The organism is Halobacillus yeomjeoni (genome assembly GCF_020171525.1).
Lineage (GTDB): Bacteria > Bacillota > Bacilli > Bacillales > Halobacillaceae > Halobacillus > Halobacillus yeomjeoni.
In genome coordinates this window covers 55933-286618 of record NZ_JAIVAI010000002.1, presented here as the reverse complement: position 1 = coordinate 286618, position 230686 = coordinate 55933, and the positions used below count along the sequence as shown (strand labels likewise).

Genomic DNA, 230686 nt, shown 5'->3' with positions numbered 1-230686 from the left:
GAATTTTGGCGAGAGGAATTTGTAAATTACCTAATTGAAAATAAAGATTATGCACAGTATGAAGTTGACTTAATCAATGAACTTCAAAACTCCGGAATGTCTGAAATAACTACAAACATAGAAGCTGAAATTAACATTTATTGTTACGACAGCTTTTTGGAGAAATATGCTGAAAAAATGACCCATGATGGAGTTTTCGAAGATAATGTGGAAGAAAACACCAAACTTAATATATTCAACCGAAAATATGTACTAGATCGATTTGGGGTAACGAATATAGAAGAAAAGGCAGAGTATTCAGAGTTGTCCCCATCTGAGGAAATTGAAGGGGATTCGTCAGCTGAAAATACAGGTCCTGATAGATATTCTACAGGTCAACAATCTAAAGCCGGAACCTCAGAAAAGAAAGAGGATAAAAAAGAAGATGTATCTTCACCCGGAGACACAGCCCTTAATGATGACCAAAATCCTGAAAAAACGAAGGTTCTAGAAAATAACGAATATGAGACCTTGGATGATTCTCATGCCTATCATCCTGAAGAGAAAGCTCTGGCAGGTTTAGAGCTGAATAGATCTGACGAGGATGAAAATTTACAACAACTAGTTGAAGATTATCAACGTAAAATAGTCCGTAATCTCAGTCAGAATGATATACCTACAAAAATTAAAGATACTGTCGTAGGGTCCAGTGTGATAAGGATATATTTGGACATCCCTTCAAAAGTAGCTCCCTCTACAATTGAGAAAAAAGCTCAGAGTCTACAACTCTGGTTGGGATTAGATGTTCCGCCATCTGTCGCTGTTCATAATAGAGGTTTATATATAGACATCAACCGTGAGACTCCTTCTATCGTCTATTTTGATGAGTTCATGAAAAATGTCAGGGACTCATTAACTGACGATATCAGTAAAAAGCTTGTAGTTCCGATAGGTATTGATCCTCTTAATAATATACTGAGCATAGATTTAGCTGACTCAATGAGCCCACACTTCTTAGTAGGGGGAACTACAGGAAGTGGTAAGAGTGTTACATTGAATTCTATAATCATTAGCTTGATGTTGTTATACTCAAAAGAGCATGTGAAATTCACTTTCATTGACCCTAAGAAGGTAGAGTTTACAAAGTATGAAACTATACCTTATACAGAGGAAGTGATTTATGACTTAGATAAATCGGTTACAAGGTTAGAAGAATTATGTGATGAAATGGATGAACGTTTCACATTGATGCAGAAGGAATTCATGAGTGATATTAAACATTATAATGACCAAGTGTCAGATGAACAGAAAATGGCCCATAAAGTAATCGTCTTTGACGAGTTCGCAGATTTTCAATCTCAAGATCAAAAAATGGCGAAAAGAGTCGAAGAAGCTATTAAACGATTAGGTCAAAAAGGAAGAGCAGCGGGGATGCACTTGATTATCTGTACTCAAAACCCTAAAGCAGAAGTTATAAATACAACTATTCGCAGTAATTTACCTGCAAGGTTAGCATTAAAAGTTACAGATGGCTCTTCTTCAAAAGTAATTCTCGATGAAACAGGAGCTGAAAAACTTGCCGGGAAGGGAGACTTCCTCTTAAAAGGCGGAGCTACCTCATTAATCAGAGGGAAAAGCCCCTTCTTAGAGCCGAAAGTACAAGGAGCTATATTCAAATATTTAGCTGCTAGATAGTTTTGAAAAAAGTGCACCTTAAAAATCGGGTGCACTTTTTCGGGGAGAAATGTACAGTTGGAGCTTTGCTTCCAATAAGAAAGGATGTTAAAAATGGCCTTCGGACAACATCAAAGTTTTTACTTAAGAGATAGATGGATTAACAGAATATTCAAAAACATCCCATCTGATGATCGTTTCTTTTACAGAAAGGATGCATTTGAAAAAGTAGGATTAGGAAAAAACATGGTGAAATCCTTAAGGTTTTGGGCTTTAGCCACTAATCTTGTAGAAGAGAAAACAAAGGAAGATCGTAAAAAGGGGCATTTTATCACAGAGTTTGCTGATTTCATTAATGAATATGATCCCTACATTCAATTCACTGATACATTGGCCCTGTTACATTACTATGTAGTAAGTAGAGTTGAACCTGCTACTACATGGTATTGGTTTTTTAACTTGTATAATGAGACTTTTACAACTAAAGAAAAGGTTTTAGAGGATTTAAAAGATTGGGTCCTCCTTGAAAAAGAAATAAAGGTATCTGAGAACTCTTTGAAAAGAGATGTGGATTGTTTAATTAAATTCTATACAGCTGGACAAGATACTCAAGATCCTGAAGAGGTTAATCAAAGTCCATTGCACTCATTGGGGTTATTAGAGGTGAAACAAAACAAAGTAAAAAAAATGTATAAAGAAAGTAAAGATGTTGGGTATTCTGCATTAATGTATGTTTTGTTGAATTATGCAAATGAGAACGGGACGAACGACTTATTAGTAGACGAAATTTTAAATAACGGTGGTCTATGGGGGAGGACTTTTAACATGTCTCGGTCAAGTGTTATTGATGGACTCAATCACTTAACAGAACATCCTAAATATCCAATAACCTTTATCAGGACAAATAACTTAGACACGGTTAGGCTTCCAAAACTTTCACCTTTAGAGTTTTTGAGGTTTGAGTATAAAAGAAAGGTAGAAGCAGCGATATGAGTTTTAAAACAAGTGTGAATATTAAATTTGATTTTGCAAAAAGCGAGCTCTTTGATCATTACCTTCCCACCCCCTCTCATGCAGAAGCAATGACTGCTTTACTAGAAGGGATAAACAATCAAGGTCAGCAATCGCACATTATTGTTGGACCATATGGTACTGGTAAATCTTTAATAGGGACATTAATTGCTGGTATAGCATCTCATTATATTAAGGATAAAGACTATGAAACTTTAATAAATAAATTCGACAATGTTGATGCATCCATTTATCAACATTTAATTCAAGTGAAGGAAAATGAGCGGAAGTATCTTCCTGTCTTCTTAAATGGAAATGAAGGACGGTTTAGAGAGGCTGTCATATCAGGGGTATTAAAAGCCTTATCAAATCAAAACATCCCAATTACTATACCAGGAATAGTTTCAAAAATTATTTCCACAGTAGAAATGTGGGAAAAAGACTTTCCAAAAACCTTCAAAGAATTTATGAAAATTTTAAGTGAGGAAGAAAAAGATTTTGAATTGTGGAGGTTAGAAATCCTAAGCTACAATTCGAATGAGATTGAATGGTTTAAGAAGGTTTTTCCTAGACTGACCGCTGGTACTGAATTCGTAAGTTACGAAACGGAAGACTTCATAGGTCAATTGAAATATGTATTAGAAAAATTAAAGGAAAATAATTTAGGGATTATATTTGTATATGATGAATTTGGCCGCTTTTTACAAAGTCTGAATTCAGAATCTATAAACGAAGCTATGCAAGACCTTCAAGATGTTGCTGAATTAGCTAATGAAGAGGAAAGCAATCTTCACACTATATTAATTGCTCATAAGAATTTGCGCCAATATTTCTCGCATTTATCTACAGAATTCCAACAAGAATTTCAAAGAATTGAGAAAAGGTATGGCTTATACTATATAGATAATGATCGCTCTACGTTTCTTCGATTAGGACAAAAAATAATATCTGATTTCAAAACAAGTGCTCCAAAAGAATACGTGTTGCATACAAAAGAGCATCTACGTAAATATCCTTTGTTCCAAGAATTAAATATGACAGAACTAGAGCGACTTGTGGTAAAAGGCTTTTATCCTATGCATCCGGTAGCAACTTTTTTGTTACCAGAACTGTCTAAAATTTATGGGCAAAATGAACGTACATTGTTTACTTTTTTAGAAAGTAATGTAAGCGGAGGTCTTAAAAAGCATATTGGTAGTGAAAAGGACGAATATTTACCGCATCAATTGTTCAATTATTTCTTTCAAGATATTGAAAATATAGGTCAGTACGAAGGAGAAAGTGAAGATTTAATATTATTCAATCGATTGATTAAGAAAACTACTCTTTCGTCTAAAGAAGAAGACTTATTGAAACTACTTACGATTTTAAAACTTACATCTTCTTACTCCAAGGTTAAAGTGACTACCGAGTTCTTGAACTTTTCTATGAAGTCGAATGTAGAACAAGAACTTCAAGACTTAACAGATAAAAAAGTTATTCGTTATAACTTTGTTCAAGGATACTGGGAGATGTACGACGGCAGTAGTGTGAACCTAGATAGTGCGATTGAGGAACAATACTTGAATGTAAAACTATCTAAGGACGATATAGAGAATTATATTTTATCTCTCATAAAGAAAAAGTTTTACATCCCAACCCAATACAATCATCGAAAAAGTATGACTAGGTTTGCAAAAGTCAATATAATAACAGGAGACCGCATTCATAATGAGGCGGAGGGAGAGCTAGTTAATGACTCGTCAAAATCAGATATCTTAATAAATTTTGTGATACCCACGAGGGCTGATCATAGTAATTTGGTAGAGAAGATAAAAGAAATAAAAGATGAGTTCACTTATTTTGTAATTGATGATTCTTTATCGTTGGAAGATATAGTTAAAGAGTTAAAGCTATGGAAATCATGTGAATATTTGTTGGAAGAAGGTAGTCTAGCGAAAGAAGATCAAGGGGTTTTAGAAGAATTAGATTTTAAAATTGCTGAGCTGAAAAACAACCTTTATAAGCAATTGAGAAATTATGATGAATTTTCCAATCAACTTCAATGGATTTATAAAGGTGAAGCTTTTTCAGTAAATAGTCAGTTGCAGTTAGAAAAGATTTTAACAAATTTAATGGAAAGCACTTATTCAGAAACTCCAGAGATATTGAATGATGCATTCAATAGGAGAAGTATAAGTAGAGTACAGAAAAAAGCGGCCATTGATGTTATTAATGCAATTATACAAACTCCAGAAGAAGATAACATAGGCATAAAAGGGACAGGTCCTGATTATCTGATCTATGCGACGGTCTTTAAAAACAACAATATAAAAGTAAATGAATTGGGTAAGATTGCTCACCCGAGTTTTAGAAACATTAGAGAAAGGTTACTCACTCAAATATCTAGTGGCAATGAATCTAGCCTTAAAGATTTAGTAGACATATTAACTTCAACACCCTATGGGATTAGGGAACCAATCGTTCCATTGTTATTGATTGGACTGCTTAGAGATAAGTGGGATTATTTAGTATTCTACAAAAATGATATGTTTATTGCTGGTCTAGATGGAGAGATCATTTATGAGATGATGGAGGACGATCCAGAGAAAATTTTCGTTAAATACTATGATTTTAATGAAACCTATAAACTTTTCTTTAAGTACATCGAAAACGTATTTAATGAATATATCCATGAGTCAATGGAAGGAAAACCTTTGTTTTTGAAAGTAACTAGTGCCCTCTTAGAATGGTTAAGAAAGCTTCCTAAGTATACACAGCTTTCAGAAGATATGAATAAAGAATTGAACGAATTTAAAGAGTATATTCGTTACTCAGAGATTGACCCAGATGCTTCTCTACAATTTTTAAAAAGTAAGTGGGAAGAAAACGAATATTTTATTGAAAAGTATAAAGAGGAATTAGAAAACTATTTAAATATTAAATCAAATGAAGTTAAATGTTATGTTTATGAACAGTTAAGTTGTGATGATTTTGCTTCTTTATTAAAATGGAGTAAGGAACAGGATAGTTTTCAACAAAAAACGAACCCTCTAGTTTATTCTGTTTTAAACTCTAATGATGAACGAGATCTAGTATCAAATTTGTCACAAGAAGTAATAGGAGTACCTCTTAATAATTGGTCAGATATTACAGCAAACGCTTTTTATGAACAGTTAGATAGGCATATGGATTCCTTGCAATCCAAAGTTAAAGAAGGTACGGAAATTCACTACAATGGTACATTCAAAACGGTAAAGCAAGTTGAAATGTCTCCAAAAACCAAAACATTGTATAAAAATGTTCATCGTATTTTGAGGAATGGGGGACGTACGGTTTCCAACGATGAAATCGAAACACTTATCTTTCACTTAATGGAAGAATTTATTGATTAAAAAGGAGGCACACTATGGCATCTGAAACAGCTCGCAAACCAGTTCATATAGCTATGTTTAGTGGGGGAGCGTCCAGTGCTTATGTAGCATATAAAATGGTCCAAGCGCATGGAAAAGACAATTCAATGCTTTTCTTTACTAATACTTTATGGGAAGACGAAGATAATTATAGATTTATGGAAGAAGTATCTGAATATATTGGAGTAGAAATTACTGAAGTGGTTGATGGACGCACACCTGAAGAAGTCTTTTATGATTATGAATTTTTAGGCAATTCTAGAGTAGCGAAATGTTCAGAAGAACTCAAAGTTTATCAAACACTCACTTTCTTAGAGGACTTAAGGGATGAAGAAAATTTAGAACCAATTTTATATTTCGGTATAGGCCCACATGAAAAGCATAGAATGGAAAATCTTCAAAACTTCTATGAACATTATCCTTTAGAGCCGGTAGAAACACGCTTTCCTATGGTAGACACTTATAGAGAAGATATAGATGTGAAAAGTATTATTGAAAATGAATGGAACATCAAATTACCTCGCATGTATGATTTAGGATTTTCCCATGCCAATTGTGGAGGGAGATGCGTGCGTGGAGGTTTAGGTCACTATGCTCGTCTTTATAAAGTGTGGCCAGAACGATTTAAAGAGCAAGAAGAAATGGAAGAACGCTTCAGAAAATACTTTGATAAAGATGTTTCTATTTTAAAAAGAAGTGGTAGTCGCTTTACGTTGAAAGAATATAGAGAGATTATGGATAATGAGGGAGTAGACAATTATTTAGATATCCAAGATGATACGATACCTTGTGTTTGTAGTTTCTCTTAACAGACTTTTTAAATAGTTAAAAGGTACTTATAGAAATACCCAGCCCTTCTATTATGGACTGGGTATTTTATATACCATATAAATAGTTATTAACAAACTTCAATATTCACTTTCTAATTACCCAACACACTTGATTAATACTTTTATATTATACTAATAAAACTAAAAACATTAACTTACTTTTGTATAGGAGGGATAACATGATCTTTAAATTTATGTATGATTATATAAAACAACAAGATTCTTTTTATACACTCAGAAATAAAACGGAAAACAAAATTATCAAAAATGATGAAAATGGCCTTTGGGTAATTAGAGAAGCTCCCCCTCAAAATAATGTATATATTAAAAAAGAGATGATAGCGAAATCCTTTCAAATTTTAAACTTTAAGGGGTCTAGTGGATCTGATGAATTTTTAAAATTAGAACATAATTGTTTATTAGCAGCCTTGTTAGCTAATTTACCATTTGTAGATCAGAAGCAGAATGACGTATACATAAAAAAATTTGACACTTTAGCTTTACCTGGAAGCCCGATTCATCAAATATTAAGCTTATTGGATGATCTTTATGAAGGTAAGTATGAGGCAAGTGAAATATCTAAAGTTTTTGAAATAGAAAATATTAAAAGCTTAAAAATGCGAGCTAGACAAAGTCTGAGGATCCTTGGATACCTAGATAATCAAGATAAGCTAATAGAAGAAAGCTTCAACATAGAATCCCTAAAAGAAAAAATAATAAATGTTCCATATGTATTTATGGTATATAAAGTGCTTGATAGCATGAGTATGTATACTCTAGATGAAAAAAACAAAATACTATTAGAAATAATTTCTTTAACAGTGGTAAGTTCAACAGATGGTACTACAATTAAAAATTCAGTAGCCGTTTCTAGAAAAAACACTATAATTCAATGGTTGAAATATGCTGAACTTATTGATGAAGATTGGAATGTCATTAATATGAATTCTAAAGTTAAATTCTGGTGGGTCAATCAAGGGAAAACAATGAAGGAGGAAAAAGAAGGAGGTTATTTGTGGGCTCCTAAAACGAACAAAAATGGCTCTCCACTATCCCATCACACAGACCTCTTGAAAGCTAATCCGGGAGATGTGGTATTGGCATACTCCCAACAAATGATTCACTCCTTTTGTGAAGTTGTGGAACCTGCTAAAACAGAGCCTAATCCTTTTTCTACTGATAGCTGGGAAAAGGACGGGAATTTACTCAAAGTGAATTATCATGAACTAATCCCGCGAATTGCCAAGAGCGATATTCCTCTGGAGTGGCGACAGAAAGAGGATGGGCCTTTTGATGTGAATGGAAACGTGAAGCAAGGGTATTTTTATGAGTTGTCCCCATCCTTCATTCATGATTTTACTAATAAATTTAATGAACGTTTGCCCCTGTTTATAAAAGAAACAATCGATCCACCTAGTGTAGAGCCGCAAGTGGATCACTTCGATTCAGATACTAAACTTGTTCAGCATATCCATGAATACATACAAGCTGAAGGACTGCATTATCAGGAAGAAGAAGTGAAAAGCTTATATTTATCACTAAAGACGAAACCGTTTGTTATTCTCTCTGGTATATCAGGTACAGGAAAAACAAAAATTGTAGAGAAATTTGCGGCAAGCCTTGGTGCTACGGAGGAAAACGGGCGCTTTACATTGATTCCAGTACGACCAGATTGGAGCGATGGGTCTGATCTAATTGGCTTTGAGGATATTAAAGGGGAGTTTAAACCAGGTCCTTTTACAAAGGTACTGATGGAAGCGGAACAAAATTTAGACAAACCTTATTTCATTTTATTAGATGAAATGAATTTAGCTCGTGTGGAGTATTATTTTAGTGACTTATTAAGTGTGATGGAAAGTCGGAAGAGAATAGATGGTAGAACAGTAACATCTGAAATTCCTACACCTGAAAGCTATCCAAATCGAGTGATCATACCGGAGAACGTATATATTATAGGAACAGTTAATATGGATGAAACGACACATCCGTTCAGTTCGAAAGTATTGGACCGCGCTAATACTATGGAGTTTAACGATGTAGCTCTAGATGCTTTTCCAAACTTTTATGAGGTGAAAGATAATCCTGAAGCGGTAGTGAGTAATGAATTGTTAAAGCCTCAATTTCTATCTTTGAAGGATGCGTTTAATGATCATCATGAGATTATTAAGTCCACTACTAAATTGCTTATGGATGTAAACGAAATATTAAGTCGCAACAACAGCCATTTTGGATACCGCATTCGAGATGAGATTTGTTTTTTTATGATTTACAACAACGAGAGTCAACTTATGGAGCCGAATGAAGCGTTTGATCGCCAATTACTTCAGAAGGTATTACCTAAATTAAATGGAAGTGACATTCAGGCTGCTGAAATTATTGAAAGGTTGTTTGAGTTTTGTTCTGGGCAGAGTATCCAAAATGGACCTCGTGCCATTGCAGAAGCACATTACCCTAAATCGGCTCAAAAGTTGGCAACGATGTATCACAATCAAGAGCGAAATGGATTCACATCATTCTGGTTAGGGTGATCGGAGAGGAGGCGGAAATGTGGCTCGTCCAAGTGAGATTAAGTTATTAGTGGTTGAGCATGAAGAATTTTCTCTTCATATTAAGGGGCGACCGTTTAATCATCGGTTTGAGAGTTTAAAAGAGTTTCAAAATAAATCAAAGTTAACCGAACAGTTCATGCAGTTAAAACTCAAAGGAATTGATGAAGAAAGTGTTCAAGTCTATCATCCCTTTTATGACCGGTTAGTCAATTTAGAAAATGAGGACTTTCCGCCTGTCTTTTTTGAGAATGAAGTGTACCAGATCGTGGTCATCTCAAAAAAAGATAAAGAGCTTTCCTTTCATCATGAACACCCCTCGGTTCGAGATGCCGTGAGCTTAGAAACCGTTGGAGACATTAACTTCTTGATGGGGCAGTTACAGTTTATGAATGAGGTTGGTTTTACGGAGTTTGAAATTAAAGATGACCAGCATTCGCTCGCACAAATAACGATAGAACTCTTCCCGACGAAGCTTGATTATAAAGAGGATTATCAAAAATTGCTTGATGAAGTAAGTGAAGAAATTTATAATCTTGCTTTTCATTTTATGAAAAAGACCTTTATAGGGGCTTCAAAAATATCTTCCAAAGCTCCTTCTCCTGTGGAGTTTTATCGCTTACTTACACATTATTTTGAGCGATTTATTCAAGCTGTTCGAAGGATAGAACGTCAGCCTCATCATGAACTGATAACAGAGTATCAACAAGTGCGTGCAGATCAAATTAAACGTATGGATAATGTTTCGCGTCGTTATTTAAGAAAGCGTCCCCACTTATTTAAAGAGACTCCTAATGGAACTTCTATAGGAGATAAAAAGCTTATGCCTGCGCAAGGCTTAAATGCTAAAAAGCGTCTTTCTTACGATACATTAGAGAATCGTTTTGTGAAATTTATGATCCAACGTTTAGTAGGAAAAATAAACGGATTAATGGAAAACTTGAGGTTTTATCAAAAAAATAACCCGAACGCTGACCAGACTGTGTACCACAAACTGGAGCAGATGGAAGTCCAATTAAATGGTTTAATAAGGCGGAGATTTTGGAGGCAGATTAGTGATTTAGATCGATCTGTGCTGAGTTTAGTGATGCAAATGAAACAAGGGTATCGAGATGCGTATATGATCTATCTCATCCTATCTCAAGGTTTATCTTTACAAGGTGAAATTTTCAAAATGTCTGTGAAAGATGTGGCGACCTTATATGAATATTGGACGTATTTGAAGATGGGCCAAATCTTACATAAGAAGTATATTCCAGTTGAACAAGATATCATTAAAGTGAAGAAAAGCGGATTGTTTGTAGACCTTGACCAAAGTAAAACAGCGAAGAGAAGCTTTATACACCCAAAAACAGATGAGCAAATTACTCTTAGCTTTCAAGAAAGACATCAAGATCCACCAACTGTTCGGCAAAAGCCTGACATTATGCTCTCAATCGAAAAGAAAGATACATCCTATGAGTATCACTATATTTTTGATGCGAAGTATCGCATAGACTTCAATCAGGATAAAACTGCCTCTCCGGGACCAATGGAAGATGATATTAATACGATGCACCGATACCGAGATGCCTGGGTGTATAAGCATCAGGGTCCATATGAACGTCATGCATTTGGCGCATATGTGTTATTTCCATGGATGGATGAGGAGAATTATGATAATCATCCATTTTATAAAAGCATTGATGAAGTCAACATTGGAGGATTCCCGTTTCTTCCTAATACGACAATAATGGTCGAACAGTTTATTGATCATTTAGTGGAAAGTAGTCCAGAGGATTTACAGCAGCATGGAATTCTTCCTAAGGGTACGATCGATCATTGGGAATCTTCTTTAGAGGAAAAGGTGTTGGTAGGAGTTGTAAAAGATTCAGCGCATTTAAGAGTGCATAAGAGCCATAGATTTTATCACATCCCTATAAAACAGCTCTCTAAAGGTTGGCAAGAAGCAAAGTATGTAGCTCTTTATATTTCTCAGCCTGAGTCAAAAGAGCTGGGAGAACCTAACGGGATTACTTATTATGGGAAGATCAGTAATGCAGAAATAGTGGAAAGGTCAAATATCTCCGAGATTCCAAGCGCATCGAATGACTTGTATGTAAAGTTAAGTGTAGATAAATGGAGAACTTTAGATGAAACGATTAACCCAGTAGGTTATGGCGTAAAAGTTTATACGATGACAACTTTAAGTATTTTAAAACAAGCCAAGGATTTACCTGAGCTATTTATGAAGTCTAAAGAAGAAGTAAAACTATGGAGATTGTTAAGAAGGTACACAAGAGATGTACGGACAGAGTTGGATAGTATGTATCTTGATAGATCCACAGGTGTTACTTCATTTGTTGTAGGGAATCATAAGGTTTCTCTTGATAAGTCAAGGGATCAGATCATTATTAAGAGTAACGATGGTGAAGAAAGAGCGGAGCCTTTGACTGAGTTTACTCGTAATTCTGTGAAAGTGTATAAGAGGATTCAGAAAGTAATGAGTTGATGGAAGAGATTTACTATAAATGTGATTAAGTAATGTGAAACTCAACCGAAAGAAGGAGACTGAATGCAACTCAAACACCTATCCATGGATGAACTGTACGACAAAGAAGAAGAGACCTTTCAAAGAATAGAAGAAGGCGACAACTCAGGGTATTACCCTTTAATTACTGTTTACGAAGAAATGCTGAGAAGGTTTAGAAGAGAAAGAGACACAGAAAGCATGGCTTACGTTAAAGAAAAGCTCGTTGACTATCTGGTGCGGTATGGATCCTACATGAAAATGAAGAAAGAAAAAAACAACAACGATGCATTCTCATCGTTGGAGAAGGCGTTGGAATTGAATTCCCGTCTTCCCATCGCGCATTACCGGCTTGGGTTTTTACAATACCGTAAGCACGAATACCTCAATGCTTCGAGGTGTTTTCATCAGGCGATTACCCTTCAGGAAAGGTCGCAAAAAAGTTATATGCTTGATGAACGCCAGCTTTATTATGCTCATTTATATGCGATAAACAGTGAGCTTCACCTTGTATATGAAACCCATGAAAAAATGGGGCGTCTGAATATGAAGGATCGCTATGATCCACTTGATTCAGGTGATATGTCCGGGTTATATGAACGCTTATTGGATAGTGATGCGTACTTAGCGAATCATGCTTTTGTAAAAAGGACGAACGAAGAAGTGAGTTATTGCTCGAAAGAAGCGTGTGAGGCGCTGATTGATAATCCTGATTCAAATACGTTTTACCTTTATTTCGGCGATCGGATGGTAGAAGCGTTGTTTGCTGACCATAGTGTCGATCTTTCTCATTCAGATGCGGATATTTTGAGATATCTGGTTTTGAAGTCCAGTGATAAGCCTTTGGATCGTATTGAATTGAGTCGTCTTCAAAATAAGATCAATCCAGTGGCCAATAATACTTTATCGCAGGTTATCCGGCGTTTACGTGCCAGAGTGGATCCGTTGGGTTTTTCCAATCATATCGTTCATACCGATCAAGGATATTCCATTGATCCGCTGCCTGGATACATCATCATGTATCGTCATGATGATGGTGTTGCGCTCGACTACTTAGCCGAATGACAGGGGTGTCATCGCTCCCTCCGTATAATTGGGGTATAACCAAAAGGGAGATGATGATCGATGAAAAGCTGGAACCAATTATTCATCAGACAGGGATTTTTACTTACGGAAGTACAAGAAGGGCATTTTCGTTGTGACGAAGAGTCAAAAGAGAATATGGAGTTTTTATTGGAAGCTTTAGGTGAACTTGAGGTTGACTATTCTTATGTAGAGTCCGAGTTAGTCCTTTTTGATGAGCCTGTGACAGAAGAGAAGTGGTTGTCGGTTTTGGATTTTAGAGGACGCGGACGGATTGGTTTTATCGGTACTATCTTGCTGGTTCGAAACTTTGATATGTACATCAGCGGTTTGGTCAGACAGTTTAATCGGATTGGATTAAAAACATCCCATAGTTGTGACGGCCATGATACAGGCAGACCACATATCGGTTTTGAAAATGATAGTGATGTAAGAAAAGCGCAGCGGATCATCCAATTAATAGGCAATGTGAAAGTCGATCGCCGGTACAGTGGAATCATCATACATGCGAATCGTACGCGTTTGCTGGATTTATGTGAAATTCTTCATGGTTTTACTGCAGAAGAGCTTTCCAAAAGTGATGACTCCATAAGAAGGAAGCTGTTTCAGCTGCGCCTGGAAGGTTTTCTTAGTATCCCAGGTGTGAGTGGTGAAGAAGACCAAATTCGTGATTTTGTGAAAAAGGAACTGACTCCATGGGTAGACCAGCTGACGACGGATTCCTACGGCAACCTATTAGGAAGAAAAGTATTCAAACACGGCAACGGACCGACGATATTGCTGAATGCACACTTGGATACCGCAGAAGACTTTTGTGAGGGCCGGACGATTGTGAAACATGGGTCTACATGGAGCTCGAGTGAAGGAATTCTTGGAGCTGACGACCGTGCAGGTCTTACGGTTTTAGTGGAAACCCTGCGGAGGTTGACCACTTCAAGTTTCGGTGGAACAGTCATCGTCATCTGTTCTGTGCAAGAAGAAGTGGGGCTTATAGGTGCGAGAAACGTGGATGAAACCTTTTTGTGGGGAATCGATGCAGCCTTTGTCCTCGATCGCAGGGGCGGCGGAGATATTGTGACTTCCTGTGGAGGATACGAACCTTTCTGCCACCTGGCATTCGGTGAATGGGTGGAGGATATCGGAAGGAAGTACAGCCACGGGGAATGGCGTTGTACGAATGGCGGCAGCAGTGATGCAAGAATCTGGGCCTCCCACGGTATTCAGACGGTCAATTTATCTGTCGGGTATCAATGGGAGCATACGGATGATGAGCAGTTGGATGTGGATGCTTGTTATGAAACGGTGAATGTCATGATGGGCGTTTTTGAGGAAGCGAGGTCCTTACGGGGAGTTTTGAGAGAGGTGCGGAGGCCTAGAAGAAGAACACCTGCGAGTTAAATTTCATAAGAGGTTTATGTGCCTGATCCTCATTTGTGTAGATCCTTTACACCTTGGGGGTCAGGTATTATATTGTTTATTGCACTTATACACAAAGGAGTCCATAATGAAAAAAATTATAATAGCAATATTGCTAGCTGGAGTTTTCACTTTTCTATCCGCTGCATTTGATGGAAGGTTAATAGAAACCCAACAAGAAAGGATAGAAGTAGAGGGACTGACCTTAGGTTATCCATTTCCATACATAAAACAGGCTGAATCTATGAGAGAACCTCCACTGCCCGCCTTTTTCGGGTTGGAATTAAGGAAGGTTAGAAGCATTGATGAAGTCGCAATGACTTTGAATTTTATGTTTTACCTGTCGATGCTATCGCTCATGTACTTACTATTGAAAATAATAAGACGTTATAAATCCCTCAGCCAAAATTAATAACTTGTTCTGGATGAAAGTTAATTAAAAATGGAGTTTTAATTGCCTGTCCCTAATGCTGCACCACAATGGGATAGGTAATTTCATTTATGGAATTCAATCTTCTTTATGTATCTCAGCAGCCAGTCTATCTACTTTCTTATTCAACTCTTTGATTCTCCGGTTTTGACTCAAACCGAGACTGATAGCGGTGATAATCATTATAGGGAGACCAAAAACCAACAGGATTGTGACTAGTTGCCCGGTAATATTCATACCACCCGTGTGCATCGATTCGTATACTCCACCCAATAGAAATTCATAAGATGTTAAATTGATAATGGTTCCAGCTCCTTTCGTATGTATGGTGAGCATTATTTGAGGAAGAATAAGGGGACTCACTCACGCTTATTAATATATTCTCAACGTATCATATAGACGCAAAAGAGAGAAGGAGAGGTGTAAGGTTTGATCCTTCTGCTTTTAAAAAATACGAGACCCCCAATACTCTAATGCATTGGGGGTCTCGCTCTTTATCATGATTATTTCACTCGAACCTTCGAACCTACTTCAAGAGCGAACGGATCCTTGTTCGGATTCAGTTCCATTAAGTCTTCGACCGTCACACCCTCATACTCCTGAGCTATGCTGAAGTACGTCGTGCCGGGTAAAACGTAGTGATAGGTTCCTGTGTGAAGGTCGGGGCTGATTCTTACGTATGATCCTACACTGAGACTCCACGCATTGACATTCGGGTTGAGCTCATAGATATCACCCAATGTTACGCCTTTATACTCCTTCGCGATGCTGTATAAGGTGTCACCACTTTCGACGGTATGGTAATTCTGATTCGGTTGTTCTTTTTGGACTTCTTCATCAGTCTTTATCGTAATTTCAGATCCGACTTGAATGATGTCTGCGTCAATTCCAGGGTTCCATTCGTACAGATCTGAAACGGATACATCTTCATATTCTTCCGCAACTCCCCAGAGCCTGTCTCCTTTTTCAAACGTTACTGTAGAAGTTTCGGCTGAAACGCCTGTGCTGAAACCAAGTGTCATTCCCAAAGCTAAGACAGGTGCAAGGTATTTTCGTTTATTCATAGATAGTCCCTCCGGTTGAGTTGTGAAATATCTTCCATTATCTGTCTTCCTTCTTTGTGTGTCATTCAAACGTAATATTTTTGTAATCATTTCCAAGTATACGGTTCAAACCTGGTTGATTACTTAAAGACATACGGTATCTGTGAGCCAGTGACCTCTCTAACTCATATCCCTTGATTTCCGAGTCATAATGGTTTTGTATGTGAAGGGAGGCAATCGAAACCAAGGAGGAATGCAGAATGAAATGGGGCATTATGGGAGCGGCTAACATCGCAAGAAAAGCATTGATTCCAGCGCTTCAGCGTGCAGAGGGTGCTGAAGTCACAGCTGTTGCAAGTTTGAGTGGGAAAGAAAAAGAACTGGCAGACACGTTCGATATCCCTTATACATATGAAAGCTATGAAGAACTTTTAAACGATCCTGAAATAGAAGCTGTATATATTCCGTTACCGAACCACCTGCATAAGGAGTGGACGATCAAAGCGGCACAGGCGGGAAAGCATGTGTTATGTGAAAAACCGGCCGCATTGAATCGTGCGGATATGGAGGAGATGCTTCAAGCGTGCGAGGAGAATAACGTGTATTTCTTAGAAGCGTTCATGTATCAGTTCCACCCACAGCACAAAAAAGTGAAACAATTGATGGAAGAAGGCGCAGTAGGAGAGGTATCGATGATCCAGGCGAGCTTTTCGTTCTTGTTCGATCGTTCCAATTACAACATCCGCCTCGATCCTGAGAAAGGCGGAGGTGCGCTTTGGGATATCGGCTGCTATGGCGTACACTCAGCCTTGAATGTCATGAATGAGGAAGTGAAGGACGTCCAAGTGACGGGGAACATCGATCCGGAACATGGCGTGGATACGACAGCGGCTGCCTCACTTTTATTGGCGAACGGCGTGGTCGTTCAAGTCGATTGCAGCTTTGATGCGACGTTCCGCAATGAGTATCAGGTGATAGGGACCGAGGGAATTATTAAGGTTCATGATGCATATCGTCCAGACAAAAGGGACAGCAAAGGTCTCATCACAGTCTTTGATAGTGAAGGGGAACAGGTAGCAATAGAAGAAGGGGATCAATATCGTCTTCAAGTCGAAACGTTCATGGATGCTATAAGAAATAATGGAAGTCTGGAATTCTATCACCAGGCGTCGTTGAGATACTTGGATGTGATGGAACAACTGCAAAACGGTTTGAAATAATATCAATTAATACCGCCTGCCTCTCGATGAAGATTACAAAGTATCTAACACTTATCCTTTAATGCTTTGAATTTTTCAACAAGTGCAGAGACGTGGGAACTTAGAGAGGGTATTTAAAAAGAAGGGGGAAGGTTCTTTTGAATAAACGTAGTTTAGGAAAAACAGGGATACAAGTCTCTGAAGTAGGGTTCGGTGCATGGCAGTTAGGCAACGAAAAAGATTGGGGGAAGATGAACGATAGGGAAGCTCTCAATCTAGTAAATGAAGCGGTAGCTGCTGGGTGTAACTTCTTTGACACCGCCCCTAACTATGGATCAGGAAGAAGTGAAGAGCTTCTCGGACAAGCTCTTAAAGGCAGAAGGGAGCAGGTGGTCATCAGTAGTAAGTGCGGCCATCACCCGAATGATGAGCAGGATTTTGCCCCGGGAAGGTTGCTGCGATCCGTAGATGAGAGTTTAAGAAGATTACAGACAGACTATCTGGATAGTCTTCTTCTTCATAACCCTCCATTTCAATCTCTTGATAGGAATAGTCCGCAATTTGAACTGCTTGAGAAATTGAAAGAACAAGGGAAAATCAGAGCTTATGGAGCTTCTGTCGATACCGGAAAAGAAATGGTGGAGCTGTTGAACAATACAGACAGTGAAGTTATCGAAGTGATGTTTAATATCTTTCATCAAGAACCGGCTGATGCTATAAAATCGGCTCACGGAAAAGGGGTGGGTGTGATTGCCAAAGTGCCTCTGGACTCCGGCTGGCTGACTGGAAAGTATGATGGCCAAAGTCGATTCAGCGGGATCAGAAGCAGATGGAGTAGAGAGGAAATTGAAAGGCGTGGAGAGTTGGTTGGACAAGTGCAGCGTATTGTAGGAGATGACCAGTCTATCGTTCAAGCTGCTCTGCAGTTTATTCTTTCTCATACAGGAGTATCTACTGTGATCCCTGGAGCAAGGAACATTCATCAACTGAAACACAATTTATCTGCTTCTGAAAACAGTTTGTCAGAAGGGGTTAAAGAAGAGTTAAGGCAACTTTGGGTAGAAGATCTACAACATGCGGAGCTTTCGTGGTGACTTCAAATAAGCTGTTCAAAAATAAAGTTTAATAGAAACATTTAATAAGTGCCTGATCTCTGCTGCGTTTTATCGCATTGGAGGTCAGGCACTTTATCATCTAACAAATTAATCTTTCTACCAATTCAACGTCTCCAGGAACCGAGCGTATGACCAAACGATCAAATTCACACCTATAATCGTCCACACGATAAGAAACCCGACCAGAACCTTCACCCGTGTGAAGAAGTCACTCACGTAAATCCTCTCCCTTTTAAGAGATTAGCTTCTTATCTAACTTATATGCTCACTTCTCCGGTCGGATTCCCATTAAGAGTGTCCAAGCTGTAAATTCTCATAAAAAAAGAAGAAGGTCTCTAGTAGAAACCTTCTTCTTACTCATGCTTTATTTTTTCTTCAACCGCTCAATCAAATCCGCAAGAGCAGGATCGTTGAGGTAGTTTCCGATCGTAATGATTTCCTTGTCAGGGTGCGCTTTTCTCGCTCGCTCCTGCAGGTCTTCATGGACGACGATGATGTCGGAGTGTTCCGGAGCATCTTCGATTCGGTAGTGCTTGACTTCGATGCCTTCGATTTCATTCTTCTTAAGTTTCTTCCTGAAGGTCGTGGCGCCCATGGCACTGCTTCCGGCACCGGCGTCACACGCGAAGGAAATCTTGTTGATTTCTTCCGTTTGCTGCTGTTTGGCAGCAGAAGATTTCTTGCCTTCTTGTTTCATCGCTTTCGACTTCTCTACAGAAGCAGCCAGTTCATCGTCATCTTCGGAACCTTTGTCCAATTTAAGGATGACCGATGTAACTAGGAACGTTACGACTGCGGCTACAAGTACACCGGCGATGATTCCGATGAAGCTTCCTTTCGGTGTCAAACCAAGGTAGGCGAAAATGGAGCCTGGGCTTGGTCCGGCGACGAGTCCTGCGTCAAACAGGCTGAATACAGCGATCCCTGACGCACCACCGGCGATCATACCGATGATTGTAAGGGGTTTCATCAGAACGTACGGGAAGTACAGTTCATGAATACCGCCGAAGAAGTGGATGATGATGGCACCCGGGGCTGTTCGTCTTGCCGTCTTTTTACCGAAGAGAGTGAATGCGAGCAGCAATCCAAGTCCTGGTCCAGGGTTGGATGCGACTGTGAAGTAAATGGACTTCCCGGTTTCGGCAGCGGCTTGCATACCGAGAGGATAATAGATTCCTTGGTCGATGACGTTGTTCAGGAACAATACTTTCGCCGGTTCGTTGATCAAGGAAAGCAGCGGAAGTAAGCCTGTCGCGACCAATGCTTCGATGGCTGCAGTGACCCCGTTGTTTGCGTATTCGATCGCTGGACCGATAAAGTAGAACGATAGGATCATAAGTAAGAAACCTAGAATACCGAGAGAGAAGTTGTTGACGATCATTTCGAATCCGGCTGGGATTCTATTTTCAACCAGCTTGTCGAATTTCTTGATGACCAAGCCTCCCAAAGGACCGATGACCATCGCGCCTAAGAACATCGGGATTTCGGATCCTACGATCAAGCCGATCGCACCGATCGCTCCCATGACGGCTCCACGTTGTCCGCCGACCATCCGTCCGCCGGTGATGGCTAACAAGAGTGGCAGGAGGTATTTGATCGCGGGTCCGACGATGGTTGCGAGTTCTTCGTTCGGCATCCATCCGGTCGGGATGAACAAAGCGGTCAGGAGTCCCCAGGCGATGAACGCTCCGATGTTCGGTAGTACCATATTGGTCAGGAATCCGCCGAACGCCTGCACCTTAGCGCGGGCGGAAGGGGATTTCTTGTATTCCACGACATTATCCGTGGCATGTGCTGGGTTTGCCATATGTGTCATTCCTTTCTTTTATAAAAATATAATCAGAGCAATAGCAAAGGAAAAGTTTTCGTATACAGGTTATTCAACCGAATTGATGACTTCCAACACGCGTTCTTCACTGTCCGCTTCTTCCAGCTGATCCTTCGTTTCATCTTCGATCAGGATGGAAGACAAGTCGGAAATCAAATCCAGGTGTCCGTCGCTGTCTTCAGCCGCGAGGACGAAGAAGGTCTTCACTTCTTTGTCTTTCGGGAACAGCACAGGTTCGTCCAGTTTCAAATAGGAGACACCTGTTTTGTTGACGGTGCCGTTGTTTTTGGCGTGGGGCATCGCGACTCCGGGTACGATGACGATGTAAGGACCGTTTTCGTGGACACTTTCGATCATGTCATCGATGTATCCGGAAGTGATGGATCCATTGTCCAGTAATGGTGCGGCTGCTTCCTGGATGCCTTGTTCCCAGGAATCTACGGATGATAAGAAACGGATATTTCCTTCTAGTTGTTCAGCTAACATATGAACACTACCTTTCGTTTGAAGTTACAATCGTTTTGTCTTCTTGCAGTCTGAAGTAGTTTTCTTTGATTTTCGTTCTGAGAGCGCTTTCTTTAATGCCTGTAAAATGGGCGATGGCTTCATCGATGCCATGCTCATGGATATAAGCTTGCAGCGTGACCGACTCTTCATCTTCCGGGTAGTCGAATAAGAAGGCCGATGCCACCGCGATGGAGAGGTTTTCAACCTGATAACCTTTTTGGAAAAGCTCCATGGTCGGTTTGACTAATCGTTCGTTGGCTCCAAGCTTTCGTATAGGCGCTCGTCCGACGCGAGTCACCTCATCGCTGATGTTTTCATTCTTGAAACGTTTGATTGTCTGTTCGATGAAATCACACATTTCCTTAGAAGCGAAGTTATGCTTTTCAATCAGATATCTCGCGGATTCCAAAAGAATCGCTTTTAAGAATTTTTCAATCTGCGGATTCTTCAGGGCACTCTGGATGGTAGGATAACCCTCGAGGAACCCTTTATAGGCTGTGGCCGCATGGCCGAGGTTGACGATATACAGCTTCCGTTCGATGAATGATTCCAACGTTTCGACGTAGGTCGCATCCTTGATTACCGGAAGGTCTGGGTTTTTCATTCCTGACTTTTCAATCAACCATTCATAATAAGGTTCCACCAATGTCCGTTCTCCTTCCTCTCTCTCCTCGGAGAGGGAAAGGCGGTCGATCGCAGAATTCGGAAATCCGACGTGAGATAAGAGCGTGTCCATTTCCTCATCGGATACGTTCTTACGAATCTCTTCTTTCAATGCCGAAGACGCGTCGATCATATTTTCATTGGCGATGAGGTCCACCTTGTTTTTACCGAGGTGGACTCTCTTTGCCAAACCTTTGGACAGGACAGGGGCGATCTTCGATAAGTTGTTCGCTCCTACCGAAGTGGTGATAAGGTCAGCGTCTACGATCGCATCTACGACGTCATCCTGGGATTTGCCATCCAGGGCGCGGACAGGGGAGATGGTTTCGACTGTACGATTCTCATCTATGATTTCCAGCAAATAGTTGTGATTTTCATTGATCCGTTCGACCGCCGTATCATTCACATCGACGAAACAAACGTCATATCCGGATTTGTTCAATAAATATCCGATCAATCCTTTTCCGATATTTCCTGCACCGAAGTGTAACGCTTTCATAATTGCCCCTCCTTAAAATCCCTAAATCCTCTTTCTAAAGGTTCTATTCAAGGTTTGCATGGTATTCCCAAAGCGATTGAAGTTCGATGTTTTTCTTGTTCACCATCATCAAGGCGAGGGAATCACCGAATAGCAGCAGGCTTTGTTCGAATAAACTCTTCATCGGCTGCTGGGAGTGCACTTCGCCAGGAGCGTCGATTTTCGAGCTGACAGGGATTCGGACGAACACATCCGCGTATTCACTCATGGAACTGTCCGGGTTCGCACCGATGTGAGCGACTCTGGCTTTGTACTGTTTCGCTTTACTAGCGATGATCAGTGGGAATTGTGTTTCTCCACTACCGGAGCCGACGATAAGCAAGTCTTTATCCGTGATCGCAGGTTCCGTGATTTGACCGACGACGTACGTTTGGACTCCAAGGTGTGCCAAACGCTTTGCAATTGCCTGAAGCGATAATAACACGCGTCCGACTCCTACAAAAAATACTTTTTCCGCTTTATTGATTTCCTCAAGCAACTGATCGACTTGTTCGCTGTCGACGTTGCTTAAACTTGATGTAATTTCCTCGGTTATTTGTTTTGTAGCTTCTGTGTAAGTGCTCATACTGATTTAACCTCCTCTTTTAATCCTTTGCGAATTGCTTGTTCAACGATTTCGATGTTTTCTGAAAGGGTATTTCCTGATTTGAATAGGCTTGTGCTTCCTGCGACCAAGATGTCGGCACCAGCTTCGACCAGTCCAGAGATTTTCTCAAGGGATACACGCCCGTCGACTTCGATCTTCGTATCGAGTCCTTTGGATTGGATCAATTCTGATAAGTCTCTCACTTTCTGAAGTGCGTAAGAAACCTGCTGCTCGTTCTTATCTGTCGCAAATCCTGGATTGATCAACATGAGTAGAACGGTGTCGCATTGTTCCAGTACATAGTCGAGTACGGATAGCGGAGTAGCCGGGTTCAGAGCGACGCCGACTTTCGTTCCCTGTTTTTTGACCAGATTGATGTAACGGTCGATATGGGAGCTCGTTTCAAGGTGGAACGTGATTTGGTCGACTCCGATATCAAGCATTTCCTGGATAAAAAACTCGTTGTCGTTCGCCATGATATGAACATCGAATTTCATATCCGTGACTTTTCTCAACTGCTGGATGGTATTGATGCCAAGCGGCATGCTCGGGCTGAAACTTCCGTCGATGACGTCTATATGCAATGTATCTAATCCGGCGCTTTCGAGCTCTTTTACACTCTTTTCCAAGTTGCAGAGATCGGCGCACATGATGGATGGTGCGATTGTCACTTCTTTTTGCATGTTTGTGCCTCCTTGATTGCTTGTTTATGCCTTTTTTTACATTCTAGTGCCTGTTTGTGCATTTGTAAAGAGTTTCTTTTCGTGTTTATGCGTTTTTCTGCATGAATGGATTTGTGTGAGGGGTATACTATGATAAGATGAAGAAAACGAGGCGAGGAGTCAGAGGATTATGCTTAAACAAGAACGTCAACAGAAAATCATCGATATCCTCGATGAAGAACACAAAGTGATCGCCAGTGATTTGAGTAAGCGATTGTCGGTCTCTGAGGATACGATCCGTAGAGATTTGAAAGAACTCGACAGCCAAGGGGTCATCAAAAGGGTCCATAGCGGAGCCCTCCGGAAAGGGCCTCCTGTCGAGGATTTTTCCACGAGACAGAACATCTTCCATGAATCGAAATCCAATTTAGCTTCGAAAGCGCTCGATTTTATCAAAGACGATATGGTTATCATCATTGATGGAAGTACGACGAACTTGCAGCTCGTGAACCAGCTGCCTTTATCATTGAAGGGGACGATCATCACGAACAGTCCGCCGATCGCGATGGCCCTGACCAATCACCAGGATGTTGAAGTGATCATGATCGGAGGCACGTTGTTCAAGCAATCGATGGTCAACTTGGGAATCGATACGCATGAAGCGCTGAATAACATGCGTGCGGATTTATACATCATGGGCATTTATAAAATCGACCCTGAAATCGGCATCAGTGTTCCGAGTCTGGCCGAGGCCCTGGTGAAGAGGAAGATGGAGTCGATTTCGAATGAAACGATCGGCATGGTCACGAAAGATAAGCTTGACACGATTTCCAATCATATCGTCTGTCCGTCGAATCATCTCACTTATTTGATTACGGAAGGTGTTAATGAAGAGATTAAGAAGTTATATGAGAAACAGAAGATTACGATCATTGATTGATCGTATGGATGGAAGGTGCTTGTTCCTGGAAGGGGGCAGGCATTTTTTGTTTTAAGGTGACCAGCGGGCTTCCTTTTTTATTTTTCCTACATAGGATATTAAAAAAAGCAAGGAGAAAGCGGGATGTCTCATCAACGGATAAAGTCAGGGAACCATCTTCTGTTTGTGACCGAACCAGGCGGACATATCGTTCGGTCGGGGAAACCTGTTGAAGTGACGGAGGACTTGAGTGAAGGTATTCAGGTTCAGCCCTTTTACACGATCCGGATTGTCGGGGGCAACCGGGTGATCTCAGAAGGTGCGGTCACGTTCAAGCTCATCATGAAGATCAACCGAGTCAGCTTCCTGGTGCTGGATACGCTGACGCTTGAGCCGGGGGAGCAGTTCACAAGGACGTATGATGTTCCGGGCTTGATGCTTGCCATCAAAGCGGAAGGGGAGCATGGGGCTGGACTGAATGCGGTGGATGTGGCAGTGTTCGGGTACAAATTTTGAGATGTGAAAAATGCCTGCCCCCTTGGGTTAATCTTTAACCTGAGGGGGAGGGCATTTTTTTATTTTTCATGAAGTAATGGTTTTGAAAAGTTTGTAACTGAAATTTCATACACCATCATTCACGGTTATGAATCCCATGAAATCAACGTTTTTATCGATTTTGATATGTGTGGATTGTCCATAATTGAACGAGGCGGAATAAAGAAGTTTAGCGGCTCTATTCAACGGAAATCAGAGGGATACGAAACATGAAAATTCAGGGGAGAGCAGCTTCTGAAATCAATCAACAAAAGAAAGGAATATGCATATGTTCGGCTTCACGGATATCATCAAATTACTCCTGTCCGCCTTTATCATTCTGCCGACGGTTTCTATTATTAGAGAAGTCGGATATCTCGTCGTCACGCACCTGTTCGGTGTGAAAAGTTCAAAAGTTACCGTCGGTTGTGGGCCTGTCCTGTTCCGGCTCGGTGTCTTTGAAATAAGAAAATATTATTTCATGTATAGCTGGTGCAGTCATACGGAAATCGAATCAAACAATCGCTGGGTGCATCTCTTGATTTATGCTTCCCCTATCATCAGTACGATTGCGGCAGCGGTATTGGTCAATTCGATGGCTCATGCTGGTTGGCTGCAGCCGCAGGGTTTCTGGGAACAGTTCATCTTTTATGCGCTCTATTTCCTTTTGTTTGATGTGCTGCCGATTTATTATCCGGATGGGAAGCCGAGCAATGGAAGGGTCGTGTATGACCTGCTGCGACATCACCAGCTCCCTGATTTTCAACGTCAAAGCTATTAAGTGAAGTCCATTTTGCTTGATAATTCGTATCGTAGCCGTTTTCTAATATAAGAGCCCCCTTCATAAGGGGGCTTTTACTGGTTTATTCACTTTCTTGTTTACGGAGAGTGATTTCTTCTTCGATATCACTAGTCATTATTGTCATGTTTAAAGAATTTAAGTTTTCAAGTTCTTCTTTTTCAAAATCTGTCATTGTTAGTGCCTCGACTGTGGTCTCCGCTTCGATCGTCATGGTTTTTTCAAGTTCAAGTTTTGGAACAGAAATTTTAATCTCCTGTGAAGAAGGATTTCCTTTAGGTTGTAACGTTATAGAGTGTTTAGCTTGAAAACTTTTCTCGATGTCGAAAAACATCCCTTCAATATCATGAGTGATGATATAATCACCCGTTTCCTTTTCAAAGGTATATGTATATGGGATTTTTTCCTGTCCATCTACATTTGTACCTGTCTTCTCATCTTCTTGACATCCGACGATAAATAAAAGCGAGATCAAGAGTAAGACTAGTTTTTTCATTTGAATCCTCCTCCTTTAGCAAGTCTGAGCGTATCAAATAAAGTCTATATGAAAAAGAGGACTAAAGCCCCCGGGTTTTAAAAAGGGTTCGGAATCAAGTAAAAATACCTGCTCCCGATGTGAGAATCACAGTTGGAAGCAGGCATTTTTCACCTTACAGCTGAAAACCCTTTATTCAATTCCCTTAAAGTCTCCTCATAATCAGCGGTTTTTCTTACATTCTCGATGATGAATCCACTCTTCGGATACGTCGGCATCCGCTTCAGACTGAATGATAAATCCTGCTCGGGCACATCATACTCGATGTTTTTCGCGAAAAATTCGAAGAAAGAACTCATGACCAAAACGGTCAGCCATTCCCCGGCACAGCGGTGTCCGGTGTGATGATCGCCTCCGCCTTGTGGTACGAAAGCGAAGGGACTGCCCTGCCAGTTGTCGAACCGTTCCGGGATGAATGCATTCGGGTCATCCCAGCTGTCCGGGTGGCGGTTCGTTCCGAAGAGATCGAGCACGACCCGTGTGTTTTTCTTGAATTCATAGCCTTTCCATAGGAAGGGTTTATCCACTTTTGCGATCATTGCCGGCACGAAAGGATAGTAGCGGCGTGTTTCCTGGGCGAACCAGTGACCGTAAGAGTCGGGGCCGTTTTTCAATTTTTCTGCGGTCTCCGGGTGTTGGTGCATAGCGAGCGCGCCAAGGATCAGGAAATAGGCTGTAGCGAGAAGGGGGCGGAACGAGTTGCTCAACTCGACAGCCGCGGTCTTCGTATCCCATTTCTTCCCGTTCGTTTCGCGGTGGTGAGCCATGATATAGGCGGCTGTATTCGGCTCAGGGTTGAGCTTCCCTTTACGGACGTCTTTGATTATTTTTTCCAGCCATGCCTGATGGCTGTCCCGTGCTTTTTTCCCTTTGCGGAAGCGGGAGAGGGAGCCACCGAAGGAATCGATCATATCGATCATTTCTGTCGTCCGCTGCTTCACTTCACTTTCCTGGAGCGGGACACCGGCCCATTCACAGCCTGCACGTGTGAGGATTTCCTGCATTTCATCAAAAAGAACCACTTGGTCGCGATGCTCCCATTCATCCACTTTCGCATCCAAATGTTTCAGAGCCATCTGCTTCAACTCTTCGACACGATCAGGCGTGAACATGGAAAGGAACGTGCGCTTCCGGTTGCGGTGGGCTTCACCGTCCATCCCGTGGAGACTTCCTTCACCGAACAGCGACATTTTTAACGGCTTCGGCATTGCTCCTTCACGTTTGAATTTTTCTGTATCATAGAAGATTTCTGCCGCTTCCTCTCCAGCGATGCAGACTGCTTTCTTTCCAAGCAGACGGGTTTCGAATAAATCCGATCCCAGTTGATCCCGCTGTCCCGGTAAGAATTCAAATCCTTCATCGATGAGGGAAAACGTTTGATCCCATTGTTCGGCGCGTGGGATGGTTTTGTTTTTTGTCATGTATACCTCTCCTCTAAACTCTATGTAATTTATACTGGTCATCTATTACCCTTGTGGGGGGCTGGGCAAACTCAATCGCCCTCTGTAAAAACGCTTACAAAAATGGTAGAATAGAAGTACAGCAGGTTCTTGAAAATCATAGGAGGGTTTCCCGATGACGGTAAAAATACTCGTTGCTTATGATGGTAGTGAGTGCAGTCAGAGAGCTCTATGGGAAGTGAAAAATCAGGCCCCGCACGCTGAAGACAAAGAAGTGCACATCGTTCAAGTCGCCAGCCCTGATGGTCCTTCCACTTTCGCCGCGGTATCGAATGAAATCGCGAAGGAAATGGCGGCCACCATGGAAGATGGGATGGAAGATATCAAGCGGGAACTTGCTGAAGAAGATTTCCGGGTGTTGACGAAAGTGCTTGCCGGTAAAGGCAACCCGGGGGAAAGTATTTGTAAATATGCAGAGGAACAGGACATGGATTTGATCATTATCGGTAACCGCAGTCTCGGAAATGTGAAGCGGTTGTTCCTGGGTAGTGTGAGTAACAATGTCGTCCAGAATGCGACGTGTCCGGTTTTAGTGATGAAATAAATGTAGAAGAAAGACCAAGGGTTTCATTCCTTGGTCTTTTTGAATGGGTGCTGAGACGTGCTTAAAACTCTCTCCAGCTTTCATCTCCCATAATTCTTTTAATTATTGCATGCCCTTCCCATATAGCAGCAACCTCCAATCCTTCACACTCGTCTTCGGTAGAATCATAAATTTCACCCTTATGATAGATCGAGGACCCTTTCGATATAACATCAAATATACAAGAAGGAGGAGACCAGGCACTTTCCTCATCTTCAAATGGACGATAATCAACTTTCGGCCATTCTCCAGATTTCACTACATCATCATACACACCTACAATGAATTGGAATTCTTCTTTCTGGGGTAAGTCATTGTAATCTTTTCCTATGTATTTATAAATACCTATCCCGGCATCGTTGAATATTTTCCCGAATGCGAATGTATCATCCGGCAATGGGATCGCCAATACATCACCGGTCTTAATCCGCTGTCTCTTTGGCATTACAGTACACTTCTTTTTTTGGTTTCTGAGTGATATGATAATCTTTTTAACTTCCACTGCCGCTTAATTTAAATCTATCAATGACTAAAGAGTAGAGCCGATAAATTCCCACACCAATAACAGCACTTAAAGTGTTCAGAATTATATCGTCGACATCCGTTGCCCTGCCAACACCGGCTCTTTGAGTGAATCCGGTAAGGGTGTAGGTTTGAATAAGTTGCGCTGATTCGATAAAAAGTGTAGTGATAAATAGGCTGATGACTACTTTTTTACTGCTTTGGACTATTCTTAAATGCAACAAGGCGAAGGCGAATGGAGTAAGCAATAATAGGTTGCCGAGCAGCTGCACATATTTGGGTAGAACAAACAGGTGATCATTCAGCGTACCCAAAATTGAGGCAAAAGGTATCAAGTTTAAATTTTCTTCTGTCAATCCGAAATCACCGTGGTAATTATTCATATTGAAAAATTCAACACTTAGGTACAGGACATATTGATATAAGACAAATATGTAGAGGATAAACAGGATGAAAATCAGATACTTGAATTTTGTATCAACCTTACTTTTTGAGCCTATCATCAATGCGGCTGAGAACGGTATGATCCAGTTTGCAATTGATGTAGGCAGGGAGGTCTGACTCATCGCAAATATTAAATAGAATATGGATACGACGACGGTGGTGCTTAACAATAGTTTTTGTTTACTTTCATTTTCCATTTCATCACCTGAACAAATTATTCATTTGGATTTGTACCTTTGAGTTTGTATATAAAAAAGACAACTGTATTGATTCTAGTAAAATTCATCCAGGTTTTTCAATGTTATTAAGAATTCTCCTAACATTTTTCTATACCAAACAGGTCTGTCGTTACAGGAATACAAATTGAAAGCTGAAAATTATAAACTTTTTTAGTAGAAAAACTAGAATTTTGGAAAATTTATGATATTCTAGTAGAAACGCACAGCTTATTTTTTACGTTGTTACGAAAGCGCTTTCTATTGGTGATTTTTAATCAAAGAATAATAGATTGTGCTTTTTTCTTACCGGATAAGGAAACCGGTTTCGTTGTTTCTTTTCCGGTCACTAAACAGGGAGGATGAGTGGATGAAACGTATAGGTTTGTTGTTGGTGGTCGCTGTCTTGTCACTGATGGTGACGGTGCAGGTGTTTGCGGATGATGATGAGAAGCAGGATGCTGAGTTGTGGGAGGAGAAAGATTTCTATCCTTCAAATGATCAAGCGGCCGTTTCTTACTTGGTGTTCACAGATTTGCTTAGTCAAGCAATCGAGGGCACAGAATATGAAGAAAACGTGGTCCAGCAGATCGCTGAGGAAAAAGGATTTTGGAAAGGCAAAGGAAAAGCGGCTATTAAACATAAAGAAGCTCTGGAGTTGTTAGAGCATGTATTCCATAAACAATCATGGGAGGCAGAAACGACTAAAAATGAGAGCAAGCCAGTGAAATGGAATGAGGCGAAAGGGTACCTGAATTCAGTGGCGGATTATGTACTCACAGATGATTCCTACGAAGAAGAAAGCTTCAATGGTACAGCTCTGATCAATGAGCCAGGTGTCGAACTTGAAGGTGTGACCATCGACGGTGACTTGATCATCACTGAGGGAGCTGAAGGGGAAACCGTCTCTTTGAAGTCGACGAAAGTCAAAGGGAAGGTATATATCCAGGATAAAGTTCAGAACGAACTTGTATTGGATGAATCAGAAGTCAATCAAGTGGTCGTCTACTCGATGGGATCGGAAGCTTCAGACTGGTCTCTTGTCTGGAATGACGAATTCGTAACTAAAACCATTGATTCCTCGAAGTGGAGCTACGATACGGGGAACTGGCTTGTAGACGAAGATGGCAATGGTGTTTCTCCGGGGTGGGGAAACAATGAGCAGCAATACTATACCGATTCTTCGAAAAACTCATTTATTGATGATGGAAATTTAGTCATCAAAGCAATTAAGGAAAAAAGTCCAGTTACGGATGAATACGGTTCTTACGACTATACATCCGCCAAGTTGAAAACTAAAGGACTTTTCAGTAAAAAATATGGTAAGTTCGAAGCCCGCATGAAGCTTCCAGAAGGACAAGGGTATTGGCCTGCTTTTTGGATGATGCCTGAAGATAGTGTGTATGGAACGTGGCCGGCTTCTGGTGAGATTGACATCATGGAAGCGGCAGGGGATGATACGAGCACGATCGGCGGAACGATCCACTATGGTCAGGAATATCCGTTGAATACGTATCGTGGCAAGGAATACCATTTCCCTGAAGGGGAGGACTATACGGGTTACCACACGTACTCCGTGGAGTGGGAACCTGGTGAAATCCGCTGGTATGTCGATGGGGAGCTATACCAGACGTTGAACAATTGGTTCAGCAAAGGTCCTGATCAGGCAGCCAATTATACATTCCCGGCACCTTTTGACCAGCCGTTCTATATGATTCTCAACCTGGCTGTCGGTGGCTGGTACGGTGGTAATGCAGATGAAACCACACCGTTCCCTGGAAAAATGAAAGTCGACTATGTACGCGCGTATGAATTGACAGGGCGTGACTACAAAGAGCCGGTTGAACCGAGCACGAATCTTGAACCTCTTCCGGAAGAAGCGAAACAGCCGGCGGAAGATGGCAACTTGATCTATGACACGTCTTATGAAAAAGGCTTCGCGATCGTTGATGAGAATACAGATACGATGGATGAGACATACTGGAACTTCCTGACTCTACCTGATTTCGGAGGGCAGGGCAGCATCAGTACCGAAGTCATCGATGGAACGACGTTTGCAAAAACTGAAATTACCCAGCCGGGAAATGCTCTATGGGCACTGCAGCTTATCCAAAAGCTTTCCATCGGCGAGGGACGCAGCTATAAAGTGACCTTCGATGCGAAGTCCGATGCCAATCGTACCATCATGACAAAAGTATCCGGAGGAGCTGAGCGTGGATATGCGAATTATTCCGGTGAGCAGACAATCGAACTGACGGATACGGTTCAGACGTATGAATATACGTTCAAGCATAATCAGGATAATGATTTGGCTGCTCGTCTCGAGTTCAATATGGGATCCGTTTCTACGAATCCGGTTTGGATCGGGAATGTGAGAATCGAAGAAATTACAGGTCAGGAACAGGAGTCCAATCAAAAAGAGCCATTAGCAGATGGCAATCACATTTACAATGGAACTTTCGACCAAGGGGATTTCAGCCGCATGGTTTACTGGGATTTCGCGACTCAAAACGGCGCAGATGCTGTAGCATCCGTCGATCCGGATGATCGTTTCCTACACATCGACGTATCGGATGGAGGCACGAACCCTGAAGATATCCAGTTGAAACAGACAGGACTTCAGTTCCTTAAAGGCAATACGTATGAATTGACGTTCCGTGCCAAAGCGGAACAAAGTGGAGAAACAGCAGTGATTGATTTCATCAGCAGCGATGGAGCTACATCTTACTCCGGACAGAAATCGGTTTCCCTGGATGCAGATTGGAACACGTATACCGTACCATTCGAAATGACAACAGAAACCACAGATCTTGAAGGTCAGCTGTTGATTCACCTCGGAGGAGCAGTTTCGGATATTTCAATTGATGATGTCCGTTTGATTCAGACTTCAAGCTACATCGATTATGACAATGTGGATATGAATCCGTTGAGCAACGGAGACTTCTCCGCAGGAATGGATGGGTGGTCCTCGTATATCCATAACGAGGGTGCAGTTGCTTCAGTGGATGTCCAGCAGGAAGTGTTGAAGGTTGATATCACAAACGGAGGTAAATATGCTTGGAGTGTACTTGCAGAGCATCCTGCCCTATCTCTTACCAAAGGTGTCACGTATCAGCTGACGTTTGATGCGAAGTCGACAGTTTCTAGAGATATGGAAGTTACAGTTGAAAATGCCGGGTACCACAGATTTTTTGAAAAAGTGATTTCTCTTACCCAGGATTACCAAACGTTCACGTATCAATGGGATATGCCAGCTGATGACGAAGTCTCCTTGAAGTTTTTAATGGGACTTGTCAGCGATGCCCATACCATCGAAATCGACAACGTCCAGTTGGAGGTTGTCGTACCTGAATAAATCTAGTAAGGAACGTCTGTGTTTCAGGCGTTTCTTTTTTATTTTTGGTGTAAGTTAAAAATGAGGGAACATCATAGTTAACGGGTTCTAAACTCTAAATAAAATACTCTTAAGGATGTTTCGAGCACATCTCAATCGTATGGGGACCGGGAAAACGGGGAGACTCCTGTGGGAGGTACATGATCGGTGAGATCCCGGAAGGCTGGAAGCCTGAGGAAGCTCACCACATGCCCACGGAAAGCGAGTCGTTTTCCCGGTCCTCATTTACTGACAAAATTCTCGAAACAAATGATTTTAAAATTCAATCAATTTTATTGACACCTTCTGGTTGGTGTTATAAGATGGGCAACATCCATCAACAAAACAATTTCATAGTCTTCTTATCCAGAGAGGTGGAGGGACTGGCCCTTTGAAACCTCGGCAGCGGGACTGATGATAATCATCATAAACTGTGCCAATTCCAGCAGGTGCATGAATGCACATGAAAGATAAGAAAAGACGGCATGCCATACATACGAGAGCCCCTCTTCTTATTTTTGAGAAGAGGGGCTTTTTTGTACCCGATAATAGAAAGGTGGAGGTTGGAATGAAACGGACATTGGAACAGCGCTTGGAAGACGGACCGGTCATATGCGGGGAAGGTTATTTGTTTGATTTGGAGCGACGGGGATATTTGCAGGCAGGTTCATTTGTCCCGGAAGTGGCTTTGGAGGATCCCGATGCGTTGAAGCAGACGTACCGGGATTTCATGAAAGCCGGGTCTGATGTGGTGCTCGCTTTCACTTATAATGCGAACCGGGAAAAATTGAAGCTGATTGGAAAGGAAGACAAGTTGGAGCCCTTGAACCGTTCGGCGATCCGCCTGGCGAAGGAGGTTGCGGCGGAACACCCGACGGAGGAGGCGCTTGTGGCCGGGAATATCTCCAATACGAACCTTTTCGACCATGAAGATGAGGAGTCCAAGCAATCCGTCCGCAGCATGTTCGCTGAAATGGTCGGCTGGTGCAGGGAGGAGGGCGTCGATTTTGTGAATGGCGAGACGTTCTATTACTACGAGGAAGCGAGCATCGCTTTAGAAGAAATTCAAAAGCAGGGCTTCTCCGCGGTCATTACGCTCGGGCTGATGGAAGAAGGCGTCCTTAAAGACGGGTATACGGTAGAAGAAGCGTGCCGGCTGTTGGAAGAACAGGGGGCACTGGTCGTAGGGTTGAACTGTTTCCGTGGCCCGGCCACGATGCAGCCGTTTATAAATAAAATCAGACAGACGTGTGACGGGTACGTAGGCGCTCTGCCTGTTCCCTACCGGACGACGGAAGAAAACCCGACGTTCTTCACGCTTTCAGACAGCGGATGTTCCTGTTGTCCGCCGCTCGAAACCCCTTATCCGACAGCCTTGGATCCGTTGATGTGCAACCGTTATGAACTTTCGCAGTGGGCGAAAGAGGCGTATGACTCCGGGGTGAATTATTTCGGGCTGTGCTGCGGTGCGTATCCGAGCATGCTCCGGCAAGTGGCGGAAACAGTCGGCCGTGAAGCGATCAATTCGAAGTATTCTCCGGATTTGGAAGGTGAATACAATAGTGTCGCCAGCAATCTTTGAATGGTTCAATTCTCATCTAAAGAAAAAATTCTTGTAGGAGAATATATTTTACTGATTTAAATTGACAAAGTATTAAAGCTGTACTATGATGAGCAACATCAACCAAATAACGAAATACAAATCTTCTTATCCAGAGAGGTGGAGGGACTGGCCCTTTGATACCTCGGCAGCGGGACTGATGATTCATCATCAGAAACTGTGCCAATTCCAGCAGGTGCTTTTCGGAGCACATGAAAGATGAGAAGAGACGGTATCTCATACATATGAGAGCCCCTCTTCTTATTTTTTTATAAGAAGAGGGGCTTTTTTTGTTCGTTAGGTGAGAAGGGGGAAGAAGATGATTGAATTTGATGGTGTGTCGAAGGTTTATCAAGCCGGCGGCCATGAGCTGCGGGCGGTCGATGAGGTTGATTTGACGATTAGAAAAGGAGAGATCTTCGGCGTGATCGGGTTCAGTGGTGCAGGAAAGAGTACGCTGGTGAGATTGGTCAATCTGTTGGAACGTCCTACATCAGGCAGAGTGGTCGTGGATGGAGAGGACTTGACCCGGCTGTCGAAGCCGAAGCTGAGAAATGTACGAAAACGGATCGGTATGATCTTTCAGCACTTCAACCTTCTGGAGTCGAAGACCGTCCGTCATAATGTCGCTTTTCCACTTGCGATTTCGGGAGTTCCTAAAAGAGAACTTCAGGCGCGGGTGGAGGAAATCCTTGAGTTCGTCGGATTGTCGGATAAAGCCGATCAGTATCCGGAAGAACTATCCGGAGGGCAAAAACAGCGGGTGGGCATCGCCCGGGCACTTGCGACTTCACCGGATATCCTCTTATGTGATGAAGCGACTTCAGCTCTCGATCCGGAGACGACGAAATCGATTTTACGTCTCTTGAAACGTGTCAGGGATGAGTACAACATCACCATTCTCATGATTACCCATGAGATGAATGTCGTCAGGGAAATCTGCGACCGGGTGGCGGTGATGGAGAATGGAAAGGTCATTGAAAAAGGAACCATCTTTGATCTGTTCTCCTCTCCTAAGCACCCAACCACCCAAAATTTCGTCCGGACCGTGATGGAGAACGAGATTCCGGCTTCGATTTTGGAAGGCATTGAAAGGAGGGGATCCGAACGAAATATTTACCGGATTACGTTTATCAATGAGCACGCCGGAGAGCCGATTCTCTCCCGGGTTGCAAAACAATTCCAAGTTGAAGTGAATGTCCTGTTCGGCCAAATCACGGAGCTTCAAGGAACTCCTTTCGGTCATCTGGTAGTTGAGCTGCAGGGAGAAGACAAGGAAATTTTACGAGCGATCGATCACATTCAATCGAACGTATCGATACAGGAGGTGGAAGCACATGCAGGTTAATTTAGCTGACTTTTGGCCGCGGATCTTAGAAGCGACCAACCAGACATTGCTCATGGTCGGAATTTCGCTTTTGCTTGCGACCTTGATTGGTCTTCCGCTTGGAATCATTCTCGTCGTGACGAGAGGAGGGGGGCTTCTTGAAAACCGGTCGGTGTTCAACGTATTCAGTACGGTCGTCAACTTTTTCCGTTCCATTCCATTCATTATTCTGCTCGTTGCGATTCTACCGTTCACGCGGCTGATTGTCGGGTCATCGATTGGAACAGCGGCCGCTGTCGTCCCGCTCGTCATTTTTTCTGCTCCGTACATTGCTAGATTGGTAGAGAGCAGTCTGCTGGAAGTGAAGCCTGGGGTGGTTGAGGCAGCAGAAGCGATGGGAGCGACGCCCTGGCAGATCATATGGCGTGTGTACATACCTGAAGCGCTCAGTTCGATCACCCTGAACTTGACGATTGCGACCATCGGCCTCGTAGGAGCATCTGCGATGGCGGGCTTTGTCGGAGGAGGAGGTCTTGGAGATTTGGCGATTTCATATGGCTATCAGAGATTTGAAACCGACATCATGATTGCAACCGTACTTTTACTCGTCTTGATCGTTCAAGTCACGCAAACGATCGGAACTTTTATATCTAAAAAAATTCGTAGACAATAGGAGGAAAAAGAAATGAATAAATTTATAATCGTTATTACCCTTATCCTGGCAGCTGTTTTAACCGGGTGTTCTCAAGAAGGAGAAGCGGAAACGAAAGAGAAGCAAGTGGTCAAAGTAGGATTGAATGGCTCTGGTGTACCGATCTGGGAAAAAATCAAGGAGAAGGCAGCCGAAGAGAATATTGAGATTGAACTGGTTGAGTTCGCTGACTACGTCCGTCCGAACATCGCCCTTGCTGATGGTGATATCGATTTGAATGCATTCCAGACGGTGAGTTATTTCGATGCCTTCATCAAAGAACGGAATTTGGATTTAGCACCGGTCGGGACAACGTTGATTGCGCCGATGGGCATCTACTCGGACAAGTATGAGGATGTCTCCAATATCCCGGAAGGCAGCTCCATCGCGCTCCCGAAAGAAGCGACGAACATGGGCCGTGCCCTGCTGCTTCTTGAAAAATCCGGGCTGATCGGACTGCCGGAAGATTTTGATGGGAATGGCTCGATTGATAAAATCGAGGAGAATCCCAAGAACTTGACGTTTGAACCGATTGTCGCTGCCCAGACGCCGAGAGTACTGCCGGATGTTGCCGCTTCTATTATTAACAACGGGGTAGCGGTAGAAGCTGGATTTGTCCCTGTCGATGATGCAGTTTTCATCGAGGATGATACTGCCCAGCCATACATCAACATTATTGCGGCGAGAGCCGATGAAGCAGATAAAGAAGTCTATCAAACAATTGTAGACCTCTATCAAGAAGAGGATGTCGCCAATCATATCAGAGACGTTTACAATGATTCATTGATTCCTACATTCGTCCCGCTTGAGAAGATTGGCTGGTAAATTGAATCTATTAAAAAAACGCACGAAGAAAAAATTCTTCGTGCGTTTTTTATGTCAGGTCTATACCAAGGAAGAACCCTCTTCTTCCTCCGTTTGATAGTTTTCTTTTGACTCATCATACAAGACGAGAAGATAGAGCGGCATCGGAAGTAGGAAGACAAATTGAAAAATCATGCCGATGAGCGGAATTCCCGCAAGTATACCGACGATCAGACCGACAATCAGCAGCACAAGCCACTTCTTCTTCAAGAATGAAAAATAGTTTTTCCACACATTCTGCTTCTCGTAAAATGCGATATAAATGAGAGGTGAAGAAATGGCGATCACTAGATAGGTCAGAACGGTAAAGACGAAGTTGATTGCAGGCTCCATACCTGGTCCCTGGCTCCCAAACATAAACCCACCGAATAAGAATAGGAGGCCAAGTGGAATAAGTAACACCATGATTAAAACCGTCATTAATAAAGAAAAGGCCACTAGACGCCAGAAATAACGGAGACCGTTTTTGAAGAAGCTTTTAAACCCTTGGAATTTACCAAGCTTCACTACATCCACAAACGAACCGATCATTGCGGCTTGTGAATAAATCCCAATGGCCAAAGCTAAGACGAAGGCACCGATGATGAAGGGGACGAATGTCAACAACTGCCCCGGGTCCGTTTCAATCATTCGGAAGGATAAGCCGTTTCCTAACAACCATGCGACAGCGAATCCACCAATTCCAATAAAAATGAGAAACTGCATTCCCAGAATCATCAGTGCAGGGACGTACCCTTTATTTGAAAATAAGTCGGTTACAAACCGCTTCCATGCAAAATTCATACTACACTCCCTTTCTTTCTGTCATCTTCAATTCCATTCATCACCGATTGTGCAGTTCATAGAAAGGGAAGAAGACGCAAACGGTGAACATTGTATCATTTCACTTATAGAATTGATACGAGAGACTCTGTGAAAGTTTTTCCAATTCGTTATCATATTCAACCTTGTAGTGACTGTATAGGTATATTCCCGCTGTTCAGTGGACACTCTTATACTAAAACACTGAAAAAGGTGATTCTATGAACGGCATCCGCAAACCTCTTTTACAAGAAACGCTCTATTTATGTACAGATCAGTGGGTTTACCGTGTTATCATCCATTATTGTTATAAACGCTATAAAGGTTCTGACGGCTATGTAACCCCTGAAGAATTACTAGAATACCTGCAGGGGACCGATGAGTTTGAGAATTATAGTTTAGAAGAAGTCGTGCATGATTTGAAAGCATTGGAACTTCTGGGGAACCTGGTTTCAACGAGCGAACAGCATGAAACGGAAAAGTCGGAGGAAAAGAGTGAGGTCAGGTATAAGGTGAGTGAAGTGACGGTCGGTTTCCAGAAAGTCATTGAACAGTTGGAGTCTACTAAAATGGAGAAGCATGCTATATAAAAAACCTGGATAACCGGGAAATAGGGGAACAAATATTGCTCTAAATAAGGGTGGCCACGATGTTGTTTCGTGGTCACCCCTTTTTTATAAAAAACATACTTACAACATCCATTCACCAGACTGCCACAAATCATACAAAAGGTTCTCTGATTCTCCTGTATTTCCATTGATGACGAACGTTTTGGTCAGGTACTTGGTGTCGACTTCCACCTCCCAGAGTGGAAGATAAACGATACTGGTTTCTTTGATTTCATACCTGGGTTTTTTCAAGATGTAATTCCGGTTGATTTGTTTTTCTTGAATATTTACAACATACTTGCTCAATAAATCCTGCTTTGTGATTCTTGCCTTCTTCACCTTTGATTCCGATACTTCTTTCTCGTTGATAGGGGGGACATTAGGGAATAATCCCCGATATCCCGAAACCGCATCGATAAAAGCCATATTCGGTTTTACTTTAGGTGGGAAGGGCTTCCGATCAGCGATGATGAGCATCTTTACGATCCACATAGGGTGGTAAAGTTTCTCTTTTTTCACGATCCCATTTTCTAATGTTTCTTTCGTTACATTACGATTCATTTTCAGTGAGGGCTTCAAGTTTTTATACATGTACTCTGGTAATTCTTGTTCTGTTACGGTTTCTTCTCCTAAAATGTTCACGTTCATTCTGTCACCTTCTTAAGCGTCAATATCCATATGGTATCGGTCCACTTGCATTTGTTTCTCTTTCGTCGGTGGTTCGGTCATTAAACTGACCACAATCGTCAATATCGCGGAAACTGGAGCAGACACTAAGTGTTCAGACACCAATGCGAATGGGAGGAGGGCCATAACGATGAATGTGATCGTTCCTCCAAGCATACCGGCTAAAGCTCCAGCGGTATTGGCACGCTTCCACCACAATCCGAGGACAAGAGGGAAGCCGAATGCCGATAACATCGCTCCGCTGACCCAGCCGACCATGACTGCAATCAATTGAGGTGGATCGATGGCAAAGATGATTCCTACGATACTGGCCAGGATCATGACGACAAGTCCCAGGCGTGTCACCGCTTTTTCTGAAGCATCTTTATTGATATGTTCTTTATAAATGTCATGCGCGATTCCTGCTGCTACGGCTAATAACATAGCATCAGCAGATGACATGATGGCTGCTAAGAGTCCTGCTAACATCACGCCGGCTAACAGAGCGGGCATGTAATGTTCAATGACCGATATGAAGATCATGTCCTGGTTCTCAAGCGAGTCTGCTATTCCAAGGCTTGCCCCAGCTGAGGCAATGACAAAACCGAAAATAAAGACGGTCACATAAAGGAAGCAGGCTCCGAGAGCTGATCTTCGCGCTGTCTTTGCATCACGAGCAGCAAAGTTTCTCATAACGGCGGAAGGAGATACCACTCCGAACCACAAAAAGGCGATGAATAATCCGAAGTAGGACATCCAAGGCTGCGTCATAGAGCCGAATTGGGGATCGACCGCTAAGGCGTCTTGAATTAACGTTGCCATCCCGCCGTGGTCCATCAGGATGATGATGGCCAGAATGAACATGCCGATCACCATCACAGCTCCCTGGATCAAGTCTGTATATGTAATCGCCCACATACCACCAAGGGCGGCATATAAGGTGAAGCCTAATCCTAAGACGATGACTGCCGTGACGTAATCGATGCCTAATACATAAGATCCAATCAGTCCTGAAGCAGTCAATTGAGGAATCATATAAAAAGTCATGCTCAGGACGACTAAGATTGCAGCTACGATTTGAACGGATTTTCCATATCGATGTTTGAAGAATTCCGGAAGGGTTTTTACGCCGGTTCTTCTGATTTGTCCGGAAATTAAAAACATGGCAAAAGACGGGATGGCTACTGCACCAAAACCGTAGGCAAGTAAAAACGGCACGCCAAGTGCAACGCCTGAACCTACGGCACCCATCAATGAACTCGAACTCGCGACAGCTGCGAAAAACGCAAACGACCCTACAAAACTATTGATCTTCCCTCCAGCAGTCCAATAGTCTCCTTCCGAGGAGTGGGCGCGTTTGGCAAACCATATTCCTATGATCGTCATGATTCCTAAGTAAATGGCTAATATCGTTGTTTCCATTATTTGCACGGGTTATCACTCCTTCACAACACATTTCTATTATTGGTTTCTTCGGCTTGCTCGGCTTCTTTTTTCTCTAATTTCTCCATCCAAATGACATAAGTCACGGTCAATCCCAACCAGATGAAGAAGCAGGCAAACATCGCCCAACCTGCTAATGAAATCCCGGCGATGAATGTTTCGGTAGGCCACCATATCCAAAAGATCAAAGAGATGATGGAAAGGGAAATCACCATGATGATGCCGGGGTCCTTCCATTTTTTCCGAGTCATTTTCTTCATATTATCCCTCCTTCGTTTGATAGTAGTTTTCATAGATGGACTGCACGACGACCAAATCGAAAATGGCAGCTCCAACGGATTTGTAAAGGATCGTTTTATCCTCTGGATCCTTTGGGTGATGTTCCTCTGTAATGATTCGCTCCAGATCCCAGGAGTCGTCCAGGTCAGATCGCAAATCTTTTCCACGAATCATATCTCCTGATTCAAATAAGGCTGATTTTGCATCGACGTATACTTCGTCTGCTTCACTTAATACTTGATCCGAAAACTCCTGCATGGAGGGACGGAATGACCCCACGCCGACGATTAATTTCCCCTTCCAATCTTCGGAATTCAACTGTGGTAGAACCGGAGTTGAAGATGTTGTCGTGGTCACAATGATATCCGATTCTTTGACTAAGTCTTCGACTGAAGAAACCTTGAATGTGACATCAGGAAACTGAGCTTCCGCTTTTGATTTGAACTGATGAGCTTTTTCCAGTGTCCGATTGAAAATATGTACGTTTTTGATGTCTCTGGCAACCAAAGCTGACTGCAGATGACTCCAGCCCTGGGTACCTGTCCCGATGATCCCTAACGTGTCTGCATCTTTCTTAGCCAGATACTTCATTCCTAGTCCGCCTAATGCTCCTGTACGTAAGGAAGTAATGGCAATGGCATCACACATATATAAGGGTTCCATCGTGTTCCGGTCATTGAGAACCATCAACCCATGGATCGTGTCTTTCTTTATACTCGTATTATTTGGTGCTACACCTACGAGTTTCGTAGCATAATAATCACCACAGAAAGCGGGCATCAGCAATGCAGTGTTGTCTCCATCCTCAATATGCATTCGATCGGGGGATATGTACTCCCGTTCAGAACGAAAATAGAAGGATTCAATGCTTTCCATCGCTTCTTTCATAGAAAATTTCTGAGTGATTTCATCTGCTTCGATAACCTGCATTTATTTTCCCTCCCTTTAGTACCACACATATTAACAAACTATTATGAAAAGTGGAAATTATATGGGAATAATGATTAATCTCCCCTCCATAATATTCAAATATTGGTTTTAAATAAGTATTAAGGAATGAGTATTTTGAATTACAACCACTCTGTATTTGAAGACTACGGGAGGAAGAATTTCATTTGCAATTTCTGAACTGGAGAAAGTAGAAGAGTTGACAACTTAATGTAAGCGCTTTACTATATGTGTAACGGGTTACATAAACCGAAACGGATACTTGGTAAATTTTTTTACGCGGATATGTAACGGGTTACACATTCATTTACAAAGAAAGTAGTCGATAAAAATGGCCACAATCAAAGATGTTGCCCGCCTGGCGGAAGTTTCTGTAGCGACCGTTTCCCGCGTATTGAACGGGAACGGTTATGTGCATAAGGAAACGAAGGACCGTGTGGCAAAAGCGATCCAGCAATTGAATTATCGTCCGAATGACGTCGCCCGCAGTTTATTCAAAGGGCGGTCCAAAATGATTGCTTTGTTTGTTCCGGATATCATGAACCCTTTCTTCCCGGAACTGGCGCGGGCCGTCGAGGATACGGCGAAGCAGAAAGATTATACATTCGTCCTTTGCAATACAGATGACGATCCTGAGAAGGAAATCGCTTATATCGATGCCTTAAGGCAGAAGTCTCTGGATGGCATCGTCGTCGTTTCCAGTACGATGTCGGGGGACTATGTGAAAAACGTGGACATACCGGTCATCGCCTTGGACCGTATCCTTCACGAAGACTTGTCATCCGTCACGGTCAATAACCGCGAAGGAGCAAGGCAGGCGGTGGAACATTTGAAAAAACAGGGGTGCACAAGGATCGCTCATATTGCAGGGCCGGAGCATATCAGCAACGCGAAGCAGCGGATGAACGGCTATTTGGACGCCGTCCAACAGGAAGAGTGGTTCAAATTCAGTTATATCGAACAAGGAGAATATCGGTTTGAATCGGCGAAAGAAGCGGCCCAGAGTTTATTGGAGCGTCATCCGGAAATCGATGGGCTGTTCGTTGCCAACGATCTGATGGGCGTCGGAGCATTGAAAGGTGCAGAAGCCATGAAGGTTTCCGTACCAGAAGAGTTGTCGATCATCGCTTTTGACGGAATCACCCTCGGTGAAACGACGACACCGACGCTTACGACGATGGCTCAGCCGATTTACACGATCGGATCCCGGGCGGCCGAGATGCTTATACAGCAAATCGAGCAGGCTGATCAGGGAACTCAGGTCGAAGAATTCGAGGTGGAGCTGATTGAACGGGAATCCACAAAAAGGAGGCAGAACGATGACGAAACCTAAAGTGACGGTAGTGGGGAGCATCAACATGGATCTCACAGTTTCCACTCCCGTGATTCCTAAACAAGGAGAGACTGTCCTTGGCGATCGTTTCGCTACGTATCCAGGTGGAAAAGGAGCGAATCAAGCCGTAGCCGCTTCACGATTGGGGGCGGATGTCCGCTTGGTCGGTGCTGTCGGGGAAGACGCATTCGGTGATGAGTTGGCCCGCCACCTTGAATCTGAGGGGATAGGTTTGTCCGGTTTAACGAAGCTGCCGGAGGTATCGACGGGAACGGCAACGATCATTTTATGTGAACAGGACAACCGGATCATCGTAGCACCGGGGGCGAACGCGGAAGTCACACCGGAGTATGTAGAAAGCATGAGGGCATTGATCAAAGACAGCGACATCCTGCTTGTGCAGCTTGAGATTCCAATTGAGACGATTCGAAAAGTCGCAGAACTGGCGGAAGAATATCAAATTCCACTGGTCGTGAACCCGGCACCCTATCATGACTTGCCGAAAGAGGTGCTGGAAATTGCGACGTTCCTCACACCGAATGAATCGGAAGCGGTCTTATTGAATGAAGCACTTGATGCAGATTTTCAAAACAAGTGCGTCACGACAAAAGGAGCGCTTGGTGTGGAAGTCACTTTGAATGGAGAAAAAGTGATCGTTCCGGGTTATCGAGTTCCGGTAGAGGATACGACAGGGGCGGGGGATACGTTCAATGGAGCACTCGTCACCCGTATCGCCCTCGGATATTCGCTTGAGGAAGCGGTGCAATTCTCAAATGCAGCTGCCGCGCTTTCCATCACGAAAGAGGGGGCACAAAGTGGGATGCCGACGAAAAAGGAAGTGGAAATGTTGATAGAAGAAAGGGGAACGGAAGGATGAAAAAACAAGGAATTTTGAATAGAGAAATCGCTTCTGTTCTTGCGCGTTTAGGTCATACCGATACGATTGTCATTGCGGACTGCGGTCTTCCTATTCCGAATGATACGCCGTGCATCGATGTATCGATTGAAAAGGGCATGCCTCGGTTCGCCGATGTGCTCGAAGCCATTTTGGAAGATATGGAAGTTGAACAGTACACGTTGGCAGAAGAAATGAAGGAAAACAATCCGGAACTTTTGAGCAAGGTGCAGGACCTGGTCCAGAGTGAAGCGGATTTCGTTTCACATGAGAAGTTCAAAGCGCAATCTTCTCAAGCGAAGGCGATCATCCGTACCGGTGAAGCGACGCCTTATGCCAATATCATTCTTCATTCAGGGGTCATTTTTTAATCCGTAAGGTGGTGAACAACATGGGAAATCAACCGTTCGTGAAAATGACAGCGATCGAAAAAGCATTTGCCGGAAACCAGGTGTTGAAAAAAGTGGATTTTGATGTCCAGCCAGGTGAAGTCCATGCCCTGATGGGGGAAAACGGTGCCGGAAAGTCGACGCTCATCAAGGTGCTGACAGGTATCCATCAGAGGGATGGCGGGACAATCGAAGTCAAAGGAGAAGAAAAGACGTACTCCAATCCGAAAGAAGCAGAGAAAGACGGTATCGTCGTCATCCACCAGGAACTCAACATCATTCCGCATTTGACGGTTTCCGAAAATATGTTCCTCGGTAAGGAGAAGACGCTTGGACGAACCGGGATCTTAAAGAAAAAAGAAATGTATCAAGAAACGTTGGATCATTTGGAACGGCTCGGAGTCACGAGCATCCATCCGAATGAAACAGCCGGGGATTTATCAGTCGGAAAGCAGCAGATGATTGAAATCGCAAGGGCGATCTCGACCAATGCGGAAATGATCATCATGGATGAACCAACAGCAGCACTGACAGATCGTGAGATTGAGAGTTTGTTCAAAGTCATCGAATCACTCAGAAAGCAGAACGTCAGCATCGTGTATATTTCCCACCGGATGGAAGAGATCTTTCAAATCTGTGACCGGATCACTGTCCTCAGGGATGGAGAATACATCGGGACCGAACAGGTGAAGGAAACCGACTTTGAATCGGTCGTGAAAATGATGGTCGGCCGGGAGCTCGGTGAACGTTTTCCAGCCCGGACATCGACGGTCGGTGATAAAGTGTTTGAAGTGAAGCACCTGGCAAGGGACGGTTGGTTTGAAGATGTCAACTTCCACGTGAATCAAGGGGAAATCCTCGGAGTCGCCGGATTGATGGGAGCAGGGCGGACAGAAATCATGGAAGCGATCTTCGGAGCTGTGAAGAAAAAACAGGGAGAAGTCCTTTTGGATGGCGAGCCTCTGAATATCAAGCACCCCCGGGATGCAATCCAGGCGGGCATCGGGTTCATTACAGAAGATAGAAAAGGCGAAGGGCTCGTGCTTCATTTGTCGATTCGGGAAAATGTCGCATTGACAAATATGAAAGCGATTTCTGATAACGGGTGGATTTCGTCGAAGCGGGAAGCGGAGTTGATCGATGATCTCATCGGGCGTCTTCATGTCCGCACCACCGGCCGCGAGCAGGAAGTGAAATCGCTGAGTGGAGGTAACCAGCAAAAGGTAGTCATCGCCAAGTGGCTCGGGATCAAGCCGAGAATTTTGATACTTGATGAACCGACACGAGGCGTGGATGTCGGAGCGAAAAAAGAAATTTATCACATCATGAATGAACTCACGGAGCAGGGCGTCGCTATCATCATGGTATCTTCAGAACTTCCTGAAGTGCTTGGCGTCAGTGATCGCATCATGGTCATTCATGAAGGAAAAGTGGCCCGTATTCTTCCTCGTGAGGAAGCCACTCAGGAAAAAATCATGCAAGCCGCAACGGGAGGAGAGTAACGATGAAGCAGCTGGTCACCAACAACCTGTCGAAGCTCGGACCCTTGATTGGTCTCATCTTGATCATGACCATTCTCGGATTCATGAGCGAAAACTTTTTCACGGTCAATAATTTACTGAACTTATTAAGACAAATATCTATTAATGCCTTGATCGCCTTCGGGATGACCTTTGTCATTTTGACGGGCGGCATCGACTTATCGGTAGGCTCGATCCTGGCCTTCGGTAGTGCGCTCACCGCGGGCATGCTTGCAAGCGGCATGGATCCATTACTTGCCGTGTTTATCGGACTGCTTGCCGGTCTTGCGATGGGAGCGTTCAACGGTCTGATCATCACGAAGGGGAAGGTCGCGCCATTCATCGCTACATTGGCGACGATGACGATTTTCCGGGGCGCCACACTCGTCTACACGGATGGACGTCCGATTACCGGTCTTTCCGACAGTTTCGCTTTTGAAATGATCGGACGCGGATATGTATTCGGTATCCCGTTTCCTGGTATTTTAATGATCATCATTTTCTTTATCCTCTTTCTCCTACTACGAAAAACCGTTTTCGGACGGCAGGTTTATGCAGTGGGTGGAAACGAAGAAGCTTCGATTCTATCAGGAATCAAAGCGGACCGCGTGAAAATATGGGTCTATTCCTTGACCGGTATGCTGTCCGTCCTTGCCGGGATCATCTTGACCAGCCGTTTGAACTCCGCCCAGCCGACAGCCGGTACGATGTATGAGCTCGATGCGATCGCAGCCGTCGTCCTTGGCGGTACGAGTCTTGCCGGTGGTCGTGGACGAATCGTCGGGACATTGATCGGTGCTTTGATCATCGGGGTTCTGGATAACGGATTGAATCTATTGAACGTATCCTCGTTCTACCAGCAAATTGTAAAAGGCGGCGTCATCCTACTTGCCGTCCTACTTGATCGCAGATCCAAATAATGGTCCATCCTGTTCTTTATGGACAGATGATATAAAAACTTTTTAGGAGGAATCAACCATGATGAAATGGATGAAGGCTTTTGGAATTCTAGCATTACTATTGTTTGTTGTCGCTTGTTCAACGGAACAGCCGGGAAGTTCGTCTGATAACGAAGGCGGCGAGGGAGAAGAAGCTTCTGGAGATGAAACGACGAAAATCGGTCTATCGATTTCTACTTTGAACAACCCGTTCTTCGTATCTCTTCGTGACGGTGCGGAAGCCGCTGCCAAAGAAGCTGGCTATGAAATCAAAACGGTAGATGCTCAAAACGATCCGGCGACACAAGTCAGTGATATTGAGGATTTACTGCAGCAGGACATTGACGTACTGCTCGTCAACCCGACTGATTCTGCAGCGATTGTATCTGCGATCGAATCAGCGAACCAAGCGGGTGTTCCTGTCATCACCGTAGACCGTACAGCTGATGGCGGTGAAGTGGTCACACACATTGCCTCAGATAACGTAGCCGGTGGTGAAATGGCCGGGGAATTCATTGCTGAACAGCTTGGTGAAAACGGAAAAGTCGTGGAACTGGAAGGAATTCCGGGTGCTTCTGCCACACGTGAACGTGGCGAAGGGTTCCACAACATCGTAGATGGCAAAGACAGCATCGAAGTCGTCGCTCAGCAATCCGCGAACTTCGACCGTTCTGAAGGATTGACAGTCATGGAAAACATCCTTCAAAGTACGGATTCTCTGGATGCCGTTTTTGCCCACAACGATGAAATGGCACTTGGTGCTGTACAAGCTTTGGAATCTCAGAACATGCTTGAAGATGTCATCGTGGTCGGTTTTGATGCGACAGATGATGCACGTACAGCCGTTTCTGAAGGCCGTATGGATGCAACCGTCGCCCAGCAGCCTGAATTGATCGGTGAAGAAGCGATCACTGCCGCTGGAAAAGTGGTGGCTGGTGAAACAGTCGAAGAGTTCATTCCTGTTGAATTGCAGCTGGTAACTGAATAAATCTATCCCCTCTCTTCAGAGTAAGATCTGGAGAGGGGGTTTTTATATGGTAAGCTTCTTTTAAGCAAGAGACTTTCTTCTAGTACTAGAAGAAAGTCTTTTTTTTATGTAAAACTTTCATTCCATCTTCTAACTTTAATATAATGATAGAATGCTGCAAATTGAAAGGGGGGATAATGTGCAAAAGATCAAGTGGTGGAGCGTATTAGGCATTCACCTCATCATGGGAAGCATCAGTCTGCTTTTTTATATCATCTCTTTTCAAAGCCTCGATCACGCCGGAGCAGCTTTTCTCTCCATTGTCATGCTGGTCGTGAATGTTATCGGGTACTTGGTATTGAGCATGGTGCTTCTTAAAAAAGCTCAGAGGATAGACGTTTGGCTCTCCACAGCAACATTCACTGGAATCGGGTTGATAATTTGGGGGTTGTACATAATTGATCCAGGAGCTGCGACCATATTTTATACATATCATATCGCTGGATTCAGTTCGTCCTTCTGGTTGGATCAATCGTATGGAGGTCCGTTTGAAGATGTCATCCTTCATGGGGGATTCTTGTTTTCGCTCATTCCTTCTGTACTGATCGTAACCGGATATTCAGTAAGGAAGAAAATGAATGACACCGCGTGGGTCCGTCTCGCTGGGTACAGCATCAGCGCAATCGCTGCGCTTCTTTTCGTATTTATGACAGGATTCAGAGGAAAGAGGGTCGATAACCGGGAAGAGCTTGCATCGGCTTTTCCGATACATACAGGGTTTCCGCTGGAGTTCGCCAAGCTTGAGAATCCAACCATCGATCCCCCTTTACCGTATACGTACAGTGGGAGTTGTTGTACGATGACGGTTACATCTCCGATGAATTACTGGTTTTCTGCAGTAGTCGTTATGTTTGCAATCATCCTCTTGTTCGAAGTCGTATGGGCTGTTAAGAAGAAAAAAGTGTCTGCTTCTCATTAAATGAGAGCAGGCACTTTTTTTAGTTATCGGTCGTGTCTATTTCTGAATAGATTAACGATGAAGTATATTCCGGCAATGGCAACAAGAATGCCTCCTATGATAAGGATAGTCACTTGAAATTGGGTGAACTTATCTTTTTCCTCATCTGGCTGCTCGGGATCTTTCGGTGGTTCGTTTGGTTCTTCATTTTCCGGTGGGCTGCTTTGCCCGATTTGAATGCTGCGTTCTGCCTCAATTTTTTCACCATCGTTATCGGCCGTCATTTGAAGTGTATAGGTGCCATCTTCTATAGGGTCCGCTTCCCAAGGGATCGGGAATGTGATAGATGTTTTCGGAGCCATTTTCAAAGATTCGATAGAACCGGTGAACACCGATTCTCCTGTATCGGTCAAGATATCATAGCTGATGTGGAGATCTGGTTGTATCGTAGGTCCTGAATTGGTCATTTCGATGAATGCTGCATTTTTTTCGTCACTGAACCCTGCTTCTCCGAATGAAAAATCCGGTTCCGCTGATTCAGGGAAGGCTAGTCGGATGCCGATATTGGTAGCGATTTGTGTCTTGATTTTAAACGTCGCATCCTGGTTTTCTGAAATGGTATAGTTCTGTTCGGTTGTATCCCCATCAACGATGAAACGGACACCTCCGATGACTTCTCCATTGTCCATGTCCGGAATGTGCAGGGTGACAGGAACTTCATCGGTCTCATCCGGGGCCAGGGTGATGGTTGATGGTGTGTGGATCAAATCTGCAATTTTAAATCGATCGTCGATAATGGAAGACTCTTCGCCCGTAAGGTCATCCGAATAGATGATTCCTCCAGTCGGGTGGGTATAAGCATTAGCGGATTGAATCGTTACGGTAAGGCTTTCCTCGTCATTATTGGTCACCCGGAAAATGACCGTCTGCGTGTCTCCGGGTTGTACGTCCAAGTCCAAGTACCCTCTTACGTCAGGGTTTTGGTTATCAGGATATAGAGGTTCAACGTAAATAGGAGGAAGATTATTTGCCGAGACTGTAGAACCGAAAGACAAAAAACACGCGAAGAACGCAATAAACAGAAGAGATTTCCATCGATCCAAGTTCCCCACCCCTTTATGAACAATTTTGAATCGTGAATGGAACTATTTTGAACACCAGGTCAGGTTTGATTAGGTGAAACGAGTTGAACATTAAGGTCCAGTGGCGATGGTCAAAGTCAAGGTGGACGTGTAAGTGGTCGCGTAAACTTCTCTCGGCATCAGTTCAAGAGTCATAACGCCAGGCGTCGTGTCACCGATCAAGTAGCTTCCCATCCCGCCGTCAACGGCTGCTGACAACAACTTTAGTCCAGTCCCAGTATCAATGGTCGCTGAGGGACCTGGTGTTGCTACTGTTATGGTATCTGCCGAAGAAGAATTCGGGTCTACTAAAGATACGTTCGGAGCGGTAGTCAGTGTGAGAGAGCCTGTGCTAAGTGATTTAGGTGTCGGATCGGCATTGCTGAACTGAGTCCCTGTCAACGTCACATTCCATCCTGATCCCGACCCTGTCGCGTCTGTGACTGTAAATTGTGGGATGTTCATCGTGGTAGTCTGAGTGGTTCCATCTAATGCAACCGCCGAAAAGTCTCCGAATGTGACCGGGGTCATAGTCGGCGCAGCTTCTCCAGTGATGACGACATCTCCTTCTGCTGAAACAGCGGAAACATGAAAAAGGGTAAGAGCCAGACAACTCAACCCGATGCCTATAAACTTCATAAGCTTCTTCATTACATCTACTCCTTTTACATTGAGTAAACTCCTGGAAATCTATTTCCTTATTCTCAACGGAGTTCCACAATAGTGTATGGGAGCGTCTGGAAGAAGTGACGCTGTATTACAATATAAATTTCGTATACTCATTATTGTAAGATTTTAATGATTTGTATCAGTGATAACATTAAAAAAATACCTGCCTCTAATGGAGACAGGTACTCTTCAGTTTGCGTGTCTTTTCCGTTTTCGAAGGAGTTTGAGGCTGATCAAGGTACCAGTGATACCCAAGGCAATGACGCCGAATACTAAAGCGATCATTTCCTTAACAGAAAGAGTGATACCCTTCATTCTGACATCAGGATTCCCAGGTTGAGCGGTTTGCTCCTGATAATCCATCAGTTCTTCCCGTTGGATAGTGATATCTCTTTTTATTGAAACTCGTTCATTTTCGTTGGTCGAGGTGATATGCAGGGTGTAGGTACCATCCTCTATCGTTTCTGCTGTCCATGGAATCGGATATTGGATCGTCGTTTTGGGAGCCATTTTGACAGAATCAATGGAGCCGCTGAACAAAGTTCGACCTTCTTGATCTGTAACTTCATATGTTGCGTCAATTCTCTCTTGAATGAGGGGAGCACCGTTTATGAGTTCGATATAGGCGTGTGTAGATTTACCGACAAACCCTGCCTTACCGAATCGGTAAGAAGGTTCAGCTTTTTCCGGCAAGGATAATTTAATTCCTATCTCAGTAGCCATGAGAGTCTTGATTTGAAACTGAGCTGTTTTCTCTTCTGCTATGTTGTGTTCCGCTTTATTCGTCCCTCCGTCTACAACGAAACGGACCCCTCCTACAAGTTCACCTTTATTTAATTCAGGGACCTTCAAGGTTACCGGTATTTCTACTGTATCTTTTGGAGGGATTATGACCGATTCGGGTGTCTCGATGTTATCAGCCATATGAAATTCCGGGTCGTTGATAGAAGATTCCTCAGGATTCATATTGTCGAGGTAGACAATGCCGCCAGAAGGGTGCGTGTAGGCATTAGCGGGCATGACCATCACTTCAATTGAAGTCTCCCAGTTGTTTTCTACTCTGAATTTTAATTGTTGAGAGTCTCCAGGTTGAACGGACAAGTCGAAGTATCCCTCAACCTCTTTGTTTTGATTTTGTGGGTAGACGGGTTCTACATAAATCGGAGGTTTTTCATTAGCGTATGCTTTAAAATTCGATGGAAGAAAGAAACAAATGAACAGCATGGCTATGAGTGTAGATGTACGTTTGAATTTCATAGATTCTCCCTCTCACTGACTTGTATTATTACGGAATAACAATTTGTAAACATATGTAATCAAGCTTAAGATGCAGAAAAGCAAAAGGTCTGGAACCTTTTGCTTTTCAAAAGAGGACAGGAGTCCTTATGTTTATGATAATAAACGAATTACTAAAAACTTATGGTCCAGTAGAAACTGTAAAAGTTAGCGTCGAATTATAGGTAGTTTCATAAACTTCTTTTGGCTTCAATGTAAGAGTCAAAACTGCAGGTGTCGTACCGCCGATCGTGTAACTTCCCATACCGCCATTTACTGCAGCAGACAAAAGTTTGATTCCGCTGCCCTCGTCAATGGTTGCAGATGGTCCTGCGTCAGCTACCGTAACCGTATTGGTGGGGGAAGATTCAGTATCTGCCAAGGCAACATCTGGTGCAGTCGTCAGAGTGAGCGATCCTGTGCTCAAGGTTTTAGTGCCAGGGTCTGCTTCACTGAATTGAGTAGCAGATAAATTGACATTCCATCCTGCCCCTGTCCCCGTAGCATCTGTTACCGTGAAGGATGGAAGTACTAAAGTAGTGGTTTGTGTCGTACCATCAAGGGTCACTCCTGAAAAATCTCCGACGGTTATTGCACTGAGGCTTGGAGCTCCTTCACCGGTAATGACGACTGCGCCTGCTGCTGTGACTGCCTGTGTACCTCCTGTAAGCAACCCGAAGAACAGCAATAAGCTGATTCCAAATTGATAAAACTTCCTTTTCATATTCACCTACTCCTTTTATGTGATTTTATTTATTATGAGGTTTCAAATGTCCTACTCTTACAGTTGTAAATATATGTAATAATTTGGTATAATAAATAAGTTATTATAAAATTTCTAATAGTTACATTATAACTATTTTATTTGAAGAAAATCTATGATTTTTCGATAATTTATCACAAAATCTACGGATTTATAAAGCAAATCTCGATAATGAAAGAATGTGGATTACCAACATATGGGTAGATATTTGAATTTACAGATAATAATGATAAAATTAGATTGGAATAAAAAATCTAGAAAAGATGTGGACGGAGTCGACTTTTGTCTTGCTGTGACGCAATAGGAGATCGACGATATCTATTTCTGTAAAACTTGGGGAGTTTGAGTAGCATATGAGTAAAAACTACACGAAGACAGATGCAATCTTGATTGGTGCAGGAATTATGAGTGCAACATTGGGCTCACTTATGAAAGAGCTGGCGCCCGAATGGAACATCCGTGTTTTTGAAAGGCTCGACCGCGCAGGTGAAGAAAGCTCGAACGTATGGAATAATGCGGGTACCGGGCATGCGGCCCTTTGTGAGCTGAACTATACGAAAGAGCAGCCTGATGGCTCCATTGATATTGAAAAAGCTGTGAAGGTCAACGAACAATTCAATGTTTCCAAACAGTTCTGGTCTTATTTGGTCAACACACAAAAAGTCCGCAACCCACACGAATTCATTCGGCCTCTGCCACATATGAGTTTGGTTCATGGTGCTTCAAATGTAGAATTTCTGAGAAAGCGCTATCAAACGATGTCGGCAAATCCTTTGTTCAAAGCGATGGAATTTTCTGAGGATCCGGATCAGCTGAAGGATTGGATTCCATTGATCATGAATGATCGGAACTTGAACGAGCCGATTGCGGCTACGAAGATCGATCAAGGTACGGACGTCAACTTCGGTGATTTGACGCGAAAAATGTTCAATAATCTTGAGAACGGCGGTCTTGAGGTCAACTACAAACATAGTGTAGAAGATATTAAGCGCACGAGTGACGGATCATGGGAAGTGAAAGTCCATGATTTGGAAAGTGATAGAATTGAATACCATACGACCGATTTCGTCTTTATCGGCGGTGGAGGAGGAAGTCTGCATTTGCTTCAAAAAACAGGCATTCCGGAATCCAAACAAATCGGTGGTTTCCCTGTAAGTGGGGTGTTCATGGTATGTAAGAATCCAGAGATCATCGAGCAGCATCATGCCAAAGTGTATGGAAAGGCAAAGGTCGGAGCTCCTCCGATGTCTGTGCCACACCTGGACACTCGTTTCATTGATGGGAAGAAATCATTGCTGTTCGGCCCGTTTGCCGGATTTTCACCTAGATTTTTGAAAACGGGTTCACTGATGGACTTGATTACTTCCGTGAAGTCCGATAATCTCATGACGATGTCGGCTGCCGGCGTGAAGAACGCTTCTTTGACAAAATACCTGATTGAGCAGGTCATTGCATCCAAAGACAAGCGCATGGAAGATTTGCGTGAGTTCATTCCGGATGCGAAAAGCGAAGATTGGGACCTTGTCACGGCGGGTCAGCGTGTCCAAGTCATCAAGGATACAGAAGATGGCGGAAAAGGAACGCTGCAATTCGGGACAGAAGTCGTCAGCTCCTCTGACGGTTCGGTTGCAGCCTTGTTAGGGGCCTCTCCGGGAGCTTCTACTGCGGTATCGGTCATGTTGGAAGTGCTTGAAAATTGTTTCCCTGACCACATCGGACAATGGGAAGCGAAAATCAAGGAAATGATTCCTTCTTATGGGAAGCAGCTGGCGGAAAATCCTGAGCTTCTCGAAGAGGTTCATGAGACAGCCGATCGTGCGTTGGAACTTGAAACGAGTACTGATGAGAAAAAACAGGCATACAGCTGAATGATATAAGGTCAAGGGAAGGTTTAAGATTATTAAACCTTCCTTTTTTTTGTTTATATACGGAGGTCCAGCAATTTAAATGTGATGAATATTGATAACACTTCACTCATTACATGAACGTGAATAAATAAATTTACTTAATAAATGTTGGAACGTATCAGTCGTGCATACGTAAAAGAATATTGAAAAAAATGGTTGAAGAACACACAGTTAAGGTGTAAAATTACACTTAAGATGTAAGGGAGGGTGAATCATGGCGGGACATCACTCAGACGAACGGAAGCCCGAAGTGTGGAAACAGGAAGTATTCAAAGAAAAGCTGTTTCACCTGATGGCGAATGGCTACATTTCAAAAGAGACGTACGAGCAGGTCATGGACGGAGAGCGCTCCTATGTGGAAGCCAAAACTTCATCGGAGGCAAAAGAACAGCCTGCGGTTGAACATGAACAAGAGCAGGTGAAAACTCCTGAACCAGCCAAGCCCAAGAAGAAGAAAAAAGTGAAGACGCCTGAACAGATCCGTGAACGGAACATCACCTGGTCGTTGATTCTCGGAGTGGCTTTACTGTTGATCACCGGTCTCATCGTGGCGACGAGTCAATGGGCACAAATGGGACCTGGGGTGAAAGTCGTTTCAATTGCGTTCGTTTCCTTGTTCTTCTTCGGGTTGAGCTATGGCACCGGACGATTCTTGAAGATCCATCAGACGTCATTCGCTTTTTTGACGCTCGGAAGTTTATTGATTCCGATTACGATTCTTGCCATCGGATATTTTGAACTATTCGGGAGTTACTTATCACTCTTCGGTGAGGGGAAGTATCTTCTCGGACTGATCGGCACATTGCTTCCGCTTCCGTTGTATGTCCGACATGCCATCGTTCATCAATCACGGATGTACGTTTGGATTTCCTTCCTATTCCTTACGTTGTCGGTCGGGTTTGCCCTTGGGTCTACGCCTTTAACAACAGACGGATTTTATTTGATGCTGATGGTTTACAATGCTGCGCTCATTGCAGCGTATGTACGTTATAAGGACGATAGACGGATCCAGTTGTTTACGAAGGAACTGCCTTTATTCGCTCAATTGAATTTGGTGTTATCGACATTGTTGATGCTTTTCTTTTTCGAGAGTGAAGTGTTCTACAGCTTCAACTTATTGTTGACCGCAAGCATTTACATGGCGATGGTGTTCGTCTACAAAACGAAGGAGTATCAGTTCGTTTTTTCCGTCATGATGGTGTACGCCATCTATCAGCTGGTCGAGCACTCTCCGCTAGAGCAGGTTGACTGGACCATTTATGCTTTGGCTGGACTGTTGTATCTCGGTTTTGCCTATGCTTTCAACAATCATGCATTCATACAAAAAGTGTTCCACTATACGAGTGGTGTCGTTTCCTTTTGTGCATTCGTATTCATCACTTATGAGGCGATTGCTTTAAGAGGGGACGAAGGGGCATGGTTATTGTTCTTCGCTTATGTAGTCATCACGTTCAACTATTTCCTTTTAGCAAATGTGACGCCTCACCTTGTATTTAAATACATGACACCGATCTTTTACTTCATCAGTTTAGGTCAGCTTTGGTCACTGGTGGATCTCGGACCGTTGTACTTCTTCCTATATGGAGGAGCTGTGGTGTTATTCGTATATGCGGGTTTGTGGAGCAGAAACCGTTGGATGAGCGTAGTAAAGACATCTAGCTTTTATACTTCTTTGATTGTTCTATTCGGAAGTATCGGGTTCAGCGTGCTGGTATCTGCCTACGGAAAAACTGCTCTGATGTTTTTCGGTATCAGCATGCTCGCTTATCTTACCGTTAAAAAATCGAGAAGGAAATTCATCCAGAAAATCGCACTATGGACGAATCCCGCTGCCCTTGTATTGGCATCCACATTCTTCTATGAACCTCTTCGGGGGTGGCTGCCACGGTACGAGGAAACCTTTGCGTTTCCGTTCCACATAGGAGTTACAGGTGTCCTGTTGATCGCGGTCTTCTTCGGTTGGCGGCTTATGGGAAAGAGGAAGCTATCTTCCACGACTTTTTATGTCGGACAGGGAACTTACCTGGGGGCGATCGTCCTCTTAATTGACTATCCAGGTGTCGACGTGAACGTCATCCGTCCCTTGATGCTTTCGGTTGGAATCGCAATGATGTACAGCCTCGTCCAGTATGCCAAGTATTCGGTTCTGTGGGGATTTGTGTCGCTCGTCACGCTCGGATTTTATTTATCCTTGATCGATCCATTCGGGTTTGAAGCACATGAATCGATGGTGATCTACATCACTTTTGCACCTGTACTGTTGATTCTTCTTGCAGAGGTGGGGAGCAGGAAATGGGGGGATATGCGTCCGTACTTTTATTGGCTGGCCCATATCGTTCAGCCTTTCATAATCGTTCTCATTTTGTTGAATCAATTCGTATTCGATCCGGTTCACCCTGCTTTTCTGATGGTCCCATTGCTTGTTTATCTGTATAGTTCTTTGAGTGCTCTTAGGGAGTCAGAAATCAGTGCCATGTTATACGCAGCATCAAGTGTTTTGTTTCTGCTCATCCTCACTGTACCTGAATATTACGGGTGGTGGGGAGATGCTCTACATGCGTTCTTGATTACGAGTGTGCTGCTCAGTGGAATATGGGTCGCTATTCCGCACGTTTGGAAGAAACGATTGGAGTGGTACTGGATTCCTTTCTCTCTTATCGGTCTGATGTTTTTGACGAGTCAGACGGGTAGAGTGTCAAATGTCGAGCTGGTGCTCATCCTCGGCTATACAGTCCTGAATTTGGTCTTCCTCCATATTCGGAGATGGCCTTGGGTCCGGTTCGTCCCGCTGCTTTTGACGATCAGCATCTGGGAAACGGTGGGATTCGTTTGGGAGCCCCGGTCCATGATTGTTGCACTTATCGCGGGTATTTTCGTATTGATGGGCGCAGGATATCATTTTCATACCCACTTGTTGGACGGGAAAAAGAATGTCGACGCCTATTCATGGATGGCGCTCGTTTATATCGCTTTTCTCGTGACGTACACATCCATGGAAGAGAGTATATGGATCCATATACTTCCGCTTGTTTTGGCTGGCGGATGGTTGTGGATCACTTCCCGCAAATGGAAAGCCCCTTTGATCACAGGGATTTCCTTCACGGCTGGTATGGTGGGTTTTTATTCTGCCTATGTGCTCGTTCTGGTTGATTATCAATCTATTATTCCTGATTTGATTGAAGCGGAACTTCAGGCACTGCCGGTCCTTGGACTGCTCGTTTATTTGAGAGTACGGACGTGGAAAGCCTATCCGTTCATCATGAACCAAGTCCAGTTCGGCATCCTCTTATTGGTGGCTGCGTTTCTCGTCGTTGATGCGATTCAAAGTCATACGATTTGGGATGCCTGGATCATCGGCGGGCTATCGCTCGTATCGATGGTCGCCGGTATGCAGTTGAAAATCAAATCCTACTTTTTCGTCGGTATGGGTGTATTGATATTCAATGTACTTTATCAGACAAAACCATACTGGGGCAATGCCCCGTGGTGGGTGTACTTGTTGATCGCTGGTCTACTTCTGATTAGTGTGGCAAGCTACAATGAATGGCAGAAGCAGCAGTCGAGCAGCGGCAAGCCTGTAGAACGGAAGTTAAAACGACTGTGGCTCGCTTTGAAGCGATGGAATTGAATAATCATGAAAAGCACTCAACAAATCCTGTTGAGTGCTTTTTGATTACATTTATAAATGACCACGGGGTCTTTAGGAGGGGATTCCATTTATTGAGAAACTGTATGAAACTAAACGCGAGGTTTTTCGTATACGAATGAAGAGGACTTGTGCAATCATGCGTTTCCACTTTAAAAAGGCGGTGCTTTGAATCTATGAACTACAACAATAAGCCATTCAATGATGTAATCGCTCATCAACAACATATTGAAGGCTCTCCGAAGACGGGGAGGGGAAGGCTTCCTTTGTTTATAAGAATCATCGGTTATTTTCTGTTTGGAAGTTTTTTGTTGATGATGGTAGTGGGAGTCATTGCATTGTTTTTATTTAACTAAACACCGTTAATATAAGAAAGGAGAGTGTAAATGAATAGATTTATTATTATGATTGGAATCATGGTGTTATTATCCGCTTGTACATCCGAAGGAAAAAGTGAAACCAAAGAGGGAACAAATCAAGACAAATCTTCCTCACTGGTCATCAAGCCAGCCGAACTGACGGAGCGTGAAGAAAGTCTTGTCACTCAAATGGGTGTTGATCATAAAACTTTCTATACAGTTAGTGGGAAATTGGGAAAAGGTGATGTTGTTGTATCTTCTGTCATCGTTTACGAGGCAGATGAAGAGCCGAAAGAGAAAATAGTATCTATATCAAGAACAGGAGATGCCAAGGAATTTGATGGCGGCTTGCATTCCTTCCAGGTCCTGCTTGAAGAAAAGGAAACCTATCTTACTCTCGGAAATCCAAAAGGGTATGCCAGAGGCACAACCACCATGCCAAAAGATCTTCGAGGCTACCGTTTTGATTCCTTTGAAGAGGACGTTACGGTCACCAAAGGCACTCCGCTCTATTTGTCCTACCTTATTGGAACAAGTCAAAATCAATTGACAGGTGGAGGGTTTGTGGATCAGACGGTCTTACCCGAAACAGTGAAGGAGGCGGAGTACGCGCTTGTCTTTAAGGTGGAGATAAGAGAAGAGTCGGAACTATACAAGGATAAAGAAGAGGAGTAGACCGAGTAAACGGACTTTCGGTTGTGCAGAGGGAGAAAATGTTTATGAAGACTACTACGATATTATTTACTATCATCGCATTAATGCATTCAATCACTTTCATGAATATCCTCATTTTTGATGGTGAATGGAATGGGATTGTCCTGTTTCTTTCCATTATATTGTTTATCACAGCAGTATTCTATTTTTCTATTGAAGTAAGAGCAAGAATAAAAAGACACTTGAAGACTGTAAGCTGAAATATGGAACTCTATTAAGGATTGAAACGTCACATCTCTATAGGGGTTGAGACAAATGAAAAAATTTTCGATATGGATGGGCATAGGATTGCTGATTATAGGTACATATGTATTGATTACGGCTCTGACAGACTCTGAGGGGCCGATGGAACCACCTTCACCTGAAGTGTCAGTCGGTGAAGTGAATATTCCTACTACCCAGGGCTCTTATTGCTGGAAAGGGGATTCGCAAGGGAAATGTGTAGATAAAGCATACGCGAATGAAATTGAAATGGGCATGAATCATGAACCAACGGAAGTTGTGCCTGGCCAGAAGGTAAACATAAGTTTCGAACAGGCTCCGACTGAAGGGTCGATAGAGGTCAAGCAATGGAACGATGTCGATCCTCCGAAGGATATGGACGTAATCGACAGCAAGATCACAGTACCGGAACAAGAAGGTGTATATGTATACCACATCATTGCTGAATGGGAGCGTGGCGATGGGAGTTACGCGTTTTCTGTTGAGGTAAAGGACTGAGGTTATCATTACTTTCTTCCATGCCAGCATATACAGTGCCTAGATTGGATGAAAATGCCCACTCATTTTTTGGGAATCAGTATGGTACGCTGGGTGGGAACACGGGCCTGTGTGACAATCTGTGGGTGAAATACATACAACTTTCCATCTATTTCAAAGTGAAAACTCCCAAGATAGTTCGCTTCTCTGCCTCTGTTTTTCAGTTCAACCTCTATAGCTTTTACATATTTATTATAGTCTTTATACCATTCGTCCAAGTGAAAGACGATATTCCCTTTTTGGTAGACTGAATGTTTATAAGCGGAATAGACAATGGTTGAAAAAACAGCAATGATTAAAAATAAAACCAATATGCCCATATGTACACCTCCTTACTATTCGTTACGAATAACTCAGGTGATTGGTTTCAGATAGTTAGGTTATGAAAAAAAGGAGAGGTTTCATGCTTAAAACATTCGTCCCATTCCTTGCATCCATCGTTACGATCATTCTCTTATACACACTCGGGATTTTCATTGATGTGGAATGGCTCGACTTTTCTTATCGGAACGAATATACAACAGCAGAAGGAAGGGGACTTGAAGTCGGTGGTTCCATCCTGCCGATTTTCATAGGCCTCGGGGTCGGCTTTTTACTGGAGAGAATTCTATGAAGAAGTGACATCACTGACAACAGTTGGTGAGCAAGAATATTCATAAAGCTTCAGTGGATAAATGGCGGAAAAAGTTTGAAAAGAACGCTCACATATTATTTTAAGCGTTCTTTTAGTAACTTCTGGAGGTTATGGTTCGTCTACTTAATAAGGGAAAGGAAAAGAAGGAGGGGATTAAGGTCAAGCATATTATAGCCTTTGTACTTATCGCATTCGTTCTTAGTGCTTGTGGTCAGATTGCAGAAAAAGGATCCGGTGAAGCGGCTGATATCAGTTTAGAAGAGGTGGAAAACGCTATTTCTGAACAAGGATTGGTATTAGAAGGCGCAGATTTACCGGATGATAATCTTTTCATCCAAACATTGAATGGTATTTCACCGGAAGTCTACTCCATAGAGGGTTCTGAATTAACCATTTATGTCTTTCCATCTGCAGCCTCAAGGGAGCTGGGGATGGAAGATTTCAAAGAGAGAACAGCTACTGCACAAGTAGTCACTCATAAAGCATATACGATTAAAAACATACTGGCGTTCTACGTACAAGGTGATAAACAAACATATAGTAAATTGAATACAGCAATACGAGATTTGTGATATTTCAACAAACCAGAAACCCTATATATGATGAATGAAAAAAGACTCGCTAACCCCTGTAGCGAGTCTTTTTCCACGAACGTTGATCAGCTCTTCTTCGTATAGAAGAATTCCCACTCATTTCCGTCCGGATCCGTGATCCAGAACTTATCCTGCAGAGCATAGCAGCAGTTCGTTTCTTTTTCTTCACGTGTGAAAAATCCGAGCTTTTCAAGGCGTTCTTTCTGTTGTTCAATCGCTTTCTGTTCTTCGACCTGAATGCCGAAATGGCCGACCTGATTCCCGGATACTTCAGGGGTGACATTCAGTGTGAAATTGAATTGAAGTCCTTCTGGTAAGTATTTAGCATAATCCTCTTTGACTTTTACAGGTTCTTCATCGAACACCTTGTTATAAAACTCGATCGATTTCTCAAGATCCACCACATTCAATCCTACATGTACATTCATCTTTGGTCCTCCTATATCAATTTTTTTTGATTTATTGAAGAAAAAAATTTAATCACGACGGAATAAACAGCAAAGCTCTTCTGATAAGAGGTGGTTGATTTCTGAGTGATTCAACGTGTAGTAGCTCCAGGTCCCACGGGTTTCTTTCTCAATCAACTGGGCGTCCAGTAAAAGTTTCAAATGGTAGGACAGTTTGGATTGCGGCAGCTGCAGCTTTTCCGATAGGTCACAGACGCATACTTCGCCGTGTTCTGTGATTTCGTGAAGGATGTGAAGACGGCGATGATCAGCCAGGGCTTTGAACTTTTTTTCATACAGGCTGAATGTTCTTTCCAGGGATACATCTGTAGCGGGAATTTCTTTATTCACCTGTGGTCCTCCTTACATCAATTTTTTTTGATCTAATGTAAGCTTATTCCAGTTTATTCTAAAAGTCAACTAATTAATCAAACAAAATTGATTAACAAAAATTGAAAAAGACACCTGAAATAGGTAGGTAATAGCAAGCAAGGAATAAAAACGACGACCTACACATCGTAGACCGTCGTTTTTGTATCCTTCTTCGTTTTTTCGAAAATCTTGACTTTCCCACCCAGTTTGTAAACGAGCACGCCTGAAATGAGCAGACCAAGGCCGACCGCTTTTTCAATCGTAAATGCCATTTCTTCAAATCCGAAAAGACCGAATGTATTGATTGTTGAAGCGAGAGCCAGTTGAGATACCATGACAAGACTGACGGCATAGGCCGGACCAAGTTCCTGCATGCCACGCATCAGTCCGTAGACGATGCCGACGCCGAATACTCCACCGAGAAGGTAGATCGGATGGACGCCACCCAAATCCAGCAAGTGGGTGTCATCCATGATGAAGAATACAGGAATGGATACGACTAAGCCGATGCCGAGAACGATGGTCGTCGTCGCCCAGGATCCGCCTTTTTCACTGATCCTGGTATTGAATACGTTCTGCAGGCTGATGAGGACACCTGCGATGATGGATAATAGAATGCCGAACATAATCTCGCTCCTTATTCGTAAATGTTGCCTTTCGCTTTTTCCCGAAGCTTTTCCAGGTCTTTGATTTTGATTGAGCCTCGTTGTTTTTCGATGATTCCTTGTTGATGAAAACTCAAAAGGATGCGGGTCAAATGACGATAGCTTGTCCCCATCACATCCGCGAATTCCTGTAGGTTTCTCGTTCTCATTTCTTCGTGGAACGTCGATCCTTTCCCGTCTTCAGATATGGAAAGCAGGTAGCTTGCCAGGCGAACATCGACAGGGTAAAGCATATTCAACGTGGATGCATGGGATTCGGTGTAAAACTTATGACTGATTACTTCAAGCAGGAAGTTGAGGAAGTGGGTGTTGTGTTGTTCATATACCTTCAAGTCCTGAAATGAGATCGCCATAAGATATCCATCAGTGACCGCCTCTACAGTATGAAACACAGAGTTTCCCTGGATGTATTCGACATCTCCGATGATTGCCATCGGGGTTTTGAAACGGAGGATCAATCCTTTTCCTTCCTGTGAGACGGTGTGAATCTTGATCTTCCCGCTCAGCAGAAAGTACATATGGTCGAGTTCATCGCCTTTTACACACAGCGTGTCTCCTTTGTTCATTTTAAAGTAAGTCATCCGGTTTATGGACTCGTCGGTAAAGACTCTCTCAAGACCAAACTCCTCGATCCGCACCGGACAATAATCGATTTCTTTCATATCCTTCATTCCTTACCTTTTGAATCTGTTTTTTCAGTAATGTTTCCTTTACCTTGCCTAAAAGAAGGCGGTCCGGGAAATCACTCGCTTTCCGTGGGCATGCGCTGAGCCTCCTCAGGCATTTAGCCTTCCGGGGTCTCAACTGACATGTTATTCCCACAGGAGTCTCCCGATTCCCCGGCCCCCCTTGCGTTAATGAGAGGGACGGAAACGCTATAAATGAGTTAAGCTCTGTTGGCAACTCTATTTTTATAAACATAGGTCCATTAGTCATGATTCGGCCGGTTGGGGTGGGAAACGGCGACACTCCCGCGGGAGAAGGAGCGTGGCGAGACCCCGGAAGGTTTACCTGAGGAGGCTTGCCCGTTCCCCCGCAGGAAAGGGAGTCGTTTCCCAGCCCAGCCAAACTTTATTTCATGATGGACCTGAACTTCAACCGAAGTTAGAGAGACTTCATCTATCCGGCTCATAGGTGTGATGGGTAATATAGGTGCAGGCTACATTTTAAAAATAAGCACACCGGCAACAATCATGGTGAGACCGATTACCTGGTGACTTTTGATCAACTGCTTTTTCTCTCCGAACCATCCCAGAAGCTCGACAAAAAATGCTGCGCCGAGTTGAGCGACGAGAAGAATCGAAATGGCGGCTGCCGGACCTAATAGTTGAATAGCCGTCAATTCAGAGAAGACGACAGGGACCCCGAAGGCTCCTCCGATAAAATAGATAGGGGAAACACGCTTCATCCCAGCTTTGTTTCCATCTTTCACACGCATATAAACGAGGAGGGACAGACTGAATGCAACAAAGTGAACGACAACAGTCGTATGCCATCCGCTCAATTCGGTTCCCATCTTAGAATTGAAAATGCCTTGCAGGGTGATACAAAGGCCTGCAAGGATCGAAAAGAATACACCTTTCATAAAATAATCTCCTTTATTTTCGTCTTTATCCATTGAAACTCATTTTTTTATAGTAGAAAAGGACAAATGTCCGAAACGATGTAAATTCCTTGAAAAGGTTGTATTACTTTAAGGATAACTTTAGATGTATGTCCACTTTTTGACAAATGATCTCCTTGTATATAGGGTTAGTTCAAGAAGGGAGATGGAAGTTTTGTCAGAATCCAAAACAAAAACATTATCTGTACCTTTAAGTGTCTGGTACAACGAATCAAGCGATTCCATCCATATGAATGTAGATGGAAAGCTCACCTCAGTGAACCGGAAGCCGGAATCGAAAAGAGGAAATCCCAGTTTATATGGGATCTTGGAAGAACATTTGAAAAACGCCGGGAAGTTGTAAAAAAATGAACCTGTGCCTGATGGTGGAGACACCAACAGACACAGGTTCACTTCTTGAATGGATATTATTGATGGATTTCGATATTCCTGATCATATATCTATCGAATTCATCCATCACCACCACATAGTCTTTGATCCTTTCATAGACACTCCATTCTCCAGCTGCATTCATAAAGTCGAAGGTTTCAAAAGTACTCACAATGGCGTAATCGTTTTGGATTTCGACATTCGTCACTTGATTCTGAGTGAATTCAAAAATCATCCCTTTACCGAATGTTTCATGCAAGTACTCATATAAATCCCGGTAAGCGGTGCTTTCGTATTCCAAATAAGGTTCAATGTAACTGAAGTCTTCCTGTTCTAAAGCCAGCTCGTAATTGTTTCGGAACTCGATGATGAACGCAGAAAGACTTGCCTCATCAAAAGCTGATGGGTAGTCATCCTCATACGGTTCTTCCTCATATTCTTCTCCAAAGTCATAATCATCCATGGAATTGTCGATAGCGAAGGCGTTTATGACGTCATCAGTACTCATTGGTGCGTTTGACCAGGAATTGAGTTGATCAGTCATCGTATACATCGGAATGGAAAATCCAATGGAACTATCGGCATTCAACCGTGCAGAATTGATTCCTATCACTTTCCCGGTTTCTCCATCCAGTAAAGGACCACCGCTGCTGCCTGGTGAGATTTGAGCATCGATCTGATAAGCATTTTCGTATTTGAACCCTTCCTCAAATGATCGGTCGACCCCTGTCAAATAACCGATGGAAGCCGTATTTTCCAAACCAAGCGGAGTTCCTAAAGCAATGACTTCCGTACCCACTTTCGACTTTTTCGTTTCAATAGGTAAAGGTGACTGCCCCGCAAGCTGGTCGACACGAATTAAAGCCACATCATAAACATTGGAAATCCCGATGACTTTCCCGCTCATTTGAGACCCGTTCCTGTTCCTCACCTGCACATCCGTGAAGCCTGCGACTACATGAGCGTTGGTTACGACCGTCCCGTTCTTCTTGAACAAAAATCCTGATCCTTGGCTGTGATCAGTAAGGATGGTATAGACTTTCCCCTGGGCTTTGTCGATGATTTCCTTTTTTTCCTTGCCTTCAGGTGTATCTGGCTTTGGAGCTGTGGAAGGGGCATCCTTGTCCTTCTCAGTAGGGGAGGTCTTTTCAGCATCAGAATCGGTTTTCGGCTTTTCTACCGTTGTTTCGACTACCTCAGCTGGCTGTGGTTCATTTGTGACCTCAACGAGTTCCTTTTTATTCTCAAAATAATAGTAGATGACTCCCGTCCACACAAGACAAAATGAAACGACAATGACAAACAGCCATCCTATGTGCTTCTTAGAGGAAGGGGTCATTGAATGACCACACTGGACACAGAATCTCGCTTGATCGGTGTTCGATGACTGGCACTTTGGACACAGCATGCCGAGCACCTCCATATACTCACTATTTTTCTATATTATACCTTTTATGTATAGCCGTTTGATGGTTTTTAAAGACAAGAATTTCGACATATTTTTCTTTTTCGCATAAAAAGGTGGAACTTAGAAAACGTAAATTCAGGAGGTGTTTGAAATGAGAAAGCATGAAGAACAACCAAAAAGGCGGTTAACGAGTGCCGGGACCGACATTGATGAGGTGAAGCGCCTCAACCAACAATCCGGTTTGAGCTATAATCAGGTCAAAGACTTGTTGGCAAAAAACGCGGCGGAAGCAGACAAAAAAGCATGAAAAGAGAGGGTGTCTGGAACTTCAAATACGTGAAGGTCAGGCGCTTTTCTTTTTTTGTGCAAGGGTGCTACGATAGAAAGAAGTCAAATAATGAAGGTGATCAATCATGAATTCAAAATATAATATGGGCTGGAACTTGGAGAGCAGTTATACACGTCTCCCGGACGGGTTTTACTCTCATGCCCAGCCTACGCCTGTGACCTCTCCAGAGCTGGTCGCATTCAACCGGAATCTAGCTGAAGAGTTGGGACTGGATGTTGAAGCTCTCCGTAGTGATGAGGGAACAGCCATCCTTGCAGGAAATGAGGTGCCTGAAGGAGCGGATCCGATCGCACAAGCTTATGCCGGCCACCAGTTCGGTCATTTTACCAACCTTGGGGATGGACGGGCGTTGCTGCTTGGCGAACAGATTACGCCTTCCGGTGAGCGGTTGGATATCCAGCTGAAAGGCTCAGGCCGAACCCCTTATTCGCGGAGAGGGGACGGGCGTGCGCATCTTGGCCCGATGCTGCGTGAGTACATCATCAGTGAAGCGATGCATGCACTCGGTATACCGACGAACCGCAGTTTAGCTGTCGCGACGACAGGGGAAGCGGTGATGCGTGAAACGGATTTCCCAGGAGCGGTCCTCACCCGGGTGGCGTCCAGTCATCTCCGAGTCGGTACTTTCGAGTATGCAAGGGGATTGGGAGTCGAGGAACTTAAGGAACTTGCCGACTACGCTATCGACCGTCATCACCCGGAGTTGAAAGAGGACGAAAATCCATACCTCGGTCTTTACCTGAATGTCATCAAGCGTCAGGCCGCATTGGTTGCCAAGTGGCAGCTGGTCGGGTTTATCCATGGCGTGATGAATACCGATAATATGACGATCAGTGGAGAAACGATTGATTATGGACCGTGTGCGTTCATGGATACGTATGATCCGAAAACGGTCTTCAGTTCGATTGATACGCAAGGCCGCTATGCGTATATGAATCAGCCTCCGATCGCCAAATGGAATCTGGCTCGTTTAGCGGAAGCGATGTTACCGCTTTTTGATGATGAACAGGAAGAAGCGGTGAAAATCGCTCAGGCTGCGATTGCCCAGTTCGATCCAGCTCACCATGAGCACTGGCTTGAAGGCATGAGAGCGAAGCTTGGTATGGCGGATGCAAAAGGGCAGGATGAGCCGATCATCGAGGATTTGCTGGATATCATGAAAAAACATGAGGCGGATTTCACGAATACGTTCCGTGCTCTGACGTTCGATCAGTTCCCGGAAGAGCCGATCTTCGAGTCTACTCAGTTCAAGAGCTGGTACAAACAGTGGCAGGCGAGACTGGAGAGACAGGAAGCTTCCAAAGAAGAAGTTTTCCAACTGATGAAAAAATCGAATCCTGCTGTCATTCCTCGTAACCACCGTGTCGAAGAGGCACTGGAAGCAGCGTTAAGCCGGGGAGATTACACGGTGATGGGGCGTTTGTTGGAAGCATTGTCTGATCCTTATGCTCATTCAGAGGAACAAGAACCCTATACTAAGCTTCCTGCACCTTCAGATTTACCTTATCAAACGTATTGCGGTACTTGATTCTAAACAAAGAAATGAGCGTCCAGGAAAATCACCTGTGACGCTCATTTTATTCAGTACCCAGAAAAGTTAAAGACCTTATTGAAAGTTTTCAGCTATAGTGAGCAAATTCGATTTTCCCAAGTCTTCATTACTTTCTTTAGCTGGTAAAGTCAAAATGTATGTGACTCCTTCCACTTCCCAAAACAAATATTCGGTACTATTCTCGTTAAAATACTTCCCTTCGTAATCCCCGACCTCTATTTCTTCACTTTTGGATTCCAGTGTAGGAGTTACTTCTCTGTTTAATGCATTCATTGAAATCATTTGTCCATCTTCTCCGTAAAATTCTACTACGAAAACTTCTGAAGAATTGGTTATCGGTTGTCCAGCTTGAATGCTCTCAGCCTCGAAAGGCAGCCCTGATGGGAGGAGGTATTCGAAACTGATTCCATTCAATTGTTCGCTGACCTTGGATTCATCAATCTCATAGAGGTTCAGTGGTTCAGAAGAGCATCCTGCAATGATGAACAATAGAGTAACGAAAACACTGATACCATATTTCATCGATCATCCTCCTTTATGTGATTATGGAACATCACATTAAAATAATGAGTAGAAAAATCAGTCCTGTAATCATATAGCTGATGATACCTTTTTTTGTTTCCTTCTTTTCAATGTTGGCTTGTTTCTCTAACTTTCTTATGTAATCTGCAATGATGCTGAGGCTGATGAATAGAACAAGCCCGGTTATCTTACTGTCTAACAATAAGTATAAAGAGATCCCGGTGACGATAGCTAACGCTGCATTACTTACAATTATTCTTATTAGAAAACCTCCTCCGGATCTTAAGTGATCCAAATGATTTTCTGTTATACCTTTTGAAAAGAGAAGAAAATTTCATTGTGATTCCGCTTATTCAACCTTAACATAATATTCCAACTAGTACCGGTGAAAAGCAGGACTATTATTAAGGAATCGCTGAGGATTCATAAATGATTTTTAGAATAAGTTGATTGATCAAGAAGAAAATAACTTTGTACCAAACTTTTAAAGGGGTGGACGAGCAATGAGTAAAAAATCCAAATCCAAACGCAACATCCAAAAAGGCCGTGACGCGGTGCAGCCGAGTTCCGGAGAAGAACGGATCACGATTTCAAAAACAGGCAAGCGGTTGGATGACCGTATCAAGTAAATGATATACAAGGGCGGAAGTCGCGAAGATTTCCGCCTTTCTACATATCAAAAAATGATTCGGTAGAATAAAACCTTTGATTTCGGGTAATGCAAATAAGAGAAGCAATCTGTAAAGAAAGCTCGAAACGGAGGGCGTAAAGTGAAGAAAATGAATAGAGGAATTTTGACTGCACTATCCGCAATCGGAATCGCTCAAGGGATGAAAATTTTAACTCACAAAAAATTGACTGGAAAATGGGATTGGAGCCAGGTGGCGACCACAGGCGGCATGCCGAGTTCACACTCTGCTGGAGTATCTGCGCTTGCTGCATATCTGGCTGCCAATAAAGGAGCAAGCCATACGGAAACGGCTCTGGCCACGACGTTCGGTGTCATCGTCATGTATGATGCACAGGGCATACGGCGTCATACAGGTGAAATTGCACAATTGGTCAATGATTTGGAAGATAATTTTGCCCAACTATCCGGCGATTTTCCGAGCTTCGAATTTGTCGAGAGGGAGAAAGAACTGAAAGAATTGCTGGGGCATCAGCCGATTGAGGTGGCTGGTGGTGCCATCCTTGGAATCGTGCTGGGTGTATTATCAGCTAAATTTGAAAATAAGTGATGGAGAGGCTTGTACTATTCGGTTAGTACAAGTCTCTTCTATTAAGCAGGCTTTTACTTTCCCTTGGTAGAATGGAAAAAATAAATGGAGGAGAGTGAAGACATGGCGATCGACTATAAGCGGTGCCCGGTCTGTGGTTCGAAACATACAGCAGCCATTCTCTATGGCATGCCTGGCCCTGAAATCTTACCAGAGGTCGAGTCTGGAAAATACGTATTAGGTGGCTGCTGTATCATGATTAATGATCCTGAATATCATTGCCATGAGTGTGAACACCAATGGAATCGCAGCGAAGCGATTAACGCAGCTTATGGAAAAATCCAAGGTCTCAACTTTTCTACCAGTGGATTTTGGGAAGGGACATTCTTCGTAGAAATGGACTTCAACACAAGGAAAATGAAATGGGGTCACATTCAAGGAGGAGACGAGGACGTTCATCATAAACGGGTTCAATCAAAGACCGTGGATAAAATCATCGAGCACATGAAGTGGCTGGATGTACTGAATTGGCGGAAAGAATATTCAGAACCTGTTATGGATGGGACCACGTGGGAACTCGAACTTGTTCGAAGGGGAAGGAATATTTATAAATATGGTTCCAACGGTTTTCCTGAAGAATGGGATGAGTTTTATGATTCAATGAAAAAATATACAAGGAAAACCTCACTGAAATAATTGTCGATAAAATTTTTTGTTCCGGTTTTTATTTGAGTCAATCGTATGAATCTCGGGTGATGAGCCGTTTTTTATATTAAAAAGACTGAAAATTTATGAATGCCATCCTTTTCAAACTAAGAATGATAGTGTATATTAAAAACACTGATACAGTGTCGAATAACGAACAAATCACATGAGATGAATGCATATTGGAAGAAGTTTACTTTTTAGGCTGAATGTCTGAAGTTTTGGTGAAAAGTAACGATGATCTAAATTTGCATTCATTTTTTTGCATCCAATATTAGGTATATAGTAATGGTAATATATACCTTTAGGAGGGTTAGGCATGAAAATCACTCGGAGTCATGAATTGGAGAAAGTCTTCCTGAAGAACATGGAACTTTCTTTACTTGCCTCTGGAGATGGGACAGAAGTGATTCATCACAAATTGTATGAAGGCGCTCGATGGGCGATGATTCCTGAAGAGGGATGGACTGCTCTTGAGCATGTCACCATCTTGTCTGGTGAACTAATCTTTCACTCACCTGATGGAGCCCTGTTGCTTATGCCTGGAGACTCTATCCACTCCTGTCCCGTAGAGGAGACTTCGATTTTCGCTGCCAAAACCGATGTGGAATTTTTATATGTGACCTCTCAACCTCAGTTTCACTACTACAGCAATATGCTTCAGGAGATGAAGGATTTGGCTGTCCGGGTGGAAGAAAAGGATGGATATACGGCTCATCATTGCGAAAGGATCAAAAATCTCTCTATGAAAATCGGAGATGCAATCGGATTATCTACAGATGAAAAATATACGCTGAACCTTGCAGCTTTCCTCCATGATATCGGGAAAGTCAAAGTCCCTGATGACATACTGAACAAGCCTGGAAAATTGACAGATGAAGAATATGAAATTATGAAAAAACATACGACTTGGGGGCGTGAAACCCTCGAGCAGACGAATCGCTTAGACTTGATCAAAGCAGGTAAAGTTGTGGAGCAGCATCATGAACGCTATGACGGTCGGGGGTACCCGAATGGACTCAAAGGTAACGAAATTTCCATCCAAGCTCAAATTATCACCGTCGTAGACGCCTTTGATGCCATGACCAGTGATCGTGTCTACCGCAAAGCAATGAGTGTTGATGAAGCATTTCAAGAATTAGAACGTCATAAAGGAACGATGTTCCATCCGGACATCGTCGATGCGTTCTTTTCTATACAAACTGAAGTGATTGACTAAGGAGGTGAAGAGATGAAGAAGGCTTTATTTGGATTACTTGTCTTTGGTTTAATACTTGCTTTTTCAGCTGGTTCCGTGAGTGCAAAGTACTATAAGGATTCGGATAAAACCGTTTCCGTGAATACCGGTCAAAACTTATCTTATGATTATGATACAGCTGAAACATCTTTTGAACTTCAAGAAGAGGCCCATGATTATCTGACAGATTCTACAGGTGCTGAAGTAGATCATTATTACATCTGGGTCGAAGTGGATGGACAAAAAGTTCTTGCTGTCGATCCCGCAAGAGGAATGTATTAATCAACTAGCGAGGCCTGTCCTTTAGGAGGACAGGTCTTTTTTTATGTGAATTACAATTTTTATCCATTAATACCAAATTCACCTTAATATTTTTCATATTTGTGTGAGAAAAGTTCAGTTTATGTCGGGTGAGGTGGGTATAATCGGAGTAACACATTATAATGAACAACAAAGATTCAAATAATTATAGCGTCGTAGTCAATTAGTCCTCATAGTGTATTGTAATTTTAATATCAATTTGAGAGGATGGGGCAGATGAAGAAACTGATGGTAATTATGTTGTTAGTAGGAGTTGTGTTCGGGAGTGCTACTCCAGTCATCGCAGACATTGATGAAGATCGGGTGAAAGCTTTGAAGGATATTGAAGAAACCAATATGGAAATCAATGAAAAAATCCAAAAAGCAGTGGATAAATCAAATGGAATGAAAGCTGAATACTTACAGAAGGTCAGAGAAATCAGAGAAGAAAATGAAATTTATCAACTGAGAGATGCACTCAAAGAAACTGCTAAAAAAATCGAAAAAGGTACGAATAAACATGAACAAATGGATCGTTTGATTGAAAAAGAACAAAGATTGCGAAGCAAGTTGGAAGAAAAGATGGATGAACTGAGTTATGATTTCCTTAATATGGAGAAAATCATGGATGAAGTTACATCTGAATTATTAGTCGCTGATGAAGAAGAAAGAAAAAATCTGCATGATAGGGTAAATACTTTGTATGACAGCTTAAATGAAACGTCTAAGATGGAGTTGGAAGAAACGCTTGAATATACAGAAGATCTTGAGAAAGTCATTCAAGATGTATACGATGAGACATTAAAAATGTCAAACGAAACTATTAAGAAAGCTGCTGAGAAAGGTGTCTATGCTGAACAGAGCTGGAGATGGGTGCAATTTGGTGATCGTATGGTATGGATCGATCCGGTCAGAGTCATAGGAGGATTCCATTGAGAATTTTCAGAAAATAATATATGATAAGGGAAAGAAAGCGAGTCTGACTGAGGCTCGCTTTTTCTATACCGTATCAGAGGTGATTCCATTGACATTTACGATTGGAAGGAACGGGGAACATTTGGAACAGGTCGTATTCGAACACTTTGACATCAGTCTGTTGTCCAGGGGCGGGGGGACTGAAGTGATGGTTCAAACCATTACGAAAGACCACATGTTTTACGTGTACCCCAGTGACAATCCAGGTGTCATGGAGTTTTTTTATATCCTTAGCGGTGAGATGATATGTGAATGGGGCGGCGAGAAGATCAAGCTCGGTCCAGGTGACCACTATACCGCCTATAATTTGGAGGAAGCCGTTCATTTTACGACCCTCTCGGACGTTGTTTATTTATGGGTCATCAACGAGCCGACTTTTTATCAGTTAAGTGAAGAAGTTCTGAATTTGAAAAAAGTGGTCGATGAGGTGGAGAAAAAGGACCGCTATACTTATAAACATAGTGAAAGAGTGGCGGAGTATGCGATCAAGATTGCCAAGAAGCTGATGCTGCCGAAGGGGAGACTTGAGCAGTTGTATTTATCGAGCATCCTACACGACATAGGGAAAATTCATACGCCTATTGAAGTATTGAATAAACCCGGACGGTTGACGGATGAAGAATTTGGTATCATCAAACGTCACCCGGTAGATGGAGCGGAGATGGTGAAAGGACTATATCATGATGAGATTTCGAAAATCATTCTTCAGCACCATGAGCGGTTGAATGGGACTGGTTACCCCAATAGAATCAGTGGAGAGGATATTCTTTTTGAGGCGAAGATCATAGCGGTCAGTGATACATTTGATGCAATGACCGAAGATCGCGCTTATCGAAAGGCACTCACAGCTCAATTCGCTCTTGATGAATTGAAGAAGTTGAAAGGAACACATTATGATACAGAAGTGGTCGATGCATTTGAAAACATTTTAATAGAAGAAAAAAGGGTATGATTCCAATCTGCAGGGAATCATACCTTTTTTGTGCGTTTCATAACAAGCCTTACCAGCAGCATATAGGCAGGTGGAAGAAAACCGAGAATCAGAACAAGGCCCTCCCAGTCGTAAGCATTCCAGATCGGGCTGAGGGCAGATGAACCGAAGACGACACCGATATAGTAGGAAACGAGGTAGAGGCTTGCGGCGCTTCCTTTATGGTGCGTGACCAAATCCCCGATCGAAGAGGCGGTCAGGGAGTGTGCCGTAAAGAATCCTGAACATAAGACACACAATCCGAGAGCCACCGCCCACAGCCACGGCATCAAGGTCATCCAGATTCCGATAGAAAAGACGAAGGTTCCGATCAACCGGACTTTGTTCAACCCGAAATGACCTGCCAGCCAGCCTGCGAAGGGAGAGCCGATGACCCCCAATCCATAAGCGAAGAAAAAGAAAGAAATGGCGCTTAAGGAAAGGAAGAAAGGGCTGTTTTGCAAATAGAAAGGCAAATATGTCCAAATCCCAGTGAAGGACAATTGAAAAATGATTCCGAGTCCAAAAATCAATAGGAGTGTCGGATTGGTCACGTGGAATTTCAATGACTTGATGTCGTGCTTGAACGTCAGGTCGCTGGGTGTAAAGGAACGGGAATGCGGCAGCAAAGCGATTACCAACCCAGCGATGACGACGCCCACCCCGGTCAATATGTAAAAGTAGCTTTCCCAGGAAAGCCAGTCCGTCACAGCACCGGCGAATACACGTCCCATCATCCCACCGAACACGTTACTCGCTATATAGAGAGCGGTAGCCACATGCACATGTTTCGAATGTATTTCTTCACTTACATAAGCGATCGCAGCGGCAGGAAGACCAGCGAAAGCGAATCCTTGAATGAAGCGGATCGCCAAAATGACTGTAAATGAATCGATGATTGGAATGAATAGTAAGGGAACGGATGCGCCAATGATAGAGAGTTTGATGAAAATGGTTCTCCCGTACCGATCGGATAAAAAGCCGAGGACGATGAGACCGACAATAAGTCCTATCACGGTCAGCGAGAGAGATAAACTGGCCATGGAAATGCTGATATCAAAGTCCTGGACAAAGACCGGAAACAACGGCTGAACGGCATAAATGCTTGCAAATGTAAAAAAAGAGGCGAGTGCAAGACTGAGCGCCACTTTCCAAAACGTTGATTCATTGATTTGGTAACCTTGTTGATTCATAGAATCCCGCCTGTATTTTTAGGATGGTACCACTATAGCACATGTGCTGGGAGAGGTGGGTAAAGGGATAGGTGAAAAAACGTATCACTAATTATCATTACATTTTTGGAGGTATAGTTTTCAAAGTTGCTTTGATGGGTAAAAAGGAGTAATTAAAAAAAGAGTGATTGTCGTAGTGAAAGTGCAATGTTTTGAACTTTGCTTTTAGGATGAGGAGGAAAGATTGTATGATCAAGCGAGTATTGTTACGTATCAAAGAAAGTATTTGGTTTATACCCAGCGTTTCTTGCATATTAGCTTTTGTTTTGGCGTTAATGGTTATAGCGGTGGATACCATTTATAGTGATTCAGTGCGTCCTTTTATTCCTTCTTTCCTATTGACCGATGTTGGTCTAGCGCAAACTACTTTGGGGGCGATTTCGGCAGCATTATTGACAATGACTACAATAACTTTTTCAACCATCATGGTAGTATTGACCACCTACTCTTCACAATTCTCTCCCAGAACTCTCAAAAACTTCACTACAAGCTCGACTACTATGACCGTTCTCGGAATTTTTATGGGTGGATTCGTTTTCTCCATTCTTACGTTACTGTTTATGAGGAAATCTCAAATCGAACATCTCGTCATTTCAGCTACTGTCGGTGTCATAGTTTCTTTTATATGCCTGGCTTTTTTTGCTTATTTCATCCATAATGTAGCAACTTCCATACAAGTCAGTAAATTACTGAGGGATTTGACCGAGGATTCGATAAATACAATCGGAAATAGTCGGCAAACACTAAAAAAAGAAAAATGCGTGTCTGTTCAGGAATCCTGCCCTGACATATCTGTTTTTTCGAATGTTGAACTATTGCATGGGAGTGAATATGGTTATATACAAATAATCGATTTTGAAAACCTTATGGCTATTGCCAAACAAAAAGATGTGGTGATTGAGCTGAAGCAAAGCATTGGACAATTCGTTACTCGGGAGAGTGCTTTGGCTGCTGTCTATCACAACCATGAACCGATAGAGGTGAATATAGATACATTTATCACGGTGGGTGATGAAAGAGAGACAATACATGATATCCATTTTTCAATTCAGAAGATTGTAGAAGTTGCATTGAGAGCTATATCGCCGGGCATTAACGATCCGAATACCGCTATAAGTTGTATCCATTATCTGAGAGTGCCATTAGTAGAGGCATTTAAAACTGGAGGGGGCTATTCTCTTTATAATGATGAGGAGGAAAACCTAAGGATCATATGTAAATGCGAATCCAATGATGAATTATTATACAATACTTTTCACCAGGTGTGTTTTTATGGACGGGAAGATGTTTCCATCCTTATAGCTTTACTGGATACAATGATTTACATTGCTGAACATAGTGAAAAGAAGGTTAAGATAATCATCCGGGAATTCCTTCAATATATCAGTCAAAAGTTCGTTGCTGAATATTGGGCTCCTCTGGATCATGAAAGAGTCAATGAAAGAAGAGCGGCTCTATTAAAAGAGGTAGATTTCTAGGAGGGATATGCAGTTTATTCAATTGCAATACGGATTTCAGCATTCGTGCGCCATTGGGAAGCAAACAGCACGGGCAGGCCAGCTATATGAGAGGAGAAGCGATAGATGTAACAGATTCAAACTTAAAAAGAAGTCTGTCCTTGAATAAGGACAGACTTCTTTTTCGTAAATTCAGTTATACCCAGGTATAGTCTTTGCCCCAGCTTTCCTTCGCCAGGTTCAAGACGTCGTTCACTTCGCTCGCATCTACGGCGTAAGCTTCTCCCTGTTCATAAGGGTTGTAGTGGAAAGCGTAAAGGCGTGAGGTGAACTCATGGAATGGAAGGGAGCTTTCTCCTTCTTCCTCGCCATTGCCCGCTACACTCGGAACGATGTTCTGTCCCCAGTTCTGGGAACCATCGTTATTTGGATTATAGAAATAGACCCGTTCGACTCCTGATGGATCTTTCGCTATCCGAATGATGGACACGGCATGTAAACCGAGCATTTTGCCGTGGACATTGGTAATGAAAATGCCGACAGGATTCGGGTAAATCAATTCATAATCATCGTTATATTCAGGGTGGTGGGTCGCATAGAACAACCGGACGAATCCGCTGTAATCCTGGACAAAGCCACTGATCGGGTTGGTGACTGTACTGAACCCTTTCGGAACCCAGTTGCCGTAAAAGGCCGGGTTCACCCAGCGGTGACCGTCTTCGCCGCGGAGCGCGACTCTCGACATCATCTCGCTATAGATCTTGTCCAAATGCGGAACAAGAACGAGAGAAACGGGATCGAGTTCCATATCAAGATCAGGTGCCAGTCCGCCACTCAAATCTTTGGAATGGATCGTAGCTCCTTCGAATGTGAAGTCCAAGTCTCCGTCTCTCGCTGCACGCGGGATGATCTCAAGCAGGAATCCAGGGGCATGCTGCGCCCAAAGGCTGATTCCTCTTGCGGCCTGACACGTCGGGTTGAATCCTTGTCCCACTCCGAGCGGCTGCCCGAGGACCTGGATAGTTCCAGCGACGAGAATGCTGTTCGCTGTAAGACCTTCTCCTTGCTGGACGGTCTCATGTAGAGCGTTCCTTACGTCTGCACGGATGTCCAGTTCTACTAACCTACGCAGTCCGGGAGCTACAGGGGAATGGGAAAGCACGCCGCGCTCAAGCATCAGAGCAAGTCCATATATCGCCTGTTTTGTAGCAGGGAAGATAGAGGCTTTTATCACTTGCTGCACGAGTTCCATGTTTTCTTCCAGGTTGGCGCTTCCTTTACTGCTTAAGTTCAAAGTATAGACCAGCAAGCCTGGGTGATGCTTGCATAAGAACCGGATAATGGTCGCATGGTGAGGGGCGACTAACCCTGTCTCACGCATCGATTTCGCAAGCGCGACACTTTCCGAAATCAATTCGGATCGTGAAAGTTCCTTCAGTTCTTTACGATAGGTCGGAATATCTTTGTATTTTGCGCTCATCGGTGATGGTCCTTCAATGGCGGCAATATATTTTTTCAACTCAGCATGATCATCGCCGTCACTATCTGAGTCAAGCATCCTCTTCGCCGTACCAATCATCGATACGATGCGCTTGATCATAATCGGTCGCTGTGCTGTCAATCGTTCGATTTCATGAATGAGTGTTTTGATGAGAGCTTTTGAAGATAGATGACTGATCAAAAATTGAAACAGCTTGCTGATTTTATCATCGTTTTCATGTTTCTCAATCCTTGTGCTTTCAGTAGCAGCAGGGAAAAGTAAATTCAAGTTCAGCACCATGACTTCATTCAAAAATTCCTCTGCGTCTTCTGCAGACACGGTCGGGTGCGTGTATTTGTTCTCAGCGATGGCGAGCATCCGCAGCTCACTGAGCACCTCGATGACCATCGGCAGTCCTTTCGCCTTCAATGATCCCGCGACGAGAGGGGGCTGCAATTTGTTGGCCTGCTCCCAGGCGCTGTCTTGAAAAACGCCTGTCTCTTCGAAGCGGTACGCATATTGGTATAAGTGATTCAAACCATTCTCAGCGTCAATGAGCCGGTTGGCTTCCTGGTAGACATCTGTCTGATATTTCGATTTTGCAAAAGATGGAGCTTTTTCTAAATCTTCCAAGCTTTGAGCGAATCGTTCAACGATGACACCTGTCGGTTGAGGCATAAGTCCTCTCCTTCCCTTTATGGTTTTAATCTCTTATTTATAGAAATCGTACTGTTCGTATTCTTTCACAAGATCATACATTTCTTCACTGTCCCGGCCGAAGAAGAAAATCGTTCCATAATGGTTCCCGAATCCGACACGTTCTGCAACCTTTCCTTGAGGAGGGGTGAACATGTCGTGTTTTTCAAAGTAAGGATGTTCTTCGAGTTCATCAGGGATGTTCAAATCCTGGACGTAATCAATGTTCGGATGAACCATCAAGCACCCGGCATACCCGTCATAGTCATAAGGGTTCGGGAAGAAGGCTTCCAATTCCGCTTCTGTCGTATTCGGGTCACTGCAGAGAATTTGAGCTTCATACGCACTGAATCCATAGGCGCGCTCGATCAATTCGAAAATATGGCCGCCCGGCACACGTGCTGCAACCTCACCGAAGTGCAGCGTTCCATCTGGAGTCAGGAAGTACTCCGGGTGGATGACGCCGTATTCGATTTCAAAAGCATCCACGAGTTTTTGGACAGCTTCTTCAATCTGTGGGCGTTTCTGTTCAAGTTTAGGGGAGGCAGGTACGAAATTCGAGTAGCCTAAGCGTACATATTCCGTAATGTTCAAGAAGCGTACTTTACCTTTATGGACGAACGCTTCACAAGAGAACTCCTGGCCATCCAAATGGCTTTCCATCAATAGTGGGAAGTCTGTATCCTGGATTTTCTCTATACCTTCGACGGTGTTGATCGCCATATGACCTACGGATCCGGCTTTATCGAGGGGTTTGACGTGGATGGGATCGAGGTGATCGCCTTCCAGTTTTAGTAATGCTTCGTTGACGCGCTGTAAGAATCGCTTTACGTCATCTTTATTTCTTGCTTCTTCAAAGACACCGACTTTGATTCCTGAGATTTGGGCTTTCCGCTTCATCATCCCTTTATCGCGCAGCAACAACGATCTGTTGAAGACGCGTGGCTCTTCACGGAAACGGGCGTTCAGCGCACCGGCCCATTCCACACACTCTTCATAAAGGGGGATGGCTAATTCTGCACCCATCGCTTTCAACTGCTTGTACAATCCATCAGAACTTTCATTGATTTTGTTGAAATCCCATCCGACGAATTTGATGTCGTGTTTTTCCGCATACGATTCGAATTCAGGTGGTCCTACCACGACAAACGGACGATTCATACGGGCTGCAGCTTCAATCGCTTGTACACTCCATCCGACTAGAGCTGTCAAATAGGGCTTCGTTTCTGCATCCTGCTGTGCTTCTTCCACTAATGAATCCTTTTCGATTTGATCCAATTCCATTCCTTATCGCTCCCTTACATTGATTTATGAAACAAAAAGCATGAATTAGAGACACTTCTCGTACTCTATTACACTAAAAGTATCAAACTATTAGGAAAACTGTAAGCGATTTATCTTAATTCGACAAATATATACAAAATTAGTATGGTTATTTGTAATCTCAACAGCTCCTTTGAATGAGTTTGCAGCTCATCAGGAGGGGGAAATATAGGTGACAGAGGAGGGGAGAAATATGAAACTGATGTACAAAGAGCGCTTACAAAAGCTGAATCCGAGACAAGCGATCGAACAAAGCAGAGATTATTTTTCAAAAAAGGATTATGGTGAAAAAATAAAAAAATACGGAGGCTTGATCGGAGCAAAAAGTGTTTATTACAGTCTATTGCTCTATTACGCATTCCAGAGCCCTTCCACACCGAAAAAAGCGAAATTGACCATCGCCGGAGCTCTCGGGTATTTGATTTTACCCGTCGACCTGATTCCTGATTTTCTACCGATGATCGGATTCGCCGATGACAGTGCGGTAATCTTGTACGCCATTTACCAAGTGATTTCTCATATTGATGATGAGGTACGCTTGAAAGCCCGTGAAAGGATGGAGCAGCTGTTCGGGGAAAAGATGGATGTGAAAGCGTATGAGGATAAATTGAATTAAGAAAGGTCCAGTTTCGGTGAGGAAGCTGGACCTTCAAGTTATTTGGAGGAGATATGCTTCTTTTAAAGAGACAGGTCGGTCATCACTCAGAACGCTTTTCTTTCAAGTAATCGGAGAAAAACTTCTTATTATTCAACACACTTTCGTCCTCAGGTTTGTGCGTACCGGCAATGGAGTTATGCTCGATAGCTTTTTCCACATTTCCAAGTTTCCAATGACAGACACACATATGAAGGTGGGGAATCCATGTCGAGTAGGAGGGCTGGTAGAATCCCCGGATGTGATCGATGGGCACCTGGGTGGCCGTCTGGTACCAGAAAATTGCGGTGTGATACTTTTCATTTTTTCTGAAGTGATCACCTATTCTACAGCAGGCCTCTGGTCTTGGGTTATCATATTTGAACGTTTCCAACAGGATGTCCATCACTTTTTCTTTGGCTCCGATTTCCTGATAACAATCAGCCAGGTATAGACAGGCCATGACCTTATCTTCCATCCACCCCTGATAGAGGGATAAGAATTTTTCGTAATAGAGGATCGCACGCTTGTATTTGCGATGATCCTTCAACTCATTGGCATAATAATAGAGGTCTCTTGGAGATAAGAGTTTCCCTTGCTTCAGCTGGGCTTCATAAATGCGAAGATTTCTGTTCGTATCCGTATTTTGTTTTCTCAAATGTCTGGTGTGGGTGATGACGATATCCGATTCAAGGATATTCCCCTGTACATCCAGGTACTCGTGCACCACTCCAATCCACTGATATTGTTTGGATTTTTTTACTAGCCGGTTTCTCCTTAGTTTAAAGGTGGTGTTTCCGGATGCGTCAAAACTGATGTCATAATTCATCGATACGGCGTCGATGGATTCATCGAGTTCATTTTTCAACTTCGAAAGTTTCTCAAAGTCTTCTTTTTGCACGAGGTCATCTGCATCCAGCCATAAAATGTATTCCATATTCGCTAGGCTGAACGAATAGTTTCGAGCTGCAGAAAAATCCTCCACCCATGTGAAGTCGAAAATCTTATCCGTAAACTTGGATGCGATTTGCTTGGTGCGGTCGATGGAACCTGTGTCGACGATGACGATTTCATCACACACCTCTTTGACGCTGTTCAAGCATTGATCCAATACTTCCTCTTCATCCTTCACGATCATACACAAACTGATGGTCGGCATCGAATCCCTCCAATTTAAAGTTTTCCAGCAGTAATTTTAAGTCTCAGATGTTATAATTTTTTTCATGTGTTCCATCTGCCTGCCCCATCCTTTCTTCAAGAAAGCTGGTTATGTATGGAGATGAACGAACGTCGTACTAGACTATACCTATGTAATAAAAGCACAAATCATACGTATAGTCATAGATAGTGAGAGTGACAAGGAGCGAAACACCATGAATCGATCATTAACATCTGTCCAAGTCGACGGACCTTTTTTTCAAAACCTGAAACGAAAGAACCAATATAATGAAGAGCTTCAATCGTGCATGACCCGGACGATGGAAAAATTGCTGGAGACTTCGACGTCCGAGCACCACCCGGGAATGCTTCTAGGGAAAATTCAATCTGGTAAGACGCGGACTTTCATCGGAGTGATGGGGCTTGCCTATGACCATGGATATGATGTGGTCGTCGTTTTGACGAAAGGGACGAACGCGCTCGTCAAGCAGACTTATGCACGACTTCATCAGGAGTTTGAAGAACGGATAGAAGCGGATGATATGAGGGTTTATGACATCATGTCGATGCCTCAGAATCTCAGGAAGTATGAGTTGTCACAGAAGCTCGCGTTGATTGTAAAAAAAGAGACCCACAATCTTGATCGTTTGAAGGAAGCGCTTCTTGAGACATATCCCGGGCTATCAGGAAGAAAAATCTTATTCATTGATGATGAAGCGGATTTTGCGAGTGTCGCCTATGAGCATAAACGGGAGCAGAACCTGAAAACCATGCGGGTCATTGCGTCCAAGATCAATGAATTGCGATCGACTTTGAACCGGCCTTCTTTTCTTCAAGTGACCGCTACTCCGTATTCGCTGTACCTTCAGCCGGAAGACATGACCATCCATGAGGGCAAGGTTTTTGAGCCGATCCGTCCGGCCTTCACAGAACTGGTTCCCATCCATGGTCGTTATGTCGGAGGAGATGTGTATTTCGATCGTGCAGACGTCGAAGGGGATGTAGCTTCCTACCTTTACCATGAGGTGAAGGAAAATGAACTGGAAGTGATGAAAAAGATGGACGGCCGGCGCGTGAAGATGGACCGTCTGCTTACTCAGAAAAACATTCCGAACATCAGGGAAGCCATCCTGAACTTCATTGTTGCAAGCAGTATCCGGCGCTGGCAGCAAAAACAGGAAGGCAGTCGTCCTGAAAAGTATTCCTTTATCATTCATACAGAACGTGGAAAGCATGCTCATGCCTGGCAGGGAGAATTGATTCGGAGTTTCGAAGATTTATTGATTGAAGGGGCAAGGGAAGAGTCTACGGTTTTCAAAGAACTGATCCATGCTTCCTATCAGGATTTGATTCGATCGGTAAAAGCTCTCGAAGGCAATACCATCCCTACGTACAATGACGTATATGAAGAAGTACGGATGTCCCTTGATGAAGAATACATCGTCAGTTCGATCGTCAATTCTGAAAAAGATGTGACTGAACTGCTGGATGGAACCGGCCAGCTTCAGTTGAGAGCTCCGATGAATATCTTTATCGGAGGACAGATTCTCGACCGCGGGGTCACCATCAACAATTTGATCGGATTTTTCTATGGCCGCAATCCGAAGTCATTCCAACAGGATACCGTCCTTCAGCATTCGAGGATGTACGGAGCGAGACCGATGGAAGATCTTGCGGTTACGAGGTTTTATACGACACAGAAGATTTATGCTGTCATGAAGCGGATCCACGAATTCGACCGTGAGCTCAGACATGCGTTTGAGCGCGGAGGGCACAAGCGGGGAGTCGTTTTCGTCCAGCGTGATATGGATTCTTCCATCCAGCCGTGCAGTCCGAATAAGCTTTTGTTATCCAATCTGACGATGATAAAGCCTCACAAGCGGATGCTCCCGATCGGCTTTCAGACCGGATATAAAACACATATTAAAAAAACGGTCGGTGAGATTGACCGGAGAGTGGAACAACTGAAAAAGAATGCCCGTTATACGGAAAACGGCGCGTATTTGGTCCGGCTGGAGGATGCGAAAGAGCTGATCGGTCTGATACACTCCACCCTTGAAATGGAGGAAGGAAGAGACTTTCATCTTGAAGAGTATCACGGTGTCCTCGATTACTTGAGTTCTGAAAACGGGTCCGGTGCTTATGTGTGGCTGTTGACACGTGAGAAGCGCCAAATCCGGAGATTCAAAGAGAATGGCAAGTTCGAAAACTCCCCGGATACACCGGGAGGAGAAAAAGGAGAATTGAGCGTCGCTCGTAAAGTCGCTGTAAACCACCCTGCCCTGATCATGCTCAGACAGGAAGGGAAAAAAGAGAATGGTTGGAGAGGTGCGCCTTTCTGGTGGCCGGTACTGGTTGCCCAGCGACATACATCTCCGACAGTTTACGCGAATAAGACAGTGAAATAAAAATAAACACGCTGGTTCCAGGGTATATCCTTGAACCGGCGTTTTTTATGTCCGGAAATTTTATTGAAAGCTCTGTTATTGCACATGTGAGCTCATATAAGCTCTTTCTGTCCTGTAATTTGTGTGAGGCGGCCTTTTAGAATGACTCCCTTTCCGTGGGGGACCTTGATCCTCCTCAGGCCTATCCTTAAACAGACTCATAAACTTTGTTTTTGACACCAGGACAAAAATCAGATAGATTGTAATTCAATGCTTACTAAATTCATAGGAATTAAATGATATAAAAGGAGAGAACGGTCATGTCCATCTTCAAGAAATACGTGGAATTATCTTTGATAAAAAAGATTACCGCAGCACTCATATTGGGCGTTATTGTAGGTTTAGTTTTCGGAAGTGACGCTGCTGTATTACAGCCGTTCGGTGACCTGATGATTCGATTGCTTAAGTTCATCATCGTACCGTTAATTTTGTTCACCGTCATCGTAGGAGTCAATCAAACGAATATTGGCAGTCTTGGACGCAAGGGAGGAAAGGTTTTCCTCTATTACCTGGCTACTTCGGCGTTCGCCCTTATGGTCGGTGTGCTGATCGCCAAGCTCTTCAATCCTGGGGCAGGTCTTTCACTCACAGGAAGTGAAAGCTTTGAGGTTCCGGACAATCCAGGGCTTTCAAGCGTCCTTTTGAATATTGTCCCGACCAATATCGTGACAGCTTTTTCAGAAATGAATCTGCTCGGGATCATTTTTACAGCAATCGTCTTCGGCATTGCCATTTCTTATCTGCGTTCGAGTCAACAGTATAAAGAAATCGGGAACCGGTTGTACCGGGGAGTGGAAGCTTTGAATGAAGTGACGCTCACGGTCATGAAAGGTATTCTGCAGTATATTCCGATCGGTATTTTAGCCATTGTCGCTAAAATCGTCGGTACGCAAGGGACGGATACGTTATTGTCTCTCGGAGGGTTCATCGGGGTTCTTTATATCGGGATCTTTGTACAACTTCTGTTTTATATCGGGTTCCTTCTTGTGACGAAAAATTCCCCTGCTCAATTTTTCCGTGAAGCGCGAACTCCTATGCTGACAGCGTTTGTCACGCAGAGTAGTTCAGGAACATTGCCTGTCACGTTGAATGCCGCTAAAAAGTTGAACCTGAAGAAGAGTTTATACGGCTTCAGTCTGCCATTAGGTGCAACCATCAATATGGACGGTGCAGCGATTCGGATTGCTGTATCTGCCGTGTTTGCTGCTAATGTCGTAGGAGATCCGTTAAGTTTCGGGTCGATCATCCAAATCGTCATCATAGGAACGCTTGCTTCTGTAGGTACTGCCGGTGTTCCAGGTGCCGGAATCATCATGATTGCCACTGTTTTTGCACAAGTCGGCTTACCGATGGAAGCTGTTGCACTACTGACCGCTGTCGATGTGCTGGTCGGAATGGGAGCGACCGCTTTGAATGTGACCGGTGATTTAGTCGGGACGACAGTCATCGATCGCTCAGAAAAGGATTGGAAAGAAGAAAGAGTGGCTGGTTGAATTTAAATCGTTGAGTGGAAGATAAGAGATATTGAAGGGCGCTGCTTGATGCAGCGTCCTTCTTTATTCTTGGTAGGGTTGATGTTTTCAAAATGAACGATAGGATGGATATAGTTGAACAAAAGAGGACGGGTGCGCTTACGTGAATGTCATGAATTTTTTCTTATACAATTGTTTCCTACATTTCATTTTTCAATTAACTTACTTCTATGCGAATGATCATTTCAGAAAACCAATCAGTGATTTCAGTCATTCAGACCTTGTAAGGGCGGTCATCCTGTTGATGGCAGTCCTGTCATATTTCAAATTAACCGGTGATTTATTCGGAAGGTTCAAAGAGGTGTCTACAAAGCTAAAAGTTGTCATTACCATCCTTGCCTTTGTGGTTTCTGCTTTTATGGTGGGTTTTTTGTTGGCTGTGTATTTTGAAGGATAGATAAAGGGTATATTGTAAGATTTGAGGGAAGGAGGGTTGATATTGAAGTATACAGTAATGATTTTGACCTTCCTAAGCTTTCTATTATCTGGGTGTTACCCGGGTGCAGGTGAAGGTGGAGCGTTGTCCAGTGAGCGAGTTTTAAAGGGTAATTCTAATGCTGACATTATAGAGTTAGAGGATGGGAAGGTCTATAAGCATGGTGTGGATTGGATAGAAGAAAGAAACTATCAAAAAGGAAAGAAAATAGGAGAAGTACAAAAAGGGATGGCAACAAAAGCTTCCGTGGGTGCCGGGATTTTTCGGACCAAAGAAAAATCCCCTATACTCATAGTGGAACATAACGGAAAGGCAAAGAGATATCTTCTGCAGACAGGAGAGTAATGAAAGGTAGAAGACATGATTGTACTTAAGTTCAGTGAATCAGCTCATATCAGTCCATTAAAAAAGACTCTGGATGTCCAGAGTCCTTAGTATGTTATTCCCCAATCACACCACAGGCGATTCGTTCACCTGCATCACCGGATGGCTGGGATGTTTTATCGTCAGCGCCGGCGTGAATAACCAGGGCTGTTCCTTCTTCTTTAAGTAAAGAGTTGTCCTGTTCGGGCTTCAATGTCACCATATCTGCGTTCACCGTTGTTTGGACCATACCATCTGAACTTACTTCGATATTCGGAAGGTCTCCGGCATGCGGACCATCCTCAGTTTCAGTCCCGTGACTGGCATTCGTTGGATTGAAGTGACCACCGGCAGATTTAAAATCAGGAGCTTCACAGGAACCTGTTTCATGTATGTGGAATCCGTGTGTGCCTTCAGGAAGATCCGTTCCATTCAGGTCAATTTCTACACCATTATCATCCTCTTTCAGTATCGCTGTCGCCACTTCATTTCCATCCGCATTTTTCAGGGTTACCTGCATTTCTTCACTCATTTCTTCGCTTTCATCGCTTCCGGATTCTTCGTTTTCACTGTACTCCGAATTGGTTTCTCCCGTAGTCGACTCTGTTTCATTCTGTGTAGACGAAGAGTCTGTTTCACTGCTGCTTCCACAAGCGCTGAGGACGAGAGCAAGCGTTGCAATTGCGAATAAGAAAACCCACCGTTTCATGAAAAAACCACCTTCCTTTATTTGGTTACATTAAGAAATTCCACCAAAATAAAGATGGGTAAACCTATTGTGAAGAAAGTCAATCTATGTTCCTATTCCATAGGGGGATACAAGGAAAAAAGGTGGAGAATAAAAAAACTGCCAAGGGACATCCCCCTGGCAGGTGAAGAATCATGTGTTATTTTCCAATAAACATTTGCGTCCAATAGTTTCCGTTTTCTACATGGCCGACACCGATGTGAGTGAAGTCAGGGTTCATGATATTTTTACGGTGACCTTCACTGTTCATCCATCCATTTACGACTTGTGGTGGAGATGTTTGTCCCATTGCAATATTTTCACCAGCCGTACGGTAGTCGATGCCATAGGCTTTCATCATATCAAAAGGGGAGCCGTAAGTCGGGCTGTTGTGAGAAAAGTAGTTGTTTTGCTGCATATCCAATGATTTGTCTTCAGCCACTGCGCTTAGCTCAGTATCGAGTTTCAATGGGGATAGCCCCTGTTTTGCGCGTTCCTGGTTGGTCAATTCAACGACTTCCTTTTCAAATGCGCTTACTTCTGCGTTTGTTTCTGTTTGTGTGCCTGCATCTTGATTCATTTCTTGTTTTTGTTGTACATCTGCTTTTGGCTCAGCTTGTGGTTCTGCTTGTTCCTCGGCTTTTGGTTCTTTGACTGCATCTTGTTTTTCTTCAGGCTTTTCCTTAGAAGGTGTCTGTTCTACCTGGAACTGCTCGAAGAAAGAAGAAAGGTCAAAGGACTGGATTTGTGCGTTCACATCCAATTTATTTGTATTCATCCAGTTCACGACTTGATCGAATGAGATCTGTTCTTGATTTACGTGAACAGATGTTTCTGAATCTGTTGAAGCTAGTGATGCAGCAGGGGATGCTAGTAAAGCGAAAGCTGTTGCACCTGCTAGAATAAGAGATTTGAATTTCATGTTGAAATCCTCCTTGAAAAATTTTGTGTTTTTCAACAACTTCATCCTACCATCCGTTTTTTGTAACAAAAGAGGATGATTCTGGTAAATGAAGGAGGAGTGACAACTTGAGAATGGATCCTGCGGGGGCAGTGAAGTAGAAAAAATGAATGATTCAGGGTAGTGAAGGGAGCTGCTGTTTCTATTATAGAAAGATGAGCATCTAATGATTTTATAGGAAATCATTTACTTCAAAAGATACAATTACTAGTTTTTATAGATTGACAGTCTTTTTGAAAAGCTCCCCCCTGTAATATATGTAAAGGGGATGACATAAAAATAACCGGCTCGTAAAGAACCGGTATATACTATTAGTATCGGTCTTGATACAACGGCATGATCTGCCCACGGATTTCTCCTGCAGGGTTTTGTTCTGTATGAACATTCACGTATGTGAGCCCTTTGGTCATCAGTTCAAGAAGGTCTTCAACACATTTTACTCCGAGGTCGTTGTCCTCGATGTCTTCGTCTTTGATGACTCCTGTCACGACTCCTCTTCGTGTCGTGATTCCGTTTTGTTCCGTCAGTGTTGCGACATCAGCCCCGAAAAGAAAAGCCAAAACCGGTCCGTTTTCTCTCTTTCCTCCGAAGTGGATGTGAGCTTGGACAAAGTTATCCAACAACTCTACTTCAAGAAAGAATTTGATCTTATTCCCGCGTCGGTTCGTTACGAACTTAGCGACCCCGAATGCTTCAGTGAATACGGGATCCGGCACTTCATTTTTTCCTTTAAGCTTTGCGAAAAATTTCTGCATCTTTTCACCTCCCAAAGCCATAGTCTTATATTCTATTCCGAGAAGTGAGTGAAGGTATGGGTTGGAAGGGAAGAGGGGTTTCATATGGACTTTTTTCTTTTTGTAAGGCTCTGTTAAAGTCTGTTGTTGATATTTTGAACGATTACTAAATAGTCCCTGTCTGGGATTAGGTGTTCGGTCCGTTATTTACTCAGAGCATGGGATGGCAGGGAAAACAGTCCGCTTTCCGCGGGGAACGCTGAGTCTCCTCGAACTTCGTTCTCCGGGGTCTCACCTTGTTCCTTTTTCCCGCAGGAGTCTACCTGTTTTCCCTGCCATCCCGTTCGTAGTTGGTGTAACGGACTTCGGTTGTGGCCTTTCTGACCCTTCTATTTTGAAGAGGCGGCCTTTTAGAATGGCGACACTCCTGTGGGATAAAGGTACATCGTGAGACCCCGGAAGGCGCAGCCTGAGGAGGCTCACGGTACCCCACGGAAAGGGAGTCATTCTAAAAGGCCGCCTCATACAAATTTCAAGACAGAAAGAGCGGATACAAGCTTCTAGGTGAAATAACAACACCAAGCAATAACAGACAGAGCCTTTTGTGAAAGGGAAGGGGGATACCGCTTGGACTTGTGAGTGGTATCTGGTTCGTATTATCGGTTGTTAACCTCGTGTGCTGCACGCACACCGGACTGGATTGCGCCTTCGATCCACCCGTGAAAGTCGGAGGCATGTTCTCCGGCAAAATGGATTCTGCCTTCAGGCCGGTTGATGATTTCGGGGAAGTATGCTCCTTGGTTCGGCTTGAATAAAGTGAAGCACCCAGCGGAGTATGGGTTTTGACTCCAACTAAAGGAGGCGGCGTTTAGAAATTCGTCATAAACCTCTTTTCCATGGACTTTTGCGAGGTCTTGGAGAGCTTGGTTTACCCGTTCCTGTTCGGAGAGAGCATTCCATAGTTTTGCATTATCCCCCCAGCTGTAACTTGCCAAAACGACACCACTCGTCTGTTCAGGCGACATGGGGCTCGGAGTGTAGGTGAAACGGTTGGGGAAATCTGTGATCAAATTAGCTCCATCCAATCCTTGCTCCTCCCAGAACCGCCGCTTGAATTCGATGGCCACTTTGACCGCCGCGACATAATGCAGCTCCCGGATCGCTTTCCATTTTTCAAACGAGAACGTCTCGTAAGGAGAGACTTCGATGAATTGAAACACGGAAAACGGCAGCGCAAGGATTAGGTAGTCGCCGTGGAAGGTGTGGAATTCTCCTGACTTCATGTTTCTCGTTTGTACGATGACTTTATCTTCACGGTGAAAAATCCGCAGTACTTTTTCATTGAAATAAATGTCATCCTTCAATTCTTTCAAAAAAGATTTCGGCAGCTGATCATTGCCGCCTGTAATTTCATAAAACTGCAAGTCTTCGTTGAAAACGGTATTGACGATATCGAAGAGGATATTCGTAAATGACAATTCCGCAAACCCTTCAATACCTAACATGACTTTCACCAAGCGGATGGCAGCCGGAGACAAGGAGGGGCCGATCGGATTGAATCGCAAAAAGTTTTCAATGGAATATCGATCGAATTTCTCTATCAGGTTTTGCTGCTGCTCCGGTGTGCTGTTCTGGTACAAAATTTGAAAAGGTTTGACTGCTTCAATCAGCAGTTCAGCGGCGGTTTTTCCTTTCTCGTGTGGTTCTACAGGGAAGTTGAGAATATCAGGATTTTCTTCATAGATGGCTCTTGTCGTTTTCACACCATTAGCAAAAATGATGTCTTTTGGGGATGTATTCAAAAATCGGTTGTAAGGAAGATTGAATTTCTTGATGTACTCAAAGACGAGCTTATGGTTTTCAGGAATTCTCATCGCACCGAAATCAAGGTAAGCCCCATCAGAAAAAGAGGCTCGGTCAGTATAAATTCTCCCACCCACCCGGTCGTTTGCTTCAATGATGGCAATTTCATGTCCTGCCTTTTTTAAAAGAGATCCTGCCACAAGACCGGCCATACCTGCCCCGATGATGAGCACTTTTTTCGGTGTGTCCGTTTTAGGTAACCCGTTCTTGATAATGGAAACCATGTCCGAAGGGTATTGAATTTTTCCAGTAGGTTGTTCCCGAGTATTTTTCAATGGGCATTCCTCCCCTTTGAAAATATATGGGAGTATTCGTGTTACTATTCTTATGGAAGGGTTTTCTACAGGCTGCTGCTCTAAGGGGGAACAATCGCGTGAGAGTCTGCTCCTATATAAAGGACCTCATTCAAACAAGTCGATTAATTTGCTGTTTCAAGGGAATTTTATAAGTAGATCGTAATTGAGGAGGGTTTGATTTGGTACAAAAGAAAATAGAAGGAAAAACGATGCAGGAATGGGCGATGGAATATCCATTGATTGAATCGATGCGGGATTTGAAGCCTGTGACATGGATCAATCCCTTTGCGAAAAAGGAAGAGACGGATCGCTCGTTTCCGTTAACCAAAATGGATATCATTGAAGCTGAAAAGTTGTGGCAGAGGTTTGCTCCCTACCTAGCGAAAGCATTTCCTGAAACCAAGCCACTGAATGGAATCATTGAATCTCCGTTACGTGAAATCTCTCATTTTAAAGAAGCTCTTGAAAAACAACACCACGAGACGTTACCGGGAACATTTTATTTGAAATGTGATCACGAGCTTCCGATTTCAGGATCCGTCAAAGCCCGTGGGGGAGTGTTCGAAGTTCTAGAGTTTGCAGAAAAACTGGCTCTGGAAAACGGGATGATCACAAAAGAAGATAATTATGAAAAACTCACTGAACCCCAGTTCAAACAATTCTTCAAACAGTACACGATTGGCGTGGGCTCTACGGGAAACCTGGCATTAAGTATCGGTACAATCAGCGCGGAGCTCGGGTTTACAGTCGATGTCCATATGTCCTCCGATGCGAAACAATGGAAAAAAGACCTTCTGCGCAAAAAAGGTGTCCGCGTTCATGAATATGACGGGGACTTCAGCGTAGCCATCACGCAGGGAAGAGAAAAGACAGAAGAGGACCCGAATGGATACTTTGTCGATGATGAAGATTCAAAGGCACTTTTCCTAGGCTATAGTGTAGCGGCTTTACGGTTGAAAGCTCAATTGGATGTAAAACAAATAACCGTCGATGAAAAACACCCGTTAGTCGTCTATCTTCCTTGTGGTGTAGGCGGATCTCCTGGAGGCATCGCATTTGGTTTGAAGCAGGTCTTCGGAGATGCAGTACATTGTATTTTTGTAGAGCCTACACACTCTCCTTCCGTACTGCTCGGAATGATGACAGAGAGGCATGAAAAGTTGTGTGTCCAAGACTTTGGAATAGATAATAAAACGGAAGCGGATGGCCTGGCCGTTGGCCGCCCATCAAGGTTTGCCACAGAAATCAGCCAAAAGCTGGTCGGAGGGGCTTATACGATTGAAGATGATGAGTTGTACAAGCTGCTGACGATGCTTGCGGATCGTGAAGGCATCTATGTGGAACCCTCCGCTGCTGCAGGGCTGATCGGTCCACTTAAATTGATGCAATCCGGCTATGTGAAAGAGTATGGTCTGGAAAGCCAGCTGATTGATGGGACTCACATCGCCTGGTCGACCGGAGGCTCGCTGGTACCTGAAGAAGAAATGAAAGTATTCTATGAAAAAGGAAAGTCTTTGTTAAGAAGATGATTTTCATTAAGAGCATCCTTCTAGTATGTTACTCAAAGGAATGTCTTTTGAAATGAATGAAGTATTTATCTCCAGCGTAAGACCACCCAGATTATGGATGGTCTTACGCTATTTTATGGAATTAAAGTATGATAGAATGCTAGGATGAATAGAAAGCGATTACATTTTGAGGAAGAGGAGGAATTCGATGCAAGGGGAAAGCATGTGGAAGAGTTACTGGAATCAATTATGGAACCTGCACGATCAGGCCAAAGATTTATTGAAATTGAGTGTTACGGCTACGCCTGAGAAAAAGAAACAAACAAATGTGAAAAAGGAACGATCAAAAGCCACTGAAGACCCAGGCGGCGAAGGCCCTTCTTACAATACGCGCCAAAAAATCGGCTTGTTCTTAGGACCGATCCTTTTTGGATTGACGCTTCTTTTCTTTCATCCGGAAGGTTTGTCACAAGGGGGCACAGCTATTTTGGCGAGTACTCTTTGGATTGCCACTTGGTGGATTACCGAAGCTATGCCTATTCCTGCTACCTCTTTGCTGCCGCTCATTTTATTCCCTCTTACCGGTGGACTGGATGGGGGAGCGACGGCATCTTCTTATGGGGATAACACCATCTTCTTATTCATGGGTGGTTTTCTTATTGCTCTGGCGATGCAGAAGTGGAACTTACATAAACGTATCGCATTATCCATCATAGCTTCTGTTGGAACAAGCACCGAAATGATTGTGCTTGGCTTCATGATCGCTACCGGAGCTTTGTCCATGTGGATCTCTAATACAGCGACTTCCATGATGATGGTGCCGATCGGGATGGCCGTCGTCTACCAGGCTGCCGATCAGTTGAAAAAAGAAACAGGAGAAACGGTACAGCATCATTCCTTCAATTTTGGAAAAGTGATCATGCTCGGGATTGCGTATAGTGCTTCAATCGGAGGATTGGCGACGTTGATCGGGACACCTCCGAATACGATTTTCCGGGGCGTGGTTGAAAAGACGTATGGAGTGGAAATATCGTTTGCCGGATGGATGGCCTTTGGGGTGCCTCTCTCCATCATCTTTATGGTCATCGGATGGTTGTACCTCGTCAAAATAGCGTTTCCGATGAAAATGAAAGAACTGCCCGGGGGCAAATGGGTCATCCGGGAAGAGAGTAATGCTCTTGGGAAAACGACCCCGGAAGAAAAAATCATCCTGACAATCTTTGGATTGACGGCTCTTGCATGGATCACACGTTCCTTCGTCCTCGTCCATATCAATGAAAATATCAATGATACGATTATTGCGATGATCGCTGCGATGGTGTTGTTTTTAACCCCTTCCATTCGTAAAAAGGGGGAATTCCTCTTAGATTGGGAGACGGCTAAAAAATTACCGTGGGGAATCCTGCTTCTGTTTGGGGCAGGGCTTGCAATCGCCACAGGTTTTCAGGAGTCCGGATTAGCGATGTGGATCGGAAACCAATTGACGATTCTGGAAGGAGTCAGCTTTGTACTCATATTGGCGATCGTCGTAACTCTCGTCATCTTTTTGACGGAGATCACATCAAATACTGCTACAGCGACGATGATGTTTCCGATCATGGCGTCTTTGGCCCAGGCGATATCCGTCCATCCATACAGCTTGATGATCGGAGCGGGTGTAGCTGCAAGCTGTGCTTTTATGCTGCCTGTCGCTACACCGCCAAACGCCGTCGTTTTCGGATCGGGGTATTTGCGGATTCCTGATATGGCGAAGGCTGGTTTTTTACTCAACATAGTAGCGATCGGACTGGTGACGTTGGCGATTTACGCTTATCTACCTCTTATTTGGGGAATCGATTTGACGACTTTCCCAACATCGTTCAATCAATAGAAGGGGTTTGATGGCCCAGGTATTTCTAGTGTTCTCTGTATGGAGGTCGTAATATGAAAAAAAAGAACCCTGTAGTGAAGGGAACTAGTGTGGACGAACAGACACGCTGCAGGCATTATCACAGTCCAGTGGATGTCGTAGCGATCAAATTCTATTGCTGTGATGACTACTACGCTTGTTATTACTGCCATCAGGAAAAAGTGGAGCATTCACCTGAGAAGTGGCCGAGAGAAGAGTGGAGTACACCTGCCATTCTATGCGGTCATTGTAAAACAGAGCTATCCATTAATATTTATATGGGTGTTAATCAATGCCCGAACTGTGAGCATCCATTCAATACAAACTGCAGCTATCACCACCACCTTTATTTTGAAACGGACAAAAGCATAGGTGACTGAGCTCAATCTATTGGTGTGATAACGAAAAAAATCTCCCTCCAAGACGGTGACTTGGAGGGAGATTTTGATTTCTTTATTAAGAATTGAAAGCTTTCAACATCCAGATATGCTGCTCGAGGGAGGTTTTAATTCCGATGAACAAGTCAGCGGTCGGTTGATCATGGTCATCCTCGGCTGTTTCAATGATGTGCTTCACATTTTTCACGATGGTTTGAAAATCTTTGACGAGCTGGTCCACCATATCTTTGGCATTCTCTTGTCCTGTAGCTTCTTCGATCGTCGAAGCTTCCAAGTATTCCTTCATCGTCGCAAGAGGTTTGCCTTCAATGGTAAGGATACGCTCTGCAATTTCATCGATATACGTTCCAGCCTCTGTATAATATTCTTCGAATTTTTCGTGAAGAGTAAAGAATTCAGGACCTTTTACATACCAATGGTAATTATGAAGCTTTGTGTATAAAATGTTCCAGTTTGCAAGCTGCTGATTCAATGATTCAATTAGTTGTTGATTCATTACAATCACTCCTTTTATGATTACAATTCTTATAATACCTTATTTATAATAATTATCAAGTAATAAACATCATAATTTAAAACGCGCTGTAGGGGAGGGAAGAATTCACTGAAAGGTGGTCCACTTTAGAAAATCATTATTAATAAAATTCCGTCTGACCTCCTATTGACCTTGTCCTAACCCCTTCGTATAATAAATATACAGAAAAATCAGTCAATTTAGGTAGGCTCTTTGTCCGATTGTATTGGCTACTCTGTTTTTAAATTTTTTAAAACATTCCATGAGATGAAACGAGGAGGGATGAGCAACATGGCACAAAAGTCAGGACACTCGCTTCGTCCAAAAGAAGCGCGCTTTTCTTCCACCGGTTTGCAGGAAAACGTCGGAGGGTTGCTTGCTTATTCTTTAGTCTTTATCAGCGGCTTCGTTTTATTAATGGTAGAAAAAGAAAACGACTATATTCGTTTTCACGCCATGCAGGCCATTGTCGTTTTCGCGAGTTTCTTCGTATTTGGAATGACAGTGAACTTGATTCCAATCATAGGACCGATGATCGCTTTGTTTACAGTCCCCGTCGCTCTGGCGTTATGGGTCCTTTTGATGATCAAGGCGTACAAAGGAGAAAGATTCCATCTTTCTGGGCTGGGTAAAGTAGCAGAGTTTCAACTAAAACAAATGAAGTGAACGTAAACTTGTGCAGCTTTTGACTGCACAAGTTTTTTTATGTGGTCCATAAGTTCCGATTGTGCTACGAAAGGCAGGGTTGCGTTATGCCTCCCAAATCCTGTTACAATTTATATATAATTTCCAATAAACGACATACCAATAAAAGACCTTTTTCTACATGGATTTACAAGGAATATACAATTCGTTACACGGGTGTAACAGGTCGTTAGTTTTCTCTTAACAATGTGCCGTTATACTCACAAGTAGAACAACAGATGGAGGGGAACTACTTATGAAAAATCGTTTTATGAAAAAAGTACTTTCAGTCACAGCTTTGTCCGCTATGCTTTTCGGAACAGCTGCAGGCGCAACTCAAAATACTTTCGTCCATGCAGATGACGACGGGGATGACTCAGAAGTCAAAAACGTCATCTTCCTTGTCGGGGATGGCATGGGACCTGCTTATAATACAGCGTACCGTTATTTCAAAGATGATATGAGCACGAAGGAAATGGAGCAGACAGCTTTCGATCCTCACTTAGTCGGTGTACAAACCGTTTATTCCCACGATCCATACCATGATGGTGGAGAAGAGGATGATAAAGAAAACATTCCAGATTCCGCTGCAACAGCAACATCCATGTCTTCCGGTGTGAAAACCTATAATGGTGCTATCGCTGTAGATATGGAAAAAGAAAATACACATACAGTATTAGAAGCTGCGAAGGAAAAGGGAATGTCCACAGGTCTTGTTTCAACTTCACAAGTCAACCATGCGACACCAGCAGCTTTCGGTACACATGATGAATCCCGTCACAACTATGACGAAATCGCAAACGATTATTATGATGATATGATCAATGGCGAACACAAAGTAGACGTACTGCTTGGTGGGGGTACAGATTATTTTGAACGTGAAGATCGTAACCTTGCGGAGGAATTCCAAAAGGATGGATACGACTATGCAACAACGGCAAAAGAAATGAAGAAGTCTGACAGCGATCAGATTCTTGGGTTGTTTGCTCCAGTCGGAATGGACAAAGCGATCGATCGTCCAAAAGAACAGCCGTCTCTTGAAGAAATGACAACGACAGCTCTGGATAAATTGAGCAAGAACGAAGATGGCTTCTTCCTGATGGTAGAAGGAAGTCAAATTGACTGGGCAGGACATGACAATGATGTCGTCGGTGCAATGAGCGAAATGGAAGACTTTGAAAAAGCATTCCAAAAAGTCATTGATTTTGCCAAAGAAGACGAAGAAACACTTGTCGTTGCGACAGCTGACCACTCTACAGGTGGACTTTCAATCGGTGAAGGCGGCCCTTACAAGTGGAATCCTGAAGTGATCCATGCTGCGAAGAAGACACCGGATTACATGGCGAAGCAAATTGTAGAAGAAGGCCAGGATGTTGAGAAAGTATTGAACAAGAACATCGAATTCGAATTGACTGAAGAAGAAATCCAAGCAGTCAAAGATGCTAATGAAGCAACGTATGAAGAAGAAGACGGCAAGGTGACAGAAGTAGATAACCAAATCGAAAAAATCTTCAACGAGCGTTCCGGTACAGGCTGGACGACAAGCGGTCACACAGGAGTGGACGTAAACGTATACGCTTATGGTCCACAATCTGAAATGTTCTCCGGTTTGATCGATAACACCGATCAAGCGAAAAACATCTTCAGTATCCTGGAAGGAAAAGATGCAGAAGGTGACCACGAAGACGAAGATGAAAATGAAGAAGAAAACGAAGATGAATTCGCTATGAAGAGCGCAATTTACCCTTCAGGTGCCATCTTTGGTACTCTGCTTGTGGGTGCTGGTGCATTCTTCGTATTCAGAAGAAAAAACTCCCGTCAATAATAGACTGAACGAAAGACCATCCTGACATCAGGATGGTCTTTTTTCTCTTTGATCTCTCATAGTCAGAAGAAATATGGACTTATATCAAAGTGAAAACAGCTGCCTCTTCTATAGAGGCAGCTGTTTACTATTATTTGACTAATTCTTTTTCGATTTCGTGCTCTTTTACTTCTGCTTGAGGAAGTAAGGTGTTCTGGAAGTCGAATTCTTCGATTTCCTTACCTTGTTGAACTTTGTTAGGCATATCTGGATTAGCCAAAGCACCTGTTCCTAGAGAAATAAGGTCAGCTTCGTTTTCAGCCAACACTTTTTCGGCTTTTTCAGGGTCTGTAAGTTTTCCGTTCGCGATGACCGGAAGCTTTCCGAAATCTTTTGCTGCTTTCGCTAACGTACGGCTGTTTTCACCAAAGGATGGTGCTGCACCGTCACCGTCTGTCACATGGATGTAATCAAGAGAAGCCTCACCGAGTGCAGAAAAGATTTGTTCTGCTTCTTCTTCACCACCGGCCCATTTATGCTCAGGGTCCGCCACTTTGATTTGGGAAATTCGGATTCCTACGATGAAATCCTGACCGACAGCGTTTCTTACGTCTTCGATGATTTCAAGGATGAGACGAAGGCGGTTTTCTACTGAACCTCCGTATTGATCTTCACGGTTATTCAAGTAATCCGTAAGGAACTGGTCAAGGAGGTATCCGTTCGCTCCATGAATCTCGACACCATCAAAGCCAGCATCTTTTGCACGCTCGGCACTTTGGACGAAAGCTTCTTTCACTTGGTGGATATCTTCATCCGTCATAGCTTTAGGTTTTTGGAACGGACCAGAACCTCCGTAAAACCCGAGCTGTTCACCCTTCGGAGGGATGTCTGAAGGAGCGATCGTTTCATCCGTAAAAGCGTTGTATTGGCTCTGCCCTCCTGCATGCATCAACTGAGCAATAAAGTGTGCGCCCTGCTTTTGTGAGGATTCGACTACGGATTTCCAGGCTTCTTTTTGTGCGTCAGTAGCAAGTCCCGGTTGGTTTTTGTACCCTGGACTGTAGCTCTGATCGATGTAGATACCCTCGGAGATGATGGTGCTGAATCCACCTTTAGCATAACGCTCATAATATTTTTCCATCGTTTTGTTCGCGCGTCCGTCTGCTTCTGCACTGATCCGTGTCATCGGAGCGACGACGTAACGGTTTTTCAATGTTTTTCCTTTGATTTCTGTATTTGAGAAAAGTTTATCGAATTGCATTATTCATCTTCCTTTCTTTAGAAAGTCTAATTTCATCATAGATGCCATTTATCTTTAATTCAAGATATATGCTTAACTGGGTGTGCTCTCTAGAAGACAACTGTTTACCTAGATAGCTTAAACAATCAGGAAGGAAATATCCTTGATCCTTTACACATACCTAAAAAAAGGCGCAGCCACTATGGCTGCGCCTTTTGTAATAAGGGGAGATCATTACGTTCACATCTTTCTCTAAGAAGAAGAAAAATATGGGGGTTTCTAATTATTTTTTTCAAAAACCTGATAGGGTGAAGGGGAACATTGCTATTTGCTTTAGCGGAGTAATGTGTTGTAGAGTATAATAGGGATTTATTTATATGGATGTGGAGAGAAACTAAGCCTGTGATTCAAGGCTTTTTTATTTTGTATAAAGGAGGTACTGGGATGAGTGAACAAACGAAAGGGAACCCATTGGCCCTGATTCCATTTGGGGTATTTATCATATTATTTATTGGATCCGGCATAGTGACCGGAGACTTTTATAAACTGCCTGTTCTTGTAGCCATCTTTGCAGCGATCTTGGTGGCATTGCTCATGAACCGGAAAACGGATTTTCAAACGAAGCTCCAGCAGCTTACCAAAGGAAGTGGAGACCCGAACATCATGTTGATGGTCATCATTTTCTTATTGGCAGGAGCTTTTACTTCTGTAGCTGAAGGGGTGGGAGCAGTTGAGTCGACGGTCAATCTAGGCTTGAGTGTACTCCCAGGAAATTTATTGATTGTCGGACTGTTTGTCATCGCCTGTTTCATTTCCATTTCAATGGGCACCTCAGTTGGAACCATTGTGGCGCTTGCGCCGATCGGAGCTGGTATTGCAGACGAAACAGGAATTGCCGTGGCTTTGGCGATGGGGGCGATTGTCAGTGGAGCGATGTTTGGAGACAACTTGTCCATCATTTCTGATACGACGATTGCGGCTGTCCGCACGCAAGGCGCTGAAATGAAAGATAAGTTCAAAGCGAACTTCTTCATTGTACTGCCGGCTGCCATTTTAACTGCGATCATCTTCGGTTTCATCACAGCCGATGCTTCTCAAACGATGCAGGAAGAACATCCTTTTGAATTGGTGAAAGTGCTGCCTTATCTTGGTGTACTCATCTTTGCGATTCTTGGATTCAATGTCATTTTTGTGTTGATGGGAGGAATCGTGTTTGCCGGGGTTATCGGACTTTCCATCAATGAAATCACATTCATGGATTTCATCAATCAACTCGGGAGCGGGTTCGAAAGTATGCAGAACTTATCCCTGCTCGTCATACTTCTAGGAGGACTTGTAGAGCTGATCCGCCAAAATGGAGGCATCGATTTTCTATTGCAGGCCATCCACAAACGAACAAACGACAGTCGTGGAGGCGAATGGAGCATTGCTGGATTAGTGAGTGCCGTCAACTTTTCAACGGCAAACAACACGATTTCAATCATTACGGCAGGTCCACTGGCTAAGCAGATTTCTGAGCAATATGATATAGAAGAGCGCCGCTCAGCGAGCTTGTTGGATATTTTCTCAAGCTCCGTACAAGGTTTGCTCCCTTACGGCGCACAAATCCTGTCAGTTGCTGCAGTAGCTGAAGTATCTCCTGTGGCTATCGTACCATTCAGCTTTTATCCGATCCTGCTGGCTGTTTCCGGACTATTGGCTATCGCATTCCGATTCCCGAAATTCACAACAGCCAAAAAGTGATAGGGGCATTTACTCCCCTCAGGTTCTAAAGACTGATTTTGGATACGGATGGTTTTCTTTTAATTTTGAAAGGGAATCGCAATCGATATAGAGGTCAACAATTGATGAAGTACTGTCAGTAAAGACAGTACTTCATTTACATAGGAGGAAAAGATGATCGAGCTAAAAGATGTTCGAAAAGATCATTTGAGGGAAATGTATACCTGGGAGTTGAACAAAGAATTGCAGGAGAAGACAGGTGTTGAAGAGCCTCGGACTTATTGGCAGTTTTTGAATTCAATGAAGGCCTTCAGAAGAGGTGGCAAACCAGATTTGAAAATGAAAGCCATAGAACTGGATGGGGAACTCGTCGGGAAAGTGGAACTTTTCATGGCCGTGGAGCGGGCATTTATTGGCATTGTTGTTTCAAAAAAGAGGCGTTCAGGAATCGGGTCCAAGGCGATGTCCCTTTTCTTAGACGATGTAAAAAGAATTTATCCCCTTCCTCGTGTTTATGCAGAAGTGTATGAGGATAACATCGAGAGCTTGTCTTTTTTTAAAAAAAATGGCTTTTATGAGACTGGAGAAAAAGAAAAGGAATCCTTCAGAAAAAAAGAGCGTACACTGCTTACGTTAGTGAAAAAAATGTAACCCCTTCGTTTGACCGAAGGGGCTTTCTTATTTTCACGCGTTCTTTGGTTGGCCCATCACAGAGACAGCTTGATTGTCAAAGAACAGGTCGAATTTCACTGTATTCCACTTTAATGGTGTTTCAATGATGCCCAGTTCATCGGCGTTATACCTTCCGATGATTCTTTGGACAGCTTCGATTTCATAGACCCCATCTCCATCAAAGTCAATCGGGTACAATTGATTCAACCCTGATACAGAACCTTCTAACGGCTCTTTCAATGTACCGTCTTCATTATATATTTCAGCAAGGTATTGAGGGCTTCTATTGCTCAAGTCGATGATGAACGAAAGTTCAAGGGAATCATTGATAATTTCTACTTTATAGTTGTCTCGATAAATTACTTTGTAGATATACGACTGCGCATCGAACCTCTCGTAATCAAAAATCAATTGTGGGATATTGTTTAAGAAAGAGTAGATATAATAGTATCCAAATCCACCACTGCCACCCGAGTCCATGCTGATGAGAATATCATTCACTCCATTTCCAGTGAAATCACCAAGAAATAAGCGCGGCTGATAAGCTTGGTTCGTCTTTAGAGGGATCGTGTAAAGCTGAGAAGTGCGGCCGTCCTGGACGACCAGGGTGATATTCGTGTTGTAGGGGCTGTCAGAAGAACGTTGGCCGATAAGGTAGACAGAGTCCTCGATATAGTCTCCGTTCACATCGCCTTTCTTAAAAGATAAGATATAAGAGTTGGCTGCCATACGAAAGTGGTGGTTCGGGTATGGATAATAAAACATGATAACCTCCGTCATCTTTGTGTCATAGTGGTATTGTATGAAAAGATGCTGGAAGATGGGTTTCATTTTAAGCAACATTCAGTATTGACTCTGAATAATGCCATTTAATAAAGGAGCTTATATCAGCTATTTACGTCGTGGAATTTGAGGCGGCCTTTTAGAATGACTCCCTTTCCGTGGGGTACCGTGAGCCTCCTCAGGCTGTGCCTTCCGGGGTCTCACGATGTACCTTTATCCCACAGGAGTCTCGCCATTCTAAAAGGCCGCCTCTTCAAAGTATGAGGGTCGGAAAGGCCATTACCAAAGTCCGGTACACCAACTACGAACGGGATGGCAGGGAAAACAGGTAGCCTCCTAGGGGAAAAAGGAACAAGGTGAGACCCCGGAGAACGAAGTTCGATGAGGCTCAAGCGTCCCCCGCGGAAAGCGGACTGTTTTCCCTGCCATCCCATACTCTGGGTAAAGAATGGACCGAAACAATCCCGGACGGGGACTATTCAGTGATCGTTAAAAATAACAACAGAATTTAACAAAGCTAATAAAAATTAAATAAATGAAGGCGGTGAAAATGGGTTCGCTAATAAGCTGAACCCATTTTCACCGCCTCTTTCATGCTGAATATTATTTGTGGTCCGTCCGTTTTACCTCAGGAAGGATAGAGATTTCTTGAGTAATTCTTATGCTCGGCTGAAGCCTTCTTGGTTGAGAAAATCAGCTGCTTCCTGGTACGTGTTAAATGTACCTTCCAGACTTTCGTCAGCATAAACGTTAAAACCGTCGTCTTCGCGGATCAGGACAAGGGCTTGATCAGCATCATTCAACCATTCTTCCATCACTGGATCTTTCTCAGCGGGTGAAAGTGATAAAGAATCGATGGATGCGCGAATCAGTTCACGAAGCTCATCAGCTTCATAATCTTTGATATTGACCATGCCTTTGGCATCTGTTTCTATCCCGTCTATTTCTCCTCCGTAAACGAATCCATTTCCGTTTGGGTGAAGACGATACACAACGATTTTTTTGTCATACAAACTCTCTTCAAAGTGAAAATTCACCCGTCCGAGTGAAATCTCTTTTTTCTCAAGCTCATCGAATTCTTCGATGACTGCTAATTTTTCTTCGAATAATAACATATTGGTTCCTCCCGTACATTTTCTAATTGATTCAGTATAGCACAATCGGATGTGTGTATGAAATACTGATTGCCTTCTGTATCAAAGGATGATATAGTAGGAGAGCGATGAGCTGTTTGCGTAAGACGAAGTATATGATTTAAAAATCTAAACGACGAATGTGGTCGTCGGTACATTCGCGGCAAAAATCGAAAGCCTCCCCAACATGATGGGGAGGCTTTTTTTATATCATTTCACTTTTCCGAAGCTCATATTTTCGTGTCTTCCACGGATGATTTGATAAGTTCCATATAAAAGTAAACCTAAGGACACAATGCCTAAGATCCATTGTCCGAACGGCTTTTGAGCAAGTTCTGATAAGGCTTCATCCAGGCCTTTCGCTTTCTCCGGGTTTGCGGTGATGGCTGTTTGAATAAAGAAATACCCGATCAAACTGAGGACGATCCCTCTCGATACGAGCCCTAGACGACCAGAATTCCTGGCTAATTTCTTCTCATGATCATCCATCATACCTGTATGGAATTTACCCATGAAGTTCGTCGTAACCCCTCCATAAAGTTCATTCAGTCCATACCCGATAATGGCAAGTCCAACAGCCCCTAAAATCCATTGTCCGAAGGGTTGAGACAGGAGCTTAGCGGATAGTGTTTCTTGAGTATTCCCGCCTCCGCTGCTGCCTGCGTTCATAGCGATTTGAACGGCATTAAGCGCAATACCTGAATAGATGATTCCACTCAATATATACATCGCTCGATTGGCAAGCCCTTTCGCATCACTGCCTTTATCTTTCGGGTCTTTGACCGCTTTAAGAAAAACCCATAAGATATAGCAGATCAATCCCGCGGCGGTGAGCCATAGTAAAACAGCACCGAAGGGAAGGGTGGCTAAGGACCTTAACATTCCTTTCGTATCTGTAGTTTTTCCGCCTACGCCGATCGCCGCCATAAAAGCGAGGATACCGATGACGACATACACGAATCCCTTCGCCATATAACCGAAGCGGGCGAACCTGCGGATCCATGGTTTGATGTCTTCTTTGGTTGTGGATTTCGTACGTGTCATAGATGTGCTCAAATCCAATCACTCTTTTCTATTGTTATTTTAATCTGCTTCGTTTTATATGTAATTCATTCCCATAACTATAGCAGCAGAAACCATCTTTAGAAAAAGCTTTTTTGGTTTCTTCATGTAGTAGTAATCTGAATTTTGATAGAATGGATATGGTATAGTAAGAGTGTAGAAGAAGGTGAAATCATGTATTTGACGATTAAAGAAACAGCAGAATTTCTGGAATTACCAGAAGAGTACATCGAAACCTTGGTACATCACAATAAAATTAAAACCGTGTATGATGGAGAGCAGGTCTTGATCAACAAAAACCAATTTCAATCTCACTTAGAGCAAATGGAGAAATATAGAGCTATGATCCAGGACTACTTGAGTGAACCAATTCCAGAAGACCCGGATGTCAAAGACGAGGATTAAAAAAAGCAGAGCTTCGTGAGCTCTGCTTTTTCGTCTTATTCTTTTACCGCAATCGCTTCTATTTCCACCTTCGCTCCTTTAGGGAGCTTGCCGACCTCTACGGCAGCCCGTGCAGGATAGGGCTCGCTCAAGTAACCGGCATACACTTCATTCACTACTGAAAAATCGTTCATATCATCCAGATAGATTGTAGTTTTTGCGAGGTTTTTAAAACTGAGTCCTGCTTCATTTAAAATGGCACCCAGGTTTTTCATCACTTGATGGGTCTGTTGCTCGACTTCATCTGATACGAACTCCATCGTTTCAGGATCAAGAGGGATCTGCCCTGAAATGATGAGTAAGTTACCTAGATCAGCCGCTTGAGAATAGGGACCTATAGCCGCTGGTGCTTGTTTTGTAGAGATGGGTGTGAACATGATAATACCTCCTATGTATGGTTTGCATTTATCCTAACATAGTCCTTGAAAAATGAGTGACAAATGTCGAACATTTCCTGGGCAATAATCGACATTAATTCCCTTTATTTTCCGTTTTAATTATGAGTGGATAGGATATACAGGATAGAGAAAGATGGGTGATTGATAAAGTGAACCTTCCATCTATGAGTGCTTTTCCAACAATAATGAGAATGAGGGGATAGACATGCCTTATAAACAACTGTTAGAAGGTCAGATTGAAGAGCTGCGGATTCGAATGTATGAGATTTATAACAACAATCCGACAGATAAAGAGTTGGTTCGAATTTCTCAAGAATTGGATGACTTATTGAATAAATTCAGGAAGCATGCCAGTTATCAGAATACCAGTAACTATTAATAGACTTGAATATCACACGTTAACATGATAATTTTAAATCAATGCCATCCCACGCGATCATACGACTGCGGGAAACTTAACCATTTCCGGGATGGCAGGTTCAACCTCTACTTTAAAAGTAGAGGTTTTATTTTTGCTTATGGTTAGAGAGGAGGAAAAGATGAACTTGAACATAGATTTTTATTTCGATGCTGCTTCTACACTTTTAACCCTTATTGCTTGGGGGTTAACAGGGGCAGTCGTCTTATATATAAGAAAAAACAGGGGGGATTCTTTAAAACTATGGAAGGTCGCTTTAGTGGTATTTCTCGGCTCATTAACGTTCGATATCTATTTATATGAACGTGTAAACCTTCCTGTTCTGCCTTTAGGATTTCTAGTATTATTACTGGCAACGAGGAAAAAACCATTGTTGTGGTTGAAGCTTAAACCATACGCATGGAGCGGTGTAGCAGCCAGTTTTTTATTAGCTGGAGTGCAGATGGTTGCGCCGGTGGTCCACGATGCGTTTTACAATAAAGATGACCTACATACTTATATCACAAATCCTGAAGAAACAGAATTGTTGAGCATTCATCCTAAATCTTTGAAACGTTCACTGATAACTTCCGAATTAGAAAGAGTGAATATGAAGCGTATATCCATGAATGTCATGGAGTGGCATTCTAATGACAAGCAAGTCATAAACACCCCTCATTCTAAGCGTATGACGCTCTTCCCTTATATTATCTTGGGAGCAGAACCCCTCTGGGGGAGTGGATTGGATCCTGTCATTCATATTAGAAAGGATGGAAAGGCTCTTCTGATAGAAACGAATCGAGGTCAAGCTTTTTACGAGTTGAGCACATCCATATTAGAGGGGGAGTAATGTGAAAAAAATAATCATCGCCGGGCTCACTTTGTTGATTGGATTTGGTGGGTGGTTGGTATACCATTCCACTTCTGAAATACCAGAAAATGAACATCTGATAGAAAAGATGAATGATAAGCTGAAAGAACAAAACCATTTTAAAAAGGGAACTTTAATAAAAAAGGTGCAAGGCAGGCAGCTGATAGATGATCGTCACTTATACATACCTGTAGTATTTGAAAATGGAAGCCGGGGGAAGAGTTTGTGGGTGGATGGCTGGTTCAAATGGAAACTCGTACGAGTGGATACTGATGGAAGTCCAGAAGTTTGGGAAATCGACCCTGAAAAACCTTCCACTTTTCATGTCATCTACCATTTAGAAGGCGTAGACTCCATGGACCTTTATTACCGTGAAGAGCTGTATTGGTCGATCAGTAATGGGAAAGAAAACTTCTACCAACCTCCCATTCAATTAAAGAAAGAGGTTGCATTTGATAAGAGAAACTATGGAGCAGTAAAGCTGCCCGAGGTGTGGAGTGACATTCGAGCAAAATCGAGTGATTCAAGACGTCCAATTATGAATTTGGGGTACATCACGTATGGTGAAAATCAAGAAGTCATTTCACCTTCACCGTCTTCTGATACCGCCTACTCATTCGGAGGAAATGAAAAGCTGTCATTTGTCATTAATTTAAATAAAAATGATATCGTAGAGTGAAAAACAAGGGATTTCCCTTGTTTTTTTGCTTGCTAACGAATGTAACCGCTTCATATCTTAGAAAAAAAAGATAAAAAATATAATTTTCTGAAAACTGGTTGCGGTTCGACATTTCTCTCGCTAGAATACTCCTTACATTCATTTTTTTGAGAGGAGGCCAAGCGATGATTACATTTATCGCATCCATCTTGTTACTTATTGTCGGTTACATCATTTATTCAAAGGTGGTCGAGCGAATTTTCGGCATCGATGACGAAAGGAAGACCCCGGCTTACGCGAATCAAGACGGGTTCGACTATATGCCTATGAGCTGGTGGAAAGCCGGTCTGATTCAACTGCTGAACATCGCTGGTCTCGGACCGATTTTCGGAGCGGTTCTTGGTGCGTTATACGGACCGGTCGCATTTTTGTGGATCGTTGCCGGTACCATCCTCGGTGGAGCGGTTCATGATTATTTTTCAGGTATGCTGTCAGTCCGTAACAAAGGTTCCCAATACCCGGCCCTTGTGGGGAAATATTTAGGGAAACCGGTACAATCGATCATGAATATCCTTTCGGTTTTGCTGATGGTCCTTGTCGCTGCAGCCTTCACAGCAGGTCCTGCGCAGTTGATGGCGGAAGTGACACCTTTAGGATTCATGACTAGTATCGTTTTGATTTTTGCCTACTTTTTAATAGCGACACTGCTTCCAATCAATAAAGTGATCGGAAAGATTTATCCGATCTTCGGAGCTGTACTTATATTCATGGCTGTATCGATCGGAATCGGAATGTTTTTCTTCGATCATTCGATTCCTAATTTGACTTTGAACAATCTTCATCCGGAAGAACTGCCGGTTTGGCCGATGCTGATGGTGACGATTTCCTGCGGAGCGGTTTCCGGCTTCCATAGTACACAGAGCCCGATTCTAGCAAGGACCTTGAAAAAAGAAAGCGATGGCAGGAAAGTGTTTTACGGCGCTATGGTGGCAGAGGGGATCATCGCGATGGTCTGGGCCGCTGCTGGTATGACTTTCTTTGGCAGTACGGGAGGATTACAATCAGCTCTCGATGCCGGTGGTCCGGCAGGAGTCATCAATGAAATCAGCAGTACGACTCTCGGACAATTGGGAGGTATTTTAGCGATCCTTGGTGTCATCATCCTACCGATTACGACTGGAGACACGGCACTGCGCTCTTCCCGTATGATGCTCGTCGACTTTGTGGAACAAGTAAGGAAAAAAGAAATGAAGGGCAAATGGACACCTGTATTGTTCGCTATTCCAGTAGCTCTTCCCGCTTTCTTTTTCACGCAAGTCGATTATACCTTCCTCTGGCGTTATGTAGGGTGGGGGAATCAGCTCGTTGCGACCGTCATGCTGTGGACAGCAGCGATGTATTTATTGAGAAAACAAAAGTTCCATTGGATTTGCAGTATTCCCGCGTTATTCATGACCGCAGTCGTGAGTACGTATTTGTTTTACGCCCCTGAAGGGTTCGGACTTGAATACTCGACAGCGATGGTCATTGGAGCATTCGTCTGGCTGATGGTGGCTGCTTGGTTCATCTGGCAAGTCATCAAAGAGAAAAATGCAGCAAATCGAGAAGTCGTCATTACGAAAGCAAGCTGAAGAAGAGAGCCGCTTCTATCATGAAGCGGCTCTTTTTTGCATGCTAATAAAAAAATCCGCCCGAAATGTCACTCAGGCGGATGTTTCAAATTATGAACTTGTGGAAGTGCGGCGGTGTTTCCACATCATATACCGGTAACGGATGGTGCAGCCGATGCAGTAACCCATCAAAGCAACGCCGGCAGCAACAATGACCATTCCCCCGAATAAATAACCGAGGACATTCAGGTCGATGGAGAAAAATCCAAGTGCCGCCCCCACGCAGATGGTAGCAATCCATTGATTGAACAGCTGCTGATCCTTATCTTCCTGTATATATTGATCAGGCTTTTTGGACAAGAAAGTGCGGCTGATCTTGATGATCGGGTTTGTCTTTGTAACTAATGTATATACGCCGATGGCGAGTGGTAAAAGCAACAATGAATGATGGATCAACAGTCCAGACAATACACTGATGACGACAAATGCTTGATTGGTTTGAACAAGTGGTTTAGGAATACCCATTTCTGTTCACCTTCCTTTATAACTTATTATACATAGTAGTTTACTCGGAATAAAGCGTTTTGTTTCTATATCAGCTGATTTTTCATATGTGAAACTTTCGATCGGTTGAGTCGTAAGGAAATACAAAGGAGGAAGTGGGATGAAGTTTTTTTCTTTAGTGCTGGGAAGTCTTTTACTCCTTAGTAGTCTGGGGTGTGAACAGAGTGCGGAGGAAACCGCCGGATCTTCAAAAGAAGAAAAGGTAACTGTAAACGAAGTTGAAGTCGACTTGAACGAAACGGAGTATTCGAAACATACCGAAGCTAAGAAAATCACTTATGAAAGTGATGGGTTGAAGGTCACCGGATATATGGTGAAGCCTGAAAAAATAGAAGGGGATCTTCCGCTTTTGATCTATAACCGCGGAGGCAATCGAGGGTATGGAAAAATTAATGAAAAGAAGCTGTCCCATTATTTGTCCTACTGGGCTCACCAAGGATATGTCGTCTTGGCCACCCAATACCGTGGTGTTGACGGGGGAGAAGGAGAAGAAGAGTTTGGAGGCTCAGACGTGAATGATGTCATCCGTTTACAAAAAGTCGCCCAAGAGTACGATTTCATCGATACAGAAAATACTTTCATGCTCGGGATGTCACGTGGGGGGATGATGACTTACTTAGCTATAAAGAAAGGGATGGACCTGGATGCAGCCGCTGTAATCGGGGGGATCACCGATGTGGAAGGTTTTTATGACGCCAGAGGAAAACTGGTCCAAGACATGCTTTTAAGGTTGGTCGGTTCTCCGGATGAAAACAAAGAAGCATACAGGGCCCGTTCAGCGCAGCATTGGGTCGAGCAGCTTGATGCTCCGCTGTTGATTTTACATGGAGAGGCAGATGAGCGGGTGCCTGTTGAACAAGCAAGACTATTGGCCGATCAGCTGGATGAGCAGAACGCAGATTTCGACTATGTTGAATATCCAGATGGAAGTCATGCTCTTTTTGAGCACTTTGAAGAAGTATCGAGTGAGATAGATCAGTGGTTTAAAGCTCATATGAATGATAATTCCGACTGATATGGTGTGAATTATGTTAGAATAAAGCTATCCACCTAATGAAGGAGTCAGAATAGATGAGCAGAATTTATGTACTTCATGAAAATAATGAATGGACCGATCATTTGAAAGACAGATTGGAAGAGTTGGAACTCCCATATGAACTGTGGCATTTGGATGAAGGGAAGCTTGATCTGACAAGCACTCCACCAGAAGGAGTTTTTTACAATCGAATCAGCGCATCCTCCCATACGAGAGACCACCGTTATGCCCCTGAATTTACGGAAGCGGTGCTGGCCTGGCTTGAACGACACGGAAGGACCGTCATCAACGGAAGCAGAGCATTGCGCCTTGAAGTAAGCAAAGTCAATCAGTATATGGCGTTGAATCAAGCTGGAATTGATACACCGAAAACAATTGCAGCGGTAGGAAAGAACCGTATTGTAGAAGCCGCTCAGGAATTGGAGATGGATTCGTTCATTACGAAACATAACAGAGCAGGAAAAGGCCAGGGAGTCCAGTTGTTCCACTCTATCGAAGCTTTGAAAGGATATGTGGAAGGGGACGGATTTGAGGAACCTGTAGATGGAATCACTCTAATCCAACAGTACATCAAATCGCCGGAGCCTTATATCATTCGCCACGAATTTGTCGGCGGCAAGTTTTTGTACGGAGTGAAAGTGGACACTTCAGAAGGGTTTGAATTATGCCCTGCAGATGCTTGTTCCATTGAAGACATGTTTTGTCCGACAGATGGAGAACAGCAGAAATCGAAAGCCAAGTTTGAAATTCTTCAAGATTATCATCCACCTTTCATTGACCAATATGAAAGATTTTTGGAAGAAAATGATATTCAGGTGGCAGGGATTGAAGCGATTCAGGATGAAGATGGCAATGTATACGCATACGATGTAAACACGAACACGAATTATAATTCGGATGCGGAGACGGAAGCGGACATATATGGCATGCTGGAGCTTGCGAAGTATCTTGGCAGTCACCTGGAAAAAATTCAAGCATAAAAAAGTGCCACCTGCTTGGTGGCACTTTTTCATGTTGTTTTATCAATGTCGCTTGCTCAGCCATAGAACGCCTGATTTGGCTAGACGTGGAAGAACACCTGTCATAGGTTTTTGCAGCATGTTGCCGAAACCATCGTTCTTTCCGAGAGACCCTAGAGCTCCTTTGAGTTTCACTTCACTTGGACGCTCAGGTACGCGGTCGTTCAAGACAGCGAGCAGTACTTCAGCAATTTTTTCACCCTGCTGGCCGGCTAGCTGGGCACTCGGTGAATGTTCAGAGGCGGCACAGTCACCGACGATATAGACATTCTGTTGGGATGGGACTTGATAGAAGTCGTTGATGATGATTTTTTCCTGATTATCTTTTTCAAACGGCAGCTCTCTGACTAAATAATTCGGTCGGACACCAGCCGTCCAAACCGTGACATCATTGAGGAAACAAATGCCGTTGTTGCACACACCATCTTTTTCGACATAGTCGACGTTGGCCCCATGAATGACTTCGACATCATTTTCTTTGAACCAGTTTTCGACGTAGTTTTGGATCTTCGAATCGAATGCCTTCAGTACGGTTTCCCCGCGATCGAGCAGCCGGATATTCAAATCAGGCCGGCTTTCACGGACCTCAGATGCCACTTCGATGCCGCTCAATCCTGCACCGACGACCGTCACTTTTCCGTAAGCTCCCAAATTGTTGATTGCAAGCCCTGCCTTACGGGCCTTACTGAACGTTTGGACACTTTCTGTGAATTCTTTGGCACCATCAATGCCGTGGTAATTATCCTCACAACCAAGGCCGATGATCAGATAATCGTAGGCGATATCTTCGGTGAGGCCTCGGATGACCACTTTTTCATTTTCTGTATCGATTTTTTCAATTTCTTCGAATACATAGTCCACTTGATCATGCTCAGGGAATTGTACACGTGCGTGCTTGTCCGATTCTGTGCCAGCTGCAATCGTATAAAATTCCGTTTTCAAAGAATGATAGGGGTTTCGGTCGACGACAGTGATATGTACGTCCTTCGGCAGATCATCGAGAAGGCCGTGTAAAATATTGATTCCACCGTAGCCGCCTCCGAGTATGACCACTTCTTTCATTCTTGTCACCACCCTTTTCTAATTCCGTTCTAATTGCTGTAATATAAGTCGTTTATCGAAAACGCTTTCTGTTTTCTTACAACTTTAAGCCTACCAAAAAACCGATCGGAAAACTATAACAAGTGAGCATTTCTTATCACGAAAAGACAATTTTCTCATATGTTCAGCATTCCCTAAATCGAATGATGTCAAAAGTGAAAATTTCCTGAAACGGCAGGCAAGTCACGTCGTATATAAATAAAGAAGGTTTCCGAAGGAGAGATGAAGGTGAAGGATCAGAAATTCATTATGCTGGATTTGGTTTGCTATGTCATATTTCCGCTTGCGGTTTGGCACCTTACACGTGAACCGATTGGCGATTATTATGCAATGCTTTTATCCTCCGTACCGGGAATCATTTACACTGTGTATCGCTTCATGGCGTTGAAAAAGGTCAACGTGTTCGGAATTTATATCTTATCTACACTAGTCATCGGGACCCTGCTCGATGTTTTGGCTGGGTCTGCATTACAGTTATTGTGGAACAGTGTCATTTTTGCATATGTATTGGCAGGGATATTCTTGATGAGCATTTTAATTAAGAAGCCGATATCCCTATACTTCGCTTTGGATTTCACAGAACTTCAAGGATATAATCGTCCGTTCACTAAACGGTTATTCTATAAGAAAAAGCTTCTATCTATTTTCAACTGGATTGCCGTTGCTTTCGCTGTGCAGGATGTGCTCCTGGCAAGTATCAAGGTGTGGTTGATCATTGAATATGGTGTGGAAGCTTTTGATAAAGGAATCATCCTCCGGCAAGTGCTGAACTGGGGAATTGCCTTCCTTATCATGGGTGGTTTTTTCTACGTAGGTAAAATCATCAAAGAAACGCCGGAGCTGGTTGATGAAGTAAAGGAAGAGATGAAGGCTGAAAAGTAATTTCTTTAAAAAGGTTCGAGGAGACTCAGCGTTCCCCGCGGAAAGCGGACTGTTTTCCCTTCCCTCCCCCGCTCTGATTAAAAAACGGACTGAAACCACAATCCTAACGAGTGGCCTTGTAAGAATCATTTAATTTTAATATATCAACAACAGACTTTAACGAACCCTTAAAGAAAAAACAGAAAAATGGTAAAGTGAACGAAACGTTGGAAATCAAAGGAGATGCCTCATGAAACACATCTATAGCGACATTCTGCAGTTCCGCGGTTCCCACTATGATTTTGGGTATTGGCAGGGCACGGAATTGAAGAATTCTTGGACTGTGAAAAACAGAGAAAAACAATGGAAAACGAGGAAGCCGAGGTTCACGGTAGAGGAACAAGAGGTGAAGGAGGCCATCACACGCTTCGCACCCGGGGTTTGGGATGAGCTGATCGGACTGCGTGACGCTTTGGAGTGGCCGATGGAACGGGTGCTGATGGAGTTCGGGGGATACCGGATTGATTACAAGAAATCTGGCTGCTCCATCATGACGGGCGACGGATACCTCATTCGGAATTATGATTATATGCCAAAAACATACGAAGGCAGGTATTCGCTTTATCAACCTACTGACCAAGGGTACGCCATCATCGGACCGACGCAGCGCATTACCGGACGGATGGACGGAATGAATGAAAAAGGATTGGTGATGGGGTACAACTTCATGCACCGCAAGCGCCCGGGGATCGGCTTCATCTGTTGTATGATCGGACGTCTTATTCTCGAGTCCTGTGCCAATGTCGATGAGGCTGTGGACATGCTTAAAGAAATTCCGCATCGACATTCATTCAGTTATACAGTCTTTGATTCCAGTAATCAAACGTATGTAGTAGAAGCTTCGCCCAGAGGGGTGGAGGTCAGGGAGTCGGATGTATGTACGAATCACTTTGAAATTTTGACAAAAGAGAACCGAAATCATTTAGTCGATTCCATGAAGCGGATGGATGCTATTCAAACCAACAGGCATACGATTAAGACAGCTGAAGATGCTTTCCGTTTGATGAACGATACGGAAAAAGGGGTTTTTTCAAAACTTTACAGCAACTGGGCAGGAACGATTCACACTTCAGGGTACCTGCCGAAACAAAAAAAGGCCTGGTTTACGCTTGGTGGAGATAAGGATCCTGTCAAATTCGATTTTCCTAAATGGCTGGAAGGTGAAGAGATCAGTGACGAGAGGATCTATGGTAAAGTCGATACTGAGCTGCCATTCGCTCATATGGAAGATGGAGCATACTGGACAGGAAAGAAATAATTCAGGGGACTATGGTTAAAGATAAGGGGAGGTAGCTGGACTACTTTCTTGCATGTTATGATATAATCCGATTAAGACCTGGTAATAAATTATACGTTCATTGGAGGCACAATTATGGAAGATTTACTGAAAATGAAAGATAAGAATATTGTCGTCATGGGAGTGGCCAACAACCGAAGTTTGGCTTGGGGCGTAGCCCAATCCCTGCATCAGGCTGGTGCAAACCTGATTTTTACATACAGGAAAGAACGTTCATACAAGAAAATTGAAAAGCTGCTGAATGATCACGGGATCGAAGCGAAAATGGTTCTTGCTTGTGATGTGAACAGTGATGAAAGCATTCAAGAAGCTTTTGAAAAAATCGGGGAAGAAGTCGACTGCATCCACGGCGTCGTTCATTCGGTCGCTTTTGCCAATGCTGAAGACCTGAAAGGTGAATTCGTCGATACGTCAAGAGATGGATTCGCATTTGCACAGGATACAAGTGCATATTCTCTTATCGCTGTAGCAAAAGCGAGCCGTCCATTAATGAAAGAAGGCGGTTCCTTGATCGCGATGAGCTACCTTGGGGCAGAGCGGGTCGTTGCAGGTTACAACGTAATGGGAGTAGCTAAAGCATCTCTTGAAGCCTCGGTCCGTTATCTTGCAAATGATCTTGGTAAAGACGACATCCGCGTCAATGCCATCTCTGCAGGAGCTGTGCGCACACTTGCTGCGAAAGGCGTGCCTTCCTTCAATGAAATCCTTCAAAAGATTGAAGAAACGTCCCCGTTAAGGAAAAATGTAACGAAAGAAGAAGTGGGAGACATGACGCTCGCAATGATGAGCCACTTGTCCCGCGGTGTCACAGGTGAAATTGTATACGTCGATTCCGGGTATAACATCCTCGGTTAATTATGAAGCCATTCTCCCTCAATGGGAGAGTGGCTTTTATTTTTTTGAACACGTTTGATATAGAGCGAAGAGGGAAAGGTAAAGTTAGATAAGGAAAATAGTCTCAGTAATATATACCGGGAATGGAGGAAACCGTACAATGCAAAAACAACAACACATTATCGAAGAATCCTTGAAAGCTGTAATGGAAGACGAGTCTTTCTTACCGAACCTGCAAGCTCAAACACGTGAACAGGCCTACAAATCTCTCTGCGCTTTACTTTCGACTCCCAACCACATACATAAGTCCTTTTTAAGGGTCACCTTAGAGAATGGGACGATTGTGAGAATCCCTGCTTTCCGTGTACAGCATAGTGATACCTTAGGGCCTTATAAAGGTGGTATTCGATTCCACGAGACCGTGAATGAAGAAGAAGTGTCCAACCTTGCGAAGCTGATGACATTGAAAAACGCTCTTCACGAACTTCCTTTCGGTGGAGGAAAAGGCGGAGTCATCATCAACCCTAAAGAATACAGCATCAAAGAATTGAATCTGATCTGTAAGAAATACGTCCAGTATTTCAATGATATCTTAGGGCCGGATAAAGATATCCCTGCTCCTGATGTAGGTACTGGTGAGCGTGAAATGGACTGGATGATGGGTGAATATAAAAATACGCATCCAGGGAAGATCTACCGCAACAGTTTCACAGGTAAGAGTATCGTAAATGGCGGATCACTTGGGCGAAGAGAAGCGACGGGTAAAGGGGTTTATTTCACATTCCGATATATGATGCACAATTACTTGAATGAAAATGAAAAGGCTCTCAAAGAAACAGATAACATCTTTGCGAAAACCGCTCTTGAGCATGCAGATAGAAAACTTACGATGGCTGTGCAGGGGTTCGGTAACCTTGGTTCCGTAGCCGCATTAGAAGCTTACCAGTGCAGCCACCTTCAAAATAAAATCGTCGCTGTAAGCGATCATAATGTCATGCTTTATCATGAGGACGGTCTGGATATTCCTGGCCTTGTCAAATTTACGAAAGAGCATGACGGAGACCTTCCTACCAACCAGGAAGAACTGGACGAATATGATATCAAAGCAGAGGTCAAGGAGCGGGATGACCTGCTCGCACTTGATGTAGATGTGCTCTTATTGGCTGCATTGGAAGACCAGATCCATAAAGAGAATATGGAAGATATCCAAGCTAAATTGATCATCGAAGGAGCCAACGGACCGATTACAGAAGAGGCCGACCGCTACCTGGCTGATAAAGGCGTCTTGATTGTTCCTGATATCCTGGCCAACGCAGGAGGGGTCATCGTTTCCTACTATGAATGGGTACAAGGCCGCGATACCCAGTTCATGACTGAGGAAGAAGTGTATAAACGCTTATTCGATAAGATGCGGGGCACGATGGATACGATTCTTCCACAATTCTTCGGAGATCCATTCCCTCTCCGCCAAAATTGCTATATCCATTCCGTCATGAAACTATCAACGATCATGTATCGCCAAGGAAAACTCTATTAAAAACAAGAATCTGTTAAAGATTAATTTTGATACTCATAAACAAACAGAACTTCCATTTTCTTGGAAGTTCTGTTTATTTTATTTACTATTAATAGCCGTTAGCGAAGCAAGCTGCTCTAATCATCTTGCTTCGTTTTAGTGTATATTGTCATCAGTATTATAACTACTGGTAAGGCAACCAATAAACTTAAACTCCAATGGTAATTCACACTTCTCCATTTTATCTGAAAAAAATGGTTTGCGTTTATGCAAATGGTAACAACCAACTTTAACAGAGCAAAAAACAAAAGCCGCTGCAGATCACTTCAGCAGCGGCTTTTGTTGATTCTATTTAAAAGAATGTCACTGATAATCAAACTGCATTTTTGTTAAGGTCCGTTCTTAACCATTCTGTTGGGTGGGAGTGGAAACGGCGAGACTCCCGCGGGAGAAGGGGCTGGGCGAGATCCCACAGGGCGTAAGCCCGAGGAAGCTTGCCAGGTCCCCCGCAGGAAAGCGAGCCGTTTCCACTCCCACCCTTTACTTTTACGGCAACGGACCTCTTCGTTTTAAAGTCTTGGATAAGAGTCGTAAAAAAGAGAGCTGTCAGCCTAAGCTGACAGCTCATGAATGAATCAACCGGTGTTACGAAGACCAGCTGCAATTCCGCTGATGGTCAATAACACTTCTGTGAGAATATCTTCATTCTTGTCTTCACTCTGACGAAGCTCTTTAATGAGCTCCACTTGTAAGAAGTTCAATGGATCTACATAAGGGTTACGTAAACGTACGGATTCTTTGATTGTCGGTTGGTGATCCAATAGTTCATCATCACCGGAAATCTTGAGTAGAACGTCTTTCGTTCGTTCATACTCATCAAATATGTTTTTAGAGATTCGCTCACCCAGCTGTTTATCATTAACCAGCGTCGTATACTCCTTGGCGGTTGGAATGTCCGCTTTCGTCAGAGCCATTTGCAGGTTGTTGATAGTGGAGCGGAAGAATGGCCAGTTCTCGTACATGTGTTGAAGCAGCTTCAGATTGTCTTCCCCTTTATCAACGTAGCTGGACAGGCCTGAACCAGCTGCATACCATGCTGGAATCAACTGACGGCTCTGAGACCAAGCGAATACCCACGGAATAGCACGAAGGTTTTCAAACTTGGAACTATCTTTCCTCTTCATCGGACGAGAGCCGATGTTCAATTCTCCTAATTCTTGAAGTGGAGTAGCTTCATTGAAATACGTCAAGAAATCAGGGTCTTCGAACACGAGGGATTGATATTTTTTCAAAGCGACGCCTGAGATTTCTTCCATTGCGTCTTCCCAGGATTGTTCCCTGTGATAGGACTGTTCAGATTCCTTCGAAACATTCGCAGCCCCTTCAAGTATGGTGGATGCGCCCTGTTCAAGACTACGATAAGCGATGTCACGAAGTAAGTAGCGGGAGGACAGTACTTCGCCTTGTTCTGTAATTTTCACCCCGTCACCTAATGTTTCCACTGGCTGGGACAATAGACTTCGGTTCAATGTACCGCCTCCGCGGCCGAGAGATCCACCGCGGCCATGGAAGAATTTCAAACCTACGTTGTACTCATTCGCCATGTCGTGGATTTCCTGCTGGGCCTTGTATAAGCGCCAGTTCGCCGTCAACGTTCCCCCATCTTTACTTCCATCAGAATAACCGAGCATGATTTCCTGGTGGTTGTTGTGGTGGTTCAAATGCTTGGCATAAACCGGCATATCAAATAATGTCTTCAGAATCTCAGGTCCTGCCACCAAGTCATCAACAGTTTCCAATAACGGAGCGATGTTGAGGTCGCTTTTCACTGTTCCATCGGAATGAAGGCGGTAAATACTGGCTTCTTTGGCCAGCACCAATACTTCCAGCAGGTCACTTGCAGATTCAGTCATGCTGATCAAGTAAACTTCAATGGAACGTTTCCCGAACTCTACATGAGCTTTGCGGATCATCTGGAAGACGTCCAGCATCTTTCTGGTGGATTCGGAATAGTCCTCATTCAATAATGAAACGGGACGTGGATCGCTCAATACGTCTTGGAGGACGTCTAATTTCTCTTGTTCGCTTAGAGCTGAGTAATCGTCGGTAATCCTTACTTTATTCAGTAATTCAGCTACGGCTGATTCATGTTCGCCGCTATGGTTCCGGATATCCAATGTAGCTAAGTGGAAACCGAACAATTCCACCTGGCGGATCAACTTACTAAGTTTCTTCAATTCACGTTTGTTAGGCTGGTGACTTTCAGCACTTTCCTTGATCTGATACAAATCACGGAGCAGCTCATCGGAGTATCCGTATGCGAAGTCTGATTTTCCGATTTGGCGGAGTCGTTCCAGGATGATCGCGAACTTACGACGGTAGATTTCGCGCTCTGCCCGCCATCTTTTATCTTCCGGGATGAGCCCTTCTTCACTTTCAACAGACTTCATCAATTCGTCTGTCACGGTCACTTGAGAAGTAGAATGGCTGAATCGCTTCATCAATTCCACCAGTACTTCCTCATATTTCTCCAAAACAAGGCTGCGTTGTTTGCCAAGGGTTTCCCACGTGATTTCCGGGGTAACATTCGGGTTGCCATCACGATCTCCACCAATCCATGAACCGAAGCGTAAGAAGTTCGGCACGGACCAATCCTCACCAGGATAATGTTCCTCAAGCCTTGCCTCGAGTTCCTGATGGACTTCAGGCAGAACATCAAATAAGGTTTCATCAAAGTAATAAAGACCGTTCCGGACTTCATCCATGACGGTAGGTTTACGGTTCCGCAGTTCTTCTGTCTGCCATAGGACAGTCACTTCATTTTGGAGACTGTCTTGCAGGCTTTCTTTTTCACGGACAGTCAAATTCGGCTGATCCAATTCTTTTAGAATGGTCGCAATCCTTTTCTGTGTTTCAAGAACCGTCCGCCTAGTCGCTTCGGTCGGGTGAGCAGTGATGATCAATTCAAGGGACAACCGGTTCAACACATCTTGGATGACCTCTTTTGAAAAGTCATTTTTCTTCAAGTTCAAGACCGCACTTTCCAGAGAGAAAGGCTGCACATCGTGGTCTTCTCTCAACTGGTACTCCCGGCGCCTGCGTATGCGGTGGTTTTGTTCAGCGATGTTGACGAGGTGGAAATAGATTGAAAACGCGCGGATGACTTGAGCGCGCATCGGAGGTTTCAAAGACTGAATTTCTTTTTTAAGCTGATTATATGTGGATACATTCGGGTTGCTTCGCAAATCTTTGGTCCATTGACGGATCGTTTCTACTTTATTCAATAATTCTTCACCGCCATGGTGGACGAGAATATCCCCCAACATGTTTCCTAATGCATTGATATCTCTTCGTAACGGGGTTGTTAAATCATTCGTTTGGCTTTTCGTTTTCATAAATACACCTTCCTGTTCAGTTGCTGTTATGAATAAATATGAATTTTGCCTTATGTTTTCATAATGTTATCAGAATAGTTCTTTTAGTCAAATAATAAGAAAAATTATCAGGATAGAGTTTAACCTCTTATCCTAAACGGGAAAAAATGAAAAACATATTCATAATAATGCATGTAAGCGCTAACTCGAAAATGAAGAACGCCTTATTTTATGACTTGTAAATTTTTTTAAAATTTTGATTACAATCATGTGGTATTCAAGGATTATAAGGAAAAAAATGTTAGCATGAAAGACAACCCCCATTGAATAAGGAGTGAAAAATATGACTGTGAAATTAGTGATCAATTCAAAATCAAGATTAGGCGAATCGCCAAGCTGGGATGCTGAAAAAGAACTCCTCTATTGGGTGGATATCCAAGGAAAGAAAATTCATCGTTACGATCCAATGAAGCATGAGAACCATACCGTAGAGTTAGATCAATCACCAGGGACGATTGTCCCGAGGGAAGAAGGAGAAGTCGTCCTGGCATTGGAAAATGGGTTTTATTTTTACAATTGGATTTCTGAGCACCTTGATCCGATTGATGATCCAGAGGAGCATTTACCGAATAATCGTTTTAACGACGGGAAGTGCGATCCGGCCGGAAGGTTTTGGGCTGGAACGACTGATGAAGATGGAATTGAACCGAACGGCGCCTTATATTGTTTGGATACGTATTTAAATGTAGAGGAGAAAGTGAGTGGTGTCAGGACATCGAATGGATTAGCCTGGTCCAATGACTTTTCTTCCATGTACTTTATCGATACGCCGACCCAGCAAGTCGTCCGCTATTCTTATAACATCGAAACAGGTGAAATTACGGATCCTGAAGTGATTCTGTCTTTCAATAAAGAAGAAGGGATTCCTGATGGAATGACGATCGATGAAGAAGGAATGCTCTGGATCGCTCACTGGGGAGGGGCCAAAGTTTCAAGATGGGATCCAATGAATGGTGAAAAAATCGAAGAGATACATGTTCCGGCAGTCAACGTGACTTCCTGTGTATTTGGAGGAAAGCACCGGGACGAACTGTTCATTACCACAGCAAGAGTGGGGACCTCTAATGAAGACTTGGAAAAGTATCCTCATGCGGGTGGGTTATTCAAAGTGAAAACAAAAGTAAAAGGTAGTCTTTCTTATCCATTTAAAGGTTGAGAAAAAAGCATTCCATATAAGGGATGCTTTTTTATATGTAGGTAATTCTAAAATGAAGATAAATACCATAAAAAAACCTATCAAATTTCCACGAATTTACTTTAGTGCGCTAATAAATTAATGCTTTTTTTGATAGCGCTTTCAGTGTTAGCATGTTCATGATAAACTCTTATAGGAAAGAAAAAGGAGGGAGTAAAGTGGCTGATCAAGAAAATAATGAAGTCATTGATGATGCAGTCGGAGAAAGAGATATTAAACGACTAGAGTTCAGAGGTGGAGTTTTTACTGCCACGATTCCTTTAGTATTCTTTATCATATGGGCAATCACATTGAGTGTTACGGGGCTTGTAACTGAGCAAGGTCTTGTTATAGGTATGGTAATCGGAATAGCTATAGGATTATTCTTAACAAAATCAAAATGGGCGGATTATGCGCAGAGTCTGTTTGCAGGAATGGCCCAGCCAGTCGGGGTTGTGGCTATCATTGCCTGGTTCTGGGCAGGTATGTTCGCCAAACTTCTGTCAGCCGGAGGTCTGGTTGATGGGTTGATCTGGTTCGGTTTCCAGACAGGTTTGGAAGGAGGCGCATTTGTAGGAATTACTTTCTTACTTGCTGCTTTATTCGCAACTGCGGTAGGTACTGGGTACGGTACCGTGGCGACTTTCGGTGTTCTTATGTATCCTGCCGGGGTCATCTTAGGTGCAGATCCTGTTATCTTACTTGCTGCAATCTTGAGTGGTGCTGTATTTGGGGATAACCTTGCACCAGTATCCGACACGACCATTGTTTCTGCTACAACTCAGGAAGCAGATGTACCTGGAGTTGTACGTTCAAGGTTCAAATATTCTATCGCAGCTGCCATTCCAGCACTTATTTTATTTGTAATCCTTGGCGGCGGCGGAGATGAAGGAAGCCGGGAAGTTGTCACTCAGCTTCAAAGTCAAGTCGCCCCTAACGGATTAATAATGCTGATACCTTTCGCTTTGGTTTTATATTTAGCTCTTAGCGGACAGCATTTGTTGACATCTTTGACGTGGGGAATTGTCGTTTCGATCATCATGATCGGAATTATGGATACTCCACTGACCAAAGTCTTACACATTTATGAGAATGATGCTGGGGACGCAGTCATTGAAGGTGCCTTGATGAGTGGTATTGGCGGCTACTTCAATATGGCTATTCTCATTCTATTCATTCTGGCGGCTGCTCACTTATTGGAAGTGGCAGGTACAATGGATGTCATTAAGAACTTCTTCTTAAGAATTATCAAAGGCGTTACACGTCGTGCAGAGCTTTCCATGTACGGAATCATCGCTTTTTTGAATGTGTTCATCACAATCAATACAGCAGCGGAAATTGCAGCTGCACCATTCGTTCGTAAGCTTGGTAAAGAGATGAATATCCATCCTTATAGAAGAGCGAATTTCCTTGATACGGTTACCTCATCCTTAGGGTATATTTTCCCTTGGAGTGGTGGTGTCCTGCTTGCATGGACGACGATTCAAGGTGCAGCAGAAGAGTTCGATTTTCTCCCTGTTGTCGGGCCGGCAGAAGTCTTCCCATTCGTTTTCCAAGGCTGGGGTCTTTTGATTGTCATGTTTATTGCAGCAATGACTGGCTGGGGCCTTCGTTACTCTGGTAAAAATGGAGAAGAAATTAAACCTGAAGATTATCAGCGTCAATCGTAAACGAAAATCCCTTGAGCACCGGGCTCAAGGGATTTTTTTAACTGATTTTCTGTTTGACTTCTTTCATCTGTTCTAAATGGCGAAGTTCGTGCCAACCGATGAATTCCACCCATTGTTCCAAGTTCATATCACCGAAGGATGGGTGAGGGTAGATTCTGTTTTGAAGTACTTCTTTGTCTTTATTATGAATGAGAAACATGGTAGCTTCCCGTGTTTTTTCCAGACGATCCATCGCTTCTTCTAAGGATTCAAATTCCCCTTTCGGCTGTACGGATTCTGGTGCTTCGACTTTCCGCGTTCTATCTACGGTTTTATGAACAGGCTTTTCAGTTGCCTGTTGAAGATCTCCCTGCTTCAAAGATTGTTTCATTCGGTAAACGACCATTTCTTCCATTAGATATAGATGTTCTAAAATCTCTAAAATGGACCACTTCTCTTCCTCGGGTTTTTGATGAGCTTCTTCTTCTGAAAGCTTCTCCGTGAATTCAATGATTTCTTTTCTCTTCTCGTCGATTCCGTACATGATTTCATCCTTTCTCCATAGCATTTTGGATGCTACCTATCTCTTACCCGTCATGTTCACATGAATAACTCCTATTTCTAAAATCTACCTTTTCCTTATTTGAAATTACCAACGAAACATCAGCTCTTAAAAGAGGACAAAGACGTTGTGGAGTGGAATATAAAGTTAAGAAGAATCAGGAAGGAGAATTGAGATGAGCAGGGTCATACATTTTGAAATTCATGTTGATGATATGGAGAGGGCGAAAAAGTTTTATAGTGAAGTGTTCGGATGGACATTCCAGGATTGGAGTGAATTCGCGGGGATGCCTTATTTCGGAGCGGTGACTGGTGATGATGAGGAGCCGGGAATCAATGGAGCTTTGATGCAGCGGCAGAGTGCTCCTCCGGAAGTGAATCAGGCTCTTAGTGCCTATGCCTGTACGATCGGTATTGATGATTACGATTCAATTGAAGCAAAGATTCTCAGTAATGATGGGAAAGTAGCTATGCCGAAGCAAGCCTTATCTGGTATGGCTTGGCAAGGGTATTATTTTGATACAGAAGGAAATATATTCGGCATCCATCAACCGGATGAAAATGCTCAATAACATTTTGCCGCGGGTCAAGGGGATGTCGATCTCCAGAATCAGTATTGGCGTGAAACGCTCTGATATTTTCAGGGCGTTTTTTTTGTCGTCTAAATTTCACTGTCTATATTCCAACTCCCTATTTCTTTTCAAAGACAGGCATTTGAAACCAGTTCATGAATATAATAAAGCTAAGCGATTCTGGATGTGCTCCCGTTAAAAAAATTATAAGCATCCTCCTTTACTTCACTACTGAAACATTGTAAGATGTTAATTAACATAAATTAATAACGGAAACTTCTTATCCAGAGAGGCGGAGGGACTGGCCCTTTGATGCCCGGCAACCATCGAATCAATCTGCGGATTGACGAGAACGGTGCCAATTCCTGTAGGATGAACTTTATCCTAGAAGATGAGAGGATCGTGCGGATATTAGCGACCCCTTTTCTTATTGGATAAGAAAAGGGGTCTTTCATTTGTGCTACGGCCATAGACTCTCGATAGAAGTTGCGTTAAACAGAAAGGATAGATGACAAATGGCAACAGCTATATTTGGAGCAGGATGCTTCTGGGGTGTAGAAGCATTTTTTGAAAAATTTGAAGGAGTTATCGCGACGCGAGTCGGTTTCATGGGAGGACACTTAGAAAATCCTACCTATACACAAGTCAAAACAGGAGAGACAGGGCATGCAGAGGTCGTGAAAGTCGACTATGATCCAACGATCATCACCTATGCTGAGCTTGTGAATATATTTTTTGAAGTGCACGATCCGACTTCTAAGAATAAGCAGGGAGTCGATGTCGGCCACCAATACCGTTCCGTAATCTTTTACTCCGATGAGAGTCAAAAATTCATCGGTGAAGAAAAGATTCATGAATGGAATGAAAAAGGGACATTCAAGCGCCCGATTGTGACGGAAGTTGTTAAACTTTCTACATTTTACGAAGCAGAAGAAGAGCATCAAAAGTATTTCCAGAAGCATGGAACCGTCGCTTGTGGAATCTGATACAACCGAAGACCTCCACATACTGGAGGTCTTTTTTTATTGCATTCATCTATTGAACTTCCTTTCAATGATTTCTAAAAACTGAAGGTAGTAATTTCCCTGAAGTATGAAGTAAAATTCAGGGAGAGAGATGAGAGGAGGATCGCCCTATGTGGTTGAATGAAGCGATATTGATCGTCATGTGCGTCTTCATGGTGTTAGGAGCTCTCGATTATTATGTATTGAACCACCGTCTATCTTTAGGATGGCGCTTTTATGAAGCATTTATGATGATGGGTCCACTGGCTCTATCAATGGTAGGAATCATCTCCTTGGCTCCTGTCCTGTCCATGTGGCTTGCCCCTGTGATCGCTCCTTTTTACCAATGGTTTGGTGCAGATCCTTCTATGTTCGCCTCGATGATTCTGGCGATTGATATGGGAGCTTACCCGTTAGCGAATTCTCTCGCTTTGTCTGAACGAGCCGCTGTATTTTCATGGGCACTTTTAGGAACGATGATGGGTCCTACGCTCGTTTTTACCATCCCGGTGGCATTGACCGTCATCCAGAAAAATGATCGTCCGGATTTTGCCAAAGGTATTCTAATCGGTTTGATGACCATTCCGGTCGGCTGTTTGGTCGGCGGGGGGATCGCTGGTTATGAAATGGGATGGATGCTTAGGAATTTGCTGCCGACTTTGCTGCTTTCCGTGTTCATCGGATTTGGTCTTTGGTTATTCACCAATGCCACCATCCGTTTGTTTGCCATGTTTGGAAAAACGGTAGAAATCATCATCATCGCTGGGTTAGCCGCTATCATCATAGAAACTTTGACAGGTTTTATCATCATTCCCGGCATGAGCCCATTATCTGAGGGGGTGACGATCGTCGGGAGGATTACAGTGACCCTCGCCGGGGCCTACCCTCTAGTCGGTTTCATCAACCAGAAAGGTGCGCCTATGCTAGAAAGGTTGGGAGGAAAGCTTGGATTGAATACAGCTTCGATGACAGGAATGATCGCCTCCCTTGCGCATCACCTGCCGATGCTTGCGACCATGAAAGATATGGACCACAGAGGGAAAGTCGTCAATGCAGCGTTCGCTGTCAGTGGAGCTTTTGTCATCGGCAGCCACTTCGCCTTTGTGGCTGGTGTGGAAAAGGAAATGATCCTGCCAGTACTGATAGGAAAATTGACGGCAGGTATATTAGCGGTTGTGTTGGCACTGCTATTCACGAAAGGTACGAAACAGATGATTTCGGAATAAGAGAAATCTTTACTATAATAAAGAGGAATCTCAAATTAAAGGAGTTTTTCTTGTGAGTACCGCTATGAAACAGAAGGTTCAAGAGTATGTAGAGAAATTCAATGAAAAAGCGCCGGATGAAGTCAAACAAAAGATGAAACAGGCGATAGACGAATTAGAAAATTCTCCTGAGGGAAACGGATTGGAAAAAGGGGAAAAAGCACCGAATTTCAATCTTCCTGATGCGAATGGACAGACTGTTGAATTGTATGAGCAGTTGAAACAAGGACCGGTAATCCTGACGTTTTATCGGGGGGGTTGGTGCCCATTCTGTAATATGGAACTTCGCGCCTATCAACAAATCATCGGAGAAATTCATGAAGCTGGCGGTCAGCTTGTGGCTGTAAGCCCGGAAGTTCCTGATCATTCTCTATCCACTGTAGAGAAAAATAATCTTGAGTACCTCGTGCTGAGTGATGTAGGCAATGAAGTTGCCAACCAATATAACTTGGTTTATCAATTGCCGGACTACTTAATAGAAATCTATAAAAATAATGGCTTGAAGGTGGATGAGCACAACGGAGATGACGCATGGACGCTTCCGGTATCAGCCACTTACGTGATTGATACAGATGGTACGATCGTCTATCAGTATACGAAGTCTGATTATAAAGATCGTGCTGAGCCTTCAGAAGTCCTGGAAGTGCTGAAGCAGGTTTAAAGTCAGTGGATTGATCATAGTTTACAAAAGCGCCTCTGAAAGGGGTGCTTTTTTATGGGGTCATTTCAAATTGTTCGATAGTAAAATTAAATAACAACAGACTTAAGAAAATCAGAACGAGTGCTCCGATCTGAATACATAATCCGACGATACTGCACACCTTTCCTGACAGCGCTACATTACGGCCGTCTTCGCCCGTACTTGAAATTTCCGTCAGGCTCAAATTGGCATATCTTACCCCAAGAAGACCCAGGATGAGACCGACGATGGGAATAAACAATGACAGTATTCCGAAAGTGAGTGATGTAAGAGCTTTGCTGTTCATTTTGAGCGCCTCCTTATGATCCATATGAAGTACATACAGGGAAAGTGGATGGAGATATAATGAATAGATTAGAAGAAAATCAGAATGAAAGAAGGATTACATATGAAACTTTATGCAGCACTTATCAGCTTGAGTATGATATGGGGATTATCTTTCGTCTTTATCAAAGTGCTGGTCGATCCTGCCGGGGTATGGGGAACGGTTTTCCTGAGATGTATGGCTGGGGCGTTGATTTTACTCCCATTCCTTTGGTGGCAGAGGAAGCACTTGGTTCGTCCTCTTCCATGGAAATCTCTCGGGGTGGTAGGGATTTTCAATGCAGGGTTACCATGGGGATTGATTGCTCTTAGTGAAACGACGATCAACAGCAGTACAGCAGCGGTCCTCAATGCCTTGACTCCTGTGTGCACAGCTTTGATCGGATACTTGTTTTTCTCTATCGTCCTTTCCAAGAAGCAATGGGCAGGAGTAGGGATCGGCTTCATCGGCATTGTCGTCATCATGGACTTCAACGTTGATGAAATCCTCGGTCAGGACTTTATCGGAATCGGCACGATGATCCTGGCCACCGCCTGCTACGGGTTCGCCTCTCAATACACGAAACGCCATCTTCAGAACGCGGGTGTCTTATTGGTGACCACGGTCTCTCTTTTAGTAGGAGCGGCTGTCGGAGGGATTGGAATGCTGATTACACAGAACCCGATTCCCTCCGAGGCATTTTTCAGTCCTATGATCTGGGTTTCCATCATCGGTCTCGGCTGCTTCGGCTCCGGCATCGCCCATTTACTGTTTTATTACATGATTGAAAAAGGGAGTGCGGAGTTTGCGACCTCAGTCACTTACTTGATTCCATTGACGGCGATGGTGTGGGGGAGCGTCCTGCTTGGAGAGACGCTGACCCGGAACCTGACAATGGGATTAGTGATGATTTTCGTCGGCATTTATTTATCTAACCGAAAGTCACAACCATTACAAAAGCCATGGAAGACTTCAAAGGCCGGGTGATTACTTCGTATACCGGTTGGCGTAGCTGCTGGCCACGATGGAATCGGGCTTGATTTTCGGCTCTATTCCGAGTGATTCGATCCTTGCCATCATTTCATTCACATAAACTCTTGTCCTGTTTTTGTCTCCACAGCCGATGTCGATGTGGCCCTCCATCGTGAATGTCGCGCCTTTATAAATGTGGGGGAGAACAACATCGATCAATTCGTTTTTTCTTTGTTCAGTGAAAAGAGCAGCTACCTGTTCAGTGAGAGAAGTTTCATGGGAGATGCGCTCGTGGAGCGTTGATATCTGTCTTTGTACCAATTCTTTACGAAAGCACGCCCACGCCCCTTTACCGACACGCTGAATGACAATCCCGGTGATGAAGATGGTATGGCTTGTGTGCACTTGGGAATCCGTGCCCAGCATCAACCGGTAGTTGCCCAGGGGGTCTTTTTTCATGAACGTCAAAATGTGAGAGAAGACTTGATCAAAGCTCATTTTTTTATGGGTGAGGTTTTGGAAATGGAAAGGTCGTTTCATATCAAACACTCCTTCATTTTTCTATGAAGAAACCATGTTTGTTATAGGGTATTCAATTAGGGTGGAATGAATGTATTGTATAAGTGTGAGAAAGGGTGTTACTTCCACTTTACCATGATTTCTCCTTAATCAGAGGGTTTTTGAAAAAAATCCTACACGACTTCAAGGAGTGCTTTTTTTAAGAAGCACTCCTTAACTATGAATTATGAATCTCTTCTTCTTAAGAAATGGAAGGAAAGGATGAAAAGCAGTATTAGGACGAATGCGCCTGTGACGAACCTGATAAAAGAGTCACTCTGGTAGGCGAATATCGCTCCATAACCCCAAACGAACACGAGAGGGAAGAAGTAATCCTTATGATAAAAATGAAAGGCGGTCGCAACGAACCCACCGAGACATAGAGCTAAAACGGACCAGCCCAGTTCACCGATTCCGAATAGTTGGTCCACTCCATTTTCTTTCAATACTACGAATGTATCGACGATGACCGCGATGGACGTCCATCCTAGATAGATGGAAAAAGGGAGTCTGTACTTCGGTTTACTTCCAGTGAGCGAAACGATCCACGTGTAGACGACGCATAGTGTCAATAAAGAGAGTGAGATGAACAGCAGAGAGGGAGTCGTATCAACGACGACTGTCGTTCCGGATAAAATCATGCTGATCGGAAACCATAGTCCGATTTTTCTTATGACGTCATTGAATTCTTCATCTCCGAAAAAGGAGCGTATAATGAAAATGAAGAGCAATAAGTAAATAAGGAACCAAATCGAAAAAGCGAACGGGGCGGGCATGACAAGCACGGAGTTTGCTGAGGCATCCATTAGATCTCCAGATAAAAAGAAGGAAGCGATCAGTAAATAAAGATAAGCAGCTAAGTTGAACAGCTTCAAACCAAGTAGCTTCATGATGTAATCTCCTTTACCTCTGATGTGTTTTAACTCTCGGTCTTTTCAGGTGGACAACAAGGGGAGCTAGTACAGTTTATGCGTATATTTTACTGTTATGTTCAATTTTCAGACTGTGTTCATGTCTGCTTAGTGAAGACCATAGTCTTGCAATGGTTTTATTACCGCTCATCTTCTTCTTTATCCTTGAAAGGTAGGGGAATGATATGAAATCTTCCATTTACTTAATTGGACCTACTTTCATGATCGCCATGGGGCTGTATGCTTTTGAGAATCTTCTGATCACCTTTGTACTATTTTATGGGTGGTTGGCGGTGATATCCATCCGTCCCGGTCAGCTGAGGAAGCTGGGAGATTTCTACAAAATAAAAATGGGTATCATCAGCGGTATTTTCTTTTATGTGACCATTGTTACAGGTGTCTCGATATTTTTTAATTTGTTGATAGATCCGGAGAATGTTGAGACGCTTTTGGCCAAGTGGAAGTTCACTGGAGTGGGTTTGATTTTAATTCTGATTTTTATTAACCCTTTCTTGGAGGAGATGTATTGGAGAGGGTTCATTTTTGAAAGGATCAGACTGAAGAGAGGGAAAAAAGAGGCTGTTTTATACTCAGCATTTTTTTATACGATTTATCATGTGTTGACTGTTTTGCTTTTGTTTCAATGGCCCGTCAACATCCTCATCGTCCTGCCTGTATTTATAGTCGGCTTGTATTGGGGGTGGCTGCGTGAAAAGTCCGGATCGCTTGCGGCTGTAACGATCAGTCATATGCTGGCGGATGCAGGAATCATGACAGTTTATCTTCTATTTATTCAATGATTAGAAGATGAAAATCCATACGAGGATGATCGTAATAGCGAAAGTGATCGCATAAATGGTGGTCAATAGCGGAATGCTCGAATTTTTTCCGTCTGCTTTTAAACTCTCAAGGTCTTCTTCAGAATTATGCTCTTTTTCTTTTTTCGTCATATCTTTAGCAATGACGATCGTACTTATGAGAGCTACTATCGAAACAAGAATTACAACTGCATAATAGAAAGGATACATTTCACTCATCTCCGTTTCTCTAGGCTTATTCCTATTATAGAGGATGGCCTGATTCAAGTGAAAACATCCAGCCTATTGAAGCAGACCTAAGGAATCACTTTTCAAAAATAGCTCAAAGTCTATACACATTTGTTGTCGATTGCCGATGTTGGTAGTGGACGGATCATCGTTCAAATGAATGGCTGAGGAGAGTTGATGAGATGAAAATTACGAGAAAGCTGATCTTTGCAATCATTGTTGCATTCATCACAGTTGGAATTGCAGGAGCATGCCAGGCGGCATCCAATGTGTTGAATGTGGAGCAGGCGATGAATGAACCGGATGGAACGAACGTTTCTGTCGAAGGATATATTGTTGGAGTTCCTGTTCGTGTCGATCATGTCGAACAAAAAGACTTTACGAGCAATTATGCCCTTGCCCTGGCGGATGATCCAGCGGAAACGCAAATCAGTAAGATGATCTTCATCAAGCTTGATTCTGAGTACCGTGCAGAATATGGTTTGGTCAACCACCCGGAAAATATGGGGGATTTCATAGAGGTCGATGGCACCCGAGATCCATACTTCAGTCATGAAGGCGTGGAAAATGTGACGTCCATCATAACGAAATCTACGAGTGGCGGAGGTGGATCCGGTTCTGGTTCTGGTGGCCCGAATGGGTACTATGACTCTGTTGAAGGAAAAAGCGGTCAAGCATTGAAGGACGGACTGAACGATATTATCGATGCTCATACAGAAATCTCTTATGATGATGTCTGGGGGGCTCTGCGTATGACGGATGAAGATCCAGCAAACGCCAATAATGTCCTTTTACTTTATTCCGGACGTTCTCAATCTAAATATGAAAATGGCGGAGATGTCGATGATTGGAACAGGGAACACGTCTGGGCGAAATCACATGGGGATTTTGGAAACGCTATGGGACCTGGTACCGATCTGCATCATTTGAGGCCGACCGATGTAACCGTCAATTCTTCACGTAGTAATTTGGATTTTGATAACGGAGGTTCCAGCCATCATGAAGCACCTGGGACTTTTTACGATTCGGATTCCTGGGAGCCTCGTGACGAAGTAAAAGGCGATGTTGCCAGAATGATTTTCTATATGGCTGTCCGTTATGAAGGGGAACGGTCAGGGGAACCGGACCTTGTTGTAGCCGATTATGTAGGAACGAGTGGACCGAAACTCGGAAAACTCTCCACGTTAAAACAATGGCATGACCAGGATCCTGTCAGTGATTTTGAGCAGAACAGAAACGAAATCATCTATAACGATTACCAAAATAACCGTAACCCGTTCATCGATCATCCTGAATATGTCGACTTGATTTGGTAAACGTGTCGCCCGTTCACATCGTAGTGAACGGGCTTTATTTTGTTTACATTTTTTCAGGCGTTTCGATTCCAAGAACTTGAAGGCCGTCTTTTAATACGAGGGAAAATGCATAAACCAGGGTGAGTTTTTCATTTTTGTTATGGCTGTTTACAATATTCGTTTTGGCATAATACTGGTTGAAGGATCTGGCAAGGTCCAATAAATGCTTGGCTATCGTGGAAGGGTCATAGGTCTCGTAAGCCATTTTGATTTTTTCCGGATAAGCACGGATCGTTTTTATTAAGGACCAGGCTTCCGGGTCATCGATTTCTGCTGCAGCTGAAGAAGATGTGAATCCTCCTTTTTCAAGCAGAGATTTCGCTCTGACATAAGAGTACTGTAAATAAGGAGCGGTATGTCCTTCAAACGTGAGCATTTCATCAAGAGAAAACTCAACATCATTGCGTCGGTCGTGCTTCAAGTCGTGGAAAATGACTGCACCGACACCTACCTGGCGGGCGGTTTCGTCCTTGTTTTCTAATTGTGGATTTTTCTCTTCAATATTTTCTCTTGCCTTATCAATGGCTTCCTTCAGCACTTCTTCCAATAAGATCGTTTTTCCCTTTCGAGTCGACATCTTCTTTCCATCTTTCAACATCATCCCGAATGATATATGTTGAATCCGATCGGCCCACTCGAAATTCAACTTTTTCAGCACGTGAACAATCTGCTGAAAATGGAGGGTTTGTTCATGCCCGACAACATAAAGACTCTCATCGAATGCATAGGTTTGGTATCGATCAATGGCGGCAGTCAAATCACGCGTCGCATAGATAGTTGTGCCATCACTTTTACGAATCAGGCAGGGAGGAAGGCCTTCCTCATCCAGGCGCACGACCTCGGCCCCTTCTGAATGTTCAAGTAGATTGTTCTCTTTTAACAATTCGATGGTCGCTTCCATTTTATCGTTGTAATAAGCTTCGCCACGTGTAAGATCGAATGAAACCCCCAGCAGCTGATAGACTTTATTGAACTCAATCAATGATACATCCTTGAACCAGGTCCACAACTCTACCGCTTCTTCATCTTGGTGCTCCAATTTCCTGAACCATTGGCGGCCTTCTTCAATCAAATCTGGATTCTTTTCTGCTTCCTGGTGGAACTTCACATAGATTTTCTTCAATTCATGAAGCGGATTTTCTTTAATTAATGAAGGGTTCCCCCAGCGTTTATAAGCGGCGAGAAGTTTACCAAACTGCGTTCCATAGTCACCGATATAATTAATTTTTACAGGCTCATATCCACACTTTTCAGCGAGGTTGGCGACTGCGTTCCCGATCACTGTCGATCGGAGGTGTCCCATCGAAAAAGGTTTGGCGATGTTGGGCGCGGACAGGTCAAGGACCACTTTCTTTCCTTTTCCGAACGAATGGGTTCCAAACTCTCCGGGTTCTGATAATAGCTGGTTGAGTGTGTGTGACGTGATGAACTTTTTATTCAACATGACATTAACGAACCCGCCGGTTGCTGACACGGACTCAAAAACATCGTGCTTGATAGATTGACTGATTTCTTCAGCGATGTCTTTTGGATTTTTTCTGTAATGTTTCGCTAAGGAAAAGCACGGAAAAGCGAGGTCCCCGTGCGTTTCCTGTTTCGGAATTTCAATCTGGGCATAAACCCACTCTCTTGAAAAAGATTCTCCTAACAGGTGGGAGATCTGTAAAGCGAAAATGTGTCGTTCCATCCTGATTCCTCCTTTTTATTGAACCTAAAAAAACCTCGTCTCACTGAAGAGACGAGGTTTGCTCGCGGTACCACTCTTATAGCCAACAGGCCACTCGATTTGTTAACGAGGGAGAATCCCCCGGCAATCCCTACTATAAGTTCAGGATCACATCTCAAAAGTCCGGTTCACTTTCTGGTTTCGTCTCAGGCTCCCACCACCCCTGATTCGCTGTCCGATCCATAAAAGCTACTCTCTTTTTCAACGATTTTTAATGATTAGAGAAGATTATAGCGAATCGAACCCCCAATTGCAATAAGGAAAAGAGAATAAGCGATAAACGAGAGGGGAAGATAAGCCGGAAAAGAGGTGGGTATAGATGGACTGGATATGGAAAGCCGTATTAATCATTTCTGTTGGGACGATCATACTCAGAATTGCAGGAAGAAAATCAATTTCACAAATGACACTTGCCCAGACGGTCATCATGATCGGAATAGGATCCTTGTTGATTCAACCTGTCTCAGGGAAAAACATATGGGTGACTTTTGGTGTTGGTGGTGTACTTGTCGGTACGTTGTTATTGATAGAATACTTACAAGTGAAGTTTGATTTTATGGAAAAGTTCTTGACTGGTAGAGCGGTAACTATCATAGAACATGGACAGTTGAAGGAAGAAAATATAAAGAATCTGCGATTTACAGTCGACCAGCTGGAAATGAAATTAAGACAGAGCGGTGTATCCAATATCAGTGACGTCAAAACAGCTACGCTTGAACCGAATGGACAAGTAGGCATTGAATTGAAGGATGAAAAAAAGCCTGCCACCAGACAAGATATTGACCATATAATGAAGGAACTCGTCCTATTAAGAAATGCTATGAGTTCTGATCAGGCGTTACAACCCGTCTCACCCTCTGAACAATCCACGATATTCAGCGAAGTGGAGAAGAAAATACATTCAACACCTCCCGCAGATCGACTTCAGTAGATATGAGGCAGATGAAAGGTAAAGAGGCTGGTGAACTGATACAATATAGAAAGAAAAGAGAGGTGAACGATTTGAAGAAACTAGAAACTATGGAACAAGCCCAGGAAGTCATCCAATCACAACCTTTATCCCTCTTATACATTTCTCAACCAAATTGTTCGGTTTGTCATTCTCTATTGCCTCAAGTAGAAGAACTCTTAGAGGATTATCCGAAAATTACATCCATTCATTTGGATGCCAAAGAGGTCCCTGAGGTAGCCGGTCAATTTTCTGTCATGACAGTTCCGGCCATTCTGATCTTTGCAGAAGGAAAAGAAATGTTCAGGAAAGCACGCTTCGTTCCGATGGGGGAATTGAATATGCAGCTTGCAAAGTTCAATCACTTCATAAATGAAGATTAATGAGAGGCCCGATCCGTATGAAATTATGGATCGGTTTTTTTTATGCATTCAATGTCCATGAAAGCTCATCATGACGGATTTTTCTGAACATTCAACTAATTGTTAGTGACGGATTATTGGGTAAAATCAGGAAATTTCAACCTTCAAATAATATCCTGAGAAGGAATGAATAGCGATGAGACACGATAAGTACTAAATATCTCTCCATGAAACCGTTTACACTCACTAATTGGCTCTTATAGGCATGACATCCCGAAAAGCCCTTGATAATGATTTTCCCCATGTTATTATGATTAACGTCTTGTAATTAGCGAACAAAAAACGCGAACGGGAGAGATAAACCCATAATGATCAAACAGACGATTGCATTTCTAGGAGCAGGATCTATGGCAGAAGCAATGATTTCAGGAATGGTGGAATCAGGCAATATTCCTGCCGATAAACTGATCGTTACAAATAGAAGCAATAAAGAACGTCTAAATGAAATTAATGAAAAATATGGTGTACGCACAGTATTAAAAGATGAATTGGATTTCGCAGAAGTCGATCAATTCATTCTTGCAATGAAACCGAAAGATATTGATGCTGTATTAGCAGATTTAAAAGATAAAATTCAACCGAATCAAGTATTGGTTTCCGTTTTAGCCGGAATCTCTACTTCTTATATGGAAGAACGATTGAACGATGGACAGCAAGTGATTCGTGTTATGCCGAACACTTCCAGCATGCTGCGTGAATCAGCAACTGCAATTACTCCAGGACGATATGCAGCTATGGACAATGTACTTGTAGCGAAAGAATTGCTGCGTTCCATCGGTGAAGTATTCGTTATTGAAGAAGATAAAATGGACGTTTTCACAGGCATTGCCGGAAGCGGACCTGCATACTTCTACTATCTTATGGAACACATCGAAGAAACAGGTCGTGCAGAAGGCATGGACTCAGAAACGTTGCGTGAAATCGGTGCACAAACCTTATTAGGTGCCGCGAAAATGATGCTTGAACGTAATGAAAGCCCTACTGAACTACGCGAAAATGTAACATCTCCAAACGGTACGACAGCGGCTGGACTTGACGCTTTGGATCAAAATGGCGGAGGTCAGGCGATCTCAGAAGCGATCAAAGGTGCTGCAAGCCGTTCTAAACAATTGAGCGAAGAACTTGAAGGATTGCTCGTAGGTAGTAAATAAAAGACCTTTTTCCATTGAAGCAAAAACGCTAATCAGGAGTGATATGTTGACTAAAGATAATAAAAGGGTAGTAATAAAAATAGGGAGTAGTTCCCTGACTAGTTTGCACGGTGAAATCAGTCGCCGCAAGCTTGAGAAATTAGTAGATGAAGTTGTCCGTTTGAAGGACGACGGCCACGAAGTATTACTTGTATCCTCAGGAGCTGTAGCAGCTGGATATCGTAAGCTTGGCTGCCTTGAGCGCCCGACCGAGCTGCCTGAAAAGCAAGCTGCGGCTTCCATCGGCCAAGGACTATTGATGGAGTCATATTCTGACCTGTTCTTGTCCCACGGCTATATGGGGTCCCAAATCCTAATCACACGCGGAGACTTTTCGGATGAAAACCGTTATAACAATGCGCGCAACACCATCAACGTATTGCTCGAACGTGGAATCATTCCAATCGTCAACGAAAACGATACGATTACGGTCGATCGTCTAAGGTTCGGTGACAACGACACGCTTTCTGCGAAAGTCGCTGCCCTGGTCGATGCCGATCAACTGATTATACTATCTGATATTGATGGACTATATGATGATGACCCTAGAAAAAATGAGGATGCACAGCTTCTCGAACAAGTCCGCGAAATCACCCCAGAAATCGAAGCTGCTGCAGGAGATCCAGGAAGCTCTGTTGGTACAGGCGGAATGAAGTCTAAAATTGACGCATTCAAGATCGCTATGGCTTCTGGAATTTCTTCCTTCCTAGGAAAAGCCGGCGTAGATGACATTGTATATGATGCCGTTTACCACAATGCTAAAGGAACGTACTTCGAATCCAATTCCGAACAAGAAAACCTCGACCAGAAAAAGCAATGGATCGCATTCAACTCAGGCCCGGAAGGCGATGTAACTATCGACGCCCGTGCAAAAGAGTCTATTGTTGAAATGAAGAAGAGCCTATTGCCAATGAATGTTCACAACGTTGAAGGAAGCTTTGAAAAAGGTGCAGTCGTTCGCATTCACGATTTGGAAGGCGAAGAAATCGGCCTTGGAGTCGTAAATTATTCATCCAAGGAAATGAAAGACATGATTGGTCTTACTGAACCGGAACTTGAATCGTATGAAAAAGCAGCAATCGAACGTAAAGACTTCGTCTGTCATTTAGAAGTTGCACTACCTGTAGGCGTTTAAAATTCTCAAGGAGGTCTTTGATGACACAAACAACGAAAGTAAATGTTGAAGCACAAGCGATAGAAGCGAAGAAAGCTTCTAAAACACTGATGATCCTTTCTAAAGAGGAAAAGAACGAAGCGTTGAACCATTTGGCTGATGTTCTTGAGCGCGAGTATGAAACCATTCTTGCAGCCAACGAAAAAGACTTGGAAAATGGACGTGAAAAAGGCTTCACCGAGGCGTTCATGGACCGTCTGTCTCTATCAAAAGAACGTATCGCTGATTTTGCCCAAGGTCTTCGTGAAGTTTCTGAGCTTGAAGACCCAACTGGTCAGGTTCTATCTGACTGGACATTGGAAAATGATCTTCAGGTCGAAAAAGTGACCGTACCACTTGGCGTCATCGGCATGATTTACGAAGCACGCCCGAACGTAACAGTAGATGCTACCGGCCTTGCTCTTAAATCAGGTAACGCTATTGTGCTGAAAGGTGGTTCATCTGCCATCAACTCCAACAAGGCCATCGTTGAAGTGATGCACAAAGGACTGGCAGAAACAAAAATTCCTAAAGAAGCAGTACAATTCATCGCATCCACGGACCGCTCTGCAACCAACGAAATGTTCACAATGAAAGAGCATATCGACGTATTGATTCCACGTGGCGGTGGCAAGCTGATCCAAGCTGTTGTTGAAAATGCTACTGTACCTGTACTTGAAACAGGTGTCGGAAACTGCCACATCTATATCGACAAAGATGCCGATGTAGAAAAAGCAATCAATATTCTTGTGAACGCAAAAACTGACCGCCCGGCGGTATGTAACGCAGCAGAAACTCTGGTCGTCCACAAAGAGTGGTTGGCTGCCAACAATGAAGCATTGATCAAAGCCTTGAAAGAAAACGACATCCACGTACACGGTGATGAACACGTGATGAATATCATTCCAGGATCCGTCCTTGCTGGCGAAGAAGACTGGGCAAATGAATATCTAAGCACAGACATCGCTGTAAAAGCTGTAGACGATCTGACAGATGCCATTACTCACATCGAAACGTACGGAACGAAACACTCTGAAGCAATCGTTACAGAAAACCAGGAAGCAGCTGACAAGTTCTTTGCACTTGTAGACGCTGCAGCACTTTACCACAATGCATCTACCCGTTTCACAGACGGTGGAGCGCTTGGATTCGGTGCAGAAATCGGTATTTCTACTCAGAAGTTACACGCACGTGGACCAATGGGTCTTCCAGCGTTGACAACGGTTAAGTTCCTAATGAAAGGTACTGGCCAAATCCGATAAAACAATCTGATAGTGATAAAGGGAAACTCTCAGGAGTTTCCCTTTTTTATTTTGGTTATGTTGAGCATTCTTTAAAACTTATACATAGTCTATTTCCTCTTATTCCCATAGGACAAAAGAAGGATTCGGGTCGATAAATGACGAAATTAAACTAGAGATGACTATGGAGGCGATGAAAATGACTTTAAGGAATGTTTTACTTGAACAGCTTGCCGCCATTTATGACGAAAATAATTGGTTTGTATGTTTTAATTTAGCAGTGAAAGATCTTACTGAATATCAGGCAAATGAGAAACCCGATGATGGTCAGTCGAATTCTATTTTTGAACTTGTCTCTCACCTTTACTTTTACAATTATCGGTATTTATGCCGCTTTTGTGGTGAAGAAATACCAGATTACCCCCGTTACTACGATACGTTTCAAAATCATGATGGCTTGACGTGGGAACAAACGGTCAAAAACTATCAGGAATGTATGATCAAGTTCCGTCGGCAGCTTCGTATGTGCAGTGATGAAAAATTGGAAAAGTGGGCAGAAACGATTTCTCATTTGTTGATCCATAATGCTTACCATATCGGTCAGATCGTGCATATACGTAAGCAGTTCGGTACGTGGACGTCCTCTCCAGTTGTCAGAGGATAAATAAAACCCAGGATGCACGCATCCTGGGTTTTCTATTTAGCATTCAAGGTCTCCTGAAGTAACCGGCTCTGGAGTAATTGGCTCCAGACAAGCGATTCCACAGAAGCATTTCAAGTCAACAGTGATACAGATTCCTGTGGACTTGAACTCATCCACATGTTTCTTTCTGCAAGGTGTAGATACTGTAGATGATGGAGAATGCTTGATAGGTTTAAGCAATTCCAATTTGACACAATGACGACTGCCCTCAACGAATTTTTTCACTTTGAAGACTTTGGTTTTGACCAACCATTGTTTTCCACCAAGACTCTTGTACCCTTCAGCTTTAAAGATTTCAGAGTCCTTTGTGTATAACATGACTGGAATGGTAGTCTTCTGGTTTTCGTTCGCAGTTGGTGAAAGAAGCTCACGAATGGACTGCTCGCAACTTGTGCTGCAACTGTGCTCGCGCTCAGCTACCTCATCTTGAGCTTTGACGATATCTCTGACGATGTCGCGGATACATTTGTCTTTTTTACAGCCATCTGAGTGGTAACAACTCATTCTATAAATCTCTCCTTTTTATTGTAAGTCTATATATTTCTATGAAAAAATAGAGAACGTGCTTGTACAGTCGTCTATTTATTGGAAAAAAGAGAGAGTTATAGGATATATGCCAAGCCAAAACTACCGAAAAAACATAAGATAGACTATCTATAAACATAGTTTTATAGACTCATGGCGGACCACACCATGAATATTTTCCCTGCAAGAGACGTCAATGACGAGGCGTTTCTTCTATCAAAAAAAGACTACCAACCCCGCATGGTTGGTAGTCTTTTTATCATTTCTTCCTATTAAAGGTTTTATCTTTTATCGACTTGAACGCTTTAGAGGACGTATCTATGGTCTTCCCAATCGCATCAGTTCCTTTTTCCGATGCTTTTTTCACGATATTACCTGAAGAGTCGATGGTCTTTCCGATCAACCCGCCTTCGACGGTGATGGACTTTAAGATTTTTCCAGAGGTGTCGACCGTATTGTGGATCAAATCATTGGCTTCTTTTGAAACTCCTTTGATAAAGCCCTCCTCTTTTCTGCCTGAGGACTCATTATACGAGTGGGAGTGCTCTTTTTTATCACTCATTTCATCAATCTCCTCCTGGTAAATTATGTCCTACAATTCATACGTATGTGTTTGGAGTCGATTTATGAATCTAATGTCGCAAAAAGGTGAATGTTCATTCATTTTTGTTGAATATTCTGAATTTCAGGTATAAAATGGAATTGGTGAAACAGAAAACAAAAGTGACACACGACTAGATTTGAAAAATGTTCTGAAGAGGAGAGAGGTTATGCACGAACATGAAGTGAAAGTCCGTTTTTGTGAAACAGATCTGCTTGGCCATGTAAATAACAACAATTTCTTTGTTTACATGGAAGATGCCAGAATACAATTCATTAGAGACTTGCAGCTTGTAGATGGTGATTGGAGCTTCATACTGGCCTCCATTAATTGTGAATTTATCCAGCAGGTGTTTTTCGGCCAGACACTGACCATCAAGAGTCACATTAGTAAAATCGGAAATTCAAGTTTCCATTTGGAACAGGAACATTATGAAAAAGAATCCGGAGAGCTGGTGGCTAAAGGCTCATCAGTGCTCGTTCATTTTGATTTTAAAAATCAAACAAGCACACCGCTCTCTGAAGCAATGAAGGAAAAACTGCAAAGTCATTCACTAGCTGCAAAGTAGCCGGTTCTTATCAAGTAAATCAGCGTCCATTCGACAATTTCCCGGGAAATGTTCTGTAAAGAGTAAGAAGGTGCAAAATACCTCAACTAAAGGAGATGTTTGCTGTGCAATTAGGAAACGAACATTTGGAGGTACATAATAAAGGCCCAATTTTATCGTGTGTGTTAAATCGTCCGGATTCATTGAACGCTTTTTCTGATGAAATGCTGCTTGGACTAAAAGAAGCATTAAGAGAAGCGGCACTGAATGATGAGGTCCGAGTTGTCGTCATATCTGGTGCTGGACGTGCTTTCTCTGCAGGTGGGGATGTAAAAGCGATGGAAGACTATTCTTCTGATGATATTTATAATCACCTTGGAGAATTGAATCAATTGATTTTAACGATAAAAGAGCTTGATAAACCTGTCCTTGCAGCTGTCCATGGATATGCTGCAGGAGCAGGGTTCAATCTTGCTTTAGCCTGTGATCAAATCTTAGCTGCAGAGGGGACACAATTCGCCCTTAGCTTTGCTCAAGTCGGGTTAGTCGCAGATGCTGGAGGACATTACTTCTTATCAAGGTTGCTGGGACCATACCGGGCAAAAGAGCTATTGTTCAGAGCCGAACCATTGCCTGTAGAAACAGCAATCGAATGGGGATTGGTGAATCGCATATATCCAATTGAAAAGTTGGAAGAAGAAGTGAGTAATTATGCCGTTGAACTTGCCAAAGGGCCGGGGCGTGCCATGGGAATGATGAAAAAACTTGTAGATCAAGCCCAGCACGCAGATCTAGCTGCGATTTTGACTCAGGAACGGATAACACAGACGATGATGTCTACGACTTCGGACCACCAGGAGGGTGTGCAGGCGTTTAAAGAAAAACGTAAACCTGCTTTCTCTGGGAACTTAAGGGGATAATTGAATGAGGGCTGACGTTTCAAGAGTGCACTTGAAATATCAGCCCTTTTGTATAGAAAGCTATCCGCAGGTTCTATAACTGCAAAAGTAACAGCTGCTCAGGGGGATTAAGATGTTTAAATATATAATAGATCAAGATTTAACTTTAAAGCCGTTAGAGTTCAAAGACGCGGAGGAATTGTTCAATCTGTCAGACAGATCCCGATCCCATCTTCAAACCTGGCTTCCTTGGATTCATGAAACGGAATCTGTACAGGATACCAAAGAGTATATCCAATACTGTATGAACCGATATGCAGAAAATAATGGGTGGACGATATGTATTCTATATAAAAATAAAATAGCAGGAATCGTCGATTTTCATGAATTGGATTGGATGAACAATAAAGCGAGCATCGGGTACTGGATGGGTTCAGAATATGCTGGTAAGGGTTTATTGACACGTTCCTGCCAAGTGATCTTTGACTATGCGTTCAAACAAATGGGGATGAATCGAATAGAAATAAGAGCCGCAGAAGAGAACGTGAAAAGCCGGGCAGTACCTGAACGCTTGGGCTTTAAACAGGAAGGGATCATTCGTGATGCTGCCTTCCTTTACGATCGACATGTCAATCATGTGGTTTATGGAATGCTCATAAAGGATTGGATGATGACAGAAACGTCAAGTGGAGGAGTCTATGAAAGTAAGTGAAATCCGCAATCGGATAAACCGTGTTTTTCCAAGTGTGAAGATACAGGACTTGCAGAAGAATCCGGTAGGTCAGAATAATGATGTGTATATAGCGGATGGCGATATAGTATATCGTTTTCCAAAGTACGTGGAAGGTGTAGAAAAGATGAGAAAAGAAGTGAGGGTCTTGAATCATGTGAAGGAAAAGGTCAGCCTATCTGTTCCGGATCCTCTTTATATGAATATCCACACAGAAGATGTGGGGCGCGTTTTTATTGGTTACCCGCGGATAGAGGGGTATCCATTATGGAAAGAATCCTTCGATACTATTGAGAATAAGGATGTTCTCAAGCACTTGGCTTCGCAACTGGGAGGGTTTTTAAAAGAGCTGCATTCTACTTCTGCTGATGGACTTTTTACTAATCAAAATGAGCCCCTTGGATGCTGGATGAAACAGTTGTACATAAACATTCAGAATAACTTGTTTCCATATATGAACGAAAAAGCCAAAGCACGGATCACCAGTCGCTTCAACCGATTCATTGGATATGGAGTGTCAATTGATTCAGTTTTGATACACGGGGATTTTGGAGCATCAAATATTTTATGGTCTTCTCACAATCACCAAATAACGGGAATCATAGACTTTGGAGAAACTTCATACGGAGATCCAGCCTATGATTTTGCTGGTTTAGCAGCCAGTTATGGAGATGAATTTACAATAAAATGTCTGGAACATTATTTTGATGATGATCGTATTTTTGACCGGGCAAAATTTTATCAAAGCACGTTCGCACTCCAAGAAGCACTTCACGGGCTGAGGAATAAGGATGATCAAGCTTTTGAAAATGGGATGAAAGATTACTTGTAATAGAAAAACAGCCGTTAGAGACATGCTCATTCGGCTGTTTTTTTTAGTCCTACTTGATTATAGCGAGTAAAAAGCCATCATATTCTTTCGATCCCACGGTCTGAATAGCAGTGGCATCGATTTTTGGATGATCATGAATATAGTCAAACATCTTCCTGATTCCTTGTATGTTCTCATCAGAACTTTGGTCATCCAGCACCTCTCCACCCCGGACGACATTATCAACAACTAAGCAAGCCCCTGGTTTTCCTAATTTCAACGACCACTCGACGTAGGCAGGATTATTCTTTTTATCAGCATCAATAAAAATGAAGTCAAAAGGAGGTTCGTTACTGAGCGTAGGAAGGGTTTCAAGAGCTGGACCGACATGGACCGTGATTTTGTGGCTGAGCCCGGCTTTTTGAACGTTGGATCTGGCAACATCCGCATGTTTTTTGCTGGCTTCTAAAGAGACCACGTGACCATCCTCTGGAAGCCCCTCAGCCATCGCTATGCTGCTGTAGCCCCCTAGGGTTCCGAACTCCAGGACACGTCGTGCTCCTTGCAGCTTGATTAATAGTTGAAGCATCTTCGCCTGGGTTCTGGAAACATCAATAGGTGGAAGTCCGGAATCGGCATTGTTTTCCAATACTTCGTCCAATTGAGAATCGGTTAAATTTAACCGATCCGTGAAATAGTCATCAACTTTTCTCCATTTATTCTGTTCTTCCATAAGTTTACCTCCTCATAGTGGATGTAATTACCAGTCTACTCTTAAATCATGTAACCGTCTAATGGTCTATGAAATGAAGAAACTCAGAGTTTATTACTCTGAGTTTCTCATTCATTGGCTCTGATAATACTTGATGTTGTTATTTTACATGCAGCTCACATAACTATTTCCGTAGAGGAATTAGTGTGAAGGGGCCTTGGGAATAACTCGCTTTCCGTGGGGTATCGTGAGTCTCCTCAGGCTGAAGCCTTCCGGGGACTATTTAGTAATCGTTTAAAATATCAACACCAGCCTTTATCAGAGCCATTCATTAAGAATGTTTAAAACAGCTGAGGAAGTCCTTCGATCAAGGACATGATTCCCATGTAGGACATGGCAACGACGATGACTGCACCAAAAATAGTCAGCCAAAGAGGGTGTTTATAATCACCGACGATTTTGGTTTTATAAGCAGCAATCAACATGACACTCAGTGCAATCGGTAAAATCAGTCCATTCAAGGAACCGACTAAGATCAAAACTTTTACAGGTTTACCGACTGTTGCAAAAACGGCTGTAGAAACGACAATGAAGCCGACGATGAACCATTTGTGATTGCGGTCGATCGTTTTACTGAAAGAACGAATGAATGATACAGATGTATAAGCGGCTCCGACAACAGAGGTTACTGCAGCGGCCCACATGATGATACCGAAAATTTTATAACCGACATTTCCAGCAGCAGCCTGGAAAACAGAGGCCGGAGGGTTGGAAGGATCCAGTGCAATCCCTGATGAAACGACACCGAGTGTAGCAAGGAAAAGGAAAATACGCATGATGGATGCGATCCCGATAGCGGAAACAGAACTTTTTGTCACATGTCCGAGAGATTCCTTTCCTTTTACACCAGCATCCAGGAGGCGGTGTCCTCCTGCAAAAGTTATGTATCCTCCGACTGTACCACCTACCAGTGTAATAATGGCGAGAAAGTCGATGGTTTCAGGAACAAACGTCTTTGTAACAGCTTCACCGACAGGGGGGTTCGCTGAAAACATGACAAAAATAGTCAGGGCAATCATGGTGAAACCTGCAATCTGGGCAAAGCGGTCCATCACTTTTCCTGCTTCACGAACTAGAAAGACGGCAACGGCTACAATGCCGCTGAACAAGGCTCCCATCTCTGGGGATACGCCGAACAATACGTTCGTCCCCAACCCTGCACCTGCGATATTTCCAATGTTGAAAGCCAGTCCACCAGCCACAATGAGGATGGAAAGGACAATGCCCAGCCCTGGCAGTAGTCGATTGGCGATATCCTGTGCAGGTCTCTCTGATATGGCGATGATTCTCCATATGTTAAGTTGAGCACCAATATCAATGAAGATGGAGATTAAAATGACAAAACCGAAGCTTGCGGCGAGTTGATCTGTAAAGTGGGTCGTTTGTGTTAGAAATCCTGGTCCGATGGCAGAGGTAGCCATAAGAAAGGCTGCCCCTAAGAGAATGCTTCTAGTAGATTGCTGCTTCATGTTGTCCTCCTTATTTAGATGAAAAGTCTGCTATTTTACGAAGTTCAATATTGGATTGGTTTAATGCTTGAGTGATATAGGAAGCAAAATCGACGGCGTGTTCTCCGTCTCCATGTATACAAACGGTTTGAGCATCTATATCAATATCTTTTTCCTGCAGGGTCATCACTTTCTTTTCTTTGATCATACGAATTACCTGGCTGACGGCTTGTTCATGATCGGTGATCAAGGCGTCCGGATCACGACGGGAGGTAAGGGAGCCATCTTCCTGATAAGTCCGATCCGAGAATACTTCGCTTGCAGTGTTCAGCCCGGCATTTTTTCCTGCGTGGACAAGTTCACTTCCTGCCAACCCGAATAAAATCAAATTCGAGTCTACATCCTTGATAGCTTGAGCAATGGCGTCGGCAAGTTCTCTTTGTTTAGCAGCCATATTGAACAAAGCGCCATGAGGTTTGACGTGTTGTAACGTTACTCCTTCGGCTTGAACAAACCCTTGAAGTGCCCCGATTTGATAGACGACCATGTCGTAGGCTTCCTTTGGACTGATGTCCATCATTCTCCTTCCGAAACCGGAAAGATCAGGAAGGCCGGGGTGTGCGCCTATGCCGACATCGTGTTCTGCAGCTAACTGTACGGTTCTTCGCATGATGGCGGGGTCACCGGCATGAAATCCGCAGGCGATGTTCGCAGAAGTGATATACTTCATAATCTCTTCATCATTACCTATTGTATATTTTCCGTAACCTTCTCCCATGTCACAGTTCAAATCAACGTGATACATCGTTTATCCTCCTATCTGTATTTAAAGTGAATGCCTCGCTTCAACTGTTTGATCTCCATTTCCCGTTGAATCCATAATTTTTGAGATTGTTCGTGGGTGATTTTTTTAAAGATGATTTTTTCACCAGGTTTCAGTTGAGCTAGTTTAGGTAAATCGACGGAAGCGACCTGGGCGATTTTAGGGTATCCACCTGTGGTTTGGCGATCTGCCAGCAGAATGATCGGATTTCCTTCTGAAGGCACCTGAACAGTACCGAAGGCGACAGCCTCAGAAATCATATCCACTTTTTCATTCAACTTCAGTTTGCTTCCTTTCAAGCGATACCCCATCCGGTCTGATTTTGAATCGATTTGATACGCCTGTTCAAAGAATTTCTCCTGACTTTCCTCAGAGAATAATTCAAACTCTCTGCCTTCGGTCACACGTATTTCACACCCTGAATGGGCGTTTGGAACAAATTCAGGAGAAGCGAACCAACTTGCGCTGCAAAAGTGTTCTTCTCCAGCGAGCTCTTTCAGACTTTCCATCATAGAGAGGGAAGGCATAGAAGGATCACCGACCGGGATTTCATCTCCTTTTTCTAAGGCACGTCCTTCGAATCCACCAATTCCCGCACGAAGATAGGTCGATCCGCTGTTCATTACATAAGGGACATCAAAACCTCCAGCTATCGCTAAATAGGCACGAAATCCTTGTTTCGGATTTCCGAACCTTAATTCACTGCCCTGTTTTATGTAAATCGGCTTCCATAATTCTACTCGTTCACCGTCGACCATGGCAGATAAGTCTCCGCCACAGATAGCAATCAGTGCATCTTCTTGAAATTCGATCACAGGACCCATCAAAGTGATTTCCATCGTTGGATGATCCCCATCGTTTCCAACGAGTAAATTCGCAATGCGGTGCGATTCACTATCCATTGCTCCGCTTGCGATGACTCCATACTTTTGATACCCGATACGACCCAGGTCTTGAATGGTCGTCAATAGACCGGATTTAGCCAGCTTGATCATGAGTTGGTTCCCTCCCAATTGTGATATTCTTCTTCGGTTATGGAAGTGAACTTGATTTTGTCTCCGGCTTGCAGCAGAGATGGAACCTCTTCACCGGCGTCAAACAGCTTCGTCGGTGTACGCCCGATCAACTGCCATCCTCCTGGAGTTTCAATAGGGTAGACGCCCGTCTGACCTCCCGCAATGCCTACGGATCCAGCGGGTATTTTCAGACGAGGGTCATCCCTTCTCGGAGTAGCGATTCTTTCATCCATCCCGCCTATATAAGGAAATCCTGGTGCGAAACCGATCATATAGACTAAATAGTCACCGTTTTTATGAATTTCAATGACATCATCTTCACTCATCTCATTCTGTTCGGCTACATAGGAAAGATCGGGACCGAATTCCCCTCCATAACATACAGGGATTTCTATAAGGCGGGGCTCAGAGTCGGTGGTGATCTCTAAGTTCGTAATTTGTTGATCTAGTTTTTCACAAACTATGGAGTAGGGCAGTTTGCCCGAAGTGGAATCTTCCATGACCTTTATTGGGTCATAAAAAACAGTAACTGTCGTAAATGCGGGTATGTATTCGATCATCCAGTGGGGTGGATGATTTTTGAGGTATTCAGAAACTTCTTTTACGCGTTGATGTGTCGTTCGTTCTATTTTGTCACCGAGTTCTATTACGATCGCTTGATCGCCTAGTGAGTAATATTCGGCATCCATAGAGGCCCTCCTCAATTAAAGTTCTTAAGCCCTTTATCGCAAGGGTATAAACAGAATTATGCTTGTCTATCATGCTAGCCTATTTTATGATTCCTATCAAATTAAGGTCACACTATTCTGATTAAAAGTTATTAGATTTGTGTATGAATTCTTTCATTTTTCATCATCAATAATGTTTGAAATAGGAATATTGTATGTCTTATTACACTTTTTATCATTTAAATTAGAACTATCTATTCATTCTGCAGTGTGTCGATTTTGTTTATGAAATGTCCATGTGAGGAAACGATAAGTAAAAAGTAAAGGAGGCGTCGATAAAGTGCCATGGGATACTAATGATTACCCTGATTCGCTGAAAAATTTGGATACGGCAGTAAGGAAAAAGGCGATTGATATTGCCAATGCGATGCTGGACGAAGGTTATGGGGAGAATAGAGCAATTCCTATCGCCACAGAACAAGCCAAGGAATGGTATGAAAATGCAGATGAAAAAGAGGTCAATCGTGTGAAACAAATGAGTGACGAAGACTTGAAGAGGAGGGATGATGACTCTTCAGAAAGTCGTCCGGAGTTATTGGACAAAGGTGAGCATGTGGTGGCACATGACGACGGGTGGGCCGTTCAAGCAGAAGATGCCAAACAACCGTCGGATGTATTTGAAACGAAGGATGAAGCCGTGGACCGTGCAAAAGAAATTGCTCAGAATAAAGGGACAAAAGTCGTTATCCATAGAAAAGATGGAAGTATTCAAAATGAATATTCTTACAGAAATGGTTGAATAAGGGTTTCAATTATAAATGAGTTGGTTATATACCCTGTAAATCATAAAAAAATAGGAGGTTATATCAATGGCAGACAATCGCAATGAATTTGTAGTTTCTCATGAAGAAGGCTGGGCAGTTCAACCAGAAGGTGCAGATCAGCCGACGAAAGTTTTTGATAATAAGCAGGATGCGATCGATCGTGCAAAAGAGATTGCTCAGAACAAAGGTACGACAGCCGTCATCCACAAGAAAGATGGAACGGTACAAAATCAATTCTCTTATTCTGAAGACAACAGTCAAGGAAATAGCGGAGGAAAACGTTCTGAAGAAACGAACAAAGAGTATGGGCGTCAAGGCAAATACGCCAAAGGTAATAAGAATTGATTCCATTGAAAAGCACCTTTATACAGGTGCTTTTTTTTATATGGAATTGTGGTAGGATGTAGAACAGGTTGAAAGAAAGGAGGAGAGCGCATGAATGGACAAAAAAGAAGCGATATCAAGCCTGGACTTGAAGTCGATATCGTATTGAAACAAGACCAGCGGACAGGGAAGCTTACTCGAGGAATCGTCAAAGATCTGCTGACCAAATCTCCATCGCACCCTCATGGCATCAAAGTAAGACTTGAAGATGGACAGGTGGGTCGTGTAAAAAATATTCATACATGAAAAAAATCCTGACTCGTACTAGCTCAGTACTTGATCAGGATTTTTTATATGTAGAAATAAAGTAAACCAAGTTGCTGCTGAAATGGGTTCAGTTCATCCTCCTATTTGATATTTTGTACATGTTCATTGTATAGCGGTTGTGTGTCAGGAATATGTCAAATGAAAGAAGGTTGGATAATATCTATCAGAGAAAAACAGGGTGTTTTTAGGGTGGAATATAGCGTTATATGTAAAGGGATCTTTCATCGGAAGTGAAAGGATGCTTTATTATGCATATGAGGGAAAATGAAAACGCCCAGGGAGTGTCCTGGACGTACAGCATATTTACCATTCTATCAAATCAGAGGGGGATTCATTATTGCTTCAAATCGACATATGCTCGATAAGGCATCTCCACCGTGAAGAAAGCACCTTCCTGATCTTCATTGGCTTCAACAATCGTGTATTCTTGCCCAAAGATTTGTTCCAGAGCATAATCCCCGTTATCAAAGGGTTCTTTGTCTATTGAAAATCCAGTTGAGAGAAGTGTATGACGGTTTTCTTCTGTGAAATCACTGACTTCTTCCAGTTTGACCATGGGACGGATCATAGTTACATCGTAGGGGTCTTGGAATTGATCATAGCTGACTTCTACATGGACGAGTGAAGCAGCATCCCCTAATAAATCGATGACAACTTCTTTTAATTCAGTCAAGTCTATTAAAAAACGAACATCTTCAGGTTCTATGCGGTTCAAATATTGCGACATGCAAACAATCCTCCTTCATAGCTTCTATGACCTATATTACCATGTTCGGGGAAGCATAAACCTTATAGAATTGGAAAAAGCGGGCCGGACAATCGTCCAACCCGCTTCTATGTGTTACTTCGGAAAAACAAAAAATCTTATTTTTTTAATAGGTTTTTTTACCTTTTACAGGATGTTATATTTCTCATCCTCTTGCCGCGGTTCAAAATTCTACATGGTAGTTTTTCAACTTAAACGACGCAATCCCTACCTCTATTGCATCCTTACAGCTCCGAAGCTGATCCAGTGTGATTAAGTTGTATCAAAACATAGCAGAATGCCAGTCTCATACAAATCACTCTTTTCTTTTTCCGAGTTACCTTTTAGCGAAGGCACTAAGAAATAATTATAATATGCAATTCATGAAAAGTCAACAGTCTATGTCTTGAAACATGTGTCTACCTATAGAACATTAAAGTTTTACGACCATTCTTCCGCGTTTTTGATTATTTAGAAGGTCTTGCAGTCTCTCCGGTACCTCATCCAATGAAAGGAGGTTTTCGATTTCATCAAAGCACTCTTTTATTTTTAAATCATTGGCCATACGGAGCCAGACCCTTTTCCTCGTTTCCATTGGACAGTTCACCGAATCGATGCCAATAAGACTAATACCCCTGAGGATGAATGGGTAAACATTCGTGGGAATTTTCGCTCCTCCCGTTAATCCACTGAGAGCCACTGAACCTTCATATTGAAGCTGACTCAGGATTGAGGCTGACGGTTCTCCGCCGACTGGATCGACCGCACCTGCAAAGCGTTCTCTGGCCAGTGGTTTTATTTCCCCATTAAATATGTCTTTTCTGGATAGAACTTCATTTGCACCGAGCTTTTTCAAATATTCCTTGTTGTCTTCAGGATTCCCTGTACTTGCTTTCACCGCATATCCTCGTTTAGCAAGCATGGCTACAGCTATACTACCGACGCCACCGGAAGCTCCTGTGACAAGAATAGGCCCTTGATCGGGAGTAAGACCGGCTTGTTCCAATCGATGGATGGAAAGGGCAGCCTGTAAACCCTGCTGTTCCATAAATCATCGATTCTTTCAACGTCAAACCTTCCGGAAGGGGAACGATCCATTCTTCTGGAATGCTTGCATATTCACTGAATCCTCCATCATGAGAAACCCCGATCTCATAGCTTGTCGCGATGACTCTATCTCCTTTATTGAAACGAGGTGATCGGGATTTGACCACTTCTCCAGCCAGGTCAATACCAGGAGTGATCGGATATTTTTCAATGATCGGATTATCCTCCCTGGTTGCCAATGCGTCTTTGTAATTCAAGCTGGAATACTTTATTTTGATCAATACATCACTGGAAGGAAGATCTTTTAAAGGGAGGGTCTTCATTTCACCTTTTATGGAATCTTTATCATCATAGAGACGGTATGCTTGGAATGTCGTCATTTAATTCCCACCTTTATGGTCTTAAATCTTCATCATATTTTTCCTCGCTCGAAGAATCGTTTTTAGATTGACTTCCTTTTTCCTGCTCTCTTTCTTCCTTTTTCAAGTCTTCCATTGGTATATCATCGTAGAGTTGTTCTTTTTTCTTTTTATCTTCAAAACTTTGGTTGCCTTTATTTGCACGGTTCTTGTTAGAATCTGTCATCATATTACCTCCATATTGTATCGGGATATAACACGTTTCCTTTTTTATGGAAGATTTAAACTTTGGAGCTGCAAGAGTGAGAACAAGAAAGCATCACAGTATGCACCACTGCCTGATTGGGGTATGATAGATTTATAGAGAAAATTTCCGGACATAAGCAAAAATTATAAGGAGAGAGGATTGCTTGATTGTGAAGATCATAAGTAACCTGTTCGCCTTCATCATATCGACGATTCTTATATGTGCTGCACTTTATTTGGTTTTCCCGAAGTGGGAAGCTGTTCAGCCAATGAATCCATTTGTGGACAAAGACGTGCCACTGCCGACGATGCTTCATCCAGTCGTTAAAGATTATCAAAGCGAACTTGTAGATCAAGCAGCAAAAAAAGGCATCAACGTCGTCATTACTGAAGGACACCGAAGTGCTGAAAGACAAAATGCTCTTTATGAAAAAGGGAGATCGGAAGAGGGACGGATTGTCACTTATGCCAAAGCGGGGGAGTCCTACCATAATTATGGGTTGGCTATCGATTTTGCGTTGAGAAATGAAAATGGAGGAGTAAGCTGGGATATGGAGGCCGACCGCAATGGCAACGGCCGATCAGATTGGATGGAAGTCGTCGCTATCGCCAAACAGTTAGGTTTTGAATGGGGAGGAGACTGGTCAAAGTTCAAAGATTATCCTCACCTGCAGATGAATTTCGGCTTATCCATCCGGCAATTGAAAAGAGGGCACCGTCCTAAAGTAGAATCCTATGCCAAGTGAATAGGTAACGATTTGAAAATACTAAGGTAATAGCACACTAAAATGATAAAAGCGGACGGAACCCCTGGGGTTCCGTCCGCTTTTATTCATGCTCTATACTTCTTCATTTTTGATAAGCTTCGAAAGGTTTGATCATGCCAAAGATCGTTTCGGTATAAGGCATGGTCAGGTTTACCTCACTTCCTAGTCTTAAAGCACCGCCATGCAGGTGTTCCACCTCAAGAGGCAGCCCTTTTCTTCGGTCCTGGTGCATAGAAGAAGTCATTTCATGGTCGAAGGAACGAAGGCGTTCGAATCCGTTAGCCACGTGTTCATCAGACAAATTGACGTTATAAGCATTAGCGAGTTCTTTCATTTCTTCAAGAATTCGTTCTGCTATTCGGAAAGTCTGAGGGTGACTACGCACTTCACCGATCGGAAGGTTTACGGCAGTCGTTATTCCAGAGAATGCGGAGATGAACATATATTTCTTCCACATATCTTCTAAAATGTTAGGGCTAAGGTTGGCGTTAAGGTTGGCCTGATTGCATGCCAGAGCCAGCTCTTCACAGATTTGCTGCTGAGAAGGATGAAGAGGTCCGAATACTAAGTCGTGGAATTGACTAGTGTGGACAACGTGGCCTTTTTCATCAAGTGTGGCGATGATGTAGGAGAGGCCGCCCATGACATTCTCTTCTCCCAGCTCTTTTTGTAATATACTGATGTGTTCCATTCCATTCAGGACCGGATAGACTTTAGCTCCTTTTTGAGTCAGCTGTTTCAGCCAGTCCAGTGTTCCGTGAAGGTGGTATCCTTTGACCGCTAAAAAGACGAGGTCCGGATCTTCGATTTGTTCTGGAGATGTAGCTACGATCGGTTCTGGAACGGTATAATCTCCCATCTCACTATGTAGATGAATGCCGTGTTTTTCAATTTGTTCTGCTCGTCCTTCTCTGACGAGGTTGATGACTTCATGACCGGCTTCCTGCCAACGTGCACCAAAATAAGCACCAAGTGCTCCTGCTCCTAATACAACAATTTTCATGAAAGCACCTCCAATTGATTTCTAACTCTATCATAGCATGTCCCTTTTCACATGAAAGAAATTCGATTCCGAACCATCAAAAAAACCCTTCAATTTATTGAAGGGTATCTGTTGCGAAACTGGATGTGATTACTCTGGTCATATCTACGGTATCCTTAATGTGGTCGTGTAGATATTGAATGATATCATCAGAACCGATCTCACTCATGACATCCTCATAATGGTCTCTACTCTTAAAAATTGTCTGGCCCATCAACAGCTCTTCATCCTCTTCGATATCAATCAAGTTAAGCATTCCCATCGATCCTTGTCGGCCGGTCAGTTCATGGGCCTGGTAGATGTGATGTTCGAGAGTGCCGTGGGACTTTAATAATTCCCCAGTCTTTTTAGTCATTCTAAGAAAAAGGTTTTTATCAGACTTCCGGACTCTAAAAAAACAAACGACAGTATACATTTTCCTCTACCTCCGTTATCGTGTTTAAAGCCAGTTGAATGATTACCTGTTTTCTTAGGCTTTATCGGTTTTTGTAGCAAGGCCCGCATCTACAAGAAGTACGATGGCCGTCACCATATGCATGATCCATCCAAGGAATGGTATGGCTCCGACGACACTCGTAATTAAACCTAAGATGCTCCCTGCAAAAGAGCGGCTTTCTTTGACAGAAAATATTAATGTGACCAAGTGGAACAAAAACATGAAGATCAGTACCTGCCAACCTGTGCTGAGGACGAATAATCCCCCAGCCAAAGGTATGGCGAGCAACGCTTCACAACCTCCTGTAAACCATTTCAACCATGTCGATAGTTTCATTGTTTTACTCCTCACTTACTGAGATTTGCCAGCGGACGCCGTATCGGTCTTGAAAACGGCCGAAATAGTCGCCCCAGAACATTTTTTCAAAAGGCATGAAAATATCTCCGCCTTCTGATAAGCCATCGAACGCTTTTTCAGCTTCTTCTACAGAAGTGAATTCCAGAGTAAGATCGATGTTCGTGCCCGGTTCAATTTCCTGACTGGCTGCATCCGCCATGAATATTCGGATTCCGGCTGCCTGAAGGACGAGGTGCATGACTCTTCCTTCCAGAGCAGGGTCTGGGTCGGGCATTTCATCATAAGTCTGCACACTCTCTATTTCACCACCGAGAGACTTTATGTAAAAATCCGCTTGTGCTCTTGCGTCTTTACAGAGTAGATATGGGTATAATTTTGCCATAATTTTCACCTCTGTTCAAAAGTTATCCTCATTGTACCTTTCGCCATAATCTCTTCATTTTCCTTTTCAGGTAGTTTTGATTTGGGTCAAGTGGTGTTAATTCTTAATAAGTAGTAGGGTGGATTTTAAAATATATAAGTTGGAAGTCGGGAGTGTTTCCTTCCTTATAAAATGGCTCTGTTATTGCTTGATGTTGTTATTTCACCTGGGAGCTTGTACCCGCTCTTTCTGTCCTGGAATTTGTATGAGGCGGCCTTTTAGAATGACTCCCTTTCCGTGGGGTACCGTGAGCCTCCTCAGGCTACGCCTTCCGGGGTCTCACGATGTACCTTTATCCCACAGGAGTCTCGCCATTCTAAAAGGCCGCCTCTTCAAAGTAGAAGGAGCGGAAAGGCCAATACCGAAGTCCATTACTCCAACTACGAACGGACTGTTTTCCCTGCCATCCCATGCTCTGAGTGAATAACAGACCGGCCCACTAATTCCAGACGAGGACTATTTAGTGATCGTTTAAAATATCAACAACAGACTTTAACAGAGCCTATAAAATAAAGAAAAAGGTCCGGGAAATCACTCGCTTTCCATGGATGTTCACCTGTCTATACATAGAAAAATGAGACCATAAAAAAGCACTCTGCAGAGCAGAGCGCTTGAATAGAGTGAGATTATTTTGATGCTTTTTGAAGTTTTTGGATCATTTTCAATGAACGGCCTGTTCCGATTGCTACCGATTCCAGTGGGCTTGGTGCCATATGGACAGGCACGGAAATTTCACTTGCAAGCCAGTCCTGCATGCCGTTCAACATTGAACCGCCGCCTGTCAGAATGACACCATGATCGACGATGTCGCCACTCAATTCAGGAGGACATTCTTCAAGTGTAGCGCGGATCGTTTCCAACAGTTGTTCCAAAGATTCTTTCAAAGCTGATTGGATTTCGGTGGAAGAGAGAGTGATCGTCTTCGGCAGACCAGTGACCATATCTCTTCCGCGCACTTCCATTGTCACTTCCGGATGATCGATCAGAGCATAACCGATCTCCATTTTAATCAGTTCAGCTGTTCGTTCACCGATTAGAACGTTGTAGGCTTTTCTGACGTACTGAATGATTTCTTCATCCATGACGTCGCCGCCAGTTCGGATCGATTTGCATGAAACGACGCCACCAAAGGAAATAATCGCCACTTCACTTGTACCGCCACCGACATCTACAATGACGTTGGCAATCGGTTCATCAACAGGAAGGTCGGCACCGATGGCTGCAGCGATCGGCTCTTCAATCAGATGGACGTTTTTGGCGCCATAGCTTTTCACAGCATTATGAATCGCACGACGCTCTACAGATGTCGAACCGGAAGGCGTGCAGATGACTACAGTCGGTTTGCGCATGGAAATACCGGATTTCTTTGAGACTTTTTTCAATAGTTCTTTCAACATCTGGGCTGTCATGTCATAATCGGCAATTACACCATCACGTAAAGGGCGGACTGGAATGATGTTGCGAGGTGTTTTTCCTACCATTTCTTTTGCTTCTTTACCGACAGCCACGACACTTTTCGTTTCTGTGTTATAAGCTACGACAGAAGGCTCATTCAATAAAATTCCTTTTGACTTCGAGTAAATCAATATATTCGCCGTACCAAGATCAATACCTATTTCAGCATTTGCTAACATTTAGACGTACCTCCAAAGATGACAGATTCTCTTATAAGACTTCTTTTAGGATAGGAGTTTTATGGGGGTTATACAATAGGAAATTCATGGTGAATGTGTGGAGAATCAATTGATAAAACATGTATAATGACAATAATGATAGAAGAAGGAGATTTCCTTATGACGAATTTTTTGAACCATCAACAAATCCTCGATAAGTGTGAACGGATCAACGAGGATTATGAAATCAACCCGGAGGTTTTTGACAGGATTCTGGATGATTTGTTGAATACCGAAAAAGATACTGAAGAGGTTATTTTGGAAGGATTTCAACGGCTCTTGAGCGAAGTCGATCATGAAATCGAGAGGATGGAAGATTTCTCTGATATGAAGCCGAATTGCTTTATGGGCTGTGCTTTTTGTTGTTACTTTCCGATTGTCATAACCCGGATGGAGGCGAAGATGATGTTTCGTTCCATCGAGGCCTTTGATGAAGAAAGGAAAAGGTCCATCTTCCAACATTGGGACCGTTATTTTGATCAGCAGAGAGGAAAACTGCAAAAAGCTTATGCGATGGATTATGAGGAACCTGAGACGAAGCTTGAGTATAAAAAAATGAACCTTCCATGTCCAATGCTCAATCCAGAAACCCAGTTATGCATGGCATATGAAATCAGACCGATTCCATGTCGAACCTATTTGAATTATAGTGACCCGCAGGTTTGTGCGGAAAACCATATGCCTAAAGAACCATTCAGTTATGAGTTTTTGTACACGTATTACTTCGGGGCTGTGAATGAACTGATTCAGATCCTGTATGAGAATGGAGAAGATGTCTTCGTCGATTATCCGATGGATGCCTGGAGTTATGATTATCTTCCTGCTTGGATCGAAAAATGGAGAGAGGGGACGTTGGATGAAGCATAAATTGCTTTCACTGAACGTAGGTCAGCCGGAGACATATGAAACCGATCGCGGACCACTGAAAAGTGCATACCGAAAAAAACCCGTACATGAATCAAAGTATCTATCATCACTCAATTTCGAAGGGGATGAACAAGCGGATAAAAAACATCATGGCGGACGAGATAAAGCGGTATGTCTGTATCCTGCCCAGCACTACCGGCATTGGGAGAACCATTACAACCAGACGTTTTCTTTTCCTGCTTTCGGAGAAAATATTACGGTTGAGGGAATAGAAGAAGCAAAAGTCCATATCGGAGATATTTTTCAGCTCGGAGAAGCACTTGTGCAAATTTCTGAACCCCGCAAGCCTTGTTATATCATTGCACGCACACATGGAATCGACGACTTCCCTGCACAAGTGATGCAAAGTGGGTATACGGGCTTTTATTTGAGGGTATTGAAGGAAGGATATGTAAAAACGGGAGACTGGATGAGCTTGGTTGAAAGACATCCTTCAATGATTTCAGTAGAAGAAGTGAATGATGTCAGATACAACGATCGTGACAACCATGAAAAAATCGAAGCCATTATTGAACTGGATGCTTTGTCAGACAGCCTGAGAGAAACCCTCCAAAAAAGGCTTTCATAAACTCACCCTGAATCTGCACCTTCTAAAAAGGAGTGATCTTCCTTGGATTTCGGTCAAATCATAGAAGAGAAAATCAAGCAGGCGATCGACCGTGGAGATTTTGATGATTTACCGGGCAAAGGCAAACCGTTACCTAAAGATGAATTTGCCTATCTGCCGGAGGATGTAAGAAATAGTTACCGGATATTGAAGAATGCCAATATGCTGCCTGAGGAAATGATATTGAAAAAAGAAATGGCGGAGCTCGAATATTTAATCGCAGAAGCCGCTGATCAGGACCGGGAAAAAGAGCTCAAGAAAAAATGGAGTGAGAAGAAGATCAGGTTCGATTTGATGATGGAGAAGAGAAAGCTGAATCAATCAGGTGCCTTTGGTCAATATCAAAACAAAATCAATCGGCGGTTAGGTTTTTAAGAGAATCATCTTTGAATAAGGGGATGGATAGAGCAGGCGGCTGTCTACATGCCCAGAACAAGTTTATGACCGTTTAAGTTTGGTTTAATTGAGAAAGGGACATATTTTTAATAATAAAAATCGTTCTTCAGGAGGTATGATCATGTGTGGTAGATACACTTTACTGGCCGAAGAAGCTGAAATTTTGAGGGAGTTCGGGATTGATCAACCGCTGCCTGATTACACGCCAAGATATAACATTGCGCCGGGGCAGAAGGTACTGGCGGTTATTCATGATGGGGAAGAAAAAAGAGCGGGTTTCATGTATTGGGGGTTGGTGCCTTCCTGGGCAAAAGACCCGAAAATCGGTTATAAAATGATCAATGCCAGAAGCGAAACCGCACATGAAAAACCGAGCTTCAAGCGCTTGATGAGTAAAAAACGCTGCCTGATCATTGCGGATAGTTTCTATGAATGGCAGAAAACGGACGACGGCAAACAAGCGGTAAGGATTTCTCCGGAAAACAGGGAACTTTTCGCTTTTGCGGGATTATGGGACCATTGGAAAACAGATGACGATGAGCGGTTCACGTGTACGATTCTGACTCAGGAAGCCAATGACTTCATGGCTCCAATCCACAACCGTATGCCTGTGATCCTTCCGAAAGCAGAACAGGATGATTGGATTCAACCTTTCAAATGGGAAGCTGAACAAGCTCATGATTTTATCCATCAATTGAATATGGAAGAACTTACGGCCTATAACGTAAGCAGTTACGTCAATTCTGCCAAGAACGAAGGACCTGAATGTATTCGGCCTCTTGCTTAAGGGATTACTTAGAAGGAATTGAACAATAGATATAAAAAACCTCCACAGATAGAAGAAGCTGTGGAGGTTTTCGTTTAGTTTGAAGAATACTTTGCTTCCCTTTCCAATCGCCGCTCTTCTTTGGCGACTTTCAGGAACTTGTTCGTTTCAGAAGCTACAACCCCTGAAAGCAGTAACAAGCCGATCAAGTTAGGGAAGGCCATCAACCCGTTCATGACATCAGCGAACTTCCACACCGTGTCCAACTGTGCGACTGCACCGATGAAGACAAATAGAACGAAGAACAGCTTGTAAATTCCTAATGCGCGGTTACCAGTCAAATAACCGAAGCATTTTTCGCCATAGTAAGACCAGCCCACGATCGTGGAGAAGGCGAAGAAAATCAATCCGATGGTTACTATATAGGCACCTGCATCTCCCAGGAACACTTGGAAGGATTGCGAAGTGAGGTCGGCACCATCGAGATCTCCTTTATATTGCCCGGCCATGACGATCGTCAATCCAGTCATTGTACACACGAGGATTGTATCAATGAAGACTTGAGTCATGGAAACCAAAGCTTGTCTACCTGCGTAATCCGTACGAGCAGCAGCGGCAGCGATAGGAGCAGATCCAAGACCTGCTTCGTTGGAGAATACACCACGAGCCACACCGTAGCGAATAACGGTACCCAAAAGTCCACCACCAAGAGCACTGGCTGTAAAGGCATCGTTCAGAATCGTTCCGAAGGCTGGTACGACCATGTCCATGTTCATGAAGATGATAATAAGTGCACCTATGATATAGAATACGGCCATGATTGGAACGAAGAATGCGGTCACTTTACCAATACTCTTGATTCCACCAAGAAGTACAAGACCAGCAAATAAGAATAAGATCAGTCCTGTCACCCATGTCGGAACACTGAATGTCGTCTCCATAACGTCAGAAACAGAATTGGATTGAACCATGTTTCCAATTCCGAAAGCAGCGACAGCACCGAAGATGGCGAATAGAACACCTAAAGGCTTACCGATCCATTTCGTTTTAACCCCGCGGGATAGATAGTACATAGGACCGCCGGCCATTTCCCCGTTCGGGTCGGTGATACGATATTTGACGGCTAAAACCGCTTCGGCATATTTGGTCGCCATCCCGAAAACAGCTGTGATCCACATCCAGAACACAGCACCTGGACCACCAAGGAATACTGCAGTGGCTACACCAGCGATGTTACCTGTTCCGATGGTGGCAGCTAAGGCAGTAGTCAATGCCTGGTAATGGGAGATGTCCCCTTTTTCTCCTTTCGTTTCTTTTCCAGGTTTGAAAGCAAGCTTCAATGCGTAAAATAATGTCCGGAACTGAAGGAATCCCAGCCTGAATGTCAAGTAGACGCCGGTACCAACTAATAAAATCAATAAAAATGGTCCCCAGACAATTCCGCTGGCTGTGTCAAAGAAGTGATAAAGAGCGCTTCGTTCTTCCATAAAATCCCCCTCTTCTTTATATTGGAATAATACCTATATATTAAATATTCCGAAAATTTAAACAAAAAGTCAAGCGGTTTTATAGAGATCAGGGAGGAAACCGTTTATTTTATCTGGAGTGGGGGAAATATGGACAATATCGTTCATATTAGGAGGATTATGTAACAATTCATAGAAATTAGTAATGAAGAAATACTAGTTATGGAGGAAGGTTTATGATTCGCGTATTATTTGTTTGTTTAGGGAATATTTGTCGTTCCCCGATGGCGGAGGCTGTCTTCAAGCATCAAATTGAAGAGGAAGGGCTGAAAGATCGTATTCAGGTGGATTCAGCAGGAATCGGTCACTGGCACATCGGATCCCTTCCACACGAAGGTACAAGAAAAATACTGGATGACAAACAAATTTCGTATAAGGGAATGGCGGCAAGGCAAGTCAAGGAATCCGACTGGGATGATTTTGATTACATCATTGCCATGGATGATAAAAATATTAGTGATTTGCAGGCTATCCGCGAGAAAAATGGAGTTACGGTAGCTAAATTGTTGGACTTTGTTCCTGAAAGCGATGAAGGGAATGTGCCGGATCCTTACTTCACCGGCAATTTCGAATATGTGTATGATCTGGTGACACAAGGATGTACGCAGTTATTAGAACAAATAAAAAAGGATCATCATTTATAAGGAGGGTTTACAATGGGACAACAGAAACTTTTGAAAGGTGTACTTTTGGGTGCTTTCGTAGGCGGTGCAATGATGCTGCTGGATAAAGATACGAGAGAATACGTGGGGGAAAAATCAAAAAATGCAGGTTCTGCTTGTAAAGGATACATGCAGCATCCCCATGAAGCGATCCATTCTTTACGCGTCAATTATGAATATTTATCAAACAGAATTAATAATGGTATAGAAGACCTTCTTCAACTTCTGGATAAAGCAGAACAAATGTTGAATAAAGTTGGAGAAATCAACCAGGAAGTGGAGCAGAAGTTAAAAAAGGCTGAAGACTCAAAAGAAGCTTCCTAACCCTGGCAGTAAGGAGAAGGAATATCATGAAAAACATCATGAGCTTTATCAAAGAATTTGTAACACGTGTCAAAGAGGATGATATTCCCGGCATGGCCGCTCAGCTAGCCTATTTTTTTCTTTTGTCTTTGTTTCCTTTCATGATCTTTTTGATTACATTGTTGGGGCATTTACATATTGATGAATATAGGGTATTGTCCTTTGTTAAAACCTATGCCCCGCCAGAAACCTTTGAAATTATTACGGATAACTTGACGCCTCTTTTGTACAATGAAAGCGGCAGCTTATTGTCGATCGGGATCATAGGGACGTTATGGGCGGCTTCTAACGGTGTCAACGCGATCATGCGTGCATTCAACCGGGCTCACAATGTGGAGGAAAGCCGGCCGTTTTTGGTTGCCCGTTTAATAGCGATTGTTTTGACCCTGGCAATGGTCGTTGTCATCGGAGTCGCTTTTTTACTTCCCGTACTTGGTCATGCAATTGGTGTGTATGTATTCTCGTTCTTCGGGTTGTCTGATAGCTTTATCGCTATGTGGGATGCTCTCAGATGGGTGATTTCTTCAATCATTTTCTTCATCGTCTTATCCTTTTTGTTTGTAACGGCACCCAATAAGCGTTTGAAATACAAGGATGCTGTTGTCGGAGCAGTCTTTGCTACAGTCGGCTGGCAGCTGGTATCTCTGTTGTTTTCTTTTTACGTAAGCAATCTGGGGAATTTTTCAGCAACCTACGGCAGTTTGGGAGGCGTCATCGTGTTGATGATCTGGTTCTACCTCTCAGGTATCGTCATCATTGCCGGCGGTGAAATCAATGCAATGATCCATAAACGGAGAAAGCAGTCATAGATATGCGAACAATCCAAAAAAGCTCAGCGCCGGTCTGAGCTTTTTTGAGTTGGATCAGGATCATTAGAAAGAGAAGTGGTTCACCGTAATAACCTCAACCCGTTCAAGATGACTAAGATCGTACTCCCTTCATGTCCGATGACTCCGAGTGGAAGGTCCAGGACTTGTAAAAAATTGCTGACGATCAATAGCAAGATGATAAGGATAGAAAAAAATACATTCTGTTTAACAATGGTGGTCATCCGTGTGGAAAGGCTGATGGCCTGGTTGATTCTTGGAAGGTCATTTTTCATCAAGACGACGTCGGCTGTCTCTAAAGCTACGTCGGTTCCTTCACCCATGGCAATTCCAACATCAGCACTCGCCAGTGCAGGAGCATCATTGATACCGTCCCCGACCATGGCAACTTGTTTATAAATGGATTTCAATCGTTTGATTTCGTGGACTTTTTGATCTGGATGCAGTTCTGCAATATAGTGATCCACCCCTACTTCTTCAGCGATCGCTTGTGCTGTAGCGGGATTGTCTCCTGTCAGCATGATCGTATAGATACCTCTTTTTTTAAGCCCTTCAATGGCAGCTTTAGTTTCTTTCCTTACTGTATCTTTCAGTGCGAAGAGAGCGACCACTTGATCTTCTTTTTTTACGAAAATTACGGACTTTCCTTCGTGGGCAAGTTCGGTGAAAACTCCATTATGAAAAGCGTGGGCTTTGTCCTTTCCTATAAATCCGGGGTTGCCGATCGACCAGTTTTCACCGTCGACTTGGGCAGTCACTCCTTTTCCACTCAAATCCCTCATATGTTCAACCTGGACGGGGGAGACGTCTTGTCTGTATACATACTGGACGACCGCTTTTGCTAATGGGTGGTTGGATTCCTGTTCAATGGAGGCGACTATTCTTAAAATGTGATCCTTGTCTTCCTCTTCTGCAAAGAATGCGTCAGTAACAACTGGAGTTCCGTTCGTCAGTGTTCCGGTTTTGTCAAAGGCGATGGCTTTCAATTGGGACAAGTTCTCCAGGTGGACGCCGCCTTTGAAGAGAAGTCCATAACGGGCACCGTTTGAAATAGCCGAGAGAGTTGCAGGCATGATAGAAGCTACAAGAGCACAGGGAGAGGCGACTACGAGAAGGATCATCGCCCGATAAATCGTATCCATCCAGCTCCACCCGAATAAGTAATGTGGAAGAAACAGCATAAGTGCGACGATGATCAATACGACTTTTACATAAATACTTTCGAATCGTTCAATGAATAATTGGGAGGGGGATTTTTGACTTTGCGCGTTCTGTACCATTTGGATGATTTTCTGAAATAAAGTTTCTGTGGACTTCTTCGTCACTGAAACGACGATACTGCCATCTAAGTTGACAGTGCCGGCGAAAACATCCTGTTTTAAACTCTTGGAAGCAGGGATGGATTCACCCGTGATTGCGCTCTCGTCGATGGTAGTCGAACCTTTAGATATTCGGCCGTCGGCGGGTATTCGTTCACCCGGCTTGATTAAAATGCGGTCTCCTACTTTTAAACTGGTAACACGAGTGACTTCATATCCATCGTCCATAATTTTCAACGCTTCTTCCGGCTGAAGCTTCATAAGGGACGATATTTCTTTTTGGCTTTTATTCATCGTGTACGTTTCCAATGCACCGCTCAGTGCAAAAATGAAAATCAAAATAGCACCTTCCATCCAATATCCGATAGAAGCAGAGCCAAGGGCAGCAAGAATCATGAGCAGCTCCACATTCAACGATCTGTCATGGATGGTTTCTGTGATTCCTTCTTTAGCCTTTGCATAGCCTCCGATGATAAAAGCTGAAACATACAGAGATACATAAAAAGAGGTGGGGAGGTGGTGTTCACTGATCCAGGCAGCAGCGATCAATACACCGCTTAAAAGTGCTGATACCATTTCAGAATGTTCTTTTAACCTTTTCAACAATGAAGGCAGGAAGTTATGTCTTTCAAGGAGGAGTGATTGAGATTGGGAGGGCATTTGTTCTCATCTCCTTATATCAATTGAGAATGATAACCAACATCAATTATGAGTTTTCAGAATGGAAAGGTACGAAAATAAAGAAAATGGGGGTTAGTTTATTTTATAATAATTATAAATATATATGTGTGTATTTATCGTAGCATGTAAAGAAGGTAAGTCAAGAATGAAAAGTTATTTTTTCAGAAAGTTCAAACAAGTAAAAAACCGAGCAATACAGTTGATATTACATGTGTCAAGTTGCTATATTATATGAGGGTATACAAACAACATTCGGAAAGGTGGATACATCCCATGCGCAAAACCCTTTTAGTTTCCTTTATGCTTTTGCTATCATTTGTACTTATTGCATGTGGTTCAAGCGAATCTAACGAGGAAAATTCTAATGGTGATAAACAAAAAGAAGAAGCTTCCAACACGAAGTGGAGCGAAATACAAGAAGAAGGCGAAATCGTCGTAGGTACTTCCGGAACGCTGTTCCCGGCTTCTTATTATCCGCAGGACTCTGATGAGTTGACCGGTTATGATGTCGAAGTCATGCGTAAAGTGGCTGAAAAGCTTGGAGTTGAATTGAAATTCGAAGAATACGGAGTGGACGGGCTTCTCACTGCCATTAACAGTGGACGTGTGGATGTCGTCATCAACGATATGGAAGTGACAGAAGATCGCAAAAAGCAGTTTTCTTTCAGTGAACCTTACAAGTATTCTTATTCCACGATGATCGTCAGAGAGTCTGACTTATCCGGAATTGAAACGCTTGAAGACTTAGAAGGCAAAAAACACGGTGGAGGAGCGACTACAGTCTTCTCTCAAATCGCAGAGCACTTTGGTGCTGAAACGAAAACATACGGAAATGTGACGAACGATGTTTATTTGAGAGACGTAGAGAATGGACGTACAGATTTCATCATCAATGATTACTACCTGCAGTCTCTTGCATTGAAAGCTATGCCGGACATTGAAGTCCAGCTGCATCCAGATCTGCAGTTCCACCCGACGAACTCTGCCATCGTCATGCCTAAAGATGCAGACAAGTTGAAAGAGGAAATCGACGCAGCTCTTCAGGAGTTACGTGAAAATGGAACATTGACTGAAATCTCTAAGGAGTTTTTCGGAGGAAAAGACGCTTCTAAGAAGCCTGAAGAAGACGTGCGTGAACTTGAAGGCCTAGACCTTTAAGGGGCTCATTTATGTTTGGGATTGAAGTCGATACCATACAAATTGAAAAGTTCTTCAATATTCAACGAGCATGGGATAACCTTCCTTTCATATTGGAAGGTGTCCCATTAACTTTATTCGTTGCTGTACTCGGAATGGCAATGGGTCTTATCATCGGGTTCTTTCTTGCACTTGCCAGAGGGTCTGATCATAAATGGCTGAGGTGGCCGGCCCGCTTGTATATATCCTTTATGAGGGGAACACCGATTTTAGTTTATCTATTTGTCCTCTATTTCGGACTTCCTGTCGTAGGGATCGACCTTCCTGCTACGGTCGCAGCAGTCATCGGGTTCGGTACGAACAGTGCAGCGTATATCGCTGAGATCAACCGTGCTTCTCTGAACAGTGTTTCTCACGGCCAATGGGAATCTGCCCGGGCCTTAGGGTTCACTTATTGGAAAACCGTGCGGAGAATCATCATGCCTCAGGCCATCAGGATTGCAATCCCGCCGCTCGGTAACGTCTTTCTCGACCTTTTGAAAGCAACTTCCCTTGCCGCTATGATTTCGGTGCCTGAGATTTTGAACAAAGCCCAAATCGCAGCGGGACGTGAGATCGATTCTATGACGATGTATATCACAGCAGCTCTTATTTATTGGCCGTTGACCATGATTTTCTCTGGTCTTCAGGATTACCTTGAAAAACGGTATAACAGATATTTATAAAGCGTCAGAGTATATGCTCTGGCGTTTTTCTTTTGACCCGCTTGAGTTTAATCAATAAACTTTTATATTCGCTGATATATCCATTCTGCTTATAAATCTTCTGTAGATTCCTACCCATAATGCATAAAATTTGATTCGCACACTTTTATAGGATATGATAAAATTTATGTGTAAATCGTAATCATTATTATTTAAAACGTGAGAGGGATAACGAATGAACAACTATCCAATTGTAGAAATGGATCATGTCTCTTTTAAATATGAAAAAGAAACGGTTGTCCAAGATGTAAGTCTGACTATTGATCAAGGACAGTTCCTGGGGCTTGTGGGACCGAATGGCTCGGGCAAGTCCACGCTGATCAAGTTGATGCTGGGCTTGGAGAAACAAACAAAGGGGAAAATCCGTTTGTTCGGTCAACCGATCAAACAATTTAAAGATTGGAAAGAGATCGGCTTTGTTTCACAAAAAGCGAACAGCTTCAACTCCGGCTTTCCAGCTACAGTTTTAGAAGTCGTCAAAGCAGGGCTGGTATCCAAGATCGGTACATTTAAATTTTTCAATAAAAAACATAAAGAAAAAGCGCTGAGTGCATTGAAGACAGTTGGAATGGAAGCCTATGCCCATTCGAATATAGGAGATTTATCCGGGGGACAACAGCAGCGTGTATTCATCGCGCGGGCCCTTGTCAGTGATCCTTCCTTATTGATTCTGGATGAGCCGACGGTCGGAGTCGATTCCAAACACGTCACGGAGTTTTACAACCTGTTAGGTAGATTGAATAAAGAAGAGGGTATTACGCTGTTGATGGTGACTCATGATATCGGCACGATCACAGACCATGCCACACATGTCATCTGTATGAATAAAACGGTCCATTTCCACGGCGCCAGTGAAGAATATGATGAATTTAATGAACAGGATTTGAATCGTTTGTATGGTCATTCGGTTCAGCAATTGACGCATAATCATGACCATCACGAGGTGTATCACAATGATTGAGAGCTTTTTTCAATATGAATTTTTACAAAATGCGGCTATCACAGGTATTCTGATCGGACTCATCGCTCCGCTGCTCGGAGTTTTCATCGTCGTTCGACGCTTATCATTGATCGCTGATGCATTATCCCACATCACCCTCACAGGGATTGCAGCGAGTTTACTGCTGGAAAAAAGGGTCACCGCCGTCCAGGATTGGAACCCTGTCTATATGGGGATGGTTTTTTCTGTCGCAGGAGCCATACTGATTGAGCGTCTTCGAAAACTGTATAAACATTATGAGGAACTGGCCATTCCGATCATTTTATCCGGTGGGATCGGCCTTGGTGTCATTTTGATTTCTTTAGCTGACGGCTTCAATACGGATTTATTCAGTTATTTATTTGGAAGTGTAACAGCTGTCGATCGGGCGAGTATGTGGACGGTGCTCTCCATTACGGTCGCTGTCATCGTCATTGTCATTTTATTTTATAAGGAACTTTTCGTCCTTTCGTTTGATGAAGAGCACGCGGCTACTTCCGGTGTGAATGCCAGATGGATTCATCTTTTATTCATTGTCATGGTTGCCCTCGTCATCGCTTCGTCCATGCAGGTGGTCGGGATTTTGCTCGTATCCGCTTTGATGACGCTGCCGGTAGCTGCCGCACTACGGTTATCAAAAAGCTTCAAGCAAACGATCGGATTATCGATCGCTTTTGGTGAAACTTCGGTTTTGGTCGGCTTATTTTCTTCCTATCATTTAAGTGTGCCTCCTGGAGGAACAATTGTCATGACCGCGATACTATTGTTAATCATGACAATCCTGTACAAGAAAATGAGTCAGCAACTATGGATAAAGGGTGAGGCATCATGAATGTCAAAACAGCCATTCAAAAGCTGAAAGAAAATGGGTACAAACACACGAAGCAGAGGGAGAGAATCTTGAGTATTCTTGCAGAGCAGGAACAATACTTCGCTGCTAAAGATATTCTGAAAGAAATTCAAGCAGATTTTCCAAGTGTGAGTTACGATACGATCTACCGCAATCTTTATTTGATGGCAGATGTGGAAATTCTAGAAGCTACAGAGCTGGACGGTGAAAAACACTTCCGTTTAGGCTGTGGTACACACGGACATCATCACCACTTCATCTGCACGGACTGCGGAAAGACCAAGTCGATAGAAACATGTCCTATGGATGAGCTCGGTGAAGATTTAAGAGGCTATCAAGTGGAAAATCATAAGTTTGAAATTTACGGAAAATGTCCGGCGTGTAGTTAGTCTGCGAGAAATCGCAGGCTTTTCTTATAATTGGAAAAATCCAATCCTAAAGAAAATAAAAAGTAATCATTACTATTTACTTAATAGGACTATTGGTATATAATCCATTTTGGTAAAGGGGAGGACCGAAATGAAAAGATCTATATTGAATGTAATTATCATCACTTTTATCGCTGTGTTTTTGACTGCATGCAGCACGGGAGACTCTTCTTCCGATAATCAAACGACAGGCGAAATAACGATTTATACAACGATTTATCCACTTGAATATTTCACCGAACAAATCGGAGGGGAATATGTCAATGTGAAGTCTATACTTCCACCGGGCTCTGATCCGCACACATATGAACCGACGACGAAAGAAATGGTGAAGATGGCGGAAGCAGATGCTTTCATTTACAGTGGAGCAACTTTGGAAGGGTACGCCGAAAAAATATCATCCACGATTCAGCCGGAGGATGTAAAAGTCGTAGAAGCGGCTCATGGCATTGATTTGGAAAAACATGAACATGATGGCGAACAAATAAATCATGATCAGGCTAACGGTAGTGAAAACCATTCGGATTCCCACGAAGGACATAATCATGAAGGAAATGATCCGCATATATGGCTCGATCCACTCCGCTCTGTCCAAATGGCAGAGAATATCAAAGATGCCCTTGTAGAGCTGAAACCTGAGAGGGAAGCCTTATTCAACGAAAACTTCAATGATCTAAAAGAGAGATTGAATGAATTGGATCAGAAATACCATGAAGTTCTGAGCAGCCTGCCGGGAGATGAAATCATCGTATCTCATGCGGCTTATGGGTACTGGGAGCAAGCTTATGGTCTTGAGCAGATTGCGATCTCTGGACTTGATCCATCGAATGAACCTTCACAAAAAGAATTGGAACGCATCATTGAAGAAGGGAAAGGGAAAAAGATCGACCATATTCTGTTCGAGCAGAATGTGACACCGAAAATCGCCAAGGTGGTCCAGAAAGAAATCGGGGCGGATTTGCTTCGCGTTCATAACTTGTCGGTACGTACGGAAGAAGATTTGAAACAAGAAGAAGATTATTTCACCTTGATGAACGAGAACCTTGAGGTCTTGAAAAAAGCCTTATCTGAATAACGTCGCTATAGAAGAATAAAAAATGGGAATCGATCCACATTGGATCAATTCCCATTTTTACATTTTCACATCATTCCACCTGTTCAGGATTGGAAAAAGTGGTACAGAACATGACTATGATGAGCAGCACGATGATGACGAAGAAAAAGGATAGTTGTGGAAACAGGTCAAGAAATACACCGGATAGAAATGGCCCGATGATGCTTCCTAAACTGAACGCCATTCCACATAAAATGTTTCCCGCTGGAAGTAATTCTCTTGGCAGTAAATCTGTCATATAGGATATACCTAATGAAAACAGGGACCCGACGAATAGGCCTGCAAGAGCAAAAGTGAAAAATAACCCCAGGACGGATTGTTCTAAAATCGCTGCTAAAATGAAAGATACAACTCCGCCTGCTACAACGGCAGCGATCACTTTTTTTCGTCCGATCCTGTCGCTCAATGCTCCAAGAGGAATTTGAGAGAATAGACTTGCAAACGCAAAGGTCGGAATAATCAAGGAAAGAATGTTGACTCCATGACCAATTCTCATCCCGTACACCGGAAAGATTCCGTGTAAGGTCGCTTCAAGAAACCCATAAGCCAATGGAGGGAGAAAAGCTACCCAGCCAAGACGCAAGGCTTTCATGAACCTTTTGATTGAACTTGTTCCATGGGCTGTGGTATGGTCTTTTTCGGGTATTTCGTTTCTGACACGAATCATGAAAGCCCAAACGAACATACTTAAAAATGCAGAAATCAAAAAAGGAGCATAGATGCTCCAGTCAAGCAAATTGGTCATCAACGGTCCCAGCGTGAAACCGATACTGAAAAACATTCCATAATAGGCGATGCTTCTTCCTCGTGATTCTTTCGCAGATGTGGCTGTAATCCATGTTTGTGTGCCGAAGTGCAGAATCTGATCGCCGACCCCGATGGTGACCCTCAGGATGAACCAAAACCAAAGCGCCTGCCAAAATGGGAAGAAGGCCAGGGAAAGAAAGACCAGTGCGCCTCCGAACATAATCATAGGTTTATAGCCGAATTTTCGAAGAGGCCTTTCCATAAACGGAGATGAAAGCAATATTCCTATGTATAGACCGGTGGCATGTAACCCATTGATGGATGATGAAATGCCGTTTTGCTCCAGGATGACGGCCAGCAAAGGGAGAAGCATTCCTTGGGAAAATCCAGAAATCGTCACAAGACCGATCAGGATCCAAAAGCGTGTATTCGTGGATACCATCTGGATGTCCCCTCTCGTTGTGATTTATCTTCATCATGGTAAACGAATAATACCTCTTTGAGCAAGCCTTTCTTCCTATCTAAGGTTATTTACTTGATTAAATCGGTTATTATATAACTGTAGGCGCAGCAAATTTAAAAAGGAGTGATGTAAAAATGGATTTTTATTTAAAGGAAAACGGAGTCCGGACCCGATTCGAATATGGTCAATTAAACATATCCGGTGACGAAACAAACGGCTTTCGTCCGTATCAATTAATGGTCGCTTCTATTGCTGGCTGTAGTATTGGAGTATTCAGGAAAATCCTTGATAAACAACGTGTGAATTATGAAGACATAAAAGTGACAGCTGAAGTGAAACGTAACCCTGATGAAGCTAATAGAATTGAAAACATTCATTTACATTATGTCATCAAGGGCTATCATTTGAATCAAGATAAATTATACAAAAACCTCGAAGTTTCCCGAAACAATTGCTCTATGGTTCAATCTGTGAAGGATAGTATAAAAGTGGAAGAAACACTTGAGTGTATCGAGTTGAACCATTAAAATGAAAAGAGCCTTATCCAAAAAAAGGATAAGCGCTCTTTTTTTTATGTTCTGTTTGTCACTTTTTAAGAGCTGGCTCTGATAATGGTTGGTATGTAATTTCAAACGTGAGCTTGGATCAACTCTTTCCCACGCAGAAATTAAGTGAGTCGGACTTGGAAATAACTCGCTTTCCGCGGGGTACCGTGAGCCTCCTCAGGCTTACGCCTTCCGGGGTCTCACGATGTACCTTTATCCCGCAGGAGTCTCGCCATTTCCAAGTCCGCCTCTTTAAAATATGAGGGACGGAAAGACCTAATCCTTTTTTAAAGCGCAGTTCGTTAAACTCAATACGAATGGGAAGGACGGAAAATAGATCGCCTCCTGCAAGGGGGAAGAGGAATCCCAGTAGAAAAGGGGATATTTTTCTTCCTTCTTCCCTCTGATTAAAAAAGGACGAAACCGGAGACAAGTGGATTGTATGTAATCGTTTGAAGTATTAACTAATAGAGCCTGAAAGATATAAATTAATCAACCAAGAGCTGAATGAAGGGGAAAAGGAGGAGCCTATGAAGAACTGGATCATAAAGTCTTTGTTTTACATAATCGGATTAGTTACGATTTCTCTTGGAATCACACTGACCATAAAAGCTGATTTGGGAGCAGGTGCCTGGGATGCAATGAATGTTGGTTTGACAGAAACTTTCGGCCTGACGGTGGGAAACTGGGTCATCATCATCGGAGCGTTCCTAATTTTGACTAATGCGATCATCGCTAAAGAACGCCCGGATGTATTAGCGGTCATAACAATTCTTGTCGTAGGGAAGATGATTGATTTCTGGTTATTGACGGTATTCGATACGTTGGCTGTTGATGGTTTCTTAAAGCAGCTTCCATTGCTTGTATTAGGAATTATCATCATTGCGATCGGCGTTTCGTTATATTTGCAGCCCAACTTTTCATTGAATCCGATAGACGGTTTCATGGTTGCATTACAAAAACGATTCGGATTTTCCTTGACCACATCGAAAACGTTGACGGAAGTATTCGCACTTGTGATGGCACTTGCTTTGGGAGGACCGATCGGCGTCGGAACATTGATTATTCTCGTTTTGATCGGCCCGGCGATTCAATTTTTCAATCCGAAAGCTGAACGCTTCATCAATAGAATTCTCTCCTAAGTATTGGCTGTATAGGAACTGTCCATCTTTCACATCATAAGAAAAAAAGAAAGGTGGTGCAGAAAAAGTGAAATTGAAATGGCTGGTACTAATCCTTTTCATCGGATTTTTTACTTTGGTGAGCTCGGTATCCATATCTGCTGAAAATAAAGATGCTAAAAAAGAGAGTGGAATTCCGAATCACGTTCTGAATATATCCAAGGACAATACCTATCCCAACTCTACAGACGATCAGGAGCTGCTTGAACCTGAAGAAATAACAAAGGAATTGATGGAAGAGACGGATATCAGAATCACGAATCCACAATTGATTGAGTTATTGAATGAGACGACTTTAAAACCATCTCCGTTCGCAATCGGTTACCGTGGAGATATCTTCCTAGGGCGATGGCCACTCGCTTATGAGTCTAAAGAAACGAATATTAATTGGGAATATCAGAAAATAAACGTGAATGAAATCAATAACATCGGCGGGGAAGCGGCGCAAAAACTAAGTTATGTTCAAGAAGAGGAAAAGAAAATCCAAGGTGGTTTGACTTCAAGAATCAGTCACAGTGACCAGATGATGAAATTGATTCTACTTGAAGCGCAAAAGAATACGAAGCTTCCACTTTCCTTCAGTACAGTTATAGGAAAAGGAACGAAGCAGCAAAATACGTACGCTGTACCTGCAAATAAGGTCGCACGTCTTCACGCATTCGCCCCAGCGGTGAATGAAAAAGGAGAAGTCGCGTTCGGGGATGTTTACATCAAACTCAAAGGTTCTGACAAAATGTTGAGTGTGAAAAACGTGACTCGACAGGGTATAGGGGCTTGGATACCGATTCAAGACCACGTCAGTTTTTCCTTTGAAATGAAATAAAACGCTCATTCCTCCGAATCAGAGGAATAAGCGTTCCACTCTACGCGCTGTTCCGCCATGGCAATGTTATGATCAAACATTGTTTCGGCCAGGATCCGGCGCGTTTCTTTTGCGGCTGTCCAATAGACGAGGTCGTGGACAAGTCCTGTGACTGTATATTGGTAACCACGGAAGTCATCATTCAACGAAGTGACTCCATAAATTTTAAATGGTTCAACAGGTTCTTCCTTCAAATCTTTTTTCAAGTATTCATGAAGCTCTTCATTCAGGCGTTCACAAGCAATCTCTAGTACATCAAACATTTTACGGGGATCTTGGTGGAAATTCGTTGTCACTTTCTCTATAACACGCATATGTTCGAAGTTATAGTTCTCAATCGTGTTGATCTGCCCATTGCTGATGGTCAATAACTTTCCGCTCCACTCGCGAATCTTCAAAAACCTCAATCCTATATCCTCGACCGTTCCGTGAAATGTATTATTCAATGTTATAAAGTCGCCTTTATGAAGTTGTTTTTCATATAAAAGGAACAAGCCTGCAAAAAAGTCCTTGATCAAACTTTGAGCACCGAAACCAACGATGATCCCGATCACTCCGGCTCCGGCAAGCAGTCTGCCGATTGATGTGAACTCAGATAAAACGATGAAAAGAAAAGTGATGATTGCTGTATAGCTGATGATGGAATTCATCATCGATTCAAGGGTGTTTTCTTTCCGTTCTTCGATAAAGTCGGTCTTTTTGAAAAATGAATGGATGGCTTTCCTCAAAAGGAGGACACCCAAAAAAATCAGGACTGCACTGGCAGCGATTTTTACTGTAGCGCTGTTAGTTATGATTTCAAGGTAATCGATATTGGAAAAATCCACATTCTATTCCTCCCATCTACGTGTGTATTATAGCATGACTGAATACGAAACCTCATCATGGACAGATGATTCATGTTGTACTATGATGACAATGGTTAGATTAAAGAAAAAAGGAGCATGTTTGTATATGACCCAACAAGATAAACTTCACGACTTGAAAGCCCGTCTTACTGACTTTATGAATCGAATTGAACAAATGAATCCAGAAGAAACTTCAGTAGAAGACATCGATCGCTTGATTTCTATGCTGGAAGAATTGGAGCGGAAAATGGACTGATTTTCTTCCTGGAGAAGGAGGAGAAAAGCTGGATACACTCATTTTTTACCTGTCACCCATTATAGGGTTCGTATTTATGCTGACCTTGATCATGGCTTTTGTACGAATGGCTTCAGGACGAACGGTGCCATCGAACCATAGAGTACTGTTTTCAGGTTCATTTTTAGGAGTTTTACTGCTTATCATCTATGTCCTGACCGTATAATGAGACTCTCGGAACATCGGGGGTTGATTTTTTTGGTTTCGTACTTTATCATGATAAATCGCTAATGTATCAAAATGAACACCAAGAGAGAGGAGAATGTTTTATGGCTTGGGCTGTAGTTGTGTCTGTCCTTGTGATGACCATTCTAAGCTTACTAAGAGTTAATGTCATTATTGCCATAATAGCCGCAGGCCTAACCGCTGGATTGATGAACGGGCAGTCCCTTACCGGGTCTCTGGACCTTCTGATCAGCGGAATGGGCAATCAAGCCAGTGTGGCTTTGAGTTATATATTATTAGGAGCATTTGCCGTTGCAATCAGTTATTCCGGCATCACGTCCCTGCTGGTGAATTATTTGCTGAAAGTGTTGAAAGATAAACGGACCATGATTGTTTTTGTCATCGCATTTGTTGCCAGCTTGTCTCAAAACGTCATTCCTGTGCACATCGCATTTATTCCTATTTTAATTCCACCGTTGCTTAAGCTTTTCGATCAGATGAAACTTGATCGCAGAGCCGTAGCGGCAGCTTTGACGTTCGGATTGAAAGCACCTTATGTGATGCTTCCGGTAGGATTCGGATTGATTTTCCATGAGACGATAAAGAAAGCGATGGAATCCAATGGAGTCGAAGTGAACATCGGAGCCATCTCGCAGTCTCTGTTATTACCTGGAGCGGGGATGATTGTCGGGCTGTTTATCGCAGTATTGATCTCCTACAGAAAACGCCGTGAACCTAAAGTGGCAGAAACCGATTTTGATTTGAATGAAGAATTCAAACAAGAAACAAGCGGCTCGTTCAATCGTAAACATATGTGGACGATTGTAGCTATACTGGTCACTTTATTCATACAGGCCGTCTGGTCCAACTTAGTGATTGCAGCGCTTGCAGGTATCGTATTAATGTTCATTTTCAGAGTGGTTCCTTATCGTAAAGGGGATCAGGTCGTCAATGACGGAATTGGCATGATGGGCTTCATCGCTTTCGTGATGCTTGTCGCAGCTGGATATGCAAACGTGCTGACAGAAACTGAATCTGTGTCAGCCCTTGTAGAAAACAGTTCAGGTTATATCGGTGATAATCAAGCGTTCATCGCCTTCATCCTTCTGTTAGTTGGACTGGTCGTTACGATGGGAATCGGCTCTTCCTTCGCTACTGTTCCAATTCTGGCCGCCTTGTTCGTTCCGATTTGTGTAAGCGCAGGCTTTTCTCCCATGGCAACTGCAGCTTTGATCGGAACAGCTGGAGCATTAGGGGATGCTGGTTCACCTGCTTCCGATAGTACGCTTGGACCGACTTCAGGTCTTAATGCGGATGGAAGACACAATCACATTTGGGACACATGTGTACCTACATTCTTACACTACAACATTCCGTTATTCTTATTCGGATGGGCTGCTGCCCTTATTTTATAAAGGCGTGAGAGGGAAACCTCTCCGTCTTTTTTATATTTTTGACCATCTCACACATACTAAGTAAAAAGTGAGTGGTGGATATGAAGAAAATCAGGCGCATCCTTTTCATAGGGTGGAGCATCCTTTTGCTTTTTCCAACCTCGACGGAAGCTGAAGGCTGGGGATTTCAAAAAAGCAGGAATGGTGAAATCCCAGACGTAGGAAGATATGGTCCGATGATTGAAAAGCATAACGGGTTTTTTGTCGATACTTCGGGAGATCCCGTCGTTTACCTGACCTTTGATAGTGGATATGAGCAGGGACATACAGGCAAAGTATTAGATGTGTTGAAAGATAAAAATGTTCCGGCCACTTTCTTTGTGACTGGACACTATATAGAAAGTGCACCAGAACTTTTAAAACGTATGGTTAACGAAGGGCATTTGATCGGAAATCATTCTTGGCATCACCCGGACTTTACAAAAGTATCAAAAGAAAAGATGAAAGATGAATTGGATCGTGTGGAGAAAGCTGTGAGAAGTCTGACGGGACAACAAACGATGTCTTATGTAAGACCTCCGCGAGGAACATTCAATGATCGTACGCTGGCGTGGGCCAATGAGTTCGGTTATACGCATGCTTTTTGGTCGATCGCTTTTAAAGACTGGGAGACCGATCGTCAAAAAGGGTGGGAATATGCTTACCGCAGTGTGGTCGACCAAATTCACCCGGGTGCCGTCATCCTGCTCCATTCTGTTTCTGAGGATAATGCTGAAGCCCTTGAACACCTGATTGATGAATTGAGAAAAAGAGGCTATCATTTCGGAAATTTGAATCAATTGATGGTTAAAAAACTGCTTCCTTATTCTATATGGAGCTTATAAACCGCCGAGAGCGGTTTTTTTATTTCAATTGACTATATATAACCCACCATGTCGATAGCGCCTTAATAAGGGACTGTACTTTGAAAGTAATAGCAATATGTTTCTTTAGATAACCGCCTGAACCATACATCGAAAAAAGACGAGCATTTCTAAAAAAGGTTTTGTGAAGTGAAGAAAAAGGAAATGAGCTATAGTATTATAGTGGAGGATCGTTGTCCGGATAGGAGTGTTCATGATGTGGAAGGAAAGTTTCAAACCATCCAGTGCCTATGATTTTGACTACTCATTAAAAAGGTGGGGGATGGATCCATTAATCCGTTTGGATCAGCAAGAGCGTTGGATCGATATACCTGTGAAATTGGGCGGCGAATATCATATCGTCAGAGTTCAAGGGGCTGGTACAAGAGAAAAACCAGCCTTTGAAATGATGAGTGACAGTAAAGAAGTGAGGGCTGAACTGATCGACCGTATGCATCAATTGTTTCAGTGGGAAAAGGATTTAGATCATGTTCAAGAGCACTTCGTGGGCACAAATTTAGAGGAGCTTTTTCTCAAATATCCCGGCACTCCAATCGTCAAAGACTTTCATCTTTATGATTGTCTCATGAAAACCATTATCCACCAGCAGCTGAATATGAAGTTCGCATACACATTGACTTCACGACTCGTACAGCAGTATGGCCATCAGGTCAAAGGAGTGTGGTTTTACCCTGAGCCAGAGGAAGTGGCAGCAATCTCATATGATTCATTAAGGGAGTTGCAGTTCAGCCAGAGAAAAGCGGAATATATCATCGACACTTCTAGGATGGTCGTTAATCGTGAATTGGATTTAATATCCTTATCTCAAAATAATGAAAATGAAGTCATAAAGCGATTGGTCAAAATCAGAGGCATAGGTCCTTGGACCGCTGAAAATTGGCTTTTGTTCGGTCTGGGGAAATCAGATTTACTGCCGGTAGCGGATATTGGAATACAAAATGCGATCAAACACCATTTCAACCTGACAAAGAAACCGGACAAAGAACAAATTGAAACATGGAGTAAAGATTGGCAGCCTTTTAGAAGCTACGCTTCCCTCACACTTTGGAGGAGCCTTGAGGGCGAAATTTAGGGAAAAGTGTCATAAAAACAGAGGGTTTATCGTATTTTGTAATGCCTGAAAGAAAAATAAATTTTTCAGATAAATTGTTTGAAAATATTCAAAATTACTTACTATTACGTTATAATAATAAACGTATTGGAAAATATTGAACGGTAAAGGAAAGAGGTCATAATATTGGTGATAAGAGAAAGGTATTCTGACCAAGTTCATAGTGGCGAAATCTTAGATATTCTAAGCTTGAACAGTACTCCAGCATGCTTACTTGATTTACGCCTGCAATCAGTAACGCTTAATCAAGAAATGCAAGAGACTCTTCAACTAGAAAATACAAATATGGCATTTGCAAAATGGGCCCGGTCATTCAGTTCGACTACCCAAAGCGAACTGCAGCAAATGATGCACCATCTTTTGACTGAAGGATTGCACGAAACTTCACTTCACGTCACATTGAAAAAGAGCTTCCAGAAGTATGATTGCAAGTTGGTTCACCTTACAAACGGTCAAATTGTCCTGACATTAATCTCACCATATAACGACTCACATACCAATCATTCTACAGACCACACCATACCTCATTCCGATAATAGCAAGGTGAAATCTGACTCAAGAAAGACTGTTCAAATCAAACCAAGGAAAGGGATACTCCCCTTTTCCAATATCCGTGAAGCACAACTTAGTAAACGTATGACGCATTTGGTGGACAAGTTTCCACATGGTTTAGCATTCATCAGCAACACCTGGGATATCACTTATGCCAACCCGAAAATGGAAGAACTTACAGGAGTCAGTTTTGAAAAAAGCATTAATAAAAAGTTGTGGGATGTTTATCCTGTCGATGAGTACTACCATGTGTTTCAAAACTATTTGAGGGCAATGGAAACACAAGAAACGATCGAGTTCGAACTCTTGATCCAAAAAACAGATATCGTTGTTGAAATGACTGTCCATCCGACTGAACTTGGTTTGACAGTTTTCGCGCAGGACATTACTCAGTATAAAAAACACTTACAGGCATTAAAAGATTCTGAAGAGCGTTTTGCCGTATTGGCTAACAATATTAAGGACGTATTTTGGATTACGGATCCAGACTTCAAAGAACTGCATTACGTCAGCCCTTCATTTCAAACATTATTTGGGCTTTCACGGAGTGATTTTTTCGAAAACCCAAGCGCTATATTAGATGTCATTGAAGGAGCTCACCGAGAAAAGGTGGAGAAAGCGCTTTCGATGATGAGAGAAGAAAAATACCAGGTTGAATATAAGATCAAGGATTTTCATGGAAATGAAAAGTGGGTCCGTACAAGAGGTTTTCCGGTGAAAAACCAAGGCATTCCTTATGTTATCGGTATTCATGAAGACATGACTGAATACAAGGAAATGGTTCAGCTGAAAGAAAAGTCACAACAATTATCTACAATCAGTCAAATGTCTGCAGGTATTGCACATGAAATTAAAAACCCATTGACTGCTATAAAAGGTTTTTTACAAATTGGTGCTGCTAATCCTGAACTGAGAGATAACTATCAGGAGATCATCCTGGATGAAGTGAATCGGATTGAAACCATTGTCCAAGACTTCATGATGCTCTCAAAACCTAAATCTTCTATACAGTTGGAAGAGGTTGAACTCCATCAGGTAATTTCTTATGTGAAGCGTCTTCTTGAGCCTGAAGCTGAAGAGAAGGAAATTAAACTGACTGTGGAATCGACCTATTCAGATGAGAAGATCATGACGGAACCTAAAAGGCTGAATCAAATTCTGATCAATTTAGTACAGAACGCCATTGATGCAGTTGGAGAGGCTGGGGAAGTCTCCATTGATGTGAAAACATCAAGCGAGTATATAACGATTTCCGTTAGTGATAATGGCCCGGGGTTAACCTCTCAGGAAATTGCGAAGATTGGTGAACCATTCTTTACAACAAAAGAAAAGGGAACCGGGCTTGGTGTCATGGTCTCCAAAAAAATCGTATCAGACTTAAACGGAACAATTGAGTATGAGAGTGAAAAAGGGGAAGGCACAACAGTTACTGTTAAATTGGCAAAATGAATCTTTATGAGTGTGAAAGCCACTGCATTATAAATGCAGTGGCTTTTTGTGTGTTTAAAGAGGTACTTTTAACCGGATTTCTTGTCGTTTATTGCACCGAAATAAATAAGTGGCATTCAGGTGGCAAATCAAGGGCCTTGTAAGGATGTATTGACTGACTAATCACGATTGAATTATTTGAATTTTATGGCGTCAACCGCTTACAAAAAATAAATTAAATTTTTATAAACAAAGCTGTTTACAAACGGTCTTACGGGCTCTATAATCCCGATTGTACTACAATTTAATTCGACAAAATTTTCACTTTCGATAAACGAAGGAGGTTTTCTGATGCTTAAGAAAATATGGTCATTTCTGTTGATGAATCTAGGTTCACTTGCAGTAGCGATCAACGTCCATTTTTTCCTTTCTCCGAATAGTTTAGCTACCGGAGGAGTCAGTGGTTTGTCCATCGTGACAAACAAGTTATTGCCCGATTTATCTCTTGGTCTCATTATGCTTATTCTTAATATCATTTTATTTATTGTAGGATTCATCTTTTTAGGGTTCCAATTTGGTGCTAAAACGATATATGCAAGTTTGGCATTGTCCTTTTTTGTTTGGGGATTGGAAGCTTTCTTCCCAATGGAACAAGCATTAAGTGATGACTTGTTGATCCAGCTCATCATAGGGCAGATCATTGCAGCATCAGGAATGGCTTTAGTTTTCCATCAGGGAGCCTCCACAGGCGGTACGGATATCATTGCCATGATCCTTCACAAATACTTTTCCATTGATGTAGGGAAAGGGGTATTGTTCTCAGACATTGCGATTGCCGTTTCTTCCATTTTCATTTTTGGTCCGACAATCGGAATGTATGCATTCTTCGGTGTAATTTTGAATGGTCTTGTCATTGATTACACGTTGCAACAATTCGAAGATAATAAAGAAGTGGTCATCATCAGTCGCGAAAGTGAACTCGTAAGAAGCTTCATTGTGAATCATCTTGGAAGGGGAGCAACGATCCATCATGCCAAAGGTGCGTTCAACCAGGATGATAAAGAAGTGATAACCACGATTTTGAATCGTAAAGATTACACGGCATTGAAGAGGTATATGACGAGTATTGATCAGCGCGCGTTCATTACAGTCCACTCGATGAATGAAATTTTAGGACAAAACTTTAAACGTTTGGCTTAATAAGGTGGGATTCCATCAACGATTTAACACTCTTGAATGTACTGGATAAACCGGAGCACCTTTCACGTGCTGATGTTGTCTATGACCAGCTGAAGGAAGCGATCCTATTCAGAAAGATAGCTCCAGGAACGCAGTTGATTGAAAAAATCATCAGTGAAAAAATGTCTGTATCCCGAACACCAATCAGGAATGCCATTCAACAGCTTGCTGATGAGGGACTTGTCAAAATCATTACCAATCGGGGAGCTTTTGTAGTAGAACCGACATTTGATGAGATACAGCAAGCGTTTGATATGAGACAACGATTAGAGAAAATGTCCGTGGAATTACTGATCGACGACATGACACAAGATGATTTTCTGCAACTGGAAGAATTGATCGAGCATGAAAAACGGACGTATCAAAAGAAAGATATATTGAACTATTTGGATGTGAACAAGCAGTTCCATATGTTTTTAGCGATAAAGACTAAAAATCGCTTTCTTATTGATTTTACAGAACGCATACTCGATCAAATCAATGTGTATCTTATGCTTTATGATGTGTTTTTCGATGAGAACCTGGACGAAATGAAGAGGTTCAAGGAGCATGAATGGCTCGTTTCAGCTTTAAAAAAGAAAGACTTACAAAAGTTGTACGAGCTGATCGATCAACACATGACAGAAAGCTTACACTATATGTCTTTGGATGAAAGCAACAAGTAACGGTAAATAAAGAAAGCCATTAGAGTCGTAGTCTCTAATGGCTTTCTTTTTTATATACGGGAACGGGTTTTGGTTTTGCTGATTGGATAAAGAAACATCCATAAATGACACCCACAGTAAGTATAGAAGCGATGGTGTAGTTGAAATTTTTAGTAATGAACGAGATGGCAATGAATAGTGCTATCATAACCCCGCATAATATGGCAAGCAGTTGTGAAGCAGGTCTATGTGTATGACGTGTTTCCATTGCAGACACTCCTAAATCTTATAGTAATTGTAGTTTACGCTACCGTAAATTATCTGTCAATTTGTCAGCCTCAATTGTTTTGCGTATAGGAAACAAAAAATAAAGTGAACAATATTTAAATAATTTTGAATATTTGTTATAATGAATTTGCTAATAGACTGAACAGTCGCTCGATAACAAAAGGAGGAATAAAATTATGAAGCGTGAGGAATTGATAGCCCCCCATCAGTACAATATCGTCTCAGAGTTTGAAAAATATGCTGGTGATCCACAGCGGCAGGCCCTGCTTTGGCTGGATGAAGAAGGGAACCGTAAAGAGACTACATATGAAAGTTTATTAAATAATGCGAACCAAATTGGAAACGCTTTCTTTACCGGAGGACTACAACAGGGTGATAAAGTCCTTGTCATGATTCCTCGTCTCATCGAAGCTTATCAAGTTTATATTGCCGCCTTAAAATTGGGCTTAGTCGTTATTCCCAGCTCTGAAATGCTCCGCACCAAAGATTTGGAATACCGAATCAATCATGGAGAAGTGAAAGCCATCGTAAGTTACCATTCATTTACTGGTCAATTCGCCGATGTGAATAATATTGAGAATCTACACAAATTCTCTGTAGGTGGTGAGAGCGAAGGATGGCTGAACCTTGATGAATTGAAGAGTGATCAGCCTTCCACTTTGAACATGGCGGATACTTCAAAAGATGATATGGCCTTCCTTTCCTATACTTCAGGTACGACAGGAAACCCGAAAGGTGTCGTTCATACTCATGGATGGGGGTATGCCCATTTAAAGACAGCTGCTTATGAATGGCTCTCTATTCAAGATGGCGATACTGTATGGGCAACAGCAGGACCTGGATGGCAGAAATGGGTATGGAGTCCTTTCTTATCCGTTTTAGGAACAGGAGCGCGCGGGTTGGTGTATCAAGGTAAGTTTGATCCTAAAACTTACTTGAGCATTATGGAAAAACATGATGTGAATGTGTTGTGTTGTACTCCAACCGAATATCGCTTGATGGCGAAGGTGGACAATTTGTCAGAGTACAAGCTTCCAGGCCTCCATAGTGCCGTTTCAGCTGGGGAACCGTTGAACCGTGAAGTGATTGACACTTTCCAAAGACACTTCAACGTTACAGTCCGTGATGGCTATGGCCAAACGGAAAATACGCTCCTTGTCGGGATCATGAAGGACATGGAAGTCCGACCTGGATCAATGGGTAAACCTACCCCTGGGAACCAAGTTGAAATCGTCAATGACCTGGGAGAACCGGTAGAACCGAATGAAGTCGGAGACATTGCTGTTCATGTAGATACTCCAGCTCTTTTCAAAGAGTATTATAAAGATCCGGAACGTACGAAAATGTCCAGAAGAGGAAATTACTATATCACGGGTGACCAAGCTAAGAAAGACGAAGACGGTTATCTTTGGTTTGAAGGGCGAAGCGACGACATAATCATAAGCTCCGGTTACACCATTGGCCCGTTTGAAGTCGAAGACGCATTAGTCAAGCACCCTGCAGTTCAAGAGTGTGCGGTAGTATCAAGCCCTGATGAAGTCCGAGGAAATGTAGTCAAAGCCTTCATCGTTTTACAAAATGGGTATGAAGGTGACGAAAGTTTAATTAAAGAACTTCAAGATCATGTAAAAGAACAGACAGCTCCTTATAAATACCCTAGAAAAATCGAGTTCCTTGAAGAGCTTCCTAAAACAACCTCTGGAAAAATCCGTCGAGTAGAATTGAGAAAGAAAGAAAGAGTCTTGAATTAATAATTAGTTGGCCTGTACCGCATAAAAAGCGGTCAGGCCATTTTTAATGAAAGCTACACCCACAATTCCATCAATGGCCCATTCACTCCGAGGATTGGATCTGCAGATGGAGCAGGAGCTTCGCGGATCTGCTTTTTGGATTCTTCATACTCATTTTTCTCTCCCGTTTTCAAATCGAATGATTTTCCATAAGGATATGCGCCCATGACTTGAAAATCAGGCGTGGAATCTTCCAGTTTATGAGCTACCCCGGCAGGCAATATAAGTACATCTCCTTTTTTTACACTGACTTTTTCTCCTTCTGGTCCCCCAAGTTTCAAAGTAGCTGCTCCTTCTATGACAGCGAGGGTTTCATGGGTCGTGCTGTGAAAGTGGTGATATTCAAACACGCTTCCGGTCCACGTATTGGACCAGCGGTTTTTATGAAGCAAAGATTGAAGGTCATTCAATGACCTGTCTAAACAATCACGATAAATAACAGCAGGCAGATAGGGGTGGTTTGGATAACAGCCATCATCGGTGAAAAGTTTAGTATCTATTGAAGCATTTTTCATAATTATCCCCTTCCTATTACAACTCTCCCAAAAAATATTTCCTGACTTATCAAAAAATAAACATTTTTTATAAGAATTATGAAACGATTCCCATATTAGACTCGTATATGTAAATAGATGAAGTCAGTATTATTTGAATATTAGGCTCTGTTAAAGTCTGTTGTTGATATTTTAAAGGATTACTAAATAGTCCCCTTCTTGGGTTAGTTGTTCGGTCCTTTATTTACTCAGAGCATGGGATGGCAGGGAAAACAGGTAGACTCCTGCGGGAAAAAGGAACAAGGTGAGACCCCGGAGAACGAAGTTTGAGGAGGCTCACGGTACCCCACGGAAAGCGAGTCATTCTAAAAGGCTGCCTCAACAAATTCCAGGACAGAAAGAGCTGATATGAGCTCACATGTAAAAAACAAGACCAAGCAATAACAGAGCCAAATATTAAATTACATATTTTAACAAAAATGTTATAATTAATGGAGAGGATAAGAGGTGAGTATATGGGTAGGAAGATTTTGTATGTAACAGGCATTTTTTTGATCGTTGGCTTTTCGATTTTTTATATCAATCAACGCTATTTTTTCAATCCTGTCGTCTTCAGTCAAGATGTGATCACTCCTTATGATTGGAATGACTATGAACGCCCTCTGACAATGACTTATTATAATTTGGATGAGGAGCGGCAAGTCACTGTAATCAAAGAAGAGGAAGAGATAAGGGAGTTCTTGACTGCCCTCAAAGAATCCCCCCGGACCAACAAAGTGGAAATGCCTCAAGATGTAAATGGAGCATTGAAATTGTCTGGTCCCAAACAAACGCTGCTTGAAGTTTATTTTTACACGAATCACTGGCAAGTACTGAAAAATAATGGTCCGATATACGAAATGACTCAATCGTTGGAACAAATCGTCAAACAATATTAAACCAGCCTCCGGAGGCTGGTTATTTTTTGGTCGCAACAGGGGAAAGGTTATATTATACTGAGTAAGTGAAAAGTAAGTTAAGATGTTTCATTTGAGAATGGGAAGTGAGCAGTTTGAGTAAATTCTTCACTCATATATTCAATTTATTAGTTGGAGTTCTTATTGTACTAGAAGGAAGTGTCTATGTTTTTATGAATAACAAAGATGGTCAATTGCATCTGAGAAGTATTATGATGAGCATCTTGTTATTTATAGCTTGGGCAATCGCTTATCGTAAACAATTGACAAGTGAAAATCCCAGCACCTGGTTGATAGTAATGATTATCATTATGATCCCGATGATTCTGCCTTGGCTGTTCTTCATTTGATTCAATTCAGCCACTTAATCAGACCGACTACCCCAAAGAAGCCCCCAGTTAATAAATAAACATAGCCGAAAAATAATTGCTTTTTGTCACCTTCCTCAGTTTCTACTACACCTGTAAAGATGAGAAAGAGAATGACCAATAAATATAAGGATATATCGATCCCTGTCCAAGGGGTCTTTTTTAATATCATCCATACCCCGACGGGAAAAGCTGTGAACAATGGAATATATAATGGTTGTCCAATATTGCGGAATTTTGACATGTATTTTCCCCCTTATTTCTTCAAATTCAGAGATGCAGTAAAAATAAATTTTATTTTTAAAGCATTTCACACGTACTCACAGGAATTCGACGGTACTTGTCAAATATTGCGGTTTTTTTACTAAGAGCCGTTATTTTAGCGCCATTTAGGGTATTGAGTTTATTAAGTTAGATTGTCTCCTGTCAATACAATTGTTAAACTAATTTTTGTGTGTTTCGGAAGCCCCCCCATAAAAACCCTCGCATATTGCATGACTCTGCAAAACAAGAACAAACTACAAAAAGAAACATAAAAGAAAGGATGACGTAAGAAGTGAAAACAAATTTAATTGACTGGCCTACGTTTATAGGCGCACTGTTTTTGCTTATCGGTGTAACATTACCTTTGATTTTGTTCCCGGAAGCAGGTAAAGAATTCGTATCTCAGGCGAATACATTCATGACAGGAAACTTCGGTGTCCTATATTTGATCATGGGCTTGGTTATTCTCGCATTCCTACTATACGTAGCATTTAGTAAAAACGGTTCCATCAAATTAGGTGATGAAGGAGAAGAACCTGAATTCAACACGTTCTCGTGGGCTGCCATGCTATTCGCGGCAGGTATCGGTTCCAGTATCCTTTATTGGGGTGTCATCGAATGGGCTTATTATTATCAGGGACCTCCATTCGGGTTGGAGGCAGGAACCAATGAAGCGATTCAATGGTCAACAGCATATGGTATTTTCCACTGGGGACCAATCGCATGGGCGATTTATGCTCTTCCGGCACTTCCAATCGCTTATTTCTATTATGTAAGAAAGAAACCTGTACTTAAAGTAAGTGAAGCCGTTAGACCGGTATTGGGTAAATCCGTCGACGGTCCACTTGGTAATGTAATTGATGTATTGTTCATGTTCGGTCTTTTAGGGGGAGCGGGTACAACCCTGGCGCTTGGTACACCAATGATTGCAGAAGGTATCAATACATTGACAGGTATTCCTGTAACTCTAGGGTTGAAAGCTGCCATCATGTTACTGTGTACACTGATTTTCGCAGTCAGTGCCTATTCCGGATTGAAACGCGGAATCAAAGTATTGAGTGATATCAATATTTGGTTGGCGATCTTTATTTTGGCTTTCGTGTTTGTATTCGGTCCGACGAAATTCATCAGTGAAACAACATTTAATGGTTTGGGGATCCTTGCCGATAACTTCTTCAAGATGGCGACGTGGATGGAGCCTTTCGGTAATTTCGCTGACTTTGAAGACACAGGCTTCCCTCAATCCTGGACAATCTTCTATTGGGCATGGTGGTTAGTATATGCTCCATTCGTCGGTTTGTTCGTAGCACGTATCTCCCGTGGACGTACGATCCGTCAAATGATTCTAGGTACAATCACGTACGGTACAATCGGATGTATCCTATTCTTCGGAATTATGGGTAACTTCGGACTTTACATGCAAATGACTGGTTCATTTGATGTGGTAGGATTCATGAATGAGAATGGTGCACCTGCAACCATCATCGAAATCATCAACCAGCTTCCACTTGCGAAGTTCATGGTTCTCGTCTTTACAGTCCTTGCAATCATCTTCCTTGCAACGACGTTTGACTCTTCCTCCTATATTCTTGCATCTGTTACTCAGAAGAATATTGAAGGAGAACCACTACGCTGGAACCGCTTGTTCTGGGCATTCGCACTTTGCTTGATGCCTCTCGCACTGATGTTCCTTGGTGGATTAGGTACACTGCAAACAGCTAGTATCGTCGGTGGATTCCCACTGATTTTCATTATGTTCCTGCTTGCATGGTCATTCATGAAGGCTTCGAATACAGATATTCGAGCTTCAGATGATTACAGACCATCAACAATCCACATTGAACGTTGGAAGAATCGTAAGAAGAAGAAGAAACGTTCTGCTCTAGAAGCGTTGGAAGAAAAAGATCTGGATGGTAAGTAAATGAACAAAAACCTCCGCCATTGGCGGAGGTTTTTTTTTATTGCCTTAAAATCCTAGGATCGACCTGTACGTTAGATTAGAATCAATTTTTCAAGTAAGAAAGAGCAGGTGTGAGGCTGAAATCACCGCTGTCTTCTAAGAATCGTGTCAACAAGTGGATGTGGTCTCCACCCATCAATACAAGAATCCTGTCATTAGGTTCAGCTATTCGAGCGATGTTAGCCGCGATGGATAGGTCTCTTTGATGCCATTGTTTTAACCATTGAACGCCGATTTGATGTTGATGATCACCGACTCGGGCCAATTTCATGTAGACTCTTTGGAGTTCTTTGATGTAGTCGGGATGATTGATGTACTTTAAAGTTTCCAAAAGAGTCTCATCATTTTCCATCGTTTTAAGAGTCGCTTGTACATCCAGGATTTCCTTGAAAAGGTGGGGTTGATGTTCTTTCGCCCATGTGAATACCTCCTCCAGTGAAGGTTTAGACATATCCACCACTTCGTCTACAGGATATACTCTTGTATGTTTTGCAAGAGCACTTAGACGAAAAGCAATTTGTTCCACCTCGTCATATGCGGGTGTGAGGTTACCTTGCTGAAACTCTGTATATCTCCGGTCCAATTCTTCTTGAAGAAGAAACGATTTCTCTACAGCAATTTTTGTAGGCTTGAAACGAGATAGAGATTCAACTAAACTTTTAATTTCTTCCTGCTGTTGATTAACAGTATTAGGATTCATGGCCATATGGGTGGTGCCTACCACCATAATTTCCGGTATCTCCATTACTACACTCTCCCTTGAAATCGACATGTCTTTGCTGGTGCGATTTTATCATTTTTTAGAATTTGAAGTTGGGGAGGACGTCTTCGCCAAGTTCCTGGATGATATCCTGGATAGGGCGTTCGTTTTTTGATAAACCAAACATAATATGATTGACGCCAATCGAACGATACTCTTCTAATAAATCTTTTAAGCCATTCCTGCCGACTTTGTACCCTGCAGGGATTTTTTCAGCAGGGTATTCAGGGTCTTCGGTCAGTTCTAAAGGGAGAGGCATAAAGAATGGACGAAAGACATCCCCGTGGAACACTTCGACTTTCTTCTTGTATTTTCGGATCGTTTCCTTTTGTTGAGCAGGTCTTTGTGGATAAAACATCCACCCATCTCCATGTTCCGCCACCCAATCCAAGCTTTGTTGACAATAGCCGGTCATAAATAATGGAATTTGGGTGGTCGGTTTAGGAACTAAATTGGATTTGTCCATTTTCCCGTAGCTTGATTCAAAAGGAGGGAATTCTTCGTACAAGACCTTTTTGAAATGATGAAAAGCCTCTCTGAACCATTCACTCCGTTCCATGATCGGAATTCCCAGCCCTTCAAAGTCTTTTCTTCTATCTCCAGAGGAAATCCCGAGCATCAGGCGTTCAGGAAACAAGCGCTCGATGCTGGCCACTTCTTTCGCCAAACGGAGAGGGTGGCGAAGAGGAAGGACCAGTGCAGCGGTCCCTAATTGGATTGAGGAGGTATGAGAAGCTAAATAAGTCATGTAGATAAGGCTGTCATAAATCTGCCCCGTGGCAGGATCTTCGAAAGATGGATCCTCTAAAACGACGTCCTGCAACCATAAACAATGGAAGCCTAGTCTCTCTGCAAGTTGTGCTCGTTCTACCTGCCTTTCCATTGTCGGAGTGTTTTTATCATAGTTCTCGAGCGGAACGGTCAACCCGAACGAAAGCTGATTCTCTTGGAGTATCTTTTGATAACCATTGTGCTCTTTATACATAAACCATCCTCCTGACATTATCCTTACTCCAATTATAAAGATGACACAGGTGCTGTTCTACTATTTGACATGAAAAACCCTCAGCCCAGTCGGGTTGAGGGTTTTTCGTGCGGCCAATTAAAGGATAGTAAAGGCTACATATAGAATTCCGGTCAACACAGCACTCCCACCAGCAACACTTGCAATTTCACTTACATCATATTGAATACGGTCTCTCATCATGTACGCCCTCCTATTAGTATGAATGAATAAATTCAGGTTTCTTATTTTTTCTCTACTATATAGACGGATGAGAAGCGCAAAAGGTTTCAATTTTATTACAAAAATGTATCAAAACTATTTCTTTCACTAAATTATAGAAAAAACATTCCACTTTCCGGAGGAGAACGCTGAGCCAGATAAAACTCCTTTCCACGGGGTTTCCTCCCGAACGAGTCCCGTCACAAAGCATTAACAGAGCTTATTTAAAAAATGTCACCATGTGTATGGACAAACATGCATTTACATTTCATTGAATATGAGAGTGGAAACGCTTTACTATTAACTTACACAAAGAGAAATAAGTTTACAGAAAATGAGGGAGGAACCAAAAATGAGTCAATCGAGTGAAAAATCAGGAGTGAGAGCTAGAGTACAAAAGTTCGGTAGTTTCTTAAGCAGTATGATCATGCCGAACATAGCTGCTTTCATCGCCTGGGGGATAATAACTGCTTTATTCATACCTGACGGGTGGCTGCCAAACGAAGAACTTGCTGCAATGGTAGGCCCGATGATCAAATACCTGCTGCCATTACTGATTGCATTTACTGGAGGACGTTTAGTTCATGGTTTACGAGGCGGAGTAGTTGGTGCTACTGCTACAATGGGAGTCATCGTAGGCGCACCAGATACCCCTATGTTTTTAGGGGCCATGATTATGGGACCATTTGGAGGTTACCTGATCAAGAAGGTTGACGAAGCATTAGAAGGAAAAGTTCGTCAAGGGTTTGAAATGCTCATCAATAACTTTACAGCCGGTATCCTCGGTTCTGTTCTAGCCATTTTATCCTTGTATGGAGTAGGCCCTGCAGTTGCAGGTCTTACACAAATTTTAGGTGCAGGTGTAGAGGTACTTGTTAATGCTGGATTGCTTCCTTTGGTCAACCTGTTCATTGAACCTGCGAAAGTGTTGTTCCTGAACAATGCGATCAACCATGGTATTTTAAGTCCACTGGCTGTGGACCAGGCTACACAAACGGGTAAATCGATCTTATTCTTGTTAGAGACGAACCCCGGACCAGGTTTAGGTGTCTTGTTAGCCTTCACTCTGTTCGGAAAAGGGACTTCAAGGCAAACAGCTCCGGGAGCTGCTATTATTCACTTCTTCGGTGGAATACATGAAATTTATTTCCCTTACATTCTCTCTAAGCCGTTCTTGATCCTGGCAGCTATTTCTGGTGGTGTAGCAGGTACAGCGACATTTGTCGCCTTTGATGCCGGGCTGTCTTCCACGCCATCTCCGGGAAGTATCATTGCATTGTCGTTATTAACACCAAAGGGCAATTATTTAGGTGTCTTTGCAGGAGTCATTGTAGCAACAATCGTTTCTTTCGTAGTATCAGCAATCATCCTTAAAGCGAGTCGGAAAGATGACGAAGGTGATCTGGCTGCTGCGACTGAAAAAATGGAAGGCATGAAAGGGAAGAAGAGCCGGGTTTCAGGTCAGCTGACAAAAGAAAATGAGGCAGCTAATACTTCTCAACAAGAGGAACAAAGCCGCAATACAGACGAGGTTCCTGAAGTTGATTATACAGAAGTCGACAAAATCATCTTTGCATGTGATGCGGGCATGGGTTCAAGTGCCATGGGAGCTTCGCTGTTAAAAAATAAATTTAAAAAAGCTTCCATTGATATTAACGTAACGAATATGGCCATCAATGACTTACCTGATGATGTTGATATCGTCATTACTCATAAAGACTTAACCGAACGTGCGGTGCAAAAAGTTCCTCACGCCCACCATATTTCAGTAGAAAACTTCTTGAACAGTCCTAAATATGATGAACTTGTTTCAGAGTTGAAAAAGTAATCGTAGTAAAAAAAGGGTAAGAGTCTGAATAAGACAGACTCTTATTCTTAATCATCCTAAGGGTATAAGCTTTCAAGACCCGAGTGAGAGGGGGGATTCAGTGTACGTATCTGCAAGAGAACGCAAGTTGATTGAAATGTTGCTGAGTGTGAATCATGAAGTTCCGATTCAAGATTTGGCAGATGAATTGGATGTCAGTTCCAGGACTGTCCGTAGAGATTTGAAAGGGATGAGTAAAATCCTGAATGATTACGGTCTTGCATTAGAAAAAGTCTCAGGAAAAGGAATAGCAATACTTGGAGATGAAAGTGAGAAACTAAAGCTGAAAAGTTCCATCTATGAACAAAAGGCTCTTGATTATACCCCTGAAGAACGCAGTGTTTTAATTCTATCCAAATTGTTGGATTCAAGGGAGCCTGTAAAACTGCTTACCCTTGCGAATGAGTTAGGCGTGACGGTAGCTACGATCAGTCTTGATTTAGATAAGATTGAAGAAATCTTGAATGAATATGAGCTTTCTTTGGTCAGGAAGCGTGGATATGGAGTAGAAGTAAAAGGGGAAGAAGCCAATATCCGTGGAGCACTCCAATATGTCATCATGAACCATTTGAAAGAACAGGATTTTCTGAAATTTATCAGAGAAAACATGGAAACAAATTCTTTCTCTGACAAAACTGTAGACTCCATATCAGATCATTTATTAGGACTTGTCGATAAGGAAAAGGTATGGAAAATTGAGCAGACAGTCGATTCACTTCTTTCTACATTGACTTATCCATTGGCTGATCATGCTTATATTGGTTTAATCATTCACTTAGCTCTTGCGATTGAACGGCTTCAAAAAGGTGAGTTCATACAAATAGAAAATGAATACCTGGATGAATTAAGAGAGAAAAAAGAGTTCCAAGTGGCCCATCAACTTATCCATCGACTGGAAGCTCAATTCGACTTAACGATTCCAGAAGCTGAAACAGGTTATGTGACCATGCATTTGATGGGGGCGAAAGTAAGGTACAACCAAGAATTTGTTCTTGAAGACAGCAGCTTGAACGTAGCTTTTAAGGCGAAAAAATTAATTCAATATGTTTCAACATCACTGTCAAAAGACCTTAATCAATCCAGTCAATTGCTTAATGATCTTGTCGTTCACTTGAAACCGAGTTTATATAGGATCCAACAAAGAATGGATATTCAGAATCCGTTGAAGGATCAGATTGAGGAAGACTATGCTGAACTTTTCAGCATATTGGAAGATGCGGTCAAACAGGTTTTCCCTTCCCTTAAGTTTCCGAAAGAAGAGACAGCATTTTTGGTCATGCACTTTGCAAGTGCGCTTTTGAATATGGAGGGAACTCGTGGACTTCGAGCACTTGTTGTTTGCTCAAGTGGTATAGGGACCGCAAAAATACTTGCAGCAAAGTTAAAGAATTATTTCCATGAGATTGAAAAGGTAGAGCACGAATCCCTTTTTGACTTGCACTCCATTGAGTTGGAACATTTTGACCTGATTGTATCCACTGTACCTCTCGAAGGAATGGAAGAATATGTGCTTGTCAATCCGATGCTACCTACAGCTGACGTCCATCGGCTTCAACATTTAATAAGAAAAATTAAAATACTTGAGAGTATGCACACTCCCGGTCCGAACGAACAACATCAAGGTCAAACCTTGGATACTATTCAGGAGTCCGTAGATCAATTCCAAAAGTATGCAGCGATTATCAGTCAACTGTTAAACGGATTGAACGTACATCGAACGTCCTTGAAAGACACGGGAGCTATTCTCCGTGAGGCGTGCTTTGAGTTGTATCAGGATGGGGTGGTTGAATCGGCGGATCAGGTTCAGGAAGCTTTGATGAATCGTCTTCAATCTGGCGGTGTAGGGGTGCCGAATACACAAATAGCTCTCCATCACACCAGACATGAATGTGTGAACCATCCTGTTTTTAATATAGTGATTCTGCAAAATCCTGTGAGTTTATCAGGAATGGATGGAGAGGAAGTGGAAGCTTCCGTTTTCCTGATCATGTTAGCTCCTAGGAAAGTTCAGCAAGAAACGTTGGAAATACTGGGGTCTTTAAGTTCATTGCTCATTGAGGATGAGGAAAGCGCTTATGTGTACCAGTCTCAGGATGAAGAGAGGATTAAAAACTATACTTCCATTCAGCTTCATCAATTTCTTAAAAGTAAATTATAATTTCGTAAAGGGAGAGTTTTAAATGACTAAAGAAGTACTGACGGATAAAACGATCAAATTGAATGAAAGTTTCCAAACAAAGGAAGAAGCTATTCGATATGTAGGTGGATTATTGCGGGATAACGGGTACGTCAATGATGAATACATCGGTAAAATGCTGGAAAGAGAAGAACTGACTTCTACTTTCATGGGGAACTTCGTTGCGATTCCTCATGGTACAGAAGACGCCAAGAAGGCTGTAAAGGAAACAGGGATCTCCGTCGTGACTGTTCCAGAAGGAGTAGATTTTGGTGGGGGAAATACTGTGAAACTCCTGATCGGAATTGCTGGAAAAGGCGGCGAACATTTAGAAGTACTTTCTCAAATTGCTATCGTATGTTCAGAAGAAGAGAATATCGACACCATCCTTGAAGCTGAAAGTGAACAAGAAATCATCAACCTATTCAATGAGGTGAATTAAGATGAAAGCTGTTCATTTCGGAGCGGGGAATATAGGCAGAGGGTTCATTGGAGCATTATTGTCAGAAGCGGATTATGAAACGACGTTTGTCGACGTGAACGAGAAAGTCATCAATGCACTGAATACGCATGGTGAATATATAGTCGAACTGGCAGGAACGGATGCCACAGAAAAAGTGAGCAATGTGTCAGGGTTGAACAGCCTTAATGAAGAAGGTAAGGTGATTGAAGCAGTTTCCAAAGCGGATCTGATCACCACAGCTGTCGGCCCTCAGGTCCTTCCTTTAGTAGCCCCTTTAATTGCTGAAGGCTTGATGAAAAGAGGACGTCCTGGGAATGTCATTGCCTGTGAAAATATGATTGGCGGAAGCACTTTATTAAGAGAACATGTTTTAAAGGAAGTCGGTGCAGAGGAGAAACCTTTATTGGACGACCATATCGGATTTCCTGATGCAGCCGTTGATCGAATTGTTCCAAATCAGGTTCAAAATGATCCATTAACCGTAAAGGTCGAGCCTTATTATGAATGGGTCGTTGAAAAGGGAGCTGTCAAAGGAGGCATTCCTGAAATTCAAGGCATCACTTTCGTAGATGACTTGACTCCATACATTGAAAGAAAATTATTCACGGTTAATACCGGACACGCCGTTGCAGCATACCTAGGAAAGTATAAAGGGTATAGCACCATCAAGGAAGCTCTTGAAGATCCATCAATTAAACAAAAGTTGGAAGGCGTACTAAGTGAAACAGGTAAAGTACTGATAGAAAAGTATGGATTCGACAAGGATCAACATCAAAAGTATATCCAGACCATTATCAAGCGTTTCGAAAACCCTGATTTGTCTGATGAAGTCACCCGGGTAGGAAGAGGACCTATACGGAAGCTTGGGGCAGGAGACCGCTTAGTGAAGCCAGCGCTTGAATATATTGATCTGTTTGGAGAGAAACCTGAACAGCTTGCACATGTCGTTGCAGCGGCTCTTTCTTATAAAAATGAAGATGATCCGGAAGCTGTTGAATTGCAGAAGATGGTTGATGAAAATGGTCATGTAGAAGCATTCAAACAGATTACTCAACTCGAAGAAGGTCATCCATTCGTACAAGCAGTTCACCAACAATTTGAAAATATAAGTTAGTACACAAAAAGCAACTTCTTTGCGTTAAAGAAGTTGCTTTTATTTTAATTATTATGTAGAGAGTTCATCTATGATTGTTATTCAGATTCTTGTTTCCTATATTTCTTAAGTGCTTGAATGACAGTCTCTCCTTGATCTTCGATGAACTGCAATCCATAGTGGTAGAATCCATCAACCTCTTTACTCCACATGACGTCGGCAGTGAAAGTGAGAGGAATGTCTGCGATGGTGGTCTGCACAAGGAGTTGAACTTTCATTGTCAAGGGAACATTCACTTCGGTGGAAAGCTTCATCCCGCCCGGGCTGATGTCCAGAACCTCCGCTTTTCCCATGGATGTACTGACTGTCCTTGAATCAATTTTTGTGATTTTAAAATTAGCAGGGCGAGGGTCGCCAAATGTATAACGTAACGTTTCTTTACGGCGGTATCTCATTCGAAGATCTCCCTTCCCAATCTACGCTTCTTTTTTTGAAAATACCAAAGTTTGGAGGGAAAAGCAACTAGATTAATAGAATAAAGAAGAAGACGCGTTTATTTTATCTGAAAATTTTGATATAATATTTTGGTTATTATACGAGCTTTTGAAAGACTGTGGAAAGGGGAAGGTTATGGAAACTTATGAATTAACATGGGATTTAGATACTATTTTTGAAGGTGGAAGTCGGTCTGAACAACTGAAAACTTATTTACATACGACTGAGGATCACGTGACTCAATTAGAAAAGCAGGTTCAGTCTTTTCTTCCTCCTAAGAATACGGATCAAAAAGAGGAGATGGCAGAAATCGTGGATCTCACTCAACTCATCATTAAAGAATTGACTGAGATCGGAGCCTTTGTAAGCTGCTTGACTGCTCAAGATGTCGAAGATAAAAAAGCGAATCTCTGGCAGGCCAAACGCAGTGAATTAGGTGCGCGGTTTGACAATGTGATGACTGAATTCGATCAAAAGATGGTCCAAATCGATAACGATGTTTGGAAATCACTGATCCAAGAGCCTCCTTTTTCTGAGATAAAATTTATAATGGAAGAAAGACGTCACTTGGCCAAAGATAAATTGGAATTGCGACAAGAATCCTTGATGAATGATTTAGCCGTGGACGGCTATCATGCATGGGGGCACATGTATGATTTGATGGTTGGTAAGATGAAAGTGACTATTGATGGAGAGACTTTATCGGTCGGTCAAGCCTCCAACCGTCTGGACTCGCACAAGCGTTCTGAAAGAAAAGCGGCTTTTGATCAGCTCCAGGAAGCGTGGAAGGGTCAGCTCGATTTGTTCAGTGAAACATTGAACCACCTGTCTGGTTTCCGACTTCAAACCTATAAGCATCGAGGTTGGGGAAATGTATTGAAAGAACCTCTCGATTATAATCGGATGAGCGAAAAAACATTGAACGCCATGTGGGATTCGATTACAGAATACAAACAGCATTATGTGCCCTTCATGGAAAAGAAAGCTGAATTGCTCGGAATTGATAAATTAAGCTTTTACGATGTAGAAGCACCTATAGGGGAAGCGACGCAAACAATGAGTTTTCAAGAAGGGGCCGATTTCATCGTTCAGCAATTCAGCAAATTCAGTCCAAAGATGGCGGACTTTGCTGAAATGGCCTTTGAGAAGCGATGGATCGAAGCGGAAGATCGCCCGGGTAAGCAGCCGGGAGGGTTTTGCACGAGCTTTCCTGACAGCCAGGAAACCCGTATTTTCATGACTTATTCAGGGTCTCCTTCCAGTGTGGCTACTTTGGCACACGAATTAGGACATGCCTATCATCAGCATGTCATGAATGATCTGCCTATCTTGAATCAGGGTTATGCCATGAACGTGGCAGAAACTGCTTCTACATTTGCAGAGATGATTGTAGCTGATGCTGCAGTCAAACAGGCTGAAGATGAACAGGAAAAAATGGTGCTGTTGGAAGACAAAGTCCAGCGAAGCGTAGCCTTTTTCATGAATATCCATTCCCGCTTTTTATTTGAAACGAGTTTCTACGAGGAGCGTAAGAAAGGCGTAGTAACGACTGAACGTTTAAATGAGTTGATGGTGGAGGCGCAGAAGGAAGCTTATGTAGGGACGCTCGGTGAATACGATCCTACTTTCTGGGCTTCGAAACTTCATTTCCATATTACAGATGTGCCGTTTTATAACTTCCCATATACATTCGGTTATTTATTCAGTATGGGAATTTACGCTAAAGCGCTCGAAATCGGACCAGAATTCGAGGATCAGTATATTGCACTCCTACAGGATACAGGAAGAATGACTGTCGAAGATCTTGCGAAGAAGCATCTTGGAGTCGACCTTGAAGAGCCGGATTTTTGGAAGCATGCGCTTGACCTCTGCCTGGCAGATTTGAATGAATTCATGGCATTGGTTCAGACCTGATCGATAAAAGGAGTGTTTAGGATGGAAAAGCGAATACCTGAGGGGGAAAAGACCGAAAGAGTAGCAGAGTTGGATGGTTGGAAGCTGCAAGATGAGAAGTTCATTGTGAAACGCTACCGTTTTAAAGATTTCCTGACAGGGGTCCAGTTCGTCAATAACGTTGCACAATACTCGGAAGAAATTCAACACCACCCGTTTATCAGCATCGATTATAAAATGGTCACCATGAAGCTTACTTCTTGGAATGCAAAAGGATTGACCGATCTCGACCTTAAATGTGCTGAAAAATATGATGAGTTTTATAAGCAGTTGGTAGAGTGACGGGGAAGTACTTAATTTAAATAGTATATTGCGTATGTTTAGGCTGAGATTGCGTAAATTGAGAGGAGTATTGCGTATATTCAAGCCGTGATTGCGTAAATTGAGAGGACTATTGCGTATATTCAAGCTGCAATTGCGTAATTTGAACAGCACCTACGTTTTCCTCTATATAATGATGAAGAGCCACCAGCGTGAGCTGGCGGCTCTTTTTATTTTGTCTCTATCGTTAACCTCTTTACGTCTCGTCGAATCAATTTCTCTATTTTTATACTCTCTTTTTCTATGAAAAGGCTAACATTTTCAATGTATCACACACATTTTTATAATACTACAATGAATGGAAAATTTTATTTTGGTAATACTTGGTTTCATTTCAATGCATTTACATGTTCATCCGTAAACAATGATTCACTTTCTTCAGGGTAAGCAAAACATTGGATGGATTGTTCAGTGAACGGATGAATGAATGTGAGCTTCGCTGCATGTAAAGCTTGTTTATAATGTAGGTCACCCTGCCCGCCATACATCGTGTCACCTAAAAGTGGGTGGCCGACATAGCTCATATGGACTCTGATCTGATGGGTCCGTCCTGTTTCCAATTGCAGCTTGAGCAGAGATGCATCTTTTTCAGCATCGTAACGAAGTACTTCATAATGAGTTTCTGCATATTGGCCATCCTCTGTGACGCACCGCCGGATCGTATGATCAGGATCTTTTCCTGTAGGATGGGAGATGACTCCTTTTTCAGGAGAAATCGATCCATGAGCCCAGGCAAGATAGGTCCGTTTGATCGTTCGTTTCTGCAGTTCTTTTCCCAACATCGCAATCGCCAAGTCATGTTTCGCAAAAAGAATGGCTCCCGAAGTGTGCCGATCCAATCTATGGACATACTTCGGTGTCGAGGGGATCCCTTCTTTTACAAAATAACCAGCAACACCATTAACGAGTGTATCGTCTTCTGTAGGAAAATTCGGATGAGTAAAAACCCCGGAAGGTTTGTTCACTACGAGCAGATGATCGTCTTCATAAATCACATCAATCGGCATATTATTAGGCTTTACCGTCAGAGGTTGTGGCTCAAACAAACGTATACACATCAAGTCCCCTGCTCTCACGGTTGTGTTCTTCCAGTGGATGAATTCATCATTCAAAGACACTCCCCTTTGATTACGGAAACGGTGCATCAGTTTTCTGGGTACTCCCAAATCTTTTCTCATTATACGATCGACGGTTTTCCCATCCCATTTATATGGAACGACGAGTTCGAGCCATTCTCCTATTCTTTTTGTTTCCATTCCTACACCTTCATTTCTCTGTTGGTACTCGTTGTAACGGCTGAAATCTATTTTACGTGCGCCGAGGTCGTGGGCGCAAGATACCCCTGCTGAGTTTTTCAAAAAACCAGAAGGTGTTGACACATTCATAATTATGTTATAATAGTAAAGTTGAATAAATGTGAAACGAAAGAGGTGTGTGCTTCATGCAACACAGAAACGATATTCGTAATATTGCCATCATTGCCCACGTTGACCACGGAAAAACAACCTTAGTGGACCAAATGCTCCACCATTCTGGTACCTTCCGTGAGAACGAACATGTGGATGATCGTGCGATGGACTCAAATGATTTGGAAAAAGAGCGCGGAATTACGATTCTAGCTAAGAATACCGCGATTAACTATAATGATACTCGTATCAACATTCTTGATACACCGGGACACGCAGACTTCGGTGGTGAAGTTGAGCGTATTCTGAAAATGGTAGACGGTGTTCTACTTGTTGTAGATGCGTACGAAGGTTGTATGCCACAAACACGTTTTGTTCTTAAGAAGGCATTGGAACAGAAATTGACTCCAGTTGTCGTATTGAACAAAATCGACCGTCCGAATGCCCGTCCTGAGCAGGTAGTCGATGAAGTCCTTGACTTATTCATCGAACTAGGTGCGGACGACGACCAGCTTGATTTCCCAGTTGTTTATGCTTCTGCATTGAATGGTACTTCTGGTGAAGAGCCTGAAGAACAGAGCGAAACAATGGATCCGATCTTCAAGTTGATCATGAACAATATCCCAGCTCCAGTAGACACGCAGGAAGACCCGCTTCAGTTCCAGGTTACGCTGTTGGATTACAACGATTACCTTGGCCGTATCGGAGTAGGACGAGTGTTCCGTGGAAGTATCAAAGTCGGACAGCAAGTGTCACTGATGAAGAAAGACGGTTCTGTGAAAAACTTCCGTGTCAGCAAACTGTTCGGTTTCATCGGCTTGAAGCGTATTGAAATTGAAGAAGCGAAAGCTGGTGACATCATCGCCCTTGCGGGTATGGAAGATATCAACGTCGGTGAAACTGTATGTCCTACGGATCATCAAGAAGCGATGGAAATCCCTCGTATCGATGAACCGACTCTACAGATGACGTTCCTGGTCAACAACAGTCCTTTTGCAGGTCGCGAAGGTAAATATGTGACGGCTCGTCAAATTGAAGAACGTCTACTCACTCAGCTTGAAACAGACGTAAGTCTTCGTGTAGAACCGACAGATTCACCGGATGCCTTCACTGTTTCAGGTCGTGGTGAACTTCACCTGTCCATCTTAGTGGAGAACATGCGTCGTGAAGGATTTGAACTTCAACTTTCTAAACCTCAAGTTATCTTGAAAGAGATTGACGGTGAGATTTGTGAGCCGGTTGAACGTGTTCAAATCGATACGCCGGAAGAGTACCAAGGTGCAATCATGGAATCGATCGGTTACCGTAAAGGTGAAATGCAGGACATGGTCAACGATGGTAACGGACAAGTCCGTCTGGAATTCCTCGTTCCATCTCGTGGCCTGATCGGCTATTCCACTGAATTCATGACCCAGACACGCGGTTACGGAATCTTGAACCATACGTTTGATGGCTATGCGCCACTTACGAAAGGTCAAGTCGGAGGCCGTCGTGAAGGTGTTCTTGTTTCCTTGGATAAAGGCAAAGCATCCACTTATGGAATCATGAACCTTGAGGACCGTGGAACAATCTTTGTTGAACCGGGTACTGAAGTTTATGAAGGAATGATTGTCGGTGAACACAACCGTGAGAATGACTTGACGGTCAACATCACGAAAGAAAAACACCTGACTAACATTCGTTCTGCTAACAAAGACTCTACAAACACAATCAAGAAGACTCGTTCAATGACGCTTGAAGAAGCGATCGAGTATCTTGATGATGATGAATACTGCGAAGTGACGCCAGAAAACGTTCGTCTACGTAAGAAATATCTAAACAAAAACGAACGTGAAAAAATGGCGAAGAAGAAGAAACTTCAAAACGCAGACATTTAAAAGTGAAATAAAACACAAAAAATCCTGAACCGGATCAACGGTTCAGGATTTTTTTATTCTACAGAATCATTTGTCCAGTCATAGGTGTAGAAACGCTCATTTGTCACCCATTTCAAGGCTTCCGGGTCATTGGCTTTGATCCCTTCTTCAAGCATTTCGAGCATATGCGCTGTTTGGGAAATGTGAGCCCTCATCGCATTGAGCTTATCTTCCTGGACGTCACGGATGTCATGAATGATGTCAGCCTCTCCCAATTTCTCTTCTGTATCATTGGCAAAAGCGACACCGTGGAATTTGGGGCGCTGGGCTGGTTCCATGTCACGAATCGCTCTTACAACTGCACGAGCGGTAGCTTCATGATCGGGATGGACGGCAAAGCCAGGATAGAAGCTGATGACAAGAGAAGGATTCAATTCCTCAATCAAATCGGTGACTAGCTGCTTCATCTTATCATCATCTTCGAATTCCAACGTTTTATCTCTCATGCCCATCATCCGCAAATCTTTTATGCCCATCGCTTCGGCCGCTTTCAGAAGCTCTTTTTTGCGGATATCCGGTAATGTTTCGCGCGTTGCAAATGCAGGTTTACCGAGGTTCCTGCCCATTTCACCAAGAGTAAGGCAGGCATAGGTTAATGGTGTTCCTTGTTTTATATAAGAAGTGATCGTCCCTGAGACCCCGAAGGCTTCATCATCCGGGTGTGGAAAAATGACAAGGACGTGACGTTCGTTTTCTATCATGACTTCTGACACTCCTTCTAGAGGATTTCTACTTTTACATTATTACGTAATTCTTATGCTTTTAAAAGTCGTTTGTTTATAGCAGATTGACTTTGAATGTTTATATTCATTCGAGATAAGGAAGAACAACCATAAAGTGTAAATCAGGAAGGAGTAATACAATTATGGAAGATCGCATCAAACATTTAACGGATTGGCTGCAAAAGAAAGTGGAAGAAGCAGGCGCTGATGGTCTGCTTGTCGGTGTCAGCGGAGGGATCGATTCTGCTGTCGTTTCCTATTTGATCAAACGGGCATTCCCTGATGACTCTTTAGGTGTCATCTTACCTATCAATAAAGAAGTGGAAGATCAAGAAGACGCCTTAAAAGCAGTCGAAGGTTGTGGTCTGGATTATGTCGGTATCAACCTAACCTCTTCCTACAAGACAACTTATGAAACCATTCAGGAACAGTTAAAGGAAAAAGGAGATTGGCATGAGGATAAATCTCAGCTTGGCGGAGCAAACCTTCAAGCAAGGTTACGGATGAGTACTCTCTATGCTGTCGCGAACAATTATAATTATTTAGTGGTAGGAACTGATAATGCCGCAGAGGACTATACTGGATACTTCACTAAATATGGAGACGGGGGAGTGGACCTTGTTCCATTGATCCATATGAGAAAAGAAGAAGTTCGTGAAATGGCAGAAGCGTTGGATGTACCTGATTCTATCGTTCATAAAAAGCCGAGCGCTGAATTATGGGAAGGGCAGACCGATGAAGATGAACTTGGAATATCTTATGATACAATCGATGCCTATCTCCGTGGCGAGAGTATCGATCCTGAAGATGAAAAACGCCTGAAACAGCTGCACGAACGAACGGAACATAAGCGCCAGATTCCGGCAGGACCGGACAAGTACGAAGGAGATTAATCGGACAATGAACAATAAAACCGCGCTTATCATCACAGATATGGTCAATAAAATGGATTTCGACGGGGGAGATGATTTACTCCGTCATTCTCTATCCATGGTCGACAATCTCATAAGCCTTAAGAAAAAAGTGAAAGAAAAAGGGGTCCCCGTCATTTATGTGAATGACAATTTCGGTCTCTGGCAGGATAATGCCTCTGAGTTGATCAAGGAATGCAAAAAGGGGAGAGGTGAACCTGTCGTGGATGCCGTCATGCCTGAAGAGGACGATTATTTCATCATCAAACCGAAACATTCAGGTTTTTACGGGACTCAATTAGACATCCTTCTCAAGCATCTGAAGGTGGAGAACTTGATTTTGACAGGTGTTGCTGGAGATATTTGTGTTCTTTTCACAGCCAATGATGCTTACATGAGGGAGTATAACTTATGGGTTCCGAAAGACTGCGTAGCTTCGGAAAAAATAGATGATAATGACAATGCGCTGCAAATCATCGAACGTTCGCTTTTTGCCAATACGAGAGAAAGTACAAATACATCTATAGAGGAAGCATTTTTAAGTTAAAAGAGCAATCATAGGATTGCTCTTTTTTTGTTAGAGGAAAGATTGATGTCGGGATACTCATCTATGCGCAATAATAGGTGAAGAAAGTTTCACGTGCTATGATAGAAGTAACTAAACGACGAATGGGGTGATAGGGTGAAGAAGCGAAAAAAATGGCTGTTCGTTGGTGTCTTCGTATTGATCGCTGTTTTCGTCATTCCTGAAGTGTACGCCTACTTTACGAAGCAGAACTATGAGAGTGAAGTCATCGCCGAGGATGAACGACCGGAAGGGTATGAAACAGCGACTCTTGCAGGGGGATGCTTCTGGTGTATGGAACCTCCCTTTGAAAAATTGAAGGGAGTGAGTGAAGTCGTTTCAGGCTACACAGGCGGAAGGACTGAAAACCCCACCTATAAAGAAGTTTCTTCGGGGAATACCGGCCACATAGAAGCCGTTCAAGTTTACTATGATCCTGATGTTCTATCCTATGAGCAGATATTAGAAGTGTTTTGGCGGCAGATCAACCCCACTGATAATGGAGGTCAATTTGTCGACCGTGGTGAACAGTATACGACAGCCATTTTCTATCATTCTGATGAACAAAAACAAATTGCTGAAGCCTCCAGGGAATCCCTGGATGAATCAGGAAGGTTTGATCAACCGATCGTCACCCCGATCCTTAAGGCAGAGACGTTCTATAGAGCTGAAGAATACCACCAAGACTATTACGAGAAAAATACGTTCCGGTATAAAATTTACCGGGGTAACTCCGGCCGGGATGATTACTTGGAAAAGGTATGGGGAGAGGATAGAAAAACGAACCTGCCTGAAAAATGAGCCAAACCTTAATAAGTGAATAAAATTAAAAACCCCTATCATCCATACAAGGAGATAGGGGTTCCTGGTTTCAATATTGTTTAGATTGTTGAGGGACGGATTGGTTTGCATCCGTGTCCAAAGTCGTAAAGCCTACTAAACCAAACCCGATGACGATCAATAACAGGATTGCGAACAAAAATTTTCTCATAACAGTTTCCTCCATTTAACCATAAAAAACGACAAATCCTTTTGCAGCACTTGAGAAATATGTCGAAATAGGACATATCCCCTCGATTTATAAAAGAATTTGTAAAATCTTTTGAATTCCTATTATATTGTACTTACTTTACTTAAAGAATACAACAGCCATACACATATTCAGGAAACCATTTTCAGACCGATGACCCCTGCTAAAATACATATGATGAAAAGAATTCTCTTCCTATTTACTTTTTCCTTAAAAAAGAAGATTCCAAGCAGTACTGTTCCTACAGAACCAATTCCCGTCCAAATCCCGTATGCGGTTCCGATTTGAACTTCCTGAAGCGATAGAGATAAAAAGTAGAAGCTCACAGCGCCTGAAGTAACCGCCAGGATGGTCGGCTTCAGCTTGGTGAATCCATCTGAAAGCTTCAGGAAAAACATGCCAGACATTTCTCCGAAACCTGCTAATAATAAGAATACCCATGCCATCATTAACCCCTCCTACTCGGTTTGTGTTTCTCGTGGTGTGTAATCAGAGAACTTCAGTCCGATGACGCCGATGATTAAAAGAGCAATAAAAAAGACTTTCCCAGCGCTGCCTGAATCGCCAAGAAATGTCATTCCGATTAATGCTGTCCCCGCAGCTCCGATCCCTGTGAAGATTGCATATCCGGTCCCGATTTCTATTTTTCGTAGTGCCTTGGTAAAAAACGTAAAACTGATAACAATGCATACAATAGTCATTAGGGAGTAAAGCGGGTGAGTGAAGCCTTCAGAAAGCTTCAATCCCACAGCCCATCCGATTTCAAAAACGGCTCCCATTAATAAATAGATCCATGCCATCATTCATTCCTCCCAACTTGGATCTTTGATTCCCAGCCAGAAAATATCCCAGCTTGCTTGTTGTCGCTGCTTAAATACTTCTCGGTCATAAAAATTTTCTTCAAGAAACAGTCCGTCAATCAACGTGTAAAAAGCGGAAGTCAGGCTGTCGAGAGAAAGAGGACGCAGTACGCCTTCTTCAATTCCAGCCTCGATGACGGGATGAATCACCGTTGTCATCGCTTCTTCAACTCTCAAAAAGACATTTTTGATTTCATCTGCAAATGTTTCCGGAGGAAAGAAGGTCACTCGTTTGAAAAACAATCCTTCGGTCGAATCTGCCATATGATCGAGATACACCTGATAAATGTGGTGCAACCGTTCATAAATCGTATGGTTCGCAGATAATTCTGCTTGTTCGGTCAAATACTTCATTTCTCTTTGAGCTACATCCTGTAAAACGGCCAGAAAAATCGCTTCTTTATTATCAAAATGATTGTATAATGAAGGTTTTTTAATGCCTACGGCGTCTGCAATATTGGCTAAGCTTGTACTTTCATATCCCTGCTGCGCAAAAAGTATCAAGCTTTCATCAATGATTTTTTGTTGTGTCATGGCATCACCCCTCGACTAACTAACGTTTGTTAGTCTCAACTATACCATGGAGTTTTTTTGTTGTCCAGTCCTCCGTCTTTCGACATGTTTAGTCAAATCCAGTTAGGGAATAAATAAAATATATGCTTTTATTGTCTGTACTTTTAAGAAATAAAAAGGGGTTGAAGCGGTGAATAAATACAGGTTGGATCGATTCGAGGGAGCTTATGCCATTTTGACTCAAGAGGAATACGAACATAGTGAACTTTCTGTTTTGAAAGAGCGTCTGGTCGCTTTTGCGAAACCTGGCGATATGTTGTTGATCGACTTTGATACGATGGGTAACTTGAAACATGTCGAGATCGTATCAAATTTGGATAAGATGGAGAAGGCTTGAATTGAAAAACTATGGATTTATGTCATAAGTGAACGCCCGCTATATTGAAAATCCTCACCTTCGATGATCTTTCTTAGAAAAGATGTTCAAAGGTGGGGATTTTTCTATGTCCGGAAATTGATTTTTGATATGCTATAATACAAACAAATGTTCTTTGAAAGGTGAGAACTAATAATGGAAGAACTGTTGAACGGATTGAATGAATCACAACAAGAAGCTGTCGTTTCGACAGAAGGATACATAAGGGTCATCGCCGGGGCAGGTTCCGGGAAAACACGAGCGTTGACACACCGCTATGCGTTCATCGTCAATGAGCTCGGCGTCGATCCTTCGAACATATTATCGGTGACGTTCACGAATAAAGCGGCCCATGAAATGAAGCGTCGAGTCAAGAAGCTGATTGACGGGGAGCAGGACACAGGTTTCATTGCGACGTACCATGGTTTTTGTGTCCGAGTCCTCCGTGAAGATATCCATCGATTGTTTTATCCGAAGAATTTCATCATTCTTGATGTTGAAGACCAAAAAATTCTCTTGAGAGAAATTTTCGAAGAGATGGAATTGAAAATGAATGATAAAACATTTAAGAGAATTTTGGATAAGATCGGGATATTAAAGGGAAATACCCATTATGTGCAGCAAATGATCTTACGGGGAGAAATGCCGAATATTGATGACGCGGGTGACTTGGACGGTCAAATCATCCAGAGGTATTTGAAAAAGCAGAAGCGCGTGTACGGTCTGGACTTTGACGACCTGCTCAACTTCGTTTTCGTCCTTTTCGACCAATATGGAGAAGTGCTGGAAAAATGGCAGGATCGACTGTTTTATATTCAGGTAGATGAGTTCCAGGACAGCAGTTCGAAGCAATTCGAGCTGGTCAAAAAACTCTCGGACAAGCATGGCAACCTGTTCGTCGTCGGTGATCCCGATCAGACGATTTACGAATGGAGGGGAGCAGACCCGAAGTATATCGTTGAATTTGAACAGTTCTTTGAAGATACGCAGACGATTTTTTTAAAACAGAACTATCGATCCACACCAGAAATCCTGTCACTTGGCAACGCACTGATTCAGCACAACTACTTCAGAGTGGATAAAGATATGAACACAGCGAATCCTCCCGGCGTGAAAGCTATCCACTATCATGGGAAAGACGAAGTGGAGGAAGCGAAATGGGTCGTTCACCGGATTCAGAAGATCTTGGAAGACCAGAAAGCAGAGCTCAGGGAGATCGCGATTTTATATCGAGCGAAGTATTTGTCCCGTTTCATAGAACAGGAATTGATCCACGCCAACATTGAATACACGATTTTCGGCGGTTTCAAATTTTTCGATCGCATGGAGATCAAAGATGCACTGGCCCATTTGCGGATGATCGCCTTCGGGGATGATCTCTCTTTCAGCCGGATTATCAATGTGCCCAAACGGCAGATCGGAAAAAAACGCATGGCCTTTCTACGCTCAAGAGCGGAAGAAGAGAACCTGACGTTATATGATGCATTGAAGAAGTATTCAACCCACGACCGCTTCAAACGAACCGGTGCAGACTCCTTCATCCAGGCGATCGAACGTCTGCGGAAGCGTCGCTCGGAAATTTCCGTTTCAGAGCTGCTGCAGGAAGCTCTTCAGCTTACCGGATATGAAGCCTATCGAAGGGAAGACGGTGATCAAGAGCGGCTCGACCATTTGACGGAACTGCTTCATTCCATCGTTCAGTATGAACAGACACTGGGCGAAGATATGGATCTTGAAGAATACTTGCAGATGATTTCCCTTTACACAGATGATGACCGCGATGATCAAGTGGACTCTGTGAAATTGATGACGATTCATACGGCCAAAGGCTTGGAATTCCCATACGTGTTCGTCGTGGGAATGACAGAAAGTGTGCTGCCGAATGTCCGGGCACTTCGTGCACGGAAGGAACGCGCCCTCGAGGAAGAACGGCGGCTGGCTTATGTTGCGGTGACCCGGGCGGAAAGAGAATTGTATTTGACGGAGTCAGAAGGCTTCCAAAATGGAGGTCAGAAGAAGTATCCATCCCGGTTCATCTTTGAAGTGGAAGATGATTTATATGAAAGAATCGGTGAGCTGGAAGACGCGTTGATTGAAGAAGCGAAAGAATATATCAAAGCTTCTCATCCTGGACAGAAAGAAGCTGAAATTGAAGGATACGCAAAAGGTACGCGTGTGAAACACCCGGTCTTCGGCGAAGGAACGATCGAAGACATCGATGAAAATAAGAATACGTACCGGGTGTTCTTTGACGGGATGAAAGCTCCAAGGCCGATCAGCCGTAATTTCAAGAAGTTAGAAAAAGTGGAGGACGCATAAAGAAAGGACTGTTCACGTGTATTGGATTGAAAATACGTTCGTCATCTTTGCTATTGTTTTTTTCAGTGTCTTACTGCTGCGATGGATCGTTTTGTCGCTTTTGGAAAAGTGGAAGAATCAAAAAGAGAAAAGGAATCATATCTATCACATCATAAAGAGTATGGTGAATTGGATATCGGCTTATGGAATCCTCATCTATACATTGGTCTATTTCAGAAGTTCGGATTGGATGTTCGATCCTCTCTTCACAATCAGCTCTGAAGAAGTTTCGGTCTTTCTTTTGATTTTGGCCGTGCTGATCGTGTCATTGACCAACCGTATTTCTCTGCTTGTACGAAGCTATATTTTTCCGACGGTCTATAAAAGGTATGAGTTGGACCAGGGTGTTCGGTTTACGTTTGATAAAACCTTCCACTATGTCATCATGGTGCTCGCGATTTTGGTCAGTTTATCTACTGTCGGTTTTGAACTGAGTGCCCTGACTGTTTTTGCGGGTGTCATCGGTGTCGGAATCGGTTTCGGGATGCAGAACATCGCTTCCAACTTCATATCAGGGGTCATCCTTTTATTTGAACGCCCCATAAAAGTGGGAGACCGCGTAGTCGTTGATGACATTGTAGGGGATGTGGACCGGATCAATATGCGTGCGACGGTCATCAAGACGCTGGACAACGAACATATCATCGTCCCTAACTCTTATTTTCTGGAAGAACATGTCGTCAACCGATCCTATAGTGATAAAGTCATTCGCCTGGTCATCCCTGTCGGTGTCGCTTATGGGAGTGATGTGCCCCTGGTGAAAGAGCTTTTGTTACAGGTCGCCAAAGATGAAGCAGGCGTTTCACCGACCGTACGTCATCACCCGGAACCTTTTGTTAATTTCAAAGAATTCGGGGATTCTTCCTTGAATTTTGAATTGTTCATTTGGATATCGAATCCTGAAAACATGATCCGCATCAGGAGTAACGTGAATTTCCGTATCGATGCCATCTTCAGAGAAAACGACGTGGAAATTCCTTTCCCACAGCGCGACTTGCACGTGCGTAGTTTAGATACTTCTATACTGGAAGAATTGAAGAAATAAATCAGGAAGGGCTGGATCTATAATGATTCAGTCCTTTCCTATTGATTAAAAAAACTTATCTAAGTACACTCTTTCCCTACATGCATAGGATAATTTTATCTACAGTGAAGGGATCGAGATATATGAATTTTGTTCCTCAATATTATCCATATTTATACCAGCATCCTCAATCTGCCCCCATTTCTTATTATAGGAACCCATCTGTGTACTGGACAGCGCCTTATCAAGCCATGCATCCAAATGGGTTTGATTATTACCGTTCATCCAATATGCAGGGGGATCTGACTTTAACAGACTATGGGCAGGACCCATTCGTGATGAACATCAATGAAGCCACCTTGCAAAACGATACATTCCGTACTGCATTATGGACGGGTGAATACCTGCAGATTACGTTGATGAGCATTGGTGTCGGTGAAGATATCGGTTTAGAAATCCATCCGGACCTTGATCAGTTTTTGCGCATTGAACAAGGCGAGGGCGTCGTGGAAATGGGAGAGAACAAAAATGAACTGAACTATGTCCGAGAGGTCTATGATGACGATGCCATCGTGATTCCTGCAGGGACATGGCATAACTTGACGAATACCGGGGATGTCCCTTTGAAACTTTACTCGATCTACGCTCCACCAAATCATCCATTCGGTACGGTTCACCCGACAAAAGCAGATGCTGAGGCTGCAGAAAAAGGCTACTGATATTTTCAGGCAGAAAAAAAGAGGCTCAGAGGTATTTATACAACCTCTGAGCCATCTTTCGTCAGTGCAACTTTTACAACCGGATTACTCTATTCTTTATAATTCAAAACACGGAGGATGGAGTCGTAGCAAATGGATTTATAGTAGTCATGCAGCTGGTCGTCTTCTCTCATCAACCACTGAATCAAACTTCCATCGATAATACAGCGAATGCTGATCGTCGCTTCCTCAATATCATTCACTGAAAACACATTTTCCTCTAAGCCTTTGTTAATGATCGACCGACCAATCGACCAGCAGTTTTCATAGAACTGCTGATTGATTTCCTGATAGGCTTTATTGTTTTTGATTTGTGATAGGTAGTCCACGTAAACACGGTAAAACGTTTTGTTTTCGGCCGGACTGATAAACACTTGATTGATATAGGCTTCCAACATTTTTACTGCAGTCTCTTGTTCATGAATAGACGCTGCTTCTTTTTCATAAATTCTCCCTGTGATCCATTCAAACAGGTGGGCGAATACGTCCGCTTTATTTTTAAAGTAGTAGTTAGTTACCCCTTTACTTACATCAGCATAGTCTGCAATATCCTGTAAAGTGACGGATTCATATCCTTTTTCTGATGCTGCTTGAAACGCAGCCTTCAATATCTGCTGCTTTCTCGTTTCTGCTTTTTTAGCCATGATCATTGACCCTCCACTATGTAACCTGAGTCCATTATACAAGATTTTAAGTTCGTTTACGACTTTGTTATACTGACTGGTCAAAATAAATTGACCAGTCAGTATAAAATGTACTATGCTTGATTTATCCCAAAATCTGAGAGAGGAAGGATAGAGATGAATACAGAATTCAAAGCATTAGTCGTGGATAAAGTCGAAAACGATGTAGAAGCGAAGATTGAAACGCTCACGCAGGAAGATCTGCCTGAAGGTGACGTAACGATAAAGGTCCATTATTCCAGTGTCAATTATAAGGATGGATTGGCAAGTATCCCGAATGGGAAAATCGTTCAATCGTATCCTTTTGTTCCAGGTATCGACCTTGCAGGTACAGTGACAGATTCAAAGGATTCGAGGTACGAAGAAGGGGACGAAGTCATCGTTACCAGTTATGAACTAGGGGTTTCCCACTATGGTGGATACAGTCAGTATGCGCGGGTTCCAGCCGATTGGGTGGTTCCATTACCGGAAGGTCTTACATTGAAAGAAGCGATGATATATGGAACAGCCGGTTTCACGGCAGCTCTTTCTCTTCAGCAACTTGAAGAAAACGGACAAACCCCTGAAGACGGAACCGTCCTGGTCACCGGTGCGACAGGTGGTGTCGGCAGCATGGCCGTGTCTATGTTATCCAAGCGTGGTTATCATGTGACAGCTAGTACAGGCAAAGAATCAGAAAAAGAGTATTTGAAAAACCTCGGTGCTGAAGAAATCGTCTCAAGGGAAGAAGTCACTCCAGAAAAGATCCGTCCGATGGGCAGACAGAAGTGGGCCGGCGCCGTCGATCCGGTGGGAGGAAAAACGTTGGCATCCATACTTAGTAACACGCAATATGGTGGTGCTGTAGCAGTCAGTGGTTTGACGGCTGGAGTTGAAGTGCCTACCACAGTCTTTCCTTTCATCCTCCGCGGGGTAAGCTTACTTGGTGTCGACTCCGTATATTGCCCCAAAGAAACAAGGGATAAATTATGGAATCGGATGGCGAATGATTTGAAACCGGATGAGTTAAGTGAAATGAGTCATGAAGTGTCACTGGATGAACTTCCCCAAACACTTTCAGACATTTTAAAAGGTAAAGTCAAAGGCAGAACAATCGTAAACATGACTATGTAAAAAAAGCCGTCCAGGGACGATTCCCTGGACGGTTTAATTTTTATATAGAGTTGGCGATTTCCAAAGCCTGCTGGGTGCGCTTATCTTTTTTGCCACCGCTGTATTTGATTTGGTAGACGATATCCTCTTCGCTTTCATACCATTCTACGAAGACATAGTCTTCTTTTTCCTGTACGCCCGCAACCGCTCCTGAATTCAACGGCACTTGCAGCTGGGATTCCTGCAGAATGTTTTCCGGTGAAAAGTATGTACGTACAGAAACTTCTTCTGAACCTGCAGACTGATAATGGACATCCACCTTCTCATCTTCCACTTCAGCTTCTACATTCGATACTTCAAAAGGCAGTTCGTCAGGCAGTCCGATATCAGCCAATTCTCTTTGTGATAAAGAATCCACCGGTTTTGCGAAGGAGTCTGGGTAACTCTCTTTCAAATCTTCGAGGGCTAAGTCCTGTGACGAGCAGCCCACGAGAAGCAAAAACATGGCAAGTAAAATCAACTTCTTCATTGTATATGTTCACTCCTTATTGCTATCAAAAGCTCACGCATATATTTTAGCATAAATAAGAGAAAACGAAGAAAATTGACGAAATTTTTGGATAGATTATGAAACCATTCCTGTTAATACATCGTATAATGAGGGAAGAGAAAGAATGTGAGCAAACATTCAGATAGGGTGAACGATAGAAGAGAGAAATACACAACAAGAAGGAAGGTTCGATGAAATGAAAACAATTCAAGTTCGTACGTTTCAAGAAAGTGATTTTGAGGCCGTGCAGCAGTTGAATCAAAAAGAAGGTTGGACAAGCTTAATCGAAAAAGGGCAGGACACGATGTGTTCCTGGTTGAATTCAGAACCCGCACTTGTCGCGACCGATGGAGATGAAGTTGTCGGTTATTTAAGAGGATTGACGGATGGAAATATCACACTTTATATTTGCGAACTGCTGATCAAGGAAAGTCATCGGAACCAGGGCATCGGAGATAAATTGATTCAAGTGGCGCACGAATGCTATCCAAGCACTCGTGTAGAGATGCTGGCTACGAACGATTCAGGCGGATATTATGAAAAGCGGGGCTATCGGGCGTTCGCAGGGTTCCGAAAAGCAGCTGAAGAGATGTGATAGAAAAAGCCCGGAACTTTTTAGTTCCGGGCTTTTTGTTATTTGTTTTTTTCCACGAATTTCTTTTCTTCTTCAGGTGATAGGATGCCTGTCGCTTTTCCTACCGTACCGTTGTTCAGGTTCCAAATGGCATTGTGATCATCATCCACAGTATCAAAATTCCCGGCCTGCCACTTTTTCAGGATTCTTTTATACACATCTTCGTGCTTCAATTCCACTTGATCCAAACTTTCGAGTAACCAAGTGATTCTTTCAGGGTGCATTTCATAGAAATACCATTTCTTTTTGGCTTTCACTTTTTGGTGAGACATCCCATGAATATAATCCTTCACGTTATCTTCACTCAGTTTGTCTGCAGGAATCGTTTCGCCGAATGGATTTTTCCCTTCTTCTTCAAAGGTCTCCAAATCTTCCTCAGTGACTGCACCGCTGACAGCCCCTTGAGCTCCATGAGAATTCTTGGCTGTTTCCACTTCATTTCCGTTGGAAGGCATAAGCTCGCCCTGTGCATACCACATTACGCCTCCTCCTACGATCAGAAGGCCGAGCAGGCTGAATACGATCATTTTCTTCAAAGTAACGATTCCTCCTTAAATTAGATAAACGACCTTACTGAATTTCCATATAATTCTATTGTAACAAAAAAGAGCAGGCATAAAAGCCTACTCTCATCTTTTTCTAGTAAAAAGGTTGCTGATATTCAGATTTCCATGCATCAACTGTCTATATAATGGGCGACTTTCGTGGTGAGGGATCTTGGGAAAACTTTGGTGGCGAAGGCCATCGATACGTTGGCTGCTCCAGGAATAACGATTCGTTTCCCTTTTACAAACCCGAGGAATCCAGCTTTAGCGACGGATTCAGGGGTCATCGTGCTTTTTACAAGTTTCGTATGTTCTGCTTTCGCTGTTTTGAAGAAATTCGTATCCGTTGCACCTGGGCATAAAGTGGAAACCGTAATTCCGGTGCCCTTAAGTTCTTCAACCAATGCCTCTGAAAAGGAAAGTACATAGGCTTTACTTGCGTAATAGACCGCCATTTTAGGACCTGGAGTGAAAGCTGCGGTACTGGCTACGTTCAATACGCCTTTCGGAATATCATAAAGTGGAGAATCTTTAATATCCTGTAAGAAGTAATGAGTCAACTCGGTCAAGGCATTGACGTTGACTTGGAGCATTTTCTGCTGATCGAGAAGAGGCAGCTCATCGAATTGACCATTGAGACCGAAACCGGCATTGTTGACTAAAACTTCTACTCTCATCCCCAAGTCTCTGATCTTTTCATACAAAACCCCTGCGGCATCAGGTTCAGCCAAATCATGAGGGATGATGGTCACCGGGTGCTCGCCCAGTTCTTCTTTTAATTGCAGCAGTTTGTCTTCTGTACGTGCGACAAGGATCAGGTTATACCCTGCTTTAGCAAACAGGTGGGAAAATTCGTAGCCGATTCCGCTGGAAGCTCCCGTTATCAATGCTGTTGGTTTCATTCAAATCACTCTCCCTTTCTACGCTTTGGTAACAGTCTATACTCTAGTAAGATGAGAAACAACTAAGACACCTCCAGAATAAAAGGGAAGGAAGTGAACAGGCTGGTTGACATTATTATCTGAATTTTATAGACTGTTTAAAATAGCTAGATTAGTTGAGTTTGAGAATGAGAAGAGTAGAGTTGAGGATCAGGATGAGTTGAGCTGAGTGAGCATAGGAATCGAAGGACGAAGGAGCCTTTAAGATTGCCTGGCCGTTTTTTATCATCCTCTCTTTATTTACCCTCAACGTCTCATTCTCCATTACCCTATGGAGAGGTGAGCACATGACCACATATGAATCTTTTATGAACGATGCGTCCATGCATCGCACCATTCCGATATTTCAATCCTTTTATACGGATACACTGACACCCATACACATGTTTAATGCTTTGAAAGATGAAGCGGTGTATATGCTGGAAAGCCACGACCCGTCTTCCCCATGGTCCAATTATTCTTTTATTGGAATGGATCCCATGGTGGAAATCCAGGAGCAGAATGAATCTTTCCAGATCACTGACTTTCAAAGACAAACTAAAGAAACCGAACAATCTTTCAAGCGGGCTTTCAATTCGGTAGTAAACAGCCTGGATGTGAAAACGTCCAATGTACCTCTTCCATTCAAAGGAGGTGGGGTTGGATATATCAGTTATGATGCCATTTCTGACTATGAACCTGTCCCGCGGATTGAAGACGGGGACCTTCAACTATCCAATTACCATTTGCTGTTCTGTCAGACGATGATCGCTTATCATCACAAAACGAAAGAAGTGACGATCTTATCATTTGCCCGTACGGATGACAGGGCAACTTTTGAAGATATCTATAAAAAGACGATACGCAGGATAGAAAAAATCCAGCAGCAGATCATTGAGAAGAATGACCTGACAGACCTATTGCTGCCAAGTGATCTTCCTGAAAATCGGGAAGTAGAGTTCACCAGCAATTACCACCCTGACGACTACAAAGCGGACGTAGAAAAAATAAAGGAATACATACGTTCCGGCGATGTATTTCAAGCGGTACTATCTCAACGGTTTCAAGCCAAAACGAAGCGGAAAGGTTTTGAGTTGTACCGTGTGCTCAGGAAAGTGAATCCCTCACCTTATATGTTCTATTTGAAGTTCAACGATGTCGAGGTGATCGGCAGTTCTCCTGAACGTCTCTTGGAAGTACAAGAAGGCAGGCTGGAAATCCACCCAATCGCAGGAACACGGAAAAGAGGCGCAACACCAGAGGAAGATCAAGCACTGGCGGAGGACCTTGCATCGGATGAAAAAGAACTGGCTGAACATAAAATGCTGGTCGACTTGGCCCGGAACGATATCGGGCGCGTCGCTGAGTTCGGTTCCGTCGATGTCTCGGAGTATTTGACCATCGGTCGATTCTCAAAAGTGATGCATTTGATCAGTAAAGTGACCGGACAGCTCAGAGAAGATATTTCTCCGATTGACGCTCTGATTTCTGCTTTTCCAGCAGGCACTTTATCAGGAGCACCTAAAGTGAGAGCGATGCAGATTTTGAGTGAGCTGGAGCCGACCCCTCGTCATTTATACGGTGGAGGCATTTTATATTTAGGATTTGATGGAAACATTGACTCTTGTATCACCATCCGGACGATGACTTTGACCGGTGAGGATCTATATATCCAGGCGGGAGCGGGGATTGTAGCTGACTCCGACCCGGAGATGGAATATCAGGAAACGATTAATAAGGCAAGTGCCTTGAAAAGAACGATCGAGTTAGCTGAGCAGGTATTTGAGACGAGCAGAGAAGGAGTGGAGACGAAATGAGAGAAGCATTGAGCCAAATCGTAAACGGTCATTCCATGAAAGAAGACGAAGCGTATGCAGCTATGAATCAAATTATGAACGGGGAAACGTCGACGGGACAGTTGATGAGCCTGTTGAGTGTCATGCGTTATCGTGGTGAGACGGTCGAGGAGCTGACCGGGTTTGTAAGAGCGATGCGGGAAAACATGACCAGGTTGGACGTAGAAGACGACTCCATCGTGGATACATGTGGCACAGGCGGCGATGGAAGCTCGACGTTCAACATATCAACTGCAGTTTCAATCGTTTTAGCGAGCATGGGTGTGAAAGTGGCTAAACACGGAAACCGTAAAGTCTCTTCCAAAAGCGGGAGTGCAGATGTGTTGGAAGCTTTAGGCATTCCGGTTGAATCGACACCCGAACAAGGGACGAAGGCACTGAAGGAAAATGGAATGACGTTCATGTTCGCCCCCCTTTATCATCAGGCGATGAAGCATGCGGTTCCAGCCAGGCAGGAGCTTGGTTTCCGTACCGTCTTCAATTTACTGGGGCCGATGTCGAACCCTGCCAATGCCAAACGGCAGCTGATCGGCATTTACGATACCTCATTCGGTGAAAAAATGGCCGAATCCCTTCATAAATTAGGTTCGAAGCATGTGCTGCTTGCGACGGGTAGAGATGGACTTGACGAAATTACCATCACCGGCGCAACCGACCTTGTAGAGATGAAGGATGGCAGGGTTCACCGTTTTGTCATTCAACCGGAGGACTTTGGACTTGAAACAGGCGTTTTGGAAGACATCCAGATTACGACCACGCAGGAAAGTGCCTCTATGATTTACGGTGTTTTTGCTGGAACAGCGAATGAGAGTGCAGTCAATATCGTGACTTTGAATGCAGCGGCCGGATTGTATGTTGCAGGAAAAGTCGAGAACCTTCGCGAAGGTGTTGGGAAGGTGCAAAAAGCACTCCAGACCGGAGGCGTTTTAAAGTACTTTGAATCCATCGCAGAAACAAAGGAGAATCGTCAATATGCTTGAAACCATCCTTGCAGTCAAACGACAAGAGATCGAACGACTGTTTTTACCAGAAGAACAAAGCTTTACCCATAAATCGTTATATGATTCTTTGAAGAAATCCCCTTACGACGCGGGGCTGATTGCAGAAGTGAAAAAAGCATCCCCATCCAAAGGGATCATCCGGGAAGACTTCAATCCTGTGAGAATTGCTCACGATTATGATAAAGCCGGGGTCCAGGCGATTTCCGTTTTGACCGATCAACACTTTTTCCAGGGCCACAGAGACTTCTTGACGGACATTAAAAAAGTCGTTGATGTTCCGGTATTACGTAAAGATTTCATCATCGATTCCATTCAAGTGGCGGAGAGTGCGTATATCGGAGCAGATGCGATCTTGCTGATCGGAGAAGCTTTAGAAGCAGAAAAGCTCCATGAATTATACCTTCAGGCTGAAGAACTGGGCATGGAAGCTTTGGTGGAAGTCCATAGTGAGGAAACGCTTGAAAAGGTGCTGGGTCAATTCACACCAAAACTCTTAGGGGTAAACAATAGAAACCTCCATACGTTTGAGACGAAGCTGACTCAAACGGAGCGAATGGCAGATTTGGTCCCTGAGCAGTCACTGCTAGTTTCAGAGAGCGGCATTTTCACACATGAAGATGTACAGGAAGTGGTCGCCTATGGAGCGGAAGGTATTCTTGTCGGTGAATCCCTGATGCGTCAGAAGAATATAGCACAGGGGGTACGCGAATTGATGACGGGAGTGGTGGTGTAATGAAGGAACCTTTGGTCAAGCTTTGTGGAAACCGTTCATTAGCTGATTTGGCCAAAACGACATCTTCGGGTGCGACTCACCTCGGCTTCATTTTCGTCAAGAAGACGAAGCGCTACGTTCGTCCGGAAAATGTCGGGCGCTGGGTCAATCTGCTTCGCCCGAGGCAGAAACTGGTAGGCGTCTTTGTCGAGCCGTCCATCCAAGAATTGGAGGAGGTCCTTCATTTCGTCGATTTGGACGTCATTCAGCTTCATGGCAATGAAACAGTTTCCGAGCTGTTGAAAATCAAGGAGGCGTTCGGTCTCCCGGTTTGGAAAGTGATTCATCATCATAAAGATGGAGAAAAGCTAATGGAAGTATTCCAGGGAGTGGCAGATGGTTACGTCATCGATTCGAAAGTGGAAGGCTCGCATGGAGGAACAGGGGTGAGCTTTGATTGGGAAGCTGTACCGAAATACCGTGACCTTGCCCATGAACAAAGCGTCTCCTGCTTGATTGCGGGAGGCATCACGCCTGAGCGTGTGGAAGAGTTGATGACTTTCAATCCTGAAGGGATCGATTTATCCAGTGGTGTAGAAGTGAACGAGCAAAAAGATATAGGCAAGATTCAATCATTGATGAGAGAGGTGGAACGGTATGTTGCAAGTATTCCCGGACGTTAAAGGTAGATTCGGAGATTTTGGTGGTAAATATGTTCCAGAAACATTGATGGGACCGTTACAGGAGCTGGAAAGTGCCCTCGATGAAGCGATGGAAGATCCATCTTTCCTGGAAGAATACCATCATGTATTGAAAGAGTATGCGGGGCGCCCGACTTCTCTCACTTATGCCGATAAGATGACAGAAAAGCTTGGTGGAGCTAAGGTTTACTTGAAACGAGAAGACCTCAACCATACCGGTGCTCATAAATTGAACAATGCCATCGGGCAGGCTCTGCTTGCCAAACGGATGGGGAAAGAAAAAATCATCGCTGAAACAGGTGCCGGTCAGCACGGCGTGGCTTCAGCGACCGTTGCAGCAAAATTCGGCCTGGAATGTAAGGTTTTCATGGGAGAGGAAGACATCCGTCGTCAGGAGTTGAATGTTTTCCGCATGAAGCTTTTAGGGGCGGAAGTGGTATCTGTTTCCAGTGGAAATGGGACATTGAAGGACGCCACCAATGAAGCGATCCGTTACTGGGTCGCCAACTGTGAAGATCACTTTTATCTGATTGGATCTGTCGTAGGTCCACATCCTTATCCTCGTATGGTCCGTGATTTCCAGCGGGTGATCGGTGATGAATCCAAGAAACAGTTCCGGCAAATGGAACAGAATGATCCTGATCGTATATACGCCTGCGTCGGCGGGGGAAGTAATGCAATGGGGATGTTCTATCCTTTCTTGGAAGAAAAATCAGAATTGATCGGTGTCGAAGCGGCCGGGAAAGGAATCGATACGCCTGAGCACGCAGCGACGTTATCCAAAGGCACACCTGGCGTCATCCACGGATCCTTGACGTACTTGATGCAGGATGAGAACGGACAGATCACCGAGCCTTATTCGATATCGGCCGGACTCGATTATCCGGGAATCGGACCGGAACATGCCTATCTTTTCAAGTCCAAGCGTGTCCGCTACGAATCCATAACAGATGAGGAAGCGCTGGATGCCTTGAAACTTCTCACCCAGACAGAAGGCATCATTCCTGCGATTGAAACTGCCCATGCGTTAGCACAAGCGTTCAAGGAAGCGAAAGAGATGTCACCGGAAGAGACGATTCTGATCAACTTATCCGGTCGGGGAGATAAAGACATGTCTACATTGATGGAACATTTCCAGGAGGAGGTTTAAGATGCTTACGAAAACTTCATTTCAAGGGAAATTGACGAAAACCGAAAATTTGTTCATTCCTTTTATTGTGGCAGGCGATCCAAGTCCTGAAATGACGATTGCATACGCGCTCCGTCTTCAGGAAGAAGGAGCGGACATCCTGGAACTCGGGGTACCGTATTCCGACCCTTTAGCCGATGGACCGACCATTCAGCGTGCAGCCAAACGCGCTTTGAATGCCGGCATGTCACTCCGGAAAGCCATTGAGCTTGTTCCGGAGCTTCGTAGACATGGTGTGGAAATACCTGTCGTCATTTTCACGTACTATAACCCTGTCCTTCAAATCGGTCATGAAGAGTTTTTCCGTATGCTTGAAGAGAATGGTGCAGAAGGTGTCTTGATTCCAGATCTTCCGTATGAAGAAAGTGAAGAAGTGAGAAATCTTGCGGAAGCGAGTAATATTGAATTTATTTCTCTGGTTGCGCCCAATTCCGATCAACGTATCAAACAGATCGCCGAACACGCACGCGGATTTTTATATTGTGTTTCCACGCTGGGTGTGACGGGTGAACGTAATGAAATGTCTGCAGACGCCCTCAGATTCATAAAAAAAGTGAAAGAGTTCAGTCCTGTCCCGGTCGCTGTCGGGTTCGGCATATCGACCAATGACCACGTGAAACTGGTTCGTGACCATGCAGACGGAGTAATCATTGGAAGTAAGATCATCCGTCTGATTGAAAGCAATCTTGAATCAATAGAAAAAGGGAACAGCGATGAAGCATTAGACGCCTTTTCAAAGGAGATCAGAACCCTGGTCCAATAATCATACGGAAGGGAAGAGGAGTTGAGTAGAGTTGATCTATATGATTGATCATTATGATTCTTTTACGTACAACCTTGTCCAATATTTAGGTGAACTTGGAGAAGAAGTCATCGTAAGGCGTAATGATGAAGTGGAGCTTGAAGAGATTGAAGAGTTGAGCCCTAAGTTGATATTTTTATCCCCCGGTCCTTGTTCCCCGAATGAAACAGGGAAGACGCTTGAAGTCATCCAAACTTTCAAGATGAAGATTCCGATATTCGGTGTCTGTCTCGGACACCAGGCAATTGCGCAGGTGTTTGGTGGAAAAGTCACCCGGGCGGAGCGGTTGATGCACGGGAAGTCTTCTCAAATATTTCATGATGGAAAAGGGATCTATAAAGGATTGAATAATCCGATGGAAGCGATGCGCTATCATTCCCTCATCGTGGAACTTGGAAATTTACCTGATTGTTTCGAAGTGACCGCTGCAACCGTCGAAGGGGAAGTGATGGGAATCCGTCATTTGGATTTTCCGATTGAGGGGGTTCAATTCCACCCTGAATCCATCGGTACCGATGATGGGAAACAGCTGTTGAAGAATCTAATTCAACAGAGATTGAGAGCTGTACTATAGCTGCTTACAATTATGCGGAAGTCTTTTTATTCAAATCATCATCTAAGGTGAAATAAGGGACTTGCAAGTTAAGCAAGTATAGAGTCACTCGGAATCCTATGGTCTTTTAGACAGAAGCAACTGGTAAGGTTCTAAGATCAAAATAAATGTAAGTATTATAGAAAAGAGCGACTGTCTTATAAAGATTAGTCGCTCTTTCATTATATGATTAACTAAGACCCACGATAGTATATACAATATCTACATTTTAATTTCATGATTTTAAATAAAAAACAACTTTATGATTAGTTGACCATTAGGACTTATTGTTGTTCTGACATCATATATTCTGGGATTTTTTCGTCTTTCATCATATCAATAAAAATCCTGGTTAAGTTACCATCAAACTGCTTCCATGAAAAGTTTTCAAGTTCCTCAAAAGCTTCCTGGTAACTTAATGTCTTCTTGTTATATGTGCGCTGATCGACAGTCATTGTGTCAAATGCATCGCATATAGATATAATTCTTCCTTGTACAGAGATTTCATCACCTATTAAACGTCTAGGATAGCCTTGACCATCCCATCGTTCATGATGATCCCTTATGAATTTCGCAGCCCTTGTCAAGCCTAAGTGCTTTCGTACAATCATATTTCCAATGTGAGAATGACTTTGAACAATAGTATACTCCAAGTCATTAAGTTTGCTTGGTTTTAATAGTATATCTGCAGAAAGCCCCATTTTTCCTATATCATGGAGAAGTGCAGCTATCCTTAGATCCTCATCATAACAGTTAACTCTTTTAGCTAACATGCTGGCCATATACATGACACGTAGAGAATGATATTTGAAGTTGCTTATTATTTCATTATTTTGCGCAATACTATAAAACAGAGATTCGGGGTCTGGTCCCAGACCTATAAAAGAATCTATACTATCGTTATTGAGTACTTCTACTTGAGGTACTTCCTTCTTGAGGGGGAAAATCTCTTCTATTCTTTTATATATTTCATTAAGTGACCATCGTTCATCTCTTTTTTCTGCTATAAATGCTGCTATAGATAAGTCTCTATCGTCGTAAAGTCTTTTACCGTTTTTAATAGGAATATGGTAGTCAAGTTTTTCTTCTAAATCATGGAACCATTCTTGAACAATCGCTGAACTCCTATCAATGGATTGTGAGAGCTCTTCTATTCCATACTTCACTAATATCCACCCTTCCTAGTTTTTTTAACAACCATAGGATAATTATACTATAAAATTACATTTATTGGTATTTTTTAGTCATTCATTATACATATATATAACTCTATGAAAAAAATATAAACCCCTTGATTATTTTATAAATAATAGATAAAATTAAACTTGTCGCAATAATTATAATACGGGGCATTAGCTCAGCTGGGAGAGCGCTACACTGGCAGTGTAGAGGTCAGCGGTTCGAGCCCGCTATGCTCCACTACCCAGAACCCTTGCTTAATAGCAAGGGTTTTTTTGATTTCTTTTCACTCAACCTCTATAATATGTAGAGTGACAGTAACAACATCCATAATTACTTTGGTTTACATATCAAGTGTAAACTTGTTGTCTTATAGACAAATGAAAGAGAGGAATGATGATTTTGGGAAAGAATAATGTAGGTGTCATCGGCCTTGCGGTCATGGGGAAAAACCTTGCATTGAATATCGAAAGCAGAGGATTCTCTGTATCGGTTTTCAACCGTACGTATGAAAAAACACAGGACTTCCTGAACGATGAGGCGAAAGGAAAAGACTTCACTGGTGCTGAAACGATTGAAGAATTCGTCGCTTCCCTTGAGAAGCCTCGTAAGATTCTTTTGATGGTAAAAGCAGGTCCAGCCACTGATGCGACGATCCAATCTCTACTTCCACACTTGGATGAAGGAGATATTCTTGTAGATGGCGGAAACACACTTTATGAAGAAACGATCCGTCGTAATGAAGAGCTGAAGGAATCCGGCATCCACTTTATCGGGACAGGTGTTTCCGGTGGAGAAGAAGGTGCACTTAAAGGACCTTCCATCATGCCTGGTGGACAGAAAGAAGCGTATGAAATGATCAAACCAATTCTGGAATCGATTTCTGCAAAAGTGGATGGCGAGCCATGCACGACTTACATCGGTCCGGACGGCGCAGGTCACTTCGTGAAAATGGTGCACAACGGAATTGAATATGGCGATATGCAGCTGATTGCAGAAGCGTATTCTATCCTTAAAGACGTTGTAGGTCTTTCCAGTGAAGAACTTCATGAAGTATTCAAAGAGTGGAATGAAGGTGAACTGGATAGTTACTTGATCGAGATCACCGCTGATATTTTCACGAAGAAAGATGAAGAGACTGGCAAACCAATGGTCGATGTCATCTTGGATAAAGCTGGGCAGAAAGGAACAGGGAAATGGACGAGTAAGAACGCTCTTGATTTAGGGGTTCCACTTCCATTGATCACTGAGTCTGTATTCGCCCGCTTCATTTCTTCCCTGAAAGATGAGCGTGTCGAAGCAAGCAAAGTATTGAGCGGCCCAGAGGCGAAGATCCAGGACGAGAATAAGAAAGAATTGATCGATGCGATCCGTAAAGCTCTATATATGAGTAAGATCTGTTCTTATGCTCAAGGATTCGCTCAAATGCGTTCAGCTTCCGAAGAGTATGGCTGGGACTTGAACTATGGCGACATTTCTATGATCTGGAGAGGTGGATGCATCATTCGTGCCCGCTTCCTGCAGAACATCAAAGAAGCCTATGACCGTGATCCAGCTCTTGCGAACCTGTTGTTGGATCCATACTTCAAAGAAATCGTAGATGAATACCAGTCCTCTCTACGTAAAGTCATTTCTGTAGCAGTTGAGAACGGAATTCCGGTTCCGACATTCTCAAGTGCGATCGCTTATTATGACAGCTACCGTACAGCAGATCTGCCTGCAAACCTGATCCAGGCGCAGCGTGACTATTTCGGTGCACACACGTATCAGCGTAAAGATAAAGAAGGCACATTCCATACGAACTGGATGGAATAAAAAAATAGAACTTGTAGAAAACCCTTGTCGATGACAGGGGTTTTTCTTTTTGAAAATTTTTTTAAAGCTGAAAAACCGTCATGACGGTTTTCATTACATAGACATTAAAAAAATTACAAAAAAATGACAAAAACATGTTTAAAGCGCTTACAAACCCGGAACACATAAAATGTAAATACTTTATAGGAGGTTTTATAGTGATTAAAAAGTTGTTTGTCGTTTTCGTCACTGCTCTGGTATTTACAGGATTACATAGTCCTGTCTTTGCGGAGGATCATGGAGAACCGCCAGTCAAAGATTTGGAACAGCAATTCAAGAATGTACTTATGGTAGAAACTGAAGAAGATGGGGAAGTCACAAAGTATGATTCCATGGATGAAGTCGAACAAGAATTGGATGCGTTCATGACGAAACCATTAGTGGATCATTATTCGGAAAAGTACTTCATGGAGGAAAACGATAAGCTTTACAAAAAGTCTTTAGGATATCCGATTTTCGTAGAAACAGATAAAGATTATGAATTAGAGAAGGTCAGTGAAAACAAGTACAAGCTGACGCAAGAAGGAAGCAGCCAAACTCATGGAGATTATACCTTCGAAGTGACGTACAGCTATGAAGCCGGCAAGTGGGTATTCTCTGAACGTTCTGCGACTCAAAACGGTGATGGCGGAGAAATGCCGGATACCGCGACCCCTGCACCGATGATCATGTTGGCTGGTGCTGGTATCATGCTGCTTGGAGCATTCGCTTTGTTTACCAGAAGACGTACGGTTTAAATTTTCGGATGACGTAATGTGAATCTCTGAATTATTGTAAAGCGGTTCCTAACCGGAACAAACAATTACTTTTCAGGAGGTATTATAGTGATCAAAAAGTTGTTTATCGTTTTCGTCACTGCTTTGGTATTTACAGGGCTGAATAATCCTGTCTTTGCAGAGGATCATGGAGAGCCGCCGGTGGAAGATTTGGAAAAGCAGTTTAAGAACATAGTCTTACTGGAGAAAGAGGAAGACGGGAAGGTAAAAGAATATGATTCCCTTGATGCCATTGAACAGGAAATGGACAGTATCATGACAAAACCGTTGGTGGATCATTATTTGAACAAGTACTACACAGAAAAAAACGGTGAAGCTTATGGGAAAGACTTAGGTTATCCGGTCTTCGTTCAGCTGGACGAAGATTACGACTTGGAAAAGGTCAATGAAAACAAATACAAATTGACCCAGGAAGGTTACCTTGAAACCAATGGAAATTACACGTTAGAAGTGATGTACAGCTATGAAGCAGGTAAATGGGTGTTCTCTGATCGCTCTGTTACTCAAAACGATGATGGTGGAGAAATGCCGGATACCGCAACACCTGCACCGATGATCATGTTGGCTGGCGCTGGTATCATGATTCTTGGCGCACTAGCGTTGTTTACTAGAAGACGCACGGCGTAATAGCAAGGATGATGTAATATGAAAAAGTTTGGGTTCATACTGCTGATGATTGGAGCAGCGGTCATCATTTGGGGTGGGCATTCCTGGTGGAGCCAGGTCAATGCCATCACCCATGACCCTGTTAAAATTCAGGAAGAACACCAAGGCTGGAAAAAAACAGAGGCTCAAAAAACGGTGAAGACGCTTGAGCGTGTGAAAAAAGATCATAATTTTGAAACGGGTGAAAAGGTAGGTTCACTCGCCATTCCTAGAATCGGAAACCAATATGATGTGTTCTGGGGAACCGGTGAAGACACTTTGAAAAAAGGGGTGGGACTCCATGAAAGCAAGTGGACCACAACCCCTGATCAACAAGGGCACGTTGTTCTTTCCGGACACAGGGAAACGGTTTTCCGTAACTTGGATAAGGTGAAAAAAGGGGATCACCTTTATGTCGACTTCGAAGGTGTAACTTACGATTATCAAGTGAGGAAAATATGGATTACACACGAAGATGATCGGTCGGTCATTGTGAAAAAAGACAAGCCGACACTCACCCTCACCACCTGTTATCCGTTTGATTATGTAGGTTCCGCTCCTAAACGTTACATCATTCAAGCCGAATTAGTTTCTAAAGAGTCTCAAAATGAATGATTTTCTGGTGGAAAGCTCACGCATTCAGCGTGGGCTTTTTTATTTTAGGATGCTCAAAAAAATTTTTTCAGAAATTTACTGAGTCGAATGAAACGGTCTTAGGTATGCTGAAACCTTGTTATGCCCCTTTTATAGAACAATACCGTCAAAAGCTGACAAAATAATATTCTGAAAATTGTTAATTTTTGCATTGACTTCTTTTTCGGAATCGATATACTTTTTTATATGACAGCGCTTTCAAAAAGAAAGGAGGATACCATTGGCTATTTTAGAAGTGAATGATTTGTCTTTGAAATTCGGTGGTGTCAAAGCATTGGATCAAGTTTCCTATCATGTGGAAAAAGGGGAGATCTTTTCTCTCATCGGCCCGAATGGTGCCGGGAAAACCAGTATGCTGAACTGCATCAGTGGTCTTTATACACCATCATCAGGGTCTATTAAATTTAAGGGGAAGGAGATCCTCGGGATGAAGCCATACAACCGGACTTCATTAGGAATTTCCAGGGCCTTTCAAAACATCGCTTTATTTGCTCATATGTCCGTCCTCGATAACTTGAAACTGGGACGCCACGTGAGAATGAAATCCGGCATGTTCAAAGGAGGTATGTACTGGGGAGGAGCGGAAAAAGAAGAAGTATCTCACCGTAGATCGGTCGAGCAGGTCATCGAATTTTTAGAAATGCAGGATATCCGTCACACGCCCGTGGGCACTTTACCATATGGTCTGCAAAAGCGAGTGGAAGTAGGGAGGGCCCTTGCCTTGGAGCCTGAATTGATATTACTCGATGAACCGATGGCCGGTATGAACAGTGCTGAAAAAGAAGACATGGCACGTTTCATCCTGGACATGCATGAATTGAATGGCATTACCGTGTTTCTCATTGAACACGACATGGGTGTCATCATGGATTTATCCGATCATATCGCGGTCCTGGATTTCGGGAAGAGAATCGGGTTCGGAACGCCGGAAGAGATTCAGAAGAATCCGGAAGTCATCCGGGCTTATCTTGGAGAACAAGAAGTCACCACTTAAAAGGAAGAAGGGGGAGATCTATGGATGGCTCAGCAGACACTGCCACAATTGTTGTTAAGTAAGGCTGGAAATGAAGGAAACAAAGTCGCTTTCAGACAGAAAGACTTAGGGATATGGAATGAATGGACTTGGAAAGATTATTATGAAGCCGTAGAGACATTCGCTCTAGGTTTACAGAAACAATTCGCAATAGAAAAATCAGAAAAAGTCGGCATCATCGGAGATAACCGTCCGCATTGGATCGTGTCAGAACTTGCCATACAATCGCTTGGTGCGATACCAGTAGGGATCTATCAGGATACCACTTCCAGCCAATTAATCCATTACATACGTTCAAGTAAGGTGAAAACCCTTATAGTCGAAGACCAGGAACAAGTTGATAAAGTACTGGAAGTGATAGACACCCTTCCAAGCGTAGAACAGATCATTTACTACAATCCTAAAGGCTTACGGAACTATACCCACAATAAACTCCATTTCTTTGATGATATTCAAGCTATAGGTCAGAAAGAAGTCGCCCGCCACCCTCAGCTTATTCAAGATAAAATCAGTCAATCCGTCCCCGCAGATCTTGCTTTCATTGCTTTCACATCAGGAACAACCGGAATTTCAAAAGCTGCACAATTCACACATGCAAACCTGATTCAAACTGCGTTATCCATTGATGAAGTTGATGCCGTCCATGAAAAAGATGATTATTTATCTTTCCTATCTCTGGCGTGGATATGCGAACAGGTGATGGCCGTTGGACTTTCTTTGACGAAAGGGCTGACCATCAATTTTCCGGAAGAGCCATCGACGATTTTGAACGATTTAAGAGAAATCGGACCTCACATCATTCAAGCACCTCCTAGAACTTACGAAAACATTTTAGCTCGTTTCCATGTACGCATTAGTGACACGACTCCTTTAAAAAGTAAAGTGTATTCTCTTTTTGAACCACTGATCGAAATGAATGCTGGGATAAAATTGAGCAACCGCTCAGTCTCTTCATCTTTCAAAGCTTTTTATACGGTGGGAGATTACTTGATGTTCAGTGCCATTCGAGATCATTTAGGGCTTTCAAGAGTCAAACGGGCTTATGTGACAGGAGGAGTGTTGAACTCTGATGCGCTTGGATTTTTCCAAG

Annotated in this window: 236 protein-coding genes, 1 tRNA gene, 1 pseudogene, 3 riboswitches and 1 other annotated feature (2 of these 242 running past the window's edge); of the genes and pseudogenes, 151 read left to right on the top strand and 87 right to left on the bottom strand. The window is 42.9% G+C overall.

Going from position 1 to position 230686, the window contains the following annotated elements:
* From LCL89_RS09595 to LCL89_RS09555, 9 genes are all read left to right on the top strand, one after another.
* Positions 1 to 1674 carry the end of an FtsK/SpoIIIE domain-containing protein gene (locus tag LCL89_RS09595; protein ID WP_224809909.1) on the top strand. The gene continues 3420 nt to the left of window position 1, outside the view, so 1674 of the gene's 5094 nt are visible here — the last part of the coding sequence; its start codon lies off the left edge, out of view; it ends in the stop codon at positions 1672 to 1674.
* A gap of 93 nt (positions 1675 to 1767) precedes the next feature.
* A complete protein-coding gene (locus LCL89_RS09590; protein WP_224809908.1) occupies positions 1768 to 2646 on the top strand; it encodes a DUF4007 family protein in 879 nt (292 codons plus the stop codon).
* Complete coding sequence (locus tag LCL89_RS09585; protein WP_224809907.1) at positions 2643 to 6038, top strand: hypothetical protein; 3396 nt, start codon at positions 2643 to 2645, stop codon at positions 6036 to 6038. The genes LCL89_RS09590 and LCL89_RS09585 overlap by 4 nt, the downstream gene beginning before the upstream one ends.
* A gap of 14 nt (positions 6039 to 6052) precedes the next feature.
* Entirely contained in the window at positions 6053 to 6865 is an 813-nt protein-coding gene (locus tag LCL89_RS09580; RefSeq protein ID WP_224809906.1) for a hypothetical protein, read from the top strand.
* 200 nt (positions 6866 to 7065) lie between these two features.
* Positions 7066 to 9414 (top strand): McrB family protein, encoded by a 2349-nt coding sequence (locus LCL89_RS09575; protein WP_224809905.1) that lies wholly within the window; start codon positions 7066 to 7068, stop codon positions 9412 to 9414.
* A gap of 19 nt (positions 9415 to 9433) precedes the next feature.
* Complete coding sequence (locus LCL89_RS09570) at positions 9434 to 11923, top strand: DUF2357 domain-containing protein (protein WP_224809904.1); 2490 nt, start codon at positions 9434 to 9436, stop codon at positions 11921 to 11923.
* A 63-nt stretch (positions 11924 to 11986) separates the two neighbouring features.
* Positions 11987 to 13006 carry a helix-turn-helix domain-containing protein gene (locus LCL89_RS09565; protein ID WP_224809903.1) on the top strand — a complete coding sequence of 340 codons (1020 nt, stop codon included), beginning with the start codon at positions 11987 to 11989 and terminating at the stop codon, positions 13004 to 13006.
* A gap of 60 nt (positions 13007 to 13066) precedes the next feature.
* Positions 13067 to 14422 (top strand): M28 family peptidase, encoded by a 1356-nt coding sequence (locus LCL89_RS09560; protein ID WP_224809902.1) that lies wholly within the window; start codon positions 13067 to 13069, stop codon positions 14420 to 14422.
* 106 nt (positions 14423 to 14528) lie between these two features.
* The gene (locus tag LCL89_RS09555) at positions 14529 to 14852 is read left to right on the top strand and encodes a hypothetical protein (RefSeq protein WP_224809901.1); all 324 of its coding nucleotides are present in this window, start codon (positions 14529 to 14531) and stop codon (positions 14850 to 14852) included.
* Between the two features lie 96 nt (positions 14853 to 14948).
* On the opposite strand, the gene LCL89_RS09550 is transcribed toward LCL89_RS09555, so the two are convergent.
* Together LCL89_RS09550 and LCL89_RS09545 are read right to left on the bottom strand one after the other, a co-directional pair.
* Entirely contained in the window at positions 14949 to 15206 is a 258-nt protein-coding gene (locus tag LCL89_RS09550; RefSeq protein ID WP_224809900.1) for a LapA family protein, read from the bottom strand.
* Between the two features lie 167 nt (positions 15207 to 15373).
* Positions 15374 to 15934: a LysM peptidoglycan-binding domain-containing protein gene (locus LCL89_RS09545; RefSeq protein WP_224809899.1), complete on the bottom strand. Its 561-nt coding sequence runs from the start codon at positions 15932 to 15934 to the stop codon at positions 15374 to 15376.
* 239 nt (positions 15935 to 16173) lie between these two features.
* Between LCL89_RS09545 and LCL89_RS09540 the strand changes: the two genes are divergently transcribed.
* Together LCL89_RS09540 and LCL89_RS09535 are read left to right on the top strand one after the other, a co-directional pair.
* The gene (locus LCL89_RS09540) at positions 16174 to 17133 is read left to right on the top strand and encodes a Gfo/Idh/MocA family protein (RefSeq protein ID WP_224809898.1); all 960 of its coding nucleotides are present in this window, start codon (positions 16174 to 16176) and stop codon (positions 17131 to 17133) included.
* A 137-nt stretch (positions 17134 to 17270) separates the two neighbouring features.
* Positions 17271 to 18206 (top strand): aldo/keto reductase, encoded by a 936-nt coding sequence (locus tag LCL89_RS09535; protein WP_224809897.1) that lies wholly within the window; start codon positions 17271 to 17273, stop codon positions 18204 to 18206.
* Between the two features lie 385 nt (positions 18207 to 18591).
* On the opposite strand, the gene LCL89_RS09530 is transcribed toward LCL89_RS09535, so the two are convergent.
* The 5 genes from LCL89_RS09530 to LCL89_RS09510 form a co-directional block, all read right to left on the bottom strand.
* Complete coding sequence (locus tag LCL89_RS09530; RefSeq protein WP_224809896.1) at positions 18592 to 20034, bottom strand: PTS mannitol transporter subunit IICB; 1443 nt, start codon at positions 20032 to 20034, stop codon at positions 18592 to 18594.
* Between the two features lie 69 nt (positions 20035 to 20103).
* Complete coding sequence (locus tag LCL89_RS09525; RefSeq protein ID WP_197317989.1) at positions 20104 to 20541, bottom strand: PTS sugar transporter subunit IIA; 438 nt, start codon at positions 20539 to 20541, stop codon at positions 20104 to 20106.
* A 7-nt stretch (positions 20542 to 20548) separates the two neighbouring features.
* Positions 20549 to 21724 carry a mannitol-1-phosphate 5-dehydrogenase gene (locus tag LCL89_RS09520; RefSeq protein WP_224809895.1) on the bottom strand — a complete coding sequence of 392 codons (1176 nt, stop codon included), beginning with the start codon at positions 21722 to 21724 and terminating at the stop codon, positions 20549 to 20551.
* 43 nt (positions 21725 to 21767) lie between these two features.
* Entirely contained in the window at positions 21768 to 22328 is a 561-nt protein-coding gene (hxlB, locus tag LCL89_RS09515) for a 6-phospho-3-hexuloisomerase (RefSeq protein ID WP_224809894.1), read from the bottom strand.
* Positions 22325 to 23032 (bottom strand): ribulose-phosphate 3-epimerase, encoded by a 708-nt coding sequence (locus LCL89_RS09510; protein ID WP_224809893.1) that lies wholly within the window; start codon positions 23030 to 23032, stop codon positions 22325 to 22327. The genes hxlB and LCL89_RS09510 overlap by 4 nt, the downstream gene beginning before the upstream one ends.
* Before the next feature lie 169 nt (positions 23033 to 23201).
* Here LCL89_RS09510 and LCL89_RS09505 point away from each other — a divergent pair, with 169 nt between their 5' ends.
* From LCL89_RS09505 to LCL89_RS09495, 3 genes are all read left to right on the top strand, one after another.
* The gene (locus tag LCL89_RS09505; protein WP_197317985.1) at positions 23202 to 23951 is read left to right on the top strand and encodes a DeoR/GlpR family DNA-binding transcription regulator; all 750 of its coding nucleotides are present in this window, start codon (positions 23202 to 23204) and stop codon (positions 23949 to 23951) included.
* A 123-nt stretch (positions 23952 to 24074) separates the two neighbouring features.
* On the top strand, positions 24075 to 24446 hold the full coding sequence (locus LCL89_RS09500; RefSeq protein ID WP_197317984.1) for a hypothetical protein: 372 nt from the start codon (positions 24075 to 24077) through the stop codon (positions 24444 to 24446).
* Positions 24447 to 24753: 307 nt separating this feature from the next.
* The gene (locus tag LCL89_RS09495) at positions 24754 to 25245 is read left to right on the top strand and encodes a hypothetical protein (RefSeq protein ID WP_224809892.1); all 492 of its coding nucleotides are present in this window, start codon (positions 24754 to 24756) and stop codon (positions 25243 to 25245) included.
* An 82-nt stretch (positions 25246 to 25327) separates the two neighbouring features.
* Here the strand turns inward: LCL89_RS09495 and LCL89_RS09490 are convergent, their stop codons facing one another.
* Both LCL89_RS09490 and LCL89_RS09485 read right to left on the bottom strand, forming a co-directional pair.
* Positions 25328 to 25759: a hypothetical protein gene (locus LCL89_RS09490; protein ID WP_224809891.1), complete on the bottom strand. Its 432-nt coding sequence runs from the start codon at positions 25757 to 25759 to the stop codon at positions 25328 to 25330.
* Between the two features lie 149 nt (positions 25760 to 25908).
* Positions 25909 to 27219, bottom strand: a complete 1311-nt coding sequence (locus LCL89_RS09485; protein WP_224809890.1) for a cytochrome P450 — start codon at positions 27217 to 27219, stop codon at positions 25909 to 25911.
* A gap of 154 nt (positions 27220 to 27373) precedes the next feature.
* Here LCL89_RS09485 and LCL89_RS09480 point away from each other — a divergent pair, with 154 nt between their 5' ends.
* Positions 27374 to 27802 (top strand): universal stress protein, encoded by a 429-nt coding sequence (locus LCL89_RS09480; RefSeq protein ID WP_224809889.1) that lies wholly within the window; start codon positions 27374 to 27376, stop codon positions 27800 to 27802.
* 61 nt (positions 27803 to 27863) lie between these two features.
* Here LCL89_RS09480 and LCL89_RS09475 read toward each other — a convergent pair whose 3' ends face one another.
* Both LCL89_RS09475 and LCL89_RS09470 read right to left on the bottom strand, forming a co-directional pair.
* Positions 27864 to 28286, bottom strand: a complete 423-nt coding sequence (locus tag LCL89_RS09475) for an Imm26 family immunity protein (protein WP_224809888.1) — start codon at positions 28284 to 28286, stop codon at positions 27864 to 27866.
* 46 nt (positions 28287 to 28332) lie between these two features.
* A complete protein-coding gene (locus tag LCL89_RS09470) occupies positions 28333 to 29004 on the bottom strand; it encodes a VanZ family protein (protein ID WP_224809887.1) in 672 nt (223 codons plus the stop codon).
* A 388-nt stretch (positions 29005 to 29392) separates the two neighbouring features.
* Here LCL89_RS09470 and LCL89_RS09465 point away from each other — a divergent pair, with 388 nt between their 5' ends.
* From LCL89_RS09465 to LCL89_RS09445, 5 genes are all read left to right on the top strand, one after another.
* On the top strand, positions 29393 to 32377 hold the full coding sequence (locus tag LCL89_RS09465; protein WP_224809886.1) for a carbohydrate binding domain-containing protein: 2985 nt from the start codon (positions 29393 to 29395) through the stop codon (positions 32375 to 32377).
* A 377-nt stretch (positions 32378 to 32754) separates the two neighbouring features.
* Positions 32755 to 32872, top strand: a riboswitch (SAM riboswitch).
* Positions 32873 to 32963: 91 nt separating this feature from the next.
* A complete protein-coding gene (locus LCL89_RS09460; RefSeq protein ID WP_224809885.1) occupies positions 32964 to 33977 on the top strand; it encodes a homocysteine S-methyltransferase family protein in 1014 nt (337 codons plus the stop codon).
* 123 nt (positions 33978 to 34100) lie between these two features.
* Positions 34101 to 34221: riboswitch (SAM riboswitch) on the top strand.
* Between the two features lie 93 nt (positions 34222 to 34314).
* Positions 34315 to 35343: a methionine ABC transporter ATP-binding protein gene (locus LCL89_RS09455; protein WP_224809884.1), complete on the top strand. Its 1029-nt coding sequence runs from the start codon at positions 34315 to 34317 to the stop codon at positions 35341 to 35343.
* Complete coding sequence (locus tag LCL89_RS09450) at positions 35333 to 35995, top strand: methionine ABC transporter permease (protein WP_224809883.1); 663 nt, start codon at positions 35333 to 35335, stop codon at positions 35993 to 35995. Before LCL89_RS09455 ends, LCL89_RS09450 begins: the two co-directional genes overlap by 11 nt.
* A gap of 12 nt (positions 35996 to 36007) precedes the next feature.
* A complete protein-coding gene (locus tag LCL89_RS09445; protein WP_224809882.1) occupies positions 36008 to 36838 on the top strand; it encodes a MetQ/NlpA family ABC transporter substrate-binding protein in 831 nt (276 codons plus the stop codon).
* 60 nt (positions 36839 to 36898) lie between these two features.
* On the opposite strand, the gene LCL89_RS09440 is transcribed toward LCL89_RS09445, so the two are convergent.
* Positions 36899 to 37660: a hypothetical protein gene (locus LCL89_RS09440; protein ID WP_224809881.1), complete on the bottom strand. Its 762-nt coding sequence runs from the start codon at positions 37658 to 37660 to the stop codon at positions 36899 to 36901.
* A 239-nt stretch (positions 37661 to 37899) separates the two neighbouring features.
* Here LCL89_RS09440 and LCL89_RS09435 point away from each other — a divergent pair, with 239 nt between their 5' ends.
* The gene (locus LCL89_RS09435; protein ID WP_224809880.1) at positions 37900 to 38268 is read left to right on the top strand and encodes a DUF2397 family protein; all 369 of its coding nucleotides are present in this window, start codon (positions 37900 to 37902) and stop codon (positions 38266 to 38268) included.
* Positions 38269 to 38367: 99 nt separating this feature from the next.
* On the opposite strand, the gene LCL89_RS09430 is transcribed toward LCL89_RS09435, so the two are convergent.
* The 4 genes from LCL89_RS09430 to LCL89_RS09415 are packed head-to-tail and all read right to left on the bottom strand — an operon-like array spanning position 38368 to position 41604.
* Complete coding sequence (locus LCL89_RS09430) at positions 38368 to 38934, bottom strand: hypothetical protein (RefSeq protein ID WP_224809879.1); 567 nt, start codon at positions 38932 to 38934, stop codon at positions 38368 to 38370.
* A 12-nt stretch (positions 38935 to 38946) separates the two neighbouring features.
* Entirely contained in the window at positions 38947 to 40374 is a 1428-nt protein-coding gene (locus LCL89_RS09425) for a sodium:solute symporter family protein (protein WP_224809878.1), read from the bottom strand.
* A 23-nt stretch (positions 40375 to 40397) separates the two neighbouring features.
* Positions 40398 to 40655 (bottom strand): hypothetical protein, encoded by a 258-nt coding sequence (locus LCL89_RS09420; RefSeq protein ID WP_224809877.1) that lies wholly within the window; start codon positions 40653 to 40655, stop codon positions 40398 to 40400.
* Position 40656: 1 nt separating this feature from the next.
* Entirely contained in the window at positions 40657 to 41604 is a 948-nt protein-coding gene (locus tag LCL89_RS09415) for an ornithine cyclodeaminase family protein (protein WP_224809876.1), read from the bottom strand.
* A gap of 349 nt (positions 41605 to 41953) precedes the next feature.
* Between LCL89_RS09415 and LCL89_RS09410 the strand changes: the two genes are divergently transcribed.
* The 7 genes from LCL89_RS09410 to LCL89_RS09380 all read left to right on the top strand — a co-directional run bounded on the left by LCL89_RS09410 (position 41954) and on the right by LCL89_RS09380 (position 48643).
* The gene (locus LCL89_RS09410; RefSeq protein WP_224809875.1) at positions 41954 to 42955 is read left to right on the top strand and encodes a LacI family DNA-binding transcriptional regulator; all 1002 of its coding nucleotides are present in this window, start codon (positions 41954 to 41956) and stop codon (positions 42953 to 42955) included.
* Entirely contained in the window at positions 42942 to 43832 is an 891-nt protein-coding gene (gene rbsK / locus LCL89_RS09405) for a ribokinase (RefSeq protein ID WP_224809874.1), read from the top strand. The genes LCL89_RS09410 and rbsK overlap by 14 nt, the downstream gene beginning before the upstream one ends.
* On the top strand, positions 43829 to 44221 hold the full coding sequence (gene rbsD, locus LCL89_RS09400) for a D-ribose pyranase (RefSeq protein ID WP_224809873.1): 393 nt from the start codon (positions 43829 to 43831) through the stop codon (positions 44219 to 44221). The genes rbsK and rbsD overlap by 4 nt, the downstream gene beginning before the upstream one ends.
* A gap of 20 nt (positions 44222 to 44241) precedes the next feature.
* Entirely contained in the window at positions 44242 to 45741 is a 1500-nt protein-coding gene (locus tag LCL89_RS09395) for a sugar ABC transporter ATP-binding protein (RefSeq protein WP_224809872.1), read from the top strand.
* A 2-nt stretch (positions 45742 to 45743) separates the two neighbouring features.
* Positions 45744 to 46679, top strand: coding sequence for an ABC transporter permease subunit (locus tag LCL89_RS09390; protein ID WP_224809871.1), 936 nt, complete (start codon positions 45744 to 45746; stop codon positions 46677 to 46679).
* A 58-nt stretch (positions 46680 to 46737) separates the two neighbouring features.
* Complete coding sequence (rbsB, locus tag LCL89_RS09385) at positions 46738 to 47685, top strand: ribose ABC transporter substrate-binding protein RbsB (RefSeq protein WP_224809870.1); 948 nt, start codon at positions 46738 to 46740, stop codon at positions 47683 to 47685.
* Between the two features lie 178 nt (positions 47686 to 47863).
* Positions 47864 to 48643, top strand: a complete 780-nt coding sequence (locus LCL89_RS09380) for a hypothetical protein (protein ID WP_224809869.1) — start codon at positions 47864 to 47866, stop codon at positions 48641 to 48643.
* A gap of 23 nt (positions 48644 to 48666) precedes the next feature.
* On the opposite strand, the gene LCL89_RS09375 is transcribed toward LCL89_RS09380, so the two are convergent.
* From LCL89_RS09375 to LCL89_RS09360, 4 genes are all read right to left on the bottom strand, one after another.
* Positions 48667 to 49725: a DUF916 domain-containing protein gene (locus tag LCL89_RS09375; protein ID WP_224809868.1), complete on the bottom strand. Its 1059-nt coding sequence runs from the start codon at positions 49723 to 49725 to the stop codon at positions 48667 to 48669.
* 90 nt (positions 49726 to 49815) lie between these two features.
* Positions 49816 to 50394 carry a WxL domain-containing protein gene (locus LCL89_RS09370; protein ID WP_224809867.1) on the bottom strand — a complete coding sequence of 193 codons (579 nt, stop codon included), beginning with the start codon at positions 50392 to 50394 and terminating at the stop codon, positions 49816 to 49818.
* Between the two features lie 207 nt (positions 50395 to 50601).
* On the bottom strand, positions 50602 to 51669 hold the full coding sequence (locus LCL89_RS09365; protein ID WP_224809866.1) for a WxL protein peptidoglycan domain-containing protein: 1068 nt from the start codon (positions 51667 to 51669) through the stop codon (positions 50602 to 50604).
* A 160-nt stretch (positions 51670 to 51829) separates the two neighbouring features.
* Positions 51830 to 52411 carry a WxL domain-containing protein gene (locus LCL89_RS09360; RefSeq protein WP_224809865.1) on the bottom strand — a complete coding sequence of 194 codons (582 nt, stop codon included), beginning with the start codon at positions 52409 to 52411 and terminating at the stop codon, positions 51830 to 51832.
* Between the two features lie 392 nt (positions 52412 to 52803).
* On the opposite strand from LCL89_RS09360, the gene LCL89_RS09355 reads away from it, so the two are divergent.
* The 6 genes from LCL89_RS09355 to LCL89_RS09330 all read left to right on the top strand — a co-directional run bounded on the left by LCL89_RS09355 (position 52804) and on the right by LCL89_RS09330 (position 59796).
* Entirely contained in the window at positions 52804 to 54318 is a 1515-nt protein-coding gene (locus LCL89_RS09355; RefSeq protein ID WP_224809864.1) for a malate:quinone oxidoreductase, read from the top strand.
* Between the two features lie 253 nt (positions 54319 to 54571).
* A complete protein-coding gene (locus tag LCL89_RS09350; protein WP_224809863.1) occupies positions 54572 to 57985 on the top strand; it encodes a hypothetical protein in 3414 nt (1137 codons plus the stop codon).
* A 194-nt stretch (positions 57986 to 58179) separates the two neighbouring features.
* The gene (locus LCL89_RS09345) at positions 58180 to 58359 is read left to right on the top strand and encodes a hypothetical protein (RefSeq protein ID WP_224809862.1); all 180 of its coding nucleotides are present in this window, start codon (positions 58180 to 58182) and stop codon (positions 58357 to 58359) included.
* Between the two features lie 30 nt (positions 58360 to 58389).
* On the top strand, positions 58390 to 59037 hold the full coding sequence (locus LCL89_RS09340) for a hypothetical protein (protein WP_224809861.1): 648 nt from the start codon (positions 58390 to 58392) through the stop codon (positions 59035 to 59037).
* A gap of 44 nt (positions 59038 to 59081) precedes the next feature.
* Complete coding sequence (locus LCL89_RS09335; protein ID WP_224809860.1) at positions 59082 to 59276, top strand: hypothetical protein; 195 nt, start codon at positions 59082 to 59084, stop codon at positions 59274 to 59276.
* A 55-nt stretch (positions 59277 to 59331) separates the two neighbouring features.
* A complete protein-coding gene (locus tag LCL89_RS09330) occupies positions 59332 to 59796 on the top strand; it encodes a hypothetical protein (RefSeq protein WP_224809859.1) in 465 nt (154 codons plus the stop codon).
* A 62-nt stretch (positions 59797 to 59858) separates the two neighbouring features.
* Here the strand turns inward: LCL89_RS09330 and LCL89_RS09325 are convergent, their stop codons facing one another.
* Complete coding sequence (locus LCL89_RS09325) at positions 59859 to 60155, bottom strand: hypothetical protein (RefSeq protein WP_224809858.1); 297 nt, start codon at positions 60153 to 60155, stop codon at positions 59859 to 59861.
* A gap of 83 nt (positions 60156 to 60238) precedes the next feature.
* Between LCL89_RS09325 and LCL89_RS09320 the strand changes: the two genes are divergently transcribed.
* Together LCL89_RS09320 and LCL89_RS09315 are read left to right on the top strand one after the other, a co-directional pair.
* Complete coding sequence (locus LCL89_RS09320; RefSeq protein WP_224809857.1) at positions 60239 to 60448, top strand: hypothetical protein; 210 nt, start codon at positions 60239 to 60241, stop codon at positions 60446 to 60448.
* A 131-nt stretch (positions 60449 to 60579) separates the two neighbouring features.
* On the top strand, positions 60580 to 61041 hold the full coding sequence (locus LCL89_RS09315) for a hypothetical protein (RefSeq protein WP_224809856.1): 462 nt from the start codon (positions 60580 to 60582) through the stop codon (positions 61039 to 61041).
* Between the two features lie 86 nt (positions 61042 to 61127).
* Here the strand turns inward: LCL89_RS09315 and LCL89_RS09310 are convergent, their stop codons facing one another.
* The 5 genes from LCL89_RS09310 to LCL89_RS09290 all read right to left on the bottom strand — a co-directional run bounded on the left by LCL89_RS09310 (position 61128) and on the right by LCL89_RS09290 (position 64130).
* Entirely contained in the window at positions 61128 to 61490 is a 363-nt protein-coding gene (locus LCL89_RS09310; RefSeq protein WP_224809855.1) for an ArsI/CadI family heavy metal resistance metalloenzyme, read from the bottom strand.
* A gap of 48 nt (positions 61491 to 61538) precedes the next feature.
* Positions 61539 to 61859, bottom strand: a complete 321-nt coding sequence (locus LCL89_RS09305) for an ArsR/SmtB family transcription factor (RefSeq protein WP_318245614.1) — start codon at positions 61857 to 61859, stop codon at positions 61539 to 61541.
* 158 nt (positions 61860 to 62017) lie between these two features.
* Entirely contained in the window at positions 62018 to 62506 is a 489-nt protein-coding gene (locus tag LCL89_RS09300; protein ID WP_224809854.1) for a DMT family transporter, read from the bottom strand.
* A gap of 11 nt (positions 62507 to 62517) precedes the next feature.
* Positions 62518 to 63216, bottom strand: coding sequence for a Crp/Fnr family transcriptional regulator (locus tag LCL89_RS09295; protein ID WP_224809853.1), 699 nt, complete (start codon positions 63214 to 63216; stop codon positions 62518 to 62520).
* A 488-nt stretch (positions 63217 to 63704) separates the two neighbouring features.
* Positions 63705 to 64130: a DMT family transporter gene (locus LCL89_RS09290; protein ID WP_224809852.1), complete on the bottom strand. Its 426-nt coding sequence runs from the start codon at positions 64128 to 64130 to the stop codon at positions 63705 to 63707.
* Positions 64131 to 64323: 193 nt separating this feature from the next.
* On the opposite strand from LCL89_RS09290, the gene LCL89_RS09285 reads away from it, so the two are divergent.
* A complete protein-coding gene (locus LCL89_RS09285) occupies positions 64324 to 64512 on the top strand; it encodes a hypothetical protein (RefSeq protein WP_197317949.1) in 189 nt (62 codons plus the stop codon).
* A 64-nt stretch (positions 64513 to 64576) separates the two neighbouring features.
* Here LCL89_RS09285 and LCL89_RS09280 read toward each other — a convergent pair whose 3' ends face one another.
* On the bottom strand, positions 64577 to 65947 hold the full coding sequence (locus tag LCL89_RS09280; RefSeq protein WP_224809851.1) for a trypsin-like peptidase domain-containing protein: 1371 nt from the start codon (positions 65945 to 65947) through the stop codon (positions 64577 to 64579).
* Positions 65948 to 66098: 151 nt separating this feature from the next.
* Between LCL89_RS09280 and LCL89_RS09275 the strand changes: the two genes are divergently transcribed.
* Positions 66099 to 66254 (top strand): hypothetical protein, encoded by a 156-nt coding sequence (locus LCL89_RS09275; protein WP_224809850.1) that lies wholly within the window; start codon positions 66099 to 66101, stop codon positions 66252 to 66254.
* A 106-nt stretch (positions 66255 to 66360) separates the two neighbouring features.
* Positions 66361 to 67824 (top strand): protein adenylyltransferase SelO, encoded by a 1464-nt coding sequence (locus tag LCL89_RS09270; protein WP_224809849.1) that lies wholly within the window; start codon positions 66361 to 66363, stop codon positions 67822 to 67824.
* A 78-nt stretch (positions 67825 to 67902) separates the two neighbouring features.
* On the opposite strand, the gene LCL89_RS09265 is transcribed toward LCL89_RS09270, so the two are convergent.
* Positions 67903 to 68370 carry a DUF4367 domain-containing protein gene (locus LCL89_RS09265; protein WP_224809848.1) on the bottom strand — a complete coding sequence of 156 codons (468 nt, stop codon included), beginning with the start codon at positions 68368 to 68370 and terminating at the stop codon, positions 67903 to 67905.
* 31 nt (positions 68371 to 68401) lie between these two features.
* Positions 68402 to 68665, bottom strand: coding sequence for a hypothetical protein (locus tag LCL89_RS09260; RefSeq protein ID WP_224809847.1), 264 nt, complete (start codon positions 68663 to 68665; stop codon positions 68402 to 68404).
* 208 nt (positions 68666 to 68873) lie between these two features.
* Here LCL89_RS09260 and LCL89_RS16785 point away from each other — a divergent pair, with 208 nt between their 5' ends.
* From LCL89_RS16785 to LCL89_RS09230, 7 genes are all read left to right on the top strand, one after another.
* Positions 68874 to 68999, top strand: a complete 126-nt coding sequence (locus LCL89_RS16785; protein ID WP_263620689.1) for a hypothetical protein — start codon at positions 68874 to 68876, stop codon at positions 68997 to 68999.
* Positions 69000 to 69140: 141 nt separating this feature from the next.
* Positions 69141 to 69608, top strand: a complete 468-nt coding sequence (locus tag LCL89_RS09255) for a divergent PAP2 family protein (protein ID WP_197317944.1) — start codon at positions 69141 to 69143, stop codon at positions 69606 to 69608.
* A gap of 102 nt (positions 69609 to 69710) precedes the next feature.
* Positions 69711 to 70283 (top strand): hypothetical protein, encoded by a 573-nt coding sequence (locus tag LCL89_RS09250; RefSeq protein WP_224809846.1) that lies wholly within the window; start codon positions 69711 to 69713, stop codon positions 70281 to 70283.
* Between the two features lie 328 nt (positions 70284 to 70611).
* Positions 70612 to 71511: an HD-GYP domain-containing protein gene (locus LCL89_RS09245; protein WP_224809845.1), complete on the top strand. Its 900-nt coding sequence runs from the start codon at positions 70612 to 70614 to the stop codon at positions 71509 to 71511.
* Positions 71512 to 71523: 12 nt separating this feature from the next.
* Complete coding sequence (locus tag LCL89_RS09240; RefSeq protein WP_224809844.1) at positions 71524 to 71811, top strand: hypothetical protein; 288 nt, start codon at positions 71524 to 71526, stop codon at positions 71809 to 71811.
* 255 nt (positions 71812 to 72066) lie between these two features.
* Positions 72067 to 72765, top strand: coding sequence for a coiled-coil domain-containing protein (locus tag LCL89_RS09235; protein WP_224809843.1), 699 nt, complete (start codon positions 72067 to 72069; stop codon positions 72763 to 72765).
* Positions 72766 to 72844: 79 nt separating this feature from the next.
* Positions 72845 to 73756, top strand: coding sequence for an HD domain-containing phosphohydrolase (locus LCL89_RS09230; protein ID WP_224809842.1), 912 nt, complete (start codon positions 72845 to 72847; stop codon positions 73754 to 73756).
* A gap of 17 nt (positions 73757 to 73773) precedes the next feature.
* Here LCL89_RS09230 and LCL89_RS09225 read toward each other — a convergent pair whose 3' ends face one another.
* The gene (locus tag LCL89_RS09225; protein WP_224809841.1) at positions 73774 to 74967 is read right to left on the bottom strand and encodes an MFS transporter; all 1194 of its coding nucleotides are present in this window, start codon (positions 74965 to 74967) and stop codon (positions 73774 to 73776) included.
* Between the two features lie 227 nt (positions 74968 to 75194).
* Here LCL89_RS09225 and LCL89_RS09220 point away from each other — a divergent pair, with 227 nt between their 5' ends.
* Complete coding sequence (locus LCL89_RS09220) at positions 75195 to 76484, top strand: DUF2254 domain-containing protein (RefSeq protein WP_224809840.1); 1290 nt, start codon at positions 75195 to 75197, stop codon at positions 76482 to 76484.
* Positions 76485 to 76659: 175 nt separating this feature from the next.
* Here the strand turns inward: LCL89_RS09220 and LCL89_RS09215 are convergent, their stop codons facing one another.
* Together LCL89_RS09215 and LCL89_RS09210 are read right to left on the bottom strand one after the other, a co-directional pair.
* Positions 76660 to 78621 (bottom strand): hypothetical protein, encoded by a 1962-nt coding sequence (locus LCL89_RS09215; protein ID WP_224809839.1) that lies wholly within the window; start codon positions 78619 to 78621, stop codon positions 76660 to 76662.
* 33 nt (positions 78622 to 78654) lie between these two features.
* Entirely contained in the window at positions 78655 to 79923 is a 1269-nt protein-coding gene (locus LCL89_RS09210) for an ATP-grasp domain-containing protein (RefSeq protein ID WP_224809838.1), read from the bottom strand.
* Positions 79924 to 80155: 232 nt separating this feature from the next.
* On the opposite strand from LCL89_RS09210, the gene LCL89_RS09205 reads away from it, so the two are divergent.
* A complete protein-coding gene (locus LCL89_RS09205; RefSeq protein ID WP_224809837.1) occupies positions 80156 to 80578 on the top strand; it encodes a YkvA family protein in 423 nt (140 codons plus the stop codon).
* An 82-nt stretch (positions 80579 to 80660) separates the two neighbouring features.
* Here LCL89_RS09205 and LCL89_RS09200 read toward each other — a convergent pair whose 3' ends face one another.
* Complete coding sequence (locus LCL89_RS09200) at positions 80661 to 81755, bottom strand: tetratricopeptide repeat-containing glycosyltransferase family 2 protein (RefSeq protein WP_224809836.1); 1095 nt, start codon at positions 81753 to 81755, stop codon at positions 80661 to 80663.
* A gap of 214 nt (positions 81756 to 81969) precedes the next feature.
* Here LCL89_RS09200 and LCL89_RS09195 point away from each other — a divergent pair, with 214 nt between their 5' ends.
* The 4 genes from LCL89_RS09195 to LCL89_RS09180 all read left to right on the top strand — a co-directional run bounded on the left by LCL89_RS09195 (position 81970) and on the right by LCL89_RS09180 (position 86514).
* Complete coding sequence (locus LCL89_RS09195; protein WP_224809835.1) at positions 81970 to 84162, top strand: Z1 domain-containing protein; 2193 nt, start codon at positions 81970 to 81972, stop codon at positions 84160 to 84162.
* A 299-nt stretch (positions 84163 to 84461) separates the two neighbouring features.
* Positions 84462 to 85694, top strand: a complete 1233-nt coding sequence (locus tag LCL89_RS09190; protein ID WP_224809834.1) for a dicarboxylate/amino acid:cation symporter — start codon at positions 84462 to 84464, stop codon at positions 85692 to 85694.
* Positions 85695 to 85845: 151 nt separating this feature from the next.
* Positions 85846 to 86130, top strand: a complete 285-nt coding sequence (locus LCL89_RS09185; RefSeq protein WP_224809833.1) for a hypothetical protein — start codon at positions 85846 to 85848, stop codon at positions 86128 to 86130.
* 42 nt (positions 86131 to 86172) lie between these two features.
* Positions 86173 to 86514, top strand: a complete 342-nt coding sequence (locus LCL89_RS09180; protein WP_224809832.1) for a hypothetical protein — start codon at positions 86173 to 86175, stop codon at positions 86512 to 86514.
* Between the two features lie 94 nt (positions 86515 to 86608).
* On the opposite strand, the gene LCL89_RS09175 is transcribed toward LCL89_RS09180, so the two are convergent.
* The 4 genes from LCL89_RS09175 to LCL89_RS09160 form a co-directional block, all read right to left on the bottom strand.
* A complete protein-coding gene (locus LCL89_RS09175) occupies positions 86609 to 87241 on the bottom strand; it encodes a superoxide dismutase family protein (protein WP_224809831.1) in 633 nt (210 codons plus the stop codon).
* 178 nt (positions 87242 to 87419) lie between these two features.
* Positions 87420 to 88181: a CAP domain-containing protein gene (locus LCL89_RS09170; protein WP_224809830.1), complete on the bottom strand. Its 762-nt coding sequence runs from the start codon at positions 88179 to 88181 to the stop codon at positions 87420 to 87422.
* Between the two features lie 350 nt (positions 88182 to 88531).
* Positions 88532 to 88975 carry a CHRD domain-containing protein gene (locus LCL89_RS09165; RefSeq protein ID WP_224809829.1) on the bottom strand — a complete coding sequence of 148 codons (444 nt, stop codon included), beginning with the start codon at positions 88973 to 88975 and terminating at the stop codon, positions 88532 to 88534.
* Positions 88976 to 89610: 635 nt separating this feature from the next.
* Positions 89611 to 91092, bottom strand: coding sequence for a flavin monoamine oxidase family protein (locus LCL89_RS09160; protein ID WP_318245613.1), 1482 nt, complete (start codon positions 91090 to 91092; stop codon positions 89611 to 89613).
* A 230-nt stretch (positions 91093 to 91322) separates the two neighbouring features.
* On the opposite strand from LCL89_RS09160, the gene LCL89_RS09155 reads away from it, so the two are divergent.
* The 3 genes from LCL89_RS09155 to LCL89_RS09145 all read left to right on the top strand — a co-directional run bounded on the left by LCL89_RS09155 (position 91323) and on the right by LCL89_RS09145 (position 94889).
* Positions 91323 to 92642, top strand: coding sequence for a D-serine ammonia-lyase (locus LCL89_RS09155; protein WP_224810061.1), 1320 nt, complete (start codon positions 91323 to 91325; stop codon positions 92640 to 92642).
* A 202-nt stretch (positions 92643 to 92844) separates the two neighbouring features.
* Complete coding sequence (locus tag LCL89_RS09150; protein WP_224810060.1) at positions 92845 to 94491, top strand: SLC13 family permease; 1647 nt, start codon at positions 92845 to 92847, stop codon at positions 94489 to 94491.
* Between the two features lie 53 nt (positions 94492 to 94544).
* Complete coding sequence (locus LCL89_RS09145) at positions 94545 to 94889, top strand: CHY zinc finger protein (protein ID WP_224809828.1); 345 nt, start codon at positions 94545 to 94547, stop codon at positions 94887 to 94889.
* Positions 94890 to 94965: 76 nt separating this feature from the next.
* On the opposite strand, the gene LCL89_RS09140 is transcribed toward LCL89_RS09145, so the two are convergent.
* On the bottom strand, positions 94966 to 95403 hold the full coding sequence (locus LCL89_RS09140; RefSeq protein ID WP_224809827.1) for a Dps family protein: 438 nt from the start codon (positions 95401 to 95403) through the stop codon (positions 94966 to 94968).
* Between the two features lie 309 nt (positions 95404 to 95712).
* Here LCL89_RS09140 and LCL89_RS09135 point away from each other — a divergent pair, with 309 nt between their 5' ends.
* Both LCL89_RS09135 and LCL89_RS09130 read left to right on the top strand, forming a co-directional pair.
* The gene (locus tag LCL89_RS09135; RefSeq protein WP_224809826.1) at positions 95713 to 96087 is read left to right on the top strand and encodes a DUF4870 domain-containing protein; all 375 of its coding nucleotides are present in this window, start codon (positions 95713 to 95715) and stop codon (positions 96085 to 96087) included.
* A gap of 274 nt (positions 96088 to 96361) precedes the next feature.
* Positions 96362 to 97930 carry an alkaline phosphatase gene (locus LCL89_RS09130; protein ID WP_404813421.1) on the top strand — a complete coding sequence of 523 codons (1569 nt, stop codon included), beginning with the start codon at positions 96362 to 96364 and terminating at the stop codon, positions 97928 to 97930.
* A gap of 130 nt (positions 97931 to 98060) precedes the next feature.
* On the opposite strand, the gene LCL89_RS09125 is transcribed toward LCL89_RS09130, so the two are convergent.
* On the bottom strand, positions 98061 to 99170 hold the full coding sequence (locus LCL89_RS09125) for an oxidoreductase (protein ID WP_224809825.1): 1110 nt from the start codon (positions 99168 to 99170) through the stop codon (positions 98061 to 98063).
* Between the two features lie 423 nt (positions 99171 to 99593).
* On the opposite strand from LCL89_RS09125, the gene LCL89_RS09120 reads away from it, so the two are divergent.
* Together LCL89_RS09120 and LCL89_RS09115 are read left to right on the top strand one after the other, a co-directional pair.
* The gene (locus LCL89_RS09120) at positions 99594 to 100892 is read left to right on the top strand and encodes a Na+/H+ antiporter NhaC family protein (protein WP_224809824.1); all 1299 of its coding nucleotides are present in this window, start codon (positions 99594 to 99596) and stop codon (positions 100890 to 100892) included.
* Positions 100893 to 101045: 153 nt separating this feature from the next.
* Positions 101046 to 101522: a GNAT family N-acetyltransferase gene (locus LCL89_RS09115; RefSeq protein ID WP_224809823.1), complete on the top strand. Its 477-nt coding sequence runs from the start codon at positions 101046 to 101048 to the stop codon at positions 101520 to 101522.
* Between the two features lie 33 nt (positions 101523 to 101555).
* Here the strand turns inward: LCL89_RS09115 and LCL89_RS09110 are convergent, their stop codons facing one another.
* The 3 genes from LCL89_RS09110 to LCL89_RS09100 all read right to left on the bottom strand — a co-directional run bounded on the left by LCL89_RS09110 (position 101556) and on the right by LCL89_RS09100 (position 104503).
* Positions 101556 to 102308 carry a VCBS repeat-containing protein gene (locus tag LCL89_RS09110; protein WP_224809822.1) on the bottom strand — a complete coding sequence of 251 codons (753 nt, stop codon included), beginning with the start codon at positions 102306 to 102308 and terminating at the stop codon, positions 101556 to 101558.
* A 677-nt stretch (positions 102309 to 102985) separates the two neighbouring features.
* Complete coding sequence (locus LCL89_RS09105; RefSeq protein WP_224809821.1) at positions 102986 to 103441, bottom strand: hypothetical protein; 456 nt, start codon at positions 103439 to 103441, stop codon at positions 102986 to 102988.
* 228 nt (positions 103442 to 103669) lie between these two features.
* A complete protein-coding gene (locus LCL89_RS09100) occupies positions 103670 to 104503 on the bottom strand; it encodes a DUF1206 domain-containing protein (RefSeq protein WP_197318177.1) in 834 nt (277 codons plus the stop codon).
* A 192-nt stretch (positions 104504 to 104695) separates the two neighbouring features.
* Here LCL89_RS09100 and LCL89_RS09095 point away from each other — a divergent pair, with 192 nt between their 5' ends.
* Complete coding sequence (locus LCL89_RS09095; protein ID WP_224810058.1) at positions 104696 to 104926, top strand: excisionase family DNA-binding protein; 231 nt, start codon at positions 104696 to 104698, stop codon at positions 104924 to 104926.
* A 35-nt stretch (positions 104927 to 104961) separates the two neighbouring features.
* Here LCL89_RS09095 and LCL89_RS09090 read toward each other — a convergent pair whose 3' ends face one another.
* Complete coding sequence (locus LCL89_RS09090) at positions 104962 to 105342, bottom strand: RidA family protein (protein WP_224809820.1); 381 nt, start codon at positions 105340 to 105342, stop codon at positions 104962 to 104964.
* Positions 105343 to 105568: 226 nt separating this feature from the next.
* On the opposite strand from LCL89_RS09090, the gene LCL89_RS09085 reads away from it, so the two are divergent.
* From LCL89_RS09085 to LCL89_RS09070, 4 genes are all read left to right on the top strand, one after another.
* Complete coding sequence (locus LCL89_RS09085) at positions 105569 to 105742, top strand: aspartyl-phosphate phosphatase Spo0E family protein (protein WP_224809819.1); 174 nt, start codon at positions 105569 to 105571, stop codon at positions 105740 to 105742.
* Between the two features lie 160 nt (positions 105743 to 105902).
* On the top strand, positions 105903 to 106610 hold the full coding sequence (locus LCL89_RS09080; protein ID WP_224809818.1) for a hypothetical protein: 708 nt from the start codon (positions 105903 to 105905) through the stop codon (positions 106608 to 106610).
* Between the two features lies 1 nt (position 106611).
* Positions 106612 to 107310: a hypothetical protein gene (locus tag LCL89_RS09075; protein WP_224809817.1), complete on the top strand. Its 699-nt coding sequence runs from the start codon at positions 106612 to 106614 to the stop codon at positions 107308 to 107310.
* Between the two features lie 164 nt (positions 107311 to 107474).
* Positions 107475 to 108920: a carbon starvation CstA family protein gene (locus LCL89_RS09070; RefSeq protein ID WP_224809816.1), complete on the top strand. Its 1446-nt coding sequence runs from the start codon at positions 107475 to 107477 to the stop codon at positions 108918 to 108920.
* A gap of 90 nt (positions 108921 to 109010) precedes the next feature.
* On the opposite strand, the gene LCL89_RS09065 is transcribed toward LCL89_RS09070, so the two are convergent.
* Positions 109011 to 109424: a DUF4395 domain-containing protein gene (locus tag LCL89_RS09065; RefSeq protein ID WP_224809815.1), complete on the bottom strand. Its 414-nt coding sequence runs from the start codon at positions 109422 to 109424 to the stop codon at positions 109011 to 109013.
* Between the two features lie 139 nt (positions 109425 to 109563).
* Between LCL89_RS09065 and LCL89_RS09060 the strand changes: the two genes are divergently transcribed.
* On the top strand, positions 109564 to 110478 hold the full coding sequence (locus LCL89_RS09060; RefSeq protein WP_224809814.1) for an alpha/beta hydrolase family protein: 915 nt from the start codon (positions 109564 to 109566) through the stop codon (positions 110476 to 110478).
* Positions 110479 to 110534: 56 nt separating this feature from the next.
* Positions 110535 to 111479: an ATP-grasp domain-containing protein gene (locus LCL89_RS09055; protein WP_224809813.1), complete on the top strand. Its 945-nt coding sequence runs from the start codon at positions 110535 to 110537 to the stop codon at positions 111477 to 111479.
* Positions 111480 to 111521: 42 nt separating this feature from the next.
* On the opposite strand, the gene LCL89_RS09050 is transcribed toward LCL89_RS09055, so the two are convergent.
* Entirely contained in the window at positions 111522 to 112580 is a 1059-nt protein-coding gene (locus LCL89_RS09050) for an NAD(P)/FAD-dependent oxidoreductase (protein WP_224809812.1), read from the bottom strand.
* A gap of 267 nt (positions 112581 to 112847) precedes the next feature.
* Between LCL89_RS09050 and LCL89_RS09045 the strand changes: the two genes are divergently transcribed.
* From LCL89_RS09045 to LCL89_RS09030, 4 genes are all read left to right on the top strand, one after another.
* Positions 112848 to 113501: a VC0807 family protein gene (locus tag LCL89_RS09045; protein WP_224809811.1), complete on the top strand. Its 654-nt coding sequence runs from the start codon at positions 112848 to 112850 to the stop codon at positions 113499 to 113501.
* A 229-nt stretch (positions 113502 to 113730) separates the two neighbouring features.
* Complete coding sequence (locus LCL89_RS09040; protein ID WP_224809810.1) at positions 113731 to 114798, top strand: C45 family autoproteolytic acyltransferase/hydolase; 1068 nt, start codon at positions 113731 to 113733, stop codon at positions 114796 to 114798.
* A 114-nt stretch (positions 114799 to 114912) separates the two neighbouring features.
* Positions 114913 to 115692, top strand: coding sequence for an enoyl-ACP reductase FabI (fabI, locus tag LCL89_RS09035; protein ID WP_224809809.1), 780 nt, complete (start codon positions 114913 to 114915; stop codon positions 115690 to 115692).
* Positions 115693 to 115831: 139 nt separating this feature from the next.
* The gene (locus tag LCL89_RS09030) at positions 115832 to 117208 is read left to right on the top strand and encodes a Glu/Leu/Phe/Val family dehydrogenase (protein ID WP_224809808.1); all 1377 of its coding nucleotides are present in this window, start codon (positions 115832 to 115834) and stop codon (positions 117206 to 117208) included.
* 614 nt (positions 117209 to 117822) lie between these two features.
* Here the strand turns inward: LCL89_RS09030 and ppc are convergent.
* Positions 117823 to 120582 carry a phosphoenolpyruvate carboxylase gene (ppc, locus tag LCL89_RS09025; protein ID WP_224809807.1) on the bottom strand — a complete coding sequence of 920 codons (2760 nt, stop codon included), beginning with the start codon at positions 120580 to 120582 and terminating at the stop codon, positions 117823 to 117825.
* A gap of 322 nt (positions 120583 to 120904) precedes the next feature.
* On the opposite strand from ppc, the gene LCL89_RS09020 reads away from it, so the two are divergent.
* Both LCL89_RS09020 and LCL89_RS09015 read left to right on the top strand, forming a co-directional pair.
* On the top strand, positions 120905 to 121777 hold the full coding sequence (locus LCL89_RS09020) for an SMP-30/gluconolactonase/LRE family protein (RefSeq protein ID WP_224809806.1): 873 nt from the start codon (positions 120905 to 120907) through the stop codon (positions 121775 to 121777).
* Positions 121778 to 121974: 197 nt separating this feature from the next.
* Positions 121975 to 123465, top strand: a complete 1491-nt coding sequence (locus tag LCL89_RS09015) for a Na+/H+ antiporter NhaC family protein (protein ID WP_197317904.1) — start codon at positions 121975 to 121977, stop codon at positions 123463 to 123465.
* A 37-nt stretch (positions 123466 to 123502) separates the two neighbouring features.
* On the opposite strand, the gene LCL89_RS09010 is transcribed toward LCL89_RS09015, so the two are convergent.
* Positions 123503 to 124012 carry a DinB family protein gene (locus tag LCL89_RS09010; protein WP_224809805.1) on the bottom strand — a complete coding sequence of 170 codons (510 nt, stop codon included), beginning with the start codon at positions 124010 to 124012 and terminating at the stop codon, positions 123503 to 123505.
* Positions 124013 to 124181: 169 nt separating this feature from the next.
* On the opposite strand from LCL89_RS09010, the gene LCL89_RS09005 reads away from it, so the two are divergent.
* The 4 genes from LCL89_RS09005 to LCL89_RS08990 all read left to right on the top strand — a co-directional run bounded on the left by LCL89_RS09005 (position 124182) and on the right by LCL89_RS08990 (position 127507).
* Positions 124182 to 124577 carry a VOC family protein gene (locus LCL89_RS09005; protein ID WP_224809804.1) on the top strand — a complete coding sequence of 132 codons (396 nt, stop codon included), beginning with the start codon at positions 124182 to 124184 and terminating at the stop codon, positions 124575 to 124577.
* Between the two features lie 277 nt (positions 124578 to 124854).
* Positions 124855 to 124975: riboswitch (SAM riboswitch) on the top strand.
* A 117-nt stretch (positions 124976 to 125092) separates the two neighbouring features.
* The gene (gene msrA / locus LCL89_RS09000; protein ID WP_224809803.1) at positions 125093 to 125563 is read left to right on the top strand and encodes a peptide-methionine (S)-S-oxide reductase MsrA; all 471 of its coding nucleotides are present in this window, start codon (positions 125093 to 125095) and stop codon (positions 125561 to 125563) included.
* A gap of 149 nt (positions 125564 to 125712) precedes the next feature.
* The gene (eutH, locus tag LCL89_RS08995; protein ID WP_224809802.1) at positions 125713 to 126807 is read left to right on the top strand and encodes an ethanolamine utilization protein EutH; all 1095 of its coding nucleotides are present in this window, start codon (positions 125713 to 125715) and stop codon (positions 126805 to 126807) included.
* 52 nt (positions 126808 to 126859) lie between these two features.
* Positions 126860 to 127507 (top strand): peroxiredoxin-like family protein, encoded by a 648-nt coding sequence (locus LCL89_RS08990; protein WP_224809801.1) that lies wholly within the window; start codon positions 126860 to 126862, stop codon positions 127505 to 127507.
* Positions 127508 to 127559: 52 nt separating this feature from the next.
* Here LCL89_RS08990 and LCL89_RS08985 read toward each other — a convergent pair whose 3' ends face one another.
* On the bottom strand, positions 127560 to 127832 hold the full coding sequence (locus LCL89_RS08985) for a DUF4190 domain-containing protein (protein ID WP_197317899.1): 273 nt from the start codon (positions 127830 to 127832) through the stop codon (positions 127560 to 127562).
* A gap of 84 nt (positions 127833 to 127916) precedes the next feature.
* Between LCL89_RS08985 and LCL89_RS08980 the strand changes: the two genes are divergently transcribed.
* A complete protein-coding gene (locus tag LCL89_RS08980) occupies positions 127917 to 128837 on the top strand; it encodes a DMT family transporter (protein ID WP_224809800.1) in 921 nt (306 codons plus the stop codon).
* On the opposite strand, the gene LCL89_RS08975 is transcribed toward LCL89_RS08980, so the two are convergent.
* Positions 128838 to 129362 (bottom strand): ribonuclease H-like YkuK family protein, encoded by a 525-nt coding sequence (locus tag LCL89_RS08975; RefSeq protein ID WP_224809799.1) that lies wholly within the window; start codon positions 129360 to 129362, stop codon positions 128838 to 128840.
* A gap of 203 nt (positions 129363 to 129565) precedes the next feature.
* Positions 129566 to 130270: a hypothetical protein gene (locus LCL89_RS08970; RefSeq protein ID WP_224809798.1), complete on the bottom strand. Its 705-nt coding sequence runs from the start codon at positions 130268 to 130270 to the stop codon at positions 129566 to 129568.
* A 206-nt stretch (positions 130271 to 130476) separates the two neighbouring features.
* Here LCL89_RS08970 and LCL89_RS08965 point away from each other — a divergent pair, with 206 nt between their 5' ends.
* On the top strand, positions 130477 to 131091 hold the full coding sequence (locus tag LCL89_RS08965; protein ID WP_224809797.1) for a CPBP family intramembrane glutamic endopeptidase: 615 nt from the start codon (positions 130477 to 130479) through the stop codon (positions 131089 to 131091).
* Here the strand turns inward: LCL89_RS08965 and LCL89_RS08960 are convergent, their stop codons facing one another.
* A complete protein-coding gene (locus LCL89_RS08960; RefSeq protein ID WP_224809796.1) occupies positions 131092 to 131328 on the bottom strand; it encodes a hypothetical protein in 237 nt (78 codons plus the stop codon). It abuts the gene before it with no gap.
* Positions 131329 to 131519: 191 nt separating this feature from the next.
* On the opposite strand from LCL89_RS08960, the gene LCL89_RS08955 reads away from it, so the two are divergent.
* Entirely contained in the window at positions 131520 to 132653 is a 1134-nt protein-coding gene (locus LCL89_RS08955; RefSeq protein WP_224809795.1) for an endonuclease, read from the top strand.
* 43 nt (positions 132654 to 132696) lie between these two features.
* Here LCL89_RS08955 and argS read toward each other — a convergent pair whose 3' ends face one another.
* The gene (gene argS / locus LCL89_RS08950) at positions 132697 to 134379 is read right to left on the bottom strand and encodes an arginine--tRNA ligase (protein WP_224809794.1); all 1683 of its coding nucleotides are present in this window, start codon (positions 134377 to 134379) and stop codon (positions 132697 to 132699) included.
* Positions 134380 to 134423: 44 nt separating this feature from the next.
* Positions 134424 to 134632: a binding site (T-box leader), on the bottom strand.
* 105 nt (positions 134633 to 134737) lie between these two features.
* Between argS and LCL89_RS08945 the strand changes: the two genes are divergently transcribed.
* From LCL89_RS08945 to LCL89_RS08920, 6 genes are all read left to right on the top strand, one after another.
* Entirely contained in the window at positions 134738 to 135349 is a 612-nt protein-coding gene (locus LCL89_RS08945; RefSeq protein WP_224809793.1) for a DUF421 domain-containing protein, read from the top strand.
* A gap of 2 nt (positions 135350 to 135351) precedes the next feature.
* Positions 135352 to 135750, top strand: coding sequence for a thioredoxin family protein (locus LCL89_RS08940; RefSeq protein WP_318245612.1), 399 nt, complete (start codon positions 135352 to 135354; stop codon positions 135748 to 135750).
* Positions 135751 to 136097: 347 nt separating this feature from the next.
* A complete protein-coding gene (gene proC / locus LCL89_RS08935) occupies positions 136098 to 136940 on the top strand; it encodes a pyrroline-5-carboxylate reductase (RefSeq protein WP_224809792.1) in 843 nt (280 codons plus the stop codon).
* A gap of 43 nt (positions 136941 to 136983) precedes the next feature.
* On the top strand, positions 136984 to 138114 hold the full coding sequence (proB, locus tag LCL89_RS08930; RefSeq protein WP_197317890.1) for a glutamate 5-kinase: 1131 nt from the start codon (positions 136984 to 136986) through the stop codon (positions 138112 to 138114).
* A gap of 20 nt (positions 138115 to 138134) precedes the next feature.
* Positions 138135 to 139394, top strand: coding sequence for a glutamate-5-semialdehyde dehydrogenase (locus LCL89_RS08925; RefSeq protein WP_197317889.1), 1260 nt, complete (start codon positions 138135 to 138137; stop codon positions 139392 to 139394).
* A 178-nt stretch (positions 139395 to 139572) separates the two neighbouring features.
* The gene (locus LCL89_RS08920) at positions 139573 to 140037 is read left to right on the top strand and encodes a DinB family protein (protein WP_224809790.1); all 465 of its coding nucleotides are present in this window, start codon (positions 139573 to 139575) and stop codon (positions 140035 to 140037) included.
* Positions 140038 to 140073: 36 nt separating this feature from the next.
* Here the strand turns inward: LCL89_RS08920 and LCL89_RS08915 are convergent, their stop codons facing one another.
* Positions 140074 to 140580 carry a CotY/CotZ family spore coat protein gene (locus LCL89_RS08915; protein WP_224809789.1) on the bottom strand — a complete coding sequence of 169 codons (507 nt, stop codon included), beginning with the start codon at positions 140578 to 140580 and terminating at the stop codon, positions 140074 to 140076.
* Positions 140581 to 140860: 280 nt separating this feature from the next.
* The gene (locus LCL89_RS08910; protein ID WP_224809788.1) at positions 140861 to 141163 is read right to left on the bottom strand and encodes a hypothetical protein; all 303 of its coding nucleotides are present in this window, start codon (positions 141161 to 141163) and stop codon (positions 140861 to 140863) included.
* Positions 141164 to 141341: 178 nt separating this feature from the next.
* Here LCL89_RS08910 and LCL89_RS08905 point away from each other — a divergent pair, with 178 nt between their 5' ends.
* The 4 genes from LCL89_RS08905 (at position 141342) to LCL89_RS08890 (ending at position 144210) form a co-directional block, all read left to right on the top strand.
* Positions 141342 to 141770, top strand: a complete 429-nt coding sequence (locus LCL89_RS08905; protein ID WP_404813420.1) for an acyl-CoA thioesterase — start codon at positions 141342 to 141344, stop codon at positions 141768 to 141770.
* A gap of 104 nt (positions 141771 to 141874) precedes the next feature.
* Positions 141875 to 142669, top strand: coding sequence for an enoyl-CoA hydratase/isomerase family protein (locus LCL89_RS08900; RefSeq protein ID WP_224809787.1), 795 nt, complete (start codon positions 141875 to 141877; stop codon positions 142667 to 142669).
* 112 nt (positions 142670 to 142781) lie between these two features.
* Positions 142782 to 143360, top strand: coding sequence for a GNAT family N-acetyltransferase (locus LCL89_RS08895; protein WP_224809786.1), 579 nt, complete (start codon positions 142782 to 142784; stop codon positions 143358 to 143360).
* The gene (locus LCL89_RS08890) at positions 143347 to 144210 is read left to right on the top strand and encodes a phosphotransferase family protein (protein WP_224809785.1); all 864 of its coding nucleotides are present in this window, start codon (positions 143347 to 143349) and stop codon (positions 144208 to 144210) included. The genes LCL89_RS08895 and LCL89_RS08890 overlap by 14 nt, the downstream gene beginning before the upstream one ends.
* A 49-nt stretch (positions 144211 to 144259) precedes the next feature.
* On the opposite strand, the gene LCL89_RS08885 is transcribed toward LCL89_RS08890, so the two are convergent.
* The 5 genes from LCL89_RS08885 to pxpB all read right to left on the bottom strand — a co-directional run bounded on the left by LCL89_RS08885 (position 144260) and on the right by pxpB (position 148937).
* Positions 144260 to 144922 (bottom strand): O-methyltransferase, encoded by a 663-nt coding sequence (locus LCL89_RS08885; protein WP_224809784.1) that lies wholly within the window; start codon positions 144920 to 144922, stop codon positions 144260 to 144262.
* 320 nt (positions 144923 to 145242) lie between these two features.
* Entirely contained in the window at positions 145243 to 146430 is a 1188-nt protein-coding gene (locus tag LCL89_RS08880) for an NRAMP family divalent metal transporter (RefSeq protein WP_197317881.1), read from the bottom strand.
* A 10-nt stretch (positions 146431 to 146440) separates the two neighbouring features.
* Entirely contained in the window at positions 146441 to 147214 is a 774-nt protein-coding gene (locus LCL89_RS08875; RefSeq protein ID WP_197317880.1) for a LamB/YcsF family protein, read from the bottom strand.
* Between the two features lie 11 nt (positions 147215 to 147225).
* A complete protein-coding gene (locus LCL89_RS08870; RefSeq protein WP_263620687.1) occupies positions 147226 to 148227 on the bottom strand; it encodes a 5-oxoprolinase subunit C family protein in 1002 nt (333 codons plus the stop codon).
* A complete protein-coding gene (gene pxpB, locus LCL89_RS08865) occupies positions 148224 to 148937 on the bottom strand; it encodes a 5-oxoprolinase subunit PxpB (RefSeq protein ID WP_224809783.1) in 714 nt (237 codons plus the stop codon). Before pxpB ends, LCL89_RS08870 begins: the two co-directional genes overlap by 4 nt.
* Before the next feature lie 319 nt (positions 148938 to 149256).
* Between pxpB and LCL89_RS08860 the strand changes: the two genes are divergently transcribed.
* The 3 genes from LCL89_RS08860 to LCL89_RS08850 all read left to right on the top strand — a co-directional run bounded on the left by LCL89_RS08860 (position 149257) and on the right by LCL89_RS08850 (position 150370).
* Positions 149257 to 149715: a DUF2188 domain-containing protein gene (locus LCL89_RS08860; RefSeq protein WP_224809782.1), complete on the top strand. Its 459-nt coding sequence runs from the start codon at positions 149257 to 149259 to the stop codon at positions 149713 to 149715.
* Between the two features lie 70 nt (positions 149716 to 149785).
* The gene (locus LCL89_RS08855; protein WP_224809781.1) at positions 149786 to 150085 is read left to right on the top strand and encodes a DUF2188 domain-containing protein; all 300 of its coding nucleotides are present in this window, start codon (positions 149786 to 149788) and stop codon (positions 150083 to 150085) included.
* 90 nt (positions 150086 to 150175) lie between these two features.
* Positions 150176 to 150370, top strand: a complete 195-nt coding sequence (locus LCL89_RS08850) for a YwbE family protein (RefSeq protein ID WP_197317875.1) — start codon at positions 150176 to 150178, stop codon at positions 150368 to 150370.
* Positions 150371 to 150725: 355 nt separating this feature from the next.
* Here the strand turns inward: LCL89_RS08850 and LCL89_RS08845 are convergent, their stop codons facing one another.
* The 3 genes and pseudogenes from LCL89_RS08845 to LCL89_RS08835 form a co-directional block, all read right to left on the bottom strand.
* Entirely contained in the window at positions 150726 to 151118 is a 393-nt protein-coding gene (locus tag LCL89_RS08845; protein ID WP_224809780.1) for a hypothetical protein, read from the bottom strand.
* 451 nt (positions 151119 to 151569) lie between these two features.
* A pseudogene (locus tag LCL89_RS08840) lies at positions 151570 to 152563 on the bottom strand (acrylyl-CoA reductase family protein).
* A gap of 13 nt (positions 152564 to 152576) precedes the next feature.
* A complete protein-coding gene (locus LCL89_RS08835) occupies positions 152577 to 152768 on the bottom strand; it encodes a hypothetical protein (protein ID WP_224809779.1) in 192 nt (63 codons plus the stop codon).
* 190 nt (positions 152769 to 152958) lie between these two features.
* Here LCL89_RS08835 and LCL89_RS08830 point away from each other — a divergent pair, with 190 nt between their 5' ends.
* Positions 152959 to 153534 carry a M15 family metallopeptidase gene (locus tag LCL89_RS08830; protein WP_318245620.1) on the top strand — a complete coding sequence of 192 codons (576 nt, stop codon included), beginning with the start codon at positions 152959 to 152961 and terminating at the stop codon, positions 153532 to 153534.
* 103 nt (positions 153535 to 153637) lie between these two features.
* Here the strand turns inward: LCL89_RS08830 and LCL89_RS08825 are convergent, their stop codons facing one another.
* The 5 genes from LCL89_RS08825 to mreBH form a co-directional block, all read right to left on the bottom strand.
* Positions 153638 to 154558, bottom strand: coding sequence for a ketopantoate reductase family protein (locus LCL89_RS08825; RefSeq protein WP_224809778.1), 921 nt, complete (start codon positions 154556 to 154558; stop codon positions 153638 to 153640).
* Positions 154559 to 154652: 94 nt separating this feature from the next.
* Positions 154653 to 155012 carry a DUF1428 family protein gene (locus LCL89_RS08820; RefSeq protein ID WP_224809777.1) on the bottom strand — a complete coding sequence of 120 codons (360 nt, stop codon included), beginning with the start codon at positions 155010 to 155012 and terminating at the stop codon, positions 154653 to 154655.
* Between the two features lie 54 nt (positions 155013 to 155066).
* Positions 155067 to 155369, bottom strand: a complete 303-nt coding sequence (locus LCL89_RS08815) for a hypothetical protein (protein ID WP_197317869.1) — start codon at positions 155367 to 155369, stop codon at positions 155067 to 155069.
* 4 nt (positions 155370 to 155373) lie between these two features.
* Positions 155374 to 155772: a VOC family protein gene (locus LCL89_RS08810; RefSeq protein ID WP_224809776.1), complete on the bottom strand. Its 399-nt coding sequence runs from the start codon at positions 155770 to 155772 to the stop codon at positions 155374 to 155376.
* A 665-nt stretch (positions 155773 to 156437) separates the two neighbouring features.
* Positions 156438 to 157445, bottom strand: a complete 1008-nt coding sequence (gene mreBH / locus LCL89_RS08805; protein WP_197317867.1) for a rod-share determining protein MreBH — start codon at positions 157443 to 157445, stop codon at positions 156438 to 156440.
* A gap of 159 nt (positions 157446 to 157604) precedes the next feature.
* Between mreBH and LCL89_RS08800 the strand changes: the two genes are divergently transcribed.
* The 4 genes from LCL89_RS08800 (at position 157605) to LCL89_RS08785 (ending at position 160201) form a co-directional block, all read left to right on the top strand.
* Complete coding sequence (locus LCL89_RS08800; RefSeq protein ID WP_224809775.1) at positions 157605 to 158351, top strand: YkgJ family cysteine cluster protein; 747 nt, start codon at positions 157605 to 157607, stop codon at positions 158349 to 158351.
* Positions 158341 to 158979: an MOSC domain-containing protein gene (locus tag LCL89_RS08795; protein ID WP_224809774.1), complete on the top strand. Its 639-nt coding sequence runs from the start codon at positions 158341 to 158343 to the stop codon at positions 158977 to 158979. The genes LCL89_RS08800 and LCL89_RS08795 overlap by 11 nt, the downstream gene beginning before the upstream one ends.
* 42 nt (positions 158980 to 159021) lie before the next feature.
* Positions 159022 to 159393 carry a DnaJ family domain-containing protein gene (locus LCL89_RS08790; RefSeq protein ID WP_224809773.1) on the top strand — a complete coding sequence of 124 codons (372 nt, stop codon included), beginning with the start codon at positions 159022 to 159024 and terminating at the stop codon, positions 159391 to 159393.
* A gap of 142 nt (positions 159394 to 159535) precedes the next feature.
* On the top strand, positions 159536 to 160201 hold the full coding sequence (locus LCL89_RS08785) for an SOS response-associated peptidase (RefSeq protein WP_224809772.1): 666 nt from the start codon (positions 159536 to 159538) through the stop codon (positions 160199 to 160201).
* 74 nt (positions 160202 to 160275) lie between these two features.
* Here the strand turns inward: LCL89_RS08785 and LCL89_RS08780 are convergent, their stop codons facing one another.
* On the bottom strand, positions 160276 to 161667 hold the full coding sequence (locus tag LCL89_RS08780; protein ID WP_224809771.1) for an alanine/glycine:cation symporter family protein: 1392 nt from the start codon (positions 161665 to 161667) through the stop codon (positions 160276 to 160278).
* Positions 161668 to 161882: 215 nt separating this feature from the next.
* Between LCL89_RS08780 and LCL89_RS08775 the strand changes: the two genes are divergently transcribed.
* Genes LCL89_RS08775 through LCL89_RS08765 form a run of 3 tightly spaced genes read left to right on the top strand, consistent with a single transcriptional unit; the run spans position 161883 to position 163540 of the window.
* Positions 161883 to 162350, top strand: coding sequence for a low molecular weight protein-tyrosine-phosphatase (locus tag LCL89_RS08775; RefSeq protein ID WP_224809770.1), 468 nt, complete (start codon positions 161883 to 161885; stop codon positions 162348 to 162350).
* 12 nt (positions 162351 to 162362) lie between these two features.
* Entirely contained in the window at positions 162363 to 162692 is a 330-nt protein-coding gene (locus LCL89_RS08770; RefSeq protein ID WP_197317860.1) for a YtxH domain-containing protein, read from the top strand.
* A gap of 26 nt (positions 162693 to 162718) precedes the next feature.
* Positions 162719 to 163540: a YihY/virulence factor BrkB family protein gene (locus LCL89_RS08765; protein WP_224809769.1), complete on the top strand. Its 822-nt coding sequence runs from the start codon at positions 162719 to 162721 to the stop codon at positions 163538 to 163540.
* Between the two features lie 80 nt (positions 163541 to 163620).
* Here the strand turns inward: LCL89_RS08765 and LCL89_RS08760 are convergent, their stop codons facing one another.
* A complete protein-coding gene (locus LCL89_RS08760) occupies positions 163621 to 165537 on the bottom strand; it encodes a heavy metal translocating P-type ATPase (RefSeq protein WP_224809768.1) in 1917 nt (638 codons plus the stop codon).
* A gap of 294 nt (positions 165538 to 165831) precedes the next feature.
* Between LCL89_RS08760 and LCL89_RS08755 the strand changes: the two genes are divergently transcribed.
* The 6 genes from LCL89_RS08755 to LCL89_RS08730 all read left to right on the top strand — a co-directional run bounded on the left by LCL89_RS08755 (position 165832) and on the right by LCL89_RS08730 (position 170791).
* Entirely contained in the window at positions 165832 to 166716 is an 885-nt protein-coding gene (locus LCL89_RS08755; RefSeq protein ID WP_224809767.1) for a transporter substrate-binding domain-containing protein, read from the top strand.
* Between the two features lie 11 nt (positions 166717 to 166727).
* The gene (locus LCL89_RS08750) at positions 166728 to 167420 is read left to right on the top strand and encodes an amino acid ABC transporter permease (protein WP_197317856.1); all 693 of its coding nucleotides are present in this window, start codon (positions 166728 to 166730) and stop codon (positions 167418 to 167420) included.
* A gap of 214 nt (positions 167421 to 167634) precedes the next feature.
* Positions 167635 to 168420, top strand: a complete 786-nt coding sequence (locus LCL89_RS08745; RefSeq protein WP_224809766.1) for a metal ABC transporter ATP-binding protein — start codon at positions 167635 to 167637, stop codon at positions 168418 to 168420.
* Positions 168413 to 169270 (top strand): metal ABC transporter permease, encoded by an 858-nt coding sequence (locus LCL89_RS08740; RefSeq protein WP_224809765.1) that lies wholly within the window; start codon positions 168413 to 168415, stop codon positions 169268 to 169270. The genes LCL89_RS08745 and LCL89_RS08740 overlap by 8 nt, the downstream gene beginning before the upstream one ends.
* A complete protein-coding gene (locus LCL89_RS08735; protein WP_224809764.1) occupies positions 169267 to 169677 on the top strand; it encodes a Fur family transcriptional regulator in 411 nt (136 codons plus the stop codon). Before LCL89_RS08740 ends, LCL89_RS08735 begins: the two co-directional genes overlap by 4 nt.
* 130 nt (positions 169678 to 169807) lie before the next feature.
* Positions 169808 to 170791, top strand: coding sequence for a metal ABC transporter solute-binding protein, Zn/Mn family (locus LCL89_RS08730; protein ID WP_224809763.1), 984 nt, complete (start codon positions 169808 to 169810; stop codon positions 170789 to 170791).
* Between the two features lie 70 nt (positions 170792 to 170861).
* On the opposite strand, the gene LCL89_RS08725 is transcribed toward LCL89_RS08730, so the two are convergent.
* Positions 170862 to 172019: an MFS transporter gene (locus LCL89_RS08725; RefSeq protein WP_224809762.1), complete on the bottom strand. Its 1158-nt coding sequence runs from the start codon at positions 172017 to 172019 to the stop codon at positions 170862 to 170864.
* Between the two features lie 155 nt (positions 172020 to 172174).
* Here LCL89_RS08725 and LCL89_RS08720 point away from each other — a divergent pair, with 155 nt between their 5' ends.
* From LCL89_RS08720 to LCL89_RS08710, 3 genes are all read left to right on the top strand, one after another.
* On the top strand, positions 172175 to 172567 hold the full coding sequence (locus LCL89_RS08720) for an OsmC family protein (RefSeq protein ID WP_224809761.1): 393 nt from the start codon (positions 172175 to 172177) through the stop codon (positions 172565 to 172567).
* Positions 172568 to 173115: 548 nt separating this feature from the next.
* Positions 173116 to 173727 (top strand): YczE/YyaS/YitT family protein, encoded by a 612-nt coding sequence (locus tag LCL89_RS08715; protein WP_224809760.1) that lies wholly within the window; start codon positions 173116 to 173118, stop codon positions 173725 to 173727.
* Between the two features lie 67 nt (positions 173728 to 173794).
* A complete protein-coding gene (locus LCL89_RS08710; RefSeq protein WP_224809759.1) occupies positions 173795 to 174589 on the top strand; it encodes a YfkD family protein in 795 nt (264 codons plus the stop codon).
* A gap of 5 nt (positions 174590 to 174594) precedes the next feature.
* Here LCL89_RS08710 and LCL89_RS08705 read toward each other — a convergent pair whose 3' ends face one another.
* Positions 174595 to 175455, bottom strand: a complete 861-nt coding sequence (locus LCL89_RS08705; protein ID WP_404813419.1) for a mechanosensitive ion channel family protein — start codon at positions 175453 to 175455, stop codon at positions 174595 to 174597.
* 127 nt (positions 175456 to 175582) lie between these two features.
* On the opposite strand from LCL89_RS08705, the gene LCL89_RS08700 reads away from it, so the two are divergent.
* From LCL89_RS08700 to LCL89_RS08670, 8 genes are all read left to right on the top strand, one after another.
* Positions 175583 to 175732 (top strand): SE1561 family protein, encoded by a 150-nt coding sequence (locus tag LCL89_RS08700; RefSeq protein ID WP_224809758.1) that lies wholly within the window; start codon positions 175583 to 175585, stop codon positions 175730 to 175732.
* Between the two features lie 76 nt (positions 175733 to 175808).
* On the top strand, positions 175809 to 175937 hold the full coding sequence (locus tag LCL89_RS16780; RefSeq protein ID WP_263620686.1) for a hypothetical protein: 129 nt from the start codon (positions 175809 to 175811) through the stop codon (positions 175935 to 175937).
* Between the two features lie 103 nt (positions 175938 to 176040).
* Positions 176041 to 177351 carry a Na+/H+ antiporter family protein gene (locus LCL89_RS08695; protein WP_224809757.1) on the top strand — a complete coding sequence of 437 codons (1311 nt, stop codon included), beginning with the start codon at positions 176041 to 176043 and terminating at the stop codon, positions 177349 to 177351.
* An 80-nt stretch (positions 177352 to 177431) separates the two neighbouring features.
* Positions 177432 to 178214 carry a delta-lactam-biosynthetic de-N-acetylase gene (gene pdaA, locus LCL89_RS08690; protein ID WP_224809756.1) on the top strand — a complete coding sequence of 261 codons (783 nt, stop codon included), beginning with the start codon at positions 177432 to 177434 and terminating at the stop codon, positions 178212 to 178214.
* Positions 178215 to 178449: 235 nt separating this feature from the next.
* A complete protein-coding gene (locus tag LCL89_RS08685) occupies positions 178450 to 179325 on the top strand; it encodes a DNA-3-methyladenine glycosylase family protein (RefSeq protein ID WP_224809755.1) in 876 nt (291 codons plus the stop codon).
* Between the two features lie 168 nt (positions 179326 to 179493).
* Positions 179494 to 181365, top strand: a complete 1872-nt coding sequence (locus LCL89_RS08680) for an ATP-binding protein (RefSeq protein WP_224810052.1) — start codon at positions 179494 to 179496, stop codon at positions 181363 to 181365.
* 330 nt (positions 181366 to 181695) lie between these two features.
* Complete coding sequence (locus LCL89_RS08675) at positions 181696 to 182544, top strand: YitT family protein (RefSeq protein ID WP_197317843.1); 849 nt, start codon at positions 181696 to 181698, stop codon at positions 182542 to 182544.
* 32 nt (positions 182545 to 182576) lie between these two features.
* Positions 182577 to 183248, top strand: a complete 672-nt coding sequence (locus tag LCL89_RS08670; protein ID WP_224809754.1) for a GntR family transcriptional regulator — start codon at positions 182577 to 182579, stop codon at positions 183246 to 183248.
* 34 nt (positions 183249 to 183282) lie between these two features.
* On the opposite strand, the gene LCL89_RS08665 is transcribed toward LCL89_RS08670, so the two are convergent.
* The gene (locus tag LCL89_RS08665) at positions 183283 to 183495 is read right to left on the bottom strand and encodes a hypothetical protein (protein ID WP_224809753.1); all 213 of its coding nucleotides are present in this window, start codon (positions 183493 to 183495) and stop codon (positions 183283 to 183285) included.
* A 196-nt stretch (positions 183496 to 183691) separates the two neighbouring features.
* On the opposite strand from LCL89_RS08665, the gene mbcS reads away from it, so the two are divergent.
* A complete protein-coding gene (gene mbcS / locus LCL89_RS08660; RefSeq protein ID WP_224809752.1) occupies positions 183692 to 185266 on the top strand; it encodes an acyl-CoA synthetase MbcS in 1575 nt (524 codons plus the stop codon).
* A gap of 53 nt (positions 185267 to 185319) precedes the next feature.
* Here the strand turns inward: mbcS and LCL89_RS08655 are convergent, their stop codons facing one another.
* Positions 185320 to 185820: a cupin domain-containing protein gene (locus LCL89_RS08655; protein WP_224809751.1), complete on the bottom strand. Its 501-nt coding sequence runs from the start codon at positions 185818 to 185820 to the stop codon at positions 185320 to 185322.
* Positions 185821 to 186314: 494 nt separating this feature from the next.
* Between LCL89_RS08655 and LCL89_RS08650 the strand changes: the two genes are divergently transcribed.
* Entirely contained in the window at positions 186315 to 186737 is a 423-nt protein-coding gene (locus LCL89_RS08650) for a hypothetical protein (RefSeq protein WP_224809750.1), read from the top strand.
* A gap of 113 nt (positions 186738 to 186850) precedes the next feature.
* Positions 186851 to 187105, top strand: coding sequence for a hypothetical protein (locus LCL89_RS08645; RefSeq protein ID WP_224809749.1), 255 nt, complete (start codon positions 186851 to 186853; stop codon positions 187103 to 187105).
* Position 187106: 1 nt separating this feature from the next.
* Here the strand turns inward: LCL89_RS08645 and LCL89_RS08640 are convergent, their stop codons facing one another.
* Positions 187107 to 187367: a hypothetical protein gene (locus LCL89_RS08640; RefSeq protein WP_224809748.1), complete on the bottom strand. Its 261-nt coding sequence runs from the start codon at positions 187365 to 187367 to the stop codon at positions 187107 to 187109.
* A gap of 312 nt (positions 187368 to 187679) precedes the next feature.
* On the opposite strand from LCL89_RS08640, the gene LCL89_RS08635 reads away from it, so the two are divergent.
* A complete protein-coding gene (locus LCL89_RS08635; protein WP_197317835.1) occupies positions 187680 to 189308 on the top strand; it encodes a BCCT family transporter in 1629 nt (542 codons plus the stop codon).
* A gap of 82 nt (positions 189309 to 189390) precedes the next feature.
* On the opposite strand, the gene LCL89_RS08630 is transcribed toward LCL89_RS08635, so the two are convergent.
* Both LCL89_RS08630 and LCL89_RS08625 read right to left on the bottom strand, forming a co-directional pair.
* Entirely contained in the window at positions 189391 to 190092 is a 702-nt protein-coding gene (locus tag LCL89_RS08630) for a DUF5694 domain-containing protein (protein ID WP_224809747.1), read from the bottom strand.
* Positions 190093 to 190147: 55 nt separating this feature from the next.
* Positions 190148 to 191092 (bottom strand): LLM class oxidoreductase, encoded by a 945-nt coding sequence (locus LCL89_RS08625; RefSeq protein ID WP_224809746.1) that lies wholly within the window; start codon positions 191090 to 191092, stop codon positions 190148 to 190150.
* A gap of 592 nt (positions 191093 to 191684) precedes the next feature.
* On the opposite strand from LCL89_RS08625, the gene LCL89_RS08620 reads away from it, so the two are divergent.
* The 4 genes from LCL89_RS08620 to LCL89_RS08605 all read left to right on the top strand — a co-directional run bounded on the left by LCL89_RS08620 (position 191685) and on the right by LCL89_RS08605 (position 196952).
* Positions 191685 to 193160, top strand: coding sequence for a PTS mannitol transporter subunit IICB (locus LCL89_RS08620; RefSeq protein WP_224809745.1), 1476 nt, complete (start codon positions 191685 to 191687; stop codon positions 193158 to 193160).
* Positions 193161 to 193260: 100 nt separating this feature from the next.
* Complete coding sequence (locus LCL89_RS08615; protein WP_224809744.1) at positions 193261 to 195357, top strand: BglG family transcription antiterminator; 2097 nt, start codon at positions 193261 to 193263, stop codon at positions 195355 to 195357.
* A 22-nt stretch (positions 195358 to 195379) separates the two neighbouring features.
* Positions 195380 to 195817: a PTS sugar transporter subunit IIA gene (locus tag LCL89_RS08610; RefSeq protein WP_224809743.1), complete on the top strand. Its 438-nt coding sequence runs from the start codon at positions 195380 to 195382 to the stop codon at positions 195815 to 195817.
* A gap of 1 nt (position 195818) precedes the next feature.
* Entirely contained in the window at positions 195819 to 196952 is a 1134-nt protein-coding gene (locus LCL89_RS08605; RefSeq protein ID WP_224809742.1) for a mannitol-1-phosphate 5-dehydrogenase, read from the top strand.
* A 77-nt stretch (positions 196953 to 197029) separates the two neighbouring features.
* Here the strand turns inward: LCL89_RS08605 and LCL89_RS08600 are convergent, their stop codons facing one another.
* Positions 197030 to 197386, bottom strand: a complete 357-nt coding sequence (locus LCL89_RS08600) for a PilZ domain-containing protein (RefSeq protein WP_224809741.1) — start codon at positions 197384 to 197386, stop codon at positions 197030 to 197032.
* Positions 197387 to 197561: 175 nt separating this feature from the next.
* On the opposite strand from LCL89_RS08600, the gene LCL89_RS08595 reads away from it, so the two are divergent.
* Positions 197562 to 199340, top strand: a complete 1779-nt coding sequence (locus tag LCL89_RS08595; protein WP_224809740.1) for a M3 family oligoendopeptidase — start codon at positions 197562 to 197564, stop codon at positions 199338 to 199340.
* A 21-nt stretch (positions 199341 to 199361) separates the two neighbouring features.
* Positions 199362 to 199661 (top strand): 4a-hydroxytetrahydrobiopterin dehydratase, encoded by a 300-nt coding sequence (locus tag LCL89_RS08590; RefSeq protein ID WP_224809739.1) that lies wholly within the window; start codon positions 199362 to 199364, stop codon positions 199659 to 199661.
* A 368-nt stretch (positions 199662 to 200029) separates the two neighbouring features.
* On the opposite strand, the gene LCL89_RS08585 is transcribed toward LCL89_RS08590, so the two are convergent.
* Positions 200030 to 200956 (bottom strand): RluA family pseudouridine synthase, encoded by a 927-nt coding sequence (locus tag LCL89_RS08585; RefSeq protein WP_224809738.1) that lies wholly within the window; start codon positions 200954 to 200956, stop codon positions 200030 to 200032.
* A gap of 185 nt (positions 200957 to 201141) precedes the next feature.
* Here LCL89_RS08585 and typA point away from each other — a divergent pair, with 185 nt between their 5' ends.
* On the top strand, positions 201142 to 202983 hold the full coding sequence (gene typA, locus LCL89_RS08580; RefSeq protein ID WP_224809737.1) for a translational GTPase TypA: 1842 nt from the start codon (positions 201142 to 201144) through the stop codon (positions 202981 to 202983).
* A gap of 53 nt (positions 202984 to 203036) precedes the next feature.
* Here the strand turns inward: typA and bshB2 are convergent, their stop codons facing one another.
* Entirely contained in the window at positions 203037 to 203723 is a 687-nt protein-coding gene (gene bshB2, locus LCL89_RS08575; protein WP_224809736.1) for a bacillithiol biosynthesis deacetylase BshB2, read from the bottom strand.
* A gap of 164 nt (positions 203724 to 203887) precedes the next feature.
* Between bshB2 and nadE the strand changes: the two genes are divergently transcribed.
* From nadE to msrA (LCL89_RS08560), 3 genes are all read left to right on the top strand, one after another.
* Entirely contained in the window at positions 203888 to 204637 is a 750-nt protein-coding gene (nadE, locus tag LCL89_RS08570; protein WP_224809735.1) for an NAD(+) synthase, read from the top strand.
* A gap of 7 nt (positions 204638 to 204644) precedes the next feature.
* A complete protein-coding gene (locus LCL89_RS08565; RefSeq protein ID WP_224809734.1) occupies positions 204645 to 205202 on the top strand; it encodes an isochorismatase family cysteine hydrolase in 558 nt (185 codons plus the stop codon).
* Positions 205203 to 205337: 135 nt separating this feature from the next.
* Complete coding sequence (msrA, locus tag LCL89_RS08560) at positions 205338 to 206021, top strand: peptide-methionine (S)-S-oxide reductase MsrA (protein ID WP_318245610.1); 684 nt, start codon at positions 205338 to 205340, stop codon at positions 206019 to 206021.
* A 360-nt stretch (positions 206022 to 206381) separates the two neighbouring features.
* Here the strand turns inward: msrA (LCL89_RS08560) and LCL89_RS08555 are convergent, their stop codons facing one another.
* From LCL89_RS08555 to LCL89_RS08545, 3 genes are read right to left on the bottom strand one after another with little or no spacing between them, the layout of a single operon-like run.
* The gene (locus tag LCL89_RS08555) at positions 206382 to 206696 is read right to left on the bottom strand and encodes a DMT family transporter (protein WP_197317819.1); all 315 of its coding nucleotides are present in this window, start codon (positions 206694 to 206696) and stop codon (positions 206382 to 206384) included.
* A gap of 12 nt (positions 206697 to 206708) precedes the next feature.
* The gene (locus LCL89_RS08550; protein WP_224809733.1) at positions 206709 to 207050 is read right to left on the bottom strand and encodes a DMT family transporter; all 342 of its coding nucleotides are present in this window, start codon (positions 207048 to 207050) and stop codon (positions 206709 to 206711) included.
* Between the two features lie 3 nt (positions 207051 to 207053).
* Positions 207054 to 207644, bottom strand: coding sequence for a TetR/AcrR family transcriptional regulator (locus LCL89_RS08545; RefSeq protein ID WP_197317817.1), 591 nt, complete (start codon positions 207642 to 207644; stop codon positions 207054 to 207056).
* Between the two features lie 169 nt (positions 207645 to 207813).
* Here LCL89_RS08545 and LCL89_RS08540 point away from each other — a divergent pair, with 169 nt between their 5' ends.
* The 4 genes from LCL89_RS08540 (at position 207814) to LCL89_RS08525 (ending at position 212139) form a co-directional block, all read left to right on the top strand.
* Entirely contained in the window at positions 207814 to 208020 is a 207-nt protein-coding gene (locus LCL89_RS08540; protein WP_197317816.1) for a hypothetical protein, read from the top strand.
* A gap of 174 nt (positions 208021 to 208194) precedes the next feature.
* Positions 208195 to 210357, top strand: coding sequence for an ATP-dependent helicase (locus tag LCL89_RS08535; RefSeq protein WP_224809732.1), 2163 nt, complete (start codon positions 208195 to 208197; stop codon positions 210355 to 210357).
* Positions 210358 to 210373: 16 nt separating this feature from the next.
* A complete protein-coding gene (locus tag LCL89_RS08530) occupies positions 210374 to 211441 on the top strand; it encodes a mechanosensitive ion channel family protein (RefSeq protein WP_197317814.1) in 1068 nt (355 codons plus the stop codon).
* Between the two features lie 122 nt (positions 211442 to 211563).
* Positions 211564 to 212139, top strand: a complete 576-nt coding sequence (locus LCL89_RS08525) for a cupin domain-containing protein (RefSeq protein ID WP_224809731.1) — start codon at positions 211564 to 211566, stop codon at positions 212137 to 212139.
* Positions 212140 to 212228: 89 nt separating this feature from the next.
* Here the strand turns inward: LCL89_RS08525 and LCL89_RS08520 are convergent, their stop codons facing one another.
* Entirely contained in the window at positions 212229 to 212822 is a 594-nt protein-coding gene (locus LCL89_RS08520; protein ID WP_197317812.1) for a TetR/AcrR family transcriptional regulator, read from the bottom strand.
* 156 nt (positions 212823 to 212978) lie between these two features.
* Between LCL89_RS08520 and LCL89_RS08515 the strand changes: the two genes are divergently transcribed.
* Entirely contained in the window at positions 212979 to 213974 is a 996-nt protein-coding gene (locus LCL89_RS08515) for an NADPH:quinone oxidoreductase family protein (protein ID WP_224809730.1), read from the top strand.
* A gap of 40 nt (positions 213975 to 214014) precedes the next feature.
* On the opposite strand, the gene LCL89_RS08510 is transcribed toward LCL89_RS08515, so the two are convergent.
* Positions 214015 to 214482, bottom strand: a complete 468-nt coding sequence (locus LCL89_RS08510) for a hypothetical protein (protein WP_224809729.1) — start codon at positions 214480 to 214482, stop codon at positions 214015 to 214017.
* Positions 214483 to 214699: 217 nt separating this feature from the next.
* Here LCL89_RS08510 and LCL89_RS08505 point away from each other — a divergent pair, with 217 nt between their 5' ends.
* Positions 214700 to 215098 (top strand): GNAT family N-acetyltransferase, encoded by a 399-nt coding sequence (locus LCL89_RS08505; RefSeq protein WP_197317809.1) that lies wholly within the window; start codon positions 214700 to 214702, stop codon positions 215096 to 215098.
* 38 nt (positions 215099 to 215136) lie between these two features.
* Here LCL89_RS08505 and LCL89_RS08500 read toward each other — a convergent pair whose 3' ends face one another.
* Both LCL89_RS08500 and LCL89_RS08495 read right to left on the bottom strand, forming a co-directional pair.
* Positions 215137 to 215664: a DUF6241 domain-containing protein gene (locus LCL89_RS08500; RefSeq protein ID WP_224810051.1), complete on the bottom strand. Its 528-nt coding sequence runs from the start codon at positions 215662 to 215664 to the stop codon at positions 215137 to 215139.
* A 149-nt stretch (positions 215665 to 215813) separates the two neighbouring features.
* Positions 215814 to 216584: an SDR family NAD(P)-dependent oxidoreductase gene (locus LCL89_RS08495; RefSeq protein WP_224809728.1), complete on the bottom strand. Its 771-nt coding sequence runs from the start codon at positions 216582 to 216584 to the stop codon at positions 215814 to 215816.
* Positions 216585 to 216910: 326 nt separating this feature from the next.
* Here LCL89_RS08495 and trpE point away from each other — a divergent pair, with 326 nt between their 5' ends.
* The 7 genes from trpE to LCL89_RS08460 are packed head-to-tail and all read left to right on the top strand — an operon-like array spanning position 216911 to position 223437.
* Positions 216911 to 218419, top strand: a complete 1509-nt coding sequence (gene trpE / locus LCL89_RS08490; protein ID WP_224809727.1) for an anthranilate synthase component I — start codon at positions 216911 to 216913, stop codon at positions 218417 to 218419.
* The gene (gene trpD, locus LCL89_RS08485) at positions 218416 to 219438 is read left to right on the top strand and encodes an anthranilate phosphoribosyltransferase (protein ID WP_224809726.1); all 1023 of its coding nucleotides are present in this window, start codon (positions 218416 to 218418) and stop codon (positions 219436 to 219438) included. The genes trpE and trpD overlap by 4 nt, the downstream gene beginning before the upstream one ends.
* Positions 219431 to 220192, top strand: coding sequence for an indole-3-glycerol phosphate synthase TrpC (gene trpC / locus LCL89_RS08480; protein ID WP_224809725.1), 762 nt, complete (start codon positions 219431 to 219433; stop codon positions 220190 to 220192). Before trpD ends, trpC begins: the two co-directional genes overlap by 8 nt.
* Positions 220192 to 220854 carry a phosphoribosylanthranilate isomerase gene (locus LCL89_RS08475; protein WP_224809724.1) on the top strand — a complete coding sequence of 221 codons (663 nt, stop codon included), beginning with the start codon at positions 220192 to 220194 and terminating at the stop codon, positions 220852 to 220854. The genes trpC and LCL89_RS08475 overlap by 1 nt, the downstream gene beginning before the upstream one ends.
* Positions 220829 to 222022: a tryptophan synthase subunit beta gene (gene trpB, locus LCL89_RS08470; RefSeq protein WP_404813418.1), complete on the top strand. Its 1194-nt coding sequence runs from the start codon at positions 220829 to 220831 to the stop codon at positions 222020 to 222022. The genes LCL89_RS08475 and trpB overlap by 26 nt, the downstream gene beginning before the upstream one ends.
* A gap of 1 nt (position 222023) precedes the next feature.
* Entirely contained in the window at positions 222024 to 222824 is an 801-nt protein-coding gene (gene trpA / locus LCL89_RS08465) for a tryptophan synthase subunit alpha (protein WP_224809723.1), read from the top strand.
* Between the two features lie 31 nt (positions 222825 to 222855).
* A complete protein-coding gene (locus tag LCL89_RS08460; RefSeq protein ID WP_224809722.1) occupies positions 222856 to 223437 on the top strand; it encodes an anthranilate synthase component II in 582 nt (193 codons plus the stop codon).
* 302 nt (positions 223438 to 223739) lie between these two features.
* Here LCL89_RS08460 and LCL89_RS16840 read toward each other — a convergent pair whose 3' ends face one another.
* Positions 223740 to 224621 carry an HD domain-containing phosphohydrolase gene (locus LCL89_RS16840; protein WP_224809721.1) on the bottom strand — a complete coding sequence of 294 codons (882 nt, stop codon included), beginning with the start codon at positions 224619 to 224621 and terminating at the stop codon, positions 223740 to 223742.
* A gap of 180 nt (positions 224622 to 224801) precedes the next feature.
* On the opposite strand from LCL89_RS16840, the gene LCL89_RS08450 reads away from it, so the two are divergent.
* The 7 genes from LCL89_RS08450 to LCL89_RS08420 all read left to right on the top strand — a co-directional run.
* Positions 224802 to 224874: transfer RNA gene (locus LCL89_RS08450), tRNA-Ala, on the top strand.
* Positions 224875 to 225036: 162 nt separating this feature from the next.
* Positions 225037 to 226449 (top strand): NADP-dependent phosphogluconate dehydrogenase, encoded by a 1413-nt coding sequence (gene gndA, locus LCL89_RS08445; RefSeq protein ID WP_224809720.1) that lies wholly within the window; start codon positions 225037 to 225039, stop codon positions 226447 to 226449.
* Positions 226450 to 226646: 197 nt separating this feature from the next.
* On the top strand, positions 226647 to 227225 hold the full coding sequence (locus LCL89_RS08440) for an LPXTG cell wall anchor domain-containing protein (protein ID WP_224809719.1): 579 nt from the start codon (positions 226647 to 226649) through the stop codon (positions 227223 to 227225).
* 87 nt (positions 227226 to 227312) lie between these two features.
* Positions 227313 to 227891 (top strand): hypothetical protein, encoded by a 579-nt coding sequence (locus LCL89_RS08435; RefSeq protein ID WP_224809718.1) that lies wholly within the window; start codon positions 227313 to 227315, stop codon positions 227889 to 227891.
* 18 nt (positions 227892 to 227909) lie between these two features.
* Positions 227910 to 228524 (top strand): class D sortase, encoded by a 615-nt coding sequence (locus tag LCL89_RS08430; protein WP_224809717.1) that lies wholly within the window; start codon positions 227910 to 227912, stop codon positions 228522 to 228524.
* A 259-nt stretch (positions 228525 to 228783) separates the two neighbouring features.
* The gene (locus LCL89_RS08425) at positions 228784 to 229557 is read left to right on the top strand and encodes an ABC transporter ATP-binding protein (RefSeq protein WP_224809716.1); all 774 of its coding nucleotides are present in this window, start codon (positions 228784 to 228786) and stop codon (positions 229555 to 229557) included.
* A 24-nt stretch (positions 229558 to 229581) separates the two neighbouring features.
* On the top strand, positions 229582 to 230686 hold the 5' portion of the coding sequence (locus LCL89_RS08420; RefSeq protein WP_224809715.1) for an AMP-binding protein. 773 nt of this gene lie beyond the right edge of the window; 1105 of the gene's 1878 nt are visible here — the first part of the coding sequence; it begins with the start codon at positions 229582 to 229584; its stop codon lies beyond the right edge, outside the window.

Bases quoted from the DNA above. Each gene is read 5' to 3' on its own strand.
- LCL89_RS08845 (WP_224809780.1), bottom strand. From the start codon at position 151,118: ATGTCGCAATATTTGAACCGCATAGAACCTGAAGATGTTCGTTTTTTA.
- fabI (WP_224809809.1), top strand. From the start codon at position 114,913: ATGGAAGATTTACTGAAAATGAAAGATAAGAATATTGTCGTCATGGGA.
- LCL89_RS08960 (WP_224809796.1), bottom strand. From the start codon at position 131,328: ATGAGTGAAATGTATCCTTTCTATTATGCAGTTGTAATTCTTGTTTCG.
- argS (WP_224809794.1), bottom strand. From the start codon at position 134,379: ATGGAACGACACATTTTCGCTTTACAGATCTCCCACCTGTTAGGAGAA.
- LCL89_RS09435 (WP_224809880.1), top strand. From the start codon at position 37,900: ATGAACGGCATCCGCAAACCTCTTTTACAAGAAACGCTCTATTTATGT.
- LCL89_RS09330 (WP_224809859.1), top strand. From the start codon at position 59,332: ATGAAAAAATTTTCGATATGGATGGGCATAGGATTGCTGATTATAGGT.
- LCL89_RS09250 (WP_224809846.1), top strand. From the start codon at position 69,711: ATGGCGATCGACTATAAGCGGTGCCCGGTCTGTGGTTCGAAACATACA.
- LCL89_RS09440 (WP_224809881.1), bottom strand. From the start codon at position 37,660: ATGAATTTTGCATGGAAGCGGTTTGTAACCGACTTATTTTCAAATAAA.
- LCL89_RS08775 (WP_224809770.1), top strand. From the start codon at position 161,883: ATGATTCGCGTATTATTTGTTTGTTTAGGGAATATTTGTCGTTCCCCG.
- LCL89_RS09120 (WP_224809824.1), top strand. From the start codon at position 99,594: ATGAGTGAACAAACGAAAGGGAACCCATTGGCCCTGATTCCATTTGGG.
- LCL89_RS09540 (WP_224809898.1), top strand. From the start codon at position 16,174: ATGAAATGGGGCATTATGGGAGCGGCTAACATCGCAAGAAAAGCATTG.
- LCL89_RS08620 (WP_224809745.1), top strand. From the start codon at position 191,685: ATGAGTCAATCGAGTGAAAAATCAGGAGTGAGAGCTAGAGTACAAAAG.
- LCL89_RS08735 (WP_224809764.1), top strand. From the start codon at position 169,267: ATGAATGTCAAAACAGCCATTCAAAAGCTGAAAGAAAATGGGTACAAA.
- LCL89_RS08610 (WP_224809743.1), top strand. From the start codon at position 195,380: ATGACTAAAGAAGTACTGACGGATAAAACGATCAAATTGAATGAAAGT.
- eutH (WP_224809802.1), top strand. From the start codon at position 125,713: ATGTGGTTGAATGAAGCGATATTGATCGTCATGTGCGTCTTCATGGTG.
- LCL89_RS09480 (WP_224809889.1), top strand. From the start codon at position 27,374: ATGACGGTAAAAATACTCGTTGCTTATGATGGTAGTGAGTGCAGTCAG.
- LCL89_RS09530 (WP_224809896.1), bottom strand. From the start codon at position 20,034: ATGGCAAACCCAGCACATGCCACGGATAATGTCGTGGAATACAAGAAA.
- LCL89_RS08730 (WP_224809763.1), top strand. From the start codon at position 169,808: ATGAAAAGATCTATATTGAATGTAATTATCATCACTTTTATCGCTGTG.
- LCL89_RS09350 (WP_224809863.1), top strand. From the start codon at position 54,572: ATGGCGGGACATCACTCAGACGAACGGAAGCCCGAAGTGTGGAAACAG.
- LCL89_RS09450 (WP_224809883.1), top strand. From the start codon at position 35,333: ATGCAGGTTAATTTAGCTGACTTTTGGCCGCGGATCTTAGAAGCGACC.
- LCL89_RS09135 (WP_224809826.1), top strand. From the start codon at position 95,713: ATGGCACAAAAGTCAGGACACTCGCTTCGTCCAAAAGAAGCGCGCTTT.
- LCL89_RS08815 (WP_197317869.1), bottom strand. From the start codon at position 155,369: ATGAAACTATCGACATGGTTGAAATGGTTTACAGGAGGTTGTGAAGCG.
- LCL89_RS09275 (WP_224809850.1), top strand. From the start codon at position 66,099: ATGAGAAAGCATGAAGAACAACCAAAAAGGCGGTTAACGAGTGCCGGG.
- LCL89_RS09040 (WP_224809810.1), top strand. From the start codon at position 113,731: ATGAAACACATCTATAGCGACATTCTGCAGTTCCGCGGTTCCCACTAT.
- LCL89_RS08870 (WP_263620687.1), bottom strand. From the start codon at position 148,227: ATGATCAAGCTGGCTAAATCCGGTCTATTGACGACCATTCAAGACCTG.
- LCL89_RS08765 (WP_224809769.1), top strand. From the start codon at position 162,719: ATGAAAAACATCATGAGCTTTATCAAAGAATTTGTAACACGTGTCAAA.
- LCL89_RS09345 (WP_224809862.1), top strand. From the start codon at position 58,180: ATGAACTACAACAATAAGCCATTCAATGATGTAATCGCTCATCAACAA.
- LCL89_RS09070 (WP_224809816.1), top strand. From the start codon at position 107,475: ATGATTACATTTATCGCATCCATCTTGTTACTTATTGTCGGTTACATC.
- LCL89_RS09200 (WP_224809836.1), bottom strand. From the start codon at position 81,755: ATGCCGACCATCAGTTTGTGTATGATCGTGAAGGATGAAGAGGAAGTA.
- LCL89_RS09085 (WP_224809819.1), top strand. From the start codon at position 105,569: ATGCCTTATAAACAACTGTTAGAAGGTCAGATTGAAGAGCTGCGGATT.
- LCL89_RS09445 (WP_224809882.1), top strand. From the start codon at position 36,008: ATGAATAAATTTATAATCGTTATTACCCTTATCCTGGCAGCTGTTTTA.
- LCL89_RS08885 (WP_224809784.1), bottom strand. From the start codon at position 144,922: ATGGAAGAACAGAATAAATGGAGAAAAGTTGATGACTATTTCACGGAT.
- trpA (WP_224809723.1), top strand. From the start codon at position 222,024: ATGCTTACGAAAACTTCATTTCAAGGGAAATTGACGAAAACCGAAAAT.
- LCL89_RS09395 (WP_224809872.1), top strand. From the start codon at position 44,242: ATGGGAAATCAACCGTTCGTGAAAATGACAGCGATCGAAAAAGCATTT.
- LCL89_RS08475 (WP_224809724.1), top strand. From the start codon at position 220,192: ATGAAGGAACCTTTGGTCAAGCTTTGTGGAAACCGTTCATTAGCTGAT.
- LCL89_RS08630 (WP_224809747.1), bottom strand. From the start codon at position 190,092: ATGGAGATACCGGAAATTATGGTGGTAGGCACCACCCATATGGCCATG.
- LCL89_RS09290 (WP_224809852.1), bottom strand. From the start codon at position 64,130: ATGAAAGGTGTATTCTTTTCGATCCTTGCAGGCCTTTGTATCACCCTG.
- rbsK (WP_224809874.1), top strand. From the start codon at position 42,942: ATGACGAAACCTAAAGTGACGGTAGTGGGGAGCATCAACATGGATCTC.
- LCL89_RS09220 (WP_224809840.1), top strand. From the start codon at position 75,195: ATGATCAAGCGAGTATTGTTACGTATCAAAGAAAGTATTTGGTTTATA.
- LCL89_RS09390 (WP_224809871.1), top strand. From the start codon at position 45,744: ATGAAGCAGCTGGTCACCAACAACCTGTCGAAGCTCGGACCCTTGATT.
- LCL89_RS08800 (WP_224809775.1), top strand. From the start codon at position 157,605: ATGACGAATTTTTTGAACCATCAACAAATCCTCGATAAGTGTGAACGG.
- LCL89_RS08525 (WP_224809731.1), top strand. From the start codon at position 211,564: ATGAATTTTGTTCCTCAATATTATCCATATTTATACCAGCATCCTCAA.
- LCL89_RS09150 (WP_224810060.1), top strand. From the start codon at position 92,845: ATGTGGAAGAGTTACTGGAATCAATTATGGAACCTGCACGATCAGGCC.
- LCL89_RS09505 (WP_197317985.1), top strand. From the start codon at position 23,202: ATGCTTAAACAAGAACGTCAACAGAAAATCATCGATATCCTCGATGAA.
- LCL89_RS08970 (WP_224809798.1), bottom strand. From the start codon at position 130,270: ATGAAGCTACTTGGTTTGAAGCTGTTCAACTTAGCTGCTTATCTTTAT.
- LCL89_RS09190 (WP_224809834.1), top strand. From the start codon at position 84,462: ATGTCCATCTTCAAGAAATACGTGGAATTATCTTTGATAAAAAAGATT.
- LCL89_RS09125 (WP_224809825.1), bottom strand. From the start codon at position 99,170: ATGCAATTCGATAAACTTTTCTCAAATACAGAAATCAAAGGAAAAACA.
- LCL89_RS08655 (WP_224809751.1), bottom strand. From the start codon at position 185,820: ATGAAAAATGCTTCAATAGATACTAAACTTTTCACCGATGATGGCTGT.
- LCL89_RS08880 (WP_197317881.1), bottom strand. From the start codon at position 146,430: ATGAAGCAGCAATCTACTAGAAGCATTCTCTTAGGGGCAGCCTTTCTT.
- LCL89_RS09565 (WP_224809903.1), top strand. From the start codon at position 11,987: ATGCAACTCAAACACCTATCCATGGATGAACTGTACGACAAAGAAGAA.
- LCL89_RS09410 (WP_224809875.1), top strand. From the start codon at position 41,954: ATGGCCACAATCAAAGATGTTGCCCGCCTGGCGGAAGTTTCTGTAGCG.
- LCL89_RS09145 (WP_224809828.1), top strand. From the start codon at position 94,545: ATGAAAAAAAAGAACCCTGTAGTGAAGGGAACTAGTGTGGACGAACAG.
- LCL89_RS09465 (WP_224809886.1), top strand. From the start codon at position 29,393: ATGAAACGTATAGGTTTGTTGTTGGTGGTCGCTGTCTTGTCACTGATG.
- rbsD (WP_224809873.1), top strand. From the start codon at position 43,829: ATGAAAAAACAAGGAATTTTGAATAGAGAAATCGCTTCTGTTCTTGCG.
- LCL89_RS08665 (WP_224809753.1), bottom strand. From the start codon at position 183,495: ATGGAAACACGTCATACACATAGACCTGCTTCACAACTGCTTGCCATA.
- LCL89_RS09155 (WP_224810061.1), top strand. From the start codon at position 91,323: ATGCAGGAATGGGCGATGGAATATCCATTGATTGAATCGATGCGGGAT.
- LCL89_RS09430 (WP_224809879.1), bottom strand. From the start codon at position 38,934: ATGAACGTGAACATTTTAGGAGAAGAAACCGTAACAGAACAAGAATTA.
- LCL89_RS08495 (WP_224809728.1), bottom strand. From the start codon at position 216,584: ATGAAACCAACAGCATTGATAACGGGAGCTTCCAGCGGAATCGGCTAC.
- LCL89_RS08915 (WP_224809789.1), bottom strand. From the start codon at position 140,580: ATGAGTTGTTACCACTCAGATGGCTGTAAAAAAGACAAATGTATCCGC.
- LCL89_RS08855 (WP_224809781.1), top strand. From the start codon at position 149,786: ATGGCAGACAATCGCAATGAATTTGTAGTTTCTCATGAAGAAGGCTGG.
- LCL89_RS08595 (WP_224809740.1), top strand. From the start codon at position 197,562: ATGGAAACTTATGAATTAACATGGGATTTAGATACTATTTTTGAAGGT.
- LCL89_RS08795 (WP_224809774.1), top strand. From the start codon at position 158,341: ATGAAGCATAAATTGCTTTCACTGAACGTAGGTCAGCCGGAGACATAT.
- LCL89_RS09240 (WP_224809844.1), top strand. From the start codon at position 71,524: ATGAAGAAGGCTTTATTTGGATTACTTGTCTTTGGTTTAATACTTGCT.
- pdaA (WP_224809756.1), top strand. From the start codon at position 177,432: ATGAAGAAAATCAGGCGCATCCTTTTCATAGGGTGGAGCATCCTTTTG.
- LCL89_RS08965 (WP_224809797.1), top strand. From the start codon at position 130,477: ATGAAATCTTCCATTTACTTAATTGGACCTACTTTCATGATCGCCATG.
- proB (WP_197317890.1), top strand. From the start codon at position 136,984: ATGTTGACTAAAGATAATAAAAGGGTAGTAATAAAAATAGGGAGTAGT.
- LCL89_RS08500 (WP_224810051.1), bottom strand. From the start codon at position 215,664: ATGATCGTATTCAGCCTGCTCGGCCTTCTGATCGTAGGAGGAGGCGTA.
- hxlB (WP_224809894.1), bottom strand. From the start codon at position 22,328: ATGAGCACTTACACAGAAGCTACAAAACAAATAACCGAGGAAATTACA.
- LCL89_RS09485 (WP_224809890.1), bottom strand. From the start codon at position 27,219: ATGACAAAAAACAAAACCATCCCACGCGCCGAACAATGGGATCAAACG.
- LCL89_RS08875 (WP_197317880.1), bottom strand. From the start codon at position 147,214: ATGTATCACGTTGATTTGAACTGTGACATGGGAGAAGGTTACGGAAAA.
- LCL89_RS09095 (WP_224810058.1), top strand. From the start codon at position 104,696: ATGTATTTGACGATTAAAGAAACAGCAGAATTTCTGGAATTACCAGAA.
- LCL89_RS09550 (WP_224809900.1), bottom strand. From the start codon at position 15,206: ATGCTCACCATACATACGAAAGGAGCTGGAACCATTATCAATTTAACA.
- LCL89_RS09005 (WP_224809804.1), top strand. From the start codon at position 124,182: ATGAGCAGGGTCATACATTTTGAAATTCATGTTGATGATATGGAGAGG.
- LCL89_RS08895 (WP_224809786.1), top strand. From the start codon at position 142,782: ATGTTTAAATATATAATAGATCAAGATTTAACTTTAAAGCCGTTAGAG.
- LCL89_RS09175 (WP_224809831.1), bottom strand. From the start codon at position 87,241: ATGAAACGGTGGGTTTTCTTATTCGCAATTGCAACGCTTGCTCTCGTC.
- LCL89_RS09185 (WP_224809833.1), top strand. From the start codon at position 85,846: ATGAATTTTTTCTTATACAATTGTTTCCTACATTTCATTTTTCAATTA.
- ppc (WP_224809807.1), bottom strand. From the start codon at position 120,582: ATGAAAACGAAAAGCCAAACGAATGATTTAACAACCCCGTTACGAAGA.
- LCL89_RS08770 (WP_197317860.1), top strand. From the start codon at position 162,363: ATGGGACAACAGAAACTTTTGAAAGGTGTACTTTTGGGTGCTTTCGTA.
- LCL89_RS09580 (WP_224809906.1), top strand. From the start codon at position 6,053: ATGGCATCTGAAACAGCTCGCAAACCAGTTCATATAGCTATGTTTAGT.
- LCL89_RS08920 (WP_224809790.1), top strand. From the start codon at position 139,573: ATGACTTTAAGGAATGTTTTACTTGAACAGCTTGCCGCCATTTATGAC.
- LCL89_RS08785 (WP_224809772.1), top strand. From the start codon at position 159,536: ATGTGTGGTAGATACACTTTACTGGCCGAAGAAGCTGAAATTTTGAGG.
- LCL89_RS08720 (WP_224809761.1), top strand. From the start codon at position 172,175: ATGGATTTTTATTTAAAGGAAAACGGAGTCCGGACCCGATTCGAATAT.
- nadE (WP_224809735.1), top strand. From the start codon at position 203,888: ATGGAAGATCGCATCAAACATTTAACGGATTGGCTGCAAAAGAAAGTG.
- LCL89_RS09060 (WP_224809814.1), top strand. From the start codon at position 109,564: ATGAAGTTTTTTTCTTTAGTGCTGGGAAGTCTTTTACTCCTTAGTAGT.
- LCL89_RS09295 (WP_224809853.1), bottom strand. From the start codon at position 63,216: ATGAAGGATATGAAAGAAATCGATTATTGTCCGGTGCGGATCGAGGAG.
- msrA (WP_224809803.1), top strand. From the start codon at position 125,093: ATGGCAACAGCTATATTTGGAGCAGGATGCTTCTGGGGTGTAGAAGCA.
- LCL89_RS09340 (WP_224809861.1), top strand. From the start codon at position 58,390: ATGAATAGATTTATTATTATGATTGGAATCATGGTGTTATTATCCGCT.
- LCL89_RS09490 (WP_224809891.1), bottom strand. From the start codon at position 25,759: ATGAAAAAACTAGTCTTACTCTTGATCTCGCTTTTATTTATCGTCGGA.
- LCL89_RS09365 (WP_224809866.1), bottom strand. From the start codon at position 51,669: ATGAAATTCAAACGTACATCTACACTCATAGCCATGCTGTTCATTTGT.
- LCL89_RS09420 (WP_224809877.1), bottom strand. From the start codon at position 40,655: ATGAAGAAAATGACTCGGAAAAAATGGAAGGACCCCGGCATCATCATG.
- LCL89_RS09325 (WP_224809858.1), bottom strand. From the start codon at position 60,155: ATGGGCATATTGGTTTTATTTTTAATCATTGCTGTTTTTTCAACCATT.
- LCL89_RS09065 (WP_224809815.1), bottom strand. From the start codon at position 109,424: ATGGGTATTCCTAAACCACTTGTTCAAACCAATCAAGCATTTGTCGTC.
- proC (WP_224809792.1), top strand. From the start codon at position 136,098: ATGATCAAACAGACGATTGCATTTCTAGGAGCAGGATCTATGGCAGAA.
- LCL89_RS09545 (WP_224809899.1), bottom strand. From the start codon at position 15,934: ATGAATAAACGAAAATACCTTGCACCTGTCTTAGCTTTGGGAATGACA.
- LCL89_RS09110 (WP_224809822.1), bottom strand. From the start codon at position 102,308: ATGTTTTATTATCCATACCCGAACCACCACTTTCGTATGGCAGCCAAC.
- typA (WP_224809737.1), top strand. From the start codon at position 201,142: ATGCAACACAGAAACGATATTCGTAATATTGCCATCATTGCCCACGTT.
- LCL89_RS09470 (WP_224809887.1), bottom strand. From the start codon at position 29,004: ATGGAAAATGAAAGTAAACAAAAACTATTGTTAAGCACCACCGTCGTC.
- LCL89_RS08925 (WP_197317889.1), top strand. From the start codon at position 138,135: ATGACACAAACAACGAAAGTAAATGTTGAAGCACAAGCGATAGAAGCG.
- LCL89_RS08545 (WP_197317817.1), bottom strand. From the start codon at position 207,644: ATGACACAACAAAAAATCATTGATGAAAGCTTGATACTTTTTGCGCAG.
- LCL89_RS08810 (WP_224809776.1), bottom strand. From the start codon at position 155,772: ATGGCAAAATTATACCCATATCTACTCTGTAAAGACGCAAGAGCACAA.
- LCL89_RS08585 (WP_224809738.1), bottom strand. From the start codon at position 200,956: ATGGAAACAAAAAGAATAGGAGAATGGCTCGAACTCGTCGTTCCATAT.
- LCL89_RS08550 (WP_224809733.1), bottom strand. From the start codon at position 207,050: ATGGCATGGATCTATTTATTAATGGGAGCCGTTTTTGAAATCGGATGG.
- LCL89_RS09050 (WP_224809812.1), bottom strand. From the start codon at position 112,580: ATGAAAGAAGTGGTCATACTCGGAGGCGGCTACGGTGGAATCAATATT.
- LCL89_RS09235 (WP_224809843.1), top strand. From the start codon at position 72,067: ATGAAGAAACTGATGGTAATTATGTTGTTAGTAGGAGTTGTGTTCGGG.
- LCL89_RS09415 (WP_224809876.1), bottom strand. From the start codon at position 41,604: ATGCAGGTTATCGAAGCAGATGAAATCACTCAGAAATTTTCTATGAAA.
- LCL89_RS08520 (WP_197317812.1), bottom strand. From the start codon at position 212,822: ATGGCTAAAAAAGCAGAAACGAGAAAGCAGCAGATATTGAAGGCTGCG.
- trpE (WP_224809727.1), top strand. From the start codon at position 216,911: ATGACCACATATGAATCTTTTATGAACGATGCGTCCATGCATCGCACC.
- LCL89_RS09315 (WP_224809856.1), top strand. From the start codon at position 60,580: ATGGTTCGTCTACTTAATAAGGGAAAGGAAAAGAAGGAGGGGATTAAG.
- mbcS (WP_224809752.1), top strand. From the start codon at position 183,692: ATGAAGCGTGAGGAATTGATAGCCCCCCATCAGTACAATATCGTCTCA.
- LCL89_RS09210 (WP_224809838.1), bottom strand. From the start codon at position 79,923: ATGGAATTGGATCAAATCGAAAAGGATTCATTAGTGGAAGAAGCACAG.
- LCL89_RS08715 (WP_224809760.1), top strand. From the start codon at position 173,116: ATGAAGAACTGGATCATAAAGTCTTTGTTTTACATAATCGGATTAGTT.
- LCL89_RS08755 (WP_224809767.1), top strand. From the start codon at position 165,832: ATGCGCAAAACCCTTTTAGTTTCCTTTATGCTTTTGCTATCATTTGTA.
- LCL89_RS09575 (WP_224809905.1), top strand. From the start codon at position 7,066: ATGATCTTTAAATTTATGTATGATTATATAAAACAACAAGATTCTTTT.
- LCL89_RS08675 (WP_197317843.1), top strand. From the start codon at position 181,696: ATGCTTAAGAAAATATGGTCATTTCTGTTGATGAATCTAGGTTCACTT.
- LCL89_RS16780 (WP_263620686.1), top strand. From the start codon at position 175,809: ATGCTGACCTTGATCATGGCTTTTGTACGAATGGCTTCAGGACGAACG.
- LCL89_RS09225 (WP_224809841.1), bottom strand. From the start codon at position 74,967: ATGAATCAACAAGGTTACCAAATCAATGAATCAACGTTTTGGAAAGTG.
- LCL89_RS08890 (WP_224809785.1), top strand. From the start codon at position 143,347: ATGAAAGTAAGTGAAATCCGCAATCGGATAAACCGTGTTTTTCCAAGT.
- LCL89_RS08750 (WP_197317856.1), top strand. From the start codon at position 166,728: ATGTTTGGGATTGAAGTCGATACCATACAAATTGAAAAGTTCTTCAAT.
- LCL89_RS08535 (WP_224809732.1), top strand. From the start codon at position 208,195: ATGGAAGAACTGTTGAACGGATTGAATGAATCACAACAAGAAGCTGTC.
- rbsB (WP_224809870.1), top strand. From the start codon at position 46,738: ATGATGAAATGGATGAAGGCTTTTGGAATTCTAGCATTACTATTGTTT.
- trpB (WP_404813418.1), top strand. From the start codon at position 220,829: ATGTTGCAAGTATTCCCGGACGTTAAAGGTAGATTCGGAGATTTTGGT.
- LCL89_RS09560 (WP_224809902.1), top strand. From the start codon at position 13,067: ATGAAAAGCTGGAACCAATTATTCATCAGACAGGGATTTTTACTTACG.
- LCL89_RS16785 (WP_263620689.1), top strand. From the start codon at position 68,874: ATGAGTAAAAAATCCAAATCCAAACGCAACATCCAAAAAGGCCGTGAC.
- LCL89_RS08975 (WP_224809799.1), bottom strand. From the start codon at position 129,362: ATGAAACGACCTTTCCATTTCCAAAACCTCACCCATAAAAAAATGAGC.
- trpD (WP_224809726.1), top strand. From the start codon at position 218,416: ATGAGAGAAGCATTGAGCCAAATCGTAAACGGTCATTCCATGAAAGAA.
- LCL89_RS09010 (WP_224809805.1), bottom strand. From the start codon at position 124,012: ATGCTATGGAGAAAGGATGAAATCATGTACGGAATCGACGAGAAGAGA.
- LCL89_RS09265 (WP_224809848.1), bottom strand. From the start codon at position 68,370: ATGAAATATGGTATCAGTGTTTTCGTTACTCTATTGTTCATCATTGCA.
- LCL89_RS09115 (WP_224809823.1), top strand. From the start codon at position 101,046: ATGATCGAGCTAAAAGATGTTCGAAAAGATCATTTGAGGGAAATGTAT.
- mreBH (WP_197317867.1), bottom strand. From the start codon at position 157,445: ATGTTAGCAAATGCTGAAATAGGTATTGATCTTGGTACGGCGAATATA.
- LCL89_RS08600 (WP_224809741.1), bottom strand. From the start codon at position 197,386: ATGAGATACCGCCGTAAAGAAACGTTACGTTATACATTTGGCGACCCT.
- LCL89_RS09370 (WP_224809867.1), bottom strand. From the start codon at position 50,394: ATGAAGAAGCTTATGAAGTTTATAGGCATCGGGTTGAGTTGTCTGGCT.
- LCL89_RS09495 (WP_224809892.1), top strand. From the start codon at position 24,754: ATGTTCGGCTTCACGGATATCATCAAATTACTCCTGTCCGCCTTTATC.
- LCL89_RS09055 (WP_224809813.1), top strand. From the start codon at position 110,535: ATGAGCAGAATTTATGTACTTCATGAAAATAATGAATGGACCGATCAT.
- bshB2 (WP_224809736.1), bottom strand. From the start codon at position 203,723: ATGATAGAAAACGAACGTCACGTCCTTGTCATTTTTCCACACCCGGAT.
- LCL89_RS08740 (WP_224809765.1), top strand. From the start codon at position 168,413: ATGATTGAGAGCTTTTTTCAATATGAATTTTTACAAAATGCGGCTATC.
- LCL89_RS09080 (WP_224809818.1), top strand. From the start codon at position 105,903: ATGAACTTGAACATAGATTTTTATTTCGATGCTGCTTCTACACTTTTA.
- LCL89_RS09090 (WP_224809820.1), bottom strand. From the start codon at position 105,342: ATGTTCACACCCATCTCTACAAAACAAGCACCAGCGGCTATAGGTCCC.
- LCL89_RS09130 (WP_404813421.1), top strand. From the start codon at position 96,362: ATGAAAAATCGTTTTATGAAAAAAGTACTTTCAGTCACAGCTTTGTCC.
- LCL89_RS08565 (WP_224809734.1), top strand. From the start codon at position 204,645: ATGAACAATAAAACCGCGCTTATCATCACAGATATGGTCAATAAAATG.
- LCL89_RS09280 (WP_224809851.1), bottom strand. From the start codon at position 65,947: ATGCTGTGTCCAAAGTGCCAGTCATCGAACACCGATCAAGCGAGATTC.
- LCL89_RS09245 (WP_224809845.1), top strand. From the start codon at position 70,612: ATGAAAATCACTCGGAGTCATGAATTGGAGAAAGTCTTCCTGAAGAAC.
- LCL89_RS08850 (WP_197317875.1), top strand. From the start codon at position 150,176: ATGAATGGACAAAAAAGAAGCGATATCAAGCCTGGACTTGAAGTCGAT.
- LCL89_RS09170 (WP_224809830.1), bottom strand. From the start codon at position 88,181: ATGAAATTCAAATCTCTTATTCTAGCAGGTGCAACAGCTTTCGCTTTA.
- LCL89_RS09320 (WP_224809857.1), top strand. From the start codon at position 60,239: ATGCTTAAAACATTCGTCCCATTCCTTGCATCCATCGTTACGATCATT.
- trpC (WP_224809725.1), top strand. From the start codon at position 219,431: ATGCTTGAAACCATCCTTGCAGTCAAACGACAAGAGATCGAACGACTG.
- LCL89_RS09105 (WP_224809821.1), bottom strand. From the start codon at position 103,441: ATGTTATTATTCGAAGAAAAATTAGCAGTCATCGAAGAATTCGATGAG.
- LCL89_RS09310 (WP_224809855.1), bottom strand. From the start codon at position 61,490: ATGAATGTACATGTAGGATTGAATGTGGTGGATCTTGAGAAATCGATC.
- LCL89_RS09030 (WP_224809808.1), top strand. From the start codon at position 115,832: ATGCAAAAACAACAACACATTATCGAAGAATCCTTGAAAGCTGTAATG.
- LCL89_RS08910 (WP_224809788.1), bottom strand. From the start codon at position 141,163: ATGAGTGATAAAAAAGAGCACTCCCACTCGTATAATGAGTCCTCAGGC.
- LCL89_RS08835 (WP_224809779.1), bottom strand. From the start codon at position 152,768: ATGACAGATTCTAACAAGAACCGTGCAAATAAAGGCAACCAAAGTTTT.
- LCL89_RS09335 (WP_224809860.1), top strand. From the start codon at position 59,082: ATGAAGACTACTACGATATTATTTACTATCATCGCATTAATGCATTCA.
- LCL89_RS09590 (WP_224809908.1), top strand. From the start codon at position 1,768: ATGGCCTTCGGACAACATCAAAGTTTTTACTTAAGAGATAGATGGATT.
- LCL89_RS08505 (WP_197317809.1), top strand. From the start codon at position 214,700: ATGAAAACAATTCAAGTTCGTACGTTTCAAGAAAGTGATTTTGAGGCC.
- LCL89_RS08945 (WP_224809793.1), top strand. From the start codon at position 134,738: ATGGACTGGATATGGAAAGCCGTATTAATCATTTCTGTTGGGACGATC.
- LCL89_RS09100 (WP_197318177.1), bottom strand. From the start codon at position 104,503: ATGACACGTACGAAATCCACAACCAAAGAAGACATCAAACCATGGATC.
- LCL89_RS09475 (WP_224809888.1), bottom strand. From the start codon at position 28,286: ATGCCAAAGAGACAGCGGATTAAGACCGGTGATGTATTGGCGATCCCA.
- LCL89_RS08940 (WP_318245612.1), top strand. From the start codon at position 135,352: ATGAGGCAGATGAAAGGTAAAGAGGCTGGTGAACTGATACAATATAGA.
- LCL89_RS09585 (WP_224809907.1), top strand. From the start codon at position 2,643: ATGAGTTTTAAAACAAGTGTGAATATTAAATTTGATTTTGCAAAAAGC.
- LCL89_RS09500 (WP_197317984.1), top strand. From the start codon at position 24,075: ATGTCTCATCAACGGATAAAGTCAGGGAACCATCTTCTGTTTGTGACC.
- LCL89_RS09215 (WP_224809839.1), bottom strand. From the start codon at position 78,621: ATGCCTCAACCGACAGGTGTCATCGTTGAACGATTCGCTCAAAGCTTG.
- LCL89_RS08640 (WP_224809748.1), bottom strand. From the start codon at position 187,367: ATGTCAAAATTCCGCAATATTGGACAACCATTATATATTCCATTGTTC.
- LCL89_RS09020 (WP_224809806.1), top strand. From the start codon at position 120,905: ATGACTGTGAAATTAGTGATCAATTCAAAATCAAGATTAGGCGAATCG.
- LCL89_RS09300 (WP_224809854.1), bottom strand. From the start codon at position 62,506: ATGTTCGGCATTCTATTATCCATCATCGCAGGTGTCCTCATCAGCCTG.
- LCL89_RS08700 (WP_224809758.1), top strand. From the start codon at position 175,583: ATGACCCAACAAGATAAACTTCACGACTTGAAAGCCCGTCTTACTGAC.
- LCL89_RS09355 (WP_224809864.1), top strand. From the start codon at position 52,804: ATGAGTAAAAACTACACGAAGACAGATGCAATCTTGATTGGTGCAGGA.
- LCL89_RS08745 (WP_224809766.1), top strand. From the start codon at position 167,635: ATGAACAACTATCCAATTGTAGAAATGGATCATGTCTCTTTTAAATAT.
- LCL89_RS08760 (WP_224809768.1), bottom strand. From the start codon at position 165,537: ATGCCCTCCCAATCTCAATCACTCCTCCTTGAAAGACATAACTTCCTG.
- LCL89_RS08695 (WP_224809757.1), top strand. From the start codon at position 176,041: ATGGCTTGGGCTGTAGTTGTGTCTGTCCTTGTGATGACCATTCTAAGC.
- LCL89_RS08780 (WP_224809771.1), bottom strand. From the start codon at position 161,667: ATGGAAGAACGAAGCGCTCTTTATCACTTCTTTGACACAGCCAGCGGA.
- LCL89_RS09360 (WP_224809865.1), bottom strand. From the start codon at position 52,411: ATGAAAAGGAAGTTTTATCAATTTGGAATCAGCTTATTGCTGTTCTTC.
- LCL89_RS09205 (WP_224809837.1), top strand. From the start codon at position 80,156: ATGAAACTGATGTACAAAGAGCGCTTACAAAAGCTGAATCCGAGACAA.
- LCL89_RS08985 (WP_197317899.1), bottom strand. From the start codon at position 127,832: ATGAACAGCAAAGCTCTTACATCACTCACTTTCGGAATACTGTCATTG.
- LCL89_RS08625 (WP_224809746.1), bottom strand. From the start codon at position 191,092: ATGTATAAAGAGCACAATGGTTATCAAAAGATACTCCAAGAGAATCAG.
- LCL89_RS09195 (WP_224809835.1), top strand. From the start codon at position 81,970: ATGAATCGATCATTAACATCTGTCCAAGTCGACGGACCTTTTTTTCAA.
- LCL89_RS08980 (WP_224809800.1), top strand. From the start codon at position 127,917: ATGAAAGAAGGATTACATATGAAACTTTATGCAGCACTTATCAGCTTG.
- pxpB (WP_224809783.1), bottom strand. From the start codon at position 148,937: ATGGATGCCGAATATTACTCACTAGGCGATCAAGCGATCGTAATAGAA.
- LCL89_RS08515 (WP_224809730.1), top strand. From the start codon at position 212,979: ATGAATACAGAATTCAAAGCATTAGTCGTGGATAAAGTCGAAAACGAT.
- LCL89_RS09455 (WP_224809884.1), top strand. From the start codon at position 34,315: ATGATTGAATTTGATGGTGTGTCGAAGGTTTATCAAGCCGGCGGCCAT.
- LCL89_RS09165 (WP_224809829.1), bottom strand. From the start codon at position 88,975: ATGCAGAAATTTTTCGCAAAGCTTAAAGGAAAAAATGAAGTGCCGGAT.
- LCL89_RS09510 (WP_224809893.1), bottom strand. From the start codon at position 23,032: ATGCAAAAAGAAGTGACAATCGCACCATCCATCATGTGCGCCGATCTC.
- LCL89_RS09460 (WP_224809885.1), top strand. From the start codon at position 32,964: ATGAAACGGACATTGGAACAGCGCTTGGAAGACGGACCGGTCATATGC.
- LCL89_RS09555 (WP_224809901.1), top strand. From the start codon at position 14,529: ATGAAAAAAATTATAATAGCAATATTGCTAGCTGGAGTTTTCACTTTT.
- LCL89_RS09140 (WP_224809827.1), bottom strand. From the start codon at position 95,403: ATGAATCAACAACTAATTGAATCATTGAATCAGCAGCTTGCAAACTGG.
- LCL89_RS08605 (WP_224809742.1), top strand. From the start codon at position 195,819: ATGAAAGCTGTTCATTTCGGAGCGGGGAATATAGGCAGAGGGTTCATT.
- LCL89_RS08820 (WP_224809777.1), bottom strand. From the start codon at position 155,012: ATGTATACTGTCGTTTGTTTTTTTAGAGTCCGGAAGTCTGATAAAAAC.
- LCL89_RS09425 (WP_224809878.1), bottom strand. From the start codon at position 40,374: ATGGAAACAACGATATTAGCCATTTACTTAGGAATCATGACGATCATA.
- LCL89_RS08725 (WP_224809762.1), bottom strand. From the start codon at position 172,019: ATGGTATCCACGAATACACGCTTTTGGATCCTGATCGGTCTTGTGACG.
- LCL89_RS09525 (WP_197317989.1), bottom strand. From the start codon at position 20,541: ATGTTAGCTGAACAACTAGAAGGAAATATCCGTTTCTTATCATCCGTA.
- LCL89_RS08590 (WP_224809739.1), top strand. From the start codon at position 199,362: ATGGAAAAGCGAATACCTGAGGGGGAAAAGACCGAAAGAGTAGCAGAG.
- LCL89_RS09520 (WP_224809895.1), bottom strand. From the start codon at position 21,724: ATGAAAGCGTTACACTTCGGTGCAGGAAATATCGGAAAAGGATTGATC.
- LCL89_RS08555 (WP_197317819.1), bottom strand. From the start codon at position 206,696: ATGGCATGGGTATTCTTATTATTAGCAGGTTTCGGAGAAATGTCTGGC.
- LCL89_RS09270 (WP_224809849.1), top strand. From the start codon at position 66,361: ATGAATTCAAAATATAATATGGGCTGGAACTTGGAGAGCAGTTATACA.
- LCL89_RS08955 (WP_224809795.1), top strand. From the start codon at position 131,520: ATGAAAATTACGAGAAAGCTGATCTTTGCAATCATTGTTGCATTCATC.
- LCL89_RS08430 (WP_224809717.1), top strand. From the start codon at position 227,910: ATGAAAAAGTTTGGGTTCATACTGCTGATGATTGGAGCAGCGGTCATC.
- LCL89_RS08510 (WP_224809729.1), bottom strand. From the start codon at position 214,482: ATGAAGAAGTTGATTTTACTTGCCATGTTTTTGCTTCTCGTGGGCTGC.
- LCL89_RS08685 (WP_224809755.1), top strand. From the start codon at position 178,450: ATGTGGAAGGAAAGTTTCAAACCATCCAGTGCCTATGATTTTGACTAC.
- LCL89_RS08650 (WP_224809750.1), top strand. From the start codon at position 186,315: ATGGGTAGGAAGATTTTGTATGTAACAGGCATTTTTTTGATCGTTGGC.
- LCL89_RS08825 (WP_224809778.1), bottom strand. From the start codon at position 154,558: ATGAAAATTGTTGTATTAGGAGCAGGAGCACTTGGTGCTTATTTTGGT.